Annotated in this window: 209 protein-coding genes, 8 tRNA genes, 1 other RNA gene, 1 pseudogene and 1 riboswitch (2 of these 220 running past the window's edge); of the genes and pseudogenes, 175 read left to right on the forward strand and 44 right to left on the reverse strand. The window is 39.8% G+C overall.

Annotated features, from left to right (window positions below; all coding sequences use genetic code 11):
* From ACWTVK_RS05195 to ACWTVK_RS05305, 23 genes are all read left to right on the forward strand, one after another.
* Positions 1 to 60, forward strand: the final stretch of a protein-coding gene (locus tag ACWTVK_RS05195; protein ID WP_456046167.1) for a hypothetical protein. 363 nt of this gene lie to the left of the window's left edge; 60 of the gene's 423 nt are visible here — the last part of the coding sequence; the start codon falls outside the window, past its left edge; it ends in the stop codon at positions 58 to 60.
* Between the two features lie 637 nt (positions 61 to 697).
* Positions 698 to 862 carry a hypothetical protein gene (locus tag ACWTVK_RS05200; protein WP_456046168.1) on the forward strand — a complete coding sequence of 55 codons (165 nt, stop codon included), beginning with the start codon at positions 698 to 700 and terminating at the stop codon, positions 860 to 862.
* 9 nt (positions 863 to 871) lie between these two features.
* On the forward strand, positions 872 to 1,519 hold the full coding sequence (locus ACWTVK_RS05205; RefSeq protein ID WP_456046169.1) for an Imm43 family immunity protein: 648 nt from the start codon (positions 872 to 874) through the stop codon (positions 1,517 to 1,519).
* A gap of 16 nt (positions 1,520 to 1,535) precedes the next feature.
* Positions 1,536 to 2,219 (forward strand): hypothetical protein, encoded by a 684-nt coding sequence (locus ACWTVK_RS05210; protein ID WP_456046170.1) that lies wholly within the window; start codon positions 1,536 to 1,538, stop codon positions 2,217 to 2,219.
* 225 nt (positions 2,220 to 2,444) lie between these two features.
* A complete protein-coding gene (locus ACWTVK_RS05215; RefSeq protein ID WP_456046298.1) occupies positions 2,445 to 2,798 on the forward strand; it encodes an RHS repeat-associated core domain-containing protein in 354 nt (117 codons plus the stop codon).
* An 867-nt stretch (positions 2,799 to 3,665) separates the two neighbouring features.
* The gene (locus tag ACWTVK_RS05220; protein ID WP_456046171.1) at positions 3,666 to 4,097 is read left to right on the forward strand and encodes an RHS domain-containing protein; all 432 of its coding nucleotides are present in this window, start codon (positions 3,666 to 3,668) and stop codon (positions 4,095 to 4,097) included.
* Positions 4,098 to 4,249: 152 nt separating this feature from the next.
* Positions 4,250 to 4,534: a hypothetical protein gene (locus ACWTVK_RS05225; RefSeq protein WP_456046172.1), complete on the forward strand. Its 285-nt coding sequence runs from the start codon at positions 4,250 to 4,252 to the stop codon at positions 4,532 to 4,534.
* A 19-nt stretch (positions 4,535 to 4,553) separates the two neighbouring features.
* Entirely contained in the window at positions 4,554 to 5,036 is a 483-nt protein-coding gene (locus ACWTVK_RS05230; RefSeq protein ID WP_456046173.1) for an SMI1/KNR4 family protein, read from the forward strand.
* Between the two features lie 91 nt (positions 5,037 to 5,127).
* Positions 5,128 to 5,346 carry a hypothetical protein gene (locus ACWTVK_RS05235; RefSeq protein ID WP_288187641.1) on the forward strand — a complete coding sequence of 73 codons (219 nt, stop codon included), beginning with the start codon at positions 5,128 to 5,130 and terminating at the stop codon, positions 5,344 to 5,346.
* A 126-nt stretch (positions 5,347 to 5,472) separates the two neighbouring features.
* Positions 5,473 to 6,057, forward strand: a complete 585-nt coding sequence (locus ACWTVK_RS05240) for an SMI1/KNR4 family protein (protein ID WP_456046174.1) — start codon at positions 5,473 to 5,475, stop codon at positions 6,055 to 6,057.
* Between the two features lie 60 nt (positions 6,058 to 6,117).
* The gene (locus ACWTVK_RS05245; RefSeq protein ID WP_456046175.1) at positions 6,118 to 6,447 is read left to right on the forward strand and encodes a hypothetical protein; all 330 of its coding nucleotides are present in this window, start codon (positions 6,118 to 6,120) and stop codon (positions 6,445 to 6,447) included.
* 13 nt (positions 6,448 to 6,460) lie between these two features.
* On the forward strand, positions 6,461 to 6,667 hold the full coding sequence (locus ACWTVK_RS05250; RefSeq protein ID WP_456046176.1) for a hypothetical protein: 207 nt from the start codon (positions 6,461 to 6,463) through the stop codon (positions 6,665 to 6,667).
* 8 nt (positions 6,668 to 6,675) lie between these two features.
* Positions 6,676 to 7,098, forward strand: a complete 423-nt coding sequence (locus ACWTVK_RS05255) for a hypothetical protein (protein WP_049514526.1) — start codon at positions 6,676 to 6,678, stop codon at positions 7,096 to 7,098.
* 239 nt (positions 7,099 to 7,337) lie between these two features.
* Positions 7,338 to 7,514, forward strand: a complete 177-nt coding sequence (locus ACWTVK_RS05260; protein ID WP_456046299.1) for a DUF7660 family protein — start codon at positions 7,338 to 7,340, stop codon at positions 7,512 to 7,514.
* A 122-nt stretch (positions 7,515 to 7,636) separates the two neighbouring features.
* Positions 7,637 to 8,023 carry a hypothetical protein gene (locus tag ACWTVK_RS05265; RefSeq protein WP_456046177.1) on the forward strand — a complete coding sequence of 129 codons (387 nt, stop codon included), beginning with the start codon at positions 7,637 to 7,639 and terminating at the stop codon, positions 8,021 to 8,023.
* A 50-nt stretch (positions 8,024 to 8,073) separates the two neighbouring features.
* Positions 8,074 to 8,364, forward strand: a complete 291-nt coding sequence (locus ACWTVK_RS05270; protein WP_456046178.1) for a hypothetical protein — start codon at positions 8,074 to 8,076, stop codon at positions 8,362 to 8,364.
* Between the two features lie 27 nt (positions 8,365 to 8,391).
* Positions 8,392 to 8,844: a tetratricopeptide repeat protein gene (locus ACWTVK_RS05275; RefSeq protein WP_456046179.1), complete on the forward strand. Its 453-nt coding sequence runs from the start codon at positions 8,392 to 8,394 to the stop codon at positions 8,842 to 8,844.
* 150 nt (positions 8,845 to 8,994) lie between these two features.
* Positions 8,995 to 9,306, forward strand: coding sequence for a hypothetical protein (locus ACWTVK_RS05280; RefSeq protein WP_456046181.1), 312 nt, complete (start codon positions 8,995 to 8,997; stop codon positions 9,304 to 9,306).
* Positions 9,303 to 9,974 carry a growth inhibitor PemK gene (locus ACWTVK_RS05285; protein WP_070625031.1) on the forward strand — a complete coding sequence of 224 codons (672 nt, stop codon included), beginning with the start codon at positions 9,303 to 9,305 and terminating at the stop codon, positions 9,972 to 9,974. The genes ACWTVK_RS05280 and ACWTVK_RS05285 overlap by 4 nt, the downstream gene beginning before the upstream one ends.
* Positions 9,975 to 10,033: 59 nt before the next feature.
* The gene (locus ACWTVK_RS05290) at positions 10,034 to 10,210 is read left to right on the forward strand and encodes an RHS repeat-associated core domain-containing protein (protein ID WP_456046182.1); all 177 of its coding nucleotides are present in this window, start codon (positions 10,034 to 10,036) and stop codon (positions 10,208 to 10,210) included.
* A 336-nt stretch (positions 10,211 to 10,546) separates the two neighbouring features.
* A complete protein-coding gene (locus ACWTVK_RS05295) occupies positions 10,547 to 11,137 on the forward strand; it encodes an SMI1/KNR4 family protein (RefSeq protein WP_456046183.1) in 591 nt (196 codons plus the stop codon).
* A 252-nt stretch (positions 11,138 to 11,389) separates the two neighbouring features.
* On the forward strand, positions 11,390 to 11,842 hold the full coding sequence (locus tag ACWTVK_RS05300; protein WP_456046185.1) for a hypothetical protein: 453 nt from the start codon (positions 11,390 to 11,392) through the stop codon (positions 11,840 to 11,842).
* Between the two features lie 389 nt (positions 11,843 to 12,231).
* A complete protein-coding gene (locus ACWTVK_RS05305) occupies positions 12,232 to 13,458 on the forward strand; it encodes an MFS transporter (RefSeq protein WP_456046186.1) in 1,227 nt (408 codons plus the stop codon).
* Positions 13,459 to 13,653: 195 nt separating this feature from the next.
* Here the strand turns inward: ACWTVK_RS05305 and ACWTVK_RS05310 are convergent, their stop codons facing one another.
* Positions 13,654 to 14,451, reverse strand: a complete 798-nt coding sequence (locus tag ACWTVK_RS05310; RefSeq protein ID WP_456046187.1) for a hypothetical protein — start codon at positions 14,449 to 14,451, stop codon at positions 13,654 to 13,656.
* A gap of 144 nt (positions 14,452 to 14,595) precedes the next feature.
* Here ACWTVK_RS05310 and ACWTVK_RS05315 point away from each other — a divergent pair, with 144 nt between their 5' ends.
* Positions 14,596 to 15,147 (forward strand): SGNH/GDSL hydrolase family protein, encoded by a 552-nt coding sequence (locus tag ACWTVK_RS05315; RefSeq protein WP_456046188.1) that lies wholly within the window; start codon positions 14,596 to 14,598, stop codon positions 15,145 to 15,147.
* Positions 15,148 to 15,323: 176 nt separating this feature from the next.
* Here ACWTVK_RS05315 and ACWTVK_RS05320 read toward each other — a convergent pair whose 3' ends face one another.
* Positions 15,324 to 16,301: a hypothetical protein gene (locus ACWTVK_RS05320; RefSeq protein WP_105085077.1), complete on the reverse strand. Its 978-nt coding sequence runs from the start codon at positions 16,299 to 16,301 to the stop codon at positions 15,324 to 15,326.
* A 334-nt stretch (positions 16,302 to 16,635) separates the two neighbouring features.
* On the opposite strand from ACWTVK_RS05320, the gene ACWTVK_RS05325 reads away from it, so the two are divergent.
* Positions 16,636 to 20,202 carry a PD-(D/E)XK nuclease family protein gene (locus tag ACWTVK_RS05325; protein WP_456046189.1) on the forward strand — a complete coding sequence of 1,189 codons (3,567 nt, stop codon included), beginning with the start codon at positions 16,636 to 16,638 and terminating at the stop codon, positions 20,200 to 20,202.
* Positions 20,192 to 24,058 carry a helicase-exonuclease AddAB subunit AddA gene (gene addA / locus ACWTVK_RS05330; RefSeq protein WP_456046190.1) on the forward strand — a complete coding sequence of 1,289 codons (3,867 nt, stop codon included), beginning with the start codon at positions 20,192 to 20,194 and terminating at the stop codon, positions 24,056 to 24,058. Before ACWTVK_RS05325 ends, addA begins: the two co-directional genes overlap by 11 nt.
* 170 nt (positions 24,059 to 24,228) lie before the next feature.
* On the opposite strand, the gene ACWTVK_RS05335 is transcribed toward addA, so the two are convergent.
* Positions 24,229 to 25,170 carry a diacylglycerol/lipid kinase family protein gene (locus ACWTVK_RS05335; RefSeq protein ID WP_456046191.1) on the reverse strand — a complete coding sequence of 314 codons (942 nt, stop codon included), beginning with the start codon at positions 25,168 to 25,170 and terminating at the stop codon, positions 24,229 to 24,231.
* Positions 25,171 to 25,386: 216 nt separating this feature from the next.
* On the opposite strand from ACWTVK_RS05335, the gene ACWTVK_RS05340 reads away from it, so the two are divergent.
* Positions 25,387 to 26,094, forward strand: coding sequence for a GntR family transcriptional regulator (locus ACWTVK_RS05340; RefSeq protein WP_119209183.1), 708 nt, complete (start codon positions 25,387 to 25,389; stop codon positions 26,092 to 26,094).
* A gap of 84 nt (positions 26,095 to 26,178) precedes the next feature.
* Here ACWTVK_RS05340 and ACWTVK_RS05345 read toward each other — a convergent pair whose 3' ends face one another.
* Positions 26,179 to 26,568 carry a helix-turn-helix domain-containing protein gene (locus ACWTVK_RS05345; protein ID WP_257846885.1) on the reverse strand — a complete coding sequence of 130 codons (390 nt, stop codon included), beginning with the start codon at positions 26,566 to 26,568 and terminating at the stop codon, positions 26,179 to 26,181.
* Between the two features lie 152 nt (positions 26,569 to 26,720).
* Here ACWTVK_RS05345 and crcB point away from each other — a divergent pair, with 152 nt between their 5' ends.
* Together crcB and ACWTVK_RS05355 are read left to right on the forward strand one after the other, a co-directional pair.
* A complete protein-coding gene (gene crcB / locus ACWTVK_RS05350) occupies positions 26,721 to 27,101 on the forward strand; it encodes a fluoride efflux transporter CrcB (RefSeq protein ID WP_308522228.1) in 381 nt (126 codons plus the stop codon).
* Between the two features lie 177 nt (positions 27,102 to 27,278).
* The gene (locus tag ACWTVK_RS05355) at positions 27,279 to 28,259 is read left to right on the forward strand and encodes a molybdopterin-binding protein (protein WP_456046192.1); all 981 of its coding nucleotides are present in this window, start codon (positions 27,279 to 27,281) and stop codon (positions 28,257 to 28,259) included.
* 106 nt (positions 28,260 to 28,365) lie between these two features.
* On the opposite strand, the gene ACWTVK_RS05360 is transcribed toward ACWTVK_RS05355, so the two are convergent.
* From ACWTVK_RS05360 to ACWTVK_RS05370, 3 genes are read right to left on the reverse strand one after another with little or no spacing between them, the layout of a single operon-like run.
* On the reverse strand, positions 28,366 to 28,596 hold the full coding sequence (locus ACWTVK_RS05360; RefSeq protein WP_005385164.1) for a hypothetical protein: 231 nt from the start codon (positions 28,594 to 28,596) through the stop codon (positions 28,366 to 28,368).
* A gap of 9 nt (positions 28,597 to 28,605) precedes the next feature.
* The gene (locus tag ACWTVK_RS05365; protein ID WP_456046193.1) at positions 28,606 to 29,418 is read right to left on the reverse strand and encodes a metallophosphoesterase; all 813 of its coding nucleotides are present in this window, start codon (positions 29,416 to 29,418) and stop codon (positions 28,606 to 28,608) included.
* A 56-nt stretch (positions 29,419 to 29,474) separates the two neighbouring features.
* Entirely contained in the window at positions 29,475 to 30,248 is a 774-nt protein-coding gene (locus tag ACWTVK_RS05370; protein WP_456046194.1) for a DUF4931 domain-containing protein, read from the reverse strand.
* 117 nt (positions 30,249 to 30,365) lie between these two features.
* Between ACWTVK_RS05370 and ACWTVK_RS05375 the strand changes: the two genes are divergently transcribed.
* From ACWTVK_RS05375 to ACWTVK_RS05390, 4 genes are all read left to right on the forward strand, one after another.
* Positions 30,366 to 30,887, forward strand: coding sequence for an 8-oxo-dGTP diphosphatase (locus ACWTVK_RS05375; RefSeq protein ID WP_456046195.1), 522 nt, complete (start codon positions 30,366 to 30,368; stop codon positions 30,885 to 30,887).
* A 117-nt stretch (positions 30,888 to 31,004) separates the two neighbouring features.
* Entirely contained in the window at positions 31,005 to 32,102 is a 1,098-nt protein-coding gene (gene mutY / locus ACWTVK_RS05380; RefSeq protein ID WP_456046196.1) for an A/G-specific adenine glycosylase, read from the forward strand.
* A 16-nt stretch (positions 32,103 to 32,118) separates the two neighbouring features.
* Positions 32,119 to 33,300: a metallophosphoesterase gene (locus ACWTVK_RS05385; RefSeq protein ID WP_456046197.1), complete on the forward strand. Its 1,182-nt coding sequence runs from the start codon at positions 32,119 to 32,121 to the stop codon at positions 33,298 to 33,300.
* Positions 33,301 to 34,466: 1,166 nt separating this feature from the next.
* Positions 34,467 to 34,868, forward strand: coding sequence for a hypothetical protein (locus tag ACWTVK_RS05390; protein WP_456046198.1), 402 nt, complete (start codon positions 34,467 to 34,469; stop codon positions 34,866 to 34,868).
* A 101-nt stretch (positions 34,869 to 34,969) separates the two neighbouring features.
* Here ACWTVK_RS05390 and ACWTVK_RS05395 read toward each other — a convergent pair whose 3' ends face one another.
* Positions 34,970 to 36,325, reverse strand: a complete 1,356-nt coding sequence (locus ACWTVK_RS05395) for a class II fumarate hydratase (protein WP_456046199.1) — start codon at positions 36,323 to 36,325, stop codon at positions 34,970 to 34,972.
* Positions 36,326 to 36,774: 449 nt separating this feature from the next.
* On the opposite strand from ACWTVK_RS05395, the gene ACWTVK_RS05400 reads away from it, so the two are divergent.
* Together ACWTVK_RS05400 and ACWTVK_RS05405 are read left to right on the forward strand one after the other, a co-directional pair.
* On the forward strand, positions 36,775 to 38,856 hold the full coding sequence (locus ACWTVK_RS05400; RefSeq protein WP_456046200.1) for an OPT family oligopeptide transporter: 2,082 nt from the start codon (positions 36,775 to 36,777) through the stop codon (positions 38,854 to 38,856).
* Positions 38,857 to 38,867: 11 nt separating this feature from the next.
* Positions 38,868 to 39,710, forward strand: coding sequence for a hypothetical protein (locus tag ACWTVK_RS05405; protein ID WP_456046201.1), 843 nt, complete (start codon positions 38,868 to 38,870; stop codon positions 39,708 to 39,710).
* A gap of 182 nt (positions 39,711 to 39,892) precedes the next feature.
* On the opposite strand, the gene ACWTVK_RS05410 is transcribed toward ACWTVK_RS05405, so the two are convergent.
* Both ACWTVK_RS05410 and ACWTVK_RS05415 read right to left on the reverse strand, forming a co-directional pair.
* Positions 39,893 to 41,269: an S-layer homology domain-containing protein gene (locus ACWTVK_RS05410; protein ID WP_456046202.1), complete on the reverse strand. Its 1,377-nt coding sequence runs from the start codon at positions 41,267 to 41,269 to the stop codon at positions 39,893 to 39,895.
* 178 nt (positions 41,270 to 41,447) lie between these two features.
* Positions 41,448 to 43,232 (reverse strand): S-layer homology domain-containing protein, encoded by a 1,785-nt coding sequence (locus ACWTVK_RS05415; protein WP_456046203.1) that lies wholly within the window; start codon positions 43,230 to 43,232, stop codon positions 41,448 to 41,450.
* A 525-nt stretch (positions 43,233 to 43,757) separates the two neighbouring features.
* On the opposite strand from ACWTVK_RS05415, the gene ACWTVK_RS05420 reads away from it, so the two are divergent.
* From ACWTVK_RS05420 to ACWTVK_RS05445, 6 genes are all read left to right on the forward strand, one after another.
* Complete coding sequence (locus ACWTVK_RS05420; RefSeq protein WP_303938851.1) at positions 43,758 to 44,495, forward strand: (Fe-S)-binding protein; 738 nt, start codon at positions 43,758 to 43,760, stop codon at positions 44,493 to 44,495.
* A gap of 12 nt (positions 44,496 to 44,507) precedes the next feature.
* Positions 44,508 to 45,953, forward strand: a complete 1,446-nt coding sequence (locus ACWTVK_RS05425) for a LutB/LldF family L-lactate oxidation iron-sulfur protein (protein ID WP_213467303.1) — start codon at positions 44,508 to 44,510, stop codon at positions 45,951 to 45,953.
* Positions 45,953 to 46,675 (forward strand): LutC/YkgG family protein, encoded by a 723-nt coding sequence (locus ACWTVK_RS05430; protein ID WP_303938850.1) that lies wholly within the window; start codon positions 45,953 to 45,955, stop codon positions 46,673 to 46,675. Before ACWTVK_RS05425 ends, ACWTVK_RS05430 begins: the two co-directional genes overlap by 1 nt.
* 278 nt (positions 46,676 to 46,953) lie before the next feature.
* The gene (locus ACWTVK_RS05435) at positions 46,954 to 48,345 is read left to right on the forward strand and encodes a cation:dicarboxylate symporter family transporter (protein ID WP_456046204.1); all 1,392 of its coding nucleotides are present in this window, start codon (positions 46,954 to 46,956) and stop codon (positions 48,343 to 48,345) included.
* Between the two features lie 262 nt (positions 48,346 to 48,607).
* Positions 48,608 to 50,161, forward strand: coding sequence for a nitrite/sulfite reductase (locus ACWTVK_RS05440; protein WP_456046205.1), 1,554 nt, complete (start codon positions 48,608 to 48,610; stop codon positions 50,159 to 50,161).
* An 882-nt stretch (positions 50,162 to 51,043) separates the two neighbouring features.
* Positions 51,044 to 51,859: a nitroreductase family protein gene (locus tag ACWTVK_RS05445; RefSeq protein ID WP_105085051.1), complete on the forward strand. Its 816-nt coding sequence runs from the start codon at positions 51,044 to 51,046 to the stop codon at positions 51,857 to 51,859.
* Positions 51,860 to 51,978: 119 nt separating this feature from the next.
* Here ACWTVK_RS05445 and ACWTVK_RS05450 read toward each other — a convergent pair whose 3' ends face one another.
* Positions 51,979 to 52,797 (reverse strand): MetQ/NlpA family ABC transporter substrate-binding protein, encoded by an 819-nt coding sequence (locus ACWTVK_RS05450; protein WP_105093653.1) that lies wholly within the window; start codon positions 52,795 to 52,797, stop codon positions 51,979 to 51,981.
* Positions 52,798 to 53,050: 253 nt separating this feature from the next.
* Between ACWTVK_RS05450 and ACWTVK_RS05455 the strand changes: the two genes are divergently transcribed.
* The 3 genes from ACWTVK_RS05455 (at position 53,051) to ACWTVK_RS05465 (ending at position 55,503) form a co-directional block, all read left to right on the forward strand.
* Complete coding sequence (locus tag ACWTVK_RS05455; protein ID WP_456046207.1) at positions 53,051 to 54,217, forward strand: iron-containing alcohol dehydrogenase; 1,167 nt, start codon at positions 53,051 to 53,053, stop codon at positions 54,215 to 54,217.
* A 289-nt stretch (positions 54,218 to 54,506) separates the two neighbouring features.
* On the forward strand, positions 54,507 to 55,172 hold the full coding sequence (locus ACWTVK_RS05460; RefSeq protein WP_456046300.1) for an AzlC family ABC transporter permease: 666 nt from the start codon (positions 54,507 to 54,509) through the stop codon (positions 55,170 to 55,172).
* Positions 55,165 to 55,503: a branched-chain amino acid transporter permease gene (locus tag ACWTVK_RS05465; RefSeq protein WP_288187936.1), complete on the forward strand. Its 339-nt coding sequence runs from the start codon at positions 55,165 to 55,167 to the stop codon at positions 55,501 to 55,503. The genes ACWTVK_RS05460 and ACWTVK_RS05465 overlap by 8 nt, the downstream gene beginning before the upstream one ends.
* Positions 55,504 to 55,573: 70 nt before the next feature.
* On the opposite strand, the gene ACWTVK_RS05470 is transcribed toward ACWTVK_RS05465, so the two are convergent.
* Positions 55,574 to 56,425: an aldo/keto reductase gene (locus tag ACWTVK_RS05470; RefSeq protein WP_456046208.1), complete on the reverse strand. Its 852-nt coding sequence runs from the start codon at positions 56,423 to 56,425 to the stop codon at positions 55,574 to 55,576.
* 93 nt (positions 56,426 to 56,518) lie between these two features.
* Between ACWTVK_RS05470 and ACWTVK_RS05475 the strand changes: the two genes are divergently transcribed.
* The 14 genes from ACWTVK_RS05475 (at position 56,519) to ACWTVK_RS05540 (ending at position 76,051) form a co-directional block, all read left to right on the forward strand.
* Complete coding sequence (locus ACWTVK_RS05475) at positions 56,519 to 57,655, forward strand: efflux RND transporter periplasmic adaptor subunit (protein WP_369819970.1); 1,137 nt, start codon at positions 56,519 to 56,521, stop codon at positions 57,653 to 57,655.
* Positions 57,656 to 57,755: 100 nt separating this feature from the next.
* Complete coding sequence (locus ACWTVK_RS05480) at positions 57,756 to 58,691, forward strand: DUF2156 domain-containing protein (protein ID WP_456046301.1); 936 nt, start codon at positions 57,756 to 57,758, stop codon at positions 58,689 to 58,691.
* Positions 58,692 to 58,876: 185 nt separating this feature from the next.
* A complete protein-coding gene (locus ACWTVK_RS05485) occupies positions 58,877 to 60,070 on the forward strand; it encodes a GNAT family N-acetyltransferase (RefSeq protein ID WP_456046209.1) in 1,194 nt (397 codons plus the stop codon).
* Position 60,071: 1 nt separating this feature from the next.
* Positions 60,072 to 60,941 (forward strand): RluA family pseudouridine synthase, encoded by an 870-nt coding sequence (locus ACWTVK_RS05490; protein ID WP_456046210.1) that lies wholly within the window; start codon positions 60,072 to 60,074, stop codon positions 60,939 to 60,941.
* A 297-nt stretch (positions 60,942 to 61,238) separates the two neighbouring features.
* Positions 61,239 to 65,822 (forward strand): glutamate synthase large subunit, encoded by a 4,584-nt coding sequence (gltB, locus tag ACWTVK_RS05495; RefSeq protein ID WP_456046211.1) that lies wholly within the window; start codon positions 61,239 to 61,241, stop codon positions 65,820 to 65,822.
* Between the two features lie 113 nt (positions 65,823 to 65,935).
* Positions 65,936 to 66,035: signal recognition particle sRNA small type (gene ffs, locus ACWTVK_RS05500), an RNA gene on the forward strand.
* Positions 66,036 to 66,290: 255 nt separating this feature from the next.
* A complete protein-coding gene (gene dnaX / locus ACWTVK_RS05505) occupies positions 66,291 to 69,059 on the forward strand; it encodes a DNA polymerase III subunit gamma/tau (protein WP_456046212.1) in 2,769 nt (922 codons plus the stop codon).
* 50 nt (positions 69,060 to 69,109) lie between these two features.
* Positions 69,110 to 69,439 carry a YbaB/EbfC family nucleoid-associated protein gene (locus ACWTVK_RS05510; RefSeq protein ID WP_008602262.1) on the forward strand — a complete coding sequence of 110 codons (330 nt, stop codon included), beginning with the start codon at positions 69,110 to 69,112 and terminating at the stop codon, positions 69,437 to 69,439.
* Positions 69,440 to 70,036: a recombination mediator RecR gene (gene recR / locus ACWTVK_RS05515; protein ID WP_288187926.1), complete on the forward strand. Its 597-nt coding sequence runs from the start codon at positions 69,440 to 69,442 to the stop codon at positions 70,034 to 70,036.
* A 1-nt stretch (position 70,037) separates the two neighbouring features.
* Positions 70,038 to 70,292, forward strand: coding sequence for a hypothetical protein (locus tag ACWTVK_RS05520; RefSeq protein WP_456046213.1), 255 nt, complete (start codon positions 70,038 to 70,040; stop codon positions 70,290 to 70,292).
* 9 nt (positions 70,293 to 70,301) lie between these two features.
* On the forward strand, positions 70,302 to 72,890 hold the full coding sequence (locus tag ACWTVK_RS05525; protein WP_456046214.1) for a 3'-5' exonuclease: 2,589 nt from the start codon (positions 70,302 to 70,304) through the stop codon (positions 72,888 to 72,890).
* A complete protein-coding gene (locus tag ACWTVK_RS05530) occupies positions 72,890 to 73,894 on the forward strand; it encodes an RluA family pseudouridine synthase (protein ID WP_456046215.1) in 1,005 nt (334 codons plus the stop codon). Before ACWTVK_RS05525 ends, ACWTVK_RS05530 begins: the two co-directional genes overlap by 1 nt.
* A gap of 200 nt (positions 73,895 to 74,094) precedes the next feature.
* Positions 74,095 to 75,219: a cation diffusion facilitator family transporter gene (locus ACWTVK_RS05535; protein ID WP_456046216.1), complete on the forward strand. Its 1,125-nt coding sequence runs from the start codon at positions 74,095 to 74,097 to the stop codon at positions 75,217 to 75,219.
* Positions 75,220 to 75,478: 259 nt separating this feature from the next.
* Positions 75,479 to 76,051, forward strand: coding sequence for an immunity protein YezG family protein (locus tag ACWTVK_RS05540; protein ID WP_456046218.1), 573 nt, complete (start codon positions 75,479 to 75,481; stop codon positions 76,049 to 76,051).
* A 34-nt stretch (positions 76,052 to 76,085) separates the two neighbouring features.
* On the opposite strand, the gene ACWTVK_RS05545 is transcribed toward ACWTVK_RS05540, so the two are convergent.
* Entirely contained in the window at positions 76,086 to 77,528 is a 1,443-nt protein-coding gene (locus tag ACWTVK_RS05545) for an amino acid permease (RefSeq protein WP_456046219.1), read from the reverse strand.
* A 289-nt stretch (positions 77,529 to 77,817) separates the two neighbouring features.
* On the opposite strand from ACWTVK_RS05545, the gene ACWTVK_RS05550 reads away from it, so the two are divergent.
* From ACWTVK_RS05550 to ACWTVK_RS05565, 4 genes are all read left to right on the forward strand, one after another.
* Entirely contained in the window at positions 77,818 to 78,330 is a 513-nt protein-coding gene (locus ACWTVK_RS05550; protein ID WP_456046220.1) for a pyridoxamine 5'-phosphate oxidase family protein, read from the forward strand.
* A gap of 234 nt (positions 78,331 to 78,564) precedes the next feature.
* The gene (locus ACWTVK_RS05555) at positions 78,565 to 79,326 is read left to right on the forward strand and encodes a hypothetical protein (RefSeq protein WP_456046221.1); all 762 of its coding nucleotides are present in this window, start codon (positions 78,565 to 78,567) and stop codon (positions 79,324 to 79,326) included.
* A gap of 89 nt (positions 79,327 to 79,415) precedes the next feature.
* Complete coding sequence (locus ACWTVK_RS05560) at positions 79,416 to 80,081, forward strand: hypothetical protein (RefSeq protein WP_456046222.1); 666 nt, start codon at positions 79,416 to 79,418, stop codon at positions 80,079 to 80,081.
* Between the two features lie 67 nt (positions 80,082 to 80,148).
* The gene (locus ACWTVK_RS05565; protein ID WP_456046223.1) at positions 80,149 to 81,486 is read left to right on the forward strand and encodes a hypothetical protein; all 1,338 of its coding nucleotides are present in this window, start codon (positions 80,149 to 80,151) and stop codon (positions 81,484 to 81,486) included.
* A 257-nt stretch (positions 81,487 to 81,743) separates the two neighbouring features.
* Here the strand turns inward: ACWTVK_RS05565 and ACWTVK_RS05570 are convergent, their stop codons facing one another.
* The gene (locus ACWTVK_RS05570) at positions 81,744 to 83,111 is read right to left on the reverse strand and encodes an NCS2 family permease (protein ID WP_227721275.1); all 1,368 of its coding nucleotides are present in this window, start codon (positions 83,109 to 83,111) and stop codon (positions 81,744 to 81,746) included.
* A 144-nt stretch (positions 83,112 to 83,255) separates the two neighbouring features.
* Between ACWTVK_RS05570 and ACWTVK_RS05575 the strand changes: the two genes are divergently transcribed.
* The 3 genes from ACWTVK_RS05575 to aroD all read left to right on the forward strand — a co-directional run bounded on the left by ACWTVK_RS05575 (position 83,256) and on the right by aroD (position 86,097).
* Positions 83,256 to 83,675: an RrF2 family transcriptional regulator gene (locus ACWTVK_RS05575; RefSeq protein ID WP_005385239.1), complete on the forward strand. Its 420-nt coding sequence runs from the start codon at positions 83,256 to 83,258 to the stop codon at positions 83,673 to 83,675.
* A gap of 93 nt (positions 83,676 to 83,768) precedes the next feature.
* A complete protein-coding gene (locus tag ACWTVK_RS05580; RefSeq protein WP_456046224.1) occupies positions 83,769 to 85,001 on the forward strand; it encodes an MFS transporter in 1,233 nt (410 codons plus the stop codon).
* Positions 85,002 to 85,302: 301 nt separating this feature from the next.
* Positions 85,303 to 86,097, forward strand: coding sequence for a type I 3-dehydroquinate dehydratase (gene aroD / locus ACWTVK_RS05585; RefSeq protein ID WP_456046225.1), 795 nt, complete (start codon positions 85,303 to 85,305; stop codon positions 86,095 to 86,097).
* A gap of 59 nt (positions 86,098 to 86,156) precedes the next feature.
* Here the strand turns inward: aroD and ACWTVK_RS05590 are convergent, their stop codons facing one another.
* From ACWTVK_RS05590 to aroF, 7 genes are all read right to left on the reverse strand, one after another.
* Positions 86,157 to 86,765: a type II toxin-antitoxin system RelB/DinJ family antitoxin gene (locus tag ACWTVK_RS05590; RefSeq protein ID WP_456046226.1), complete on the reverse strand. Its 609-nt coding sequence runs from the start codon at positions 86,763 to 86,765 to the stop codon at positions 86,157 to 86,159.
* A gap of 286 nt (positions 86,766 to 87,051) precedes the next feature.
* A complete protein-coding gene (locus ACWTVK_RS05595) occupies positions 87,052 to 88,287 on the reverse strand; it encodes a shikimate kinase (RefSeq protein WP_456046227.1) in 1,236 nt (411 codons plus the stop codon).
* 122 nt (positions 88,288 to 88,409) lie between these two features.
* Positions 88,410 to 89,549, reverse strand: a complete 1,140-nt coding sequence (locus tag ACWTVK_RS05600) for a bifunctional chorismate mutase/prephenate dehydratase (protein WP_456046228.1) — start codon at positions 89,547 to 89,549, stop codon at positions 88,410 to 88,412.
* Positions 89,536 to 90,630: a chorismate synthase gene (aroC, locus tag ACWTVK_RS05605; protein ID WP_456046229.1), complete on the reverse strand. Its 1,095-nt coding sequence runs from the start codon at positions 90,628 to 90,630 to the stop codon at positions 89,536 to 89,538. Before aroC ends, ACWTVK_RS05600 begins: the two co-directional genes overlap by 14 nt.
* 72 nt (positions 90,631 to 90,702) lie before the next feature.
* Complete coding sequence (gene aroA / locus ACWTVK_RS05610) at positions 90,703 to 91,971, reverse strand: 3-phosphoshikimate 1-carboxyvinyltransferase (RefSeq protein WP_456046230.1); 1,269 nt, start codon at positions 91,969 to 91,971, stop codon at positions 90,703 to 90,705.
* 106 nt (positions 91,972 to 92,077) lie between these two features.
* Entirely contained in the window at positions 92,078 to 93,130 is a 1,053-nt protein-coding gene (aroB, locus tag ACWTVK_RS05615; RefSeq protein WP_456046231.1) for a 3-dehydroquinate synthase, read from the reverse strand.
* A 74-nt stretch (positions 93,131 to 93,204) separates the two neighbouring features.
* Positions 93,205 to 94,218 carry a 3-deoxy-7-phosphoheptulonate synthase gene (aroF, locus tag ACWTVK_RS05620; protein WP_119209223.1) on the reverse strand — a complete coding sequence of 338 codons (1,014 nt, stop codon included), beginning with the start codon at positions 94,216 to 94,218 and terminating at the stop codon, positions 93,205 to 93,207.
* Positions 94,219 to 94,747: 529 nt separating this feature from the next.
* Here aroF and ACWTVK_RS05625 point away from each other — a divergent pair.
* The 3 genes from ACWTVK_RS05625 (at position 94,748) to ACWTVK_RS05635 (ending at position 96,787) form a co-directional block, all read left to right on the forward strand.
* Positions 94,748 to 95,164 carry a GNAT family N-acetyltransferase gene (locus ACWTVK_RS05625; protein WP_295793940.1) on the forward strand — a complete coding sequence of 139 codons (417 nt, stop codon included), beginning with the start codon at positions 94,748 to 94,750 and terminating at the stop codon, positions 95,162 to 95,164.
* 81 nt (positions 95,165 to 95,245) lie between these two features.
* Entirely contained in the window at positions 95,246 to 95,704 is a 459-nt protein-coding gene (locus ACWTVK_RS05630) for a DIP1984 family protein (protein WP_456046232.1), read from the forward strand.
* 444 nt (positions 95,705 to 96,148) lie between these two features.
* Positions 96,149 to 96,787, forward strand: coding sequence for a hypothetical protein (locus ACWTVK_RS05635; RefSeq protein WP_456046233.1), 639 nt, complete (start codon positions 96,149 to 96,151; stop codon positions 96,785 to 96,787).
* A gap of 82 nt (positions 96,788 to 96,869) precedes the next feature.
* On the opposite strand, the gene ACWTVK_RS05640 is transcribed toward ACWTVK_RS05635, so the two are convergent.
* Both ACWTVK_RS05640 and ACWTVK_RS05645 read right to left on the reverse strand, forming a co-directional pair.
* Positions 96,870 to 97,898 (reverse strand): ribonucleotide-diphosphate reductase subunit beta, encoded by a 1,029-nt coding sequence (locus ACWTVK_RS05640; protein WP_005375612.1) that lies wholly within the window; start codon positions 97,896 to 97,898, stop codon positions 96,870 to 96,872.
* 74 nt (positions 97,899 to 97,972) lie between these two features.
* Complete coding sequence (locus ACWTVK_RS05645; protein WP_456046234.1) at positions 97,973 to 100,255, reverse strand: ribonucleoside-diphosphate reductase subunit alpha; 2,283 nt, start codon at positions 100,253 to 100,255, stop codon at positions 97,973 to 97,975.
* A 445-nt stretch (positions 100,256 to 100,700) separates the two neighbouring features.
* Between ACWTVK_RS05645 and ACWTVK_RS05650 the strand changes: the two genes are divergently transcribed.
* Positions 100,701 to 101,216, forward strand: coding sequence for a flavodoxin family protein (locus tag ACWTVK_RS05650; RefSeq protein ID WP_456046235.1), 516 nt, complete (start codon positions 100,701 to 100,703; stop codon positions 101,214 to 101,216).
* 114 nt (positions 101,217 to 101,330) lie between these two features.
* On the opposite strand, the gene ACWTVK_RS05655 is transcribed toward ACWTVK_RS05650, so the two are convergent.
* Complete coding sequence (locus tag ACWTVK_RS05655) at positions 101,331 to 102,890, reverse strand: hypothetical protein (protein ID WP_456046236.1); 1,560 nt, start codon at positions 102,888 to 102,890, stop codon at positions 101,331 to 101,333.
* 147 nt (positions 102,891 to 103,037) lie between these two features.
* Here ACWTVK_RS05655 and ACWTVK_RS05660 point away from each other — a divergent pair, with 147 nt between their 5' ends.
* The 7 genes from ACWTVK_RS05660 to ACWTVK_RS05690 all read left to right on the forward strand — a co-directional run bounded on the left by ACWTVK_RS05660 (position 103,038) and on the right by ACWTVK_RS05690 (position 111,173).
* Positions 103,038 to 104,210, forward strand: coding sequence for an iron-containing alcohol dehydrogenase (locus tag ACWTVK_RS05660; protein ID WP_456046237.1), 1,173 nt, complete (start codon positions 103,038 to 103,040; stop codon positions 104,208 to 104,210).
* Positions 104,211 to 104,234: 24 nt separating this feature from the next.
* Positions 104,235 to 105,065, forward strand: coding sequence for a hypothetical protein (locus ACWTVK_RS05665; protein ID WP_456046238.1), 831 nt, complete (start codon positions 104,235 to 104,237; stop codon positions 105,063 to 105,065).
* 7 nt (positions 105,066 to 105,072) lie between these two features.
* Complete coding sequence (locus tag ACWTVK_RS05670) at positions 105,073 to 105,912, forward strand: hypothetical protein (protein WP_456046239.1); 840 nt, start codon at positions 105,073 to 105,075, stop codon at positions 105,910 to 105,912.
* 166 nt (positions 105,913 to 106,078) lie between these two features.
* The gene (locus ACWTVK_RS05675; RefSeq protein WP_456046240.1) at positions 106,079 to 107,398 is read left to right on the forward strand and encodes a dicarboxylate/amino acid:cation symporter; all 1,320 of its coding nucleotides are present in this window, start codon (positions 106,079 to 106,081) and stop codon (positions 107,396 to 107,398) included.
* A gap of 223 nt (positions 107,399 to 107,621) precedes the next feature.
* Complete coding sequence (locus ACWTVK_RS05680; RefSeq protein ID WP_456046241.1) at positions 107,622 to 108,659, forward strand: nicotinate-nucleotide--dimethylbenzimidazole phosphoribosyltransferase; 1,038 nt, start codon at positions 107,622 to 107,624, stop codon at positions 108,657 to 108,659.
* Between the two features lie 9 nt (positions 108,660 to 108,668).
* Entirely contained in the window at positions 108,669 to 109,982 is a 1,314-nt protein-coding gene (locus tag ACWTVK_RS05685) for a DUF389 domain-containing protein (protein ID WP_456046242.1), read from the forward strand.
* A 369-nt stretch (positions 109,983 to 110,351) separates the two neighbouring features.
* Complete coding sequence (locus tag ACWTVK_RS05690) at positions 110,352 to 111,173, forward strand: MetQ/NlpA family ABC transporter substrate-binding protein (RefSeq protein WP_060924427.1); 822 nt, start codon at positions 110,352 to 110,354, stop codon at positions 111,171 to 111,173.
* Positions 111,174 to 111,277: 104 nt separating this feature from the next.
* On the opposite strand, the gene ACWTVK_RS05695 is transcribed toward ACWTVK_RS05690, so the two are convergent.
* Positions 111,278 to 112,168 (reverse strand): PocR ligand-binding domain-containing protein, encoded by an 891-nt coding sequence (locus ACWTVK_RS05695; RefSeq protein WP_105085008.1) that lies wholly within the window; start codon positions 112,166 to 112,168, stop codon positions 111,278 to 111,280.
* 481 nt (positions 112,169 to 112,649) lie between these two features.
* On the opposite strand from ACWTVK_RS05695, the gene pduB (ACWTVK_RS05700) reads away from it, so the two are divergent.
* The 22 genes from pduB (ACWTVK_RS05700) (at position 112,650) to ACWTVK_RS05805 (ending at position 133,950) form a co-directional block, all read left to right on the forward strand.
* Entirely contained in the window at positions 112,650 to 113,351 is a 702-nt protein-coding gene (gene pduB, locus ACWTVK_RS05700) for a propanediol utilization microcompartment protein PduB (RefSeq protein ID WP_456046243.1), read from the forward strand.
* 21 nt (positions 113,352 to 113,372) lie between these two features.
* A complete protein-coding gene (locus ACWTVK_RS05705; protein ID WP_456046244.1) occupies positions 113,373 to 115,034 on the forward strand; it encodes a propanediol/glycerol family dehydratase large subunit in 1,662 nt (553 codons plus the stop codon).
* Between the two features lie 9 nt (positions 115,035 to 115,043).
* Entirely contained in the window at positions 115,044 to 115,742 is a 699-nt protein-coding gene (locus ACWTVK_RS05710) for a propanediol/glycerol family dehydratase medium subunit (protein WP_456046245.1), read from the forward strand.
* 11 nt (positions 115,743 to 115,753) lie between these two features.
* On the forward strand, positions 115,754 to 116,290 hold the full coding sequence (locus ACWTVK_RS05715; protein ID WP_303939096.1) for a diol dehydratase small subunit: 537 nt from the start codon (positions 115,754 to 115,756) through the stop codon (positions 116,288 to 116,290).
* 18 nt (positions 116,291 to 116,308) lie between these two features.
* Positions 116,309 to 118,135: a diol dehydratase reactivase subunit alpha gene (locus ACWTVK_RS05720; protein ID WP_456046246.1), complete on the forward strand. Its 1,827-nt coding sequence runs from the start codon at positions 116,309 to 116,311 to the stop codon at positions 118,133 to 118,135.
* Complete coding sequence (locus tag ACWTVK_RS05725; protein WP_298633177.1) at positions 118,132 to 118,506, forward strand: glycerol dehydratase reactivase beta/small subunit family protein; 375 nt, start codon at positions 118,132 to 118,134, stop codon at positions 118,504 to 118,506. Before ACWTVK_RS05720 ends, ACWTVK_RS05725 begins: the two co-directional genes overlap by 4 nt.
* Before the next feature lie 27 nt (positions 118,507 to 118,533).
* A complete protein-coding gene (locus tag ACWTVK_RS05730; protein ID WP_456046247.1) occupies positions 118,534 to 119,589 on the forward strand; it encodes a cob(I)yrinic acid a,c-diamide adenosyltransferase in 1,056 nt (351 codons plus the stop codon).
* 10 nt (positions 119,590 to 119,599) lie between these two features.
* Entirely contained in the window at positions 119,600 to 120,322 is a 723-nt protein-coding gene (locus tag ACWTVK_RS05735) for an MIP/aquaporin family protein (RefSeq protein WP_303939105.1), read from the forward strand.
* Positions 120,323 to 120,523: 201 nt separating this feature from the next.
* Positions 120,524 to 120,769 (forward strand): BMC domain-containing protein, encoded by a 246-nt coding sequence (locus ACWTVK_RS05740; RefSeq protein WP_456046248.1) that lies wholly within the window; start codon positions 120,524 to 120,526, stop codon positions 120,767 to 120,769.
* A gap of 13 nt (positions 120,770 to 120,782) precedes the next feature.
* Complete coding sequence (locus ACWTVK_RS05745; RefSeq protein ID WP_308518523.1) at positions 120,783 to 121,223, forward strand: EutP/PduV family microcompartment system protein; 441 nt, start codon at positions 120,783 to 120,785, stop codon at positions 121,221 to 121,223.
* 18 nt (positions 121,224 to 121,241) lie between these two features.
* Positions 121,242 to 122,249, forward strand: coding sequence for a nicotinate-nucleotide--dimethylbenzimidazole phosphoribosyltransferase (locus ACWTVK_RS05750; RefSeq protein WP_105084998.1), 1,008 nt, complete (start codon positions 121,242 to 121,244; stop codon positions 122,247 to 122,249).
* Between the two features lie 44 nt (positions 122,250 to 122,293).
* Positions 122,294 to 122,575 (forward strand): propanediol utilization microcompartment protein PduA, encoded by a 282-nt coding sequence (pduA, locus tag ACWTVK_RS05755; RefSeq protein ID WP_005385289.1) that lies wholly within the window; start codon positions 122,294 to 122,296, stop codon positions 122,573 to 122,575.
* A gap of 2 nt (positions 122,576 to 122,577) precedes the next feature.
* Positions 122,578 to 123,420, forward strand: coding sequence for a propanediol utilization microcompartment protein PduB (pduB, locus tag ACWTVK_RS05760; protein ID WP_456046249.1), 843 nt, complete (start codon positions 122,578 to 122,580; stop codon positions 123,418 to 123,420).
* Positions 123,421 to 123,559: 139 nt separating this feature from the next.
* Positions 123,560 to 124,003 carry a BMC domain-containing protein gene (locus ACWTVK_RS05765; protein ID WP_456046250.1) on the forward strand — a complete coding sequence of 148 codons (444 nt, stop codon included), beginning with the start codon at positions 123,560 to 123,562 and terminating at the stop codon, positions 124,001 to 124,003.
* Between the two features lie 26 nt (positions 124,004 to 124,029).
* Positions 124,030 to 124,305: a propanediol utilization microcompartment protein PduA gene (gene pduA, locus ACWTVK_RS05770; protein WP_005385294.1), complete on the forward strand. Its 276-nt coding sequence runs from the start codon at positions 124,030 to 124,032 to the stop codon at positions 124,303 to 124,305.
* Between the two features lie 6 nt (positions 124,306 to 124,311).
* Positions 124,312 to 124,932, forward strand: a complete 621-nt coding sequence (gene pduL / locus ACWTVK_RS05775; protein WP_105093598.1) for a phosphate propanoyltransferase — start codon at positions 124,312 to 124,314, stop codon at positions 124,930 to 124,932.
* 10 nt (positions 124,933 to 124,942) lie between these two features.
* Positions 124,943 to 125,782: an ethanolamine utilization protein EutJ gene (gene eutJ / locus ACWTVK_RS05780; protein WP_298633164.1), complete on the forward strand. Its 840-nt coding sequence runs from the start codon at positions 124,943 to 124,945 to the stop codon at positions 125,780 to 125,782.
* 1 nt (position 125,783) lies between these two features.
* A complete protein-coding gene (gene pduM, locus ACWTVK_RS05785; RefSeq protein WP_298633162.1) occupies positions 125,784 to 126,275 on the forward strand; it encodes a PduM family microcompartment protein in 492 nt (163 codons plus the stop codon).
* Positions 126,262 to 126,528, forward strand: coding sequence for a EutN/CcmL family microcompartment protein (locus ACWTVK_RS05790; RefSeq protein WP_024066335.1), 267 nt, complete (start codon positions 126,262 to 126,264; stop codon positions 126,526 to 126,528). Before pduM ends, ACWTVK_RS05790 begins: the two co-directional genes overlap by 14 nt.
* A 128-nt stretch (positions 126,529 to 126,656) precedes the next feature.
* Positions 126,657 to 128,090 carry an aldehyde dehydrogenase family protein gene (locus ACWTVK_RS05795; RefSeq protein ID WP_456046251.1) on the forward strand — a complete coding sequence of 478 codons (1,434 nt, stop codon included), beginning with the start codon at positions 126,657 to 126,659 and terminating at the stop codon, positions 128,088 to 128,090.
* A gap of 11 nt (positions 128,091 to 128,101) precedes the next feature.
* Positions 128,102 to 129,220 (forward strand): 1-propanol dehydrogenase PduQ, encoded by a 1,119-nt coding sequence (locus ACWTVK_RS05800; RefSeq protein ID WP_456046252.1) that lies wholly within the window; start codon positions 128,102 to 128,104, stop codon positions 129,218 to 129,220.
* A 476-nt stretch (positions 129,221 to 129,696) separates the two neighbouring features.
* Complete coding sequence (locus ACWTVK_RS05805; RefSeq protein WP_303940851.1) at positions 129,697 to 133,950, forward strand: 2-hydroxyacyl-CoA dehydratase; 4,254 nt, start codon at positions 129,697 to 129,699, stop codon at positions 133,948 to 133,950.
* A 624-nt stretch (positions 133,951 to 134,574) separates the two neighbouring features.
* Here the strand turns inward: ACWTVK_RS05805 and ACWTVK_RS05810 are convergent.
* On the reverse strand, positions 134,575 to 135,762 hold the full coding sequence (locus ACWTVK_RS05810) for a multidrug effflux MFS transporter (protein ID WP_456046253.1): 1,188 nt from the start codon (positions 135,760 to 135,762) through the stop codon (positions 134,575 to 134,577).
* A 233-nt stretch (positions 135,763 to 135,995) separates the two neighbouring features.
* Between ACWTVK_RS05810 and ACWTVK_RS05815 the strand changes: the two genes are divergently transcribed.
* Positions 135,996 to 136,280, forward strand: a complete 285-nt coding sequence (locus ACWTVK_RS05815) for a PepSY domain-containing protein (RefSeq protein WP_456046254.1) — start codon at positions 135,996 to 135,998, stop codon at positions 136,278 to 136,280.
* 157 nt (positions 136,281 to 136,437) lie between these two features.
* Here ACWTVK_RS05815 and ACWTVK_RS05820 read toward each other — a convergent pair whose 3' ends face one another.
* Both ACWTVK_RS05820 and ACWTVK_RS05825 read right to left on the reverse strand, forming a co-directional pair.
* Positions 136,438 to 138,075, reverse strand: a complete 1,638-nt coding sequence (locus ACWTVK_RS05820) for an L-lactate permease (protein ID WP_456046255.1) — start codon at positions 138,073 to 138,075, stop codon at positions 136,438 to 136,440.
* 296 nt (positions 138,076 to 138,371) lie between these two features.
* Complete coding sequence (locus tag ACWTVK_RS05825) at positions 138,372 to 139,511, reverse strand: Ldh family oxidoreductase (protein ID WP_005379755.1); 1,140 nt, start codon at positions 139,509 to 139,511, stop codon at positions 138,372 to 138,374.
* A 580-nt stretch (positions 139,512 to 140,091) separates the two neighbouring features.
* Here ACWTVK_RS05825 and ACWTVK_RS05830 point away from each other — a divergent pair.
* From ACWTVK_RS05830 to cysK, 15 genes are all read left to right on the forward strand, one after another.
* On the forward strand, positions 140,092 to 142,098 hold the full coding sequence (locus tag ACWTVK_RS05830; protein ID WP_456046256.1) for a molybdopterin-containing oxidoreductase family protein: 2,007 nt from the start codon (positions 140,092 to 140,094) through the stop codon (positions 142,096 to 142,098).
* A gap of 129 nt (positions 142,099 to 142,227) precedes the next feature.
* On the forward strand, positions 142,228 to 143,559 hold the full coding sequence (gene brnQ, locus ACWTVK_RS05835) for a branched-chain amino acid transport system II carrier protein (RefSeq protein ID WP_456046257.1): 1,332 nt from the start codon (positions 142,228 to 142,230) through the stop codon (positions 143,557 to 143,559).
* A 146-nt stretch (positions 143,560 to 143,705) separates the two neighbouring features.
* A complete protein-coding gene (locus ACWTVK_RS05840; protein WP_303940866.1) occupies positions 143,706 to 144,779 on the forward strand; it encodes an iron-containing alcohol dehydrogenase family protein in 1,074 nt (357 codons plus the stop codon).
* A 44-nt stretch (positions 144,780 to 144,823) separates the two neighbouring features.
* Positions 144,824 to 145,060, forward strand: a complete 237-nt coding sequence (locus ACWTVK_RS05845) for a DUF1653 domain-containing protein (RefSeq protein WP_303940869.1) — start codon at positions 144,824 to 144,826, stop codon at positions 145,058 to 145,060.
* 8 nt (positions 145,061 to 145,068) lie between these two features.
* Positions 145,069 to 145,845: an HAD family hydrolase gene (locus ACWTVK_RS05850; protein WP_060924407.1), complete on the forward strand. Its 777-nt coding sequence runs from the start codon at positions 145,069 to 145,071 to the stop codon at positions 145,843 to 145,845.
* A gap of 126 nt (positions 145,846 to 145,971) precedes the next feature.
* Positions 145,972 to 146,877: a DUF3829 domain-containing protein gene (locus ACWTVK_RS05855; RefSeq protein ID WP_456046258.1), complete on the forward strand. Its 906-nt coding sequence runs from the start codon at positions 145,972 to 145,974 to the stop codon at positions 146,875 to 146,877.
* A 176-nt stretch (positions 146,878 to 147,053) separates the two neighbouring features.
* Positions 147,054 to 147,695 carry a peptidylprolyl isomerase gene (locus tag ACWTVK_RS05860; protein WP_105089769.1) on the forward strand — a complete coding sequence of 214 codons (642 nt, stop codon included), beginning with the start codon at positions 147,054 to 147,056 and terminating at the stop codon, positions 147,693 to 147,695.
* Positions 147,685 to 147,966 (forward strand): GIY-YIG nuclease family protein, encoded by a 282-nt coding sequence (locus ACWTVK_RS05865; RefSeq protein ID WP_456046259.1) that lies wholly within the window; start codon positions 147,685 to 147,687, stop codon positions 147,964 to 147,966. Before ACWTVK_RS05860 ends, ACWTVK_RS05865 begins: the two co-directional genes overlap by 11 nt.
* 52 nt (positions 147,967 to 148,018) lie before the next feature.
* On the forward strand, positions 148,019 to 148,477 hold the full coding sequence (locus ACWTVK_RS05870) for a DUF1934 domain-containing protein (protein ID WP_060924404.1): 459 nt from the start codon (positions 148,019 to 148,021) through the stop codon (positions 148,475 to 148,477).
* Positions 148,443 to 150,176, forward strand: coding sequence for an arginine--tRNA ligase (gene argS / locus ACWTVK_RS05875; RefSeq protein ID WP_119207061.1), 1,734 nt, complete (start codon positions 148,443 to 148,445; stop codon positions 150,174 to 150,176). Before ACWTVK_RS05870 ends, argS begins: the two co-directional genes overlap by 35 nt.
* Positions 150,177 to 150,191: 15 nt before the next feature.
* Positions 150,192 to 151,802: a CTP synthase gene (locus ACWTVK_RS05880; RefSeq protein ID WP_156719232.1), complete on the forward strand. Its 1,611-nt coding sequence runs from the start codon at positions 150,192 to 150,194 to the stop codon at positions 151,800 to 151,802.
* Positions 151,803 to 151,811: 9 nt separating this feature from the next.
* A complete protein-coding gene (locus ACWTVK_RS05885) occupies positions 151,812 to 152,027 on the forward strand; it encodes a hypothetical protein (protein WP_119208927.1) in 216 nt (71 codons plus the stop codon).
* Between the two features lie 186 nt (positions 152,028 to 152,213).
* Complete coding sequence (gene ahpC / locus ACWTVK_RS05890) at positions 152,214 to 152,777, forward strand: alkyl hydroperoxide reductase subunit C (RefSeq protein WP_298707996.1); 564 nt, start codon at positions 152,214 to 152,216, stop codon at positions 152,775 to 152,777.
* A gap of 460 nt (positions 152,778 to 153,237) precedes the next feature.
* Positions 153,238 to 153,687 carry an RrF2 family transcriptional regulator gene (locus ACWTVK_RS05895; RefSeq protein ID WP_004698292.1) on the forward strand — a complete coding sequence of 150 codons (450 nt, stop codon included), beginning with the start codon at positions 153,238 to 153,240 and terminating at the stop codon, positions 153,685 to 153,687.
* Positions 153,688 to 153,702: 15 nt separating this feature from the next.
* Complete coding sequence (gene cysK, locus ACWTVK_RS05900) at positions 153,703 to 154,638, forward strand: cysteine synthase A (RefSeq protein WP_024065734.1); 936 nt, start codon at positions 153,703 to 153,705, stop codon at positions 154,636 to 154,638.
* 149 nt (positions 154,639 to 154,787) lie between these two features.
* Here cysK and ACWTVK_RS05905 read toward each other — a convergent pair whose 3' ends face one another.
* Positions 154,788 to 158,210 carry a subtype B tannase gene (locus ACWTVK_RS05905; RefSeq protein WP_456046260.1) on the reverse strand — a complete coding sequence of 1,141 codons (3,423 nt, stop codon included), beginning with the start codon at positions 158,208 to 158,210 and terminating at the stop codon, positions 154,788 to 154,790.
* Between the two features lie 303 nt (positions 158,211 to 158,513).
* Between ACWTVK_RS05905 and ACWTVK_RS05910 the strand changes: the two genes are divergently transcribed.
* Positions 158,514 to 159,098, forward strand: coding sequence for a hypothetical protein (locus tag ACWTVK_RS05910; RefSeq protein ID WP_303940685.1), 585 nt, complete (start codon positions 158,514 to 158,516; stop codon positions 159,096 to 159,098).
* Between the two features lie 8 nt (positions 159,099 to 159,106).
* Entirely contained in the window at positions 159,107 to 159,685 is a 579-nt protein-coding gene (locus ACWTVK_RS05915; RefSeq protein ID WP_298708010.1) for a hypothetical protein, read from the forward strand.
* A 111-nt stretch (positions 159,686 to 159,796) separates the two neighbouring features.
* Here the strand turns inward: ACWTVK_RS05915 and ACWTVK_RS05920 are convergent, their stop codons facing one another.
* The 4 genes from ACWTVK_RS05920 to dapF form a co-directional block, all read right to left on the reverse strand.
* Positions 159,797 to 161,782 carry a PTS fructose transporter subunit IIABC gene (locus tag ACWTVK_RS05920; protein ID WP_456046261.1) on the reverse strand — a complete coding sequence of 662 codons (1,986 nt, stop codon included), beginning with the start codon at positions 161,780 to 161,782 and terminating at the stop codon, positions 159,797 to 159,799.
* Between the two features lie 33 nt (positions 161,783 to 161,815).
* Positions 161,816 to 162,730 (reverse strand): 1-phosphofructokinase, encoded by a 915-nt coding sequence (pfkB, locus tag ACWTVK_RS05925; protein ID WP_456046262.1) that lies wholly within the window; start codon positions 162,728 to 162,730, stop codon positions 161,816 to 161,818.
* Positions 162,731 to 162,839: 109 nt separating this feature from the next.
* A complete protein-coding gene (locus ACWTVK_RS05930) occupies positions 162,840 to 164,177 on the reverse strand; it encodes a Na+/H+ antiporter NhaC family protein (RefSeq protein WP_456046263.1) in 1,338 nt (445 codons plus the stop codon).
* Positions 164,178 to 164,238: 61 nt separating this feature from the next.
* Positions 164,239 to 165,072, reverse strand: a complete 834-nt coding sequence (dapF, locus tag ACWTVK_RS05935) for a diaminopimelate epimerase (protein WP_119207029.1) — start codon at positions 165,070 to 165,072, stop codon at positions 164,239 to 164,241.
* Between the two features lie 309 nt (positions 165,073 to 165,381).
* Here dapF and ptsP point away from each other — a divergent pair, with 309 nt between their 5' ends.
* Both ptsP and ACWTVK_RS05945 read left to right on the forward strand, forming a co-directional pair.
* Positions 165,382 to 167,109: a phosphoenolpyruvate--protein phosphotransferase gene (gene ptsP, locus ACWTVK_RS05940; RefSeq protein ID WP_456046264.1), complete on the forward strand. Its 1,728-nt coding sequence runs from the start codon at positions 165,382 to 165,384 to the stop codon at positions 167,107 to 167,109.
* Between the two features lie 149 nt (positions 167,110 to 167,258).
* Entirely contained in the window at positions 167,259 to 167,519 is a 261-nt protein-coding gene (locus ACWTVK_RS05945; protein ID WP_009352491.1) for an HPr family phosphocarrier protein, read from the forward strand.
* A 170-nt stretch (positions 167,520 to 167,689) separates the two neighbouring features.
* Here ACWTVK_RS05945 and ACWTVK_RS05950 read toward each other — a convergent pair whose 3' ends face one another.
* Positions 167,690 to 167,968, reverse strand: coding sequence for a metal-sensing transcriptional repressor (locus ACWTVK_RS05950; RefSeq protein ID WP_004695033.1), 279 nt, complete (start codon positions 167,966 to 167,968; stop codon positions 167,690 to 167,692).
* A gap of 329 nt (positions 167,969 to 168,297) precedes the next feature.
* On the opposite strand from ACWTVK_RS05950, the gene ACWTVK_RS05955 reads away from it, so the two are divergent.
* From ACWTVK_RS05955 to ACWTVK_RS06005, 11 genes are all read left to right on the forward strand, one after another.
* A complete protein-coding gene (locus tag ACWTVK_RS05955; protein ID WP_456046265.1) occupies positions 168,298 to 169,104 on the forward strand; it encodes a transglycosylase domain-containing protein in 807 nt (268 codons plus the stop codon).
* Between the two features lie 127 nt (positions 169,105 to 169,231).
* Complete coding sequence (locus ACWTVK_RS05960) at positions 169,232 to 169,933, forward strand: hypothetical protein (RefSeq protein ID WP_456046266.1); 702 nt, start codon at positions 169,232 to 169,234, stop codon at positions 169,931 to 169,933.
* Between the two features lie 268 nt (positions 169,934 to 170,201).
* Positions 170,202 to 171,413, forward strand: a complete 1,212-nt coding sequence (locus tag ACWTVK_RS05965; RefSeq protein ID WP_005381291.1) for an argininosuccinate synthase — start codon at positions 170,202 to 170,204, stop codon at positions 171,411 to 171,413.
* The gene (gene argH / locus ACWTVK_RS05970; RefSeq protein WP_456046267.1) at positions 171,413 to 172,840 is read left to right on the forward strand and encodes an argininosuccinate lyase; all 1,428 of its coding nucleotides are present in this window, start codon (positions 171,413 to 171,415) and stop codon (positions 172,838 to 172,840) included. The genes ACWTVK_RS05965 and argH overlap by 1 nt, the downstream gene beginning before the upstream one ends.
* A 616-nt stretch (positions 172,841 to 173,456) precedes the next feature.
* The gene (gene potE / locus ACWTVK_RS05975; protein WP_456046268.1) at positions 173,457 to 174,788 is read left to right on the forward strand and encodes a putrescine-ornithine antiporter; all 1,332 of its coding nucleotides are present in this window, start codon (positions 173,457 to 173,459) and stop codon (positions 174,786 to 174,788) included.
* Positions 174,789 to 175,179: 391 nt separating this feature from the next.
* Positions 175,180 to 175,366: riboswitch (cobalamin riboswitch) on the forward strand.
* Positions 175,367 to 175,530: 164 nt separating this feature from the next.
* Entirely contained in the window at positions 175,531 to 176,469 is a 939-nt protein-coding gene (nikB, locus tag ACWTVK_RS05980; protein WP_456046269.1) for a nickel ABC transporter permease, read from the forward strand.
* Entirely contained in the window at positions 176,469 to 177,290 is an 822-nt protein-coding gene (nikC, locus tag ACWTVK_RS05985; protein WP_105084965.1) for a nickel transporter permease, read from the forward strand. Before nikB ends, nikC begins: the two co-directional genes overlap by 1 nt.
* Before the next feature lie 149 nt (positions 177,291 to 177,439).
* Positions 177,440 to 179,008, forward strand: a complete 1,569-nt coding sequence (locus ACWTVK_RS05990; RefSeq protein ID WP_456046270.1) for an ABC transporter substrate-binding protein — start codon at positions 177,440 to 177,442, stop codon at positions 179,006 to 179,008.
* 12 nt (positions 179,009 to 179,020) lie between these two features.
* On the forward strand, positions 179,021 to 179,818 hold the full coding sequence (locus ACWTVK_RS05995; RefSeq protein WP_303939370.1) for an ABC transporter ATP-binding protein: 798 nt from the start codon (positions 179,021 to 179,023) through the stop codon (positions 179,816 to 179,818).
* The gene (locus ACWTVK_RS06000; RefSeq protein WP_456046271.1) at positions 179,811 to 180,626 is read left to right on the forward strand and encodes an ABC transporter ATP-binding protein; all 816 of its coding nucleotides are present in this window, start codon (positions 179,811 to 179,813) and stop codon (positions 180,624 to 180,626) included. The genes ACWTVK_RS05995 and ACWTVK_RS06000 overlap by 8 nt, the downstream gene beginning before the upstream one ends.
* A gap of 318 nt (positions 180,627 to 180,944) precedes the next feature.
* Entirely contained in the window at positions 180,945 to 182,498 is a 1,554-nt protein-coding gene (locus tag ACWTVK_RS06005; RefSeq protein ID WP_456046272.1) for an ABC transporter substrate-binding protein, read from the forward strand.
* 109 nt (positions 182,499 to 182,607) lie between these two features.
* Here the strand turns inward: ACWTVK_RS06005 and ACWTVK_RS06010 are convergent, their stop codons facing one another.
* A complete protein-coding gene (locus ACWTVK_RS06010; protein ID WP_105084960.1) occupies positions 182,608 to 183,543 on the reverse strand; it encodes a DUF3829 domain-containing protein in 936 nt (311 codons plus the stop codon).
* Positions 183,544 to 183,858: 315 nt separating this feature from the next.
* On the opposite strand from ACWTVK_RS06010, the gene ACWTVK_RS06015 reads away from it, so the two are divergent.
* From ACWTVK_RS06015 to ACWTVK_RS06050, 8 genes are all read left to right on the forward strand, one after another.
* The gene (locus tag ACWTVK_RS06015; RefSeq protein ID WP_456046273.1) at positions 183,859 to 186,762 is read left to right on the forward strand and encodes a DUF3427 domain-containing protein; all 2,904 of its coding nucleotides are present in this window, start codon (positions 183,859 to 183,861) and stop codon (positions 186,760 to 186,762) included.
* Between the two features lie 6 nt (positions 186,763 to 186,768).
* Positions 186,769 to 187,173, forward strand: a complete 405-nt coding sequence (locus tag ACWTVK_RS06020; RefSeq protein WP_105084958.1) for a (deoxy)nucleoside triphosphate pyrophosphohydrolase — start codon at positions 186,769 to 186,771, stop codon at positions 187,171 to 187,173.
* A 120-nt stretch (positions 187,174 to 187,293) separates the two neighbouring features.
* Complete coding sequence (locus ACWTVK_RS06025; protein WP_456046274.1) at positions 187,294 to 187,839, forward strand: hypothetical protein; 546 nt, start codon at positions 187,294 to 187,296, stop codon at positions 187,837 to 187,839.
* Between the two features lie 252 nt (positions 187,840 to 188,091).
* Entirely contained in the window at positions 188,092 to 188,910 is an 819-nt protein-coding gene (locus tag ACWTVK_RS06030) for a sulfurtransferase (protein WP_456046275.1), read from the forward strand.
* Between the two features lie 13 nt (positions 188,911 to 188,923).
* A complete protein-coding gene (locus ACWTVK_RS06035; protein WP_456046276.1) occupies positions 188,924 to 189,148 on the forward strand; it encodes a hypothetical protein in 225 nt (74 codons plus the stop codon).
* Positions 189,149 to 189,297: 149 nt separating this feature from the next.
* Complete coding sequence (locus ACWTVK_RS06040) at positions 189,298 to 190,053, forward strand: exodeoxyribonuclease III (protein ID WP_054748264.1); 756 nt, start codon at positions 189,298 to 189,300, stop codon at positions 190,051 to 190,053.
* A 68-nt stretch (positions 190,054 to 190,121) separates the two neighbouring features.
* Entirely contained in the window at positions 190,122 to 190,811 is a 690-nt protein-coding gene (queC, locus tag ACWTVK_RS06045) for a 7-cyano-7-deazaguanine synthase QueC (RefSeq protein WP_456046277.1), read from the forward strand.
* Between the two features lie 470 nt (positions 190,812 to 191,281).
* A complete protein-coding gene (locus tag ACWTVK_RS06050; protein ID WP_024065885.1) occupies positions 191,282 to 191,773 on the forward strand; it encodes a QueT transporter family protein in 492 nt (163 codons plus the stop codon).
* An 84-nt stretch (positions 191,774 to 191,857) separates the two neighbouring features.
* On the opposite strand, the gene ACWTVK_RS06055 is transcribed toward ACWTVK_RS06050, so the two are convergent.
* The 4 genes from ACWTVK_RS06055 to ispE all read right to left on the reverse strand — a co-directional run bounded on the left by ACWTVK_RS06055 (position 191,858) and on the right by ispE (position 196,583).
* Positions 191,858 to 193,114, reverse strand: coding sequence for a Glu/Leu/Phe/Val family dehydrogenase (locus ACWTVK_RS06055; RefSeq protein WP_308519027.1), 1,257 nt, complete (start codon positions 193,112 to 193,114; stop codon positions 191,858 to 191,860).
* 277 nt (positions 193,115 to 193,391) lie between these two features.
* The gene (locus ACWTVK_RS06060) at positions 193,392 to 194,852 is read right to left on the reverse strand and encodes an alanine/glycine:cation symporter family protein (RefSeq protein ID WP_456046278.1); all 1,461 of its coding nucleotides are present in this window, start codon (positions 194,850 to 194,852) and stop codon (positions 193,392 to 193,394) included.
* A 145-nt stretch (positions 194,853 to 194,997) separates the two neighbouring features.
* Entirely contained in the window at positions 194,998 to 195,690 is a 693-nt protein-coding gene (locus ACWTVK_RS06065; RefSeq protein ID WP_105094212.1) for a GntR family transcriptional regulator, read from the reverse strand.
* Positions 195,687 to 196,583, reverse strand: a complete 897-nt coding sequence (ispE, locus tag ACWTVK_RS06070) for a 4-(cytidine 5'-diphospho)-2-C-methyl-D-erythritol kinase (RefSeq protein WP_456046279.1) — start codon at positions 196,581 to 196,583, stop codon at positions 195,687 to 195,689. The genes ACWTVK_RS06065 and ispE overlap by 4 nt, the downstream gene beginning before the upstream one ends.
* Before the next feature lie 205 nt (positions 196,584 to 196,788).
* Here ispE and ACWTVK_RS06075 point away from each other — a divergent pair, with 205 nt between their 5' ends.
* From ACWTVK_RS06075 to ACWTVK_RS06155, 17 genes are all read left to right on the forward strand, one after another.
* Entirely contained in the window at positions 196,789 to 197,718 is a 930-nt protein-coding gene (locus tag ACWTVK_RS06075) for a YitT family protein (RefSeq protein WP_456046280.1), read from the forward strand.
* Between the two features lie 83 nt (positions 197,719 to 197,801).
* Positions 197,802 to 199,439 (forward strand): alpha-D-glucose phosphate-specific phosphoglucomutase, encoded by a 1,638-nt coding sequence (locus ACWTVK_RS06080; RefSeq protein ID WP_456046281.1) that lies wholly within the window; start codon positions 197,802 to 197,804, stop codon positions 199,437 to 199,439.
* A 134-nt stretch (positions 199,440 to 199,573) separates the two neighbouring features.
* Positions 199,574 to 199,849 (forward strand): ACT domain-containing protein, encoded by a 276-nt coding sequence (locus ACWTVK_RS06085; protein WP_024065891.1) that lies wholly within the window; start codon positions 199,574 to 199,576, stop codon positions 199,847 to 199,849.
* An 8-nt stretch (positions 199,850 to 199,857) separates the two neighbouring features.
* A complete protein-coding gene (locus ACWTVK_RS06090) occupies positions 199,858 to 201,216 on the forward strand; it encodes a PFL family protein (protein WP_024065892.1) in 1,359 nt (452 codons plus the stop codon).
* Positions 201,217 to 201,249: 33 nt separating this feature from the next.
* Complete coding sequence (locus ACWTVK_RS06095) at positions 201,250 to 202,401, forward strand: glycosyltransferase family 4 protein (protein WP_024065893.1); 1,152 nt, start codon at positions 201,250 to 201,252, stop codon at positions 202,399 to 202,401.
* A gap of 57 nt (positions 202,402 to 202,458) precedes the next feature.
* Positions 202,459 to 203,601 (forward strand): non-hydrolyzing UDP-N-acetylglucosamine 2-epimerase, encoded by a 1,143-nt coding sequence (gene wecB, locus ACWTVK_RS06100; RefSeq protein WP_456046282.1) that lies wholly within the window; start codon positions 202,459 to 202,461, stop codon positions 203,599 to 203,601.
* A 1-nt stretch (position 203,602) separates the two neighbouring features.
* The gene (locus ACWTVK_RS06105; protein ID WP_009352385.1) at positions 203,603 to 203,797 is read left to right on the forward strand and encodes an AtpZ/AtpI family protein; all 195 of its coding nucleotides are present in this window, start codon (positions 203,603 to 203,605) and stop codon (positions 203,795 to 203,797) included.
* A 10-nt stretch (positions 203,798 to 203,807) separates the two neighbouring features.
* Positions 203,808 to 204,176, forward strand: a complete 369-nt coding sequence (locus ACWTVK_RS06110; protein WP_024065896.1) for an ATP synthase I superfamily — start codon at positions 203,808 to 203,810, stop codon at positions 204,174 to 204,176.
* A gap of 170 nt (positions 204,177 to 204,346) precedes the next feature.
* A complete protein-coding gene (gene atpB, locus ACWTVK_RS06115; protein WP_105084946.1) occupies positions 204,347 to 205,045 on the forward strand; it encodes a F0F1 ATP synthase subunit A in 699 nt (232 codons plus the stop codon).
* 20 nt (positions 205,046 to 205,065) lie between these two features.
* Complete coding sequence (gene atpE / locus ACWTVK_RS06120) at positions 205,066 to 205,293, forward strand: F0F1 ATP synthase subunit C (RefSeq protein WP_004695064.1); 228 nt, start codon at positions 205,066 to 205,068, stop codon at positions 205,291 to 205,293.
* Between the two features lie 18 nt (positions 205,294 to 205,311).
* The gene (atpF, locus tag ACWTVK_RS06125; RefSeq protein ID WP_060924369.1) at positions 205,312 to 205,809 is read left to right on the forward strand and encodes a F0F1 ATP synthase subunit B; all 498 of its coding nucleotides are present in this window, start codon (positions 205,312 to 205,314) and stop codon (positions 205,807 to 205,809) included.
* 4 nt (positions 205,810 to 205,813) lie between these two features.
* Positions 205,814 to 206,365: an ATP synthase F1 subunit delta gene (atpH, locus tag ACWTVK_RS06130; protein WP_105094204.1), complete on the forward strand. Its 552-nt coding sequence runs from the start codon at positions 205,814 to 205,816 to the stop codon at positions 206,363 to 206,365.
* A 16-nt stretch (positions 206,366 to 206,381) separates the two neighbouring features.
* The gene (gene atpA, locus ACWTVK_RS06135) at positions 206,382 to 207,920 is read left to right on the forward strand and encodes a F0F1 ATP synthase subunit alpha (protein ID WP_105094203.1); all 1,539 of its coding nucleotides are present in this window, start codon (positions 206,382 to 206,384) and stop codon (positions 207,918 to 207,920) included.
* 3 nt (positions 207,921 to 207,923) lie between these two features.
* Positions 207,924 to 208,778 (forward strand): ATP synthase F1 subunit gamma, encoded by an 855-nt coding sequence (gene atpG, locus ACWTVK_RS06140; RefSeq protein WP_105094202.1) that lies wholly within the window; start codon positions 207,924 to 207,926, stop codon positions 208,776 to 208,778.
* A gap of 18 nt (positions 208,779 to 208,796) precedes the next feature.
* The gene (gene atpD / locus ACWTVK_RS06145) at positions 208,797 to 210,221 is read left to right on the forward strand and encodes a F0F1 ATP synthase subunit beta (RefSeq protein ID WP_105084942.1); all 1,425 of its coding nucleotides are present in this window, start codon (positions 208,797 to 208,799) and stop codon (positions 210,219 to 210,221) included.
* Positions 210,222 to 210,224: 3 nt separating this feature from the next.
* Positions 210,225 to 210,632 carry an ATP synthase F1 subunit epsilon gene (gene atpC, locus ACWTVK_RS06150; RefSeq protein WP_287533466.1) on the forward strand — a complete coding sequence of 136 codons (408 nt, stop codon included), beginning with the start codon at positions 210,225 to 210,227 and terminating at the stop codon, positions 210,630 to 210,632.
* 148 nt (positions 210,633 to 210,780) lie between these two features.
* Positions 210,781 to 211,137 (forward strand): hypothetical protein, encoded by a 357-nt coding sequence (locus tag ACWTVK_RS06155; protein WP_105084941.1) that lies wholly within the window; start codon positions 210,781 to 210,783, stop codon positions 211,135 to 211,137.
* 70 nt (positions 211,138 to 211,207) lie between these two features.
* On the opposite strand, the gene ACWTVK_RS06160 is transcribed toward ACWTVK_RS06155, so the two are convergent.
* The 4 genes from ACWTVK_RS06160 to ACWTVK_RS06175 form a co-directional block, all read right to left on the reverse strand.
* Entirely contained in the window at positions 211,208 to 212,116 is a 909-nt protein-coding gene (locus ACWTVK_RS06160) for a hypothetical protein (RefSeq protein ID WP_456046283.1), read from the reverse strand.
* Positions 212,117 to 212,223: 107 nt separating this feature from the next.
* Positions 212,224 to 212,299, reverse strand: a tRNA-Val gene (locus ACWTVK_RS06165).
* A 3-nt stretch (positions 212,300 to 212,302) separates the two neighbouring features.
* Positions 212,303 to 212,377: transfer RNA gene (locus ACWTVK_RS06170), tRNA-Glu, on the reverse strand.
* 4 nt (positions 212,378 to 212,381) lie between these two features.
* A tRNA-Asn gene (locus ACWTVK_RS06175) sits at positions 212,382 to 212,457 on the reverse strand.
* Positions 212,458 to 213,199: 742 nt separating this feature from the next.
* On the opposite strand from ACWTVK_RS06175, the gene ACWTVK_RS06180 reads away from it, so the two are divergent.
* The 4 genes from ACWTVK_RS06180 (at position 213,200) to ACWTVK_RS06195 (ending at position 217,306) form a co-directional block, all read left to right on the forward strand.
* Complete coding sequence (locus ACWTVK_RS06180; RefSeq protein WP_009660830.1) at positions 213,200 to 214,042, forward strand: fumarate hydratase; 843 nt, start codon at positions 213,200 to 213,202, stop codon at positions 214,040 to 214,042.
* Positions 214,043 to 214,061: 19 nt separating this feature from the next.
* Positions 214,062 to 214,622, forward strand: a complete 561-nt coding sequence (locus ACWTVK_RS06185; RefSeq protein WP_005385442.1) for a Fe-S-containing hydro-lyase — start codon at positions 214,062 to 214,064, stop codon at positions 214,620 to 214,622.
* 266 nt (positions 214,623 to 214,888) lie between these two features.
* Positions 214,889 to 215,440, forward strand: coding sequence for a TIGR01440 family protein (locus ACWTVK_RS06190; protein WP_105094198.1), 552 nt, complete (start codon positions 214,889 to 214,891; stop codon positions 215,438 to 215,440).
* Between the two features lie 9 nt (positions 215,441 to 215,449).
* Positions 215,450 to 217,306 carry an LPO_1073/Vpar_1526 family protein gene (locus tag ACWTVK_RS06195; protein ID WP_456046284.1) on the forward strand — a complete coding sequence of 619 codons (1,857 nt, stop codon included), beginning with the start codon at positions 215,450 to 215,452 and terminating at the stop codon, positions 217,304 to 217,306.
* A 190-nt stretch (positions 217,307 to 217,496) separates the two neighbouring features.
* Here ACWTVK_RS06195 and ACWTVK_RS06200 read toward each other — a convergent pair whose 3' ends face one another.
* Positions 217,497 to 218,222, reverse strand: coding sequence for a Crp/Fnr family transcriptional regulator (locus ACWTVK_RS06200; RefSeq protein WP_105094196.1), 726 nt, complete (start codon positions 218,220 to 218,222; stop codon positions 217,497 to 217,499).
* Between the two features lie 273 nt (positions 218,223 to 218,495).
* Here ACWTVK_RS06200 and hcp point away from each other — a divergent pair, with 273 nt between their 5' ends.
* The 17 genes and pseudogenes from hcp to ACWTVK_RS06285 form a co-directional block, all read left to right on the forward strand.
* A complete protein-coding gene (hcp, locus tag ACWTVK_RS06205; RefSeq protein WP_303938575.1) occupies positions 218,496 to 220,061 on the forward strand; it encodes a hydroxylamine reductase in 1,566 nt (521 codons plus the stop codon).
* 450 nt (positions 220,062 to 220,511) lie between these two features.
* On the forward strand, positions 220,512 to 221,174 hold the full coding sequence (gene sdaAB / locus ACWTVK_RS06210) for an L-serine ammonia-lyase, iron-sulfur-dependent subunit beta (RefSeq protein ID WP_005385446.1): 663 nt from the start codon (positions 220,512 to 220,514) through the stop codon (positions 221,172 to 221,174).
* Between the two features lie 11 nt (positions 221,175 to 221,185).
* Positions 221,186 to 222,058, forward strand: a complete 873-nt coding sequence (sdaAA, locus tag ACWTVK_RS06215; RefSeq protein WP_456046302.1) for an L-serine ammonia-lyase, iron-sulfur-dependent, subunit alpha — start codon at positions 221,186 to 221,188, stop codon at positions 222,056 to 222,058.
* Positions 222,059 to 222,126: 68 nt separating this feature from the next.
* Positions 222,127 to 223,545, forward strand: a complete 1,419-nt coding sequence (locus ACWTVK_RS06220; protein ID WP_456046285.1) for a CCA tRNA nucleotidyltransferase — start codon at positions 222,127 to 222,129, stop codon at positions 223,543 to 223,545.
* A complete protein-coding gene (locus ACWTVK_RS06225; RefSeq protein WP_456046286.1) occupies positions 223,545 to 225,512 on the forward strand; it encodes a penicillin-binding transpeptidase domain-containing protein in 1,968 nt (655 codons plus the stop codon). The genes ACWTVK_RS06220 and ACWTVK_RS06225 overlap by 1 nt, the downstream gene beginning before the upstream one ends.
* A gap of 118 nt (positions 225,513 to 225,630) precedes the next feature.
* The gene (locus ACWTVK_RS06230; RefSeq protein WP_456046287.1) at positions 225,631 to 226,458 is read left to right on the forward strand and encodes a bifunctional 5,10-methylenetetrahydrofolate dehydrogenase/5,10-methenyltetrahydrofolate cyclohydrolase; all 828 of its coding nucleotides are present in this window, start codon (positions 225,631 to 225,633) and stop codon (positions 226,456 to 226,458) included.
* Positions 226,451 to 226,792, forward strand: coding sequence for a hydrogenase maturation nickel metallochaperone HypA (hypA, locus tag ACWTVK_RS06235; RefSeq protein ID WP_005385455.1), 342 nt, complete (start codon positions 226,451 to 226,453; stop codon positions 226,790 to 226,792). Before ACWTVK_RS06230 ends, hypA begins: the two co-directional genes overlap by 8 nt.
* A 15-nt stretch (positions 226,793 to 226,807) precedes the next feature.
* Complete coding sequence (hypB, locus tag ACWTVK_RS06240; RefSeq protein ID WP_456046288.1) at positions 226,808 to 227,461, forward strand: hydrogenase nickel incorporation protein HypB; 654 nt, start codon at positions 226,808 to 226,810, stop codon at positions 227,459 to 227,461.
* Positions 227,458 to 228,873 carry a hypothetical protein gene (locus tag ACWTVK_RS06245; protein WP_456046289.1) on the forward strand — a complete coding sequence of 472 codons (1,416 nt, stop codon included), beginning with the start codon at positions 227,458 to 227,460 and terminating at the stop codon, positions 228,871 to 228,873. The genes hypB and ACWTVK_RS06245 overlap by 4 nt, the downstream gene beginning before the upstream one ends.
* Before the next feature lie 28 nt (positions 228,874 to 228,901).
* Positions 228,902 to 229,366 carry a BREX-3 system P-loop-containing protein BrxF gene (brxF, locus tag ACWTVK_RS06250; RefSeq protein ID WP_005379848.1) on the forward strand — a complete coding sequence of 155 codons (465 nt, stop codon included), beginning with the start codon at positions 228,902 to 228,904 and terminating at the stop codon, positions 229,364 to 229,366.
* Positions 229,367 to 229,440: 74 nt separating this feature from the next.
* Positions 229,441 to 229,587 (forward strand): annotated as a pseudogene (locus tag ACWTVK_RS06255) (undecaprenyl-diphosphate phosphatase); the annotation flags it as partial.
* A 244-nt stretch (positions 229,588 to 229,831) separates the two neighbouring features.
* Positions 229,832 to 229,907, forward strand: a tRNA-Thr gene (locus ACWTVK_RS06260).
* A 10-nt stretch (positions 229,908 to 229,917) separates the two neighbouring features.
* Positions 229,918 to 230,002, forward strand: a tRNA-Tyr gene (locus ACWTVK_RS06265).
* Positions 230,003 to 230,007: 5 nt separating this feature from the next.
* A tRNA-Met gene (locus ACWTVK_RS06270) sits at positions 230,008 to 230,083 on the forward strand.
* Positions 230,084 to 230,115: 32 nt separating this feature from the next.
* Positions 230,116 to 230,191 (forward strand) — tRNA-Thr (locus ACWTVK_RS06275).
* A 5-nt stretch (positions 230,192 to 230,196) separates the two neighbouring features.
* Positions 230,197 to 230,273 (forward strand) — tRNA-Met (locus ACWTVK_RS06280).
* 242 nt (positions 230,274 to 230,515) lie between these two features.
* Positions 230,516 to 230,686, forward strand: part of the annotated coding region (locus ACWTVK_RS06285; RefSeq protein ID WP_456046290.1) for a GTP-binding protein (this coding region is incomplete at its 3' end). The annotated region continues 506 nt past the right edge of the window; 171 of its 677 annotated nt are in view.

Raw genomic sequence — 230,686 nt, forward strand, 5'->3', positions numbered from 1 at the left:
TCCCTTTTGGTCATCTATGACTCCAAACAGGCGTCAATAAGGCTGAATATTTCATTCTAAAATACTACAGTAAAATAATAAGAAGTATTTATGAAAAAACCATACGAAATACACTCAGATTTTTTTTAGAAAATGATTGCTTCAGACTGGTATGAGAATAGAGAAATTATTTTAGATTCTCTACCCCACCATTTAGAGGAGTTACCTGATAATGTAAAAAAATTTCTAAGAGAAATATGGTATTTAACAATTAGTTATGACGCTTATTATCGTAGTAATGGACGCATCTTTCTATCTACGGTACTGCATAACTTTGGGGAAACCACATCATGGTCGAACACAGCCAGCCCGACGGACTGGTGTCTTGCTACGAATAAGACCGTTACGATCCCGACGGCAAAGTGCTCAAAAGCAGCAACTACCTAGGTGAAGAATGGACGTTCGACTACCGCAAAGACCATACCGTCGTTACCGACACTTATAATACTCAGGGAATATTCCGTCCAGCTTCTTCTTGGCAGACACACCATTTAATTCCACAGGCAGTTTGGAAAGAAAACAAAATATTTTTTAATAGTTTCGGCATGAAAGGCAAAGGATTAGGTAGAGATAGTTGGACTAACGGTTGAGCAAGTTCATATCTGTTGGAGGATGTTCATCTACCAACTCACCCAAACGATTACCTTAGGAGGGGATTATGAAAAAGTTATTAGTATGGGGCTATGCTCTGCAAAGTATGGATAAAGTAGAAAAAATGGGATTACCACGAGTAAGTTTACAAGAAAGTTTGAAAAAACGGTTGAGTAAGTCCATATCTGTTGGAGGATGTTCATCTACCAACTCACCCAAACGATTAGATTAGGAGGAAATTATGAAGAAATTAATGGTGTGGGGATATAGCGCACAAAGTTTAGATGAGTTAGCGAAAAGAAAAGTGCCTAAGGTTTCCTTAGGGGAAGTAGGGATATCAGAGGAATTCAACCCTAAAAAAACGCATCCTGATTTTGACTTTCCATGGAGTTGGTTCGTAAAGGGGCAAGAAATTCCTCCAATGCCTGAAAAGGTTTATGTCTGCTTAAAGAAAGCAAGGAGTGTTACTTTTGATTTTCTACCTTATGGCTACAACTTCTTTATCATGTCAGCGCGTTTTTTGGAATTTATAAAAAAATATGGGTTTGATCATGATTTTGGTATGAGTAAGGTTATTATTGTCAATACAAAAGGTGAGCTATTGACAAATGAAGTCTATTATTTGGTAAGAATAGTTAGCTGGGAAATTGAGGATGAAATTGTTTACCCGGATTTAGGAAGAGATGAAAAAGGTTTTTCGCTGGAGGCATATACTAATTCGGATAAGGATATTTTGCTGTCTTCCAAATATAAGTATATGGAAGCATTTATGGTGTCAGAAAATTTAAAAGAAAAAATATTAGAAATGTTCTCCTTGCCTTTTCTTTATACTTTGAAGGAATGGAAGGAGCAAAATGATTATGAAATTATTGGATTTGATAAATTATAATAAAAAGGAAACTTAAATGTCAAAATTACTTTTTACTTCTTCTAAAACGCCACATAGTATTGGTTATATTGGAGGAGGAGCTGAACATATTCCGTTAGAATTATGGCCTAAAGTTCCAAATTCTGATACCTATCAAACGCATCTATTTACTCTTTATTCTGACTTTTTACCTGAAAATGTATTCCCTCGCAGAAATTATTATATCTCTGTTTTTATTTCCATAGAGGAGCATGCACTGGGAGGAGTAAAAGACTCTATTTCATCCAAATATACTGTTAATTGTCAGGATGATTTAATTTTACTAAATGATGGTTTTAGTTGCGCTGTCCTTTATGAAAGGGAACAAGCTATCAACAAGCAAGATTTAGGAAATATTTCTTTAGAAAGAAAATTTTTTGAAAGACTTGATGAAGTTGATAAAGAAGCAGATGAGAAATACAATGAAGACGAACATTTATTCTTTGAAGATAATGGAATGGGTTTGGATGTATCCAAAATTTTTGGCAATCCTTATTTTGAACAAGATATAATATATCCTTCTCCTAAGTTTAATTTTTGCTTGCAATTATTAGAAGAAGATATAGATAAAAAGTTACATATTTTTCAGAATGGTATTGGTTATTTTTATTATGACCAAAATGTTAAGAAAAAACTTCTATCTGGAAGTCAAGCAGGTATTTTCTTTATTCAAAATACTTAAGAATTATCATAAAACCTTCGTCTTGATGTAGTGTATGTGCGGTATGCACGCAAGCGGTTTTTGCTTTTTAGACGACCTTTGTTGTATTGCGTTCAACCGCAGCTATACCTACGACGCACTGGGCAACCTAATCTACCGCCAGTTGCCCAATGGTGAAAACTAGTATTACAAATACGACCTAGAAAACCAACTCATCCACGCCGAAATCAAAAAAGCCGCCAACAAATCCACTACTTTCACTGCGACCAAATCGGCATCCCGAGAGAGATGACCGATGATGAAGGTAATCTGGTTTGGTTCGGCAACTACACTGGCTGGGGTCGTCTAAAAGAGGCAAGCAAAGTAACGGATAGCGCATACCAGCCATTCCGCCTGCAAAACCAGTACGCTGACCGTGAGACAGGGCTGCACTATAACCTGATGCGTTATTACGAGCCTGAGGTGGGGCGGTTTGTGAATCAAGATCCGATTGGATTGTGGGGTGGGACAAACTTCTATCAGTTTTCGATGAATGCGCTGGGAGGGGTTTATCCATTAGGGTTAGCTAGAAAACCAATTAGCAGAAGGCTAAGAAGGTAGTAGAACTGGGCAATTGGGGCAAAAAAATGGAAAATTAACAAAATTAGATCCCAAAACAGGTAAACCTATACAAATTAGAAGCTATGATGTAAAAGGAAACCCCGTAAAAGACATCGACTTTGATCATAACCATGGTTTTGGAGACCTTCATGCACGTGACAGGAAATATCCATCAGATAAAGCACCAAATAAAGTCCGAGGAGAAGGATGAGTATTAACAAAAATGGAAAAACTTAACTTAAAATTTGGCAAATGTGCACAAGTATTCCCTGGATTAAGTAGCTTAACAACCAGATTTATAAGTGGAGTAAGTCTTTTGTTATTGCCTAATTCAATTAGCCAATGTCAAGATTTAGATTTTCCATGAAAAATCCAGATAAATGTGGGGCAAAAAAGAAATGAATATACATGACAAGGAAATTGTTGGTTTTTTATATAAGAAAAATAATCAATTACTCGTATTACTTTCATCTGATGAAAATAATATCTTTTTTAATTCCGTAATTTTTTTTTCATTTTAACAATGTTTCGGACCAAAATATTATTTTTGATATATATGAATGGGGAAAAGAAGATATTCCAAATGAAATTATTAAACTTTTTCCTTGTATAAATCCCTTTATAGAAGATAAAGAAATATATAATTTTCATTATATAAATTCATCTGTTGGACTAGAGGGTATTGTTATCACTAAAAAATAACATTTCTGCGCAAAATATCGTTATGCTGAGATACTACTGACGTTAAAGAGACCTTGACCTACGATAACCGGCTATCAGAAAAACGACTTAGAAGCTTCCAATGACAGCAGCTATTACTACGGCTACTTCGATGACCTGGCCCACTGGGAACTAGCCAACGGAAAAGTGCAGAACTACTTCTACGACCTGCATGACCAACTGGTTAAAGCGGAATTCTTTAAAAAAGATGGTACGAAAGAAACTTGGGTGTACAGCTACAATGCCTTGGGCAGAAGGATAGGCAAAGGCCATCTGAGAAACGAAGACGTTTCAGACGGCCTTGAAGAAGAAACCGGATTTGTTTGGGACGGAAGGTATACCTATTTTTACACCGATTCCGACAGTTACGAACCTTTGGCGCAGGTATGCAACTGGATAACCGAAGAAGGTGAAAGCCGCCAACAAAACCACTACTTCCACTGCGACCAAATTGGCATACCTAAAGAGATGACCGACATCTACGGCAATCTCTTATGGTACGGCGAATATACCGCTTGGAGTCGTATGAAAAAAGATGAGCGGGTTTATAAGAAAGCACATTCCAAGAGAGCTTTATAAAAAATTAGGTTTAAAATTGGAGAAAGTAAGATGAAAAAGTTACTGATTGGAATGATTGAAACTATTTTGCTTTCGACAGGAGCTTTAAAAATGTCACAACCACTAAAAAAAATACTCAATATAATGATTTGACTGTTAGATACTATTTAGGAATGACTTTTCCTAAATATAACCACCCTGCAAAATTGTATGATGAAATCGATTTAGATAAGGTAGACAATATACGAAAAAGCAAAGAGACTATATCTTATTATATTGGGTTTTATAAAGATGGAAAATTAGTTAAATTTGAGAAATATATTAATGATAATAAAGTAATGGATTTTGTTTATGAATATGATGAGAGGGGAAATCTAATCAAAATTTATAAAAATAACATTGAGGTAAGAAAACTACTCCAAAAGAGAAGGGAGCAGAGAAAAACTGGTGCTTGTTAAATTGTTAAAGGAGATTGTTATGCTTAGTTTTTATGATTGCGAGAAAAATTTATCTGAATATGATTTCAATGAGGTTGAAAAAAATTTAGAAGTATCTTTTCCAGCTTCATTCAAGTCACATTACTTCAAATGGAATGGTGGTACTCCCAATCTTTCTTGTTTTGTCAATGATAATATTGATTATGACTATATTGAAATTCGCGACTTCATTCCAATGAAATATTTTAAGCAGTTTGAGGATGATCCAGATTTTACATTAGAAGGAAGAGCAATAAATGAATGGAAACTTAATGAGTTACCTAAAAAACTGATTCCTTTTGCTTTTGATTGGGGAGGAAATTACCTCTGTTTAGAAAAAAATAGTTGGCAAATTATTTATTATGTAAGGGACGTATGGAGTGAAAATATATCAAGAGAAGCTAATTTTGAAAAAAATTCAATCATTATTGCGAAATCATTTGAGGAGTTTTTAAATTGTTTAGAAGAAAATCCTGATGATTGATAAACTGGCGTAGCGTCGTGTATATATAGTAAGCGTAGCTTTCATAAAGAGATACTAGACCCGAAATACCATTTTGGAAGAGGAGAGCATTATGTTGGATAGATTATATTTAATCAAACTGATTGATCAGTTAAGAAATTTTGAAGGTTCAGAAGAGGATGAAGCTGTATTTTTTGAAAAATTAGAAAATTTGGTCACAGATCCAAATATATCAGATTATATATATTGGACAAACATGAGCTCCGAGGAAATAGCTGATAAAGTACTTAGTTACAAACCTATTATCCTCCCTGATTTAAGCAATTCTTAGTCTACATGAAATTTTCACTTTTAATGTAACGTATATGTGGAATACATACATGTACTATGCGTAACAAACAACTTAAGAAGAAATGTTGATTATTTGAAAAAATTATAACTGAAAGAAGTAATGAAAATGAAAATTAAGAGTTTAGTTGAGAAAATGGGTGGAGTTCAAAGGTTTACATTTGAACCACTGATTCCTACATCTAGAAAATCAATGTCTAAATTTTTAGATATTACTAAAGAAGAATTTTCAGATTATTTGGATTATCTTGAATTATTTGGTGGAGAGACAGGATTTATAAAAGAATTTAAGTTAACCCCATATAGTGATTTGCCTGAATATTGTTATCCTGATGACGATATTCCTATAGGTGGTAATATCGAATGGAGTGGTGGTGATTTAGGTTTTTTTTATGGTGAAAATATAAACTACCAAAAAAACTCCCAAATTAGTGAAAGACTTGAAAAATATAAAAATAGAATACCAGATAATTTTCTACCAATATCAAGTAATGAATTTGGTGATTTGATTTGTCTATGTACTCAAGGAGAAAGAATTGGGCAAATTTTCTATTGGGATCATGAAAATGAATGGGATGAAGAAGATTATTTTGATGAATTTGGTGTAGAAATGCCTGAAGAAGTAAAATTCCAAAATATCTATTTAATTGGTAAAAATCTATATGATTGCTTTAGCAGAATGATTCCAGTTTAATAATTAAAACAAGCCGTACCCCACACAAAACCTTCAGTCCTGACGTAGGGTGTGCACGGGATGCACGCGCGCGGTTTCCATTTTTCAGACGGCCTCGAAGAGGAAACCGGATTTGTTTGGGATGGCAGCCACCTCTTACAGGAAATCCAACCGGACGGTAGATATACCTATCTCTACACCAATCCCAACAGCTACGAACCTTTGGCACAGGTACGCAATTGGACAACCGAAGATGGCGAAAGCCGCCAACAAACCCATTACTTCCACTGCGACCAAATCGGCATCCCGCGTGAGATGACCGATAAAGACAGCAACCTCTTCTGCCCCAGGGAATTATTTTGTTCGAGGATACGTTGTACGTTCTGCAAGAGGAAATGCCAGAGCATTTAACGATTCTGTACAGGTGAGACATAGTGGAAATGCTACTGCCGCACGTGACATGAGAAAACAATTACATATATTTGTAGTAGAAGAAGATATTTGCGTAGGAAAATCAAAAGCAAAAGCAAATAAAAAATATGGCGATGGGGGAGCAACCCAATATTATATTCGAGATATGGATAAACCGAAATTAACAAGTACTGGCAACCTTCGATCTTTCAGGAGGTAAAATTACATATGAATCAAATTAAATTATTTATACAACAAAAAAACATTGTCATCAATAATCTCTCCTTAAACTTTAATGATATTAAAGACATTAAAGAAAAAACTAAATTAATAAATTTTAAAAATATACAAGAAGGTATTTATTTATTTCAAGAAAATATTTATTACCTTGGAGAAGAAGGAAAAATATTTATCGACATATACAAAAAGGAAATTGATATCTTATTTAATGACTATTTTTATTTAACTAAAAACATCTTAGAATCAAAAATTATTCAAAATTTTCTTAATTTATATCCTCCTTTAAAATCATATTGTGTACTAAAAAGTGCTCCAGTACTCGAATTTAAAGGCCCTGAATTGGCATGGAATTCCCTTTTGTTCATCTATGACTCCAAACAGGCGTCAATAAGGCTGAATATTTCATTCTAAAATACTACAGTAAAATAATAAGAAGTATTTATGAAAAAACCATACGAAATACACTCAGATTTTTTAAGAAAATGATTGCTTCAGGCTGATATGAGAATAGAGAAATTATTTTATATTTTCAGACGGCCTAAATATCTCTTTTGAGACCGTCTGAAAGACAGTGTTCGAGGAGGACTATATTATGGAAATTAAAAATAGAGATGACTTTCTAGTTTTTTTAAAAAGAATTCATTACTGAAATTCATACAGAAGATTTTGAAAATAATACACTAGATAGCTTTTTAGAAGCCATGAAAAATTGGATTGAAGATATGGATGGATACTATAAAAATATAGGTATGAGAGAATATAACGACAAAACTTTAAATTGGAGTATGTTAGCAGATATTTTGAATGCCTCACGAATATATGAATAGCGAGTTCAGTCTACTATAGTTTGGACTGAATTCCAATAAAGAGGACCATTAATCCAAACATCTCAAGTACAAGCCAAATTCAATAAAGTTAGTCAATTAGTTTCAATTTTGGGAAAATTAAAATGAATAAAAAGTATAAAGTCAGTCCTGAATATATCAGACTTTTTCTTAGTCTATTACACGAAGATATAGATAGCAAACTTGAAGACTTATCAGGTCTGAATTTGGTTAATCGAGATAGTGTAAAGAGATTAGTCAAAGAATATCTGTACCCCGAGTATCAAAATTTTACAATATCAACCCAATTCAGAATTAAAGAAAGTTTGAGATTTGGATTAAATTTCTGGACAGAAGAACGACTACATGATCAATTTCCTAGTACCGACACAGCCTTTGAAATACCTCAACAAATGACCGCAAAAGAACTTTATAAGCAAATTTGGGATGATATGTTTAATAATGAAGATATCACTATTTCTGATATAACAAAATATCAGGAATCGAACTAAAATTAGCAAGCCGTAGCCCGCATGAAACTTCCAATCCTGACGTAGGGCATGTGAGGTACACACAAACCATTGGCATAGGTACACAACCGGACCAATATGGTAATAAATACTCTTTAAAGAATGCATATATGGGACATAATCCTGAAGATGCTGTTTCCTATTGGAATCGTTGCGGTTGTTATTATGGAGCTAAATCTTATACAGTACGGAAATGGATGCTTGATTCTAATAATTATCGATTGGAATATGGGCTAGGCAACTATTCCCGTGGGGCAAAGAGCAAAGAACGTTATAAGAAATCCCGTAAGCCTAAAAATGGAAAGTTACTCAAAAGTTGTTAATGAAGAATTATGAATGAGAGGAAAACCATGTATTTATCTGATATTAATCCTGAGTTAAATAGTGAAATTAATAATATTATATGTGAGTCGAGACAAGCTAAAACTCTTCAGGAAAGGATTGATAAGTTAATGAGGGCTTGGGAATTAATTCCAAAACCGGCTACTCAATTCGTAACCCCAACCAGTGGGCTATGTTCTGAAATTTCTGGCAGATTTAAAGAGCTAAAGGATTATTCTAAGGCACTTGAATGGATAAATATTGCATTAGAGGCACGAAAAACAGTTCCTGATGGCAGTATATTTCTATGGGCAGGTATTATCCATTACGAACTAGGTGATATGGAAAATGCCTATAAATATTTTGACCTAACTTATAATGAGCTACGTTACACACCTTTCTCTATGGAAGACAAAAAATATTGGCAATTTTATAAGCAACGTAAAGAAGAATTAAATCCTAAGAAAAAAAACAAAAAGTAAGATTCGATATTTTCAGACGAGCGCAAAGCCTTCTTTGGGATAGTCTGAAAGAGGGAACTAAGGTAACTGATAGCTCATACCACTCCTTCCGCCTGCAAAACCAATACTTCGATGAAGCGATGGGGTTGCACTATAATTTGATGCACTATTATGAGCCTGAGGTGGGCGTTTTGTGAATCAGAATCCGATTGGGTTGTGGGGTGGGAGATTCTTTATTCGTTTGCGCCTAATGCAAATGTCTGGGTTGATCCATTAGGATTATCCGTACAATCAGAGAGTGCTCAACGTGGAATTGCTAAAGCAACTGAGTATTTAAAAAGTAAAGGTTTTAAAATTTTATCAGATGAAGTAACAATTAAAGTTCTCGATAGAATAGGGAAAAAATTGAAGAAGGTTCGAATTCGTCCTGATATAGTCGCAATGAAAGATGGGAAAATCTATTTTATTGAGGTGAAATTATGAAAAGTAAAGAATTTATTCAAGGCCTTATTGAATATTTGAAAAATAATTTAAATATTCCTGATGCTAATTTTCTAAAAGATAGGATTAAATTTAAAAAAGGAAAATATGTTTATGGTGAAATATCCTTTAGCAATTCTCGTACTTTCGAGGGGGTCATACTTCATCTATATGCATACAATTCTGAAATGGGAAATTTTTTCTCCCAAAATGTTCCTCCTTATGATAAATCGTCAAATCCATATGATTTAGTATTTGTACAACCATCTATCTCGCAGGCGCATTTTTTTAAAGCTCCCCCTATTACCTCATTTCCTTATGGAGATACCATCAAATTACCTGAATCTGAGAATGATGCAAAAAACATCTATCCAGATGTATTAAAGCATTTGCAGCAAAATCATATTCCAATCATTATGGCCTTCCATTCCGGTAGCAAAGAAGTTTTAAAATATTTAGCTCTTTATCCAGAGGCTTTTCGTTTTAAAGCATTAACCGCTATTTTTATTATAAATAAGAATGAATTACCACTAAATGATCCTTTAATACAGAATATTTTATTGTTTGATAAAAAAGTATTAGAAAATGATAATGGCTTGTTTAGCAAGCATGATTTGATCTTCCTGGAAAATTCTTTTGACCAAAAATTAAAACAACAAATTATGCAATAATTAGTCCTTGTAACAAGCTGTAGCTCGCACAAAGCCTTCAGTCCTGATGTAGAGTGTATGTGGTTCGCACACAGTTTCTGTTTTTCAGACGGCAAAACCAATACTTCGATGAAGAGACGGAGCTGCATTACAACCTGATGCGCTATTACGAGCCTGAGAACGGTCGGTTTGTGAATCAGGATCCGATTGGGGTAGCAGGAGGAGAAAATTTCTATCAATTTTTTCCCAATACATAAAGTTGGATAGATCCATTAGGATAGATTTATTGGAAGAAAAGTACTCCTAAACCTCCTGGCTGGCGTTAGCCAAAAGATGGAACATGGGCAGGAATTCCAGGACATTCTCCTTTTACCCCAAATAATCCTTCCAAATTACGGTACAAGATACTAAAGCCTATTTACGACAAAATAATCTGATTTTGCATCATTCTAGTAGGAATACGGCTCAATTGATCTCTGAGTCTTTATATGATGGTATTCGACATACAGGTCTTGCCAGTGTGATGCGTAATAAACAACCTAAGAAGAAATGTTGATTATTTGACAAAATTATAACTGAAAGGAGTAATAAGAATGAGAATTAAGAGTTTAGTTGAGAAAATGGGTGGAGTTGTAAGGGTCGGAGCAAAGCCTTTCGATCCTTTATCACGAAAAATAATGTCAAAATTTCTAGATGTTGATAGAAAAGAATTTTCTGATTATTTAGATTATTTGACGTGTTTTGGAGGAGAGACATATCTAAATGAAGTATTTTATAAATTAACCATGTATAACAATGGACTACCAAGCTATTGTTATCCCTCTGATTCACCAATAGAAAATGTTGTAATAAAGAAAGGGGAATTTGGTTGTTTCTACGGGGAAGGGGAATCGTATCAAACTGGCTATTCATTGAGCAATGCTATAAAAAAAATGGAAAATAGGATTCCTACTAATTTTTTACCTATTGCTGAGAATAACTGCGGAGATAGGATATGTCTTTGTATAAAAGGAGAAAAAATAGGACAAATTTTTTATTGGTACCATGAAAACGAATGGGATGAAGACGATTATTTTGATGATTTTGGAAAAACTATGCCTGAAGAAGTAAAGATGCAAAATATGTATTTAGTCGGAGAAGATTTGTATGACTGTTTTAATCGTATGGTCTTAGAAGAAGAATAATTTTCTGAAATATTGGTTCTTTAATAATCCGATTATTAATCAGCATCAAGGCCGTCTGAAACACAATTTTCAAACAGCCTTTGTTGTACTGTGTTCAACCTCCGCTACATCTACGACGCACTGGGCAACCTGATCTACTGCCAGCTGCCTAATGGCGAGAACCAATATTACCAAAAGGAATTTACCTGTAGGTACCCCTATAAAAATCCGTATTCTGTAGGCTATTAATCACGTTTAGAAATGGAGATTGTTATGAATTTATCTCAAATAATTAAATATTATAGAAATTGTTTGTCTGACTTGCCTGATGCTCCTTTATACGGAAATATTCCTCAAGGTGCGGATAGGATAAGTGAACAACTAGAACAATTTTTGGCACCTGAACATAAACAATTTTTATTATTATGTAATGGGGGTTCTTTTGGAGATATAGAATTATGGAGTACAGAAGAGATATTGGATAGACAATATAGAGTACCAAAAAATTTACAAGACTATACTTATGAAATAGGACAAGTTTTATATGAACCAATTTTTTTAAATAGGCTCAATGATCAAGTAACATTTAATGTTGATAGTAGAAAAAGTATTCCTTTCTCTTCATTTATTGAGGAATATATATTTGGAAGTAGATATAAATATATATTTGATGGTGCTGATATAGATGATATGTGGTACACCTTTCTACAAGATAACCCTATCTAGAATCTAAATTGTGTAAGGACGACCTCACTATCTTCTTTGAGGTCGTTTGGGACTGTAGATATAACTATATTTACACTCATGTTACTAAATCAATGCACGATGATGTAATTAATAAGCTAAACCAAAGGCAAGCATAGAGTGCGAATATATATTTATATGTATTGTGCTTATTGATGCGGTATAGGATATTTGACGGACATTTCAATTTTAGATATTAATATACTTGGTAAGGTAATTGGAGCCCGTTCCTTGAATAGTAATATATAGAACCCTTTATCAAATTGATAGAGGGTTCTTTTGTGTTACCCGTCATGCTTTGTATTTGAAAAATTCTTTCTATTTATAGTATGATTACTTTATATGTTTTTATTCTGTAGAAAGGAGCTCGTATGAATCGACTTAGTTTCTCACGAACTCAGATTTTAATTCTCCTTAGCGTATGGCTCACGTTCTTGTTGAGTTTCGTAATGCGCTTATCTTGGTCTTCTGTTATGCCTATCCTCAACGAGGCTTTGCACTTTACTGCAAAGATGGGATCACAGCATATTTCCGCCTTTTACTTTGGTTATGCCTTAACCGTATTGCCAGGTGGTATCTTAGCCGACAAAATTGGTTATAGACGAACTATCTTGTTTAGCTTAATTGGTATGGCTGCTGTAACGGCTCTTATGAGTACTATTACAGACTACAACATGGCTTGGGGCTTGCGCTTCTTGTTAGGCGTTATGTCTGGTCCTGTACAAGCTTCTTGCTTGAGTGCTATCGGGGATCACTTTGGTCCTAACCAACGTGGTGCGGCTGTAGGCATCTTCATGAGCTGTACTTCCTTTGGTATTACTACGGTAAACCTTTATGCACCTTATGTAGCCACACATTACGGTTGGCAAACAGCGTTCCTTGCTACAGCTATCTTGCCGTTGGCAGTACTGGTATTATGTTACTTCACGGTACGCAAGCCAAGTGCAGAAATCCTGGCACAACGAGAAGCAGAGGCTTCCGAAGCGGCAGCTAAGCTCGGCGTAGGTCAAACGTCCTTGAAAGAGAATTTAAAGCACATCCTTTCAAACCGCAATATTCGTTGTTTAGCTATTGCTGGTTTCTTTGCAACAGGTACAACTTGGGGTGTAACGCAATGGGCAAATTTGTACATGGTTAAACAATTAGGTGTAACTGCTATTTATGCAGGTCAAGTTATGAGTGTGTTCGGTACGGCCGCACTTATTGCAAAACCAACTATCGGTATCTTATCTGATATTTTACCAATCAAGAAAAACCATTTAGCAGCGCTTGTTATGTTCTTATTCGGTCCGGCCTTGATTTTATTCGCGAGCACATCTAATCCGAATATGCTCTTCATTACAGGTCCAATTCTTGGTATTGGTGCTTTCATGCACAGTGCCTTGACTAATGCTCTCGTAGTTCAATCCGCAGCACCTCATTTGCGCGGTACCACAGCGGGCTTTGTAAACTTGTTCAACCAAATCGGTGCCCTCTTGGCGCCACTTCTCTTGGGCAATGTCCTCGTTATGACGGGCAGCTACCAAATGTCCTTGATGTCCATCGCTATTGCGCCTGTAATCGGTGCATGTGCATTGTTCTTCATTCGTCTTAAATAATGTGAAAGTATCTAATTAGGATGGATATAGGTACATAAAAATATAAATACTATCACAAAAAAAGGACCCGTATGGGTCCTTTTTTGTGTAGTCCGATATTGTATTGAGCAAGCTTCCCGTTAATGGAAGCCTAGCTGATGTAATCGTAGTATAAACTCATATCCTAGTGGATATAGTTGGAGTAGGGCTACGTCCCTATGGTTTAGGTGGTGCATGATAATCAGGTTGCGGTCTCCAATCACTCATAGGTGTATTTGGATCGGGCATGTCCTGATTTTGAATGTCGAGAATCCAATCACTAGGTCGAGGCCCTTGTGGAGGAGGTGCTGGAACGGGTCCATACATACCTAATTTAGAAGGAGATAACCGTGGTTGATTAGATGTATAAGGAGATTCTAATTGGTTTAGCGGTTTATAGATACCTTCTGGTGGCTGAACTCCAAATAATGGCCTACCTTCTGTTGGAGCCGGTGTACTTAATGGTTTATATGGACGAGGTGGTACGTATGGGTTCTTAGATGTATAGGTAATACGCTCTAATTCCAATGCATTATGTAAAATAAATTGACCTATTTCAGCTACAGGAGAACCCTTTGTAGCGACGTGAGCACCTGTAGATAGAACAGAACGCTGATTATTAGCAGTTCCTATAGGTGCGCCATTTACTTGGTAGAATTTCGCCGGTGCTACATGCCAATCCATAAGATAAATATCTTTAGATGTGTTACCACGATGGTATGTATAATTAGTTGAATAATCAGCAATAATATTCTGCTTTTTATAGAGACTAATTGTACGAGCGTGAAGCGTACTATATGTAGGACCTGACTGTGCTAGGCTAAGTGTACTTAAGTCGATATACACAGTCTCCGAAGGGCTATTATAAGCAACTTGGTATTGAGTAGGCTTGTTCTCTAATTCATATTGTGAAATCGCACTAGCTGATTGTAATGTTGCTAATGCTAGTATTAAAAAGGGATATAGTTTTCTCATCTTTGACCTCTCTTATGTGGAATTAGTATACCATAGTCAAACATGTAATTCTATAAAAAATGCATATAAAAATCCATAGTATGTATATTGTATATAATTGTCATTTTGTTATATGATTAATGCATAGTTACAGGAGGGATACATATGGAAATTATCTGTTTTGGCGATAGCATTACCCGCGGTTATGATGTGCCTTATGGCCAAGGTTGGGTTGAAATTTGTGATGCATCTATAGAGGGTGTACATTTTACAAATTATGGTGAAGACGGATGCTCCGTTCAGGGCATGATTTATAACATTGAAAAATGGCTACCTACAGCTGTAGCTGATTCCACGCGTCATATCTTCTTAATGTGTGGTACTAATGATATCTTACAAGGTCGAGATAGTGCATATGTGTTCAAGACCTTGGTGAAAGCTATTGAACTAGCGAGCACAAAGGGGAAGGTTATTATTGGCTTAGAAACACAAATCGATAGTGATATGGATGGACTCGACATTATGGTGAGAGAGGTCAATGAACAACTGAAATCCTATGCTGCAGAGCATGATTTGAAGGTTATAGATTTTTATACTACCTTATATGAAGCGGATCAAATCGGCCAAATTGTCTTTGCCGGTGAAGTACATCCTAATGCAAGAGGCTATCGTTTGATGGCGTATAAAGCGTTAGAAGTATTTACAAGATTATCGTAAAAAATAAATCTAAGAATTCAATTGGTAAGATGCATAAAAAGAATTCAATTGATAAGATGCATAAAAAGCCCCGAATGAGATACCTCATTCGGGGCTTTGGTGATTTATATAGTCTTCATGTGTGAAGGTTTATAGCCTTCACGTTATAGTTAATTCGTAACGAATTATAGTTAGAATTAGCGAGTACGTGCGTTAGATACGCGAGCAGATTGTGCAATTGCGTATGCAGTACCTTTTACTAAATCATAAGCATCAGCAGTGTTGCCAGATACTGTTACAGCCGCTACAGTGTCGTCAGTTACTGCGAACAATGCAGTTGCGTAAGGGTGTTGTGCACCGTTTGGAACTGTTACTGCACCGGATTTTACAACGATGTAACGATTGCCGTTGTTGAATACGTCATATTGAGCAGCTTGTTTTACACCATCATAGCTTTCATTGTAAGCGAATAATGCAGCAACTTCACCACCTGCTACTTGACCAGTTTGTTGCATGGAACGCAATTTAGCAGCTGCTACAGCTGTTGGTTGCGTCATGTTAACAGTGATACGCAAGGAGTTGTTGTTTACAACTGCTTCAGTGATTACATTTGTAGAGAATACATTTGCAACGCCGTCGCCAGCACGGTTGTAGGAGCTAGCAGTTTTCACTTGATAGCCGTTAGTGTATGCAGGCAAGTCGTAAGTGTAGGATTTGCCGTTCAACAACAAGTCGAATGCGTTTAATTGGTTAGTTTTATAACGGGAAACGTATGCACTACCGTTGCCATTAGCTGTTACAGAAGTTACAGTTTCTTGGTATACAGGTTGGTAGCTAGGTGCGATAGGGTCCATGATTTGAAGACCTACTGCAGTTGTTTGAGGTGCTACGAAGATTGGATCACCCAATTCTTTAGATACAGGCATTTGTTGAGCCATGTCACCTGCTGTGTAAGGTACCGCTGGTAATGGTTTGTAACCAGGGCGTGGTGCGCTTGTTACATAACCAGATTGGTACGCTGGTGTAGCTGCTTGAGGTGCAGCGTAAGTATATTGCTCAGCTGCAGCGCGTTCGTAAGCACGTGCATTAGCATCAACAGATGCTGCAAAAGCAGAGAAAGACATAGTTGTAGCTGCAAATACTGCGAAAGCAGCTGCTAAATGTTTTTTGTTCATAATAGTTCACTCCTAAATACATGATTTTACAAATAACACAAATACTAATCTGTATTATATATGAAATTCTGTTAATTGTAAATAAAATATAAAATATTTTCTTAATTATAAACAAATATAATCAGATGAGTCAAATTTTGTACAATTAGCTTAAATTAACCCCAGAATTAAGCACAGAATGTCATATTACTATATAATAATATTTATGTATAATGATATTATTATATCGAAAAAAATAGTTTTAGGCTATACCTAAGGACAAGAAATATATAAATAAGATGAAATTTGTGGATTTTATAAACTGAGATGGTGAAAGTTTCACTAGGGAGGTCTCATGAATATTAGCGTCTATTATGGACGAGCAGGATCAGGCAAGACGCGTGCCGTATATGAACGGATACGTCAAGTGATGACCGATTGTCCAGGGGAACCCATAATCTTACTCGTTCCTGAACCGGCTACCTATCGGGTGGAGAGGGAACTTGCTGAATTTATGCCTGAAAAAGGCTTTACTACGGTTCGTGTCGTAGGCTTTGGTCGTTTGGGGTACCAAGTATATCAATCCATAGGCTCCAAAGGGGCTGGTCAATCAAGCTTATCTAGCTTTGGCCGGTCTATGTTGTTGCGCCTTGTAATGAAGCGAAAACAAAAGGAGCTAGGTTTATTAGAACAGGCTACAAAGCGTCCTGAGTTTTCTTCTGTATTGCAACAGCTCTTTTCTGAGTTTCGCGCATTCCGCGTCGGTCCTGATGACCTTGAACGTGGGGCGGAGTCCGTTAAAAATAAAGTGTTACAAAAAAAATTGCGCGAACTTGCTATTTGTATGGCTGCCTACGAAGAGGAAATCAGTCGTCATGGGGAGCGCGACATCGATCCTATCATGGAAATCGTTGAGGCGCTGCCTCAATCTCCACTGATGGAAAATAGCCACGTCTTTATCGATGGCTTTCATTGGTTTACACCGACTCACTACGAGTTGATCTATACCTTGTTTGATTTGGCTAAGGAAGCCGTTATTACCATCGACTTGCCAACGGCTCCGAAGAGCTTACATATGGCTCGTCGAGGGGAACATCTTTTCAGCCGTCCTTTAGAGATTTATGACACCTTAGTGGCTCGTTATGGTTCTAGTATTAAGTGGGTTGGTTTTGACGGGAAACGGGGCCCTAAAATCGTACAAGAATTAGAAGCCAATTACTTTACTAGTCCTAGTAAGCAAAATTCTACAGATGCTACTGTTCCGCTCATTCGTGGGTACAACCGAGAACGGGAAGCTGATGCGGTGGCTCGCCGTATTTTAGCCTACGTAGAATCCTCTCCAGACGCACGTTACCGCGATGTATGTATCATGCTTCGCGAGTCGGAAACATACGGTGACACCTTAGAAAAGGTCTTCGGTCGGTATGGTATTCCCCATTTTATGGACCGCCAGCGTCCTATGAAAAATCATCCATTAGGGGAATTGTTGACGGCTCTCTTTGATATCGTGCGTCATAGTTACAGCCGAGATAGTATGTTCCTCTTGCTTAAAACAGATTTGATGCCACTCAGTCGTGAGGCCGTAGATGAATTGGAGAACTATGTGCTCGAGTTTGGTATTGACCATTATAAATGGGAACGTGAAAGCTGGCCCTATTTACGAGGCTTTCATGAAGGGCAAGATGAAGCAGGTCACGCTGATGTACCTCGTAGAGCGCGTGTTAATAAAGCTCGACAAACTATTATGGAGATTTTATCCCCGTGGTTTGACTTTGCCGCTCATAGCGAAGGACATAGGGGGGCAGAATGGGGAGAACAGCTTTATGGTCTCTTAGAAATCTTGCAAGTGCCACAGCGCCTTTATGAATGGGCAAAGGACGCAGAAGCGGTGGGCGATCAAGAGTCTAAAGCTAGCCATGAACAGATGTACAATGCTGTTATTTCCTTCATAGACGAAATCTCTATGGTCATGAAGGACGAAGTGTTGACACTGGATGAGATGATGTTGCTCCTAGCAGAAGGCTTGAGCGATGTAAATTATTCCATGATTCCACCGTCCTTGGATCATGTGGTAATTACTACCATTGAACGTGGTTATAGCCAATGGTGGCCTAAGGTATTCGTCATGGGCCTCAACCAAGGCGTATTCCCACAAAGCATGGGCGATGAAGGGCTTATTAAGGATAAGGAACGTCAAGAATTGGCGGAGGCCGGTATCACGTTGGCTGAAGGGGCTTTGCCGAAGGCTTTCAACGAGAATTTCCTATTATACCTAGCTATGACGCGAGCATCTGATTCCTTGACGCTGTCCTATGCAAGCTCTGGTGAAGATGGAACCGGCCTTGAGCCATCTCTCGTGGTGAAACGACTAGAATCTCTTGGTTATGTAGATAAGGCGGTAGATATTCCACTCTCTATTGCACCTGATACTGAGGCGGATTATGTATGGAGACCGTTACAGAGTTTGTCCCTATTGTCTGAGCGCTGGGGTGCCCTCTTTAGTGGGCATGAGGTCAATCCATTGTGGTGGGGTCTCTATAACTGGGCTCGTGAAAGCGACACCTACCGTTCTCGTTTAGGTGAGGTGTCTCGTGGTATTCGAGATAATAATGATGTACCTGTCATTACAAAGGATTTAGTGAATGGATTGTTCCTATCTAAAGGCTATATGTCTGGTTCTGTGACGCGCCTAGAGAGATATCAGCAATGTCCGTTCAAGTTCTATGCTCAATATGGTTTGAAACTAGAACCGCGTCGTGTACGCTCCTTTGGGGCGCCTGAAATTGGTACATTCCTCCATGCAAACTTGGAGCGTTTAGGTAATTATCTATTAGATAACGATAAACAATGGCGTGACCTTAACGAAGAGGACCAACATAACTTGTGCCGTACGGTGGCGGAAGAGATTTTACAAGAAAATCAAGGTGGCGAGGAAACGAGCGATGCCTACCAAAAGGCAATCGAGCAGCGTGTACAAAGAACATTACATGTAACGGTAGACCGCCTCGTAGAGTGGTCGAAGCGCAGTGATTTTGATACGAAATACTTAGAGCAAGATTTTGGCCGTCAAGGAGGCTGGGATCCGATTCGCGTGCCTCTTGGAGAAGATCGTTATTTACGCCTTATTGGTCAAATTGACCGCATCGATGAATATACCCGAGATGGGCAAACTTATGGTATGGTTATTGACTACAAGTCGGGCGGCGCACACGTAACGGCGCAAGATGTATACTATGGCCTTAAATTGCAGCTTATGACCTATCTGTTGGCCTTAGAATCTGCTTATGGTAAAGCTCGAGGCGAATCGATAGCTCCTGCAGCTGTGGTGTATTCCTATGTGAAGAACCCTAAAATTCCTGCCGATGCACCTATATCCTATGAAGATGCCATATCACTTGCGAAAGAAAGCAATGCATGGCAAAACAGTGGATACTTCTCTGATGATATCGAGTTATTGACCCATATCGATAATAAATTTTTGTCCTATGGCTCTAAACGAGGTCCTTATGTACCAATCGCTACGAAAAAGGATCAAACTATTTCTAGTAGAGATTTGCGCAAGGTTAAGAATCCTGGCGAATTTGACGTAATGTGCCGTTATACAAACCACGTAATGGCTGAAACGGGCCGTAATATTGGGGAAGGTCAGTTCCCTATTAAGCCATATCAATTGAATGGCTTTAGACCATGTACATATTGTGACTATCGTACTGTATGCCGTTTTGACTCTACCCGTAATAAGTATAATTATCTGACTGGCTTATCTGAAGATGATGCATTAGAACGGATGAAAGAGGCTCTAAACGACGGAAACAACAGTAACGACAGCAATAATAGCAATGACGGAAATAATAGTATCGACAGAAATAAAAGTAATGTAGCAAATAGAAATAATAAAGGAGGTGAAAACCATGGGTGTTAAGTGGACGCCAGAGCAAGAGTCTGCCATCATAGCTCCTAAGGACTCGTCCTTAGATAATCAAACCTTGCTTGTAGCGGCAGCGGCCGGTTCAGGTAAAACGGCAGTTCTCGTAGAGCGTATTATTACCCGTCTTAAAGATATGGATAATCCTTTATCCGTGCAAGAGCTCGTGGTTGTAACCTTTACAAAGGCGGCAGCTCAAGAGATGAGTGCCCGCATCGGTTTAGCCTTGGCAAAAGCCATGGAGTCTACTGATGACGCGGCTATGCAAGAGCGTCTTGAACGACAGCTCAATCTCTTGCCATCTGCTCATATTTCTACATTGCATTCCTTCTGCCAATGGGTAATTCGTTCCTATTTCTACAAGCTAGATATTAATCCAACGGCTCGTATCGGCAACGAAGCAGAAATGGCGCTCTTACAACAAGAGGTATTAGCCGATTTATTAACTAAATCCTATGAAGAAGGCCTTTATAATATCTATGAATTAGCGGACTTCTTCAGTGATGATAAATCTGATGCAGGCTTAACGGCAAAGATTATGTCTTTATATAACTATGCCATGTCCCTTGCCAATCCTGATGGATGGTTGCGAAAAGCCTTAGAGCCTTATAAAGAGGCTATGACTATAAGCCCAAGCGATACGCTGTGGGGCCAATATATGTGGGATAAACATGTAGCTGTAATCGACCACATTCGTGAGCGCTTAGAGCGGATGGAACAAATCTTATTGGATCCAGTGGGGCCTCACAAATGGCAAAACATATATGACAATCAACTAGCTGCACTAGGCATACTTTCATCAGCTCAAACTTGGGATGATATGGGTGAAGCTTGTAAGCATATGGATACCTTTATTAAGGACCAGTTCCGCATGGGCTCAAAAGAGGCACAAGCCTTTGATCCTATATTGGTAGCAGAGTTTAAATCTTTAGGTTCCCAAAATAAAGACGACCTTAAAGCGATGCAAGCTGCTGTATTCACAGTGCTTGAAGCTACCTTGCAAGAGCAGTTCAAGGCACAATATCCAATCATCGAAGGGCTTGTAGAGCTAACCATTGCGTTCCATCAAGCGTATCGGGATATGAAACAAGAGCAAGGCATCATGGACTTTAGTGACCTCGAGCATCTATGCTTGGCCCTTCTCGTGGAGCCTGGTACAGAGGATGATCCTCGGCCGTCCGATGTAGCGAAGGAACTGCAAGATACTTTCAAAGAAATCATGGTCGACGAATACCAAGATACGAACGGTGTGCAAGAGACGATTATCAACTTGATTTCTCGCGTCGATAACCGGTTCTACGTAGGGGACGTGAAGCAGGCTATTTATAGTTTCCGTATGGCCGATAGTTCTTTATTTATGGAGAAATATAATACCTACGGCGATACTGATGCGGTAGAACGCCGTATCGACCTAGCAAAGAACTTCCGTTCTCATGAAAATATTTTAGCCGCTACGAACTTTTTGTTCTATCAAATCATGACGGAAGAGGCGGCGGAGCTCAATTATACGGAGGCAGAATCCCTTATTCCTGGCCGTATCGTTGAGGATGCACCAGAGGATTGGGTTGGAGGCGACGTGGAATTGCAGCTCTTAGATGTGAGTAAGGATACACTCAGCGCCAGTGAAAGCGACGAAGATGAAGGTGATGACCCTGAAAATAACGAGCGGGAGCTCGATTTCATTATCCAAAAAATCAAGGAAATTCATGCTGCTAAGAAGAAGGTGCAAAATCCAGATGGTACGTTCCGTCAAATCGAGTGGCGTGACTTTGCTATTTTGCGCAGATCCTTGGCTGGTTGGGGCACTCGTGCCGTAGAGGCCATGCGCCAAGCGGGTATCCCTGCGGTGGTAAACGAACGAGATGGCTACTTTGAAGCACAGGAAATTCAACTTTTATTAGCGTTGCTATCTATCATAGACAATCCCGAACAAGACTTGCCAATGGCAGCTGTATTACACTCTGGCCTTGTGGGGCTTGATGCAAACGAACTAGGTGCACTGCGCCTATCTGGAGAGGGCTCTTTGTGGTCTCTCATACCCGCCTATGCTGAAGAGGCCCAAGATGAGCGCTTATTAGCATTTATTGGCCATATGGAGCGGTGGCGCACCTTGTCGCGCCGTCACGGTGTGACCGATTTGCTATGGGATATTTACGAATCCCAAGACTATGTAAACTATGTAGGTGCCATGCCAAATGGTCTTGTGCGCCGCGCGAACGTGCTCGCCTTATACGACCGAGCTAAGGGCTATGAGGCCTCTGGCTTCCGTGGACTCTTTAGATTCTTGCGCTTTGTGGAAAGCTTGCGCGATAGCAATCAAGATATGCCTCTTGCCAATGTGGTAAGTGAAGCGGACAATGTAGTGCGCCTCATGACCATCCATAAGAGTAAGGGCCTTGAGTTTCCTGTAGTATTCTTATCCGGGGTGCAAAAGGGATTCAACATGATGGACCTTCGTTCAGAGCTACTCATCGATAAGAATGCAGGACTTGGTCTTAAGGGATATTTCCCAGATATTCGGGTTTCCTTCCCAACTATGCCGTGGTTCTATGTAAAAGATGTAAAGGAAGCAGCCCTCAAAGCAGAGGAAGAACGGATTCTATACGTAGCCTTAACACGGGCGAGAGATAAGCTGATTATGACAGGTCATTTTAAAGGCTTTAAAAACGCTAAAGGTAAGTTGAGTACCTTAGGTGAACTCATTAAAAATGCAGCATCAGTAGAAGGTCAACAATTGCCGACGGATATTATCACCCAAGCCAATACGTACTTAGATTGGCTCATTATGGGCTTTACCCGTCATTTGGACGGCGGTAACCCATTGCGCGTAGCCATTGAGTACGAAGGACCGACCTATTTTGACTTACCAGATAAAAAATGTCGCATCAAAGTCGAAGTCCACGATGGCTCTCTCTACGGTGATCTCGATTACAAGGCAGATATTGATGAAACTACCATCAATAAGGTGCGTGAATTACAAGCTGTTAACTCTGTGGAATTACCGCAAGAAATAATAGATCGCTTTAACTATACCTATCCGTACAGCGATGCTACGCGGCGCACGGCTAAGATTTCCGTCAGTGAATTGAAACGACGATTCCAAGAACGGGAACTTGAAGCAGGCACTATTGATACCCTAAACGAACCGATTATAACAGTAGATACAGAGGCTAAACGAGCCGTTTCAGATGCAATCTTAGGTCAAGCTATTAAGCTAGATGTTCGTAATGCTGATAGCGACGATACAAGTAATGAATCTATACCAACTATTACAGTTCCTGCTGATGATTTAGCGAATTCTGTATTCGGCCGTAAGCCGCAAGCACTACAGTCTGAAGAGGATGTGTTGACAGGGGCTCAATGGGGTACCTTGATGCATGAGGCCATGCAATGGCTTCCTCTTGCACAGTATACTCAAGCTTCTTTAACAAAAGAGCTTGATGCACTTGTAACGAAAGGGACTTTCACAGAGGAAGAACGAAATCTATTGAGCGATACAAGTTTATATAAATTCTTTAGTTCTGACCTTGGGAAGCGTCTTATCAACGCAAAGCGCATCGAACGTGAATTGCCGTTCAGTATGCTTTTTGAAGGAAAACGTGTATACGACACCTTAGAGGATGGGGAGAATCTATTCCTCCAAGGTATTATCGATACGGCCTTTGAAGAGGACGGTGAATGGGTTCTAGTAGATTACAAGACAGATCGTGTTAAATCTGGAGAAGACCTCATCAAGCGCTATAAAATACAAATGGATCTCTATAAAGAGGCATTACAGCGATTGACAGGGATGCCTGTGAAAGCTTGTTATATCTATAGCTTCCGCTTGCACGATGCTATCATCATAGACTAGCCTTTGATAAGCCTATGATTAACTTAGTGCTATGCATGAGAAATATGCAGGGACTAGGTAGGTATTTCTTATAAGGTAATGAACATAAAAAAGCTCTCTATCCTTGGATAGAGAGCTTTTGTGTTATGGATTGTTATATAGTTTTGTCTTGTAGATTTCTCTACAATTTATTAAATATGTGGTAGTTTAGGCAAATTCAAAGCCTTTTTCTTTTTGTGTTTTGCTGGGGCAAATACTTTTAGGACCCGTGGCAATACTTCGATATCTACCGGCATGGATGGACCTTGGTCGCCGTCCATATTAGTAGGTAGATCACCTATATTAGATAATAACTCAATATGAGCCTTTTTCACGGTTAGTGTTGTTGTATAACGGGAGTTGTAGATGGCACCACTAATGATAAGTGGCAATACGCTTAGGATATCGAGGATGAAGTATTCCTTGAATATTATGATGCGCATATAACCATCATCTACAGATGCTTCCGGCATGAAGCGTTCAAAGCTAGATACTACATTGGTGAGCAATGCAAGAACGAGTGGGGATTTACAGATAAAATCGTCATTCTCTGTTTTGATGCGGTATGTGTAGTCCTTTGTTGTAAATAAGGCTTGCCCTGCGCGTAAGAAGTAGGCTAGAGGGCCCAAAATGCTTTTTTCCTTTGGAGTAACCTCTTCGATTACCTTTGGAATAACACCGGCTGCGATATTATTGCAGAAATATTTGTTGTTACAACGACCGATATCAATGGTACGTGTTTGATTGATATCAATACGTTTGATCGCCTGTGTTGGATTCTGATGAATACCAAGGGCACGAGACATATCGTTTACAGTACCAACAGGAATGAAACCAAAGGTAGATTTAAAGCCACCTTGGGCAATACCGTTAACGGTTTCATTTACGGTGCCGTCACCGCCCATGCAGAACACAGCATCGAATCCGCGTTCACAAGCATCCTTTGCGAAACGTGTAGCATCGCCTTCACCAGTAGTGAATTTGACCTCAATCGTTTCAAACAAGGTGCTCAATTTCCATTGTAAATCGAGGGCATAGCGACGTGCCGCACCGCCACCTGATACAGGATTTATGATAACTAAACAACGGCTCATGGTACAACTTCCTTACTTTCAAAAATGAGATATAGCTATTATCTATCGTTAAATTGACAGTCTTAGATGTGAGCTCTATAATTATACTATATGCATTAAATCATATATAACATATTTATTCAAAATACAAAATATATCGTACAATATATTATACTCATTTTAGCCGTTCTTTGAAAGTACGAATGAGTTGAGGGGATATAAGGTTAGGGGATATTAATGGGACGACAAGATTCTAAAGATAAATACAAATTGTCCGCTGTGGACTCCATTGAAAGATTACCACTTAGTGAACAAGTTTATTTAACATTAAAAACAGCTATCTTAACAGGCGAATTGATGCCACAAGAAAAGCTTAACGAAGTAAAAATTGCAGAACAATTGCAAGTGAGTGCTACACCTGTTCGCGAAGCATTCCGTAAATTGGCTAAAGATAATCTCGTAGTTATTGTTCCTTGGAAGGGTGTTACTGTAAAGGCGGATACTCCTGAAGAGATTATTGCATTGTATCAAGTGCGTGAAGTAATGGAAGGCCTTGGGGCGCGACTTTGTGCCCGTCATGCCACTGATGAACAAATTAAAGAGTTGCGTGAAATTTGTAAAGAAATGCATCAAATCGAAGAAGCTACAGAACGCGTTGAAGTAAACAGTCGTTTCCATACTATGATTGCTCATTATTCTGGTAATGAACGGGTTGTAGAATACTTAGCGAGCTTCCGTGAACGCGTTAACCGCGACATGTACATTAGCTCTTTTAATGCAGTGAGGACCCATGATTGCGATGATGAACATGATCATATCGTAGATGCTATTGAGCGTCATGATGAAGTGGCAGCAGAAACGGCTATGCGTCAGCATATTAATAATGCATTTATCTTCAAAAAAGCAAATGCTGAAGTGCAACACAAAAAACTTAATGAAGTATAATGCCTATTGTTAGCATGCTTTATGAAAGGCTCCGCCGTTGGCGGGGCTTTTTCTGTACGAGCGTTAATACTGTATTTGATTGGCTTAACTTAGCTTTGGCTTAACTTTAGTTAGCGCGCTGTTCCTCGTATGACTTAGAAATTCTAATCGTTTATAGTGTGACGTAAGATGAGCATTGCAACTTTTATAATCTATGATACGCAACCTTACAAGCTGAGCTACATCAATTTGGAATGCTTCAGCGATTTTAAATAAAATTTCTAAAGACATGCCGGATATGCCTGTGCCACACTCTAGCTTGCTCAAATAACTGCGGCTAATCCCAACGTGGCGTGCTAGCTCGTGTTGGGACATATTTAGAGATATGCGAATGTTGGCAATTTTATGACCTAAACATACATATTGATGTTGTAAAAATGGGTCTTCGTAGGTATTTATTCGTAGCTCAGTTAACGGTGTTGTTGCAGGTTTCATAGGGATTCCTTTCTTTTCCCTGCTCTCTAAATATAGTATACTGAGACTGTTGGTCGTTGACTAATATAGAAAACTAGATATTTATCGGTTATTTCAGATAATTACACGGATTGTGAAAATCGTAGGATACTACTGTAAGTATAGGAGGCAATATGGAAAAATACATTGCAGTTGCCATTGGTGGCGCAGTTGGTGCTTTGTGTCGCATGGCTCTTGGCGAATGGGTTATGACAAAGGTGAGTTCCTTTCCATATGGAACGATTGTAGTCAACCTCATTGGTTGCCTTATTATTGGCCTTGTACTAGGTCTATATATGCAAAAGCCAGATTTATCACAGTTGGCTAGGTTCTTCCTCGTTGTTGGTGGACTCGGTGCATTTACAACATTTTCAACCTTTGCCTTTGAAATGTTACAACTTATGATGACAGAGTCTTATGTACAGGCTTTTTTCTATGGCTTTGTACAAGTTGTAGGGGGCTTAATCCTTTGCTGGATTGGTGTACTACTTGCGCGTATACTCGGTGCAATCTGATCTTACCGAATAAGGTGACTTGAGTTACAGCATAAATACATCTATTTTTATATGATTATTTGGTAAGATACATAGAATTGTTAGAATTTACATTGTATAGAGTTCAGAATTTAAAGTTTGAAGAAAATTTTGAGTATAATACATTACATAGACTTCTAGATTATAAAGGGAGATATTATGAAATCCATTAGAACACAAGATGCCGTAGGGCATGCATTAATACATGATTTGGTACGTATTGTCATCGGAGAGGTGAAAGATACGCCATTCCGTCGTGGCCATGTTATTACGGAAGAGGATATTCCGAAATTACTAGACCTTGGTAAAGAGCATATTTTTGTGATGGAACCTGAGGATGAAGGATTCTTGCACGAAGAGGACGTGGCACGTGCTTTGTACAATATGGCAGGTGGCGAAAATATGCACGATGGACCTATGGCGCAAGGTAAAATCGAAGCTATTGCGGACGTAGATGGTCTCTTTAAAGTTGATGTAGATCGCTTACATGCTATTAATAGCATTGGCGAGCTTACTATCGTAACGAGATTTAATAATACACCGGTGAAAGTAGGCGATAAATTAGCGGGCATGCGTTGTATTCCATTATTATTAGAGGAACAACAAGTGGAGGATGCGAAGAAAATTGCTAATGGCAAGCCTTTACTTAATGTAAAACCATTCGTACGCAAAACAATGGGCATTGTTACTACGGGGTCCGAAGTATTTGAAGGCCGTATTAAAGATGCTTTCACCCCAATCATTGAGGAACGTTGTGCAGAGTTTGGTGTAAATAAAGTAGCCCATGAAATCGTAACGGATAATACAGACGATATTGTGGCGGCTATCGACAAGGTAAAAGCAGCTGGTGCTGATATTATTTTTTGTACCGGCGGCATGAGCGTTGACCCTGACGATTTAACACCAGGGGCCATTAAACGTTATGCAGATCATGTAGTGACATACGGATTACCTGTATTGCCAGGTTCTATGGTTTGTATTGCTTACTGTGCTGATGGTACACCGATTCTTGGCGTTCCAGGTGGCGTATTGTTCAGCAAACCAACGGCATTTGATGAAATCTTGCCACGCCTCGTAGCAAATGATGAAATTACTAAAGAAGACTGCATTCGTATGGGGCATGGTGGTTTTTTAGGATAATCCTCTTATAGAAGATCGAAAAACTATATAAGTCTATACAAAAAGCGGATAGATTTCATATCTATCCGCTTTTTGTTATTAATGTGCTTTTATAATCTATTTGTTATTAAAATGATTTTTTTCCTAGTGTAGGGTGACTACAACGTTTTAGTGTTAATGTATCAATCATGTGGACTGCCTCATCCAATGTGATATCCTCACGCTTTGTCGGTGTTTCGAGGACCGCCAAAGGATGGTCTGTGCCTACCTCACCAGAGGGCAAGTAAATATATTCTTGGTTGATAGTATCACCAAAGATATATCCTGCTTGTAAATGTTCTTTATGAATGCGACTCATGGGCTCTCCTTACATAATTTCTTTCAGTCTAAAGTCTAGGTAATCTGCAGACACTAGCTCTAATTTAGTAGAACCAAATTCCTTTGGAATGCGCTTAAAGGATATTTGATCGTGCAAATGTCCAAAGATACAAGAATCTACATTGTATGTCTCCATGAGTGCTGTAAAGCCTGAAGGAGCGTTGGACTCATTGAACGGAGGGTAGTGTAACAATAACAGTTTTGTTACTGGTGTATTGTGTATGTCGATTGTTAATGGATCGGTCGTTTCAGAACCTGTTGTATCCGCTTTAGTTTCAGCTGTGATTTCTTCTATTAGTGTTTTCACAGCTGCATCCATTTCTTGCAGTGCTGATTCGGTACGCATCAGTTCTCTATCGTAAATGGATTGGTCTGTTTCTGGTGTGAAATGGGAGTCGCCAGGGCAGAGGTAGGCCCGTGTTCCACCAAAGGCAATAATGTGAGGACCTTCTTCTGTTTGAATGAGTTCTGCTGTACCATGGCCTTGTAAAAAGGTGATAGCATCACCCATGAGGTTTCTCATCTTGTTGGCGGAGGCCCACCAGTAGTCGTGGTTACCGCGAATCATATACTTTTTGCCGGGCATAGATGCAATTTCTTGTAAATCGCAAGCTGCTTCATCCAGGCGAAGGGCCCAACTCATGTCACCTACGAGAAAGACGATGTCATCATCTGTCACACGGGCCATCCAATCTTCTTTGATGCGGTTCCAGTGATTATCCCAGTGAGGACCAAAAATATCCATCGGCTTTGTAGGAGGATTGCCAGATAGATGGAGGTCGCCGATGGCAAATACTTTCATAAACATCCTTTCAAATATATCATCAAAATTATTTAGATACAATTTGTATAATTAAACTATTTAGAGGCGTGGAAGTACGGTGCAATGTCTTGAATGATTTTTGCAGCTCGTTCCTCGTCGCAAGTTTGAGGAATTTTGTAACCTACGTAAAGTGGTGTTGTGACATAACGGGCTACTACCTTGATATAGTCGTAGCCGTCTTCAAGATTATATACAAAATAGTTATAAGACTGGCTGTAATTGGCGATGCTGCGCAATACATACCGCAATACCTGTTGTAAACGCAATGCAACGGAGCGAACCGGTGCATCTGGCTTGAAGCGAATATTGTATTCAAAGAATCCAATTATAGGCTGTGTAGACAAGGTGATGCGCACATCTTGATCTTCGTACAAGAGCCAGCCTTCCATATTTTGGGCCGTAATATCTTCGTGGTAATCGTAATCCTCAAGGCCTATAATTTGGCTGTGAGGGTGACGGATGGAACCGCCAGACATGTATCCGTGATTTTTGAAGAAGAGTACCGATTTAAACTCTTTCCGTTCCCGTGTTTCACGCCATTTATCTAGACCAAATTGGAGAATACGAGCCGCTTCATCGGCAGACAATGTAGAAAATTCGCCTTCGTCCGTTTCTGTTTCGATGATAACCGTTGGCCATGTTTTATCTAATACAGGATATTTATTCATGAGCCATATGATATGACCTGATGTATCTAGAATATCCGTTAATTTTGAACGATCACAGAAGGGGCAGCGCACTTCTTCGTTCCGAATATTAACAGGCTTTGTGCGCCCTAGTGCGATGTTAAATCGTAGTGGTTTATTCATCATGTGCCTCCTTCCGTATAAGAAAATCTATACTCTTAATCATACCATAATTAGCCCATTCGTACATGAAATAATGGTATAATAATAGGGTATTATTTTAACGATTAAGGAGGCCTTATGAAACCGACGACGCTCGTATTTCCCATTGATGAACAAAATCGCATATTGCTAGGTCGTAAGAAACGTGGTTTCGGGGCTGATAAATATAATGGATTTGGCGGTAAACTCGAGGCTGGTGAAAGCTTCCGAGACTGTGCTATTCGCGAATTATTTGAGGAATCTGGACTTCATGGTCGCCCTGAAGATTTAGAATGTGTGGCTGCCTTTGATTTTCAATTTCCTTTTGATGAAAGCTTAACACATGTAGGTTATGTGTACTTTTTGCGTGCTTTCACAGGCAATGTAGAGGAAACAGATGAGATGGAACCTCATTGGCTAACAGTAGACGAAATTCCTTACGAGCACATGTGGGATGGTGACCGACAATGGTTGCCAATGCTGCTAGAAGGCAAGAAGTTAAAAGGGCCTATCGTATTTGGCCGAGACAACAGTACGGTAGATAAGATGGATTTGACCCCTGTGGATACCGTTCTTGAAAGCGAACATTTAGCGCGCATTGATCTGTATATTAACGGATAGGTTGGACCTTATTAGCTTACATCAAGATAAGGCTAGTGGATATTAAAGTACAAAAAAGGAGCTATGTAGTTACGAAAGTGGTACTATAGTCCTAAATTTATAATATATTGAGGTAATATGACTGATAAAAAGAACCCTAAGTGGGTGCCACAGCTATTGGCGTGGTATGATGTGCATAAACGGGAGTTGCCGTGGCGCGATTGTGGAGACCCATATAAGATTTGGGTGTCTGAGGTGATGAGCCAGCAGACGCGCATTGAGGCGATGAAGCCCTATTATGACAACTGGATGCGTTTATTCCCAACTTTAGAGGATTTGGCAAAGGCGTCTGAGGATGAAGTTGTTCACGCTTGGCAGGGGCTTGGTTACTATAGCCGTGCTCGCAACTTGCGCCTTGGCGTGAAGGACGTAGTTGAAAATTACGGCGGTATTGTGCCCCGTGACCGCAAGACTATGGAGTCCTTGAAGGGTGTAGGCTCTTATACAGCTGGGGCTGTGCTATCTATGGCGTACAACAAACCAGAGGTAGCTGTAGACGGCAATGTGCTGCGCATTTATGCTCGTTTATATCGCATCTTTGATGATATTTTGAGCACTAAAGGTAAGAAGGCCATAACTGCCATCGTAGAGGAAACATTGCCTCACGATCGACCTGGTGATTTTAACCAAGCCTTGATGGACTTTGGATCTGCCGTATGTATTCCAAAGACGCCGCGCTGTGGAGACTGTCCTATTGTAAACATGTGCGAAGCATATCAACATAAGGATACGGACAAATTACCTGTGCGAATCAAGAAAACAAAGGTTGTAGAGGTTCCAGTATTTGTAGGTATCTTACAATACAAAGATTACTATCTATTGCATAAACGACCTAATCGTGGGTTGTTACGGTCCATGTGGGAATTCCCATCGGTGGAAATGGTATCCACCTTTGACGAAGGGGAACGAGGTCTTGAAGCATTAGTTAAAGACCTAGGTTTTGAACTATCTTTACAACCTGTATTGGTAAAAGAAATAACACATATTTTCTCTCATCGGAAATGGTTTATGAAAGCATTCCGCGGCGATTTGACGTATGCCGGAGATGCTAAAAATATAACGATTGGAGATATCCAGAAGCAATTGCCAAAGGATTGGATGCTCATCAAGCGCGACGAGTTCGCCGACTATGCTTGGGCAGGACCTCATGGCAAACTGACAGAAATGGCAAAATAATTTGTAGGAGCAATGAATGAGAATTCTATTTAATATCATTTTTTCTGCTATCCTCGTAATAGGATTGGTAGGATTTTGGGCTCTATTCCTCAACCTGTGGAAGCCTAAAAAGAAATGGCCTGCTTGGGTAGGTTATATAATTATTATCGGTGCGTGGTTTGCTGCCATCCGATACTATATACTCAATCAAATAGATCTATACGGAACGATGTATTATCCGTTGATGAATCTATTCCGTACTGAAAGTTACGGTTTCCTCTTTGGCTTATTCTTGGCTATTCCTGTATTCATCGTCCTAGGTTTACTATACTGGGCGGTTAATAAGATTTGGAGCAAAACGCCAGAGGAAAATAGAACGGGCCGTCGCGCATTCTTTAGAACGGCAGCCACAGTGGTGCCGTTAGCCACAATCGGTGGTTCTAGTTATGCTGCCTATGTAGGTCAACATGAGATTGAGGTCACTCATGAAAGCTTTGGGTATACGAATTTACCGCCTGGGTTAAAGGACTATAAAATCGTTCAACTCAGCGATATTCATGTAGGGCCAAGCATCGACTTAGACGATCTTGATGAAATTTTAAAGCTCGCCCTTGTAGAAAAGCCTAATCGCGTTGTTATCACTGGTGATTTGATCGATAAATTAGCTTGGTTGCCACAGGTTTGTGAAAGATTAACAACCTTTGCAAAACAAATCCCTGATGGCGTTGATTTCATCTTAGGCAATCACGAATACCATCACGATGTGAATAAGGTGTTAGAGGAATTGAAGCACAATACACCGATGAATATTCTTGTGAATAGCAATATTCAAATTATGGGCGGTAAACAACCTGTATATATTGCAGGTGTTGCGTACGACAATGATCGAGAAAAAGAAAAACGTGAAGCTATGATTGATAAGGCTTTATCTGGTATTCCAGACTATGCCTTTGTTATTCTATTGGCTCATCACCCTGAATTCTTTGAAGAAGCCATTGAACGTAAAATTCCATTGACCCTTTCCGGTCATACCCATGGCGGTCAAATCGTATTTATGGGTGTTCCTGTAGTGCCAACAGGCACTCCATATACAAAAGGACGCTACGTTGAAGAACAAAGCGTGTGCTACGTCAATAATGGTACAGGCCACTGGTTCCCAATCCGTATCAACTGCCCACGAGAAATTACAGTCATTACATTTTTTGACGGAGTAGCTTAGAAGTAAAGATGAGCTCCTTAGAACAAAAGGTGAGCTCATTATAGGGATACAATTATGTATAGTAAATCCTTTATCCATAAATTCCTTATATGTACCATTCTACTTGTGCTATTTGATATCTCTCTACTCTACGATATGACAACGAATATATATAAAGGATATCTCAAAATAGCAATACTAGTGGCAGTTGGATGCCATTTAGATCTATACCTGGAACTCAGTAAACAAGAAGAACTGATAATACAGGCATTTAAGCATGATACATTTGACGAGACCTATGAACTGTTAACTACGAAAGATATGATTTTCATCCTATCTTTGATCCTGTTAATGACTATAAACCTTATAAAATATTAGAAAACCATAGGGTACAAATAAAAAGAGGTATTGTATATGAAAATACAATACCTCTTTTTATTATATGAACTTATATAAAAAATGTGATATATTAGAGTTAAAATTTTAATTGTGTTGATTAAAGAAGAGAGTGTATTATTTATATTTCATGACAGCTATATTATTGTGGATGATATTTAATTGAATGATTGACTAGATCGAAGCATTTGCTATTGTAGATCTATTTTATAGGTGCAGATTAATGTATAGTAAATTTTTTATCTACAGAGTTATTATATGTACCATTCCAATTATTCTTATGGATATAGCTCTTATTAGTGCAATGATAACTGGTGGATACGAAGGAAATCTAAAAGCAGCAATACTAGCGGGGATAGCATTGCACTTAGTTTTATATATATTAAGTCGTAAACAAGTAAAGTTATTAATGCAAGCATTTAAGCAAAATGGATTTAAAGAGATTAATAATCTATTCAATATGAAATATGTTTTTCTAATCGTATTTCTTATGATATTAATAGCTATAAAACTTATGAGATATTAGAGCTAAAGCTTTTAATTATGTTGTGAAAATATAGTTTTTATGGTGGGAGTAAATATATGTTTTTAAAACTTTATAATTATTTTGTGCGAGGCTTGGTACTTTTTTTACTTATATGTATTCCCTATAGTCTTGTCACAAACCCAGAGTTGATTGAAGATGAAGTAGATTTTTATTTCTTTGTTATCGCATATGTATTAATACTTTTGTTTTACGTGGCCTGGAATTATATTTATAACTATTTAAGACGTAAAAGAGGTTAGCATTTGTGCATATTCATTTACCATTAGTTTTAGAGGCCATCCTTTTTTCGTGGATTGCTTTATATTGGCTTATTTATAAAATCTTATTAAGGAAAAAGCTTTCACCCTTATTAGTATCTTTAATTGCTAATTCTGATTATGGTTTTATGAAAGTTCTTTCCTGGGCGGCAATTATTACATACCCGGTTATGCTGTTTAGCATGTTTTATTTCTTAGATTACATCGCTGTGCCAATTGTATTGGTGTGGTTCTTGCAGCCTGTTTTTGTGTTAGCTGTATTATTAAAACAGCCACCTCATAGTCGTTATTATGAATGGGCTAGAAAAAAACAGATGTATGTAGTTCTTTTTATGTTTGCTTACATAATGTCTGCGCTAATTTTGTTAAAAGTTAATAAGCTAATATAAGATTAAAGATAGAAAGCCCCAATACGAAAACGTATCGGGGCTTTTTCCGTTCATTTGAGGTATGAGAGGATGTTACAGATATGTCATAGAGATGAGAGATTTTATTTCATGCGAACTGCTTCAGCGAATTCGTCTTCGGTCATGAGTTTTTCTTCCAAGATGATTTCTTTAATAGAGCAACCGCGTTTGTACGCTTCTTTTACCACCTTAGCACTCTTATCGTAGCCGATGTATGGTGTTAAGGATGTGGCAATCATGAGGGATTGTTCTACGAAGAAGTTGAGTTTTTCTGGTACAAATTCTACACCGTCGATACAGTGTGTTGTGAAAGAATTCATCGCATCTGCGAGGAGGCGACAGCTTTCAACAAAGTCATAGATCATGATAGGCATGTACACGTTCAATTGGAACGCACCGCTACCTGCACAGATGGTCATAGTCGTATTGTGACCGAATACTTGGGCGCATACCATGGTCAAGGCTTCGCATTGTGTAGGATTTACCTTGCCTGGCATGATGGAGGAGCCCGGTTCGTTTTCAGGTAGATGCCATTCGCCGTAACCACAGCGAGGACCAGAGCCTAGGAAGCGCACGTCGTTAGCGATTTTGAATAAGGTAGTAGCCAACGTATTTAGTGCACCATGAGCCATCATGAACGCATCTTTGAGGGCCAGCCCTTGGAATTTGTTGTTCTTCACGCGGAATGGAGCACCTGTTACCTCTGGCAATACAGTTTCCATTACGTCGAGATAGCCTTTAGGTGTATTTACACCGGTGCCGACTGCAGTGCCCCCAAGGGCTACGTCGAGTAGGTAGTCAGCGTTTTGAAGGAGCATAGTTTTCGCTGTTTTTAGACCATCCACAAAGGCACTAATTTCTTGGTCTACCATGATGAAAGTCGCATCTTGTAGGTGAGTACGACCAACTTTTTGCAAGCCTTTCCCTTTTTCTTGCAATTTTTCGAAAGATTTAATAAGGCCGTCCAATGCAGGGATTACCCGTTTTGTAATTTCAAAGTATCCGCAGATATGCATTGCCGTAGGGAATGTATCGTTTGTACTTTGACCGCGGTTTACATCGTCGTTAGGATGGAGTGGGTTGCTTTCATCTAACTGTTTAGCCCGGTGAGCGATTACCTCGTTCACATTCATATTAGTCTGTGTGCCAGAACCTGTTTGGAATACGGTTAACGGGAACTCATCATCCCATTTGCCGTCTACGATCTCATCGACTACTTGAGCGATGAGTTTCGCTTTTTCCTCTGTTACTGCGCCACACTTTGCATTGGTTAAAGCACATGCTTTTTTTACAAGCGCAAGAGCTTTAATTTGTTCAATAGGGATACGGTGGTCACCAATCTTAAAGTTATTGAACGAGCGTTGCGTTTGAGGTCCGTAAATTCGTCTAGTGTCGACTTCGACTGGTCCCATTGAATCGTATTCAATTCTTGTTTCCATAATGTTTACAACCTCCTTAAAAGACATGCCGACCTTATCGTCGGTAATTTAATTATATAAAATCCTATATATTTGTACAGGATAAAAGATAATGATTTCTATTTTCACATAGAAGAGAGTTGTATATGCGATTTATGCATATACATCTTTTCCCTTCTCCCAATATATATGGGATGATTTATATTTAATTTGTATACATGTTTCATATAAGGTCGATTTGAGAGGGGAAAGGCGATAGTCAAAAAACGACTTAGCGGCCCCGCGTAGCGGGGTGGGTGGCTTTGGAGGCTTTTGGACTATTGCCTTTTCCTACATAGTTGAGGGGCTAATGAAACATGTATACATTATAAATATCGCATATATATTGAAATCATCGCTTTAACACGTTAAAATGGAAGTAGCTTATTATATTGTTTTAAGCTCTAGTTTCACAGAGGAGGTAAGTACTTATGAAACATGACTTTATGAGCCATGACCTTCATCTGCCGGAACTGACACTACGTGGGATGCTACTTGGTGCATTGATTACTGTAATTTTTACAGCATCTAACGTATACCTCGGTTTGAAGGTTGGTTTGACATTCTCGTCATCCATTCCGGCAGCCATTATTTCAATGGCAATTTTACGTTTCTTCAAGGATTCTAACGTTCTTGAAAACAACATGGTACAAACTCAGGCTTCTGCAGCCGGTACTTTGTCCGCAATTATCTTTATCTTGCCAGGTCTACTCATGCTTGGGTATTGGAACGGCTTCCCATTCTGGCAAACATTCTTGCTCTGCGCATGCGGTGGTTCCCTTGGTGTGTTATTCACCATTCCATTGCGTCGTGCCATGGTAGTAAATAGTGATTTGCCATATCCAGAAGGCCGTGCAGCAGCAGAAATTTTGAAAGTTGGATCTCACAATGCTGGCCAAGGTCCACAATCTAGCTCCGGTATGGGTGATATTGTATCCGGTGGTTTTGTAGCTGGTATTATCAGTCTTTGTGCAAATGGTTTCAAAGTGCTCGGAGACAGCATGAGTTTCTGGCTTCCTGTAGGTAGCAAGGGGATTACTCAAATTCCGTTAGGCTTCTCTACAGCATTGTTAGGCGCTGGTTACCTTATCGGTATTGCTTCTGGTATCGCTATCCTAGTTGGTGTACTCATCGCTTGGGCTGGCTTCGTACCTTATTTAACTAATATGTTTGCTCCAGACGGCGGTGCTACAGCTAAATTTGCAATGGCTGTTTGGAAATCTAAAGTTCGTTTCATCGGTGCTGGTGCTATTGGTATCGCAGCGATTTGGACTTTGATTACATTGATTAAACCAATCATCGAAGGTATGAAAATTTCTGTTAAATCCATGAATAGCAGTTCCACTGAACGTGCATTGCATCGTATGGATACAGATATGAGCACAAAATCTGTTATCATCGTGTTCGGTATCATCCTTTTAGGTTTAGTTCTTACATTCTGGGATTTCGTATCTGCAGTACCTATTAGTGCAGGCTTAATGTGGACACTTGTTGTTGTAGGTGTTGTAGTAGCTTTGCTAATCGGCTTCTTCGTAGCTGCTGCATGTGGTTACATGGCAGGTCTTATCGGTACATCTGCATCTCCAATCTCCGGTATTGGTATCTTGGCGACTATTATTTCTTCCTTAGTGGTGTACTTCATCGCTTCTGAAAATAACTTGTTCGCTACAGAAGCAGGCGTACAATTCGCTACAGCTATGGCTATCTTTATGACATCCGTAGTTATCGCCATTGCATCTATTTCTAACGATAACTTGCAAGACTTGAAAACAGGCCAACTCGTTGGTGCTACACCTTGGCGTCAACAAATTGCGTTGTTACTTGGCTCTGTAGCTGGTGCAGTTGCAATTGCTCCTGTTCTTAACTTGCTTTACCAAGCATATGGCTTCACAGGTGCGTTACCACGTCCTGAAATGGACCCTAATGCTGCATTATCCGCTCCACAAGCAACTTTGATGACTACAATTGCTCAAGGTATCTTCAGTTCTAGTATGGATTGGGATTACATCTTGATTGGCGTTGGTGTTGGCGTAGTAGCAATCATCGTTAACTTAATTCTTAAGAGCACAACAGCTTCTTTAACATTGCCTCCATTGGCAGTTGGTATGGGTATTTACTTACCTCCAACATTGGAAGTACCTCTTATCTTAGGTTCTTTCATTAGCTATTTCGTAGGCCGTTACTTAGTAGCTCGTGCTAAAATGCGTGCTGGCGAACTCGCTGAGTACGATGTTGAACAATCTAACCGCCGTGGCGTTCTCTTCGCTTCTGGTTTGATTGTTGGTGAAAGCTTGATTGGTGTAATCATAGCTGTTATTATTGTATTGTCTGTTACAACTGGTGGCGGTGAATCTCCACTTGAATTAGTAGGTCCTCAATTTGAAAGCACAGCACAATGGTTAGGATTACTTGCATTCATCTTCTCTGGTCTCTACCTTGTTCGTCGTGTTGTAACACACAAATTCAATAAAGAAGAAGCTTTAGCTATGAAAGCTGAGCAAGAACAACAATAAGAGGTTAAACAATGAAATTAAAACAGTCTGTACTCATCATGATGGCTGCTGCATTGCCAGTAGTATCTTTCGCAGCAAGCGAAATTCCTGTAACTAAAGACACTGCAACAGTGCAAAAAGTTCAAGCTGATACGAATAAAGTAAATCGCAACGATTTAACATACCGTATCTCTAGTACTGCTACACCGGAGCAAAACCGTGCGTTACGCTCTGTAGCATCTAAGGTTGATCGCGATGCAGTTGAAGTAGTAGCACCTAATGCAGACCGCTATATGGACCGCAAAGAGGTGGCTGTATCTCCAGTGGAATCCACTACAGATCATCTTGATCTAGTGTTCCCAACAGTTAAATCTGTTAGTCCAGTTGTAGAAAAAGCAATCAATAATACTATCAAAAAATACGTTGCTAAAGTACAAAACGACGTAGAAAAATTGAATGCCAAAGACGCTGATAAAACAAATGTAGTTATGTACTACGATGTTAAAACAGACAAAAATGGTATTTTCAGTGTATTGATTCATACGTACACAATGCGTGATCGTGATGCTAATGGCGTCAACTATGTAAAAGGCTTCACATTCAACACTACAACAGGTCGTCAATTATCCTTGTATGACCTTGGTGGCCTTAACAAAAAAGAATTAGTGAATGCTATCGAGAATAATCAAGATGTGAAGAATCAATTGGGCGGCGAAGTAAACATCGACAAAATGCCTACTGAATTCTACACAACTGATGACTATTCTGTTGTAATGGTATTGCAACAAGACGTGGATGCAATCCACAGTGCAGGTACCGTATATGTACCAGTTGGTAACTTACGTGACCGCCAAAATGATGTAACAAAAAAATAATCGAACTGTGTGAATTCGATTATGTGTGTATAGTAACAGCTGTTTAATTGTGAAAGAACCGCTCCTTCGGGGGCGGTTCTTTTTTGCATTATAGATTTAATAATAGTCTTATAATACATTTTGGTGGGGATACAACAAAAAGCCGTGTAAGAACACGGCTTTTTATTATTGAGTTTATTCAATTATTTATTTGTTGTATCGTAGTAGTTTACGCGTGGAGGCAATGGGAATTGGATTGCTGCATCCGCTTTTACTGTCTCTGATTCTGGTAATTGTACTACTACATTGTTTTTGAATTTCTTTTTGAAAGCTTTCACAGTGTCCTTTTGAAGGGAGTCTGCTGTGATGATAAGAGCGCTTGTATCGTCATTAGGACGGATGGAAATAATATTACCTTTTGGCTCTTTAGCTTTGTATAAATCAAGAGCATCGGATTGATAATCTTCAAGTTGCGCTTGATTTAATTTACCTTGAGATACTACAAGAGCACTTTCAAGTTGTGGATCTTGAGTTTCAGAAATTGCATGCGCCACAGCATCAGCTTTTTTCTTATCTGTTAAAGAAGCATGTAATTTTCCACCATCCCAGAAGAGGGCACCGTCTTGACGGAATTTAGTGAAGTCATTGCCATAGCCTAATGTTTTGTCGATAATAGTAGCTGTTTTGCTTTCTACTTGTTGTTTGAACAATGTATTGTGGAAGGCAAGTGCTTGCTCTGTTTGTGTCATGCGGTATGCAATCTCAGCTGCTTCAGCACGAGTTACATATTTTTCAGGGTTGAATAATGTGCCAGGAGCGTAGTTTGTGAAGCCAAGGTATGCAAGTTCACGAACTGCGTCTTGAGCCCAAGGAGCTACGAATTTTTGGTCTCCATAAGCAATACTATCAAGTGCTGTTGGATCCTCTGTTGTGTATCCTAAGTAGTGAATGTAATTGTCTGCTACTACAGCAAATTCTTGGCGAGACATATATTTTTCAGGTTTATATGTGTTATCGCCATAACCGCTGATAATATTTTTGCGCGCTACAGATTCGATGGCAAGAGCGGACCAACGATCAGATGTAATATCTTTAAATTTGCTAGATAAGAAGGCTGCTGTACCATCATCTGTGATGTTGTTGAAGAGAGCAGCTACTTCTTCACGAGTCATAGGTTGGTTAGGTCGGAATGTACCGTCAGAATAACCTTTCATAAGATTTGCTTTTGTTACAGTACTGATAGAGTTGGCAGCCCAGAAATCGCTAGGTACATCAGAGAAGATGTGGGCACGGATTTTTTGAATATCTTGAGGCGTACCAATAGATGTATTTACAACTATTGGTGTGGCAGCTTTAGTAGCATCAAATTTAGGAGACTCTACTTTAGTTGCTTCTACGTTAGTAACATCTGTTTTTGGTGTAACTGCTTTTGTATTGTCTACGGTAGACGCTTCAGCTTTAGTGGAGGCTACTGCAGGAGCATGAGTTGTAGTATTAGCAGAAACAAAACTAAGGCCTGTTGTAGCTAATAGTGTGCCTAAAACAAGGGCACGTAATACATAAGGGGTATTCTTGTACATAAAAATCCTTCCTAATTATGGTAAATGGCTAACGTTTTATAGCCGAAGAATATAAACTTTTACCAACAATAAAATCTATATCCATTATATAGCGAATAATAAGGCATGCATAGAGATATAAACAAAGCAGCGTAATACTAAACGTATACGCTGCCTTGGCTAGTTGAGTGAACGCCGATTAGCGTTTTACTGTCATTTTTACTTTGGAACCGAATAATTTAGACATTCCTTGTTGAGTTTCTTTAGATGCAGTTGTTACAACAGCATAAAGTTGGTTGTTTTCTACATCAGGGAATGTAGCTAGGATTGTACCAGCTTTTTCATTTTTGTTGTAGTAGTTGCGGAAGTTCGCATCGATTGCATCGTATTCAGTTTGGCTGTATTGGGATGGCTCAACTACAACATAGTTGTTTACAGTGGAATCACCACGTGCAGCAAGGTTAGCTTTTACTGTGGAGATATCGCTATCTGTTTTCAATGCTACGTGCAATTGATTATCGCGCCAGTACATTACACCGTAATCTTGGAACGCTTCTTCTGTTTTATATGTTTTATTCAATTCATTGAATACTTTATCTTCTAAAGCAGCTTGTTGTTTTTGATCAAGTGCTTTTAAAGTGCTACGACGAACAGGGCGAACTGTGCGAGTAGGTTCAGTTCTTTGAGCTACTGCAGCATTTTTGTTGCCTTTTACATCTTTTTCAGCTTTTTTTGCATCAGCTTTTACTGTTTTGTCAGCTTTAGCTACATCTTTTTTAGCATCTTTGTTTACTTTAGATGCATCTTTTTCTGTTGTATCAGCTTTTTTTACATCTTCTTTTACAGCTGGCTCAGTTTTTGTTTCAGTTGCAGTTGCAGTATGTTTTGGTGTTGCAAGGCCAGCACCGTTAAGCATGCGGTTCAAAATTGTAGCTGCTTGTGCTCTTGTTACAGGTTGTTTAGGGTTAAAGTTTTCTGTTGCCCCAGATGCTACAATGCCACGTTGTGCCATGTATTGAATATCTGCCAAGTAAGCAGAGGAAATGCTAGCTTCGTCTTTGAAAGTAACCTTTTCTGTTTTTACAGGTGTAGAAAGGTTTAACTTCTTAGCCAAGCTTGCTGCGGATGCTACGAATTGTTCGCGGTCCATAGTTTTGCTAGGTGTGAAAGCTGTTTTAGATGTGCCTTCCATTACGCCTGCAGCACTTACTAATTTGATAGCGGAGCTGGACCAGCGATCTGCTTCTACGTCAGAGTAGGATGTAGAAGATTCTTTTGTTACGATATCAGCTAATTCTTGTTCATTTAAGTTATGTTGTAATACTTTGCCGTAAATAGCAGCTGCTTGTTCACGAGTGATTTGAGCACCAGGTTTGAATGTGTTATCTGCGTAACCAGAAAGGTAACCAGCTTGTGTCATTGCTTGGATAGCATCGCGAGCCCAGTTATCTTTAGTGTCAGGATATACACCAGCAGGTAAGTTTTCTTTAGCTTTTACAGCTTTTTTACCTTCTACTTTAGCAGCATCTTCTTTAACATCATTTTTTACAGATGTATCAACGCGTTTAGCGTCGTTTTTTACGGAAGTATCTACACGTTTAGCGTCGTTTTTTACGGAAGTATCTAAGCGTTTAGCATCATTTTTTGCAGATGTATCAACATGTTTTGCATCGCTTTTAACAGATGCATCAGCATGCTTAGTATGGTGTTTTACAACTGTATTTGCATGTTTAGCATCATTTTTAGCAGATGTATCAACACGTTTAGCATCGTTTTTTACGGAAGTATTAACGCGTTTAGCGTCATTTTTTACAGATGTATCTACACGTTTAACATCAGTTTTAGCTGCAGTATCAGTTTTTGTAGCAACATTAGATACTTCGGCTTTTGCGTGCGCCGCAGTTGTTTCGGCGTGAGCCATGCCGAATGTGGAACCGAGGGCTAATGTAATTGCCAAGGATAAAGATAATTTATTTAGTTTCATTGAAAAGGCTCCTTTCAAACTATACTTATATAAAATAAATTATAACACTTTTTAAATTTATACACTACTATAAGAAAATGTAATATATAAGGATAAAAATTACATGAATTTGAAATTTAAAGCCTATTTATATAAATATTCAATGAATTATAGGTAAATAACGATGTGAGAACCATTGAAAATTGCAAAATGATAAACGTTCCCAAAATCTAGAGTTTAAGGGACTTTCACAAGAATAATTTATAAATAAGGAGGTATATGTGATAAAATGCAATGTTTATTATTACAAAAAGTCATAACGATATGAGAAATAAAAGGGTACATACTAATATAGCAATCCTTTGGACATTTTCTATATGATTAATTTATAATTATATCGATAAAGCTTTTGAATATTTATTTGAAAGCATAAGTAATGTTTCGGGCAGAAAATTATTGAAAAACTTTCACTAGAATTCTTGCCATAACGCATACATATCAAAATTTTTTATTAGGTTAAGTACTAGAAAAGACGAGGACGATAATATGAAAATTCATCTTTTCCAACAGTGTTTGATTGACATGTTCTACCCACATGTAGGCATGGCTGGTGTAGAAGTACTTGAAAGATTAGGCTGCGAGCTCGTAGTGCCTAAGAAACAAGTATGTTGTGGCCAAATGTTCACTAACTCTGGTTACAACGAAGCAGCTATGGATGCAATTAAGAATACAATCGAATGCTTCGAAAACGCTGAATATGTAGTCAGCATGTCCGGCTCTTGCGCATTTGCAATCCGTGATGAATATCAACATTTCTTGAAAGATCAACCTGAGTGGTTGGCACGTGCAGAACGATTGAGCGGCAAAATTTACGAATTCACTCAATTCATTACTGACGTATTAGGTGTTGAAGATGTAGGCGCTCGTTTTAACGAGTCCGTTACATACCACACATCTTGCCACGTAACTCGTTTGATGGGCATTAAAGAGCCTCCTTTCAAACTCCTTAAAAACGTTAAAGATATCAACTTGATCGAATTGCCACGTGCAGACCGTTGCTGTGGTTTTGGCGGTACTTTCTCCGTTAAAAACCCTGAGATTAGTGAAGTTATGACACGTGAAAAAGCATTGGAAATCGCTAGCACAGGTGCTAATGTAATTTCCGGTTCTGACCAAGCGTGCTTGATGAACATCGCTGGTATGCTAGACCGTCTTCATAAAGAAGGCGAAATTGATCGCCGTATCAAAGTAATGCATATTGCTGAAATCTTAAACTGCCGTTAAGGAGGAGACGACATGGCACTTATATATGACAATCGCCCCTATAAAACACGTATAAAAGAATGTTTGGCTGACGATTTCAAAGTTGCAGCTATCAAAAAAGCACAAGACGTGTTTTATGATAAACGTAATACAGTAGTTGCGGATGTTCCTGAATGGTTAGATTTCCGCGCTGAAGCAGCTGAAATTCGCGATCATGTGCTTAAGCACTTAGATTACTATGTAAATCAATTTGCTGAAAACGCTGAAAAAGCTGGTTCTAAAGTTCACTTTGCATTCGACGATAAAGAAGCGACTCAAATCGCTTTAGATATTCTTCGTCAACGCGAAGCAAAAATGATCGTAAAATCCAAAACTATCTTAACTGAAGAAATTGGTTTGAACGAAGTATTAGAAGAAGCTGGTATCGAAGTAAACGAAACTGACTTGGCTGAATTTATTTTGCAAACTGCAGTAAGCCCACCATCTCACATCGTAGTACCTGGTCTTCACTTTGAACGTAACAAAATTCGCGAAATATTCGCTGAAAAATTAGGTTACACAGGTACTGAAAATCCTACAGAAATGACTCACTTCGTACGTGGCTATGTACGTGAGCGCTTCTTGAAAGCTGACGTAGGCGTTAATGGTTGTAACTTTGCGGTAGCTGAGTCCGGTACTTGTACTATCGTTTCCAACGAAGGTAACGGTCGTATGGCTAGCTCCATTCCTAAGACTCAATTGATCTTCTTGGGTACTGAGCGTATCGTTCCTGACTTCAAAGCTCTTGACGTTATGATGGAAATGTTGAACCGCTCTGCAGTAGGTGCCAAAATTTCCAACTACTTCTCCATGATGACTGGTCCTGCTCGTGCTGGTGAAGCTGATGGTCCTGAAGAAACTCATATCATCATCATCGACAATGGTCGTTCCGGTATCTTGGGTGGTACATTCCAAGAAATGCTTCGTTGTATCCGTTGTGGTGCATGTATGAATATCTGCCCTGTATACCGTCACGTTTCTGGTCACGGTTATGGCTCTGTATATCCAGGTCCAATGGGTGCTGTATTGACTCCATTGTTCAAAGGTTACGAAGTAGCAGGCGACCTTCCATACGCTTCCACATTGTGTGGCGCATGTACAGAAAACTGTCCAGTAGCTATTCCATTGCATGAGTTGTTGATGGAACACCGTCACATTATGGCTGACATTGAAAAAACTCGTCCAAAAGCTGAAGAAGCGATCTTCACAGCAGCTGCTAAGATGTTCGGCAACTCCACATTGTTCGATCTTGGTACAAAAGCTGGCGCTATCGGTATGAACTTAATTAGTAACAAAGAAGGCAATATGCCTGAATGGACTCAAGCTATTCCAGTAATGAATGGCTGGACTAAATCCAAAGAAATGGGTACATTGAAGTTCAAGAAATTCCGTGATTTGTATGCTGAACATGAAAAGAACAAGAAAAAGGAGAAAAAATAATGGATGAAGTTAAACGTAATCAATTTGTTGCACGTTTATCTCGTGCATTAGGCCGTGATCAAGTGCCTACATCTGTACCGGCTTTTGATTATAGCCATGGTCCTCAAGAAAATATGTTCAAAGAATTATCTCGTGAACAAATTGTCACTATGTTCAAAGAGCAATGTGAACGAGTAGGTACAAAATTCGTAGATACTACACCTGATAAATTGGGTGAAACTATTATGGCTGTTATCGAAGAACGTGGTAATGGTAAGGTAATCTTCCCAAGCACTTCTGAGGTTGAAGAATATAAATTAAAAGAATTATTCGAAAAAGACGCAGCTTCTAATGGTGGTGTTCGTACGTACTTCCAATGGGATCCAGCTAAAGGTCGTGAAGAAAATATTTCTAACACAGCCAATGCTGATATCGGTATTACATTCCCATTCTGCGGTATTGCTGAAACAGCTACTGTAGTACAAGCATCTTTTGAAGAATCTGGTCGTGCAATCAGCTTGTTGCCAGAAACTCATGTTGCTGTATTATATACTGATACAATCAACCCACGTATGACACAAACTATGGAACATTTGGCTGAACGTTATCATAACGATCCATCCAAATTCCCTACAAATGTTTGCTTGATTTCCGGTCCGTCCCGTACGGCTGACATCGAGTTGGTAACTGTAGATGGTGCTCATGGCCCTATTCGCGTTACATATATCTTAGTTAACAGATAGTCCTAATACTAGAGGCTTAATATAACTAAAGGCTGTATAAGGCGATCTTCCGATGGAAGGTCGCCTTTTTTATATGTGTTAATTTCTATTGTGATGTAGAGCTCTCTTGGAACTGTATAGGCACCTGTAGAGCTATGGAGATTAACGTGTTTATGGAACTTGCAGATTCTGCATAGATAAACTTATAAAATTTGAATTGTTTTACTTGCAAAATTTTCGATACATGCTATACTTAGTTCATAACCTATTGTTATGATATGAATTAAAAGAGGTGTATTATGAATATTCCATTCTTTACAGATTACCTCATGTTAAGCAATCCACTAAGTATTGGTATTATCGCGGTGTTTGTACTTGCGTTAATTGGTATTTATGTGTTGCAACGCAAGGGCACATCCTTCGGTAATCTCGTTATTATTGGTACCATTGTCGGTGCCGTACTCGGTATTGCAGTTCAAATCATTGCGGGCTTCCCAGATGATCCATCTAAAGTGGTTTACATCAAAGAAAGTACCAAGTGGTTCTCTCTAGTAGGGGGCGGCTTCATCGATTTGATCCGTATGCTTGTTATTCCCATTGTATTTATTTCTATCGTCCATGTTATCTTGCACATGGAGGCGGGTGCTAACCTTAAAAAGTTAGTAGTTGCTATGGTATCTACAAACCTTGGCATGGTAGCTGTTGCTGCTATCGTTGGTCTTATCCTGGGTAATGCCTTTGGTTTAGGTCAAGGTTTTGATGTAGTTGAATCTGGTAAAAAGATTCGCGAAATCAAACCAATGGTTGATACATTCCGTGCTTTGATTCCAAGCAATCCAATTCAAGCAGCTGCTGAAACTAATGTTATTGGCATCGTAGTATTTGCTATTATCTTGGGTAGTGTTGCTCGTTTGTTGAAGAGAACAGGCACAAATAGCATGGAAATCTTCACTAAGTTATTTGATGAACTTCATCAATTGATTTCTTGGGTAGCAGACTTCATTATTGGTCTTATGCCATACGGCGTAGTTGCATTGTTGGCATCTACATTGGCAACACGTGGCTTGCAAGCTATCTTAGACATGGGTCTATTCGTAGTATTGCTTTACGTTGGTCTTTTGATTATGTTCGTTGTTCAAGCTATCTTGATTGCTAGCTTTGGTTACAACCCAATTACATACTTCAAAAAAGCAAAAGCTCCACTCTTGTTAGCTTTCACATCCCGTTCCTCTATGGGCGTATTGCCATTGACTGTTGAAACGTTGACAAAACGTCTTGGTGTAAATGCTACAACAGCTAATACAGTAGCATCCTTCGGTACTACTGCGGGCATGCAAGGTTGTGCCGGCGTATTCCCAGCACTCGTAGTTGTATATATCTCTAATGTAGCAAATATTCCATTCGATTTGACTATGTACATCATGAGTGTTATTGTTATCGCTATCGGTTCTGTTGGTATCGCTGGTGTTCCTGGTACAGCTACAATGGCTGCATCCGTATCCCTTAGTGGTACAGGTCTTGGTGCTTACTTCACATCCATCAGCCCAATCCTTGCTATCGATCCATTGATCGACATGGGCCGTACATGCTTGAACGTATCTGGTTCCTTAACAAATGCGCTTGTAGTAGATAAAATCATGGGCACTATCGATAAAGATGCCTATAACAATCCTAATGAAGGTCGAGTTTAATAGGTAGACTTAGAATTATCTCTACACAGTAGAATTTAATAATAATGAAAGAACAGCCTTTGGGCTGTTCTTTTTTTGTACGATTAGGATTTTCCACAGCTCTAATTAAAAGTGATTATTATTACAGATTGTAAAGTATGTTATTTGTAATTGATATTAAAATTGTGAGCTTGGCTACTAACATACGTATGCATATATGGTATACTAACCAATACAAAGTTTTGTATTATGCTTAATAGATATAAGCCAAGAGGGTAATAGTATGATTACACAAGAATTGAAAGATCGACTAATTGCAGACTATCCAAAGTTTGAAGATATGACGCACAAATTCTATAAGAAAGAAATGTCTATTGCGGACTATAAAGGCCAATCTGGTGCTTATGGTAGTTACGCCGAACGCGGTGCTAACTCCGGTATGAGCCGTTGGCGCTTTAATGGGGGCCGTATGACGCGCGAGCACATGCAGTTCTTAGCAGATGCTATTCGTAAATATAACTTACAACACGTACATTTCACTACCGGCCAATGCTTACAAATGCATGGCCTCGATGGCGATACAATTTTAAACCTCTATAAAGAATGCTATGACCATGGTATCTATAATCGCGGTGCTGGTGGAGACAATCCGAATGTAGTGGCTAGTATTTTGCGCGGTATTGATCCTCGTGAAACCCTCGACATAACGCCGTATGCAACGGCTATTAGCGAGTTCCTTTTAGAGCAAATGTTCTACATCAAAATCCCTCGCAAGTTTAAAATGGGCATCGACAATGGCTTTGATAGTACGCCTCATGCTACATTCAAGGACCTTGGTTTCAATTTAACGAAACATAATACTTTTGATGTATACGCTTGTGGTGGTATTGGCCCAAATCCTCGCATTGGTATTCCTGTGGCACATGATGTGCAACCTGAAGATGTGTTGTACCATGTGAAAGCTATGCTTATGGTTTTTGCTAACCATGGCAATTTCAAAAACCGTGGTAAGGCTCGTACCCGTTACATGCCTGCTGAAATGGGCGGGGCTGAAGCTTTCATCAAGACTTATGAAGAAACATTGGCAATGGTGAAAGAAGTTGAGCAATTAACCATTAATCCAGCTGACTATGCGTATGAAATTACGAAAACAGGTAAGCGTGATAATTCTGTAGAAAATGATCATATTCACCGTCAAAAACAAGAAGGTTTATACTATGTAGAATACCATCCAGCAGGTGGCGATGCTAATGTAGAACATCTATTGGCTGCTCTCGACTATGCAGTAACACTAGATCAAGTGGAGGCTCGTATTGCGCCAGACCAAGCATTGTTCTTCATCAACCTTACTGCTGATGAGGCTCGTAAAATTGCAGAATTAACAGATGACAGTGCAGAAAATGACTTCCGCCGTTCCGTATCCTGTGTAGGCTCTACAGTATGTCAAATCGGTATGCAAGACTCCAATGGTCTTTTAAAAGATATCTTCAGACACCTTGAAGAAAAAGGTGTAGACACAAGTAAACTACCTCGTTTACATATCTCTGGCTGTCCACACTCCTGTGGTACACACCAAATCGGTGAAATTGGCTTTCATGGTGCTGTAAAACTAGTAGACAAGAAACCTACAGTAGCCTTCATCCTCGTAGACGGTGGCTCCGAACACATGGGCTTTGAAAATTTTGGTAAAATGGCAGGCAATATTGTAGCCACAAAAATTCCAGAATTCTTAGAAGCCTTGGCTAACATTCTTAACCAATCTCCAGAACCAGACTTTGGTACCTGGAGAATGACACACAAAGCGGAATACATGGAATTAATAAAAGCATTTGAGTAAACTCATCTTTCCGCTTGTGATGGGGCCCACCATATAAGCTGTAGTTAAGTCACTTGCTATGGGGCCCCGTTTCATTACGACAACTCAATTAAAAATAAAACTAGGTATTCCTTTGCTCCGTCCTTCGTAAAGTCGCTGCAGAAATACCTAGTTTTATTTTTATAACACCTGCTGTGAAACAGTCCCATAGCAAGCGACTAATCTCCTTCTATATATTGATAATCCCCATCACAAGCTGCATCTGACATTTACTCAATATGCTTTTGTGTGATGGGGGAAAGTGTTTAGAAACGTAGGTATCTCCTTGCTCCGTCCTTCGTAAAGTCGCTGCAGAAATACCTAGTTTTATTTTTATAACACCTAATATGAATTAGTCCCATAGCAAGCGACTAATCTCTTTCTATATATTGATGCTCCCATCACAAGCTACATCTGACATTTACTCAATCTGCTTTTTGTGGGGGATGGAGGGAAAGACTAGCCGCAGGCTAGTCCTTCCCACACGGTGGGTATGGCGCCACTACTATAAAGACTAGCCGCAGGCTAGTTTCTCCCAGACGGAGGGCGTGGCACCACTACTATAAAGCTTTTTTATAGGAATTAATCAGGTTATCTAGGGTTACGTATTTAATGGTCAATATACCTATTTTGATGGGACGTCTTTATAAATATAGTAATAAAAAAGTACCAATATACTTGTGCAGCGACTTTGCGAAGGACGGAGCAAGCAAGTATATTGGTACTTTTTTTACTAGGTTGTCGAAATGTAACGGGGCCCCATCAAAATAGGTTGGCTGATTTTCAAAAGAGTACATCGCCTAGATAACCCTCGATTAATTGTGTTATAATAAATTTTATAGTAGTTTTTGGAGGATTTATCAGATGTTATTTACCGTCAATACAGAAGTCTGTACACGATGCGGCCTTTGCGTAGCTGACTGTCCGACAGGCTTGCTAGTGATGTCCGAAAATGGGCCTGTAACTGGCAAAGGAGGTTGTATCTCCTGTGGGCATTGTATTTCTGTATGCCCTACACTTGCTCTTGATAGTGATATGACACCACGTAAAGAGCAAATTGATATCACAAAAGAACAAAAATTAACACCAGAGCAAGCTGAGTTATTCTTACGCAGCCGTCGCTCTATTCGTAATTATCAAAATAAACCAGTTCCTGCTGAGCTTATTCGTAAGGTATTAAACGTTGCGAGAATGGCTCCAACAGCGACAAATACACAAGGTATTTCCTATATTGTTATTCGGGATAAACAAAAGTTGCGCCGCATTGCAGATCTCGTTCTTGAGTGGATGCATTTAGCTGCAAAAACTGTACCCATTATGCGTCTTTATGCTCGTGCAGCACAAGCTGAAGTTGATAAAGGTAAGGAATACATCTTGCGCGATGCGCCTGCGTTAGTAGTGGCTATTGGTTCTAAAAAGGATATTCATCGTACTCACGATAGTGGTCATTCTTGCTTGTCTTATGCAGAGTTGTATGCACCAACATTAGGTTTAGGCACTTGTTGGGCAGGCTTCTTTGAACATGCTGGAGAAGCAGAATATAAACCATTATTGGACCTATTAGGTGTACCTGAGGATAAAATCATTGCTGGTGGTATCTTGATGGGCTATCCAAAGGTTCGTTACCGCAATATTGTGGAACGCCAACCATTGGACGTTACATTCGACACTGAAGAATAAACGTGATTGATATTAAAGAATAAAATAAAAGCGATACTCTAAAAAGTTAGGGTATCGCTTTTTGGCATTATAAATAAAAGAACCGGCCTCTAATTTGATAGAGGTTGGTTCTTGTTTATTTAGTTTGCAGAGGTAATGCTACCTTTGAAAGTATCGTTGATGAATTGTTTAATTGCATCAGATTTGTAAATGTCTGCAATTTTTTTGTAAGTTTCATTGTCTTTGTCTTCACTACGTACCGCAAGTACGATGACTGTTAGTGGTTCATCTTTGGATTCGAAGAAGAAACCTTGTTTTTCTACACTAAGGCCAGCACTTTGTACATAATTCATTGGAATAACTGCAATTGTTACATCATCTAGACTACGAGGTAATTGAGCTGCTTCTAATTCTTGAATCTTTATATTTTTCGGGTTAGATGTGATATCTGCAACAGTTGCTTTGAAGCCGACACCATCTTTTAACGTAATTAATCCAGCTTTAGCTAATAATACTAATGCACGACCACCATTAGTAGGGTCATTTGGAATAGAAACCGTAGCGCCTTCAGGTACATCTTGTACGCTATGTACACTATTACTATATAATCCCATACGCACTAAAAGGGTTTTACCGATTGCTACTAAGTTGGAACCATTTTGTTTGTTAAAGTTTTCCATAAATGGTACGTGTTGGTACGCATTTAGTTGAATGTCACCATCAGCGAGGGCTTTATCTGGTGTTACATAATCGGAGAACTCTACAACTTTAAGGTCGATACCTTGTTTTTTAGCCTCTTTTGCAACTGCTTCAGCTACTTGAGCGTGAGGACCAGCAGTAGCACCGATTTTAATTTCCTTTGGTGCCTGACTAGATTGATTTGTATTTGTGCCACAGCCTGCGATGGCGAATGCTAAAACGCCAACGAGAAGAGGGGCAATAAATTTTTTTAATTTCATGTGAACATCCCTTTCTATATACATATAATGGATATATCCTATCATGTAAATGGGGCTTTGTATATAGATAAAATTATAGAGGTTGGCTATAGATTAAAACTATGGCTTTTACGATGATTGTAAAGTAGAGTTATTAAGTAATCGAAAGTAGCGTTATCTAGATATATCTAAAAAAATCGAAATATGATATAATAAAGATAAGTTTTATACAATTAAAATGGTGGAATATAAACATAATACTTAGGAGGTCCCCATGTTTAACTTTGATTTTTATAACCCTACACATATCGTATTTGGTAAAGATCGATTAGGTGAATTAGATACATTGGTTCCAAAGGATGCAAAGGTGCTCATTACTTACGGCGGTGGATCTGCTGTGCGCAGTGGTCTTATTGATCGTATTGTGAAAGCCCTTGGTAACCGTAAGGTAGAGCAATTCGGCGGTATTGAGCCAAACCCATCTCTTGAAACATGTGAACGTGCGGTAGCTTTCATTAAAGAACATGGAGTAGATTTCGTTCTCGCTGTAGGGGGCGGTTCTGTAGTAGACGCCACAAAACTTATCGTTATGGGCGCTACCTATGATGGTCCTGTTATTGAGGTTATGAAAGCTGGTGTGCCAGAGGTTCCGGTAGAGATGGTACCAAATCCATTACCATTTGGTACAGTTATGACACTTCCTGCCACAGGTTCTGAAATGAATAATGGTGCGGTTATTACTTATGGTGATGGTAAATACCCTGTATTCAGTAGCTTAGTATTCCCTAAGTTCTCCATGCTTGATCCAACATTGACTTTCACATTGCCTGAAAAACAAGTTAAGAATGGCGTTATTGATACCTTTGTGCATACCACAGAGCAATATTTAACATACCCTGTAGAAGGCCGTATTCAAGATCGTTTCAGCGAAGGTATTTTGAAAACTATGATTGAAATCGGCAAAGAAACGGTAGAAAATCCAGAAAACTACGACATTCGTGCTAACCACGTGTGGGCCTCTACGTTGGCATTAAATGGCTTGATCGGTGCTGGCGTACCACAAGATTGGGCAACACATCTTATCGGTCATGAGTTAACTGCGGCGTATCATCTTGACCATGGGATTACATTAGCTATCGTATTGCCTGCATTGTTAGAAGTGAAAAAAGCAGATAAGCTTGAAAAATTGGCACAATATGCTACACGTGTATGGCATATTACAGAAGGTACAAAAGAAGAAAAAGCAGACAAAGCGATTGCTAAAACTCGTGAATTCTTCGAGTCCCTTGGCGTATCTACGCATTTGAAAGACTATGGTCTAGGCGAAGAAGCGGTTGATAAAATTGTGAAACAATTGGAAGACCATGGTATGACACAACTTGGCGAAAAAGGTGATGTCACACCAGAAGTAGCTCGTGAAATTTTAACGCGCGCTTTATAATCGGATTGATTGATTGATTGATTGATTGATTGATTGATTGATTGATTGATTGATTGAGCAAATAATTTAGCTTTTGACAGTCAATCTTTACCATGTATAATATAATAAATTAATAAAAGACACCTCAGGGTGTCTTTTATTATTAGTGTGATGCTAGGGTTAGGTGCGAATTATTGCGTAATAGATGGTAATGCCATCTCATAATGTACTGATTAACCTATTAAAGAAAGGAGGTAAGCCCTTGAGTGAAATAAAGCATCGAAGTGCCTTTTCTTTTGCGCTTCCTATTATGATTCCTATGGGGCTCAGCTTCTTTTTCCTTGGATTAGGTTTTGGCTTGTATGCTACCAGTCAGGGATTACCTTGGTGGACTGCCCCTGTTTTGGCTAGTACAATTTTTGCAGGCTCTATGGAGTTCGTAACTATTGGGCTGCTCATGGCAGGCTTTGATCCTGTAAATGCTTTTATGCTGACCTTGTTTGTTAATGGGCGCCATTTTTTCTATGGTTTATCTGCATTACAGAGATATGTGAATATGGGGTGGAAATGGTTTCCTACCGTTGCCTGGATGTGTGATGAAAGCTTTGCAATTAATGTATCTACGAAGTTGCCCGATGATGTGGATGAAAAATGGTTCTACTTCCATGTATCGTGGCTTAATTATACCTTTTGGGTGGTGAGTACCTTTGTAGGGGGATTGTTTGGTGATTTATTAGCATCTATAGATTTGCGTGGTATTGGTTTTGTATTACCTGGCTTATTTATTGTTATATTCCTTGAAATGTTATTTAATGCTAAAAGTAATAATATTCGAGGCTTTGGTGCTGTTGGAGCCGTTGTAGCAGTAGCAATGCTTTTGTTGACGGGAAAATCCTTATTTATGCTTGCTTCTATGGGGTGTATGCTCGTAGTATGTTATATAGCGTATAAATGGGGAGGTGTACATCTTGACTAGTTTTGAAATGGTTATGACCGTTGCTATTGTCGTAGCAGCTACATTACTTACACGTTTCTCCGCTTTTCTTATTTTTCCACCTGGTAAAAAGGCACCAGATTTTGTACAGTATTTAGGTAAAGCATTGCCTGCAGCTGTTATGGGGATGCTTGTTGTATATACCTTTAAAGATACAATTGTGCTTTCCTATCCTTATGGCATTCCAGAACTTATTGCTTTATTAGTAACCGTTGGCATGCACCTATGGAAGCGAAATATGTTCATGTCTATTGGGGCAGGTACTGTAGTGTATATGATACTTATACAAGCCGTCTTTAATGTGCCTAAATAAATTACAATAAAATAAACCACTTATATCTAACCTTTTGGGGCAGAAGTATAAGTGGTTTTCTTTTTATATTCTATTTTAGTTGTAATAATCTTTCTAGACCTGGTGCCGTGTGGTGATCTTCCAAGAAGTCTTGTTGATCTAATAACTCCATAACGTCCATGTCGATGTTAGTAAGCTTGAAGTCGAACACATCAAAGTTAGCTTCCATATGGCTTACGTTATTTGCCTTTGGCAATGGAATGATGCCTCGTTGGATGTGCCAACGTAAGATGATTTGGTGTTTACTAACGCCGTACTTTTCAGCCAAGCTCTTGATGATAGGGTGGTCAAATACAGGTTGGCGATCACGAGTAAATGGAGACCATGCCATGCCTACTACTTGATGTTTACGCATTAATTGTAACAAGGATTGACGTTGGTTAAACGGGTGACACTCAATTTGGTTCACCACAGGTTTTACATTACAGTGATACAACAAGTCTATAAGGCGATCTTCGTAGAAGTTAGAGAGACCTAGACCACGCAATACGTTTTGGTCGTATAACTCCTCCATAGCGCGCCAAGAGCCGTAGTAATCGCCTAAAGGTTGGTGAACGAGCATGATGTCGATATAATTAGTGTCTAATTTCTTTAGAGAGCTTTCAACAGCGCGCATCGTATTATCATAGCCTGCATCGATGTGCCAAATTTTTGTAGTAATAATGATATCTGTACGATTAACGCCAGATGCTTTGATACCTCTGCCAACGGCCTCTTCGTTGCCGTAGTACGCGGCTGTATCGAGCAATCGGTAACCTACACTAAGTGCATTAGCAACGGCTTGCTCTGTTTCTCCTTCGGTGCCTGTTTTATAAGTGCCATAACCGATAGAGGGAATGAAGCTGCCGTTATTTAATATTCTAAAGTCCATCCGTTCTTCCATAAGAACCTCCGTTATATCCATAAATTAAAGGAATTAGCTTTCATACAATTCTAATTGATTTTATGATATACTAAGGTATTGATAAAAATCAATATGACAGGAAGTGACAGAATGAAATTAAAACGAATTTATTCTGTAGTTGCTATGCTTGGTGTTGTGATGATGGCCTTAGCCATTGCTGGTTGCGGTACAAAGACGGTATCCGTTGCTGATGTAACATACAAGGATATGCCGCTACAGATCCATAATGATGCCAATGTAACCGCTCTTAATAAGGCGACGGTAACGCCGACGTTAACAGGGCAGGTTGCATATGCTGTGAAAGTAGGCGACCAAGTACAACAAGGTCAAACCTTGGCCACTGTAGATACATCGGCTTTACAGCAACAGCTAGCATCCTTACAAGGTCAATTAGCGCAAGCGCAAGCTCAATCCTATGCGACATCCGTTACAACTACGACGGCAGCCTCTGTAGATAGTGGTCAATTAGCACAGGCTCAGAAGATGCGCGAAGCAGGTATGATTACTCAAAAAGAATATGATCGCATTGTAGAGCGGTCTCAGCCACAAACTACGACAGTAACAACTGGTGGTGGCGGTGGTGGTGCCAATACGGCAGCCATCCAAGCTCAAATTGCCCAAGTATCGGCACAAATGGCAGCGTCTACAATCGTAGCGCCTATAGCTGGTACAGTGACTGCTATTTATAATGAAGACCGTCAAATGGCCATTGCAGACCGTCCGTTCATGATGATTCAACAATCTACACCAATGGTAGCATCTCTTAGCATCCCTCGTGATGCGGCGATGAAACTGGGTACACCAGATGCCAAAAAGGGTATTAAGGTACTCCTCAAGGTAGGTGACCAAGAGTTACCAGGTGAATTGACCTATGTAGATGTGACTCAGCCAGAAAATGTGCCAAGTGTTCTTGTGAAAGCTACTTTTAACAATGACAAAGGCCTTATCAAGGCTGGCGAGTTCTATACGCTCATCATCGAGTCAGATATAAAAGCGAAGATGCTCACTGTACCAAGCAAAGCGGTTCGCGAAAACCAAGACGGCAAATACGTATATGTATTAACTGAAAATAATACCGTCGATGTACGTGTTGTTGAAGTGGGCACTACAGTAGATGATGATGTAGCAATCATTTCTGGGCTGAACGAAGGTGATAAGGTCATCACTACAGATGGTACCTTTGAATTAGGAGAATCTGTAAAATTGTAATTACGAACCATAAGGTTTTATACTAGAGTTTTTATTTATGTTGACTGCATGATTACAAGAAAACTTTCACAGACTGTGAAAGCAACCTCGACCGAGGAATCTGATAGGAGGGATTATTATTTTAGAATTTAAACGTTTTGAACTAAGAGACAAACCATTAATCGATAAATATTTTGAACAACATCATTACGAAGCATCCGATAATTGCTTTACTACATTATTTATGTGGCAAGAGGCGTATGGTATTCGTTGGGCTGAAGAAAACGGCGTATTGTACATCCAAGGTGGCGGTAAACGTGAACCATTCCTATTGCCTCCGTTTGCCGGTAAAGATGCAAAGTTCCTTGATGGTTTGTTACGCGCTAAAGAATGGTTCGTAGAAAATAAATTGCCGTTCCGTTTCAAAGGTGTTAGCAAAGTTGTAAAAGAGCGTATGGAAGAGTTATGTCCTGGTCGTTATGAATTTACACCTGACCGCGACAACTACGAATACATTTACAAATCTGAAGATCTTATCAACTTATCTGGTAAGAAGTTCCGTCAAAAGAAAAACCATTTGAACCAATTCCGTATGCAATATTCTAACTATGAATATATGCCAATTACAGAAGATATCATTCCATTGTGCCGCGAAACAGCAGCATCTTGGGTAGAAACTCATCATGAAGAAGGTATCGAAGATGAATTGGTTGCTATTAACTTATTATTCGATAATTGGGAAACACTAGGCCTTAAAGGTGGCGCCATCAAATTGTTTGGCCGCGTTGAAGCTTTCAGTATCGGTGAATTATTGAATGATAAAATGGCGTTGATTCACATTGAAAAAGCAAATCCAGATATCCGTGGTTTGTATCAAGCAATCAATAATGAATTCATTCGTCATGAATTTAGCGAAGTAGAATTCATCAACCGTGAAGAAGACATGGGCTTACCTGGTCTTCGCCAAGCAAAAGAATCTTACAATCCAGATCACTTTGCTGAAAAATATGACGCAGTATATGCTAATGAAGCAGATAATGCGACAGGCGGTAAATAAAAATCTGAGCTATGAAGCCGATGTGCTTCATAGCTCATTTTTGTTATAATAGAAGTGTTAGCCTATCTATTTGACTGTACATTATATATCATCATGGCGATGCGATGCGATGCGATGCGATGCGATGCGATGCGATGCGATGTAAGCGATAGAGAGCGTTTTTTATACTAAACGAGGATATACTTATGGAATATAGAATTGCAACAGTCCAAGACACGCCACATGTGGAAAATCTATGGGCATACTGCTTTGAACCAAAGGAAGACCCATTCTTCCAATATTACTTTACAAATTGCTATGAACCAGAAAATACAATGGTTGGTCTTGAACAAAATCAATTATTGAGTACCGTTCATTTGCGTCAATATAATATCAATGTTCGTGGTGCTGTATTGCCTACAAGCTATATGGTTGGCGTAGCCACACATCCAGCGGCTCGTCGTGGTGGCGTAGGTGGTGCGTTGTTAAAGGCTTCGCTTGAAGAACTTCGCAACCGAGGTCAAGCATTGACGATTTTGATGCCTTCCAAGGCTGCATTCTACCAACAATATGGGTGGGAACTCTATGCACATCAATGGGTGAACACTATGTCTCTTGAAGACTTGCGCCCTATGACTGATAAATCCTTGAGCTTTGGTTTACTTAATAGCGTTGACCAATGGACATTGCTTGATCCTGTATATAAAACATATACAGCCCGTCTTTCTGGTTATGCAGAGCGGGGTGAAAAGGAATGGAAACGCTTGCTCGGCAGCTTCTTTGCAGAAGGCGTGAATATCGCTGTAGTGCGCAATGATGAAGGAAGTATTGAAGGCTATGCAGTGTATCGCTTAGGTCAACCAGAAATTCCTGTATCCGAATTAGTTTATACTACACGTCGTGCACAACGAGCATTGTTGAACTACTTCTATAATCACCGCTCTCAAGGCACTACTATTCGTTGGAATGAGGGCCTTCACGATACATACTATCGCTTCTATCCAGATGGTAAAAGCGGACATTCCACAATGCCGTACATGATGAGCCGTATTGTGGATGTGAAAGCTGCCTTCGAATCCATTCCTGTAAACCCAGAGGCTTTGATGATGCCTATTACAATGACCTTTGGTGTGAAAGATAGCCTTTGTGAGTGGAATGAAGGTCGCTATGAAGTCCAATATGGCGGCGCATTGACACCAACTGTTAAAAAGGTGTCTGACACATTAGATGGGGACGTAGATATTACTGTTGAAGTCGGTGCTTTGAGCCAACTCTTAATGGGCACATTAACCGCTCGTGATCTTGCTTTTGAAGGTAAACTTTCAGCTAATGAGGAATGGCTAGAATTCTTCGATATTCTCTATCCTGAACAAAAAACATATATTAACGAATGGTGGTAATATGAGTTGGAAGACGTATACAGTGAAAGAGCCGACAGAGTTGACGGTCTCTAAATATGTAAAGGAACGCTTTTCATTATCCTCTCGAGATATTCAAATGATGTTCCGCAAGAAACGGGTGAAAGTAAATAGCCGTGTAGCCCATTCCCAGCGTTCCCTTAAAAAGGGTGATGTATTAACTTTGGAATTACCACAGGATAAGGACTATGGCGTCGATGTAGAAAAAGGGCCTATTGCAGTTCTCTACGAAGATGCTCATACCTTGGTGGTTGATAAAGCTCCATTCATGCTTGTTCATCCAGCGGGACAAACTAAATCTGGTACATTGAGTAACTATGTGGCTGGGTATTATGCGAAAAAAGGTGTAGTTCACAAGGTGCGCCCTGTACATCGTCTTGATCGAGACACATCTGGTTGTATTCTCTTTGGTAAAACAAAGGAAGCTCAGCAATATTACACTGATGAGTTGCAAGCTGGTCGTATCGACCGTATCTACACAGGCTTAGTAGAAGGCTGTATTAACGAAGATGGCGTAGTTGATGAACCTATTGGTGTTGATCCAGTATTTGATAATCGCCGTGTCATCGATGAGTTTGGTCAACCGGCTCAAACGGAATATACCGTTCTTGGTCATGACGGCGAACATACGCTATTGAAGTTCAAATTATTAACCGGCAGAACACATCAAATCCGCGTGCACATGGAACACATTGGTCATCCTATTGTGGGAGATGCCATGTATGGGACACGCAATAAACCCTATACACGTCAATGCTTACATGCGTCAGAAATCACCTTTGTACCCTATGGTAAGGACGAGCCTATCACAGTGACCTGTGAAGTAGGGGACAACTTTGGTCGTGAGAAGTAGTGATTGTGTATTTGTGTATACAAAAAACAATAGTGATAAAAATGCATAGTCTATGACTTAAAGTCATAGACTATGTTTTTTTTGTATTTTCAATTCACAGTGGACAGGAGTATACTATGTATAGACAAAAATTCTATAGAATTTAAAACTTAGATGAGGTTATGGACGGTCACAGCCGATAATATCACTACAGAATGGATTCTTTAGAGGTAGTTTATAGTTTATACTTTCACCAAGCCCGAACGGAACGATGCCGCTGCGCTTGGGATGATCAAGTGATATGAAGGAGTGCACGTTATGGATATGAATCAGAGCACAATTGAGCAACAACGTCTAGATCAAGCTAGACTAGAAGCCAATGGTATGTACAGCAGCCAATTTGAAAAGGATGCGTGCGGCATGGGCTTTGTTGTTAATATTAAAGGTAAAAAATCCCATGATATTATCGATGATGGTTTGCGTATTTTAGAGCGTCTTGAGCACCGCGGTGGTGCAGGTGCCGATAAGGACACAGGGGATGGTGCCGGTATTTTGGTACAAATTCCTCATGAGTTCTTCAAACGCGAATGCGAAGTGCTTGGTATCAATCTACCTGCAGCTGGAGAGTACGGCGTAGGTATGGTATTCGCTCACAAATATGAAAGCCTCCGTAACGAGCAAAAACGCATTTTCGAAGAGGTTGTTCGCGAAGAAGGCCAAGTTGTTCTTGGTTGGCGCGAAGTGCCAGTTGATGGTACAAAGGTTGGTCAAGAAGCAGCTGCCATTCGTCCATGGATGATTCAAATCCTCATCGGTAAAGGCCCAGATGTAACGAATAATAAAGAATTTGAACGTAAATTATATATTATTCGTAAATTAGCAGAAAAACGCATTGTTCCATTGAGCAAGGAATTATCTAGTGATTTCTATATTGCATCCTTGTCCTCTAAAACAATCGTATATAAAGGTATGTTAACACCTGGTCAATTGCGTGACTTCTACCTTGATTTGAGTGACCTTGACTTTACATCTGCATTGGCTATGGTTCACTCCCGTTTCAGTACGAATACATTCCCAAGCTGGGCTCGGGCGCATCCTAACCGTTTCTTAGTGCATAATGGTGAAATCAATACAATCCGTGGTAACGTAAACTGGATCAATGCTCGTGAAGGTAAGGCAGAATCTCCATTATTCCCAGATATTAAAAAAGTATTCCCTGTAGTAGATGACAGCGGTTCTGACTCCGCTATGTTCGACAATACTTTAGAATTCTTGCACATGACAGGTCGTTCCTTGCCTCATGCGATTATGATGATGATTCCTGAACCTTGGGAACGCAATAATCTCATGAGCCAAGAAAAACATGACTTCTATGAGTTCAATAGCTTCATGATGGAACCATGGGATGGTCCTGCTGCTATGGGCTTCACTGATGGTACTGTTATCGGTGGCGTACTTGACCGTAATGGTTTGCGTCCTGCTCGTTACTATGTAACAACTGATGATCGCGTTATCATGGCATCCGAAGTGGGTGTAGTAAACGAGAATGCTGAAAATATTCGCGCTAAAGGTCGTTTGGAACCAGGAAAAATGCTTCTCATCGATACAGAGGAACAACGCATTATTTCCGACGAAGAAATCAAACAACGGGTTGCTACTGAATTGCCATATGATGAATGGGTAAAAGAACATGTTATCCACTTGTCTGAAATTACTCAAGCTGATGAAAGTGATATTCCAAAAGTAGAAGATTTGTTCAAAAAGCAACAAGCCTTTGGTTATACTCAAGAAGACCTTGTACGTATGATCGTACCTATGGCAAAAGATGGTAAAGACCCTGTAGGTGCAATGGGTGCCGATGCTCCACTTGCTATCTTGTCCGATAAACCACAATTGTTATACAGCTACTTCAAGCAAATGTTCGCGCAAGTAACAAATCCTCCAATCGACTCCATTCGTGAGGAAATGGTTACATCTACACGCGTTATGCTTGGTAACTCTGGTAACTTAACAGACCCTAACAAAGCTGGTACCTATGCGTTGTCTATGCGTACACCAATCCTTACTAACCAAGAGTTGGCGTCCATTAAGGCTCTTGATTGCCGTCGTATGAAGTCTGTTACATTGCCAATCCTCTTCGACCCAACTAAGGGTGCGGATGGCTTGCGTGATGCATTGAATGAATTGTGCGAAAAAGCGGAAGAAGCAGCACGTACAGAGCAAAATGTATTGATTTTATCTGACCGTGGAGTCGATGAAAATCATGCACCAATTCCAGCGTTGCTAGCTGTAGCAGCTGTTCATAATCACTTAATTAGAAAAGTATTGCGCACAGAAATTGGTCTTATCCTCGAATCTGGTGAGCCTCGCGAAGTACATCATTTCTGTACATTGATCGGTTATGGTGTAACAGCTATCAATCCTTACTTGGCTCTTGAAACTGTACGCGATTTACAAGCTCGTAAACGCCTTGGTGATATTACACCTGAACAAGCAGAAAAGAATTACATTAAAGCAGCTGTAGGCGGTATTATGAAGGTTATGTCCAAAATGGGTATTTCCACAGTTCGTTCCTACCATGGTGCCCAAATCTTCGAAGCTTTGGGCTTGAACACCAATTTTATTAGTAAGTTCTTTGTAAATACACCAACTCGTATTGGCGGTATTGGTCTTGTAGGCGTTGCCAATGAAGCGTTGGCTCGTTATGACCGTGCTTTCAAATCCGACGAATCTGTGCTTGAACCAGGTGGTTGGTATGGTCCTGTAAAAGATGGGGAAGAGCATTTGTTCAACCCTAAAACAATTGATCTTTTACAAGAATCCCTTATCAACGGTGATTACGCAAAATATAAAGAATACTCTAAAGCGATTCGCAACGATTATCATGTAACATTGCGTTCCTTAATGGAATTAAACTACCCAGTAGGCGGCGGTATTCCTATCGAAGAGGTTGAACCTGAAGAATCCATCGTAAAACGCTTTAAAGCGGGTGCTATGAGTTATGGTGCCATCAGTAAAGAGGCTCATGAAACGATTGCTATCGCTATGAACCGTCTTGGTTCCACATCTAACTCTGGTGAAGGTGGCGAAGATGTAGCTCGCTTCAAACCATTACCAAATGGCGACAGCATGAACTCCGAAGTAAAACAGATCGCCTCTGGTCGTTTCGGTGTAACTGCGAACTACCTCATCCACGCAAAAGAATTGCAAATTAAATGCGCACAAGGTGCTAAACCAGGCGAAGGTGGTCAATTACCAGGTAAAAAAGTATACCCTGAAATCGGGAAAGCTCGTCACTCCACTCCAGGGGTTGAACTCGTATCTCCACCACCACATCATGATATTTACTCCATCGAAGACTTGGCTGAGTTGATTTATGATTTGAAATGCGTTAACAAAGATGCTCGCATTTCCGTTAAATTAACATCTGAAGCTGGCGTTGGTACTATCGCTGCTGGTGTGGCGAAAGCAAAAGCAGACAATATCTTAATCTCTGGTTACGATGGTGGTACAGGTGCGGCAGGCCGTACATCTGTAAAACACGCTGGTGTGCCTTGGGAATTAGGCTTGTCCGAAACACATCAAACATTGATGCTCAACAGATTGCGTGATCGCGTTAAATTGGAAGTAGACTCCAAGTTAATGACTGGTTTTGACGTAGCTGTTGCGGCTATGCTTGGCGCTGAGTTATTCGGTTTTGGCACATTACCACTCGTTGCTGTAGGCTGTAAAATGGCTCGTGTATGTAACCTCAACACATGTCCTTATGGCGTAGCGACACAAGATGAAAAATTGCGTGCTCGTTTCACAGGTAAACCTGAGTATGTAGAAAACTTAATGATCTTCATTGCTCGTGAATTACGTGAAATTATGGCTCGCTTAGGCATTCGCTCCGTAGCTGAACTCGTTGGTCGTATCGATCTAGTTCGTCAAAAATCTCAAGACGATAACTTCAAATTGTCTCGCGTTGACCTTAAACGCGTATTATTCCACCCATACATCGATGCATCTGTAGGTCATATGCACATGATTGACCAAGATCATGAATTGGAACGCACATTGGATATGTCCAAGCTCTTGCGTATGTGCCGTCCTGCTATTGAGGACCAAAAACCTATTCGCGCTAAATTGGCTATCAACAACATTAACCGTGTAGTAGGTACTTTGGTTGGCTCTGAGGTGACACGTCGTTATGGTGAAAGCGGCTTGCCAGATAACACAATCAAGTTGAACTTTGAAGGTTCTGCTGGCCAATCCTTTGGTGCTTTCATTCCTAAAGGCATGACATTAGAACTTGAAGGGGATGCAAACGATTACCTCGGTAAAGGTTTGTCTGGTGGTACAATCACTGTATATCCACCTAAGAAATCTATTTTTGAAGCGGATGAAAACATCCTTATCGGTAACGTTGCATTCTACGGTGCTACATCTGGTACAGCCTACATTAATGGTGTTGCTGGTGAACGTTTCGCTGTTCGTAACAGTGGTATCACTGCTGTTGTTGAAGGCTTAGGCGACCATGGTTGTGAATACATGACTGGTGGCGAAGTTCTTGTACTCGGTAAAATCGGCCGTAACTTTGCAGCAGGCATGTCCGGTGGCTATGCATATATCCTCGATTGTGATGAACGCTATGTAAATACAGGCCTTGTAGAATTACGTCCTGCTAATAATGATGACCTTAAACGGATTAAAGAATTAGTAGAACAACATGTATTGCACACTAATTCCGCTAAAGGCCGTCACATCCTTGAAAACTGGAATAACTTTGTAAACAGATTTACAAAAGCTGTACCTGTAGCATACGAAGAAATGCACGCTGCTATTGAACGCTATAAAGAACAAGGTTTATCCTTGGAAGAAGCACAATTAGCTGCATTTAAAGAAAAATATGCAAAATAATTTCTAATCTAACTGAATATCCTTTAGATAAGACATATGAAATGCCTCTATAGCTTTGACTATAGAGGCATTTTCATGTATAATATTTGTATTGCAATATTGGATCATGGCAGTTCTCGGGCCTGTGCAATGGGGGCCTGTGAATCGTGTCAGGACTGAGAGGTAGCAGCACTAAGCGGTAACCTTCATGTGCCACGGGGAACCCGGGGGCTGTCGTGATCGAATATTGCAAGGCGGCCTGAGGGGCCGCTTTTTTTATGCCTAATATAGAATGCATGATATTCGATTCTGGACTATACGATGTTTTATTGTGAATCATATGATGAAATTTTGACTAGGCAATATCAGTATTATTTATAAGTAAATATATTACTTTCGCATTGGGGAAAGAACTTTATTAAGGAAGTCAGAATTTCATGAATATGGTATAATAAAGTATTGTAATTTTCGGAAAAAGGGGGTGTTCCAATGGCATATATTGCGTTATATCGTAAGTACCGTCCGCAGACGTTTACCGATGTGGTCGGTCAGCATCAGGTATCGGATACATTGATGCGCGCTATTCGTGAGGATAAGGTAGCTCATGCGTATTTGTTCGCTGGTCCGCGAGGGACTGGTAAGACGAGTATGGCCAAGATTTTCGCACGCGCTATCAACTGCGAGCATGGGCCAACGGATCATCCTTGTAATGAGTGTAGTGCTTGTAAATCGATTTTGAGCGGCCAGTCCATGGATGTTCTTGAAATCGACGCCGCATCCAATCGTGGTATCGATGAGGTGCGTGCCCTTCGTGAAAGCGTCAAATTCATGCCTGTTGAGGGGCGTAAAAAGGTGTTCATCATCGACGAAGCCCACATGCTCACAACTGAGGCGTGGAACGCGCTTTTAAAAACTATCGAAGAGCCACCGGCTCACGTTATGTTTATCTTTGCTACTACAGAAATTGAAAAATTGCCTGTTACTATCGTGTCTCGTTGTCAGCGCTATACCTTCAGACGAATTACGTCAGACGATATCGCACAGCGTTTATCCTATGTAGCGGAAAAGGAAGGATTTGGCTTAGATCCTGCAGCAGCACAGCTCATCGCTGTTCATGCAGACGGCGGTTTGCGCGATGCGTTGAGTATCTTAGACCAATGTGCCGGTATGGCAACAGGTACTATTACGCCGCAAGTAGTAGAAGAACTGATCGGTCTTGTTAGTAAGGAATGGATTATTCATTTCCTTGATGCGTTACGTAATGGTGATGGACCTAAGTTGTTGTCCTATATTCACGATGCCTTAGCAGAAGGTCGTGATGCAACGCAGATTATGGAAGCCCTCATCCAGCACGTGCGGGCCTTGCTTGTAGGTAAGGTAGCACCTGATGCAGATGAGCTCAAGGTATATGATGCTTTTAAGGATGAGTTTTTAGCTCAAGCTGAAAGCATCGATTTTAATGAGCTTAATCAATATGTGCGCAGTGCTCAATCCATCATGAATGATGCAAAACAGGTGGATAATCCACGAACTATTATCGAAATGGGCTTACTCGTTTTATGTGCTAAATTAGGTTCTGTTGATGAAAGCTTAGAAGACCGTGTGTATGCATTAGAGTCTTCAGAACGATCTGAACGAAACGATTTATTGAACCGCATGGCTCAATTAGAACAACGAGGCCCAGCTGTGGCAACTACACCTGCTTATGGTGCTAATTCCTTTGGACCACCAAGTGGTTATGTCAATAGCTTTGTTCCTGTAGATAATGCTGCTGTACAGCATGCTTCCATGAGTGGTACCCAAAATAGTCCTGTTGGTACTGTGCCGCCTCCAAGTGGAGTGGGGATGACACCACCGCCTGCGAGTGTAGGCATGACACCTCCACCTATGGGTACACCAGGTAGTACACCGCCTCCTATGACTGGAGTAGGTATGGCTCCGCCTCCAATGGGCGGCGTTGGTATGGCACCACCACCAATTACAAGTAGTGCACCTGAACGACCTGCTAGAAATCAAGCCAAAGGTCGTGGTAAAAAAGGTATTAGTACACAAGCTATTATTAGTGATCAAATCTTGTCTGCTCAAGAGTATCGTAATGTACAGTCTAATGTCATTAAATACTTGAAGGACAGCAATCGCAATATGACCTCTACCGTAATTGGCCAAGGTCAACTTGTATACGTTGACCAAAGTAAGGCTGTTATGGCCTTTAAAAATACATTGCACCTCAATGTAATGACCAACGAAGTAAACTTGGCAGAAGCGGCAGATGCTTTCACCTATACGCTAGGCTATCCAGTACATGTAGAAATCGTTGATGCCCTTACACAAGTTTACAAAGACTATAAAAAAGCCTCTGGCAGTACGACGCAGCACCAAGTAAAAGCGCCGCAACGTCCACCAGAACCAATGGTTGATGTGCAGAAGACCTCTGGAGGTCAACCAACGCAAATGGATTTAACAAATCCATCAGCACCACAAGGCACTAATAATGCTTCAGTGGGAAATAGCTCAGCAGGAGCTAATAGAGCTCAAGCTAGTAGCGCGTCACAAGCTCAACAACCTATCGCACAGGTTGGAGGTCCTACACCTGAAGAGCCGGCTAGTAAGCCTGATTCCGGAGCGGTAGATGCGGCAAAGGCTGCAGCGTTAGCCTTCTTGGCGAAGAAGACGGGCGGTGCTGCTGTAAGTGCTACAACTGGTGCTGATACGAGTGAGGTCGGAGCAGAAACATCACCATCTAATGGAGATGTACCGATTACATCTTTTGTTGGCAGTCCATCTACTCAGGTGCCTGATGGGGAGATTCCTATCGAGTCACTAGCAGGTTCCGTTGAAGGCGATGATATTCCAGTTCATTCCTTTGATGATGTGCCGGTAGATGATATGGAGGAATCCTACGTATCATCTTTAGATGATATGCCACCACATCCATTAGATAGTGTTACTGTTATTAGCGATGATGGGGAAGTCTTAGAACGCCCTATGGATAGCGGTGCACATATTGAGGTAGAAGCTGTCCCAAAGTCTAATGGGGGCGAACAGCAACAGGGAACCCCTTATCAAAGTGATGGACATGCAATGCTTTCACAAGCACCTATTGAAGTTGCGCCTATCGATAGCGTGACGGTAGCTCGTGAATATGCATGGGATCCAGAGCATATGACAGAAGAGGAACGAAACAATCCTCTTTTGGCAGAAACATTAGAGAAACTATCTGAAGATCACGACATCATCGTCGAGGTCATCGAAGAATAAATCAATTAGAATATGAGTATAGGACGTAGATCCTAAAAGGAGGAATTACAATGTTTGGTAAAGGTATGGGCAATATGGCTGGCATGATGAAAAAAGTTCAAAAAATGCAAGCAGATATGAAGAAAATGCAAGAAGAATTAAAAACTCGTACAGTAGAGGCTTCCGTTGGTGGCGGTGCTGTAACAGTTGTGATGAACGGTGAAAAAATCATCGAATCTTTGAAATTGAACCCCACTGCAGTTGATCCTGAAGACGTAGAAATGTTAGAAGATTTAGTGATGGCTGCGGTAAACGAAGCTAGCAAAAAAGTAGACGACCTCTTGGCTCAAGAAATGGGTAAAGTAACTGGTGGTCTTAACTTGCCAACAGGTTTATTCTAAATGACAAACGCTTTAGAACGGCTCGTAGAGCAGTTGCGCCGCTTGCCAGGTATTGGCTCCAAGTCGGCTAGACGCTTGGCCTATCATTTGGTAGAAATGCCGAAGGAAGAGGTAGACCGTCTCGTGGAAACCATCGTAGAAGCGAAGGGAGCTACACGTCACTGTTCTATTTGCTTTAACTTATCAGCTCAAGACCCTTGCGAATTTTGTAGCAATCCGAATCGCGATCAAACGACGATTATGGTCGTTGAAACATCTCGCGATGTCATTGCTATCGAGCGCAGTGGTGACTATAAGGGCTTATATCACGTATTGGAAGGTGCCTTGTCCCCTATGGAGGGCATCGGTGCTGACGATATTCGCGTAAAAGAATTGATTACCCGCCTTCGGGATGGTGTGGTACAAGAGGTTATTCTCGCTACTGACCCAGACGTAGAAGGGGAGGCGACAGCTCTCTATTTGGCGCGTTTATTAAGCCCAAGCGGCATTAAGGTAACGCGTATTGCCCGCGGTGTTCCTGTAGGTGGCGATATCGAATATGCCGATGAATTAACGTTAGGCGGTGCTGTAGTAAACCGCCAAGAAATGAAAGGATAATATGGGAGCTTTATTAGCATCACCGATTATTTCGGCGGTTATATCCGTTGCTGTAGCCTACATTGCTTTCAAAGTAGCATTTTTCACCATTAAACGGGTGGCTATGAATGCAGTAACTGGTATTTTGACGTATTTAGTATGCGTTCATATCCTCAATATTCCTATGGATATTGGTTTGGGCGTATGGGCTTTAACAGCAATTCTAGGCCCTATTCCAATGCTCATTGCAGCCGGATGGTACGGCTTTTTAAAATAGGAGGACCTCATGCTTATCAATCGTGAACAACAACGCGTTATTGATGAAGTTGAACAGAATATCCTCTTGTTAGCGTCCGCTGGGACGGGAAAAACGAATACACTTGCTTATCGAGTGGCTCACCTCATCGAGGGCGGCTATGCGAAGGCGGAGAATATCTTGTGCATGACCTTTACGAACAAGGCGGCAAATGAGATGAAAGACCGCATTCAATCGCTCGTAGGCAGTCCTGCAAAGGCTGTGGAGGTTAGTACATTCCACAGCTTTTGCTTTTTCGTGCTCCAACAAGAGGGCAAGCGCAATGAAACCTTGTATACGGATGTAACCATCTTTGATGAAGAGGATTGTAAGGAATTGTCTGAACCGTATCGTCCGGGTAAATTGCGAGAAATGTCCTTTGCCAACATCATCGGCATGGTAAAAGAATATCGCTCCTTATATGGGTTCTATTCTGATGATCTCGTAGGCGACTATAAACGAACTATTGAGCGTTTGCAAAAGGAACAGCGTCCTGCAATTGAGCAACAGTTCTCTAGTTTTGGCAATGTTTTATATAGTGAACTCCATGACTTTTTGAACCATGGTCACGAATGGATTGCCGCTTATGATGAAAGCTTAGCCTCCGTACATGGTCTAGATTTTACGGACCTTATCTGTGGTGTTCATCGTCTATTCCAAGACCCTGTAGTTCGGGAGCGTTGGCGTAGTCGTTATAACTATATTTCTGTAGATGAAATGCAAGATACAGGTGTACTAGAGTACAAGGTATTAGAAATGCTTTGGGAAGGTAATCACGTCCTATTATGTGGGGACTATTTCCAAACCATATACGAATGGCGCGGGTCTGATCCATTCCGCTTGCTCAAGCAGTTTGATGCGGACTTTAAGCCTTTAAAAATTATTTTCTACGAAAACTACCGCTCTAACTGGACGCTCTTTACGATGGCTTTCAAAACATTGCAGAATATGTTCCCTGATCTCGTAGGCTCTATCTATACTGAATTGCCTCGTGCCAATAGTGAAAGAAAGGGCAAGCCTGTTCTCATTAAAGGTTGTAAAAATAGCTATCTTGAGGGCCGTTATATTTATGAATCTATCTGCGCCTTGCCAAAGGATGCCAATATTGGCGTTCTAGTACGAGATAATAAAAAGGCGCAACGGCTGAGCGACTCCTTTGAACGCCTTAATAATGAAAAGCCTGAAGATGAACGTCGCCACTTTATGATTATTGACGAGTTTAAATTCTTTAGACGTCAAGAAATCAAAGACGTTATGGCTTACTTTAAACTGCTCATGAACCCGAATGACTCTGTCAGCGCTAAGCGCATTATAAAACGCTATGTTGCGGGCATCGGTGATGCGCGTATCGCCGCTATTGAAAACCCTGAGACGCGTCAAGTAGGCCTAAAGTTGACGGACTTTATGGATATGCCTATCTTTGAAGCAGAGCCGTATGCCAAGCTCGTCAGTGGCTTAGAAAATCATGAGGTCGTAGTGTACGACGTAGAAAGTACGGGCACCGATACGTCCCAGGATCGTATCATTCAAATTGCAGCTATTCGTATCGATGAAAATGGGCAGGTCTTAGAGACCTTTGAACGCTTTATCAATCCAGGCGTACCTGTAGGACAATCTGAAGAGGTACACGGCTTCTCTGATGGGTATTTACAAGAACACGGTGAAGAGCCAGCTATAGTGTTGCAAGCCTTTAAGGAATTCTCCAAGAATGCTATTATTGTAGGCCATAATGTAAATTATGATGTCACCATCTTTACTAATGAATTGGCACGCCATAATTTAGGTAATCCAGAGTTCAAGGCTATTTATGATACACTCGACATCTATCGTAGATTCTATCCTAATTTACCAAATCATAAATTGGGCTTCCTTGCTTCAGAGTTTCCTATCAATCATGAGCCTACACACAATGCGATGGACGATATCTTGGCCACTGCACAGCTTTTAATCTATGCAGTAAAAGAAAATATTGTGCCTACAACGACTGGTCGTATGGTGGCAATCAATAAGTATAAAGCAGCTTTCACCAATATTGCGTCTCAAATGGCGACGTTACGTAGAAAGGCCTATACGGAGCTGCCAACGAAGTTATTGGCGTACATTATGAACCAAATGGGGGTTCTAGAATATTATAAATCCCATGGAGAAGCGGCAAAGGTAGAGCATATACGCGATTTGTATCGCATTATGGAAAAACTAGATGCTGCCTATGAGGGCCCGGCTGGGTTAGCTCGATTAAATCAAATCTTGCAGATGGCGGCCCTTACCGCAGGTGAGCCAGCTCAACAGGTACGAAACGAAGATCGCATTCCTATCATTACCATCCACCAAGCAAAGGGGAGTGAGTTTGACCATGTATTCCTAGCAGGCCTCAACGAAGGTACCTTCCCAAGCCCATTTGCCATTGCAGAAGGGCGTGAAGATGAAGAAAAACGCTTGTTCTATGTGGCCATTACACGCCCTAAACAAGAACTGACCATTACCTTTGAACAAACCAATATACGTGGCCGAGCAGTTCAACCAAGCTCGCTACTGAACTATATGCCACGAGACAATGAACTCGTAGAAAGGAGATACTAATGGCGAGAAAAACACATCGTCCCGACGATATTTTGTGGACCGTAACCGCCGCAGATATAGACGCTGCACGTAGTGAAAAACAGGATGTTACATTAGGTGAAGTATTAGATACAAAATATCCTCGTAAGTCTTTAGTAAAGTTATTTGAGGAAAAACTAATCCACATCAGCGGTCATAAAGCAACGCCAAAGGATGTTATCTCCGAAGGTGACGAGATTTGGATCGCCATGGCTAAGGAAAAAATAGATTACGAACCCATAGAAATGGAACTACATATCTTATATGAAGATGATGATCTCCTCATTGTGGATAAACCAGCAGGTGTGACGGTAAACTCTAAAGACCAAGTATCCCTTGCCAATGGTGTGGCCTATTACTTTAAAGAACATGGTATTAAGCGGAAGGTACGTTTCTTGAATCGCTTAGATAGAGATACGACGGGCTGTATTGTGATTGCTAAAAGTGGCTTAGCCCAAAGTCTTTATCAACAGCAAATGGATGATAATACCTTTGAAAAGTGGTATATGGCTACTGTGGAAGGCATCGTAGAAGCTGATGAAGATTCCTTGGTATTATCTATGGATCGCAGTGTTGATGGGATTCATTACGAAGTCAATCCTAAGGGAAAAGAGACTCGTACAGATTATTCCGTCCTACGTAGACATCAATCACAGCCTGTGGATAACTCTGTGAATAAGTCCCCGAATTCTGTGGATAGAGTATCAAAAAATGTGGATATAGAATTACCAAATGTGGATAAAAGTGGTCGAAATGTGGACAAATCTGTGCATAACTACCAAGAATGTGGATATACAGAGGTTTTAGTCCGTTTGTACACAGGAAAAACACATCAAATTCGTGTAGCTTTTAGTCATATAGGTCACCCTCTCGTAGGGGATACATTATATGGCGCACAACCAACGGGGCAGCCGTTCCAATTGCGTGCCCAAAAGGTTGTATTTACACACATGCGCACAGGCGAGCGTATTACGGTTACTGCATAAGATTGTGAAGTCACAATACATCAAACATTCTAATTGAGAATTGAGAATTATTGATAACTTAGTAAAATCAATGATTTTATAAAAATTTTTCGAAAAATATAATGACAAATGATAATCGATAAGCTATAATAGAAATGTAAATAAATCGATAGGCTTCGATTTATAGCTTAGTGAATTGAATGTAAGAGGTGTAGTTTAATATGATTTTGCAAGAAAATGGTGCAGCACGTAATCGGGGGATTACGCTTGCTAGTATAAAAGGTATTATAGGTAACGTCGTTCTCGTTATTTTTAAAATGATTGTAGGCCTTGCGTCTAACTCTATCGCCATCATCCTTGATGCGGTAAACAACTTAACAGACGTTTTGTCCTCTGTATTGACAATTGTTGGTACAAAATTAGCAGCTAAGGGTGCCGATAAGGAGCATCCATTTGGTCATGGTCGTATCGAATATATGACTACCATGGCCATTGCTTTCATCATCCTTGGTGCAGGCATTGGATCCCTCAAGGAATCTATTGAAAAAATTCTTCACCCTGAGGTATCTACCTTTGATGTTCCAAGCTTGGCCATTATCGCTGTTGCTATTGTGGTGAAAGTTGTAATGGGCCGTTATATTAAGGCGCAAGGTGAGAAATATAAATCCGATGCCCTTGTAGCATCTGGTATCGATGCCCTTTTTGATGCGGTAATTACCTTTGCTACCTTGGTATCTGCAGCTTTAGTATTCTTCTTTAACTTTGATATTCAAGGTTATGTAGGGGCCGCTATCTCCGTATTGATTTTGAAAGCTGCTTATGACATTTTAAAAGAAATGTATAATCACTTGCTTGGCGTTCGTGCAGATGATAACTTAGTTCGTGAAATTAAAGAAACTATCGCTCAACATCCAAATGTGGGCGGTGTATATGATTTAGTATTAAATAGCTACGGTCCTGGTGAAACAATTGGCTCCGTTCATATTACAGTGCCAGATACGATGACCATGGCAGATATTCATCCCCTAACAAAAGGTATCGCCGTTCATCTCTATAAAAAATTTGGTATTGCTATGACCGTTGGCGTATATGCTGAAAACCAACCTAGTGTAGAAGTGCTTGAAATAAGACAAGCTCTCGACCAAGTTGTGAGTCTATATACCCATGTAGTACAAGTACATGCGTTCTACGTACAAGAAGAAAAGAAAGTTATCTACTACGATATTATCTTTGACTTTGACGAAGAAGATCCGCATGGTACATTAGAAAAAATTAAAGCAGAAATGCAAAAACGCTGCCCTGAATATACACAATTTGCTATCGTAGACACTGACTTCAGTAACTAATAGTATAAAAAATAAAGGCTTCAATCAATCATCGACAGAATACGTTTTGTCGAGCATTGGTTGAAGCCTTTTCTTTTATAAGTTGAGAGAGCTAGTTATACTATAAGTAAGAGAGCGGAGATTCTGTGTTACTATGAAACCAGGTAATTAAGGCTACATGTATAGAAAATAGACTAACTTGAAATTTATGCCCTAAGTGAATATAATATATTGTGTAAAATATAATTTGTTTAGGGAATTCTATCTGAGGAGAGATATAATGAAGAAATTTGCTCTTACAACGTTAGCTGTAATGGCGGCCGTTGGTGTGTTGGCAGTTCAGCCTGCAGATGCGAAAAAGGTACAACAAGATCTTGCGGTGTCACCTATTGAAATGCCCATGAATGATGAAATTCAACAGGTAAATGGTGTCTCCAAAGAGACTAATAAAGAAACACAACGTTTGTCTAATAAGTTAGCAGATGCTACAAGAGTGATGGTTAAGAAAAATTGGAAAACCATCTATATTAAAGCTGTACCTACAGGAGATAAATCAGCTGTACGTTTCTATTACACAGATAAAAATGGTCAAGTATATAATGGCCAAGTCATTAGAAATACTGGTTTATCTAAAGGTAAATATATGACTGGTTCATTGCGACAAGTTGAAGCGCTACAAGAATTAGTAAAGCATTTACAACAAAATGGTCAAGAGGTACCATCCTCCATTGATCTTATTATTACCCAAGGCGGATATCGTACCAAGACGATCTTTAATTATGGCGAAGATACAAGTAATCTACCTGCTTATCAACAACAATATGAACAACAAAACTTCCCTACTATGAAGTAAAAGAAAGGCCCGTGCATAGCACGGGCTTTTTGTGTTAGATTACGTAATCGTCAGAATCTTCTTTTTTAGGTTTTTTGTAAATTTCTTTTACACCAGCCATCTCGATAAGTTCCTCACTGAGTGCATCTTCATCATCTGTGTTAAGCATGGAGTAGAAGGCCCAAAGGATAACGAACCAAATTGGTGTGAACAAGAGGGCAATTCGAGTGTCTTCGTTTAGGGCGAGAATACCTAGAATGAAAACAAAGAACGCAAGGATGATGTAATTCATCACTGGGAATAGAGGCATCTTGAATTTAGATTGTGCCGCTAATTCAGGGTTTTTCTTGCGATATTTAAGGTGACAAATAACCATCATTGCCCAAATAAAGATGAAGCAGAATGTAGAGATAGATGTAATCATAACGAATACTGCTTCTGGCATTACATAGTTGAGTACAACTGTAATCAATAGTACTGCAGCAGAGAAAATGGTTGCTTGGTATGGTACACTGCTGTGGGTTAAGCGGCGCATAGAGCTTGGCGCATGACCGCGTTTAGCAAGGGCGTAAATCATACGGCCTGTACTAAAGATACCAGAGTTTGTTGCAGATGCAGCAGATGTAAGAACTACAAAGTTTACGATGCCTGCAGCGGCTGCAATACCAACAGCGGTAAATACAGCTACAAATGGGCTAGCAGATGGGTTGACGGCTGTCCAAGGATAAATGCTCATGATGATAGCCAAAGCGCCCACATAGAACAAAATAATGCGTAAAGGGATGTTGTTAATCGCCATAGGAATAACCTTTTCAGGATCTTCTGTTTCACCAGCTGTTAAACCTACAAGCTCGATACCTGTGAAAGCGAAAACAACCATTTGGAATGATAAGATAAAGCCCATTGTTCCGTTCGGGAACCAGCCCCCATAATTCCACATATTACTAAAGGCGGCAACGCCTGCATCTGTAGTAAAACCGGTGACAATCATGATGATGCCGATGATAATGAGGGAGATGATGGCGATTACCTTAATCAAGGCAAACCAGAACTCCATTTCACCGAAGTACTTTACGGCTGTTAAGTTCATTAATAGCAATGCCACTAAGACGACAAGGGCAGGTATCCATTGAGGCAGCCACGGTATCCAGAACTGCATATAGAGGCCTACGGCTGTTAAATCGGCCATGGCTAGTGAAAGCCAACAGAACCAGTATGTCCATCCTGTGATAAAGGCAGCTCGATCACCTAAATAATCTTCCACGAAGTCGATAAAAGAGTGATGGTCCAAGTTAGATAATAATAATTCACCTAAAGCTCTCATGATGAAGAAGCAGATAATACCTGTAATAAGGTAGGCGAAAATAATGGATGGACCGGCCAAGTGAATGGCACGACCGGAGCCTAAGAATAAGCCTGTACCGATGGCCCCGCCAATGGCGAGCAACTGTACGTGCCGGTTCTTAAGTCCCCGTTTTAACTGATGCGTATCAGACATAGTAAAGACCTCTTTTCTACAAACTATCTACAAATATAAAAAGCCATGGATACCCATAGCCTTTATAATCTATAGAATATATAAAACTATTTTCTTATAATACAGTATCTATTACAAAAAGTCAAATGTATTTATACAGTAGACATATAGAAAGAAAAGTATTATTAATATACGAATAAAAGAGAAATTATTCATAATTTTTAAAAGGATACTATGCCTTAAAAGGTTTAAAAAATTTGCTATAATAATACATAGATTATCTTTTACTAAAATCGTGGAGGCTATTATTATGAGACGACAAGATCGCATAGTTACAGATATAGATGAAATTAAGGGCATTTTAAATAGTACTCGTATTATTCACCTAGGCATGATGGATGGTGACTATCCTTACGTGGTGCCCTTACATTTTGGATATGAATTTATAGATGAGGTACTTTATATCTATGTACATGGCCATTATGAGGGGAAAAAGTTTAGTTTGATTCAAGCGAATCCCCATGTATTTATTGAAATTGATGGTAGCGATGAAGCCCTCGTTTCAGGTGGAGATATACCATGTAAATATAGCTCGGTATACTCTAGTGTGATGGGTCGTGGAGAGGCTACCTATTTAGAGTCTATTGATGAAAAGGCCCATGGTTTACAAGTGTTAATGAAACATCAGACAAGTCGTGAGTTCACTTTTACGGAAGCCATGGTAAACTCTGTGGGCGTAGTTCAAATTAAAATTGTCGACTATACGGCCAAAAGGCGAAGACAACTTGAACAAGATACTATTATGCCGCCATTAACTAAATAATGACACAACAATCCTATTGAACTCTATGATCATATAGTGTTCAGTAGGATTTTTTATATCGAACCTAAGCATTAGATACATTATTTGGTTGTGACCATGCTTTCACAAAAGGAAAGATAAAAGTTTTATGAAGTAGCTAGAGCTACAGAAACGGTAGCTTGATTTTGATATAAATAAGAAAATATATCATTATATGTGTGGAGCATATTATAAATTGTTATAAGTGGAGAGAATATGAGAAAAATAATGCGTAAGACGATATTAGCAGCTATAGCTGTTGGTTTACTATCTGCAAGCTATGTATTTGCAGATACTGTTGATCAGTCTGTATCTAATAATAATTCTGAGGCCGTATCTAAGTCTAAAAATATTACGCCAAACATGAATAATGCTTCTCCGATTATACAAATACCAAGAATGCAATTAGTAGGCTGGCCTATGATGACTCAAGACGGTGCTCGTAACTTTAAGGGGGTAGCAGAGGCTATTCAGAAATTGCATTATGAGGCTGAAGTACCTAGTTATATACCTTTTGGATATCAGCTTTATACAGCGCGTCACGATCAAAATGATGTCTTAGAGGTTGTATATTACAAAAGAGGCGGGCCTATCTACCAGGATGGGAATAAATTTATTACTAATGTTATGGCTTATCGAATGGGATATTCCTTGGATACCGTAAGAGATACAGCGTATATTCCTGCAGAGTACAAGGACTATGAATGGTCTGAACAAGGTGAATCTGGCAAGGTGTATTATACAGGTAAGCCAGGCGTACAACTAATCCGTAGCATTACGTGGACGGAAGGCGGCATGGCGTACTCCTTATTCTTCTTAGAACCTGTGAAAGCAGTTGATGCTGAATTCTATAAGGAACATGTGGTGCCTGTAAAAAATATAGATAGCTCACGTTATGAATTGTTAGGAAACTATCCGGTTACGAAGATTTCAAACAAAACAAGAGATGAATACGATAAAGAACGAATGATTCCTTAGCAGATACACTGATGTTATACAAACTGTATCTAAAATAATATATTGTGTATAGCGGCGAAATTAGTAGTCGCTTATAAAGAGGAAAAAATATGAGAAAAACAATGTACAAGTCCGTTTTAGCTGTTATCACTACTGGGCTACTATCTGTAGGAATGGCAACAGCAGAAACTGTGTATACCTCTAATACTACAGATCAGTCTGTATCTACTCAAACACATAAGCTAGGACATAATTTTAGAAATGTAGAGCCTAGAACTGACCATTTACAGTGGCACTTTCATGATTGGCCTATAGAGAATATACAAAAGGCGCATACTTTTAAGGGCAATCTAATAGAGGCAGCACAGAAGCTTCCTTATGAGGTTAAGGCACCTAGCTATATCCCTTATGGCTATGAGGTCTATACAGTGCGTCAAGATAAAAATGATGTATTAGAGGTTGTATACTTTATAAAAAATGCTCAAACATATAGAGATGGTAAGAAAAATCTCGGTAGCATTTTTGTTTATAGAATGGGCTATTCCGTGAACGATGTAAAAGATGTACCGTATGTTCCTGCAGAGTATAAGGACTTTGAATGGTCTGAACAGGGTGAATCTGGCGAAGTCTTTTACACCGGGGATCCAGCAGCACAACTGATCCGCAGCATTACGTGGACAAAAGACGGTATGGCATACTCCTTATTGTTCTTAGAACCAGTGAAAGCAGTTGATGCTGAATTCTATAAGGAACATGTGGAGCCTATAAAAATATAGATAGATCATGTAGTGATTTACTTGGAATAAAGCGGAAACGTGTATAACCGCTCAAAGAGGAGAGAATATGAAGAAAATAATAAGAGCTGCCATTTTATGTGCCACGATGGCTACAGCAGTAAGCACCTTTGGGGTACAGCCAGTTAGTGCTACATACCCGTTAATAGATAAAAATGGTAATACCGTTCCTGTTGAACGAGATGTAGATAATCAGAAAATTATCGATGATAATCAAAAACTTATGGATCGTTATCGCTGGTATGATCAAGTTGATGATTATGATTTAGTTGAAACTAATATTGAAAGTGCTGTGCAGGAATTTGGCTATCCTATACAAGTTCCGTCTTATATGCCTAAAGACTATGCAGTACGTGATGTAAAGGCCAAGGACCATGACGTATTAGAAATTGTATATACGGAAACGGGCCGTGATGGAGAATATGGTCCGAAGTTAACCTTCTCTAATACAGATATTGTATATCGTATGGGGTGGGCTATCGATACAGTAGTAAATCCTATATTGGAAAAGACAAAGTACAACGCTAAGGATGCAGTTAGCTTTACTACCCCTAATGGAATTTCTGTACATACGTTAGGTTATAGTAAAGATGCTATTCAAATCGCTTATTGGGAAAAAGATAATAAAGTTCATATGCTTTACTTTGCTTCTTTAAGAAACCAAAACTTTGTAAGCAAAATTGTAGACTCTGTAGGTCCTTTGAGTAACGTAGCCGCTGATGATACTCGACTACGTGGTGACCGCAATGATAAGCAACATATTGAAGAACCTATTAAACAAAATGTTGAAGAACAGGGTAAACAAAATGTTAAAATAGATTGGCCTCCTTATGAAACGATTCCTTTACCAGTGCGTACACATACGAATTCTGTATGGCCTATACTCACTAGCAAATCCAAGGGCTTACCTAGCGGTGTAATTAATGCATCTCATAAGGTGTCCTATGACGTATCTGTACCAAGTTATTTACCGTTTGGCTATACATACTATGCTACACATTTTTATGACAATGATGTATTAGAAACTGTATATTGGAAGCAAGGTGAAGAGTATCAAGAGCGCAGCGGTCGTTGGGTAACTCATACTATGGTCTTCCGCATGAGCTACTCTATGGATACGGTTTGGCCTGAAGAATATATCCCAATGGAGTATCATGATGTACAGTGGAGTGACTCTACTCCAATAGGAGAGGTTCAATATACAGGTGATGTAGATAAGGGCTTAGTGCGCAGTGTTACGTGGTACAAGGATAATATGGCGTATTTCTTGTTCTTCCAAGTGCCTGTGAAAGCATCTGAAGCAGACTTTTATAGAGATCATGTAGTGCCGTTAAAAGATATCGATCCAAGTCGTACAGATTTAATTGGTGTAAAAACGATTCGTTAATATTAAACAGTAATAAGACTGTTTAGTACAATTTTTGCTATCATAGAGCTTTAGCATTTACCGAAAACAGTACATAATAAAAAGAACCTATCTCCCAGATACTTTATTAATATCTTTGGAGATAGGTTCTTTTAGAATATGTAATTTACATATATTATGCTTTTGGCATTTTACATATATTTTGTTCTTAGCCTATTAGTGATTATAGCAACCAAATGTTAGCTTTCACTAATAGCTTAATTATGAGCATACGTTAATTAGAAGAATACATAGCGGATGATAACGAGTACCGCCAATACGTACATAATCCAGTTAACCTCTTTTGCACGACCAGAAATGATCTTGAGTAGAGGGTATGCAACGAGACCTGCAGAGATACCGTTAGCAATGCTATATGTGAAAGGCATCAAAACGATAACTAGGAATGCTGGGAAGCCTTCTGTCCAATCATCGAAGTCGATGTTTCTGATAGCACCTAACATGAGGGCGCCAACGATGATAAGAACAGGAGAGGTTGCTGCATTTGGCACCAAGGATACGATTGGAGCTAAGAACAAGCAGATCAAGAATAATACGCCTGTTGTGACAGCCGTTAAGCCTGTACGGCCACCAGCACCTACACCGGCTGCACTTTCAACAAAGGCAGTAATAGTAGAAGTACCGAGCAATGCACCGGCACTAACGCCGATTGCATCGACAGTCATGGCTTTACCAAGGCCTGGGAATTTACCAGATTTAGGATCTGCAATTTTCGCCTCTGTTGCAGTACCAATCAAGGTACCCATGGAGTCGAACAATTCTACGAAGGTGAAGGAGAAGATAATCGTGATTAAGCCCATGTGGAGCGCACCAGGAATATCTAATTGAAGGAATGCTGCTTTAGAGAAATCAGGCACTGCCAATACAGTGAAGTTCTCAGGCATTGTAGAAAGGCCAGTAGCGTAGGAAAGAATTGTTGTTGCTGCCACACCAATCAAGAGAGAACCTTGAATTTTACGAGCCATCAATAGAGCTGTAAAGATGAGGGAGAATAGAGCCAACAATGTTTCGCCACTGTGCAAATTACCGAGCGTTAAGAGTGCTTCGGACGCAGGAGGTACTAAGTTACCATGTGTTTGCACAACTTGACCTAAGGAGTTGGGAGACAAACTAATGGAGATAGCCATCAAGCCGGATAATTTCAAGCCGATGATAGCGATGAAGAGACCGATACCAACAGTAATGGCAACCTTCATAGAGGCCGGGATGCCTTCAACGATCATTTGGCGTATTGACGTAAGTGTTAATACGAGGAATACGAGACCGGAAATGAACACCGCACCTAATGCTGTTTGCCAGGATACGCCCATACCGAGAACTACGGTAAAGGAGTAAAAGGCTAAGAGGCCAACCCCTGGAGCGAGGGCAATCGGATAGTTTACGAATAAACCCATAGCAATCGTTACAAGGCCACCACCTAAGGCAGTAGCGATGAGAACTGCATCTTTATCCATCCCTCCGAGACTAAGAATGTTAGGCGCCAAGAATAGGATGTACGCCATCGTGATAAACGTAGTAATACCAGCTAAAATTTCGGTTTTAACAGTTGTACCGCGTTCACTGAGTTGAAATAGTTTATCTAACATTAGATAACATCCTCCCATATGAAATTAAAAAATACCCAAATAAAATATTTTGATATATGTATAGTGTATCATATTTCCCACCATTTTTTGTATGAATTTGTGATATACTATAAATATATTATGAAATGACTTAGAGGTTAACTTATGAAAATATCTACAAAAGGGCGCTATGCCTTACGGATATTGGCGGATATTGCAGAGCACGGGGTAGAAAAAAATGTACCAATTCGTGAGATTGCAGAACGCCAAGGATTTTCCGATAAATACTTAGAGGGGATTGTATCTCGCTTATCCTCCGCTGGCCTCGTTAAAAGTGGACGTGGTAAATACGGTGGATATCGCTTGGTAAAATCGCCGGCTGAATACAATGTATATGAAATTTTATATGCTGCAGAGGACTCCATTGCTCTCGTATCTTGTTTAGAAGACGATGTAGAGCCATGTCCGATGTTTAACGATTGCTTGACTGCTCCATTGTGGCAGTACTTGCAAGATGAATTCCGTCATGTTATGGAACGCGTATCCTTACAGGATGTAATGGATCACAAGTTTCCAACGGAATAAATGAGAGAGTCGCGTATCATATGCGGCTCTTATTTATATAGAATGTAAAAGTATCTTGCTATATATACTTTTATATATGAAAGGAGGGACCGAATGAGTACCACTACATATGACGCTCGCGGTGGCATGCGCAATGTATGGATTATTACGGCGGCCATGACAGTGCTAGCCATATGTTACACTATGATCATTCCGTTTTTGCCTATCTATCTTTTAGAATTAGGCGTTCCAAAGGCTGACGTAGCTCTTTGGTCGGGTCTCGTTTTCGGTATTACCTTTCTCATTGCAGGTATTATGGCTCCTATATGGGGCAAGATTGCCGATAATAAAGGTAAAAAACGGATGGCCTTGCGTGCTGGCTTTGCCATCGCTATCTGTTATGTATTAATTGGCTTAGTTACAGACCAATATCAATTACTCATGGGGCGTGCGCTCGTTGGTTTTGCTAATGGATTCTATCCAGCAGCAATGACTATGGTGTCCCTTAGTGTTGATGAAAAACAGGTTGGTAGAGCATTAGGTATATTTCAAACCGGTCTTATCTTAGGCAATGTCATCGGTCCATTTTTAGGTGGTGCCGTTGAAAGTGTTGTAGGGATGCGGCCTGTATTTTATGTATCTGGTATTGCTGTATTTATTGCGACTTTGGCCGTATTATTTTTTGTAAAAGAACCCAAATTACATACTGTAGGCACTGATGGAGCAGCGCAACCTACTCAACCTACTAAATCTACATCCTTACGTGAAGACTTTAAAGCGGTTCAACAACAGCCTGTATTAGTACGATTACTTTGGATATTCTTCTTCATGCAATGCGCTATTATGATGTTGCAACCTATTTTGGCCCTCTATGTAGGCGATATGCAAGGCACTATGGAAGGGGCGGCTATGATCTCTGGCACCATCCTTAGTATCGGCGGCTTAGCAGGATCCTTAACGACGAACCTATGGGTTCGCCTTGGTGAACGCCGTGGTTATTTTAAGACTATTTCCTACTGTATGATGGGGAGTGGTATCGTCCTTTTACTTCAAAGCTTGCCAGTAGGTATCTGGTGGTTTGGTGTATTACAAGTACTCATTGGGTCTTGTATAGTAGGTATTAACCCATCCTTAAGTGCAGCGGTAACCCTCAATACAGACCCAAGTTTTAGAGGCCGCATGTTTGGTATGACTACGACTGCTCAACAATTTGGGTCTATGGTTGGTCCTGTATTTGCAAGTATTGTATCTACTTATGTTGGCATATCCTATGTATTTAGTATTACAGGCTTGTTATTGTTATATATGGCTTTCCAATCTAGAAAACTATCTGCTAAGCACGAATAATACCATAAATGATTACTCCACACGATTATGTGTGGAGTTTTTATTTTGAGAGATTAGATATACTCATGGGGATTGGATAATCTGACCAATTTTAATAAGATTGAGAAGATGGGATATAACAAAAAATGATGTTAATCGTTCATCTAAAAATACTATTTTAGTGCATAATGACAGGCTTTCATACATTTTTTGTGAATAGCAATCCAATATAGCCGGATTGATTGCTTTTACCAAAATATTGGTATATAGTTAGTTTAAGGTAAGTCATTTGTCTCACCCTGTGGGACGGAAAGGAGTTATTATGGTCCGTATCGGTCATGCTGTACTCGGTGAAAAGGGTACAAAAATATGTGTTCCTATTGTGGGCACAACAATGAAAGAAATTTTAGATGCCACTGCGGTTGCATGTAATACACCGTGTCATGTAGTGGAGCTACGCATTGACTATTACGAGCGGGCCCACTCCATTGACGCTATTATTGAATTGTTAATGCTCATCAAACCTCAGTTAAAAGGGCGTGCTTTGTTATTTACTTGGCGCACAAAAGGTGAAGGTGGTGAGAAATCCATTTCTACACATGATTACTTTACAATGCTAGAGCGCCTTATTCCGACTGGATTAGTGGATGCTATTGATATCGAACTATTCTTTGATCAAGATAGAATGCTTAAAACGATAGAATTCGCCAAGGTGCATGGTGTAACCATAGTTATGAGTAATCATGATTTTAATGGTACACCAAGCCATGAGGTTATTGTAAATCGTCTCATTCAAATGAAAGACTTCTTGGCTGATGTGCCAAAGATGGCTGTTATGCCTCATACAACAGGGGACGTATTAACCCTCCTTGAAGCAACAGCTGAAGTTAAAGCCTTGTATCCATCTGACCCAATCATTACGATGGCCATGGGGCCATTGGGGGCTGTTACACGCACAGCAGGCGCATTGTTTGGTAATGCTATGACCTTTGCCTCTGCTGGTAAAGCATCGGCACCAGGTCAAATCGATGTACATGAACTAAAACGCATCCTCGATACCATCGACGTAGATGGCGTCTTCGATAAACAACAACATAAACGCGTAAAAGTGCATTAAAAAAGTCGGCGAGAGCCGACTTTTTATATGGTTAGTATTTCCTGCAATGTATTCATTACTTATAAATCTTTAAGAAGCTCATTAAAGACTTTTTCTGCAGGTTCACCAATCCCATTTTCAGCTTGATTAAGGCCAGTTTGGACTCTAGCGTTTAAAGCTTCTTCAGTCCATAAGTTATTATTTATGGCATCAACCCATTTGGGACGATGTATAGTCGTAGGAATATTTTTAGCGAATTGTATTTGTTTAGACACAAGTGTTATAGTTTGAGATATAGTTAATCCCATTTCTTTTAGGATTGCCGTAGTTAGTGTTTTAACTTTAGGATTTATACGGATATTGAGTATTCCTGTTTTATCAATTTTATCAAAGGATATTTCAACCTCATTTGTGGTTGATGTTCCGTACAATCTAGTAGTATCTGATGCCTTTAATGTGGTTCGGGGTTGTTTGTAGGTGCCGTCATTGTTGAGTGTATTTGGCGTTGGTGTTTCATCTGTAGATGTTGTTGGTAAAGCAATGGCAAACGGAATGCGACGTTCTTTAATGATTTGACGGAATAGTGCGTCAAGCATGGAGGTATAGGATAGGCCTTGGGCTTTCAATATGCTAGATACCTCTTGTTTTAGATCTTCGTTGATGCGGACTTGTAGGTTTACGGTTTTCATAGTATCTCTCCCAGTATTCTTTTGGCTTGTGATTGTAATTCGTTGGTTATATTATTGAGTTTATATTAAAAGTTTGTTAAGTTAATTAATTCTATTTGTAATTACATTGTAATTGCAAATGGTAGCTTTTTCAAATATATATAATACATAGGACACATAAAAAAGCAGTAGTTATCTTTCGGATAGCTACTGCTTTTAGTATTATATCTATGAAGGTAAGATATGAGTTTTAGTTTTATCTAGAAAGACAGATGTATAGTATTCTACAAATGCGATATACAAGCTCTTACAATAAGTTTGCCTCAAAGTCTTCTAGGATTGCCGCCACTGTTTCTGGTGCATTACGCTTATGTTCTACGATGCATTGGGCGAAGCTTTCATACATTGGTGTACGCGTTGCTTCCAGTTCGCGTAGGCGTTCGATGCCACCACTAGAAAGGACACGACCAGAGGTAGATAGGTTTTCTACAGGTTGTGTTAATTGGTAAATGCGACCATTTTGGCGTAGGTGCGCGTAGTTTTTAGGTACTGTTACACAGCCGCCGCCAGTGGAGATAACGAGGCCTGTTTCTGTACCGAGTTTTGCAATCATTTCCGCTTCTTTTTCACGGAAGGCTGGTTCCCCTTGTTCTGTAATATAGGTAGAGATATCACCAATTTCTTTCTCTAACTCATGATCTACATCAACGCAGGTACGGCCCATTTCTTCACCGAGTGCTTTGCCGACTGTAGTTTTTCCTACGCCAGGCATGCCGATGAGGATAATGTTTTCCTTTTCACGACGCATATCTCGTAAGATTTGCTCGATTTCCTTTGTACCAAAGCTTTCACCTTGGAAATGATTAGCCGCCTCAACGCCTTGAGCCACGAGGAATGGCAAGCCATCACAATGCGGAATTTCCATCATTTCAGCTTGTAACAGCAAAATTGTACGGCGTGGATTGTAGATGAGATCTACAACGCCTTCTAGCTTGGAAAATTGCGTAATATCGATGAGATTAGCTGGATTATGAGGATACATACCGATAGGTGTGCAGTTAATAATAATCTGTGCTGTTTCGTAGTAATTAGGCGCATCACCATAGAATGGTGCCGTCTTACGAGAGAGGTGAACTATGTTCTTAGCTCCTAAGTCTTCAAGAGCTACGTGAACGGTAGCGGAGGAAGCGCCATCGCCAAGGATAATACATTCTTTGCCAGATACATCAATGCCAGCATGTTGTAGAGTAAATACAAAACCATCGTAGTCTGTATTATAGCCGTGCCATTTACCATCTTTGCGAACCATCGTATTCACACAACCGATGCGTTCAGCACGAGGGTCAACTACATCACACGCCTCAAGGGCATTTACCTTGTATGGGATAGTGATATTGATACCTTGTAGTTCTGGATCAGCGAAGAACTCTTGCAATTGGCTCGGTTCGCGTTCAAATAATTCATAATTTGTATTCCCTAATGCACTGTGAATGCGAGGGGAGAAGCTATGGCCCAACGTACGGCCAAGTAAACCAAATTTCATAGGACCTCCTAGGTCAATATACATAGAATGGCTAATAGGCTGGTACCTATTAGCCATTGACGTTTTATAACTATATTCATTGTACTATATATGCCCTGATAGGGACTAGTACGGAGAATATATTAGTTTTCCGGGTAATTACCGAGTAAGCGGAACTTATCTTGTGATGTATGAAGCTCTGCTAGTACAGACAATACCTTTGGATCTGCTAAGGAGGCTTCTAAGTCGAGGTAGAATAAGAACTCAAAGTTATGCCCTACAATCGGGCGAGACTCGAGTTTGGTAAGATTTACGCCGATATTTGCAAACTTCGTAAGTAATGTGCCAAGGCCACCTGGAGCGTGGCTTGCTGTAGTTACCACGGAGATTTTATTAGCCCCTGGGTATACATGGAAGTCCTTGCTGATACAGATAAAGCGCGTATAGTTGTTATCGCTATTTTGGATATTGCGCATTAATGGAGATAAATTATACAAGTCTGCACATTGAGGAGCTGCAATAGCTGCTACGCCAGGATTGTTACTAGCTGCTACGAGCTGTGCTGCACGAGCCGTGTTATCGAAGGAGCGCAATTCTACGCCTTCTAATTTCTCTAGGAAGTGGCTGCACTGGCCCAATGCTTGAGGATGGGAGATGATAGTGTGAATATCTTCTAGTTTTGTGCCTTTTTTCACGAGTAAATCGTGAGAAATCCATAGGCGAGTACCGCGTACGATATAGCATTTACGATCTTCTAGAAGGTCATACACTTCTTTTACAGAACCATTGGAGCTGTTTTCGATAGGTAATACGCCGAATTGACATTCTCCAGACTCAACAGCGTCGAATACGGCACGGAAGCCTGTTACATAGTGAATTTGGCTGAGTGGTAATAATTTATCACACGCCACTTGTGCATTGCTACCGAAGATGCCAGCACAAGCTACGCTGCCCCGTTGTGGAGGTAAGGTAGGGGACTGCTCAATAGCCTTTTTCATTTTAACAGTGAACTCATTATCTTGGAATAATTGTTCAGACTGATACGTACGGCTCAAGCTGAATAATGCTTCGAAGAAACGGCGTGCGTAGAGGTCGAGGTCTGGGCCTGCATCTCGAGTTACTTTGTCGAGGATATCTCGTTCCCGTTTGGCATCGTAAATAGCCTTGTTCATTTCTTTTTTTGCCGCCGCAACGTCCTTGGAGAGTTCCATGCGCTCTTTGAAGAGGGCGAGCATTTGGTCGTTTATATCGTTAATTTTAACGCGTACTTCATCTAAGTTCATGGTCAATATCTCCTAAGAAATCAAGAATAACAAGGGCCGTAACAGCTTCGATTACAGGTACTGCACGAAGCGCTACACATGGGTCGTGACGACCTTGGATTGTGAGTAATGTGTCCTCTTTTTGTGAAAGGGACACAGAATGTTGTTCTTTATAAATGGATGGTGTTGGCTTGATGCCCACTTGCATAACGAGTGGTAAACCATTGGTAATACCACCTTGGATACCACCGCTATTATTCGTTGTGGTTGTAATCTTGTCGCCGTCCATGGTGAAAGCGTCATTCACTTCGGAACCAAGTTGTGCACACATATCAAAGCCACCGCCGAAGGATACGCCTTTAATGGCGGGTACCCCAAAGATTACGCGAGCTAAGCGGTTCTCGATGCCATCAAAGTTTGGGTTGCCAAGGCCAATTGGTAGACCTGTAGCAACGACTTCAACTATACCACCTGTAGAGTCCCCATCTTTTTTGAGGTTCATAACAAGGGTTTCTACTTCGTTACGTTTTTGTGAATCAACCATAGCAATTGGCTCTGTAGCGATGCTAGCTAATGCTTTCATATCTGGATGAACCATATCGATAGAAGCATCTTGGATGGTTCCCACTTGTTTTAAATGGCCGTGGATTTCAATGCCTTTTTCGCGTAATAGTTGTAGAGCGATGCCACCAGCTACGCAAAGCGGAGCTGTAAGGCGTGCTGAGAAGTGACCGCCACCACGCATATCTACCTTGTCGCCGTAGCGCATACGGGCTGTAAAATCCGCATGAGAGGGGCGAGGGATATCGCGTAAGTTATTATAATCGCTAGAGTGCTGCGATGTATTGCGGATCATAAATGCCAATGGGGAACCACTGAGCATGCCGTCCACCAAACCTGCTAAAAATTCAGGTGTATCGGCTTCCTTACGTTGTGTTGTTAATTGATTTTGCCCTGGCGCACGGCGCTTTAAAAAGGCTTTTAACTCATCGATATCGATGGTATGTCCACAAGGTAGACCTTCAACAATACCGCCGATAGCGTATCCATGAGAGGCGCCAAAGGTAGATACCTGTATGGTTTTACCGAAATTAGATGCCATTATATTAACTCCTACTATATAGTACGTACTATTTCTATTATCTATTAGATTAAACCAGATACGATTAGAAATCTAAACTGGTTGTGCATTCCCGCCAAGTAAGTTCCAGTCCTCAAAGAAGTCTGGATAGGATTTTGTGATAGCCTCGCTATCTTGTAATGTAACAGGATTTTCACTGATGAGAGCCATCAGTGTACCGGCCATAACGAGGCGATGGTCATTTACACAATCACCTTGTCCACCTTTAAGTATACCACTACCGATGATATATAGGTCATCGCCGTCTTCACGCACTGTACCGCCTAAGTCTCTTACGAGATTAGCAACAGCTATGAGACGATCGGATTCTTTTAAGCGTAGGCGGGCACCCTTAATAAAGGAGCTTTCACCATAAATAGAGCAAGCAAGAGCAGCCATAACAGGCAACATATCCGGCATTTGCTCTAGATCTGCATGAATCGGCTTGGAAGCACGACCTTTGACCGTTATATTCATACCATCCCATACAACATCACAACCAGCATCAATCATAACTTGCATGATGCGGCGATCAGCTTGTACAGAGTTTTTGTTCATGCCTGTAATCGTAATTGGTTTGCCCGTCATACCAGCTGCTACCATCCAGATTGCTGCATTAGACCAGTCGCCTTCGATTTGGTAATTATCACGACCTATGAAGGACGCACCAAATGGTACTGTGAAAGCCTCATTGATGTTTGTGTCTGGTAAAGTGTGTTCTACTTCGACACCAAAATCTCGCATTGTTTCAGTAGTTAGTGTTACATAATCGCTAGATTGTAGTGGCGTAGTAGAGGTAATAGTAGATAAGCCGATTTGAGGGGCTGCCAACAATAAACCAGAGAAGAATTGACTACTTACATCGCCTACCATGGAGAAATTGCCCCCTTGAAGACGACCTGTCATAGTAAATGGTGGTTTATCTTGGGAGAATGTTACGCCATGCGCTTTCATTTCGCCTAGCATAGGTTCGAGAGGGCGATCTGGTAAACGACCTTTGGCATCTACATCTACATCGTTACAGATGGATGCAGCTACAGGTAATAAAAGGCGTAATGTAGTGCCTGATTCGTGAGGTACTACATTGCCCTTTGTAGGAGCGGGGCCAGGAGTAACGGTAACAATTTTATTTTCATATACTACGTGAGCACCTAAGCCTCGCAAGGAGTCCATAGTAGCATCGATGTCTTTAGAGGTACGGCTTAGTAGTATAGTAGATGGAGAGTTAGCAAGGGCTGCACAAATTAATGCGCGGTGTGCATGTGCCTTTGCTGGGATGGACGCAATCGTTCCTGTAGGAATGGCGTTCGTTACGGAATGCATATAAATCTCCTTTAAATATTAGGTAAACCTTATATTACAAATAACAATTATGCAGGTTATAGGTGCTAGAAACCTTAGATAACTTAATCGTAATAGATAAGTTAGCTTAATCAAGATAGGTTGCTAACTCTTCGTGGGTGACAACCTTGAGTTCGCTATGGCCATAACTAGTAGGGATAACGATTTTTATAGTAGCCCCTTCGCTTTTTTTATCATGTTTAGCAGCTGCTAGGATTTCTTCTTTTGGTATGGTCGTAGTGGTTGGCAAATCGTGTGCTTCGATGAGGACCTTTAATTTGTCTAACGCCTCTGCATCTAATTCTCCATGTTTGACAGCACCTTGCGCCATAAGGACCATGCCAATAGCAACGGCGTAGCCATGGTGGACTTCAAAGTGGCTCGCTTTTTCAATACCATGACCAAAGGTATGACCGAGGTTTAAGAGAGTACGAACACCAGATTCACGTTCGTCTTGCTCTACGATATCCGCCTTTGCTTGAACGCAGCGAGCGATAACTGCGCTAACGCTATCACGATGCTTTATTAATGGCTTATGCTCGAGTTGGGTTAATAACCCTGGTACATCGAGGAAACCATATTTAATAATTTCTCCGCATCCATTTTTCCACTCCATGTCTGGCAAGGTGTTAAGTGTTGTAGGATCACAGAGGACAAGGATAGGTTGTTTGAAAGCGCCCCACAAGTTTTTGCCTGCCTCGAGATTAACTGCTGTTTTACCGCCTACAGAGGAATCTACAGCGGCTAAAAGTGAGGTAGGCACCTGTACATAGTCGATACCACGTAAGTAGGTAGCTGCGGCAAAGCCCGCCATATCACCTACTACACCGCCTCCAAGGGCGATGAGCAGGTCTTTACGTGTTAATGATTGGGTCGCCATGTATTCCACTAAATCGATGAGCTGATGAGCGCTTTTGGAGCTTTCACCAGCAGGGAATACATAATCACAAACAGTATAACCCGCATGTTCCATATTAGCTTTCACAGAATCCAAATAATGCGGTGCCACATTGCTGTCGCTGACGATGATAACACGGCAATTTGGTTTTAATGGTTTAATATAATCGGTGATGCGTTGTAAAGCGCCTTCCTCAATGACAACGTCATAAGGTGTGGACGCGTTAATATGAATGCGAGTCATAACAGTTCCTTTCTTAAAAGAATAAGCTAGTACCTATTATAACGGATACTAGCTCATTTGTGTGCTATTTAAGATTATTTAGTGCATTCCACCAATGCTTGACGCAATGCGATAATTTCTTTCATAAGGCTAGTGAATTGGTCTGGACGTAATGCTTGAGGGCCGTCGCATAATGCTTTGGATGGATCATTGTGAACTTCGATCATAAGGCCATCTGCACCGCCGCCTACGGATGCAAGGGAAAGTGGGCGAACCATACGACTCATACCAGCAGCGTGGCTAGGGTCCATGATGATTGGCAAGTGGGATAATTCATGCATCATAGGGATTGCTGTTACGTCTAATGTATTACGAGTTTTAGTTTCGAATGTGCGGATACCACGTTCGCATAATACAACTTGTTCATTGCCTTCAGACATGATGTATTCAGCAGCCATCAACCATTCTTCGTATGTAGCAGATAAACCACGTTTTAAAAGAACTGGTTTGTTTAATTTACCTACTTCTTTTAAAAGTGTGAAGTTTTGCATGTTACGAGCACCGATTTGAAGCATATCTACGTTATCGAAGTATTGTAATTGGGAGATATCCATAACTTCGGAAACGATAGGTAGACCTGTTTCTTTTTTTGCGAGCTCTAACAATTCTAAGCCTTCTGGACCCATGCCTTGGAAGGAGTATGGAGAAGTACGAGGTTTGAAAGCACCACCACGAAGAATTGTAGCGCCTGCTGCTTTACAAGCTTTTGCTGTTTCTAATACTTGTTCAGGTGTTTCTACGGAGCAAGGACCTGCCATTACTGCGAAGTGACCGCCACCGATCAATGCACCACCTACGTTGATTACAGAATCATCTGGATGGAATTTACGGTTTGCTTTTTTGTATGGTTCTTGGATGCGAGTTACTTTATCTACGAAATCAAGGGATTCGATTTGACGCGCATCGAGGGATGCTGTATCTCCGATAAGACCTAAAATATTATAGCGTGCACCTTCTACAGGATGGATAATGAAGCCTTTTTCCTCTAATTCACTGCGTAAACGAGATACTTCTGTTTCTGCTGCGTTTTGTTTCAATGTAATAATCATGATAATTCCTCCTTATAACTACAGTGAATAGTAGGGCTTACCATACGGGATAGCAAACAAAAAAGGGCTACCCGTAGTTTAATACGGGCAGCCCTTTTACTATTCTAAGCAACTAATAATGATTAAATCTTAATTAGCGTACCACAAATAGTTCCTTACCCGTACGTTGGATAAAGAACCAATAAAAGTATTGTTTTGTAGCGAGGCTAATTTGGTTAGTCATCTTTGGTTGCTCCTTTCTAAAATGTTGGGTATAGTATAAACCCAAATGATAAGATTATGCAATACTTAAAATTAAATTTCATAGAAGTTTTAAAAATAATGTGCTTCATAAATTGTTTGGAATGCAGATATAATGAGGTCTTTTGTATAAAAATGATTTTTGCTATTCCTGACTAAATTGTAGTATAGTCATAGTATAACCACCTTTCGGTGATGAACCTAACTCACGTCAATTGACGCTCTTAGGTAGAGTATGACAAAAATAATTTTACATAAATAGCGATATATGAGTCGCTTTGGAGACGATATGGTTATTCAAATCTTAGATCATATAACAGAGGAAATAAAACAAATACGTATTGATGTGTTTATGAAAGAACAGGGTTTTGAAGACGAGTTCGATGAAATAGATGATATAGCAAAATTTGTTCTCTTATCTATCGATGGCAAGGCAGCAGGTACTTGTCGGTACTTTCCAAGTTCTGATGAAGGCGACGCCCACATTGGACGCATGGCGGTACGTAAGTTGTATCGTGGGCAACATTTAGGGACTAAGATTATGATGGCTGCAGAAAACGGTATTCGTCGCGATGGATTTAAGACTTGCTCTTTATCCGCGCAAGTACAGGCAAAACCATTCTATGAATCCCTCGGATATAAAGCAGAAGGGGAAGAATACCTTGATGAAGGTTGCCCACATATCTTGATGCGAAAGGTTTTATAAGTCGTTATATAATAAGAATAAGTAGATGGGTAGCATTAAATAAATTGATGCGCATATTATTTTGTTACGAGGTGAGAGAATATGAAACTAGCTGAGGCATTACAAGAACGAGCTGACTTAAATAAAAAAATTAGTGATTTGCAAGGTCGTTTAAATCAAAATAGTTTAGTACAGGAAGGGGAAAAACCTAATGAAAACCCTACAGTGTTGATGCAAGAACTAGAAGCAGCAATTGCTAGACTTCAACAACTCATTAAAGATATTAATCTTACTAACTGTGCAACTATTGTTGAAGGGCGTTCTTTAACACAAATTATAGCGGAAAAAGAAGGTGCAATTATGCGCCTATCTGCATATCGTGCTTTAGCAGATAGTGCAAGTGCTATCAACTACCGTGCTCGTGGTTCGGAAATTAAAATGATAGCAACTGTGAATGTAAGTGAATTACAAAAAACAGCAGATGTAATATCCAGGGAGATTCGTATCTTAGATAATTTATTACAGTCAACCAATTGGACGGTTGATTTAATAGAGTATTAATCATAAGTTGGTAATCAAGATAGGGTGGATACAAAGCCACGATTGCTTAATTCGTAAAAAGATGTTATTCCATTACATGTATGGGGCATTGAAGGTATGTATTGTGTAGGCCCTTATGGCGTATAAATGTATGGTTATTTTTTATAATGTATTACCATGTGTCAACTATTTTGATGAGGGTGGCGTTGGGGGACTATTTCTAAATATAAACGATAAAAAGATACCCAATTCAAAGATCTGAATTGGGTATCTTTTTCTTATTATTCTAATTTATCGAAATCAAATACCGCTATTTTTGATTATAGGTATGTTAGTACTATGGAATATTTAATTTTTTGATAAACATATAAATTTTACTTTTTACTTAGCGAATTATGTTATAATATAATTAAATAATAATCATTATTTTATTATATAGAATTTCTTAAGTAAGGAGATTTCATTATGACAGCAGAACAAAAAGCAGCTACGGCAGCAACAAGTTCTACCGCAGCTAAATCAACACCTGAACAAGGTACGGAATGGATAATTTGCCGTGTATGCGGATATATTGAGGATGCTAAGTACAGGGATCAACCTTGTCCAACATGTGGTTTTCCTCCAACAGTTTGGATGGATTACAAGCCACGTCGCATTAATACAAAACGTGAAAAATTGCTAGATCTTCATTTACATCCAATTGCGGTACATTTCCCAATCGCAGCAACAGCAGCTTCTTTCTTAGTACCTGTTATTGCATTATTGATTCCATCTATTGAAAATGTATTATTCCCTGCCATTACATTAGTAGCAATGATTTTACCACTTCTCGTTATTATTGGTGGTATTTCTGGTTATATTGGTAGTAAATTACGTTACAAAACAGGAACATCTAAAATTCCTAAAGCAAAGATTTACTTAACAGTTATCTACTTTATTCTTTCCTGTGCACAAGCCTACATCGCTATTGCTAACGGTGTAAATGCTGATAACGCATGGATTATGATTATTTTAGGTATCGTAGCTTCTATCTTTGCTGCCAAACTTGGTAAAATGGGTTCCTATCTATTTGCAGGTCGATTCGGCCCATATACAGCTGGCTAACCGTTATTAACTGAATAACCTTTATAATGAAAAAAGTGATTCTCCCATCGTGAGAATCACTTTTTCTTTTATCATTTTTTTATTATTCTAAATCATCGAAATCAAATGCCGCTGCTTTTGTATAGTTTGTAACTTTTGCTTCGAAGAAGTCAGTTTTTGTGCTATTCAAGTTGGAGAAGCTTTCAATCCATTCCATTGGATTGTCCTTGATTTCAGGGTATAGATGAGGCAAGCCGATTGCTTCTAAGCGGATATTGGCAAGGTATTTGATGTAGCGTTCAATAAGAACATTGTTAAGACCGAGGATTTTATCATCAGTGATGTATTGGCCCCAAGCAATTTCGTTTTCTGCACCTTGGCGAATCATGTCAGTGATTTTCGCTTCCAGTTCAGGCGTGAACAAGTCAGGGCGTTCACGACGTAACTCGCGGATGATGTTTTGGAACAATACAAGATGCGTTACTTCGTCGCGGTTGATGTATTTGAAAATAGTGGATGTAGCTGTCATTTTACCTTGGCGTGCCAATGTGTAGAAGAAGCTAAAGCCAGAGTAGAAGTAAATACCTTCTAAGATATAGTTGGCGATGATTGTGTGGATAAGGTTTGCTTCGCTAGGATCATCACTGAAACGTTGGTATGCATCGGCGATGAAGCGATTACGTTCAAGTAATGTTTTATCTGTACGCCATTCGTCATAAATTTTGTCACGTGTAATAGGATTTGTTACAGTGTCCAAAATGTAGGAATAACTTTGAGCGTGAATTTCTTCTTGGAATGCTTGGATATTCAATAAAGATGCCACTTCAGATGCTGTAATATAACGGCTCAAGTTAGGCAAGTTTTCAGATTGAATAGAATCAAGGAAGTTTAAGAATGCAATAATTTTGTCGAATGCACGGCGTTCGTAATCTGTTAAGTATGGAAATTGCTTAACGTCTTCGTTCAAGGAAATTTCTTCAGGAATCCAGAAGTTGTTGAGCATTGTACGGTACATTTGGTTCGCCCAGTCGTACTTGATACGGTTCCATTCGCGAAGGTTTGTGGTGTTGCCGCCAATCATAGATTGCGTGCCACGTTCACCATGTTCGTTGAAAATCAGTTTTTTATCCATAGTAGGACTCCTTTATACAACGATGCGACCTATACTGCTATAGGTCGTCATCAGATTTATAAACACATCTCGTATTAGGAGGAGCAGCTAGTGCACTCATCCATTTCAAGGGATTGGTTACGGATGTAGTAGATTGTTTTGATACCTTGTTTGTAGGCCTCAACATAAAGATCTAGGATTTCTTTCGCTTTCATTTGAGGTGTGATATACAAGTTGAAAGATTGTGCTTGGTCAATATGACGTTGACGCACACCACAAGCTTTGATGGACCATTGTTGGTCGATTGTATGCGCTTCTTTGTAGAGCCAGAATGTTTTGTTGTTCAAATCTGGTGCAGTTTTTGGTGTGAAAGAACCTTTTTTCTCTTCGATGAAGAATTTTTTGAAGATAGGGTCGATACCAGCCGTTGTGTTCGCAATGTTGGAAGTAGAACCTGTAGGAGCTACGGCCATCAAATAACCATTGCGGATGCCGTATTTTGCAACGTCTGCAGCCAATTGTTTCCAACGATCGGATGTGTAGCCACGACGTGTGAAGTATTCACCAGTTTCCCATTCGGAACCTTTGAATGCAGGGTATGCACCTTTTTCTTTCGCCAATTCCATGGAAGCTTTGATAGCATAGTACGCGATGTTTTCGAACAATTTGTCAGCTACTTCAATGTGCTCATCGGACTCCCATTGGATATCGTGGTTTACAAGGTAGTGGTGGTAACCAGAAGTACCAAGACCAATAGCACGGTATTTATCAGACGTCATGCGAGATTCTGGTACTGGTGCTTGGTTGATGGAAATAACGTTGTCTAACATGCGGATTTGAAGAGCGATATTTTCTTCTAATTCTTCGTCAGAAATGCGACCAAGGCTGATGGAGTTCAAGTTACATGTAACCATGTCGCCTGTATTTGTTTTAGTAGTGATAGTGCCGTCTTCGTTGATGATTTCTTCAGCAAGATTAGTGAAGCCAACGTTTTGTGCGATTTCGTGGCACAAGTTAGACGCGTAAATCATACCTGCATGCTTGTTAGGGTTTGCAGCGTTTACAGTATCGCGGAAGAAGATGAATGGTGTACCAGTTTCAACAGCAGAGCGCATGATTTTTTTCATCATGTCTAGTGCTGGCACTTCGATGCCGTGTAAGTTCGGATCTTGTTCACATTCAAGGTAACGTTTTGTGAACTCTTTGTTATCGTCTGTGTCGTAGAAGTCCTCTAGAGCATAGCCTTTTACAGCCAAGATTTCATGAGGGTCGAAGAGGGTGAAGTTTTCACGGCTGATCATGCGTTCCATGAAGATGTTTGGAACAGAGATAGCAGGGAAGATATCGTGTGCTTTACGACGGTCGTCACCATTGTTTGTACGAAGCTCTACGAATTCGTAGAAGTCTTTGTGCCAAATATCAAGTGTTACTGTAGCGCCGCCTTTACGTTTACCCAATTGGTCTACTGCAACAGCTGTATCGTTGTATAAACGGATCCAAGGAATAACGCCACCAGAGGAGTTCTTGAAACCGCGGATGTCAGAGTTCAATGCGCGAACTTTACCAAGGTAGATACCAAGGGCGCCACCGTGTTTAGATACGCGGGAGAACTTGCTGTTTACGTCGTAAATGGACCATAAGTTGTCATCTACACCAGAGATAAAGCAAGAGGACAACTGATGGAATGGTGTGCCCGCATTTGCCAATGTAGGTGTAGCTGTTGTCATTTTTAATTGGCTCATCAAGTCATAGAATTTTTTAGCGTACTCTACCTTGTTTTTGCCTTCTACTAATGCCAAGTGCATAGCGATAGCCATGAAACGTTCTTGTGGTAATTCGAAGATTTCTTTGTTGAAGCCTTTTACCAAGTAACGGTCAGCTAATAATTTAAGACCTTCGTAGTTGAAGAGATAGTCTCGTTTAGGTTTGATGTAATCGCCTAACTCTTGCAATTCATCAGGTGTATATTCTGTAACGAAGAAGTCAGCGTATTTTTTCTCTTCTACAAGCATATGTACAAGATTTGGGAAGTTACCATAACCGAATGCTTTATAGCGACGAGTGATAGCCGCTTCTTTATAGAGATCGAACAAGAATAGACGAGCCGCTACGAATTGCCAATCTTGATTCATTTTATTTACTTGGTTGCCGAAGCCATCGTCTTTTTTAGAGATAACCTTTTCGATAGCTGTTTGTACTAAAGTTTTTTGAATTTCTTTAGTTGTCATGCCATCAACGAATTGTAACTTCGCATCCATTTCCAATTCTAGTGGATCACAAGAATCTAACCCCAAACATGCGAAGGCAATCATACGTTTCGTTTTTTCAACGGATAAAGGCTCGAAATGGCCATCCCGTTTCTTGATCATAATCTCCATTACTGTTCCCCTTGAGTCTTAAAAGTAATAAAACTGTTAATCTAAACATATATAAGATTAGACTGAAAAGTATAAAATATTTTTAAGTTAAGTCTAATCAGAAAAATAAGAAAACTACTATATGTTGTAGTTTTCCTATTAAGCTTATACATTATGTTACGATTATAGCGAAAAAATCCTATACATTCAATATTGACATTTAGAAAATTATAAATATAGTATGGTTAAATTTATCGATATAGTTATAAATACTAGAAAATACTATATAGGATGCATATATGATGATTTTGAATGCTATATCTCTTTTGAGAATAGTAAATAAAATAAGTACGTGGAAATATATAAAATTCCGTTCTATATCGTTCTATATACTATTGTGATTTATTTTATTAAAAGCATGTCATACATGTCCTATAATAGATATATAGTAAATAGGAGGTAAGACATGAAGTCTATTGTTATATACTCATCCCTTACGGGAAATACTAAACAAGTGGCAGAGGCTATTACTAGTGTATTGCCAGCAGGTACACCATGTGTATCAATGAAAGAATTGCCACCCGATGTATCATCTTACGATCTTGTGTTTGCAGGATTCTGGGTGGATAAAGGAACGGCCAACAAAGAAGCTCGTGATGTACTTGGTACATTACATAATCCACATGTTGCCTTGTTTGCAACGGCAGGCGTACCACCGCAAATGGCACATGCAAAGGAAAGTTTAATCAATGCAGCAAACTGTTTACCTGATAGCGTAGAGCCGGTTGGGACATTTATCTGTCAAGGTAAGGTAGACCCTAAGGTCATCGAAATGATGTATAAAATGTTCCCGAAAGGTCATAGCCACGGTCAATCTGCCGACCGCGATGCACGGCACAAACAAGCTGCAGTACACCCAAATGAAGACGATTTTAAAGAGGCCCAAGACTTTGCTAAAGATATCCTTACAAAGCTTGGATAATGAATAAAAGCAGTACCCTTTTTGGGGTACTGCTTTTGTACTATTACAATATTATATTGTGCCTACTATTATAATAAGATATTGTTTCTTTATTATATTTATGATTATGAGATCTTAGTTATAAAGTACATTAAATTTAAGTTTACGTGTATCGAATTGGTTTATGAAGTACGACGTAATCAATAGCTTATATCCATTGCCTTCTATAATGACAGGATCGATAGCTGTTTTATCAACTGTAAGGAACTTATCATAAATATGATGGACCTCTGTCACTCCATTTGGTAGGGATACCTCTAAATCAAGGCCTTTGTTGAGGAATTTAAAGGAGATGGAGTCGAAGTTGGCGGATTCTACTTCGTATTCCTTAAGGTCTTTTTCATAGACTATTAATTCGATGTTTTCAATGTATTTATCGTAGCCTGCAATAGAAATAACCTTTGGTACAGACATAGCATCAAAATTAATATATTCAACTCGTCTGCCGTTTGTTGGGTTGGTATCTGGCAGTTTTAAATCATCTACAGGGACATATGGTGTGCCATAGTCCGTGAAGTTAGGGTCAAAGGTAGCAGCTATTGGTAGGCTTGCATGCCATTCGCCATCGACTTTAGTATAGGTCACAAATTCACGATATGTTGTATAGCCTATGAATGGCGTCAAGAGAACAGTACCTAAGGCAAGAGCCATAACTGTTGTGTGTACAGAAGGTTTTAAACCCTTCACAAGAGAGTATACATTGTGTACTAAGAAGATTAAATTGAATGCACTTACGTAAATCGTATTGAGCCAGAGAACAGGTTCATTGATCACACGTTTACCGATAAGAGCTAAGCACAGTGTAGTTAGCGTAATGAACAAGAAGCATAGGATTTGCTGTGTTCTGCTACTTTCACTAGATCTAAAGCTAGCTAAGTAGAATAGGTAGAAAATGGCTACATACGGATAATAGGTGTAGAAGAAACGCGTATCCTCTCGAAGCCCTAACAGAATCAAGACTAAATAAATGTTAGCTAGAATGCCTGTAATAATGGACGCCTTAGGCAAGATGATGCCGAATACAACAGTAAAAAATGAGTTTGGTGCTGGAGGACCTGCGGGATCCTCTTTGTAAGAACATACCATAGATAGACAAATGAACATATTAATGGATGCGAGCACCTTAAAAATGGTTTCTTCAAAGTTGAATGGTTGGTCCACGATGATGAAGAAGAACCATAAACTCATGATGATAACAATGTTATATAGCGTAGACGTAACAAGGGTGATGCCAATCCGTTTGATGCGGTTAATGATTTCCCCGATGTAGTGTTCACCAGGCGATGTGAAATACAAGGCAATCATGGAGTATAGCCATAGGTACGATATATTTTCTGTAGCCAGTTCAATACCTCGCACATAGCCGTAGCTTTCGTGAATCATATAAAGGCCAACGCTGATTCCGATACTTACTAAGGTAAATAAAATGGAAAACTTTCGAGTTCTTGTTATATAGCTTTGTAATATAACGATAAAGAAATACAGTGAGTATAGTTTAATGTCGATTTCGGCAAACCAATCTTGTTCATTATACAACGGTGTACATGAAAATATGGCAATTAATGCCAGCAATATAGGTGACTGCGTTGCAAGGTCCCGCAGCGAAGACCATAAATGTTTAATGGCAAATTTCATAGATGTTCTCTCCCTCTATAAATATAAATTCCCCTCTTATTATTAGTATACCTGTTCTCTGGTGAAAGCCCTATGAGGTTTTACATGCTTTTAAATATCCTTTACAATAACACTAAGAACTAGTTTTCAAAGAAAAGAGGTTATCACATGGAATTCTCTTATTTTTTACCTGTAAATATCCAATTCGGTTGGAATAAAGTAGATAGTGTTGCTGAGTTTGCTGCACCGTACGGCAAGAAGGCACTTATTGTAACTGGTCGTACTAGTGCTAAAAAATCTGGTTTATATGACCGGGTGGTAGCAAAGCTTGATGCAGCTCATATCGGTCATATATTGTTTGATCAAGTAGATGCCAATCCATTGACTACAACTGCCTTAGACGGCGCTGCGTTAGCTAAATCTGAAAACTGTGATATGGTTATTGCTATCGGTGGTGGTTCCATCATGGACTGTGCCAAAGGGATTGCCTTTATGGCGGTGAATGAAGGCGATATTAACGACTATATTTTCAACCGTAAAACAAGTGATAATGCGCTGCCTCTTATTGTTATTCCAACGACTTGTGGTACCGGCTCTGAAGGTAACGGTTTTGGTGTTCTTACTAATCCTGAAACAGGTGATAAGAAATCCTTACGCTGCAATGCTATTGTGCCAAAGGTTTCTATTGTAGATCCTGCTGTAATGGGTACAATGCCACCTCATGTATTGGCATCTGTAGGATTTGATGCACTATGCCACAACATCGAGGCGTACACATCTAAAACGGCGCAACCTTTCACCGATGCATTAGCTCATTATGCAGTGACATTATTAGCACAATACCTTGTACCACTATATAAACATGTGAAAGCAACGGCGGAAGCCAAACCAGCTGTTCTCAACGAAACTCAACTCACAAAAGCTTGGGAGTCTGTTACATTAGCTAGCACAATTGGGGGCATGGTTATTAACACAGCAGGTGTAACATTAGCACATGGTATGGAACATCCAGCCAGTGGCCTTAAAGATATTACCCATGGTGTAGGTCTTGCTATTATTGAACCTGTTGCGGTGGAATATACATGGAGTGCAAATCCTGATAAATTTAGTGCCTTAGCTCGGATATTTAACCACGGAGATGGTTCTGAACTAGGCAAAGCATTACGCCTAATCGTACATGACCTAGACCTTACTACAAACCTTACAGAATTAGGTTTTACGAAAAAAGACATTCCATGGCTCGTAGATAATGTATACGTTGTAGCTACAGGCAATATAGCTAATACAGTAGCTGAAATAAGCCGTGAAGATATTGAAGCGTTGTACAAGAAAATGTTTTAAGTGTTGTCATAATAGGAGAGAGTTTTGTTCCAAGGATTTTATGGCCTATTAACGGTTATGCTATGCGTGTTGTTTGCAATTGTGGTAGTGCTATTTAATATAGCGCCTATTACATATATTGTTTTTAGTATAGCCATAGCGACAAGTGTATTTTTACAATATAGGCGCTTTAAGAAACAGTCCATATCTGAAAAAACACATAGCCGATTATCTTGTGGTTTATTTATTGTTATAACCCTTAGCATATCTTGGCTTATGGCTGATTGGGTTATGTACGATGTTAATACAAGCCTTGATCAATTTGATTCTTTCGAGTATAGCACAAAGGATTGGAATCAAGGATGGCCCAATAGTGAAGAATTGCCGGAGGGGTTAAAACGGCCAGAAAAACTTCCAGAAGGTATTTATAATGCGTCTGCTTTTCGTAGTAGTTTAGCTTGGGCTAATGCATATCCAGAGAGATATACGGTATTGGAGGGGGACCCAAAAGTAATTGCACAATATGAAGCGATAGCTAAGCAAAATGCAGCTTATACAGCGCAAATTGATGCGGATGGTGTATTGCGTGATTTAGACACTGGGGAGAAAAAGCGCTTTATATCTCACCCAAATAGCTATAACATTATAGAGAGCATCGAGGAAGAACCTTTAAACTTACCACAATGGAACTTTATGGAGTGGTTACGCTTTGCACCTCGAAAAGAAACAAAAACAGTGGTAAAGGACACATATAATTCTACTCGAAATCATAGACTATATGTGTTTGTAGATGATGGGAATACAAAAAGACCTCATTTTGTAGAATTGCTAATTAGTAATGATGGGACACGGGCTGTGTTTTATCAATCTAAGTAAGGGTTATATGGTGAATCGATTTATTAAACTTATACGAATGGTAACAGGACAACCTTGTGGTAAACATATCATTTTATCCCTCTTATTCCTTACCTTTTTACTTTGGGGGGATTCGTATATTTCATTGCCAGGTTTATGGTTTGTAATAGTAGTTGTAATTTTAGCCTTATCAATAAGAATACAGTTTTATTACTATTTTTATCATTTAACATTACCGAAGAAACACATTTTATATACTTGGTGTACATTAGTTGTAGCAGTACCTTTATTACTAATATCTATGTTTATATATGAAAGCCTTTTTGGAAGTGAAGTTAATGATGTATCACGATGGAAACAAAGATGGCCAGTAAATGCAACGGTATTACCAGAACACTTTAGGGACCCTGATATAGTGCCCAAAGGATTACATCCTATATCTTCAAGGGGAACAATAGAAAGTTTTTATGATTTCACAACCACTATTGTTTTTGAAGGTAACCCAGAAGTTGTAAAGGAATTTGAGAAAACTGTTGCCGAATCCTCAGCACCTGGTGTAGTTATTACACCAGAGTTATTTAAGGAGGGCGTATATAAGTCTGTGGCAGACTCTATTTTTTCAAAAGGGGATATACAAAGCACTTATGACCTTTTAATTGAGGATTATACAAAGTGGGATTTCTTTGTTTGGCTTCTATATGGTCGTCAATTAGTAGGTGGATATTATCAACTTGAACAAGTTCCCACCTATGGCTATACGGTTTATGTTATGCACCGAGAGAGTGGAATTGATCCGTATGTGATTTATTTTTTGTTTAGCCCTGATCGTACTCGTGTTGTCTTTTATGATTTTATAGTGACGCATTAAGTGAATTTATTAATCTGTATATCAAAATATTTAGGTTTGACACTGATAAAACATATCTTTATAATATTGCTTTATTGAGAGACTAGGATATATCAACAATCCCAGCCCTAGGGTTGGGATTTCTTTTTTTTGTCTCAAGTAGTTTAATTTTTAGAGAGGTGTTTTTATGGCAGATCAAAATAACAAAAACGTAGATACCTTAGCTCAAGAGATTACCTTAAAAAGTCGTGGGCAAGGTAAATTGCGTCAGTTTATTTTATGGATGGGCGCTCTTATCATCGGTGCTATCTTGGGATGGCAACATATTCCAGCGTTAAATGAATTATTTAATTTTATTGCAGCTGTGTTTACACGTTTATTCCAATTCATTGCAATTCCAACGGTATCATTAGCAGTAATTACTACATTATCTATGCTAGGTGCTAAAAAAGATACAGGACGTATCTTTGGTCATGCTGTCACCTATACATTGTTAACAACAATTTGTGCAGCCGCTGTTGGTCTTGGTTTATTCCTTTGGATTGCGCCAGGTAACTTACCACTTGATGTAATTGGTGCCGGTACAGCGCAAGTACCTGAAAAATTAGGTCACGTAACATATTATGATCATTTCTTATCCGTTATTCCTAACAATATCTTGAAACCATATTTGGAAGGTAACGTATTATCTGTTATGTTTATCTCCGCTTCTGTTGGTTTAGCTTTTGCGTTTATGCCTCGTACAGAAGGTCGCGAAGCAGTATTGAAAGTACTATTCGGCTTACAAGAATTGCTTTTCACATTAATTAAAGCATTACTTTATGTATTGCCAATCGGGATCCTTGCTTTTGCAGGTCAATTATCTGCTCAAATCGAAGCGGGCGTAATCGTTGGTGCTTTAGGTAAATACACTGCTGTTGTTATCGGTGGTAACTTGATCCAATTCTTTATCGTAATTCCATTGTTCTTGTTGTTCCGTGGCTTGAACCCTGTGGACGTATTCCGTAAAATGTCCCCAGCTGTAGCTGTTGCGTTGTTCACTAAATCCTCTGCTGCAACATTGCCCGTAACATTGGCGTCTGCTGAGGATAATTTGAAAGCTCACCCTGCAGTAGCTCGTTTCGTATTGCCAATTTGTACAACAATTAATATGAATGGTTGTGCAGCTTTCATCCTTGTAACATCCTTATTCGTAATGCAAAACGCAGGTATTGAATTGACTATGGGCACAATGATTGCTTGGTTATTCATTGCTGTGCTTGCTGCCATTGGTAATGCTGGCGTTCCAATGGGTTGTTACTTCTTAACATTGTCCTTGATGAGCTCCATCGGTGCACCAATCGGCTTGCTCGGTATCATCTTACCAATCTATACGATTATCGACATGATTGAAACTGCTGAAAACGTATGGTCTGACGCGTCTGTATGTGCTATGGTTGACCATGATCTTCAAGGCAAATTGGACGACTCCAGTGGGGACGATATGCCACAATTCCAAGGTGCTTAATTTTAGTGGTTAGTTAAACTTAAGAAAAATACTTAACTATATAGCTCAAATAAAAGGTTATCCTGTAATGGATAACCTTTTTGTTTGCAATAAATTTATTTCTACAGTGAAAGCTAACAAACATCATATTACTAGATATGAGTTTTGTGTTATACTTCTATATAGAATAATATCGAATTAATAGAAGGCTAGTTGGCATATTCTGTGCAGACTAGAGATTAGAATGAAAGATAAGTCAGTATTACCAATTGAGGAACAATTAAATAGATTTCTTCAACCAAAATGCCTTATCCCTGGTGGCCTAGGCTTGTGGGAGGATTATTTCCGCAAGATTTGTACGGCGTGGGATGAGATTGATGGTGAAATTCGACCTCAGCATATCATATTTTCTGCCGATAATGGTTGTAATATGGAAGGTTATGTAGGTTATAACTACGAGGTGACACAAAAGCAGTCGCGTAATATGCTCTTGGGTCGCTCGTCGGCGACGCAATTTTGTAATTTTAACAACATTCCTTATGAGGTCGTCGATGTAGGCATTGCTTCGGATGATGGTATTGGTGTTGATCGTAAAGTCGCGAAGGGGACAAAGAATATACTAAATCATCCTGCTATGACTGAGGATGAATTTAATAGTGCCTTTCAAGCGGGCTATGAACGGGTGCAACATTATGTAGAGCAAGGGATAAATCTTTTTTCTTTTGGCGAAATGGGGCTGGGGAACACGACGACCTCTGCCTGTGTGTTGTCTGCTTTAACTGGAGCTGATCCCACTGAAACAGTGGGACCCGGTTCTTGGCCGAATAAACCAGATTTGATGAAACGAAAAATTGATTTTGTGCACGCTGTATTAGATAAGCATAAGACTAGTATCGTTTCTGTCAGTGAAGTTGAAAGAGTTCGTAAAATCGTAGCCCATGTAGGGGGCTTTGATATTGCAGCTATTCTTGGGGCTATGCTCGCTTGTGTTGAGTTTAAACAGCCCTTCGTCATTGATGGTTTTATTACATCTGTAGCGGCAGCTTGTGCGGTACATATGAATGATCGTGTTAAGGATTATGCATTGCCATCTCATAACTCTCGAGAAATAGGCACAGAGCTAGCTTTAGCAGAGGTAGATATTACACAAGACATGGTTCCTATTCAAGCTCAAATGTCGATGGGGGAAGGAACAGGAGCTATCTTGATGGTGCAAATGCTCAAAACTACACAGCATATGTTTGTAAACGTAGGGACCTTTGCAGATTTGATGAAATTATAAGGAGAAAGAATGAAAATAAATAGATACTTTGATATACATTTTGAGCGCGCCGATGATGCAACTATCGCTAAAAGACTGATAGGTGGTGCTAAAATTAAGGGACCTGCTTTGGTTATCTTGATCCTCTCCATGTTTATTGCCTCTATTGGGTTGAATATGAATAGTACGGCAGTTGTTATTGGTGCTATGCTTATATCGCCGTTGATGGGACCTATTTTAGCAATTGGTTTTGGCTTCGCTACGCTTAATTTTACAGTTGTGAAGAGTGGTATTTTAAGATTGTCCTTACAGATTACGATTGCTGTTTTGGCATCTGCTTTATATTTTTATATTTCTCCCGTTCAGGCGGCTACATCTGAACTATTAGCGCGTACAGAACCGAATATTTTTGATGTATTCATTGCTATATTTGGTGGGTTAGCCGGGATTATTGGGCAAACGCGTAAGACCTTAGATAATGTTATACCAGGTGTTGCGATTGCGACTGCACTTATGCCACCACTATGTACGGCAGGATATGGACTGGCTAATGGAAATTGGCACTATTTCTTTGGGGCTAGCTATTTATTCTTTATAAATGCATTCTTCATCTTCTTTGCATCTTTTATTGTTTTAAAGGGTGTATATAGTTTGTCATACCATAAACAAGCAGAAGAGGTTAATCGTCGTAACCAGCTAATATTTCTTGTGATTGGTCTTATTATGGCTATACCAAGTATTTATGCAGGCTATGATATGACCATCAAGTATTCTGAGTCAAATCATATGGAGCAGTTTATTAAGAATGATATTAATCAAGAGGGACGTCGACAAGTGATTGATTATTCATTGGATCAAACGAATAAGCTAGTAAACATAGTAGTTATAGGAGCTCCTGTGACTTCAGAGGAGCAAGCCCAGTTGGATGACAAGTTACAGAAAGATGAGTACTTGCAACCTTATACATTACGATTTGTTAATAGCGTAGATGAGCAAAAATCTAATATGGATAAGACGAACTTGAATAAATCTTCAGAGAATCTTGGAACATATAAAAACTTGAGTAATCTATACCAGCCGACTTATCAATTAGTAAGTGAAACGATAAATACTATGAAAACGACAGAGGCTGAAGCAAAGGCGTTATTCCCGTTTGTAAGCAAAGTGGAAGGTATGCCTTTGATAGATAATCTTGAACAGCCTAAAGCGAGTCGCTATATGGTAATCATCCATACCACATCTGCTATATCTGATGCAGATTTGAAACGAATAAAAGCTTGGTTAGAGGCTAAATTATCAGCACCTGTAACTATTTCTGTGGAGCAAACAACGTCAACTCTATAAGTTGATTTTTTGATTTTGATTAGATTGTTTATTATATAGAGCGATATGTATAACGGTACTAAGTTTGATTGAATCTATTAGGTATATTACCTAGTAGTACGGGGAATCAGCTTAGTACCGTTTTTATGTACTTGGTATAGCTAAATGTAATTACTCTTATCTTGCTATAGATTAAAGTTATATTAATGCATATATAAAATCTATTATACGAGTAGGAATTAAATTGATATACTTACTACATCGAAATTATTAAATAATCAAATGTAGATATAAGATAAGAAAAATAAATTTATTATAATATCTACAAATGTTATATACGTATGAGTCCTCGTCCGAGATGTAGGTTTTCATCGTAGATAGGAGGATTACATGAAAAAATGGTTAGCATTAGCAGCGACGGCCGTACTGGGTGCGTCCTTATTGATTAGTGGTTGTGGCTCTTCCACAAATAACGCGAGCTCTAGTGGCTCTAAAGAGGTATTAAAGGTAGCAGCAAATCCTGTACCTCATGCTGAAATTTTAGAACAAGTTAAACCTATTTTGGCTAAGGAAGGTGTAGACTTACAAATCGTTGAATTTACAGACTACATCCAACCAAATATGGCTCTATCTAGCCATGAAGTAGATGCAAACTTCTTTGCAAACGTACCTTACCAAAATAACTACAATAAAGATCATGGTACAAACTTCGTAAGCTTTGCACCAGTTCACATCGAGCCATTGGCTATCTACTCTCAAAAAATTAAAGACTTGAAAGACTTGCCAAATGGCGCAAAAGTAGCAATTCCATCTGATCCAACAAACAGTGCTCGTGCACTTCTCTTATTGCAAAGTGCAGGTCTAGTAACATTGAAAGATCCAACTGGTTTGACTAACACACCATTTGATATAACTAGCAATCCTAAAAATATTCAAATTACTGAGTTAGAAGCAGCTCAAATTCCTCGTTCCATCCAAGATTTAGATGCAGCAGTAATCAATGCTAACTATGCGTTGCCAGCTGGTCTTAATCCTACAAAAGATGGCTTATTCGTAGAAAAAGCTGACTCTCCATATGCAAATCTTCTTTCCGTTAACCCTGGCGATGAAAACAAACCAGCTATCCAAAAATTAGCTAAAGCATTACAATCTCCAGAAGTTAAGAAGTTCATCGAAGAACACTACAAGGGAGCTATCATCCCAGCGTTCTAATTGATCGTTAATAATATATGTATCTGATACAATACCTTCTCATGACAAACTCTATAGATACGAAAAAGGCGTAACACCATTGGTGTTACGCCTTTTTTATTATATTATGCATCAATTGGTTTTGCATATTTTTTCCGATATGAATGTGGTGTTTCAGTGGTAGCCATTTTGAAAATTTTACAGAAATAACTAGTTCTGTTATAGCCCAATGTTTTACTGATCTGATTAACTGTTAGTTGGGAATATACTAATAGTTTTTTTGCTTCTTGTATGCGCAATAGTGTTATATATTGCACTACTGAAAGTCCCGTATCATCTTTAAAAATCTTAGAGAAGTAGGACTCACTTAAATGAATATGTTCCGAAATCCTTCTGAGCGACACTCGTTTGCTCAGATTTTTTTCTATATATAACATAGCCTTTCGAATTTCTGGACGATTAATAGGTCGTTCAGACTCCACAAAGTCTGGCAATTGTTCATAAGGCATCTCTTCTGCTATGGCATCGTTAAATGGGAAGTAGTGTTCAACCAAAATCCGTAAAACCTTTGTAGCACTGTAAATTTGTTCGGCTGTCAAAACTGGTAAGGTCCGATATAAGGCACGAAGTTTGGTGTCATCATGCCAATCGGTTTGGGTAGGAAGAATAGGTTTGATCGTCGTATCTTCTGTTTTTGTTTGACCTGCCATAATAAATCCTAAAATGGCTCCATCTTTCATAACCGGAACAGAGAAATCGATGAGGCCCATGTGACAGCGATACGGGCAGGATGATAGTTCTTTTGTAGCATCTAGGCCACCATATAAGTCGCATTGATTGCAGCGCTTGGCATAGATTGGATTGCGCCTTACAACCTTGCAAAAAGGGGAAAAGTTATATTCTTGAGATAACACTTTTCCACGATTATTAACAAAAATAGCCGCAATCTTTGTTATGTTTGTGAAATCGCGCATGATTTCATTAATAAGCTTAGTATCTTCATTCGTACAAATCATGGTAAAACCTCCAATCACAAATGTGTTAAGAGGGCTAGTAAGCACACCGCTAAAATAGCTCTACTTGCTCTCTATCTAAAGGGTAGGCTCTAAACCTGAGAAAAGAGAAAAGTGACATACCACCTAAAATTCATATACCTATAAAATTACGTTATTTCTTGCTTTTATATGTATAAGTATAACAGGATTGTCGTATTTTTGTAATAGAAAAATCGCATTTTACGAATATACATAAAAAAGTTGCATTTAATAATTTTTATAATAAAGGTAGATAAAAGCCTTATAGTACATGTGTTTAGAAAGGATTGAGTCCGATGGGTTGTGACTGAATAGCAAGGTATGCTCTATAGTAATATATGGTGTACAGAATTTAAGGTTGCATACATATGAATGATTAAAGAAATGATAAAAAATATAAAATGGTATACCGCAACATAGTTTTCTGTACATAGATACTTTCATTATACGTATGGAGGGTATTATGGCGACAACATGTGGATTAACTGAATTTGTAGGGACTAGTAAAACTGGTGATACTATTGGTCTCGTAATTGCTAACGTAGATCAACAAGTATTAGATGCGATGAAACTAAAGAAAAAATATCGTTCCATCGGTATTTTAGGTGCTCGTACTGGTGCAGGCCCACACATTATGGCTGCTGATGAAGCAGTAAAAGCGACAAATACTGAGATTGTTAGCATTGAATTACCTCGTGATACTAAAGGTGGCGCAGGCCATGGTTCATTAATTATCTTTGGTGGTGATGATGTATCCGATGTGAAACGTGCTATTGAAGTGGCATTGGCTGAAGTGGAACGCACCTTTGGCGATGTATACGCAAACGATGCTGGTCATCTTGAATTGCAATATACAGCACGCGCTAGTCATGCAGTAAATACAGCATTTGGCGCTCCTGAAGGTAAAGCTTTTGGCCTTATCGTAGGTGCTCCAGCAGCTATTGGTGTAGTTATGGCCGATGTAGCTGTCAAATCTGCAAACGTTGATGTAATCGGTTATGCATCTCCTTCTGCAGGTACAAGTAATTCTAACGAAGTAATTTTACAGATTTCTGGCGATTCTGGGGCTGTACGACAAGCGGTTATTTCTGCTCGTGAAGTAGGTAAACAATTGCTCGGTACGATGGGTGACGAACCAGTGAACGGAGCCCCTTCCTATATCTAATCTGAAAGGATGGTATGCCCTATGAAATCAAAACGTTTCGAAGTCTTAAGTCAACGTCCTGTCAATCAGGATGGTTATGTAAAGGAATGGGTAGAGGAAGGTTTTATAGCCATGGAATCTCCTCAAGATCCAAAGCCTAGCCTCAAAATCGAAGGTGGTCGCATCGTTGAACTCGATGGTAAACGCCGCGAAGATTTTGATCTTATCGATACATTTATTGCAAATTACGGTATCGTTCTCGATGGTGCTCAAGAAGCAATGGCAAAGGATTCAAAAGAGATTGCTAATATGATGCTTACACCATCAGTACCTCGTGAAGAAATCGTTAAGATTTGTAAATCTATTACTCCAGCGAAAATGTTGGAAGTTGTTTCTTCTATGAACGTTGTTGAAATGATGCAATGTATGCAAAAAATGCGTGCTCGTCGTACAATGGCTAACCAAGCCCATGTAACGAACGTAAACGACAATCCAGTGCAAATCGCAGCGGATGCTGCGGAAGGTGCACTTCGTGGGTTTGCAGAAGAAGAAACAACAGTAGCCGTTGCTCGTTACGCACCACTTAATGCGATTAGCTTACTCGTAGGCTCTCAATGTGGTCGACCAGGCGTATTGACCCAATGCTCCTTGGAAGAAGCAACAGAATTGGAACTTGGCATGCGTGGCTTCACAGCATATGCAGAAACAATTTCCGTATATGGTACAGAAGACGTATTTACCGATGGTGATGATACACCTTGGTCTAAAGGATTTCTCGCATCTGCTTATGCATCTCGTGGTCTTAAAATGCGCTTTACTTCTGGTACAGGCTCTGAAGTACAAATGGGCCAAGCAGAAGGTAAGTCTATGTTATACCTTGAAATCCGTTGCCTATACATCACAAAAGGCGCTGGCGTACAAGGTATCCAAAATGGTTCTGTAAGCTGTATCGGTATTCCAGCAGCTGTACCTTCTGGTATCCGCGCTGTATTAGCAGAAAACCTTGTAGCAGCAATGCTCGACCTAGAATGTGCATCTAGTAATGACCAAACATTCAGTCATTCTGATTTGCGTAGAACAGCTCGTACATTGATGCAATTTGCACCAGGTACTGACTTTATCTGTTCTGGTTATAGCTCTACACCAAACTATGACAACATGTTTGCTGGGTCCAACTGGGATGCAGAGGACTATGATGACTGGACAGTTATCCAACGTGACCTTAAGGTAAATGGCGGTCTTATCCCTGCTCGCGAAGAAGAAGTAGTAGCAGTTCGTAATAAAGCGGCTCGTGCACTACAAGCTTTGTTCAAAGCATTAGGTTTGCCTCCGATTACAGATCAAGAGGTAAAGGCTGCTACATATGCAAATGGCTCTAAAGACATGCCTCCTCGCGACAAGGTTGCAGATATTAAAGCGGCTCAAGACTTGTTGAACCGCGGTGTTACAGGCGTTGACTTTGTAAAAGGCTTAGCTAAAGAAGGTCATCAAGATGTAGCACAAAGTATTTTGAACCTATTAAAACAAAAAATCTCCGGCGATTACTTACAAACATCGGCCATCTTTGACCGTGATTTCAACGTTATCTCCGCGATTAACAATAGAAATGACTATCAAGGTGTTGGCACAGGTTATCGTGTGGAAGGTGAAGATTGGGAACGCATTAAAGATATTCCAAACGCCATTGATCCACGGGATATATAAGGAGGTGTCATGATGGCTGAAATTAACAGAGATGTATTACGTTCTATTATCCTAGACGTTTTACAAGAAATGGGTGGTGTTCATGAAGCACCACAATTCAAGGTTAGTGCTGGTGAAAGCACAACACCAAGTGCGACTCCTCGACATGAAGATCCAACTGGTGACGATAGCTGGCTCCAAACTGGTGGCCCTGCACAACCTGGTACAAGCGCAGATGAAGTAGTTATTGCTGTTGGCCCTGCCTTTGGCCGTAGTCAACGACAAACTATCGTTGGTGTACCGCATCAAGAGGTAATTCGCCAATTAGTAGCTGGTATCGAAGAAGAAGGGCTAAAAGCTCGTGTAATTCGCGTATACCGTTCCTCTGACGTAGCGGCCGTAGCCGTTGAAGGCGATTCTATTTCTGGATCTGGTGTATGCATCGGTATTCAATCTAAAGGTACAACCTTGATTCACCAACGCGATTTACAACCACTTTCAAATTTGGAATTATTCCCTCAAGCACCTCTATTAACAGCTGAAACATACCGTGCTATCGGTAAAAATGCTGCTAAATATGCTAAGGGCGAATCCCCAACACCAGTACCAACATTGAACGATCAAATGGCTCGTCCAAAATACCAAGCATTATCTGCATTGCTTCATATCAAGGAAACTAAGCATGTAGTAAAAGGTAAGCCAGCTGATGAAGTTCGTGTCACTGTATAAGGAGGTTTACTATGGCTAACGAATTAGAAGCCTTAATTCGGCAGATCGTATCTGAAATAGAAGGGGCAAAGGGAAATACCACACAATACTCTGCGCCTCATACATCATCTACACCTAATACAACCGTTGTAGATAGGGTGGCTACCATCGAGGATTATCCGATTGCTAAAAAACATCCAGAATGGATTGATCTTGGTCAAGGTCGAGACTTAAGCCATATTACGATGGATAACGTAATGGCTGGACATATCACAATGGACGATTTAAAAATTTCTCCATCTATTTTAAAAGCTCAAGGTCAAATTGCTAAGGCTGGGGGCCGAGATCAAATTGAACTCAACTTCTCGCGCGCTGCAGAAATGACGAAGGTAAGTGATAAACGTTTACTTGAAATGTATAATGCACTTCGCCCATATCGTTCTTCCAAACAAGAACTGTTAGATATTGCTAGCGAACTTGATGGTTTAGGGGCTCCAATTTGTGCAAACTTTGTACGAGAAGCTGCAGAAAATTACGAACGTCGTAAAAAACTAAAAGGTGATAATTAACCTATAGGAGATGTCATTATGAAACGAATTGTTGGCATCGATATCGGAAACTCTACAACAGAAGCGGCCTTGGCCGAAATTCATAGCAATGGAGAGGTAAAGTTCTTATCTTCTGCCATAGCTAGTACCACAGGTATTAAAGGAACACGCGAAAATATCGTAGGTCTTATGGATGCCCTCAAGTCGCTAATCAGGTCTGCTAATCTTACACTACGAGACGTTGACTTAGTTCGCATTAATGAGGCTACACCAGTTATCGGTGATGTGGCCATGGAAACGATTACAGAAACCATAATTACAGAATCTACCATGATTGGTCACAATCCTAAAACTCCTGGTGGGTTAGGCCTTGGCGTAGGCTATACGGTTCCCATTGAGCAACTGATTGATAAGCCACAAGGTCAGCCATACATCGTGGTAGCTCCAAAGATTATCGATTTTGAATTGGTAGCACAGCTAATTAATGCGTACTGTAAACGAGGTTATGATATTCGAGCTGCTATTCTTCAAGCCGATGACGGCGTACTCGTTAACAATCGATTGGATCATAAAATTCCTATCGTAGACGAGGTTGCGTATATCGATAAAATCCCAATGGGCATGCTTTCTGCTGTAGAGGTTGTAGAACCGGGGCAAGTAGTATCACAATTATCGAATCCTTATGGAATTGCCACTGTATTTGAGCTTTCACCAGAGGAAACAAAGAATATTGTACCTATCGCTAGAGCTCTTATCGGAAATCGCTCAGCTGTAGTCATCAAAACACCGGCAGGGGACGTTAAGGAGCGGGTAATACCGGCAGGATCCATCATTGTTATGGGGAATGACCGAACTGTATCCGTTGATGTATCTGCTGGGGCAGAGAGGATTATGGAAACTCTCGAATCTGTTCATCCTATCGATGATATTAGTGGTGAAGCCGGTACGAACGTAGGTGGCATGCTTGAAAAGGTTCGCCTTACAATGGCTCAATTGACGAATAAATCCCCTCAAGATGTATTTATCCAAGATTTGCTAGCCGTAGATGTAGCTGTTCCTATCAATGTAAAGGGCGGCCTTGCAGGTGAGTTCTCTATGGAACAAGCCGTAGGCATTGCCTCCATGGTTAAGTCAGATCATCTACAAATGGAAATCATTGCAAAGCAGGTAGAAAAAGAGTTAGGCGTACCAGTTGAAATCGGTGGTGAAGAGGCTGAATCAGCTATCTTAGGCGCTTTGACTACACCGGGGACAGCAAAACCAATGGCCATACTCGATCTAGGGGCGGGCTCAACTGATGCATCCATCATTAACCAAGAAGGAAAAATTAAAGCCATTCATCTTGCAGGGGCAGGAAATATGGTAACTATGCTCATCAATTCTGAACTTGGTTTAGAGGATATGCATATTGCAGAAGCCATCAAACGAGACCCATTGGCTCAAGTACTCAGTGTATATCACATTCGTCACGAAGATGGAACGGTGCAGTTCTTTAATGAACCGCTGTCGGCAGCATTGTTTGGTCGCGTTGTTATCGTCACTCCTGATGGGCTTATTCCAGTAGAACGAGATATTCCTTTAGAAACGATTAAGCGTGTGCGCCAAACTGCAAAGAGACGAGTATTTGTAACAAATTCGCTCCGCGCCTTGGCATCTGTTAGTCCTACTCATAATGTGCGAGATATACCATTCGTAGTTATCGTAGGTGGTTCTGCATTAGACTTTGAAATTCCTCAACTCGTAACCGATGCACTTTCACAATATGCATTAGTAGCGGGGCGAGGCAACATTCGAGGCGTTGAAGGGGCACGAAATGCGGTAGCAACAGGATTGGTATTATCCTATGCACAGAAGGGAGGCCTATGATGGATCAAAGTATCGTCAGTAAGCCAACCATATTGCTGTATACTACAGAGCATATCAGTGAGGATATACTAAAACCCGTACTATATGGAATTGAAGAGGAAGGTCTTCCTGTTGTCATTGAGTCCCATAGTGGTACGCATATGACATTGGCCGACCTAGCATCTCGTAATTCGGCTTTATCTGTTGGGATAGGCGTTGATGATGAGGCGATTGTGTTGACCTATAAAAACATACCAATGCATCAATTTATTTATCGACTTACGAGCTATGCTCAATATCCAGATAGCTTACGCACCTTGGGTGTCAATGCAGCCCGCCTTGTAAAAGGTAATCCTTTCGTTTCTGATGAACGATTGGAAGTAGCTTTTTAAATCTAACTAACTTTAGAGGTGGTGCATATGGCTATTTATACGAAAACCGGTGATGCAGGTACAACGGCCTTATTTGATGGCACTAGAGTACCTAAAAATTCACTTCGTGTGGACACATATGGAACCTTTGATGAATTAAATGCACAGGTTAGTGTATGTGAGAAATTAGTCGTCTCACCAGACAATAAACATGTGCTTCACACATTACAACATCAGCTATTCCGCTTATGTGCGGAGATAGCTACGCCTCATGTGGAAAATTTAAGTGAAAGTAGCAATCTAATTTCACAACAAGATATAAGCGAATTGGAATACATGATCGATGACTATACTAAGCGATTGCCACAGCAACATAGCTTTATATTAAGCGGAAATTATCTATCTGCTGCAGAGCTACACGTGGCGCGTACCATTTGTCGTCGTGGTGAACGATTGCTTATAAGCTTAGGTTCTGTAGAGCCTATTCGCGATGAGGTTCGTAAATTTATTAATCGACTATCTGATGCTCTATATATCATGGCTCGCATGGAAGACTATATACAATTTGTAGAAACAATTGTAGAACGCGTTTCAGAACGTGTAGCAACTAGTCGTGAGGAAATACTGACAGAAAGCACTCAATGCGTAAGTAATATAGAGCATACTGCTGAAAGTGGAGTTATTTATATGTCAACTGGGACAGAGTTAGAGCGTATTATGACGAAGCTTTCACAAGCGGCATTGGACTACGCTCAGTCCATAGGCGTACCTATCGTTGTATCTATAGTAGATGCAAACGGTGTATTAATGTATTTCCAACGTATGTCAGATGCATTGCTCATCAGTAACGACATCGCACAGGCAAAGGCGTACACCGCAGTGGCGCTTAAATCAGCAACTCATGAAATACATCCAAGCGCGCAGCCTGATGGCGATCTATTCAACATAGAATCCATGGTAAACCGTAAAATTTGCACCTTTGGTGGCGGATATCCAATCATCATGAATGGAAAGATGATTGGTGGACTCGGCATTAGCGGTGGTACCGTGGCACAGGATATGGACATTGCATCTCATGCATTACAATCTCTGTTAACTCAATGAGGTGAAAACAATGGACGTAACGCAAATGTATATTAGTGAGTTTGTTGGTACTGCCGTTTTAATTGCATTTGGTAATACTACCAATGCATCTATCTTGTTAAAGAAAACCATTGTTAGTATTTTTGGTACTAACTGGCTACACATTATCTTCGGATGGGCATTTGCCGTATCCTTTGGTGTATATGTAGGGATTACACTTGGTGGCCCGGGGCATTTGAACCCTGCCGTTACCTTTGCTCTTGCTGTAGCAGGTATATTCCCTTGGGATCAAGTCATTCCCATGTCCATAGCTCAAATTGCAGGTGGTTTTACAGGTGCTGCCATTGCTGCATTGTTCTATTATCCACACTTTAAAGTAACCGGTCCTGACGAAGGAAACTGTGTAGGGATTTTTGCAACAGGTCCAGCAATCGATAATAAACCTTTCAATTTGATATCTGAAATCATAGCAACATTTATGTTTATGCTAGCGATTCTCTGCTTAGGAAAAATGGCCGATGGTTTAGCACCTATGGTCATCGGTATTTTGGTAGCATCCATTGGTATGTCCTTTGGTGCAACTACTGGATATGCATTAAATCCAGCCCGTGACTTTGGTCCGCGGTTAGCATATTTCTTATTACCGATTCCTAATAAAGGAACTGCGAACTGGCAATATGCATGGGTACCATTTATTGGCCCATTGATTGGGGCAAGCTTAGCCGTGTTGTTCTTCCAATTAGTGGCACCTTAACTATAGCTAGAGTATATAAAACAACGACAAACTATAACATGTCAGTATAGTTTAAAGAATACATATTACATTAGGAGGAGATTATATGGCCTTTCAAGAGGTAATTGATGCAAAACAGCGCATCATACAAGAATTTGTACTGGAAAGCAGGTTACGATAGCCCATGTTATTGCCAATCCTAAGCCAGATCTATTTAGAAAAATGGGACTTGAGGAAAAAGGGCGCAATGCCATTGGAATTCTTACCATAACACCTGGCGAAGGGACCATTATTGCAGCCGATATTGCAAGTAAATCTGGTGATATCGAAATCGGTTTCATCGATAGATTTTCGGGTGCACTTCTCATAACTGGTGATGTATCTGCTGTTGAATCTGCTTTGCGCAGCGTAATTGAAGGTCTGCAACGCATATTAGGATTCTTCCCAACGGATTTAACAAGATCCTAATGAAAGGGTAATTATGAGCACCGAAAAGAAAGAAAAACGCATCCTTCTAGTAGGTCGTAGCGGTTGTGGTAAGACTACATTAGCAGATACGATTACTCATGGCTCGGCTACGTATCATAAGACACAAGCCATAACGAGAGTGGGAAACTTCATCGATACCCCTGGAGAATATATGGAGAATCCTAATTACTATCGAGGCATCATCTTGCACGCCTATGATGCGGACATAGTGATTTTCATGATTCCTGCAGGTGATGAAACAACCATATTTCCACCAAACTTTGGAAACTCCTTAAATCGTGAGGTTATAGGGGTTGTATCAAAGGTGGATACGGGTAAAGATGTTGAGGCGCCTCGGCGCAATCTTAAACTAGCGGGAGCTACTAATATTTTTGAAATATCAGTTCACGACGAAGAGTCGTTAAAACAATTATGTAACTACATATACGGTTAGTTGAAAGAAGGTTTTTCCATGGACAAAGTGTTTGAAGAACAACTTAATCAATTTATTTTAAATAAGGCGATCATTCCAAAAAGCTTGGGTCTATGGGAACGATATTTCAAAAAGATGTGTCTCGCTTGGCAAGATATGAAACCTGAGATTCAGGCTCAGCATATTATCTTTTCTGCAGATAATGGTATTTCCGTAGATGGTCTAATCGGTTATAACTATGAGATTACTCGTAAACAGTCTCAGAATATGATTGATGGTAAAAGTGCAGTTGCTAATTACTGTATCTTTAACCATATTCCTTATGAAGTGGTAGATGTAGGCATTGCGTGCCCACAAGGTATTGGGATAAATCGAAAGGTAGCTCAAGGCACAAAGAATATATTAGATGGTGCCGCTATGAGTGCTGAAGAGTTTGACCTAGCATACCAAGCTGGATATAACCGAGTTGTTTACTATGCAGAATCGGGTATCAATCTATTTTCCTTTGGCGAAATGGGTGTTGGTAATACGACTACTTCAGCAGCTGTCCTAAGTGGTCTCACAAAACTAGACCCACGGATAACTGTAGGTCCTGGATCTGGCCCTGATGAAGAGGCGTACATGAATCAAAAACGGGAGTTTGTACGTACTGCATTATCTCATCATAAGGGACACTTAAATAGTCCTAAAGAGGTAATTAGTCGCGTAGGTGGCTTTGATATAGCCGCTATTACAGGTGCTATGGTAGCTTGTACAGACTTACATATCCCATTTGTAATCGATGGATATATTACAGCCGTTGCCATGGCTTGTGCTACTCAAATGAATGGAGACGCTCCATTATACGGTATTCCATCTCATTATTCTCGCGAGGTAGGGATGGCCGCAGCATTGGCTTATGCAAATATTCGTCTTGATGAAGTTCCAATCCATGGACAAATGGCGTTAGGTGAAGGTACTGGTGCTGTACTCATGGTACAACTACTTAAAACAGCGCACTTTGCCTTTATGAATATAGGTACCATGGTGGAACTATTAGAAAAATAAATTTGTAATCTTTATTCTATGTTTTGTAAAAGGAGAGAAAACAGATGACACAAGAAGCATTAGGTATGGTGGAAACTAAGGGCCTAGTAGGCGCTATTGAAGCAGCTGATGCAATGCTTAAAGCAGCTAATGTGGAACTCGTAGGCAATGAAAAAATTGGCTCTGGTCTCGTTACTGTTATGGTTCGTGGTGATGTAGGTGCTGTAAAAGCTGCTGTAGACGCAGGTGCAGCTGCTGCAGAACGGGTAGGCATTGTTATCTCTACTCATGTAATTCCAAGACCACATAAAGATGTAGAAGGTATTTTACCAACAAAGGGTGAATAATTATGGCCGATACTAAAAGTCTGGTAGACGAGATTTTAAAGCGCGTATTGATGCGTATCGATAGTGCTGATTTAAGCAAAACTTCAGGCGCGACTAGTAATGCATCATGTGCTTCGGCACCTGTAAGTTCACCTGCTGTAAGTCAACTACAAACTTCTATGATTACTGAACACGTAGGTAGCACTACAACAGGCGATACAATTGGTCTCGTAATTGCCAATGTTGATAGTCAAGTATTGGAAGCTATGAAGCTCACTAAGTCATATCGATCCATCGGTATCTTAGGTTCACGTACAGGTGCAGGGCCGCAAATTATGGCCGCTGATGAAGCTGTAAAAGCAACGAATACAGAGATTGTTAGCATTGAGCTTGCCCGTGATATGAAGGGCGGCGCTGGTTCTGGTTCCCTTATCATATTTGGTGGCGATGACGTATCCGATGTAAGACGTTCTGTGGAAGTAGCTTTACGTGAATTAGAACGCACCTTTGGCGAAGTATATATGAATGACGCAGGCCATGTGGAGGTCCAATATACAGCGCGTGCAGGAGAAGCCTTAGTCACTGCTTTTGGGACACCAGAAGGTAAAGCCTTTGGGTTATTAGTAGGTGCCCCAGCAGCAATAGGTGTAGTTATGGCAGATACAGCAGTTAAATCAGCTAATGTAGATGTGGTAGATTATCAGTCTCCATCGAGCTCAGATATGTCAAATGAAGTTGTTTTACTAATTTCTGGTGACTCTGGCGCTGTTAAACAAGCTGTAAAAGCAGCACGTGATGTGGGGTTAGCGTTACTAGAAACTATGGGAGAAAGACCTAAAAACAAAGGTAATGCTTACATCATCTAATGAATGATATTTTGACTCAAGAACCAGAGTTAAAAGATTTGATTCGTCAAATGTTAGTAGATATGCAATGTAGCTAACATTATAGGAATGCATGAATCCTAGGTGCGAATCAGCAAAGGAATAAATGTCGGGAGGTGGCATGGTGAAAGATTCACTAGGGTTACTAGAAGTAGCTGGTTTGCTGGGGGCTATCACCGCATCAGATGCAATGGTTAAAGCTGCAAATGTACGGCTCATAGGAATAGAAAAGGCGAGAGGACTTGGCTGGATGACCGTAAAGGTAACTGGTGATGTGGCAGCTGTTGAAGCAGCTGTTCAAACAGGTGTGGCGATTACAAAAGGGATGAAATTGTATGTAGCTCACAAAGTAATTCCTCGACCTGCAGAAGGCTTAGTAGAATCCTTTAATGATGATTTTACAGATAAGCCGGCTAAGGTAGCTGATGAAACAGAGAAACCCCAATTAGATGAGAAGGTTATTGAGGTGTTAGATGAGATAGTATCTACGATCATAGAACCGAAAAGTTCTAAATCAACAGGTACAAAGAAAACAACACCAAAGAACAACCCTAAAAAGAAATAAAGTAGTAAGAAATAAAGGAGATTATCATGAATAACGCATTAGGCATGGTAGAAACAAAAGGTTTAGTAGGCGCAATTGAAGCGGCTGACGCAATGGTAAAAGCAGCTAACGTTACATTAGAAGGTACTGAAAAAATCGGTTCCGGTCTTGTAACAGTAATGGTTCGAGGTGATGTAGGCGCTGTAAAAGCCGCTGTTGATGCGGGCTGTGCAGCAGCACAAAAAGTAGGTGAAGTAGTATCTACTCATGTCATTCCACGCCCTCATAGCGATGTAGAATTGATCTTACCTAAGAAAGGATAATAGCTTATGGATCGGGAACAGATTCGTGCTATCGTACGAGAAGTGATCGAAGCCATGTTCGAATCGTCCATTCCCGTAGGTGTGAGCAATAGACATGTCCATCTATGTCAGGAGGACTGGGATATATTATTCCCTAACCAGGCTATTACTAAAAAAAGTGACTTAAAACAAACTGGAGAGTTTGCTTCAGAACAAACAGTTACTTTAGTGGGGCCTAAAGGGGTCATTCAAAATGTCCGCGTATTAGGTCCTCTTAGAAAACAGTCACAAGTAGAGGTGTCTTTGACCGATGCTCGTGCATTGGGTATAAAACCTCCTATTGTGCTATCTGGTCATTTAGAATCAGCCGTAGAGATTACTCTATGTACTGAAAATGGAGAAATTACAAAACCTATTTGCATCGTTGCAAAACGACATATTCATATGTCTCCTGATGATGCAAAACGGCTTTCTGTAAACGATGGCGACAGCGTAAATGTTGAAATTCAAACATCAGAGCGCACCACTGTATTTGGTGATGTCATCGTTCGGGCCGTACCCGGATTTGTTCTAGAACTCCATATTGATACAGATGAGGCAAATGCTGCCAATGTACAAGGTACAGTGATGGCGAGAATTGTACAGTAAAGTAGGTGATATGATGAAAGGTTTGAAAAAGGCAAATAATACCTTGCAAGAGTTCTCTGATCTTGTAGAGTCCAAACAAGTGAGCTCGCATAATCAAAAGAATTTACGCGTAGGCATTGACCTTGGTACATCATCTATTGTCCTATCCGTAGTAAACGATAAAGGTAAACCTATATATGGTGCCTTTGAATACAACGAATCTATTCGAGATGGCCTTGTAGTTGACTATGTGGGCGCTGTTACGATTACGCGAGAGCTAAAGGCTAAGGCGGAAGCAGCCTTAGGTACAGAACTTGTATATGCCGCAGCAGCTGTTCCACCTGGAACGATAGGCAAAAATAAAGATGTAGTAGGTCATGTTCTTGAAAGTGCCGGTTTTGAAGTAACCTGCATTCTAGACGAACCTACCGCTGCTGCTAATGTGCTAGGTATCACCGATGGCGCTGTTATCGACGTCGGTGGTGGTACTACGGGCATAAGCATTTTAAAAGATGGCCGAGTTGTATATACCGTAGATGAGCCTACAGGAGGCACCCATATGAACCTTGTTATTAGCGGGGCCTATGGCATCTCTATTCCTGAAGCAGAGGCTTATAAGCGCAATGAAGCGAATAAACGCGATGTATATGCAACCATACGGCCGGTTGTAGAGAAAATGGCAGCTATTTCTAAGCGTGCGTTACAAGAGGGTGGCTATGAAAAGGGGACTCCCATTATTGTTGTAGGTGGTGCTTCTAATTTTGAGGAGTTTACAAAAACTTTCAGTCAATATATAGGATTACCCGTAGATAAGCCATTATATCCAGAGTTTGTAACGCCCTTAGGGATTGCCATGGGAAGTGAGCATTAATATGGATGTATTAGTTAAACTGGTGCTAGAACGCCTAGAAAAGCGCATGACATCCACTGCTACTTTTATGGTCACAGAGTGCAATAGCTATGATGAGCATATATTGTTGCAGAATCAACTCATTTCTTTCAGTGGTATAGATTATGGTCATATACGAGAGTTAATGTGCGATACATTGGTGCCTTGGGTTGCCTATTTGCATCGTGCATTAGCGTATGACTGTGAGGTGACGATACACCTAGCAGTTCCTGTAACCTCGTTGATGAATCCATCAGTTATTCTAGATTGGCCTATCAAATTTCTAGATAAATTTGGTCGTCCTATATATGCCAGTCATCAAGCGTGGATAACGGCCTCTTTTGTTAGATCTTGTGAAAGTCAGTCTATTATCGTCATATATAGGGGACAACGGTTCACCATGGCTGCTCGAGATGAAATTGAGCGCTTAGGTATCACAATAATTGAAGGGAACGAGAAGTATGCAAGTCGGTAAAGTTGTGGGTAGTATTGTATCTACTCAAAAGCATGAATCTCTAAAGGGAATGAAACTGATGATGGTAGATATTCTCGATGGAGAACAAGAGTTGACGGGGCGCATAGAAATCGCCGTCGATACAGTATGTGCTGGTGAAGGTGAATATGTGCTTCTAACTCGAGGCTCATCGGCACGGCATATTTTCGAAGATGATAAAGGCACCGCAGTAGATTGTGCTATTGTGGGTATTATTGATAGTTTTGAAAAATAGTTGTATAGGAAATAGCTGGTGCCAGAGTTAAACCTAGTTATTGTGTCACATCATGAATGTATCCTTGATTGTGTACACCGTTAGTTGACATGGTCATTGCATCAGCAATGCAACCTATATGGAGGTTCATGATGGAAAACAATACACAGTTGAAAGAAATGATCCGCTCCATGGTTATAGATGTATTACAGGGGCAAAAGCAAGAAATGGCCTCATCACAACCTATTAAACAAGCGCCTAGAGGTCAAGTTGAGCCAGGCGTATTTGATACAGTTGATGAAGCAATTCAAGCTGCAAAAGCAGCACAAGCGCGCTTTGAAGATTGCACCTTAGCAACCCGTGAAAAGGTAATAGCAGACATCCGTGCTGCCATGCGTCCACGAGTACAAGACTTGGCTCAGAAAACCGTTGAAGAAACGGGGATGGGTCGCGTTGCGGATAAAGTACTAAAATTAAATCTAACACTCGATAAAACACCGGGCGTAGAAGATCTCGTTACAGAGTGTGAAACAGGCGATAATGGTATGACATTATACGAATTGTCTGCTTATGGTGTTATTGGTGCTGTTACGCCAAGTACGAATCCAGCGGAAACATTAATATGTAATACAATAGGTATGCTAGCCGCAGGGAATGCTGTATTCTTTAGTGTTCATCCTGGTGCTAAGCATCTTAGTCGATTGCTAGTTAGTGAACTTAATCAAATCATCGCCAAATCGATTGGCATTGAAAACCTTATTGTTACACTTCGAGAGCCATCTATTGAGTCTGCTCAAGAGATGATGCTACATCCAGATGTGAGCCTATTAGTTGTTACTGGAGGTCCTGGTGTAGTAAAACAAGCGCTTCAAAGTGGTAAAAAGGTTATCGGTGCTGGTGCAGGCAATCCACCGGCCTTTGTAGATGAAACGGCAGATATTAAAAAGGCCGCTCAAGATATTGTTCTCGGCGCTAGTCTAGATAATAATATTCTATGTATCGCTGAAAAGAGCGTTGTAGCCATGCGCCAAATCGAGCCACAGCTAGTTCAAGAAATGGTAAAAGCAGGTTGTGTTCTCCTTGAAAATCAACAAGATATTCAACGCCTAGTCGATTTAACCGTGTTACCGAATGGGACACCAAATAAAAAATTTGTCGGTAAAAATGCAAGCGTTATTCTTGATGCTGCACATATTCCGTACAATGGTGATCCACGGTTAATTATCATGCGGGCTCCAAAAAATCATCCCTTTGCAGTAATTGAGATGTTAATGCCTATTTTACCTGTTGTTACAGTAGATAGCTTTGACGAAGGTCTTGATGTATGCTTGATGTTAGAAGCAGGCTTACATCATACAGCCACAATGCATTCCTTGAATATGGAACGCCTCAACCGGATGGCTCGTAAAATGAAAACTTCCATTTTTGTTAAGAATGGTCCGTCCTATGCAGGGCTTGGATTTAGCGGTGAGGGTACGACAACCTTTACAATCGCTACACCTACTGGGGAATCTACTACATCGGCTCGTTGCTTTGCGCGACGTCGTAGATGTTGCTTAACAACAGGATTTAATATTCGATAGGTGGTGAGCATATGAATCAATGGACTTTTCCAACCCAGATTTATGCAGGGCCAGATTCGTTGAATCGTCTTACGGAGTTTTCTAATGAATCTATATTTATCATATGCGATCCATTTTTAAAAGATTCTCCAAGCCTTACATATGTGATGGGGTTAATGGACAGTAAAAATAAGGTAACCATCTATACTGATGTAGTACCTGATCCACCCATAACGCATGTAGTAAAGGGTATTGAGTTTATGGAAGGCATTAAACCAACTGTAATCATTGCCATAGGTGGGGGCTCCTGTATCGATATGAGTAAGGGCATGGCTTACTTTGGTCGTAAGTTAAAGCATATGGATATCAAATCCTTTATTGCTGTTCCTACTACTAGTGGAACTGGATCAGAAGTGACCTCTTTTGCTGTTCTTACAGATAGCGAAACACAAATTAAATATCCTCTTGTGGATGATGCGGTATTACCAGATGAAGCATTATTAACGCCATTATTTGTAAAAACATCTCCACCAAGTGTTACTGCATTCAGTGGTATGGATGTGCTAGTTCACGCATTGGAAGCCTATGTAGCAACGGCTGCAAATAATTTTACTGATGCGTTGGCACAACAGGCGATTGAGCTAGTCTTTACTTACTTACCAAGATGTCATAAGCCAACAGCAACAGAGCAAGATAGAATGTCTATGCATGAGGCTTCATGTTTAGCAGGTCTATCCTTTAACAAGGCCGGATTAGGTATAGTTCATGCCATGGCTCATCAGTTGGGAGGACAATTTCATGTGCCTCATGGTCTAGCTAACAGTATGCTTTTGCTTTATGTAATTGGATTTAATTGCTCTCGTAACCAAGAGGTGGCCAAGAAATATGCCCATCTATCTGCTAAGTTGGGCTTTGCATCGCATAAAGCATCCGATGGAGATAAAATAGGTGCATTACTAGAGGCGATTATAAAACTACAACGAACTTTAGAATGTCCAATGACACTGACTGAATTTGGTGTAGATAAGGCTACATCTGAACCAAAACTTAACCTCATGGCAGATAGAGCACTAGAGGATATGTGTTATAGATTTAATCCATACCCAGCTAACCATGATGATCTTATCGGATTATATAAAAAGGTTTTGTAACCTATATAGAGTGAATAATAAAACTCAAAAGTATATAATGAACAATACAAATACAAGAGGCTTCAATGATTTCATGGAAGCCTCTTTTTGTATTCCCTTATTCTTGTTAATTGAAATAGAAATAGAAATAATATTTACCTATTTGTTGCTTAAGTTATGTGCTGTTAGGTACACTTTTTTTCATCTTAGAATGATATAATAAATTTTACATCCTATCTCGATGTAGAGGTGTTATTCAAATTTAGTCATATTCCGTATAACTCATTGGAATATAGAAAAACATAGATTTTATCTACATTTGTTGTATAATATGTATAGGATATTTAAAAAATTAGATGTTTTTGTGAAAGCCTATCCTTATCTAAGTTTAATTAGATGTTTGGTGCATTTTATTTTAGATTCATGCTCAATGTACTACTTTCACAATATGAGTATGATCTTGTGTGGTCATACGTTTTTTGAAAAGAGAGGTATTTATGCAACACATGCTACGCATGGGTATTGACGTGGGCTCTACAACTGTTAAAGTTGTACTATTAGACGAACACGATAATTATTTGTATAAAAAGTACATACGCCATTATGCAAACATTTTGGACACCGTATATACCTTGCTCCAAGAGGCTCAAGTGGGCCATGAAAATGATCAAGTTCATGTATGTATTACAGGTTCTGGTGGTATGGCGATGGCTGAAAAGGTACGCATTCCATTCGTGCAAGAGGTTATTGCTGAAACACGTGCCGTAAAAGCGTTGTATCCAGAAACTGATGTTATCATCGAACTTGGTGGTGAAGATGCGAAGGTAACCTATTTAGGTCAAACGGCAGAACACCGTATGAATGGTTCTTGTGCAGGTGGTACAGGTGCTTTCATCGACCAAATGGCGACTTTATTGCAAACTGATGCATCTGGTCTTAACCAATTGGCCATGAATGCTGATACGATTTATCCAATTGCAGCACGCTGTGGCGTATTTGCTAAAACAGACGTACAAGCTTTGTTAAACCAAGGCGCATCTCATGAAAATATTGCAAAATCCGTATTCCAAGCTATTGTAAACCAAACAATTGCGGGCCTTGCATGCGGTCATAAAATCGAAGGTAATGTAGCATTCCTTGGGGGGCCGTTAACATTCTTGTCCGAACTTCGTCAATGTTTCTGCGATACCTTAGAACTAGATGAAGCGCATCGCATTATCCCTGAAAATGGTGAATTATTCATCGCCTTAGGGGCGGCTTTAATGAAAGAAGACTGTCGTGAGATTACGGTTGGTCAATTAACAAAGGAAATTGGTGCCCTTATCGGTATTCCTATGGAGGCTACAGATCGTGTAGAACCTCTATTTAAAAATGAACAAGAATTAGAAGAATTCCGCGCTCGTCACGCTAAGGCGGTAACGCCAAAAGCGAATATTGAAGATGCGCAAGGTCCATGTTACCTTGGTATTGATGCGGGTTCTACCACACTTAAGGTAGTTCTCATCAACAGTAATAAGGAAATCATATTCTCTCACTATGGTCCTAACCATGGTAAACCATTAGAAAAATCTCGTGAAATGATCGAGAAGATTTATGAACTGTTACCAAAAGGCGCGTATATTGCGCATTCTGGTGTAACTGGTTACGGCGAAGCGTTCCTTAAACGCGCCCTTGGCATCGATATTGGTGAAGTAGAAACAATGGCTCACTATCGTGCAGCACGTTTCTTCTGTCCAGATGTATCCTTTATCTTGGATATCGGCGGTCAAGATATGAAATGCTGTAAGGTTCGCGATGGTTACATCGAAGATATCGTATTGAACGAAGCGTGCTCCTCTGGTTGTGGCTCCTTCATCGATACATTCGCATCCGGTCTACGCATTCCAATCGATCAATTCGCGAAGGAAGGTTTATTGGCATCCTTGCCAATCGACTTGGGTTCTCGTTGTACTGTATTTATGAACTCTAAGGTTAAGCAGGCTCAAAAAGAAGGTGCTACGGTACAAGATATCGCAGCAGGCCTTGCTTATTCTGTTATTAAAAATGCCCTTTATAAGGTTCTTAAGGTAAAAGACCCTAAAGAATTGGGTGATCATATCGTTGTACAAGGCGGTACATTCTACAACGAATCTGTTTTGCGTGCCTTCGAAAAATTGATGGGCGTAGAAGTAATTCGTCCTGACGTATCTGGCTTGATGGGTGCATATGGTATGGCTCTTCTTGCTGCTGAAACGGCAGAAGAGTTACAAAAGGAAAAAAGCACTTTGCTCGATAGTGATGGTCTTAACTCCTTACAAGTATCTACGACAATGCGTAATTGTGGACTTTGCTCCAATAACTGTATGCTTACTATCAATGCTTTCTCTGATGGTCGTACTTACGTAACGGGTAACCGTTGCGACCGCGGTGCGGGGGGTATGATTCAAGAGGAACGCAAAGCAGTTCCTAACTTAGTAGACGTTAAATTGCGTCGTTACTTCGACTATTATTTGAAGAAAAATATTCCAGAGTTCGAAGGTAAAATGCGCGTAGGTATTCCTCGTGTCCTCAACATGTATGAGGATTTCCCATTCTGGTTTACATTCTTTAATACACTTGGCTATGAAGTAATTCTTTCCGATTACACTACAAAGGAACAATATAACAAGGCTATTGATACGATTCCATCCGATACAGCTTGCTACCCAGCAAAAGCGGTACATGGTCATATTCGTGACCTTGCAAATGCACAAGTAGACTTTGTTTGGTACCCTTGTATTCAACATGGCCCTAAGGAATTTAGCCGCGACAATAATTACCATTGTCCAATGGTTATTTCCTATCCAGAACTTATCAAAAACAACATGCAGGAGGTTCTGGGGGATACTCCATTCCACGCACCATTCTTGCCATTGGCTGATAAGAAATCTCTTGTTCCTGCTCTTGTGAAAGCATTGGACTTCTTGAATCTCAAGAAGAAAGATATTGCTAACGCTGTTGAAAAAGCGTGGGAAGAACAAGAAAATTGTAAGGCTTCTTACCGTGAAACGACAAAGAAAACAGTATCTCGCCTCGTAGCAGAACAAATTCCTACTATCGTATTGGCTGGCCGTCCATACCATTTGGACTCTGGTATTAATCACGGTATCCCAGAGCTTATTACATCCCTTGGCATGGCTGTTCTTACGGAAGATGGCGTTGCACCACTTGGTAATGAAATTAAGCATCTACGTGTTGTAGACCAATGGTCTTACCATAGCCGTCTATACCGCGCTGCTGAATTCGTAAGTAGAACAGAAGGCTTCCAAATTGTTGAGCTTAACTCCTTTGGTTGCGGTCTCGATTCTATTGTAGCGGATCAAGTAAAAGATATACTTTCAGCAAACCATAAGATTCATACCTTACTCAAAATTGACGAAGGTACAAACCTTGGGGCTGTAACGATTCGTTTGCGTTCCTTGCAATCTGTAATGGAACGTAGCTTGCGTCGTCATCACAACCCAGAGGCACCAGAAGTGGTGGAAGAACAATTACCAACCTACGATTATAATCGCGTGGTGTTCACAGAGGAAATGCGTAAGACTTATAAAATCTTGGTGCCACAAATGTCACCATTGCATTTTAGCCTCTTGGATCCAGTCCTCAAAAATGAAGGCTATAACTTTGAAATGTTGCCAGCTCCAACGCGTGACGATATTGAAGTGGGCTTGAAATATATCAATAATGATGCATGTTACCCAGCGATTATCGTTGTAGGGCAGCTCATGTCTGCACTATTATCTGGTAAATACGATATCGATAAAACAGCTGTTATCATCTCTCAAACAGGTGGTGGGTGCCGTGCTACAAACTATATTGGTTATTTGCGTAAAGCGTTGATTGACGCTGGTATGAAACAAGTGCCAATCCTATCCCTTAATGCAAGCGATATGGAACGTCAACCAGGCTTCAAATTGACAAAAGGTTTCTTGCATCGCATGATTCAAGCTGTTGTTTACGGTGATGCCCTCATGCAATGCGTATTGGCTACACGTCCTTACGAAACTAACCCGGGCTCTACAGATGCATTATGTGATTACTGGATTAAAAAATTACGTGAAAACATTACATCTGCCAGTCTTCGTCAGTATAATAAGTACATCAAAGAAATCATTCATGACTTTGATAACTTGCCGGTCAATAAAGATGTACAAAAACCTCGCGTTGGCGTCGTAGGGGAAATTTACGTTAAATTCCACCCAAGTGCTAACAACCATATCAATGAACTCATTGAAAAAGAAGGTGGCGAAGTCGTTACATCTGGTTTATTAGACTTCTTCTTGTACTGCGCAATGGACAGCACATACCGTGCTAAACACCTTGATGGCACATGGCTATCTGGCTTCTTCGGTACATTGGCTCGTGAAGCCCTTGAACTTTACCGCTTGCCATACGCTAAAGCAGTAGCAGCGTCTAAAAACTTTGACCCTCTACAACGTATGACAGAAGTAGCAAAAGAAGCGGCTCACTACATTGGTCTTGGTAACCAATGTGGTGAAGGTTGGTTCCTCACAGGTGATATGATTGACCTCATTGAAAAAGGGGCTAAACAAATCGTATGCTTGCAACCATTCGGCTGCTTACCAAACCACGTTACAGGTAAAGGTATGGTTAAAACACTATCTGCGGCCTACCCAGACGTGCGCATTGCTGCCATCGACTACGATCCAGGCTCCAGTGCAGTAAACCAAGCAAACCGGTTGAAACTACTACTATCGACAATGTTTGAATAAGTAGTTAGTGTATTGCGAATTTTTGCTGAACTAATAGTTGTGTAACTCGATGGAGCTATTGTAAATAAGCTATAAGGTGCTTTCATTTTATAATGGGGCCCGAATACAACTGCATACTACTAGTATAGAAAAAATACAGCCCTCTCTTGGCTCAGTACGTCACTACGTTCCGTAAAATCGCTGCAGAGAGGGCTGTATTCTTTTCTATATACGCTAATTACGAAGATGTCCCATTATAAAATGTAAGTAATCAAATCTACTATATACCTAATAGCTCCATCGAGTTATTTATCTCATTATTTACAAAAAATTCGTAATACATCTAACGGAGAGGGTGGGAAAGGGCTGTGTTCTCCTATACAATCAGTTGAGCGGGCGCTTTCCTTTATTGCGCTTAGGTGGTTATAGGAAAATGAGTTAATCTATTTTAATATGTAGTTTTATAGCCTCATAATGGGACGCCTCTACAGATAGTGTTAATATAAAAACGATACCCCTTTCTGAAGCGATTTTACGGAACGTAGTGACGTACTGAGCAAGGAAAGGGGTATCGTTTTTATATACTAATATTATTTAGTTGTAGTTGGGCCCCATTATGGGGCTCAAGTAAATGTATAAAAGAGATTATTCTTTTCCTACCAAACCATACAAGCACAATAAGGAAAGCGCTGCACATACTAGCATTGTAATCCCCATTGGTATACCCGTATGTTCTCCAGCAAGCCCAACGATTGGAGATACAATACCTGCTGCAAACATGCTTGCAAAGCCTAGTATGGCAGAGGCGCTGCCTGCCATTTTTCCATAGTTAGTCATCGCCATAGAGAAAGAGGCGGAACCGAATAGGGATACTGTACACACAGTAAAGAATAGAATTGTTGTTACAGGAATGAGAGACCATTCAAAAATCATGGCTACTAAGAATAGAAACGAGCCAATTGTAAGTTCCCATAGACTGAATGTGAGTAGTTGACGAGATGTTACGACATTACTTACACGGCCACTAATGGCACTAGCTAAAATAATGCCGCAGCTATTAATTCCGAATAAATAGCTAAACTCTTGAGCAGATAGTTGAAAGATATTTTGGTATACAAAGGATGAACCAGAGATATAGGCAAAGAAAGCGCCAAAAGCAAAGAATTGAATTAAAGATTGTCCTAGGAAGGGTTTATCTTTAATAAGTGTAAGATAGTTCTTTGCCGCCGAAGTAAGGCCGCCAGTAACGCGTTTTTCCTTTGGTAAGCTTTCACGGAAAAGAAGTGAACCTACCAATAAAATGGCAGAGAATAGTGCTAGGATTACAAAGATTACACGCCATGTAGTAAATAAGAGCAGTTGACCACCTACTAACGGCGCAAGGACTGGTGCGAGGCCGTTAACCATCATGAGTAAGGCAAAAAGTTTTGTTAATTCTTGACCGGATGCAAAGTCTCGAGCGATGGCTTTGGCAATTACAACGCCTACAGATCCGGTTAAACCTTGTAGAAATCTTCCTAGTAAAAGTATTTCGATACTTGGTGCATAGGCACAAATAATACTAGAAATAACGCATAGTAAGTTACCTAGAACAAGTGGCATTTTACGGCCCATTGTGTCACTTATAGGGCCACCAAATAATTGACCTAAGGCAACGCCAAAGGTCATAACACCTATGGTCATTTGAATATTTGATGCTGTTGTATTTAATTCTCCAGGCATAATCGGTAATGCAGGTAAATACAGATCTGTTGCGAGCGGTGTAATAGCTGTTAACATGCCAAGGAATACTACCAAGATAAAGGAAACCTTAGCAGAATTTTCTTGAGTCATAAAATCCTCCTATCTTAAAATGGGAAAAATAAAAGCCTGCGAATCGCACTTCGCAGACTGCATTTAATTTTTTCTATTTGATACGATGTATTGTAACATGATTGGTAGATAATTTCTATAGATTTTTCTTGTTAATAATTATGATTTGCTATCTTTTTTCTTATCAATTACAATAATTGATATTATTTATATTTAGAATATTAATTCAATTTATGTGTGTAGGAGAGAATTATATGAAAAAAATGACAAAATTTTTGATTTTGGCTGTAGTGGCTGTACTAGGGACTACTGTAGTTTCTTCTGTAGAAGCTATTAGTTCTGATGAGGCTGTTCAAAGCGCCTTAGTACGTGTGCCGGGTGCAACAGTTGCAAATGTAACTGAATTCAATCGTGATTATGAAAATGGTCGTTTAGAGTATGAAGGTGAAATACATTATAACGGTTATGAATATGATTTTGAAATTGATGCAGATACTGGGACCGTTACTAAATGGGAAGTAGAGCAAGAGGTTTATTAATAGATTGGTACAAGAACATGTAGTAATATTATGTAGCAATAACAGTGTACTCTAAACTGTATTATCATTAAGCCATGTTATATGTAGTATTTTCATATGTGGCAACAAAAAAGAACAGCTCGTGAAGAGCTGTTCTTTTTTGTATTGTTACCAGTTCTTAGAAGAAGAAGTGGTGAATTTCATGGATGAAATGTTGACCGAAGAAGGAGATACAACCATGCATAACGATGAAGATCAAGAAGTATTTGAATGCGCTGTTCATGATAACGCTTGCTTCGATTTCATGTTCTAAGTTGTGAGCTTCTTCCGCGTTAATTTCTTTGTGGTTTTCTAGGTATGCTTTCAAAGCAGGACCTACGGCACCAATAGAAATCGCGATGGATTGTGGGGACAACATTTTGCCGATACCAGCTGCACCGGAGTTAACTGCTGCTAACCAGAAGCCAAGGTCTTCGAAGTTTGTAGGATCTAAACCTTGAGCTGCAGCGATTTGAAGTGGGCCAAACAATACGTTGGAGTTTGTACCGGAACCTGTCAAGAAGGCACCCAACGCACCTACGATAGGAGCGAATAGAGGGTATAAGGAGCCTGTACCAGCAACCATTGCTTTCGCAATATCTGCAGTCATACCAGAGTATGTCATCAATTTAGCTGTCATAACAACTGTGATGATTGTAAGATATGTGAATTTCAAGTTTTTAACTGTGCTACCCAATGTACCGAAGATTTCGCCAGCTTTTGCTTTTTGGATGAAACCACCAACAATACCAGCGATGAAAATCATGATACCAGGAGTTGCAATCCATACGAATGTGTAAGGTTTTGCACCAGGACCTTGATAAATAGGTACAGATGTTTTAATGGACGCAAGAGGACCATTAATTGCAGGGAACAATTTGGAAGTTAATAACAATAATACGAAGATTAAGATGAATGGCATTGCAGCTACAAGGCCTTCACCACCAGAAACTTTTGGAACTTCGCCAGTTTGTTTAACTGCGTATGCAGGATCATTAGGAGGCATAATTTTTGCACAAATAATGATAACTGCCATGATTACGATGGATGCAGAGATTACGGATAATTCTGGACCCATTACTGCGTTGATTATAGTTTCAGGAATAGCTAATGCTAAACCGGAAAGTAATGTTACAAGGAATACGCCTTTTAACGCTTTAATACCGCCACCAATGATCATAACAACGAAGAATGGTGCGATAAGGTTAAGTAAGAATAATTGTACAGAAATGAATGTACCTAAATGACTTGGGTCAAGGCTTGTTAAGGATGCCAATGTAGTTGTTGGAATACCAATAGAGCCGAATGTTGTTGGTACGGAGTTCGCAACGAGACATGCGATGATAGATTTTAGTGGATCGAAACCTACGGCAACCATCATAGCAGCTGGAATTGCAACGGCAGTACCAAAGCCAGCCATACCTTCCATGAAGGCACCAAAGCCCCATGCAAGTAACAATGCAAGTACACGAGTATCAGATGTTACAGAAGAAAGCATTGTTTTAATAGTTTCCATTGCTTTCGTATGTACTACCAAGTTATAAACGAAGATAGCAGCTGTAATAACTAATAGGATTGGCCAGATTGCCAAAGCGGCACCTTCAAGGGCACCAGTGACCATAATAAATGGGTCAGATTGGAATGCTGTAATAGCGATGATGAAAGAACCGATTGCAGCAACACTTGTTGCTTGCCATGCTGGTAATTTCAAGATGGATAACGCTACGATCAACCAAATGATTGGAGATAGCGCTAATAGAACGGTGATAGCACTCATTTCTAAAATCATCCTTTCAAGAAAAATAAAAATATATGCTTAACAGGACGATGTAGCTTAATCAATTTAATTGATGAGTAAATCGCTATTGTATTAAGTTGTAAAAGTTCAGTTAAAATAAAGAATTACAATAAAATAACAGATATACTTATCATAAAAAGTGATATACCTCTTAAAAATTTTTAACCTCATTACACATGAGGTTAAAAATATAAGAGAGGGGACATAAACAGTGTTTATGTCCCCTTCTTTACTGACTACATGTCCGTGTTAGGGCCTTTGTAAGGTCTTAGGTATTAGTAGTTACCTTTGAACATTGTAGCAGGAGCTTCTGGTACATAATCGCCGAAGTAGGATTTGAAGTCTAAACCTAATTCATTGCAAAGGTCTTGAACTTCAAGCATTGTACCGTTAAGTACAGGGATGCCTTCAGCTTTAACTTTAGCAACAGATTCATGTTCTTTTTCGCCATGAGTGTAGATACGGTCTTGACCTTGTGCTTTAGGAGCTTCACGTAATTCTTGTAAGAATTGGGAGAAGTGTTTTTTGATTTCAGCTGGGTCACCGAAGAATTCAGGGTTGATAGCCATGAAGCCGTGGCAGATATTGGATTTACCGCCAACCATACATTTGTTGGAAGTACCGCCTTGAGACAAGATGGAGGAGAATAATTCAGCAATCATACCGTTACCATAACCTTTGTGGCCGCCAAGAACTTCTGTAGCACCACCTAAAGGAAGGATACCGCCGCCTTCATGACGGGAGATGTTGCCCAATACTTCAGCTGCATCAGTGGAAGGAACGCCATCTTTATTAACAGCCCAACCATCTGGAGTAGCTTTGCCCATTTTGTTGTACATTTCAAGTTTACCACGAGTTACTACTGTAGTGGAGCAATCGAAGAAGAAGTCAACAGGATCAGCTGGTACAGTCCAAGCGATAGGGTTGGAACCAAGCATAGCTTTACGAGCATATACAGGAACCATGATTGCTTCGGAGTTTGTACAAGAGAAACCGATTAAGCCTTGGTCGGATGCCATTTTAGCATAGTAACCAGCGATACCATAGTGGTTGGAGTTACGTACGGATACGATACCAACACCGGATTTTTTAGCTTTTTCGATAGCCATTTCCATAGCTTTGTGACCCAACAATTGGCCCATGCCATCATGACCGTCGATAACTGCGGAGATTGGAGTTTCTTTTACGATTTCAGGTTTTGCGTCGATTTTGATCAAGCCATTAGTGATACCTTTGTGGTAACGAACCATACGTTGCATACCATGGCTTTGAATACCGAACAAGTCGGAAGTCAAAAGTACGTCTTGGATGATGTCAGCTTCTTTTTCGGAGAAACCGAATTTTTGGAAAGCGTCCATGCTTAATTTTTTCAATGTTTCATAAGGGAATAACACAGTGTTTTTTGCGTCTGCCATCGTTAAAACCTCTTTTCAGAAAATATGTACCTGATATAGTAACGTCACTCTAAAATATCATGAAGTTTAAATGATATCTGGTGAGCTCTATATCCTCTCAAATGACAATGTCAGTATAGCACAGAAAGAAGTGAGATTGAATAGTCTTACAGTCTGAAACACATTACTAAATACGCATACGTACCGGTGATGTTTGTCACATATTCCGAGGTCGATTACTGAAACGTCCGATTATACCTAAAACTATATGGTTATGACTTTTAGTTATGATTGCATGATTTTTTTATAGATTTTCAGTATTTTTATAGAGCTTATTAGTATATCTGTTTAGGCTTTGAGCAAGAATGAGAACAGATAAACATCGATAAAACTTGAAATGTTCAATAACATATATAAAAATTTTTGATATGTATAGCAACGTATTGTGATAACTGAATGTATTGATATGCATGATATGCAATGATTTTAATCTTTGTGAAGATAGAAAATGTGTTAAAGGTTACACTTATACAGATGATGCTGTAATATAATATAAATATACATCCTATAGTTTATATAATTTATAAGCGAGGTGCTTATTTTGAAAGAATACAAATCAGTATGTCCTTATGATTGCCCAGATGCATGTGGTCTAATCGTATCGGTAGAGAACAATAGAGTAGTATCTGTTCGTGGTAATAGAGATCATGCTTTTACAAGAGGTACATTATGCCCTAAAATGGCGCATTACGAACAAGTGGTTCATTCTCCATTGCGTTTACAGTACCCAATGAAACGGATTGGTAAAAAAGGAATCGGTGAAGACCAATATATACGTATCAGTTGGGATGAGGCATTAGATACCATTGTTAATAATTTTAAAGAAACTATTAGTACTCATGGCAGTGAAAGTATTTTGCGCTACTCCTATGCAGGTACGATGGGTGTGATTCAAAGCCCAGCAGCAGATTACTTTTTCCGCCGTATTGGTGCTACGGACCAGGACCGTGGTATTTGCTCTCCTGCTAAGAAAGCAGGTTTTTGCTCAGTTTACGGTGATACCTTAGCTATTAAGCCACAAGAGGCACAACATAGTGATTTAATTATTTTATGGGGCATTAATGCCACTGCTACCGATGTTCATATCTTACATGATGTAAACATAGCAAAAAAGAATGGCGCTCGAGTTTGGATTATTGATACTCATAAAACCTATACTTTTAATCAAGCTCATGAACATATTTACGTAAAACCTGGTAGTGATGGCGCCTTAGCGCTAGGTATGCTTCATATTATTCATCGAGACGGTTTAGCAGATATAGATTTTATTAAGAAACATGTACAAGGTTATGATGAACTCGTAAACGATGTGTTGCTTGATTTTACACCGGAAAAAGCAGCTGAACTTTGTGGCGTTTCCGTAGAGCGTATGATTGAGTTTGCCCATGCATATGCTAAAGCTAAGGCTCCATTTATACGTCTTGGCAGTGGGTTATCACGCTATGGGAATGGTGCTATGAACTGTCGTGCTATTAATGCATTACCTGCTGTAGTTGGAGCTTGGCAACATTTAGGCGGTGGCTTATTATCGAGTGCTAGTGGTAGTAAGTTTGTTGGTAAAGATGTAATGCAACAAGCTCATGTTCATGCTCCGGCAAAGCGATTAATGCCCATGATAAAGTTAGGTGAAATGCTTACAAGTCCATCAGGTACAGCTGTGCATAGTCTCTATGTATTCTCTAGTAATCCGGCTATAACTGCACCTAATCAAAATGTGGTGCGACAAGGCTTGATGAGAGATGATTTATTTACGGTTGTTCACGAACGCTTCTTTACCGACACATGTAAATATGCCGATATTGTGTTGCCTGCCACAACATCAGTAGAACATGATGATATATATAACTCCTATGGGCACTATACAATTGGAACGGGTTATAAATTAATCGATCCTATTGGCGAATCACGCTCTAACTGGCAAGTGATTTCTGAATTAGCTAAACGTATGGGACTTACAGATGAATTCTTTAAGCATAGTGAACGAGAGTTAATAGACCAAATTGTAAGTGCATCGCACCGTATTTCTAAGGATGATCAAAATTTAATTCTCCAAGGTGAACCTGTAGAGATGACGTTGCCTGAAAATTATAAATTAGATTTTAAAACGCCATCTGGAAAGATTGAATTATATAACCCTCATGATGTAGAACCGTTGATTCGCTATTTACCGCCATATGGAGATGGGGCACCATTCTGGCTTATTATCGGCAATGATATTCGCATTTTAGATTCTAGCTTCTGTGAGTTAGAGTTTGATGATCCTGAATTGATGAAACTACGCATCAATCCTAAAGATGCAAAAGTATATAACATTAATGATGGCGATGAAGTGGAAATCTATAATCAACGTGGTAGTGTAAGAATTAAAGGTTACTACGATGAAGATGTACAACGAGGTACATTGGTAACCCTTGGTGTATGGTGGCAATCACAATCTAGTGATCCTAATGTAGGTATTAATGTACTTACAGCAGACAGACCTACTGATCAAGGTTGGGGTAGTACATTCTATGATGTGCAAGTTCACATCAAAAAGGCGGATGTTTAATTTCCTTTACTTATAGGAATAATGTTATGCTGATATATCATAATAAGGATATTTTTATTGCATACATATCCTCATTGGGATTATAATAGTAATATTATTTCTATATATAACCTAAAGGGGGTTACATTTATGAATGGTAATGATAAATTATCTGCTCGTGCCTATTGGGCTATAGGCATGATGTTATTCGCCCTATTCTTTGGGGCAGGGAACTTGATCTTCCCAGCGGCCTTAGGTCAACATTCTGGTGATAACGTGGGTTGGGCTTTGTTCGGCTTTGTATTAACCGGTGTAGGCCTTCCACTATTAGGTGTTGTAGCTATGGGCTACTCGTCTTGTAAAGATGTTGAAGAGTTAGCGAGTCGTGTTCATCCAATTTATGGCTTAATATACACTATCGCACTTTACTTGAGTATTGGGCCTATGTTTGCCACACCGCGTACTGGTACAGTAGCTTATGAAATTGCGATTAAGCCATTTGCTGAAGGCTTGCATATGAATATGGAACCCATATTCCTCGCCATATTCTTTGGTGTATCTTTATGGTTATCCATTAGCCCTCACAAGCTTGTAAATCGCATTGGTAACATTTTAACTCCAGCTTTATTATTAGTTATCTTGTTACTTATTGTTAAATCCTTTATTACGCCAATTGGTGGTTATGCATTGCCACAACCAGCGTATGGAGATGCACCTACTGCTGTGTTACAAGGATTCTTAGATGGCTATAATACAATGGATGCGTTAGCTTCTGTAGTATTTGCTATTCTTGTTATCGACTTTGTTCGACTTAGTGGCGCTACAAATCATGAAGTAATTACTAAAACCGTGATGGAAGTTGGTGCTATTGCCGTAGGTCTTCTCGGTATTGTGTATGTGTTTATCGCTAACATTGGTGCTACTAGTGTTGAACGTTTTGGTCTGTTCGATACAGGGGCGCCTGTCCTTTCTACAAGTGCTAGTTATTTATTTGGTGATTTTGGACAAATAATTCTGGCTATTATCGTTCTCTTGGCTTGTTTGTCTACAAGTATTGGTTTAATTACTTCTTGTGGTACATACTTCCATAAGTTGACACCAAAGATTAGCTACAAGTTATATGTAGTTATTTTCTCTGTTGCAGCTTTTGGTCTTAGTATGTTTGGCCTAAAGACAATCATCAGTGCTGCTATTCCTGTGTTAATGTTGTTGTATCCGTTGACAATTGTAATTATTTTACTCGCATTAATTAACGATGTATTTGGCGGTCGTCGTTGTATATATGCATGGACAATTGGTCTTACAATGATCTCTGCACTTATGACTGGCTTAGAAACCGCTGGTATTGCACCAGATGCTTTAGAGGGGTTATTTACTCAATATATTCCATTCCAAGCGGCAGGTATGGGCTGGGTGAGCTTTGCAATACTCGGTTTTATTGTAGGTCTTATCCATAAAGGGCTCGTGTCCGAAAATAAATAATAGTATTAATGGTTCTATACTTTCGTTTTTGGTGAAAGTATAGAACCTTTTTGTGTCTTAAGGCTTGTCATATAAAATTGATTTTGTGAGTAGAAGTTTCTATAATAAGAATATAGATGATGAAGGAAGGAAGGAAGGAAGATTTTATGCGTAATACTCATTGTTTACCTAGTTATAGTTTTGGCGGTCATGAGGTGTTCGACGCTATTCCCAAATTTACAAAATTATATGGTAAGTCTGTAGCTATCATCGGTGGTGAGACAGCTCTTTCTAAAGCTTTGCCACACATTCGTCCAGTGCTTGATAAAGCAGGGATTAAAGTGCTAGATATTATTCACTTTGGTGGAGAGTGTACTTTCGCTCGAGGTAAGGAAATTGCACAAATGGCTTCTGTAAAAGATGCGGACTTTATGTTTGCTGTTGGTGGCGGTAAGGCCATGGATACGGTAAAAGTAGTAGCTCTAGAGTTAGATGATAAACCATTCTTTACAATTCCGACCATTGCCTCTACTTGTGCTGCAACGTCAGAAGTAGCAGCTGTATACACTGCAGAGCATACTTTTGATGACGTAGCCTTTGTAAATCATCCTCCTGTGCACTGCTTTATTGATGCTGATATTCTCGTAGAAGCACCAAGCCGTTACTTGTGGGCGGGAATGGGAGATACTATTGCAAAACACTATGAAACTCATCTTTCTGCTCGCAATCGTGAGCAAGACTATAATACTCAGTTAGGCCTTACTCTAGCTTCTATGTGTAGTGAACCAATTCTAGCACATGGTATACAAGCCTATAAAGACAGTCAAGCTAATAAACGTAGTGATGCATTTGATACCATTGCCATGACTGTTATCTTTACTACCGGTATTGTATCAGGTTGTGTACCTATGGCATATAATAGTAACATGGCTCATGCTGTATGTTATGGCTGTGTTACAAATAAAGAAACAGAAGAAAACCATTTGCATGGTGAAATGGTAGCATATGGCTTACTTATTTTGTTAACCGTTGACCAACAAATGGATGAATTACAACGGTGGTTGCCAGTATATCGAGAATTAGGTTGGCCTACTAAACTTTCACAATTAGATCTTACTGCATCACATATTCCTCAAATTGTTGAAAAGGCTACATCTGTTCATGATATTGATGTATCTCCGTACAAAATTACAGCAGATATGTTGACTAAGGCTATTCAATACATGGAATCTCTTGATTAATATAATTTGTAACTGTTTGTGTATGTTATGTAATGAGGTTATAAATGCGAAAAATTGTAAAGGGTGGCTTATATCGTCATTTTAAAGGTATGTACTATTATGTGTTAGATGTTGCAACTCATTCGGAAACAAATGAACAGTTCGTGGTATATCAAAAATTATATGACCAACGTGACTTATATGTACGACCACTAGATATGTTTTTGAGTGATGTGGATCAAGAAAAATATCCTGATGTAGAGCAGAAAGAGCGATTTAAGTTAATGAGCGGACGTGATTAGGAGGGCCTGTGGAACAGAAATTTTTCTTTTTCGATATAGACAATACCTTAGCTGTGTGGCCGGAAGGTAAAATTCCTGACAGTGCACAATATAGTTTGGATGAACTGAAGCGCCGTGGCCATCGGGTAGCGCTTGCTACAGGTCGTATCCAAGTAGATGCTAAGCGTTTTGCTGAGCAAGCAGGTCTTACAGATTTTGTGGCAGACGGAGGCCATAGTGTTACTGTTAATAATGAACTAGTGTCCATGATTGGCATGGATCGTGATGCATGCATTAACTATTTGGAATATTTAGAGTCCCATAATATTCCTTGGGCTGTAACAGATCGGAATAAATTAGGCCGAATTACGCCGTATAAGGAAATATTAGATTGGCATCCGAATTGGGATGTTTTTAAAACGACAGTAGATCCTAATTTTGACTTTCATAATGTAGAAGAGTTTTATAAGATTTATGTGTTCTTTAAAGAAGGGGAAGAAGAGGAAAAAGAAATTGAGCATATGACGCATAAGCTCATTCGTTATGGCGATGGCTGTGTTTTATATGAACCAATGGAAAAAGCTTTGGGTATTCGCAATATGCTTGATTATTTTGGTATGAAACCTAATCAAGCCGTAGTATTTGGTGATGGATATAATGATTTGTCTATGTTTAGACCAGAATGGCTTAATATTGCCATGGGGAATGCACGTGCTGAATTGAAAGAAAAAGCCGATTATATCACTACCGACTGTGATAAGGATGGCATTTATAATGCGTGTAAGCATTTCAAGTGGATTGATTAGTTTGAGTTAATTCCTGTAAGTTATGTGAATTATAATGTTTGGTAACCGTAGCTACAGATTTGTAGTAGATTAATTAGTATAATGCGTTTAAATTCATACTTGTGTATTTATAGGAGAAGAGAAGTTATGAACAACAAACGCAAATTTTTTACCACTTTACTTTGTGTAGCAACCCTGACGACAGGTCTATTGATTTCTGGTTGTAGTGTTAATAAGGTAAGTAATCTTGGCTCTGCTGTATCCTCTGTAGTCGGTGATAATGATGAGAAGGCGGCTGCAAAGCTTAATACTCTCATCGATGCAACTAACCAGTTCAATAGCAATAATGCGGCATTTGCTCAATTCCAAGCAGACGGTTTGGCTCAATTAAAAGGTGGCTTCCAAGAAGGTGCTATTACTAACCAACCTCACTATGACAGATTACAAGACGCTTTGGAAAAATCTAAAAAAGAAGGTTCTACATTCAAAGAACTTGATGCAGAACGGGACAATCTATTGAATGTTCTTAATGAATTAGTGCCAGTGTATAAAGAGTTGACTTCTTATAATGACTCTAAAGCCTATATGAACGATGGCGGTGCTAAAGGTAAAGAGTTAGCTGCTAAATATGTAGCTTCTGTAGAAAAATTTGATGCAGCGTATGCTAAATTTAGCGATGTTCTTACAAAAACTAACAACGAACAAACTCAAAAACAAGTTGAAAAGTTGAAAAAAGAAGGTAAGAAAGGTTATGCGGCAGCAATGGAATCTACGCTTCGCTTAACTAACCTTGTAGAAAACCTTGAAAAAGCTCCTCAAAAAGCTGATAAAGCAGCTGTAGAAAAAGAGCTTTCTGAAATCGATGCATTGCTCAAGAGTGTGAATAGCGATCGTGGACAAGTTCTGGCTGATCGTTACAATTCCGTAGTCGGTTCCGTCCGTCAAGTACTTGCAGATTCAAACGAAAACAATCTTGACGAAATGATTCAATCCTTCAATGCTTATATTGATACTTATAACAGTACAAACCCAGAACAATTTGATGGTAAATAATAGATAATATATAACTGAAAGTATAAGGTTATATAAATTGGTAAATTTAATAATTATTTAAACCAAATTTTCTCTAAAACATGATATACTAAAAAAGAGCCGCTCACGGGTTGAGCGGCTTTTCTATGTGAATTTTACATACATGTTAGTATATACGATATATTTTTGGGGGAACTATGAACTGGAAACGCTTGGCTTTATGCGCAATGTTGGGGATTACAATGCTTGGGACAGCGGCATGTGGTACAAAAAGTGGGGAACAACCACAAGGTAACACTGTAAAGGCAGAATCTGTAACTATGCCTAACTTCTCAAATGCGCCAATTGCAGATGAGTATGCTATTTTTGATACAAATTATGGTCAATTCAAAGTTCGATTGTTAGGCTCTAAAGCACCTATTACAGTAAAAAACTTTGATTACCTAGTGAAGAAAGGTTTCTATAATGGTGTTACCTTCCACCGCGTTATCGAAGGCTTTATGATTCAAGGCGGGGATCCAGATGGTACAGGTGCTGGCGGTCCAGGCTATACAATTCCTGATGAGTTCTCCAATGATTTACACTTCAATAAAATGGGCGTTCTTGCCATGGCAAACCGAGGCCCTAATACAGGGGGCTCCCAATTCTTCATTACCTTAGGTCCTACAGATTGGTTAGATAACAAACACACTATCTTTGGCACTGTAGTACAAGGCATGGATGTAGTTGAAAAAATTGGCAAAGTAAAAACAGGCCGTAATGATAAACCAGTAGAGCCAGTAATCATCAATACTATTACGTTGGAACCGATTACTGATGATGCAAAAAATGGTAAATAAGAAGGTTAAGTCTGAAGAGCGGCACTATGTGTACTTGGTGCGTTGCGCAGATGATTCCTTGTATTGTGGGTGGACCACTGATATTGAACGCCGTATAGAGGCTCATAATGGGCTTATTCCAGGCGGTGCTAAGTATACGAGAGGGCGACGTCCTGTTGAATTGGTGTATTCTGAAAGCTTTCACAATAAACAAGATGCACAACGTAGAGAATATGCCATAAAACAGATGACAAAGACTAAGAAATTGCGACTCATTGAGGGTGCAAAATAGTCTTTGATTATGGTATAATATGATGATTAATTACTGCCATGGAGGTTGAAAAATGAAGCGGGTTCTAGTGTCCGTAAAAAGTGTACAACGAGATATGGACGGCAAGGATACCGTAGTGGAACTGATTTCCCCAGGTACATCACATGAAAAGGGTAATGCCCAGTATGTGCGTTATGAAGAATCTAGTGTGACTGGCTTAGATGGGGTAAAGACGACCATTAAAATCCATGATGACTCTATTGTATTGCTTCGAACAGGGGCTGTGAATATGCGTCATCAATATGTCCGTGGTGAAGAGCGCGAATCCGTGTATGAAACACCGTATGGTGATTTGCACATGGCCGTGAATACTCATGAATTAACAGTAGACTTTCACGAAGGCGTAGGTCATGTTCATTTAGGATATGACATTTCCGTAGAAGGTGAATGGCAATTTTATAATCAGTTAGATATAGACGTGCGGGAGGATACAGAGCATGGACATGAAGGAAATCCTGAAATCGGGGATTGAACAGGCATTACAAGATACGATTAACAGCGGTGGCTTACCAGCTGGGGAATATCCAGAAATCGTTCTCGAAGTGCCACCTCAAAAAGAATTCGGTGATTTTTCTACAAACATTGCAATGCAATCCGCTCGCGTAGCTCGTCAAAACCCGCGTGCTATTGCAGAGGCTTTGATTAGCCATATGAATTTTGATTGGCTCGAACGCGCTGAGGTTGCTGGTGCAGGTTTCATCAATTTCTTCTTGAAATCTGATATGGTGTACGATACGTTGAAAGCTATTTTAAATGCTGGCGATCAGTATGGTGTTCAACCATTGCGTGCACGCGATACGATTCAAGTAGAGTACGTAAGTGCGAACCCAACAGGTCCGTTACATGTCGGCCATGGTCGTGGTGCTGCGTATGGTAGTGCTCTTGTAAACTTGTTGCGTGCAGCAGGTTACAATGTACAATCTGAGTACTACATCAATGATGCAGGTAACCAAATCGATAATATGGCTATCTCCATTGAGTACCGTTTCCAAGAGTTGCAAGGTGCTACATTAGTGTTCCCACCTAAGCGCAACGAAGACGGTTCCATGCCTGAATTCGATATTCCAGAAGGGGCTCTCGTATTCCCTGAAAATGGCTACCGTGGTCCTGATATTATCGAGACTGCAAAAGCTATTGCAGAACGAGAAGGCTTCGATAAATTAAATGCTATGAACGAAGCTGATCGTGTAGCATTGTTTAAAGAAGAGGGCTTAAAAGAAAAATTAGCTCGCTTAGAGGAAACATTAAGCAATTTCCGTGTTACTTTCGATAATTGGTTCTCTGAACGTACTGTTCATGAAGCTGATGAAATTCATCACTCCGTAGAGGCGTTAAAGGCTCTTGGCAAAGTGTATGAAAAAGACGGTGCATTGTGGTTGAAATCTACTGACTATGGCGATGATAAAGACCGCGTAGTTATTCGTGATAATGGCGTTCCTACATATTTAGCGGCAGATATTGCATACCACCGCAATAAATATGATCGTGGCTTCAAAGAAATGATTGATATTTGGGGCGCTGACCATCATGGTTATGTATGCCGTGTAAAAGCTGCTATGGCTGCTTTTGGTTATGACCCAGATAAACTAACAGTACTGTTGTTACAAATGGTAGCATTGTTCCGCGATGGACAACTCGTTAAATTATCTAAACGTAGCGGCGATAGCGTTACATTAGATGAATTGATTGAAGAGGTTGGTGTAGATGCATCTCGTTACTTCTTCTTGATGCGTTCTCTAGATAGCCAACTTGATTTCGATATTAACTTGGCTAAATCTCGTAGCAATGATAACCCAGTATATTATATCCAATATGCTCATGCTCGTATTCACAGCATTTACAACCAAGTGCGTGAAGCCGGCATTGCATTTGGTGATTATAGTGAAACTGATTTCACAACGCTTACAAGCGAAATGGAATTAGAATTGATTAAAAAATTAGCTGAATATCCAGAAGAGGTCGTTCAATCTGCTGAACATCGTGCACCACATCGTATTGCTCGTTACTTATTCGATTTGGCAAGCATGTTCCATTCCTTCTATCGTCAAGGTCGTATCATTGGCGTAGATCCAGCGTTGCAACAAGCTCGTCTAGGATTAATCACAGCGATTGCCCTCGTACTTCGTCAAGGCTTGGGTATTTTAGGTATTTCTGCTCCGGAAAAAATGTAATAGGTGGGAGGCATCATGGCAACTAAGTATATTTTCGTAACTGGCGGCGTTGTTTCTTCTCTTGGTAAAGGGATTACAGCAGCATCCTTGGGTCGTTTGCTTAAAAACCGCGGTTTCAATGTAACGATTCAAAAATTTGACCCATACATTAATATCGACCCTGGTACGATGAGCCCTTACCAACATGGTGAAGTATTCGTAACAGATGACGGTGCTGAAACTGACCTTGATTTGGGTCACTATGAACGCTTTATCGATATTAACCTTAGTAAACGTTCCAACATTACAGCAGGTAAAGTGTACTGGTCTGTAATCAATAAAGAACGTAAAGGTGATTACTTGGGCAGCACTGTACAAGTTATTCCACACATTACAAATGAAATCAAACAAAACGTATACCGCGTAGGTAAAGAGGATAACGCTGATGTAGTTATCACTGAAATCGGTGGTACTGTAGGTGATATTGAAAGCTTGCCATTCATGGAAGCTATCCGCCAAGTGAAAAAAGACGTAGGTCGTAATGATGTACTTTACATTCACGTAACATTGGTGCCTTATATCAATGCAGCAGGCGAGTTGAAAACTAAACCTACACAACACAGCGTAAAAGAATTGCGCAGCATTGGTATTCAGCCAGATATCTTGGTATGCCGCAGCGAAAAACACATTTCTGATGAAATGAAAGAAAAACTTGCTTTATTCTGTGACGTAGAACCAGAAGCAGTTATTGAAAACCAAACTTGCAGCTCCATCTATGAAGTACCATTGATGATGCAAGATCAAGGTCTTGATGATATTGTTATCAAAAAATTAGGCCTTGAAGAACGCCCTTGCGATATGACTGAATGGAAAGAAATGGTTCATAAAATCTTGAACCCTAGTAAAGACATTACAGTTGCTATCGTTGGTAAATATGTAGCATTACATGATGCGTATTTATCCGTAGTTGAAGCATTAGATCATGCTGGTATTGCTACAGGTACTAAAGTAAATATTCGTTGGATTGACTCCGAAGAACTTGATGATACATCTGTAAATCCTAAAGAGGTATTTGATGGCGTTGAAGGTATCATCGTACCTGGTGGATTTGGGTCCCGTGGTGTAGAAGGTAAAATTCGTACAATTCAATATGCTCGTGAAAATAATATTCCATATCTCGGTCTATGCCTTGGCATGCAATCTGCAGTAATGGAATTTGCTCGCAACGTATGCGGTATGGAAGGTGCTACATCTAGCGAATTCGACGAAAATGCTAAATACAAAGTAATTGACTTGATGAGTGATCAAGTTGATGTAGATAAAAAAGGCGGTACAATGCGCCTAGGTATTTATCCTTGCAAAGTAGAAGCAGGTACAAAAACTCATGAAGCCTATGGTGAAGATTTGATTTATGAACGTCATCGTCACCGTTATGAGTTCAACAATGAATACCGTCAACAATTGACTGATGCTGGCCTTGTTATCTCTGGTACATCTCCAGATGGTCGCCTTGTGGAAAGTATTGAAGTGAAAAACCACCCATTCTTCATTGGTACACAAGCGCATCCAGAGCTTAAATCCCGTCCGAATAATGCACATCCATTATTCCGCGGCTTCGTAGATGCGATTTTAGAACTTAAAAAATAGAGTAGAGCCATGGGATCTCTTTTATCTATTATAGGTATATTTATATTAGCTGCACTCAAACTAGAGCAGTTTGTATATGGTAAATCGGGAAAAGAACAATCTACAACTGGTCATATAGCACGGAGAGGGCTTGCTAATATAGCGGGTTTAATCGCATTTGATCATTCTACTGTGAGTAGTAAATCTGTTGTAGTACGTAAAAAGAAGAAAGATGCTCAGAAATGAGCATCTTTCTTTTTTTTATCGTATCGAAATAAATTGGAAAAATATATCGATAAATTTAAAAATAACACTTGCAATCTTGAATGATATTTGTTATTATATAGACAAAGATAGATATAGATGCGGTGTTAAGTGCACCAATACAAATATAATCATTACAACTTGAAACTCAAACAAGGAGGACATGACATGTCTATTATTGGTAAACAACTTCCTGAATTTACTCTAGATGCTTTCAAAAAACCTGAATTGGTAAAAGTAAGCACTGCAGACGTGTTGGGTAAATGGTCTGTATTCGTATTCTATCCAGCAGATTTCACATTCGTATGCCCTACTGAATTGGAAGACGTACAAAACTCCTATGCAGAGTTGAAAGAATTGGGTTGCGAAGTTTACTCCGTATCTGTTGACTCCGAATTCGTTCACAAAGCATGGTCTGATGCTTCTCCAACTATCAACAAAATTGAGTACTACATGTTAGCAGATAAAAAACATGAATTAGCTGACTTCTTCGACGTATTCCAAGAAGAATCCGCTATGGCTTACCGTGGTACTTTCGTAGTAGACCCAGAAGGCTTCGTACGTACAGCTGAAATCCATGACATGGGTATCGGCCGTTCTGCTGAAGAATTGGTTCGTAAAGTACAAGCGGCTCAATTCGTAGCAAAACATGGTGATCAAGTGTGTCCTGCACGTTGGAAACCAGGTAAAGACACATTGAAACCAGGTCTTGATCTAGTAGGTAAAATCTAATTTAGAAATAACCTGAACACTAGAATAATCTAGACAACTCCTCAAATGACAAAACGGGCGCGCATCGTTTTCCTGACGATACGGTAAGTCCCAATACCAGATGAACCCTCTCCAATTCATCATGGTAAACCTCATATAACAAACTACAAACTATACGCAAAAGGACTGGCCTTCGGGCTGGTCCTTTTGTGTTATGTAAAATAGTTAATGTATCAATAGGTGTGATTGCAAGTCTAATAATAGAATAAAATAAATCAATAATATAGGCTTAGGCCAATAAATATAAGGGCTTTAAATACCCCCTTGTAAAAGTAGGAAATAAGTTCTTGCATTTTTAGATTTAGTGGTCTATAATGAAATTAATTCCTAGTGATACACAAGGTTTTATAAATGAAGTAGGATAAGTGCTTTATAACATGGGGTGTGTTAGCACTAACTTTTACAAAGAGAGGCAAGATATATGAGGATTTCCACAAAAGGTCGCTATGCATTGATGGTTCTCATCGATTTAGCAGAGCAAGGTCAGGATAAACCGGTTTCCTTGCGATCCGTTGCAGAACGACAAGGTATATCTGAGAAATACCTTGAGGGTATTGTGGCTCGTTTGGGTGCTGCTAACCTAGTGGATAGTATTCGTGGTAAATACGGAGGCTATCGCTTATCTAAAAGCCCTAAAGAGTACACTATTATTGAAATTTTGCTTGCCACGGAAGAATCCATGGCTATCATCTCCACTCTTGATGAAGGGGTGAGTACTGATACAGTAATCAATGAAAGAACTGTTGGTTTCTGGGCAGGATTACAAAACTATATTCATGATTATCTAGAAAACGTAACTCTTCAAGATGTAATTGATGGAACTTACGCTAAACTTGATACAAAATATGACAATTGGGATGGTTCTATTTAATAAGGAGTGACTATTATGTCTAATATTGCAAAATCTTTCGTTGAATTAATTGGTAAAACACCTTTGTTGGCAGCTACACGTTTTGGTAAAAAATATGGCGCAGATGCAAATATTTTTGCTAAATTGGAATACTTTAATCCAGGTGGCTCTGTTAAAGATCGTATTGCTGCAGCAATTATCCAAGCAGCTGTTGAATCTGGTGAATTACAACCAGGTGGTACAATCGTAGAAGCTACATCTGGTAACACTGGTATCGGTTTATCCGCTGTTGGTGCTGCTCTTGGCTATAAAGTTGTAATCGTAATGCCAGAAACAATGTCCATCGAACGCCGTAAATTGATGCTTGGCTATGGTGCTCAACTCGTGTTGACTGATGGCTCTCTTGGCATGAAAGGTGCTATTGCAAAAGCTAAAGAAATCGTAACAGCTACAGCTGGTGCCATCGAGGCGGGTCAATTCGTAAATCAAGCAAACCCAGCAATTCACTATAAAACAACTGGTCCTGAAATCTGGCAAGATACAGATGGTACAGTAGATATCTACGTAGCTGGTGTTGGTACAGGCGGTACTTTGACTGGTGCAGGTCGTTATTTAAAAGAACAAAACCCTGACGTAAAAATTGTGGCTGTGGAACCAACTGATTCCCCAGTATTGTCCAATGGCAAACCTGGTCCTCACAAAATCCAAGGCTTAGGCGCTGGCTTCATTCCGGATACTTTGGATACTAATATTTACGATGAAGTAATCCAAGTAACTAATGATGATGCATTCGCTACATCTCAAGCATTTGGACATACAGAAGGTATCTTAGTTGGTATTTCCTCTGGTGCTGCTCTTTGGGCTGCTCAAGAATTGGCTAAACGTCCTGAAAATAAAGGCAAAAATATTGTAGTAATTCTTCCTGATACAGGTGAACGCTACTTGTCTACAGCATTATTCCCAGAAGTGTAATAGAATATGATTGGTGAAAGCAGTGAATATGTTTTCCTAATATAGTAAGGCCCCTCGGTAGAGGGGCTTTTTCTAATGTTACAATTTTATATAAGAAAAAGGAGCTACTAGATAGCTCCTTTTTTGTTATGGTATGTATTTAGTTGTTATTATCTACCGTTTTTAACGATATTGTCCATCCAGTTGAATAATTCGTCTAAATCGTAGTCGCCAGAATGGTCTACATCAAATGGTGTTGCCATATCTACGTTGTACCCAAGGTTTTGAGCACGTGTACCTACGATCAATGGGATGGCTACGGATGTATTGCTATCGGCTGTACCATAGCGGATACGATAGTAGCGTGCATTTGTCGCTGCTGGAGAACCGAGATAGTTCATTGGATTCATCATAGTAACGATTTTAGCATTTTCTACGTATACATCTTGGTTAGGTGTTGTATCGTGTAATGCAGCAGTAATTGTAAAGTGATTATTATCTGTAGCACTTGTACCGAATAGGTTATTCTCGCCAGAGTCATTAGAACGGGAGTCGAATGCACCTGGTGCTTTAGAACGACTTACAAATTGATTATAAGCCTCCCAGTTAATATCTTTAATAGCGCCTGTTTTATTATCTCGTACAAGGTATGTATGTTTAGATAAATCAGTACCTTTAGCTTGTGCTTTATTTGCTGCATCGATGATGAATGCTTTTACATAATTTTTGAAAGTACCATTGCCATTCTTATCTAGTTTCAATACACGTCCCATAGAGTCATGCAATTGTAAATTGTTTACGTATTCAGGGAAGTGTTCACTTAGTAAGTTGGAGTATGCTACATCATCAGCATTCAAGTTTACACGTTGTATTGTACGTTGCGGTGGAGCAGCGTTACCACCTACATTAGCTTGTGGCAATTCGCCTTGGCCCATCGTTACTTTGTTGAAGGAGGTAATACCTTTATAGCTCCATTCATAAGCCATATCAGCCGCATCAAGGTTAGTGATAGGGCAGTATGCAGAAACTGCGTATACATTAGTTGCCGCTGTAGCTGCGCCTAATGCTTGTAAATATGGTTGGAAGTCAGAGCTGTTACCTGTAGCTCCTTGTAATAAGGATACAGCACCACCAGCACTTGTACCATTAGTGATGATACGGTTTGCATTACCTGGCATTGTGGAATCGTTAGCATGTAAGTATGCTGTGGCAGCTTGTAAGTCAACAATAACTGCAGGAGCTTTGCCGATAAAGTTGCCATCGGATGCTTTATTTGTACGACCACGTGTAGCTGGGGAAGCTACTACATAGCCACGGGATAATGCGTAAAGAACACTATTAGGTTTGCCATTTTCCACTTTCGGAGTCATAGCTTGGCTTGGCATATAACCACCTACCGCATTTGGCATAAAGATAGGGGCTGTTTGCGTATTGTAACCATTTACAGTGCCATTGTTGAAGTATTCTTCTGGTACATAAATGTTCATGTACTGTTGATCGATATCGATCGGATTAGCCACGTAAGGGATATATTCGAAGGCGCGATATTTGATTTCCTTATTATCTACTGTAGTAGACATGGATTCGTAATTTTTCACGTCGAAAGCAAGGCTAATCTTCGCAGATGTATCGGCTTGCAATGGTGGTTCTATTGGTTGAGAAAGAATGTTTTTCTCTTCCGTTACACCAGCACCTTTTGTAGAAGCTTCATTACGAGCATCTACATAAGATTGAGGCAATTTATTTTCTTGAGCTTTAGCTTGTGCCTCAGCTTCGGCTTTAGCTTTTGCTTCAGCTTGTGCTTTAGCTTCTGCTTCAGCTTGGGCTTTAGCTTCAGCTTCAGCTTTAGCTTTTGCTTCTGCCTCAGCCTGAGCTTTAGCGGCAGCTTCGGCTTTAGCTTTTGCTTCTGCCTCAGCTTGAGCTTTAGCAGCAGATTCAGCTTCTTCTTTTGCTAATTGCTCAGCAGCTAAACGTTCCTGCTCTTCTTTGATTGCAGCTTGTCTAGCCATTTCTGCTTGTTGTGCTGCAATGCGATCTTGTTCAGCTTTTATAGCCGCTTGACGTTCTGCCTCAGCTTTAGCAGCAGCTTCTGCACGTTGGCGAGCAGCTTGTTCAGCAGCGATACGTTGTTGTTCAGCTTTTAAGGCCGCTTGGCGTTGAGCTTCAGCTTGCTCTGCTGCAATACGCTCTTGTTCAGCTTTAATAGCCGCTTGACGTTCTGCCTCAGCTTTAGTAGCAGCTTCTGCACGTTGGCGAGCAGCTTGTTCAGCAGCGATACGTTGTTGTTCAGCTTTTAAGGCAGCTTGGCGTTGTGCTTCAGCTTGCTCGGCAGCGATACGTTGTTGTTCGGCTTGCAAAGCCGCTTGACGTTGAGCTTCAGCTTGCTCTGCAGCGATACGCTCTTGTTCAGCTTTTAAGGCAGCTTGGCGTTGAGCTTCAGCTTGCTCTGCAGCAATACGTTGTTGTTCAGCTTTTAAGGCCGCTTGACGTTGAGCTTCAGCTTGCTCGGCAGCGATACGTTGTTGTTCAGCTTTTAAAGCAGCTTGACGTTGAGCTTCAGCTTGCTCTGTAGCAATACGTTGTTGTTCCGCTTGTATAGCTGCTTGGCGTTGAGCTTCGGCCTGTTGTTGTGCAATGCGGCGTTGTTCTTCTTGGATACGAAGACGTTCTTGCTCTGCCGCTTGACGTTGAGCTTCAGCGATACGAGCTTGTTCAGCTTGCTGTGCAGCGATACGCTCTTGCTCGGCTCTTAGAGCCGCTTGACGTTGAGCTTCAGCTTGCTCGGTAGCTAAACGTTGTTGTTCTGCTTGCATAGCAGCTTGACGTTGAGCCTCAGCTTGTTGCTGGGCAACCCGTTGCTGTTCCGCTTGCATAGCTATTTGACGTTGTTGTTCCGCTAGAATTGCTGCTTGACGCTGAGCTTCAGCTTGTTTTTGGGCAACCATTTGCTGATCAACTTGGTTTGTACCTGCTTGTTGTGCGGCTTCTTCTGCTGCTAATTGAGCTAATCTTTCACGTTCTGCACGTTGAATATCTCGAATAGTTAATTTTTGTTTTGCTACAACGGCTTTAGTTTGAGTTGTATTAGCAATAACTAAAGGTGTTGTAGATTCTTGTTGAACCATTACAGGAGTACGTTGTACCTGTGTCGTTTGTACTTGCTGTTTGCCATCAACTTGTTTTTGTACTGTAACAGGTTCAGTTTTACGTTGTACGTTCATCAAGCTATGCATGGCCAATGTTGGTTCCAAGACAGCATTAGTTTGTTTGTTAACAACATATTGTGGTTGTGAAACGGTCCGTTGTTGATCTGATAAAGCTTTTGCAATATCGTTTACAGGTACTGGACGTACACGCGGTATTAATGGTGTTACCTTTGGAACTGATTGTGTAGTTACAGGGGTAGGCTGAGTTGCCATAGGTCGTACGACTGGAGTAGCAATATTATTATTGCCTTGAGCCGTTGATTCAGTGGTAGTGTTCGAACCTACCAAATCATTCATGTTGAGGGTAGGGGCTGCGTGGGCAACACCACCCAACGCTGCAGCTGCAAAAAATGCAGCGGTAACCTTACGTTTCCTAGATGATTTCATGAATTACTCTCCGAACTAGATTTGAAAAAACAATTTATAATTTTAAAATTTATTTATATTTATATAGTTTAACATAAATCGATATATTTGTACAATTTATAGAAGTATAGATAAATACTGGATGAGTGCGAAGAAGATAAACTTAGAAAAATATAAATAAATTTAAAGTACTTAGAATAGCGATCATTACTTTTATATTATCTATAATGATTTAAAATGGCCTTTTTCGTATGTATACATCTTTCCATAAAATATGATATGCTTTTGGTAATTTAGCTGAGTTTTGATGATAAAGGAGAGAATATGTTTAGAAAATTCTTATTAGCCTGTATGGTGCTGGGTGCTTTTACCATACAGATACAAGCTATATCGATTAATGAGTTAAATAGTTCACCACAGTTTAAAAATGTATATCAAAAAACCGATCCCTATCAAGGTACTTATCCAAAGGATAGGCTAATAAACTATTTAAACACTTACTCTGTTGAAGCACTAGAATACGCAGCGCCACATTATAAATTAAAAGGTACTTTTTATACCGTTTATACATATACTCGTAGTACGTTTATTACTGAATATGAAGTAACGGCCACATATAATACTAATTATTCACTAGGTTCTTTAATTCACGCCAGTCAAATAGTACAGCCATCCCCATCTATGTATGCGGTTATAAAGGCAGCACAAGATGATTCTGGCATACAAATTGACTTACGAGAGGTGAAGCGATTTAATGGGGATGGTATTGAGGTTAGTAGTACAGTTCCTTTAGTGCACCAATTACGACCTTTAGATCGTAGTCGTTCCGATCAAGGTCTCTTTGCTATAGCAGATGCCATGTTTGTCGTTGCATATCAGCAGCATTTTGATGATATTGTGGTGAAATGAGGTGTCTTATGAAACGTATCTTAATTTTAATGGCTATTTTATGCGTATGCTATGTTTCCGTTAATTCTGTGAAAGCAGTTTCTAATGCTGAATTACAAGATACTAGCCGTTTCGAACACATTATATCTAAAGGTGATACTGGTGGTGGAGATGGTAAATATATTGAGTTGAGCACACTTCGAGATATATCTACCGATGCACGTACAAAAAGTATAGAGACTAAGATATACGTTGTATTACCGTCTTCAGATTTGATTCGGGAATACACAATTCGGTATGACTATAACCTAAATTATTCTTTTGCCAATTTAGTAGCAAAAATGCCAGAGTTTAAACAACGATTTCCTGATTTTAGTTTAAATGATATATGGAATCTTAAAATGGATGAATCTGGTATTGTAGGTACTGTTAAGGCTCAACAGGATTATACTCTTAATGGTGAAAGTAAACCTACACAACCAGGTTATAAAGGGTATGAGCATGTTACATTTTTAACGCCTACAGACTTTGATTTTGAAAGCTATCACGTTGCAAACCGAGTTTTTAAGAAAGTATTTGGCATATTTTATGATGATGTAAGTCGATAGTTTACATAAGAAAAGGACTAGAACATTTTGTTCTAGTCCTTTTGCTATATGTACTTATTTAGCCTATGTACGTTTTTACTATATGTGCTAGTATAATACTAGCTTTCACAATTATTTTTTAAGGCTTGGTTTTAATAGTGCCAAGATGATACAAGCCACAACGGAACCGATTGCGATGGATGCAAGGTAAAGAAGTGGGTTGCCGATTGTAGGTACTACGAAGATACCGCCGTGTGGAGCGCGTAGTGTACATTCGAAGAACATGGACAACGCACCAGCTGTACCAGCACCGATAATGCAAGCTGGCAATACGCGAACTGGATCAGCCGCTGCAAATGGGATAGCACCTTCTGTGATGAAGGAAAGACCCATGATGTAGTTAGTGATACCAGATTTACGTTCTGCTTCTGTGAAGCGGCTAGGGAAGAATGTAGTACAAAGCGCAATTGCCAATGGAGGAACCATACCACCTGCCATGACAGCAGCCATAATACCATATTCACCAGTAGCAAGTGCACCAGTACCAATAACGTAAGCTGCTTTGTTTACAGGACCGCCCATATCAACGGACATCATAGCACCAAAGATGAGACCTAACAATAAGCGGCTAGTAGTGCCCATGGATTGTAAGGAGTCCATTAACCAGTGGTTAAGCGCGGATACAGGAGGATTGATTACGAAGGTTATAGCTAAACCTATGAACAATACGCCCAGTACAGGGTAGAAGAGGACTGGTTTTGTACCTTCTAAGGCTTGAGGCAAACCAGATACTAATTTCTTAACTAATAATACTAAATAACCTGCTGCAAAGCCGGCAATCAATGCGCCAAGGAAGCCAGAGCCGCCTTGGTTGGCCAATAAGCCACCAACGAAACCAGCTACAAGACCTGGGCGGTCCGCAATACTCATAGCGATGTAACCAGCCAATACTGGTAACATGAAGCCAAAGGAAGCACCACCAATTTGCATTAAGAATGCAGAAAGAGGATTGCCGGAACCGAAGTTCTTAGGATTCGCAGGATCTAATGTGTCGAACAAGAAGGCGAGAGCAATCAAGATACCGCCACCAATAACGAATGGCAACATGTGGGATACGCCGTTCATCAAGTGTTTGTAGATTTGACGACCTACGCTGTCAGAGGCACTCGCAGCAGTTTCAGCAGCTTCACGGTCTGCTGCGGATGCTTGGTATACAGCTGCTGTGCCAGCCATTGCTTCTGTTAAAAGTTCTTCGGCTTTATTGATACCGTTCGCAACTTTAGTTTGAATCATAGGTTTGCCGTTGAAACGAGCCATTTCTACTTGGCGGTCAGAAGCGACGATAATGCATTTAGCATGAGCGATTTCTTCAGCTGTAAGAGCATCTTTAACGCCAGAAGCACCATTTTTCTCAACTTTTAAGGAAATGCCCATTTCTTTGGCTTTGCGTTCTAAAGATTCTGCAGCCATGTAGGTATGAGCAATACCAGTAGGGCAACCAGTTACCGCCAATACATCGTAATGTGGGTTGTCTATAGTGACTTTTTCAACTGCTGCAGCCGTTCCAGCCGCTACAGCTGCTGTGCTAGCGTCACCTACTTCAGCTTTCTCTGCTTGTGGTTCTGCCGTTTTGATGAAACCTTCCACAGATGGATCAAAGTTACCTTGCTCTTTAGCTGTTACGAGTTCCAAGAAGCGTTCTACCGTTGGAGCAGCGATGAGGGCTTCTTTGAAGTCAGGGTCGATAACCATCATAGCTAATTGGCTCAATACCTCTACATGAGTATCTGCAGCGCCTTCAGGGGCAGCGATCATGAAGAATAAACGAGATGGTTGGCCGTCGAGTGCTTCGAAGTCTACGCCGTGAGGCACAACCATAGCTGCTAGGCCTGCTTCTTTTACGCCTGCGGATTTAGCATGCGGTGTAGCGATGCCGTCGCCAAGGCCGGTAGAGCCAGATTCTTCACGAGCGAACACGGCTGCTAAGTACTCACCTTTGTCGATGAGGTTGCCGCCTTTTTCCATTAACTCCCCTAAGGTATAAATAGCGTCAGCCTTTGTAACAGGGTCTGCATTTAGTAGGACGGATTGAGGTTTTAATAAATCAGTGATTTGCATATATGTACTCCTTGATGCAAATAAAATGTAAAACTAGTTAACTCGTACTTGTGAAAGTAATGCTTCTACTTCTGCCAGTGTAGCAAGGTTTTCAGAGTAAGCGGAGGCAGAGCCACTGGAGATACCCCAGTACAGTGCCTCTTGTAAATCGCCTGTCTTTTCAAAGCCTGTAATAAAGCCTGCTACCATGGAGTCGCCAGCGCCTACAGAATTTACGAGCGTTCCCTTAGGGGCAGGACTCGTATATACCGTGCCATCAGCTGCGACCAAGATAGCTCCATCACCAGCCATAGAGATAAGCACATGCTGTGCGCCTTTCTCTTGCAATGCTTTCGCCGCTTCTACGAGGTCCTCCTTTGTAGAAAGGGGGCGACCAAAAATTTCGCTAAGTTCATGATTGTTAGGTTTAATTAAGAATGGCTTATATGGCAATACGCGTGTAAGTAAATCCTTTGTAGCATCTACAACGATGCGAATGTTTTTATGTTGCAAGCGCTCCATAATGAACTCGTACATATCGCTAGGTAAGCTAGAAGGAATACTGCCTGCAAGGATTAGTGTATCTTGTTCAGTCAATGCGTCGAGCTGTTTGTAAAGTGCTTCTAATTCGTCGGACCCAATGATTGGGCCACGACCGTTGATCTCTGTTTCTTCATCAGAGGCTTTCACCTTAACATTGATACGGGTTAATCCTTCGCGGAGGCGAATGAAATCTTCTTTTACGCCGAAGCTATTGAGCTGCGTAACGATTTCTTCACCAGTAAAGCCGGCGATGAAACCGAGTGCCGTTGTATCCATGCCTAAGTTGTTAAGAACGATAGATACGTTGATACCCTTGCCGCCACCAAGAACGTATTCTTGAGTTGTACGATTAATGGTACCAGTCTTAAGTTGCTCAAGGCGTACGATATAATCGAGGGCTGGGTTAAAGGTAATGGTGTAAATCATACAAATTCCCCTTGATAAGATAAATTAATTAGCCTGCGATTGGCAAATTTTGTAATTAGCCTCTGATTGGCTAATCCTGTAATTAGCGTATGATTGGCTAATCTTGTAATTAGCGTATGATTGGTTGATCTTGATTCCGTAGTCGTAACCAGTAAAGGAGTGGTACGAGGTATAGGAAGAAGGCGAATGGCACATAGCCTGCTATACTAGTACCCATCATAACAATAGGTACGTAAGCAGCGATGTTCCATGGTAATAGTGGAGCAATGACGATGCCACTGTTTTCAAAGTCGAGCATCACATCTTCATCTTGAATACCCCGTTGAGCGTAGGTAATACGCATAATAGAATGTGTCATTACAACCGCAATAGCTTGGCTACAGCCAACAGCGCCGGTTAAGAGTGCGAGACCTACATTGGTAGCAAATACATCGCTCCGCGTTTTAGCTCGCTCTAATAGTTGTCTAACATCATTCCAGAAGCCAACCCCTTCGAGCATGCCTGAAATGGCAGTGGCCATAAAGATAGATAGGGTGGGGATGAACATTGTTTGCAATCCACCGCCATGAATGATGTCTGCTAGTGGATTATAATGTGGTAGTTCAAATCCTGTTAAGGTATACCAGCCTAAATCGGAAAGAGTAGCTCCTTGATTTGTATAAGCCAGAATGGCTGCGGCTAATGCGCTGAGGCCGATAGGCCAACGGATAGATACTTTCAAAGGCAATAAAGCGATGACGATAATCACTGGAATCCACAATGTCCAATCAATATTGAAGATAAAGTGGATTGTATCGGATAACAAACTATTTTCATAGTTTAGAGGAAACCACTGGGACAGTATTAGGTAGAGCACTGTAGAAATAACAAGTGCAGGTAGTCCCGCTTTAAACATAATTGGTATATTACTAGAAATCTTAGTATGTGTTAAGGCTGCTACCAGTGATGCGCTAGATGACAATGGGCCGTTGCGATCACCAAAGTATGCACCGGCTATAATGGCACCAGCTACGATATTCTCTGGAATATTACCGGCTCTTGCCATCGTGATGAGTACAATGCCTATGGTGCCTACAGTACCGTAAGCTGTACCTAATATCATGCTAACAATCGCTGTTAATAAGAAGGCACAAGCAATAAAGAGGGACGGATCAATCAAGTCGATGCCGGTGGCGATAATCATAGGGATAATACCTGCTGCTTGCCACATAGCAATGAGCCAACCGATAAGCAAGAATATTTGTATTACTACAATCGAGCTTTTAGCACCTGTCCATGATAGGTTTAGCAGTTCTTTTCGTTGGTATCCTTTGCGATAGAATACATAGGCCATGATGCACCATACCACTATCAAGGCGTAACCAATAGCAATACCGTTAGCTACGGTGATGATAATGACGAGGATAGATATGAGTAAACCTATGAGCGACTCCGTATTTTTCGGCATTAGAGAACGGCCTTGTTGATACTTTAGAAACGCATTTAATATGAGTTGTAACCACTTCATTTTAATCGATAGGAAGTTCTGTTTCGAAGACTTCCTCAGCCGGGCCAGTCATGAGCACCGTGCCATCCTCCAAGTATGAAATATGTAATGTTCCTAAATAAAGCTCTACATCGACTTCGCGACCGGTTAAGCCTTTTTCAAAGGACATAACAGCAGAAGCACAAGAGCCTGTACCGCATGCTAGTGTAGCGCCAGCACCGCGTTCCCATGTGCGAACCTTGATGTGCTTGTTGTTCACTACCTCAATGTAGTTAACATTTGTATTGGATGGGAATGCATCGTGTTTTTCAATGATAGGACCTTGTGTCGTTACAGGCGCCTTTGTAATGTCATTGATATACACCTCTGTATGAGGCACGCCGAGTAATACGGAGCTTACCGTTACTGTTTCGCCGTTTACATCGAGGTCTACGTCGATAACCTTATCCATATCCACGTTGATAGGTACATCTTTGCTGTTAAAGAATGGTTTGCCCATATCTACTGTAACTAGTATTACGATGCCATTTTCAATGGTTAAGGTAGGTTTCATTACACCGGCCAAGGTTTCGATGGTGAAAGTTTCTTTAGTAATTTCTCCGTGTTCATAGGCATATTTGGCAAAGCAACGGATTGCATTGCCGCACATTTCTGCTTCACTACCATCAGAGTTGATGATGCGCATGCGCACATCACAGGTTTTTGAAGGAACTAGAATGGCAAGACCATCAGCACCGATACCAGTACGACGATCGCAAAGGCGAATCGCCAAATCAGTATAGTCCTTGTTAGCACCTTGAGGGTCGGCAAAGAGGATAAAATCATTGCCGAGACCATGCATTTTAGTTAATTTCATAAAGTCTCCTATCAATAAGTAAGACTTTCACCATAAAGCCCGTGAAAGTCTCAGATGTATATAATTATATATTCTATATTATAACATAAATGGCACTTGGTTATGAGAAAAAATCTTATAAAATTATGGCGAAATAGAGGAAAACGTAACCTACTTTTAGTGCCTAGCTAAATTGATTGATGCGTCATAAATAACCCATATGGGATAGCGTTTAAGACAGATAGATATTGTCTAATTACTTTATTGTTTAACGGAGAAATGATAAAATAGAAAGTAATGTAGTTTATCGTAATAGAAAGAGGAACACATATGCGAATTCAAGGGATTTCTGGATCTCGTGGCGTTGCAGTAGGCAATGTATATAGATATATTCAAGAGGAAATTGTCATTCCTGATTACACTGTAGCAGAGGATAAGGTAGAAGAGGAGATTGGCAAGTTTGCAGCTGCTATGGCAGCTACCTTAAAGCAATTAGATACAATTCGTCAAAAGGCGTTGAAAGACATGGGCCCTGAAGAGGCGGCTATTTTCGAAGCGCATATGCAAATTGCTCAAGACCCATCCTTGTCTGATGGTATTAAATCCCTCGTTGAGTCTAGCCATACTAATGTGGTAGCGGCTACAGCTCAAACCATTGAAACCTTTGCTAATATCTTCCTCGGTATGGACGATCCATATATGCGTGAACGCGGTGCAGATATCAAAGATATTGGTGATCGTTTGATGCGCAATATGTTAGGTATGAACCCTCGTGGTTTATCCCATATTTCTGGGGAGGTTATCTTGGTGGCTCATGATTTGGCACCATCTGATACAGCTTCTCTTGATAAAAATGTAGTAAAAGGCATCGTGACAGCGGCTGGTGGTCCTACATCTCATGCAGCTATCATGGCGCGCACCTTGGAAATTCCTGCCGTTATGGGCGTTGGTGACATTGAAGGCTTCGTAGATGGCGAGAAAGCAGTTGTACTTGGTACAGATGGTATTGTGGAAACAAATCCATCTGATGCGGATTGGACTGAATATACCAATCAAGCGGCTGCATACCAAGAGGAATTGAAACGCTTGCGCGAATCTGCCAATCTTGAAGCTAAGACAACTGATGGTCATCATGTAGAACTATTTGGTAACATCGGTAAGTCGAAAGATGCTAAACACGCTCTTACAATGGGCGCACAAGGCATCGGCTTATATCGTACAGAATTCTTGTACATGGAAAACGATGAATTACCAACAGAAGATGTACAGTTTGAAGAATATAAAAAGGTTGCAGAAGATATGCAGGGCCAACCTGTTATTATTCGTACCATGGATATCGGTGGCGATAAAGAATTGAAATGCCTTGATTTGCCAAGCGAAATGAATCCATTCCTCGGCTATCGTGCAATTCGTATTTCCTTGAATCGCCCAGATATCTTCAAAGTACAATTACGTGCGTTATTGCGTGCTAGTTCCTTTGGCGATATTCACATCATGTACCCTATGATTGCTTCCGTAGAAGAAGTGAAACAAGCGAATGCTATGCTCGAAGAATGTAAGGCAGAACTTACAGCTGAAGGCAAAGAATTCAACAAGGATATCAAGGTTGGCATTATGATCGAAGTACCAGCGGCGGCTGTTATTTCTCCAATTTTGGCCAAATACGTAGACTTCTTCAGTATCGGTACAAATGATTTATGCCAATACACCTTGGCGGTAGACCGTATGAACGAGTCTATTGGTTCTCTATATCAACCATTGCATCCAGGTGTCTTACGTCTTATCAAGCATGTTATCGATGCGAGCCATGAACAAGGTAAAATTACAGGCATGTGCGGTGAACTAGCTGGTGACCCTGTAGCCACAATGATTCTATTAGGCCTTGGCCTTGACGAATTCTCTATGACAGCGTCATCTATACCTCTTATTAAGAAAATCTTGCGTTCCGTTTCTAAAGCAGAATGTGAAGAGGTGGCTAATAAAGCGCTTTCCATGGATACAGCAGAAGAAATTACAGACTATGCTAAATCTGTGCTAGCCGAAAAAGACTTACTATAATTCTGTATAACTCTAAGAAAAGTGTTAAGCTCATCAGTATATAGCAAAGAACTTTCAATATACTTGAATTAAAATGCTTGAAATTGATACAATATATCTATTAGAACGTATGGGATAGGTACTACCTATCGAGATAGAAAGAGGTTATCATGAAAGAATTAACAGTAGAAATTACTAACGAATCTGGTTTACATGCTCGTCCTGCTACAGCTTTCACACAATTGGCTGCTAAATACGCTTCCAAAGTGACAATCGCTGCTAACGGTAAAACAGCTGATGCTAAATCCATCTTAACTGTATTGACTTTGGGCGCTACAAAAGGCACATCTGTTACATTGACAGCTGACGGTGCTGACGAAGATGATGCACTCGCTGCATTGAGCGAATTCTTAACAACTAACCACGACTAATACTTTGTGGTAATATAAAGGACTCTACGAATGTAGAGTCCTTTTTTCTTGAGCCATATATGATGGATGTTTTAATCAGATTTGATTTTTATTTGCTTTTTCGGGGGAGCTTCGAGATTTAGTAGAGCCTTGTTTTTGGTAAAAAAAGAAGAGGCCTCTTAGCCTCTTCTTTATTTTCCCATGTTTGCAAAACGCTCTACAGCTTTTGTAAAGTCGCTAATGGTTTTCTCTACGTCACCGTGTTCGATACCATCTCGCACGCAGTGGTTGATATGTCCTTCAAGAACTACTTGACCTACTTTATGTAGTGCAGATTTAGCTGCATTAATTTGGCTCAATACATCTTCGCATGGAATGTCTTCTTCAATCATTCGATCAATAGCTTGCACTTGACCAAGGATTTTACGCAATCGACGATGTAGATTTTCTGAATCCATACATTGTTTCATAATACTCCTCCAATGGGCATGTTTTTATCATCTTTACTATTATACTCCATGTAAAGTTTATAATACAACTTAATAAGTATACCTAATATGAATAAAATCTGTATATGTAGATATACGCTTGGTTATAAATAGTAAGATTCTCTCTTTTATATTGTTAGAATTCTTTTCCTAACAGCTATATAGCAAGGTCTATACATATCTTCTTCTTGATTGATGTGATACAATACATTTAATACACATTATAGTAGTATATGTATATAAGGCGTTGTATATACTGTTAGTTAATAACTGTATGTATACTATGGTCCTTTATGAAATAGGTGAAAGCAATGAAAGTGTTTCGCTACCTTCGAAATCTAGTGGTGTTCGTGGTGGTCATCATATTGGCCATGTTTATATATGACGGATACCATAGCTTTCAAGGTGCAGCTCGTGAAAGTAAGGCTCACACAACTGTTGAAAAACGCATAGAACAAAGTGAAGATACCCTCAGCCGTACGGATCGTATCATACGAATATTTACATTTAAAGAAAAGGTAGAGGTGGCCCTTAATCAACGTGTTTCTAAAGAACACTGGGTGAAGGGTGATGTCATTCCAGAATATACAAAGAATGCACTTATCGCCATTGAGGATAAGCGGTACTATAAACATGGAGCTATTGATGTGCTCGGTATTATTCGCGCCTTTTATACCAATACTATAGCAGGTGAAACTGTAGAGGGTGGGAGTACTATTACACAACAAGTAGTAAAAAATCTCTTCCTTTCATCAAAACGCATCATGAGTCGTAAGGTAGAGGAAGCAATCCTTGCTAGTGAAATGGAACATTACTACTCGAAAGAAGAAATCCTCACCATGTATTTAAATACTGTATATTATGGTCATAATTACTACGGCATTTACGAAGCTGCTCATGGCTACTTTGGAACAAGTCCAAGCCGATTGACATTAGGGCAAAGTGCACTCCTTGCAGCACTACCTAATGCACCATCCTATTTAGATCCATATACAAACTATAAAGGGGCTAAGGCTAGACAAAAACTGGTGCTCGAACAAATGGTAGACCAAGGCATGATTACACAAGCGGAAGCGGACTATGCATATCAACAAGAGTTGGGGCTGGTAGATGAATAATTGAATATATTTTTATAATCTCTGTTTGCTAATGAATAATTAATTGGCGAACAGAGATTTTTTTGCTACATTAGTAATAATAGATACATACATTTAGAGAGAGTTTTGAGTATTAGGAGCATAATTATTGGATAATATTGAATTAAAGCAGTATGAGGAAGGCAATTTTTTATCTATTTATATTGGAGCAAAACCTATTATTAAGTTTGCTATGCTTCGATTGGAGAATTTTATATCCTATTATTTAAGAGGTCCTGGAGGATTAGATTATAAGTCTGAAGCACTTGATATTGATTCCTATGCCCGTGAAATCTTTTATGTTGAACAAACAGATGCTAATAAAATTGAAAACTGGATAGTTTACTACGATGATGAACATGATTGTATGACTGTAAGGCATTGTTTTTGGGATAAAGCGTTAGATAGAGATATTCTAATGGCAGATGAATCTTTAAGGGGGCAAGTAAGAGAAAAATATATCGTTGATAAAATTCCACATATTAGTAATCAAACTATTATTGGTGTAGATGAAACGGTAAAACATAATATTTTAAATAGTATAAATGATTTTGACGTAGCGATATCTGAAATAAGTGTATTGGAATTATTTAAAACTGTAGATTACTCTAGAGGTGATTATAAAATTACAAGGTCTTATGATTTAGATGTTCGTCTTGAAGCTATTATTCGTGAAGAGCAAAGCGGATTCTGTACAATTATAGAGAAAATTAAGTCTTTGATATTAGAAGTCTTAAAAGTGCAAATTGCTACAACTAATGATTATAAGATAGTATTAGATTACCAATTTTCACCTATTGATATTAAGTAAGAATAGAAAGTCCATCGTAAGAAATGAAGCTATGTCTAGTGTTAAATCACTGGATATAGCTTTTGTATTATATTAGTTCGGAATTGAAGTATATTACTAAATTGAATAAAAATAATGCTTGCATTTATAATTATGCAGGTGTATACTATTTTTTGTCAGAAAGAGGGAATGACCGGTGCGCTAGATGCCACGGTGCTTTCACAATTATCTGATATAATATTGATTATATGAGTTTAAATACATAGTAAGTTTTTTATGAGGTGTTATCATGGGTAAAGCAAATAAAGTAGTACTCGCATATTCTGGTGGTTTGGACACATCTGTTATCATTCCTTGGTTAAAAGAAAATTATGGGGCTGAAGTTATCGCAGTGTGCGTAGACTTGGGTCAACCTGAGGATTATGATGCAGTTGAGAAAAAAGCAATCAAATCTGGTGCTTCTAAAGCGTACATCGTTGATGCTAAAGAAGAGTTCGTAAAAGATTATGTATGGCCAACAGTAAAAGCTGGTGCAGTTTATGAAGGTAAATATTTATTAGGCACATCCTTCGCTAGACCTTTAATTGGTAAAATCCTTGTAGATATTGCAAAAAAAGAAGGCGCTGATGCTATCGCTCACGGTGCGACTGGTAAAGGTAATGACCAAGTTCGTTTCGAACTTGCTATCAAAGCATTGGCTCCTAATATGAAAATCATCGCTCCTTGGAGAGAATGGGATTTGAAATCCAGAACAGACTGCATGGAATATGCAGCTAAACATGATATTCCAGTTGTAGCTACGAAATCCCATCCATATTCCATGGACCAAAACGTATGGCATTTATCCCATGAAGGCGGCGATCTTGAAAATCCAGCAAATGCTCCTAAAGATGATGTGTACTTGGTAACACATACTCCTGAACAAGCTCCAGATGAAGCTGGTTATGTAACTGTATCCTTCAAAGATGGCGTACCTGTAGCAGTAGATGGTCAAGAAGGTACTCCATTACAATTGTTAGAAAAACTCAACGAAATCGGTGCACACTATGGCGTAGGCGTTGTAGATATCGTTGAAAATAGATTGGTAGGCATGAAATCCCGTGGCGTTTATGAAAACCCAGGTGGATCCATCATCATGTATGCTCACAGAGAACTTGAATACCTTTGCCTCGACAGAGCTACATACCACTACAAAGAACTTATTGCTAACAAATACGCTGAACTTGTATACGATGGCATGTGGTTCGCACCGTTGATGAACGCTTTGCAAGCATTCGTTGATGAAACTCAAAAAACTGTAACTGGTGAAGTAAAACTTAAATTGTACAAAGGCAACATCATTTCTGCTGGTGCAACTTCTCCATACTCCTTGTACAGCGAAGATTTCGTAACATTCGAAGAAGATGATGTATACAACCAAGCTGATGCGGCTGGTTTCATCAACTTGTTCGGTTTACCTCTTAAAATTAATGCATTAATGAAAGAAAAGGCAGGTAAATAATGGCTAAATTGTGGGGCGGGCGTTTCACAAAAGGCACTGATAAAGCGGTAGAGGATTTTACATCCTCTATCGCTTTTGATGCGCGGATGTACGCCGAAGATATTGCAGGTAGTAAAGCACATGCTACAATGCTGGCAAAACAAAATATTATCTCCAACGCAGATCGAGATGCTATTGTTGAGGGCTTAACAAAGATTAAAGGCCAAATCGATAAAGGTGAGTTCCCATTCTCCGTGGCTCTTGAAGATATTCATATGAATATTGAAAAGCGCTTAACAGATGATATTGGTGAAGCAGGTGGCCGTTTACATACAGGCCGTAGCCGTAATGACCAATGTGCAGTAGATTTGCACATGTACGTGCGTAAAGCCGTAGTAGAAATGGGCGAGCTTATCGTAGATATGCAAAAAGCCCTCATCGAAACAGCTGAAAAATACAGCGATGTTATCATGCCTGGCTATACGCATTTACAACGGGCACAGCCTGTATTATTTGGTCATCATATGATGGCGTACTTCTCTATGCTAGAACGCGACTTTGACCGTTTGTTGATGGTCTTCAAACATGCAGATATCATGCCACTTGGTGCAGGGGCCTTAGCTGGTTCTACATACGGCATTGATCAAACCTATACGCAAAAGCTACTCGGCTTCTCCCGTATTTACGAAAATAGTATGGATGCTGTATCTGACCGTGACTATGTAGTTGAATTCTTGTCCTTTGCATCTCTTGTGATGATGCACTTGAGCCGTCTTAGCGAAGAATTGATTTTGTGGTCTACCAATGAGTTTAACTTCATTGAACTTGATGATGCTCATTGCACAGGCTCTAGCATTATGCCACAAAAGAAAAATCCTGACGTATGTGAACTTGTTCGTGGTAAAACAGGTCGCACCTATGGCCACTTGTTAGGTTTATTAACTACATTAAAAGGCTTGCCACTTACCTATAATAAAGATATGCAAGAGGATAAAGAGGGCATTTTTGATGCTATCGATACAGTGCACTTTGCATTGTCCATTAATGCGGCTATGATTCGCGGCATGAAGGTTAATGGGGCACATATGAAAGCTGTCCTCGATGATGATTTCTCTAATGCTACAGATATGGCCGATTACCTTGCGAAAAAAGGAGTTCCATTCCGTGAAGCTCATGAAATCGTAGGTAATGCTGTACATCATTGCATTGAAAAAGGTTGCGTATTGCTTGATTTATCCGTTGAGGATTTCAAAGCTATATCCGACCATTTTGATGCAGATATCCTTGATGCTATTTCCATCGAAGCTTGCATAGCTGGCCGTAATAACTATTCTGGTACTGCTCCAGAATGTGTGGAAAGACAACGGAACAATGGTAAAGCTGTTATCGCCGGAGAAGAAAAACAAATTGCTCAGTGGAAAGCAATTGTTGAATCTGTGCAAGCATAACTGATTTAGTAAGCCTAATGTTTTGATTTAGGGCCACATCCTGTACAAGAGTAACATTCAGAGTAACAGTTACTTGTGATATTAAAATTTTAAGATCGATATACATATAAGTCTTATATTAAAGCGCTTTATATTAACCTTTAAGCTTATGTGTATATCGATTTTTTATTTATATGATAGATAACACCTAAAAAGAGCGCTATTCTAATTGATAAATTACTATTAAAATGGTGTAAATTTATGTGCGCATACAGTGGACTGCGCGAAAACAATAGTCTTGTACTACGACACTATAACCATGATAGATAGTAAAAATCACATATATACACAGAATAAAATGGGGTAAAAATATACTCTGTCATTGTCAAAATGAGTTCTGTTCGTTTTAGATGATAAATTAACTATAATTTATTCAATTCGTGTAATAATGCTTGTCCGCCAATAAAGTACTTTCATTTTGGGTTCATAGGTGTTATTATTTAATTCGTAATAAGAATAACAACGGTAAATTCACATTCAAGCCCATCACAGCACGAACTGAATTTACTTAGCGGTATATTATATTTAAGTGAATTATGGACGAGAAAAAATTCACCTTTTGAAAGGGGATTGATACATGAAAACCACCGCTAAAAAAATGTCTGTATTCCAGCTAACCACAATGGTAGCAGCCAATATGCTAGGAGCTGGGATCATTATGTTACCAACTAATTTGGCTCAAGTTGGTACTATTTCAGTTTTATCTTGGCTCGTAACAGCTGTGGGTGCGCTTCTGTTAGCGTATATTTTTGCTCAAGCGGGTATGTTCTCCCAGATTAAGGGGGGCATGGGCGGTTATGCAGAACACCGCTTCGGTAAAACTGGACATTTTATGGCGAGCTATGCTTACAGCATATCTCTCATCATTGCTAATATCGCCATCGCGGTATCTGCCGTAGGTTATGGCGCAGCTTTCTTTGGTGTTGACCTCAATGCAACACAAACAAGCCAAGTAACAATTGTGCTTTTGTGGTTTGCAGCGATTTTGAACTTCCGTGGTAATCGCTTCACAGGTCGACTCAGCAACATGACTATTTGGGGCTCTATTGTGCCGGTTTTATTAATTGGTACAATCGGCTGGTATTGGTTTGACCCGTCTATCTATTGGGCGGCATGGAACCCAAATGATCTTCCGTTTTACGATGCTGTAAAACAATCCATTTCTCTCACTTTGTGGGGCTTCCTAGGATTTGAGTCCGCAGCGGCTAATGCTGATGCTGTTGAGAATCCAAAGAAAAACGTACCTATCGCAACTGTGGCGGGTACATTAGCAGTGGCAGTGGTTTACATCTTGTCCACAAATGTTATGGCCGGTATCGTGCCTAACATCGACTTGTTAAATTCTAATGCACCATTTGGTTTGACATTCGTATACATGTTCAATGATACAATTGCAAACATCGTGATGGCTGCAATGGTTATTTCTTGCTTTGGCGCTTTACTTTGCTGGCAATTCACATTGTCTCGCGTATTTAAAAGCGCAGCGGAACATGGTTACTTCCCTAAAGTGTTCGCTCGTGTAAATAGTAAGGATGCTCCTGTTCGTGGCGTATTCATTCTACTTGCTGTTGAAACATTACTTACATTGTTCACTGCAAGTGATTCCTTGCGTGAGCAATTTGAAGTATTGGTAAATTTGGCAGTTGTAACTAACGTAGTACCATATGTATTGTGCATCTTAGCAGTACCTACAATGATGCGTATGGCTGGCGTAGCTGAAAGCCGCATTAAACGCTCTAACTACGTATTTGGTGTTGGCGTTATCTACTGCTTGTATGCTATTTACGCATGTGGTGTTGATGCTATGCTCGGTAGTGCAGTGGCAGTAAGCATTGGTCTTGTGATCTATGTTTTGCGTAAAGCGTGGGCTACACGCAAAGCGCACCGCTTACAACAAAGTATCGATTAATTAAATAACTCTCGTCTTATAAGAGGCTGTTACTAAGTAACAGCCTCTTTTTTGTATATTAATCAGACTTATTAATTATGGTTTTATTAATTATAAATAATTGATAGTTGCTAAAGTGATTAAAAGTTTTTTCGGTATGTATAAAAAAAATTCATGAGAAAATTACCATTATAATAATAATTAATATATATACAGTTGTATACAGTTAATATAGTAAAAAATCATATATATAAAATAATTCGTATAAGTTTATACATGAATGTGACCTTAATTACTAATTAATAATTTTTATTAGTATAAAAATTATATTGAGAATTCACGATATACACATACCCCTAAGGGGTATGTGTATTGTAAACAGAATATTAATATAGTATATTAATAATCGATAAAAGTGAATGAACTAGTGAGTGTCGGTGTTCACCGAGCGTAAAAGAGGAAAATGGGTGTAAATCCCATACTATGCAAATAGCTGTAATGAGGAGCAAGGTTTCATTATAGGGTCACTGGGAAACTGGGAAGGCCGAAATATTGCGATGAGTCTGAGTCAGAAAGCCTGCTCTAAATGTATGGTATGCATATACTGTGCTTAATTTAGGTTAGTCAGGCGACTAGCTTTTTTTTGTTCCTCAGGGAGCTATATTTTTTCTTATTTTTGCGTATTACTGCTACGTTGAGTGGGAGGTACCCTTAGTTTTTCATTTGATTTGTTGTTAGTGTTTAGAGAGTTTAGGAGGCGCCTATGGGTAAACGATTTGCTAAACATTTGGGACAATTTATTGTAACCTTGTTTGGCATCACATTTTTGACATTTTGTCTCACTTATTTAGCACCAGGCGATCCAGTAACGATGTTACTAGAAACAGCAGATACTATCGTGTCTCAGGAGCTTATCGATGAAACTCGAGCTCAGCTTGGGTTAGATAAACCGTTCTTAGTGCAATATGCAAACTGGGTTGTGAATGCTGCACAAGGTGACTTAGGGATGAGTTACTCTGCTAAAAAGCCTGTTGTAGATCGTATGTTAGAGGCTTTGCCAGGAACAGTTATGTTAGCGGGTACAGCATTAGTATTTACATTGCTTTATGCATTGCCGGCAGGGATTATAAGCGCCTTAAATCGAAACAAATGGATCGACTATCTGTTGCGCGTTGCTTCCTTTGTAGGCGTGTCTATGCCATCATTCTGGTTAGGCCTTGTATTGATTTATATCTTTGGTCTTAAATTAGGGCTCGTTCCTATTGCGTCCTCTCGTGTAACTCCAATCGGTGTAATTCTACCAGCCGTTACATTAGCTGTTGTAGTTGGGTCCAAGTACATGCGTCAAGTTCGTCTTGTTATTCTTGAAGAAATGCAAAAGGATTATGTCATCGGCGCACGTGCTCGTGGTGTGAGTGAGATGAAAATTTTATTCGGTCATATTTTGCCTAATGCAGTATTACCACTCATCACTATATTAGGCGTTCTCATCGGTTGGCTATTAGGCGGTGTTGCAGTTGTTGAAATGGTATTCTCCTGGCCTGGCCTTGGGAATATGGCGGTATATGCCATTACCATGCGCGACTATCCATTGATCGAAGGTTTTGTGTTATGGGTTGCCTTAGCATATATGTGTGTCAATGCTCTAGTTGATGCATCCTATGTTCTGTTGGACCCTAGATTGAAAAGGGAGAGAGCATAATGAAAGAATTTATTCAGAAACATAAATTGTTCTCTTTCTACACTGCATTGATGCTTGTCATCGTATTCATTGCTATCTTTGCACCATGGCTTGCGCCGGGAGATGCTTTCACATCGGATATGTCTAAAGCATTACAAGCCCCTAGTGCTCAGCATTGGTTTGGCACCGACAAACTGGGTCGTGACGTATTGTCTCGTATCATTTATGGTACTCAATTATCCTTGTTCATGGGTGTATCCATCGTAGTGATTATGGTAAGCATTGGTACTATTATCGGTGCCATAGCCGGTTATTTCGGCGGGAAAATCGAAATGGTCCTCATGCGTTTTGCGGACATTATGCTATCCTTCCCGGGTGTAGTATTAGCCATTGCCATTGCAGGTATTTTGGGTGGTAGTATTATGAATACGATTTTGGCATTATCTGTAGTAGGTTGGGCAAAATATGCTCGTTTGGTACGATCTATGACATTGAAAGTTCGTGGCGAAGAGTATGTAACGGCTGCCGTCATGATGGGGGCATCTACATCAACTATTATTAGACGTCATATCATTCCTAATATTATGCCTCTTGTTGTTACAACAGGTGCACTAGATATTGGGGCTATTATGATTGAGGTTGCTGGTCTTTCCTTCCTTGGATTTGGTGCTCAACCACCAACACCAGAATGGGGCCTTATGCTTAACGAAGGTCGTCAATATTTACAAACCAGTCCATGGCTGATGGCCTTCCCTGGTATGTCCATCCTTATCGTAGTTGCTATCTTTAACCTTTGGTCTGATTCCTTGCGCGATGTAGTGGATCCTAAAAATCAAGGTTAGTTACGTGTGATGCTTATTTATAGGTTATGTTGTGAAAGTTGTTATATAAATAGGCGGTAATAAGGTTTTTCCATTATGACTATTGTAGATTGTAGTGGTCATGATGTGTATGTTTTATGTTTATATGTAATGGTACAAGGAGATTTTACATGAAAAAATCTTGGAAAAAGGCCCTCTTAGCAGGTCTTAGCATTGTAATGATGGGTTCCTTCATCGCTGGTTGCGGCTCTGATAATAATGGTGCTGCTAATAAGGATGTTTTAAAAGTTGGTGTAACTAACTTCGCATCCACATTAGAACCTACAGAAAACTTCTTCGCATGGGTTGTCATGCGCTATGGTGTAGGCGAAACATTGGCGAAGTTTGATGAACACATGAAACCTCAACCATGGATTGCATCTAAATGGGAAGTATCCCCAGACCATAAAACGTGGACTTTCACAATCAATGACAAAGTGAAATTCTCCAATGGTAAAAAAGTTGATGCTGCAGCTGTTAAAGCATCTATCGAACGGGCTTTTGAAAAATCCAATCGTGCGAAAACATTCTTCGAATATGACTCTATGGAAGCTAATGGTCAACAATTAGTTATTCATACAACAAAAGAATATCCTAATATGCCTGGTCTTTTGGCTGACCCATTATTCTTAATTGTTGATGTCCAAGCTGAAAAAGATGGCCGTAACTTTGCTAAAGAAGGTCCTATCGGTACAGGTCCATATGTAGTTAAATCTTTCACAAAAGAACGTGCTGAAATGGCGGCCAACGAAAATTACTGGGATGGTACAGTACCTTTCAAAACTGTAGAAATTCCTTCTATCGACGATCCTAATACGCGTGCTATGAGCTTGCAATCTGGCGATGTTGATATGGCGGTTAACATCGGTGCTGGTGAAATCGGCTTATTCCAAAATAACGATAAGTTTAAGGTGGATGAAATTGCATCCCTTCGCGTAGTATTGGCTCGTATTAACGAAAAAGGGATTCTTGGTGATGACAAAGTTCGTGCTGCTGTTATCTCTGCCACAGATCGTAAGAACTATGCTGATGTATTGTTAAAAGGTACATTCATTCCTGGTTCTGCTCCAATTCCACCATCCATGGACTATGGATTCAATGAATTGAAAGATCCTAATGCATATAATCCTGAACGCTCTAAACAATTGTTAGCGGAAGACGGTTGGAAAGATACTGATGGCGACGGCATCCTTGATAAAGATGGTAAACCATTAACATTTGACTTCGTAGTATATAATTCTCGTGCTGAATTGCCACTTTATGCAGAAGCTGTTCAAGCTGACCTCAAAAAAGTTGGTATTGACATGAAAATTAAAACAGTTGACTATAACTTGATCGATAAAATGGGTCAAGATGGCGACTATGATATGCTTATTTCCAATATCGTAACGGCTAATACAGGCGATCCAATCTGGTTCTTGGCTAACTACTGGCATACAAATGACAATGGTTCCAACCCTCAAAACGGTTCTGGTTATTCCAATCCACAAGTTGACCAATTGTTAGATGCTGCTGAAACTGAATTCGATCCTGCAAAACGTCGTGACTATGCAATTCAAATTCAACAATTATTGATGAATGATGGTGCTGCATTGTTCTTAGGTTACCCTAAAACTAATATCGTTACTGGTTCTTACTTGAAAGGTGCTGTCATGTACCCAAGTGACTACTACTGGATTACTAATAAAATTACAAAATAATAAGGAGCTATAATGGCAGAAAACATACTAACTGTAGAGAACCTTAACATCGCGTACCAAGGTGTGCCTGCTGTTATGGATGTAAACTTTACCTTGGAACGCGGTAAGGTATTGACCATTGTAGGGGAATCTGGATCCGGTAAAACTACCGTGATCCGTGCCCTCATGGGTTTGTTGCCTATAGGTGGTGAGGTCACAGATGGTACCATGATCTTTAATGGTCAAGATCTTCGCACCCTATCTAAGTCAGAATGGAGAGCCATACGTGGTAAAGATATGGCCATGATTTTCCAAGATAGTGGTAGTGCACTCGATCCGATTGTGCGCATTGGTAAACAATTTAGAGAACTATTTAAAGCTCATATTGAAATCACTAATGATGAATGTGATCGTCGTGCAATTGCTTTGTTAGAGTCTGTGGCATTACCTAATTGTGCAGATATATTGTGTCGCTATCCTCACGAATTATCTGGTGGTCAACGCCAACGTGTGGGCATTGCTATGGCATTAGCGATGGATCCTGCGTTATTAATTGGTGATGAACCTACATCTGCTTTAGATGTAACAACACAATCACAAGTTGTTATGCAAATGCTAGAACTTGCTAAAGAGCATAATTCTGCTATCGTAATGGTTACGCATAACCTTGGTGTAGCGGCCTATATGTCCGACTATATCATTGTTATGAAAAAGGGTCGTGTTGTTGATGCTGGCACACCTCAAGATATTTTAGAAAATCCATCTAATGAATATACGAAACAATTAAAAGATGCGGTACCAACATTGGGAGGAGGTCGTTACATTGACTAACTACGCTGTAGAATTAAAAAATGTATATAAACGATTCCCACTTCCTACTGGTGGTGAGCTCGAAGCATGTAAGGATATCAATATTACCTTAGAAAAAGGCGAGTCCCTTGGGGTTGTAGGTGAATCTGGCTCTGGTAAAACGACTTTGGTTCGTATGATCATGAAGATGCTGCCTATTACAGAAGGCGAGATTTATGTAGACGGTGTAGAGATTCAACATATGAACTCTGAGCAAACAAAAGAATACCGCAAGAAAATTCAAATGGTATTCCAAGATCCATCTGCAGCCTTCAATCCGCGTATGAAGGTAAAGGATATTATCCTTGAACCGTTATACAATTTTGGGCTTCTTGAAAAAGGAAAAGAAGAACAAATCGCAGGTGACTATCTTGAAATGGTAGACCTACCTCGCGAATTTATGCATCGTTATCCTCATGAAATGTCTGGTGGTCAACGTCAACGTGTTGCCATTGCTCGTGCTATCGTACTTGAACCAGAAATTCTCGTATTAGACGAGGCTACTAGTGCTCTAGATGTGTCTGTACAAGACTCCATTGCCTATTTATTGGCGCGTTTACAAAAGAAGAAAAATTTAACATACCTATTTATCGCTCATGATATTGCGTTCATTCGTACTATGTGCCACAAGGTGGTCGTAATGCACAAAGGCGCTATTGTTGAAGAGCTAGATGCATTTCACTTAGCTGATGCGAAGCATCCTTATACAAAAGTTCTATTGAGCTCCATCTTTGAAATTGGCCAAGATCATAAGCCACTTACTTTAGAAGAAGCGGCTGTAGAAGCATAGGACTTTGGCACAACGTATCCGACTTCTCATTGTAGCGATCGCCTAGTGTATTCGACTAGAGGATTCGCCTACTAATATGGGTAAAATACAATAGGTACATATATAATAGCAGTTAGCTTTAGAGCTAACTGCTATTTTTGTATGTTACGAATCTATACAGATTTTCTCATATATATAATTATATCGAAAATTTTCTTAGAAATGATTGTGTTAACACTAAATATATAGTATAGTTGACTAAGCAACATACCCCCATGGGTATAATTGGAATATGCTCATATGAAGTGATATACATATAGAGAAAGGTTAGGTGTGTGAATGAAAGGATTACGTAAGGCGTTACTGATTAGCATGATGCTTGGTGTTACGATCCTTGGTACTGTAGGCTGCATAAATCAATCATCCGATTCATCTAATGATGTATTAAAGGTAGGGGCAATTAGCTTTGCGGGTACCTTGGAACCAACAGAAAACTATTTTAGCTGGGCTGTTGTACGGTACGGTGTTGGCGAAACACTCACCAAGTTTGATGATCATATGAATGCCAAACCATGGTTGGCATCCTCTTGGAAACAAAGTGATGACAAGCTGACCTGGACTTTTACCATCAACGATAAGGTTAAGTTCTCTAATGGTAATGCCCTTACTGCTGAGGCCGTAAAGGCGTCTTTGGAACGAACCTTTGCGAAGAGTAAACGGGCAAAAACATTCTTTAATTACACTGAAATGACGGCTAATGGTCAAGAGCTTACAATTAAGACTGATAAGCCTTATTATAATTTGCCAAATTTGTTGGGAGATCCATTGTTCCTTGTTATGGATGTAACTGCTGAGGCAAGTGGTCGTGATATTGCGAAGGAAGGTCCTATTGGGACTGGGCCTTATGTAGTGACATCATTTACAAAAGAGCGTGCTGAGCTAGCACGGAATGATAACTACTGGGATGGCAAGCCAGGCTTCGGTAAGGTTGAAATTCCATCTATTAACGATGCCAATACACGAGCTATGGCATTGCAAGCGGGTGATGTAGATATGGCTGTTAGCATTGGACCTGGCGAATATGGTATCTTCCAAAACGATAAGAAATTTACTATTTATGAAGAATCATCCTTACGTGATGTGTTCGTTCGGATGAGCCAAAAAGGCAAGCTTAAGAATGCTAATCTTCGAGCGGCTCTCATTGCCGGAGCAGACCGTGAGTCTTATGCAAAGAACCTTATGAAGGATACCTTTGTTGCCGGTAAGGCTCCATTGCCACCGTCCATTGATTATGGATTCAATCAATTGCGGGACCCTAATAAATATAATATTGAACGTGCTAAAGAATTACTTAAACGTGAAGGTTATATTGATACAAATGGTGATGGTATTGTAGATAAAGATGGTGAAAACCTAGTACTTGATTTCTATGCCTATACATCTCGACCTGAATTGCCATTATATGCAGAGGCATTACAAGCGGACTATAAGAAAATCGGTGTAGATTTACAAATTAAAATCGTAGACTATGCTGTGATCGATACATTGGCGCAATCTGGAGATTACGATATGCTCATCTCTAGTGTAGTTACTGCTAATACTGGCCAACCTGTATGGTTCTTGAAACAATACTGGGGGACAGGTAGTGATACAAACGGCTCTGGATTCTCTAATCCACGTTTCGATGAATTATTAGCTCTTGGTGAAAGTGCCAACGATCCGGTGGTACGCCGTAATGCAGTTATTAATGCACAACAATTGATGCTAGATGATTCGATAGCACTCTTCCTTGGATATCCTAAGATTAATATTGTAGGAAATAACCATATTGATGGTATTAAAATAACTCCATCTGAATATTACATCATTACGAAAGATTTAAAACGGAAATAGTTTTATTATATAAACCTATAGTAATGAAACTTGTTAATATAATTTAAAGTAGTTGTAGACATATCAAAAGAGAACTAGCCATGTGAACTAGTCCTCTTTGTGTAGTTAGTTATTTTTTCTTTTGCTCTGTTGCATCAAGTTCTGCCATATTTACGACATTTGCTTTACCAACCATTTTGTTATATTTTATAAAAAGTTGTGTATATGCTTCGCCGTAGGAAGAATTGATGATGATATAGTTACGAGCCTCTGCGACAAATTCTTTTACAGAATCTTGATACTCGCGAACCGCATTTTGTGTTTCTGATGTTGTACCAGGTTGTAATTTGTTAATGCGTTGCGTGATTTGTTGCAAGTTTGCTTCAACCTTTTGGGTATCCGTATTTCCATCTGGATCGATAAGGTCGATTGTTTGGGCAGTCATGAGATTTAACTCGATGAAGTTAACTGCATTTTCACGTTTTTCACCTTGATATTCAGTCATGCGTTCTGTATAGAGCTCATTATTACGATTATCTAAGGCTAAATCTAAAGCGTTGTATGTAGCGTAGAATTGTTCAGCTAGAGGTACATACTGTGCCGCTAACTCATCGCTACCTTTGAAATTATCTTTTTCAAAACGACGTTCTACATAGTAGGCTTGCAATTGATCCGCAACAGGAATCAATTGATCTAGCACTGCTAATACATCATTAGTTGATTGATTTACATCTTCGTATGGAGTAGGGCTATCTTGCTTTGCAGCCTCTAATGCTGTTTTAAGATCTTTGTATTTAGGTAATGTAATCGTCGTGTTATGGGACCCATTACGTAACTCTTCGAGCGTTGGTTGTAATTGATTTGCATAGGCTACACTGTACGCGTTATATGAGTCTAATGCGACGATATAAGGTCGGATAGCGTTGATCTTGTCGTCAACGGTTGATCGATATAAAATTGTCGTTGTATTGGATGACAAGAGTGTATACACCCCGTAGATCCCACCACCGATAATAGCGATGCCAAGTATAACGGCTGCTATTAACTTGATGTACCCCTTTTTCAACTGCGCACGCTCCTTGAAAACACACTAACTCTTTTTGGATCCGTTTGGGCGGACTACGCCCCTAAGAGTCATTAGTTATATTATATCATAAACTTAGGTCCCAAAAAAGACGTATAGAGCGGAGAATCATAAGGAATAGATGAAATTATGTTATGTGAACATGTATTAATATTTGTAATTAGTGATTTGTAGAGGGATAGCCTTAAAAGGCTTTCACATAAATAAGCTATTCTGCATAAAAATATATTTCTCTAGACGCTGCAGCTGCGGCTGGTATAATAGCAAGTATAGTATTCATTATATGGGGAGTTTTTTATGTCAGAATCGAATCGTTTGCTCAACTTTGCTACATCTTCAGAACTCATAGCAAATGGGGAAGGGCGCAATGTGCTATCTGCTATAGAAGATGGCTTGCGTAATTGTGATGAGTTTTTAATATCTGTAGCATTTATAACACCAGAAGGATTACTAACATTAAAGCCAATACTTAAAGAGTTAGAAAATCGAGGCGTACATGGTCGCATATTAACAACAGATTATCTTGGTTTTAATAGTCCACAAGTTCTAGAAGATTTAGGTAATCTAAAGAATATTGATTTGAAGGTATATTGTACTACTCAAGGTAGTGGACATGGTTTTCACACAAAGGGATATATTTTTAGGAAAGATGAATCCTATCAAATTATAATAGGTAGTTCTAATTTAACTATTAATGCGCTAAAGAGCAATAGAGAGTGGAATACCCGTTCTGAAGTACATGGTAGCGATACTTATGCTCGAGAGATTAATGAGGAATTTGAACTGTATTGGAATTCAAAATTTGCCATTCCTTATGAAGAGTTTATACCTTGGTATAAGCCTAGATGGGTTCGTCCAGAGCGTTTTTCACAAAGGTCTGTAGCGGAACAATTTAAGAAGGTAGATTTACCGGCCTTAGAACCTAATATGATGCAACAGCAGTTTATTGCCAACTTTAATGAATTAAGAGCGAATCATGCTAAACGAGGACTTCTAATTTCTGCTACGGGGACGGGGAAAACCTATGCAGCGGCTTTTGCGATGCGCGAAATGAATCCGAAAAGAATATTATTTATAGTGCATCGAGAACAAATAGCAAAACAAGCAATGGCAAGTTTTTCACGGGTTTATAATGATCCATCTATAACGTTTGGGTTAGTATCTGGTAATGTTAAAAAATATGATGCTACCCATGTATTTTCTACAATGCAAATGATGGGGCGTTATGATGTAATGAAACAATACGATCCAAAAACTTTTGATTGTATTATTATTGACGAAGTACATCGTGCAGGCTCTGAAAGTTATCAACGTATTATCGACTATTTTAAACCACAGTTTCTATTAGGTATGACTGCAAGTCCGGAGCGGACTGATGGTTATGATTTATATGAGCTCTTTGATCATAATATTATTTATGAAATTCGATTACAACAGGCTCTAGAGGAAGATTTATTGTGTCCATTCCACTATTTTGGTATTAGTGACTTATGGGTTGATACAGACGAACCGATTGGTGATATGGAGGTTACTTTTTCTAATTTATCAACAAAGGAGCGTGTAGATAAAATTATTGAAAAGATTCGCTACTTTGGACATAGTGGTAGTCGAGTAAAAGGCCTGGTATTCTGCAGTAATCGCGTTGAAGCAAAGGCTTTATCTGACGCTTTTAATGAGCGGGGGATTTATCGCACGGTAAGCTTGACGGGTGAGGATAGCCAAGAAATTAGAGAGAAAACGATCGCTCGATTAACAGGAACTGGGGAGTATCAAGGTAGACTTGGTGAGCAGTTAGATTATATCTTTACTGTAGATATATTTAATGAAGGCGTTGATATACCTGAAATCAATCAAGTTATTATGTTACGTCAAACTGAAAGCCCAATAATTTTTATTCAACAGTTAGGGCGTGGACTTCGTAAGTTTGAAGATAAGGAATATGTAGTTATCCTTGATTTTATTGGAAACTATACAAATAACTTTATGATTCCCTTGGCACTATCTGGTGATAGAAGTTATAACAAAGATACATTGCGTCGATATGTACAAGCAGGTAATCGTATTATCCCTGGTAGCTCAACAGTACATTTTGATCAAATTGCGAAACAACGTATTTACGAATCTATTGATACAGCAAAGTTTTCTGATATGAAATTAATAAAAGAAGCCTATTTTAATTTGCGCTTTAAATTAGGCCGTATTCCTAGAATTTCTGATTTTGCAGAGCATGGATCTATTGATATTAGTCGGATTTTCAATAAATTTAAGTCTTATCATAATTTCTTGATAAAAATTAAAGATAAAGACTATGATGTATCATTTACACCTATTCAGGAACGGATGTTACATTTTATATCTCAAAAACTAACAACAGGAATACGTGTACGAGAGCTATTAGTATTACAAGCATTATTAGAAGAAAAGCAGGATGTTATTACATATGTATCTAATGAGCTTTTAAATACATATAATGTAGAATTATCTGAGCATGGGCGAATTAATCTCATTAATGTTATGATAAATCAATTCGGTGTGAAAGCGGCACAAAAAACATTTGAAGATAGTGTATTTATTGAATTATCTAATGGTCGTTATGGAATATCTCAAGCATTTAAAGATGCATTAGAAAATAGTAATTTTAAAGAACAAGTGCAAGAACTTGTCGCCTATGGTTTGAAACAGTTTGATGATAAATATAAAGGTAAGATTTATCCGAATACTCCTTTTGCTTTATATGAAAAGTATACCTATGAACAAGTGTGCCAATTATTAGAATGGCCTCAAAATGAAGTGCCATTGAATATTGGGGGATATAAATTCCATAAGGAAACAAAGACATATCCTGTATTCATCAATTATCATAAAGCAGATGATATTCAAGATACTATTAAGTATGAAGATAGATTTGAAAATCCAGGATTATTAAAAGCTATTTCTAAAAATAAACGATCATTTTCTTCTGATGATGTGCAGACTGCATTTAATGCTGATGCCTTAGGTGTTTCTATGCACTTATTTATGAGAAAGAATAAGGATGATGAAGAGTCTAAAGAGTTTTACTATTTGGGTCCTATTCATTCTACAGGACGAGAACGAGCTAAAGAAATCTTTATGGCAAATGGTACTATGGCAGTAGAGCTAGAGTATCAACTTGAAGTGCCTGTACGGGATGATATTTATGATTATATTATTAATGGGTAAGGATATATGAGTGAAGAACGAAAACATATTGAAGTTGTAGCAGCAATTATCAAAAAAGATAATACTATATTAGCTACTCAACGTGGTTATGGTGATCTAAAAGATGGTTGGGAGTTTCCAGGTGGTAAGGTTGAGCCTGGCGAAGCTCACGAGGTAGCACTCAAAAGAGAAATACATGAAGAACTAGAAGCCGAGATTACCGTTCTGGAACATATTATTACTATTGAATATACAGGATATGAGAAGTTTGATTTAACAATGCATTGTTATTTATGTTCTTTAGTAAATGACTCTGATATTACTCTATTAGAACATGAAGCGGCAAAATGGCTTTCAAAAGAGAATTTATACTCAGTAGATTGGTTACCTGCTGATATTGATGCAGTAGATGCGATCTCTAAACGTTTATAATTATTAGTGTTAGTATAAACTCTAGTTTTATTATGTGATGAGCTTCAGAAAATTGATGCTATCTAATAAAGGAGCTCTAGATTAGAGCTCCTTTTCTTTAGTGTTGAGAGAGGATAATTTATGTTGTTACGTCTTATTAGACTATTTACTTTAATTGTTACTTTTGTTTGTATTTCCAGTGCAACATTTGCCATTTCTTTAGGTGAGTTACAAAATTCACCACAGTTTTGGCGTGAGCGGCATAGCAGTAGTGTTGATGTGTATCTCGATTTAAACTCTATACAAAGTACACTTTATAACCCTCCAAAATATACTTTAAAATTTAAGGTATATACAGTTGATAAGAAAGATAAGTATATTGGTGAAGGCAATGTTATAGCCGACTATGATTATAATAAGTCCATAGAAGGCATAATAAAAAGGAATAACTTAGCAAAAATGCCGTATAATTCAGAAAAGGTTAAGTCTACCGTAAAAAAAGCAAAGTTAAAAGATTCGGGAATTGTAAATAGCCTTAAAGTTAGTGCTATTTATGACTTTAATGGGAAGGAGATATACTCTGGAAATCCAATTAAGACAGCTGAAAATATCAAAGTTGATGCAACTTCAAGTGGATATATTATCTCAGTAAAGGCATTTAAACAATATTATAAAGTTACCTTTTAATTACACTGTGGGAATTCTTTTCTTTTATAATTGAAATACATTAGCATACAATATAAAGGTACGCCTATAATACTATATAGGTGTACCTTTTATTTGTATGGATAGGATATTTGTGATGTGAAAGAGCTATTAGAACATATTAGCGTATTGTTTAAATTATATTTTGATACTCATTGTCCATACTTTCATATCGTTATATAATAATATTATCAGATTTGTATTTTTCGATATAATTAATGAAAGGAGTACAACATGTCAAATTTTATCACTCCTAAAGAATTATTAGCTTGTCTCGATGAGGTTATCATCTTAGATGCTCGAGGTTATCAAGATTATAAAAAAGGTCATATTAAAGGCTCTTATGCGGTGGATTTGGATAAGGATTTAACAGGTCCTTTGGGCGAGCATGGTGGCCGTCATCCGTTGCCAGATATGGAGCAGTTGGCTCATACCTTTGAGTCTTATGGTATTACTCGTGAATCTAAGGTTGTCGTATACGACTCTTGGCTTTTCTTGGCAGGACGCCTTTGGTGGACGTTGCGCTACATGGGCTTAACTGATGTACGCGTATTGTCCGGTGGCATTGAACGTTGGGTCAAGGAAGGTCATCTTTTAACTAAAGAGCCGACTCCATTACCTACAGAACCTTCCGTTTTTAACTATGAATTGCAAACGCATATGGTTATGAGTCGAGATGAGGTTCTCAAGGCTAGTGAAAGCGGCGATCATGTTATCATCGATGCTCGTGCACCGTTCCGCTACGATGGGTCTCAAGTAGATACGATGGATGGCATGACTGGTCACATTCCTGGTGCTGTTAATCATTTTTATGAAAGTGGTTATACCGTAGATGGTCCTAAGTCTGTAAAAGATTTAGAAGCCGAGTACTATAATGAAATCTACCAAAATAGGCCTGTTGTGACTTACTGTGGCTCAGGGGTAACCGCTTGTAATGCTCTGTTAACTATGAGCGAAGTAGGGCTTGAATCGGCTTTATATGTTGGTAGCTCTAGTGATTGGGTAACCTATGACGGTTTCCCACTTAAGACTGGTGTAGAAACATTACGATAATACAGGAGGGCAAATGAAAATATTAAAACATCTACTAACTCTTGTTGCGTTTGGTTATTTGTGTTATCACATCTATACCTTCGGGCCCGGCATGTTTAATGTTACGGTGTTGGTAATTCTTGTTTTATCTTCCATAGCTAATTATTTCCGTGAAAAACGTGAAAGTGATCTTAAAGCAAACGAAAACGCTCGAAAGGCTCGTGCGGAAGCAAGACATGCAAAGAAACACAAACTATAGTAATGTACAACTTTCTGGCTGAACTGTATAACATACTATAATTGCTAGTATAAATAAGAATATTTTTGAAATATAAGGAAAATGTTGAAATAGAGGCTTTCACAAACTATATTAGTATGTAAAAGCACTATTAGAATAAGGAGTAAGCATTGAAATTAATTTCTTGGAATGTAAACGGCCTTCGTGCCGCTGTAACAAAAGGATTTATGGAATCCTTTAACGAACTAGATGCGGATATTTTCTGTTTACAAGAAACAAAATTGCAACCTGATCAAATTTCTTTGGAATTGCCAGGCTATGAGCAATACTGGAATAGCGCTGTGAAAAAAGGCTATAGTGGTACGGCTGTATTCACGCGTATTAAACCGTTGTCCGTAACTAACGGTATTGGCATTGAAGAACACGATCAAGAGGGTCGAGTTATTACTGCTGAATATGACAATTTCTATTTAGTATGCTGCTATACGCCAAATAGCCAACGTGAATTGGCTCGTCTTGAGTACCGCATGACTTGGGAAGATGCATTCCGTAACTATTTGCTTGAATTAGATAAGAAAAAACCAGTTATTCTCTGTGGTGACCTTAACGTAGCCCATCAAGAAATAGACCTTAAAAATCCTAAGACAAACCGTAAAAATGCAGGCTTCTCCGACGAAGAACGTGCAAAAATGACAGAGCTCTTAGGTGCTGGTTTCACAGATACATTCCGTCATCTTTATCCAGATGCTATTGAAGAATACAGCTGGTGGTCTTATATGGGTAAGGCTCGTGAACGAAATACGGGATGGAGAATTGACTATTTCATCACCTCTAAACGTCTTGACGACAAAATTCAAGAAGCTAAAATTCACCAACAAATCTTTGGCTCTGATCACTGTCCAGTAGAATTAGATATCGATTTATAATATATTGAAAGTATAATCTACAGCCTCATCTTAGGATGGGGCTGTTATAATAGGTGAAAGGAGATAATATGGCTCAAAAACAAAAGGCTGTTGTCTTATTCAGCGGTGGGGTAGATAGTACTACATGTTTAGCGCTAGCTATTGAAAGATTTGGCAAAGACAATGTAGTGCCGTTATCCATTCAATATGGTCAAAAACATAGTAAAGAACTAGAGGCTGCTGCATCTATTCTCGCTTATTATGGAATTGAAGGTAAAACGATGGATGTCACTAAATTGTTTGCCTTCAGCAATTGCTCTTTATTGACCCAATCCACAGAGGCAATACCTCAAGGTTCATATAAGGAACAACAAGAGGCAGAAGGAGAAGGTACGGTTAGCACCTATGTGCCATTTAGAAATGGTCTATTCCTATCTGCGGCGGCTTCCTTAGCCTTATCTCTAGACTGCGGCTATATCTACTATGGTGCCCATAGCGATGATGCGGCTGGCAACGCATACCCAGACTGTACAGAACACTTCTATAAATCCATGGGTGATGCTATCTTCGAAGGATCCGGCAAAGAATGCTCCTTAGAAGCACCATTCATCAACCATAACAAAGCAGACGTCGTAAAAGAAGGCCTACGACTCGGCGTACCATACCACCTAACATGGTCCTGCTACGAAGGCGGCGACAAACCATGCGGACACTGCGGTACCTGCATCGACAGAGCCGAAGCATTCCGCGCCAACGGCGTTGAAGACCCAGCCCTATAATACCCGTAAACTGGCTTACATTAGTAGCCGCCATTTAGGCGGCTACTTTGCATATAAATTAATAGGTAAGATACTATGTTTGATTTTAGGCGGACAGCTACGTCACTAATATTAGACTATTTGTTGATTCGCTAAATTCGCAGTGGCAGGAGATACCTTTTCAAAGAGCGACTTTGGCAGGTCGAGGCCCTTGGCCGATGACCGTATAGCCAGTGGAGCGATGAGGAAAGGTATCTCCTACCACCCCGTCCTTTCAAACTTAACACTAATAGTAGATTTACATACAAGTCCGCCTACATCTAAAGTAATTGCGAAAATATTAGATATATGGTAATATTAGTATTGCCTAAAGGCGACAACTAAATAAGACAGTTTGAAACCATCCTGTCTCTAAACAAAACTACGGAAATTCATAAGCATTTATAGCATGGTAGTTTTGCCATGCTTTTTTATTTGAGGAGGTGAGTGTTATGATTACTACACGTAAATTGACTATTTCTGCCATGGTTGTGGCATTGTACATCGTTGTACTATATTTAACGCAAAGCGTTTCTTTCGGAGCGTATCAAATTCGTATAGCAACATCATTATATGCACTTGCTTATGCCTTTCCGTTTTTGGTAATTCCAATGGGGATTGGTAACCTCATTTCTAACTTCCTATTCGGTGGTCTTGGTATCCTCGATATGATGGGAGGTTTTGGCGTTGGTATCTTAACAACAGGTATAATCGTAGGTATGCGTAAGCTTGGCCTTAGCGCTTGGTGGGCGATTCTACCAATTATCTTTGTTCCAGCATTATGTGTACCGTTATGGCTCAGCCCATTACTTGGCCTTCCATACTGGCCATTGGTATTGAACCTCATCGTAGGTCAAACAATTCCAGCAGTGCTTGGCTCTGTTTTGGTGAAAGCATTGATCAGCCGTCCTAGCATGGCTGCTTTATTAGGTGCTTTCAAATAAAAAGTACATAGACAAATAAAAAGGCGTAAGCTCGATGTGAGCTTACGCCTTTTTTATGGCTAAATGTTATGGAGGTTGAAAGTATTAGCAGTTGTAGCCGCGCCATTTAGTTTCTACTACGAGGCGCTCAAGGGCAACCATGTACGCTGCTTGACGAGGCGGTACATTGTATTTATGTTGCATTTCCCAAACTGCTTCAAAGCTATTTTGCATATTTTTAGTTAACCGTTCATTAACTTCTTCTTCAGTCCAGTAGAAGCTAGCTTTGTTTTGGACCCATTCATAGTAGGATACAACTACGCCGCCGCCGTTTGCAAGAACGTCAGGAATGATGTCGATACCTTTTTCATAGAAGTATTTGTCTGCATCATTAGTAGTAGGGCCATTAGCACCTTCCAAGATGATTTTAGCTTGGATGTTTTCCATGTTGTCTTTGTTCAATTGGTTTTCAAGAGCTGCCATGTACAATACATCAACTGGTTGAGCCAATAATTCTTGAGCGCCAATTGTAGTCATACCTGGCTCGCTGTAACCTTCAAGGGAACGACCATGGGAGTTAGCATATTCGTATGCTTTTTCCACATCAATACCGTTAGGGTTGTAGATGTTAACGCTTACGTCGCCGATAGCAACAACTTTAGCACCTTCTTGCGCGATGAGACGAGCACCTACGGAACCTACGTTACCGAAGCCTTGAACTGCTACAGTAAGATTTTTGATGTCTAAGTTTTTCTTAGCTAAGTAACTTTGTAATGCGATGAGACAGCCGCGACCAGTCGCTTCATTACGACCTAAGGAACCGCCTACTTCAATAGGTTTACCAGTAACGATACCAGGGCTCCATTCGCCTTTTAATGTGCTGTATTCATCAGCAATCCAGCTCATGATTTGGGCGTTTGTATTTACGTCTGGTGCAGGCACGTCAGTATTTACGCCAATGATAGGAGCAATACGACGTACAAAGTTACGAGTCAAGCGTTCTAATTCGCGAGGGTTTAAAGTTTTAGGATCAACTTTGATACCGCCTTTACCACCGCCATAAGGGATGTTAGCAATCGCGTTTTTAATAGTCATCCAAGCTGCTAATGCACGAACTTCATTTTCATCGGAATCTGGATGGAAGCGAAGACCACCTTTAGCACTGCCGCGTAATGTGGAGTGTTGGCAACGGTAACCTTCGTATACGCGAACTTCACCATTATCTAGTTGAAGTGGTACAGCTACTTTAAGTTCTCGTTCAGGATGACGCAATACTTCGTACTCACTACGAGAATAACCGAGTTTTTCTGCTGCTACATCTAACGTATTTAACATGTTTTCATAAGGATTATAACCACTCATAATAACCTCCTGTATATAAGGGTAAATTAAGTTTTGCTAATTTTAGACATACTGTAGTATTCGACGTTGTATACATAATACCCTTTATAATTTTATAACTATATTCTATAGTTTTTAATGCTTGAAAAGTGTATAGAATATAGATGTTTACTGTGATTATAGTCACTTCTGGAGTTAGAGGTAAATCGTAGTTTTTACAGTATAAATGGATACTTTTACAAAAAATAAAAAGAGACCGATGAAAGATACTTTCACCGGTCTCATAAGAGAATATATTTTATTTTTCCATTGTATCTTCCACTGGCGTAGGAGGTACAGAAGAGTCTGTAGTTTGACCGTCACCCCACCATACGATACCGTATGTATGATTAAGAACAGAACGGTTAAATACAGGTGTTTCGATGCCTGCCTTGCGCTGTTTGATATAGTCATCAAGAGCAAGACCTGCAGTACGTCCCATACGTACGATGGAACTAATATTAGTTAATACTAAGAAGGCCATGAATAAATCGGCTAAATTCCATACTAGATCAAGAGAGGCGATGGAGCCTACAAATGTCATGATGATTACACCGATACGGAATAAATGAAGATAGAATCTCTTTTCTGTTAAGTGGCTAATATTAATTTCACCATAGTAATAGTTACCAATTAAGGAACTGAAGGAGAACATTACGATAAAGATTGCTACCGCTGTTGGAGCCCAAGAACCAAGTTGTTGTTCGAGGTTATGTTGTACTAGCGCAACACCAGTTAAACCTGTTGTGCTATAGTCGCCAACCATGAGTACAATGAATGCTGAAGCTGTACAAATGATAAATGTATCAAGGAATACACCAAATGCTTGTACAAGACCTTGTTCAACAGGATGGCTAACAGCCGCAGTAGCCGCTGCATTAGGCACAGAACCTTCACCGGCTTCGTTGGAGAATAGACCACGTTTAATACCATTCATTACAGTGGCACCTAATAAGCCACCACCTGCTGCTACTGGTTCAAAGGCTGAGCTAATAATAGTATAAATAACATGTGGGAATTGGGTGATGTTCATAATGACTACGAATAATGCAGTAGCAATATATAGTACAGCCATGATAGGAACGATGATTTCAGATGCTTTTGCAACGCGATGAATACCACCAAAAATAATGAGGCCAAGAAGTATTGCTACAACGGCACCGGTGTAGGATACATCAAAGTTGAATACTTGAAGAGAGGCAGCTAATGTGTTCGCTTGTACTGAGTTGTAAATCCAACCGTATGTAATACTGATCAAAATTGCAAATAAAATAGATAATGCTTTGTTGTTTAAACCATAGCGAATGTAGTATGCTGGGCCGCCGTAAAAGCCGCCTTTAGCAACAGGTTCTTTGTAGATTTGTGCCAATGTAGATTCGATGAAACCTGTAGCAGCACCAATAAGAGCGATAACCCACATCCAGAAAATAGCACCAGGACCACCGAGTACAACAGCAATCGCAATACCTGCGATGTTACCAACACCTACACGAGATGCGGTACTAACACAGAACGCTTGGAATGAGGATACATGATTTTTTTCTGTAGAACTACCTGCACCATTGATTACGAGGCGAATCATTTCTTTGATCATACGAATTTGTACAAAATTCGTTGTCATTGTAAAGAAGAGACCTGCGCCGATGAGGATAAAGATGATGAAATAACTCCATAAATAGCCATTTATGGTGGATATAGCATCATTGAGCATTGTTTCCATAAAAACGCTCCTTTCTCATAAAAAGAATTCTTATAATTATTAATGATATTGTATCAATTTCTATAGACTATGTAAAACAAAATCCCTCACAAGAGTGAAGGATTTTATTAATAGTTTATTATTGTATAGCAACTAAGATGTTTCTTTAAGCTTTAGTAAATTCCGGTGATTCCTCCATGCCTTGTAATAAGGTTTGTTCGGAATGTTCCATGTGAATTCTTGCCAACTTACGAGCTTGAGTAGCATTATGTGAAGCAATGGCCTCTACCAATTGACGGTGTTCTTCCCATGTCTTTCTTAGCCGGCCCGGTTGATTCATGGAGAAGCTACGGAATCGATAGGTTTGCTCCCGCAAGTTGTGAACGATGTCCGCTAGTCGTTCATTGCGAGAGGCTCGGTATAGAACTTCGTGAAATTCCACGTCTGCTGTTACGACGGATTCCATATCTTTGTTTTCCATATGGTCGCCGATCTCTACGAGCATTCGTTCTAGTGTTTCGATTTCCTCTTCGGTTATGCGTTCAGCAGCAAGGCCTGCTGCGAGTTCTTCTAGAGCAGATCGAATTTCAAATACTTGAGTAATATCCTTTAAAGATATATTGGCCACGTATGTGCCACGGCGAGGAACCATGACAACAAAACCTTCGAGCTCAAGCTTACGAATGGCTTCGCGGATTGGTGTACGGCTCACACCGAGTTCTTCAGCTAGAGGAATTTCCATAAGGCGTTCGCCCGGTTTTAACACGCCGTCTTGAATGGCTTGACGTAATGTTTCACTTACGACTTCGCGTAGAGGTTTATACGCATCTAAGCGTATTGGTTGTAACCGTTTTGTCATGGTAAGTCCTCCTGTGTACATGTTTTTGTAATGAGCGATAGCCAATCATGGCCGGCTGCTTTGATTTCTTCTTGCAGTTGTAATGCTTCCATTGGTTTATCCAGCAATACCACCATTGTAGGGCCACTACCGGTCATGATGGTTGGATAGCCGCGGCTGGTAAAGAACTCTTTACAAATGACAAGTTCTTCGTGGTCAGGGAATAGTAGTTCTTCAAATGTATTAGCACTAGCAAGGAAAGCAGATTTTAAGTCATTGTTTTCTAAGTGATTGTGGACGGCATCTATGGTTTGCTTTGTTGCCACTGATTTACCATTGAATCGTCCATAAGCAGCCCCTGTAGATACAGAAACCTTTGGCTTTACTAGCAATAACCAATGTGGATCTGGAGATTTTCCGTATGTTAATATTTCACCACGCCCCGTGCCGCGTGCTGTACCACCTTGCAATAGGAATGGCACATCGGATCCAAGAGTAGCACCGATTTGTAAAAGTTCCTCTTGGGTGAGTCGTAAGTCCCAGAATCGATTGAGACCTACTAACATAGCTGCCGCATCAGCACTACCACCGCCAAGACCTGCTTGAATAGGTACCCGTTTTAATAGATGGATGGCTGCGCCTGCCTTGCAGCCCGTATATTCTTGGACTGCTCGTAATGCTTTGAGGGCAAGATTTTCTTCACCGTAAGTAACTAATTTTTGCATATACTCAGGCAATTCTGGAGCGCCACCGGAGAAAACTACGGAATGATGCTTCGCAAAATAAATGGAGTCGCTAAGGCGAATGGATTGGAAGATAGAGTCGATATCGTGATATCCGTCTTCACGCTTGCCCGTAATAGCAAGTCCAATATTGATTTTACTGCAACCGAGTTGCTCAAAACTTTTACTCATGATAGCCTCGTTTGTAACATATAGAATATATGCAATTTATATGTTTATTTTATACTCTTATAAAGTGATTGAAAATAACCATTAAGTGGTTTATGATGAATTTGTATACGCATATTGTTTTATTACTAAATGTATTGTAAATAGCGTATGTTTTAGTTAGTTCATTATAGAATATTTATAGTGAAATGGCAATTTGGAGGGAGCTATGTTCGCTAAGTATAAAAGTGTTATCTATGAAAGCCTTATGGTCATCCTTGGATGTGCCATATTTGGTGCCGGCCTTGATGCCTTTGTATTGCCACACAAATTGGTGAGTACTGGTATTAGTGGGGTAGGCTTGATTTTGTATTATTTAACGGGCTTATCCGTTGGTTCTTGGAATATGATTTTAAATATTCCTATATTCTGGGCTGCTTGGAAATGGCTAGGCACCCGTGTTGTTATCAAAACCTTGTATGGCACATTGATGCTGTCTTGGATGGTTGATTTATTTAACTTCTTGCAATATGACATGATTATTAAGGATCCTTTGTTGAGTTCCATGATGGCTGGTATTACTACTGGTGTAGGCCTTGGCATTGTGTACCGCGTAGGTGGTAACACAGGTGGGCTTGATCCTATTGCACTCATTGTACGCAAATATTATGGACTTCAAATGGGGTCCATTAATAGTGCCATAAACTGTGCTATCCTTGTTGCCGCAATTGGTGTTGTTGGCCTTGAAGCCGTAGCGGTCACACTTATTAGTGTCTATGTGTATACCATCATTACGAATAAGGTGGTTATCGGGTTTAATCAACGAAAGGTAGCTTTCATCATTACCTATCGTACCGATGATATCTGCGAATGCATCATCAAAAAGGTTGGCCGTGGAGCCACTATTATTAATGGTGTGGGTGCCTATACACGGACGCCGAAGCAAATCGTTATGGTAGCCGTTAATCTCTTGCAAGTAAATAAATTAAAAGAGGTTATTCAAGAGGCCGATCCAAATGTATTTATTTTGATAACCGATGCACAAGAGGTTATTGGTCAAGGCTTTACGCAGCCTATTATACCGACTGAAGTATGTGAACAGTTGAAAGATAAGAGTACTACACAAGAGGACAATACAGAGACTGTACACAATCAATAAGTGCGTATTTGTCATCTCATCTTAATTATGTGTAAATATAATGTTTTATGAATGATATATACAGTTGAGATTAGGAGGTTCCTATGGCTCATAAATTAGCAGGTATGCCTGTACAAGAACAAGATATTATTGATGTGCAAACATTGGTGGATGCATATTTTGATAATGCACCGGATGTAACGGATCCGACACAACTCGTATCCTTTGGTACATCTGGTCATCGTGGTACCTCTTTGAATGGTACCTTTACAGATTTACATGTAGCAGCTATTACGCAGGCTATCTGTGATGGTCGTGGACAATTTGGTGCGACAGGTCCCATTTTTGTGGGCCAAGATACACATGCTTTATCTCAGCCTGCATTAGTAACAGTGCTTGAGGTCCTTGCCGGTAATGGCGTGGTTGCAATGGTTGATGCGGATATGGACTTTGTGCCTACACCGTCAGTGTCTCGTGCTATCATTCGGTATAATGAAAGTCATTTTGATAAGGCGGATGGTATTGTTATTACACCATCTCATAACCCGCCAGATAATGGGGGTATTAAGTATAATGCTACCAATGGTGGCCCTGCGGATACGTTGATAACGAAATGGATTGAAACTCGCGCCAATGAGTACGTTCGTGCTTATTGTGAATTAGAAGGGTTCAAACGTATTAGTGTTGATAATATTGAACCAGATCAACAAGTTCCGTATGACTACAAGGGTTTATATGTTGAAGAGTTATCTTCTATCATCAATATGGAGGCTCTTCAAAGTGCTAAGCCTAAGGTTCTTGTCAATGCATTAGGTGGTAGTGGCCTCGGTTATTGGCGGGCTATTAAAGAACGATATAATCTCAATATGGATATCATCAATGATGAGTACGATCCAACCTTTAGCTTTATGACTTATGACCATGATGGTAAGGTGCGTATGGATTGTTCCTCTGAATATGCGATGGCGGATGTAATTAAACAAATTGGCAATTATGATCTCGCTGTTGGCAATGATCCTGATTATGATCGCTATGGTATTGTTACTACAGAGGGTCTTGCTTCTCCAAATGCGTTCCTTACGGTTGCTGCAGATTATTTGTTTACGACCCGTGGTTGGACTGATAAAGGGGTAGGGAAAACAGTAGTTTGTACTACGATGATTGATAAATGGGCAGCCCTTAAAGAGGTACCTGTTTATGAGGTTCCAGTAGGTTTTAAATATTTTAGCTCTTTATTATTTGATGGTGAGATTGGTATCGGTGGGGAAGAATCTGCTGGTGCATCGTTCCTCAAAAAGGACGGCACCGTATGGACTACCGATAAAGATGGCATGGTAATGGCTTTATTGGCGATGGAAATATATGCCGTAATGGGAGCCACTGTTGATAGGCTGTATAATAACATTGTTGAAGGTTGTGGAGATCCTCGCTTTGGTCGTATTGATGCGGCGTGCACAAAGGCGGCAAAGGCTAAGTTGAAGCAGTTGAATGCAAGCTCCATTACCGCTACTGAGGTAGACGGAGATCCTATTACTAATATACGTACTACTTCCTTGTATAAGGATATGCCAATCGATGGTGTTCGTGTAGAAACTGAAACAGGCTGGTTTGTAGCACGTCCGTCTGGCACGGAAGATTTGTATAAAATCTATGGTGAAAGCTATAAAGGGGATAAAGGTTTAGTGGCGTTATTGACAGCAGGAGAGGCTATTGTAACGGCTGCATTATCCGACGAAGTATAAAATACTGTTTTCGGGTGAAAACTCATGAAGATTTCACCGTAGAAAAGTAATAAATATGATATAATATATTAATATAGTTTATTGAATACCCTATAGGGGCTAAATAGTTTGTAGTGCTCAGAAAAGGTGATGTTATGAAATTAGTTGTTACCGTTGTCGGCGTTGACCGCGTTGGTATCATTGCTGGGGTTAGTACAGTACTTGCTAATCACGGTGTAAATATTATGTCTATTAATCAAACCATTCTTGACGGCGTTTTCAATATGATTATGATGTGTGAAACAAAGTCTGAAGATATAAAAGATTTGACCTCCATTCAAGAGGCTTTAACTACACTCGGTAAAGAACTTGGTGTTGAAATCCGTGCACAACATGCTGATATTTTCTTAAGCATGCACCGTGTAGGATAGGAGGCACTATGTTATCTATCGACAATATTTTAGAAACGAATCAGATGATTCATGACAACAAGCTTGATGTTCGTACTATTACGATGGGCATTAGCTTGCTAGAATGCGCATCTAGTTCTGGTAAAGAACTATGTGATCGCATTTATGATCGCATTACAAAAGAAGCTGAGCATCTTGTGTCTACTGGTGAGGATATTGAGCGTGAGTTTGGTATTCCTATCATTAATAAACGCATTTCTGTAACTCCTATCTCTCTTGTTGCAGGTGGTAGTGATTTAACATCCTATGTACCAATTGCAGAAGCGATGGACCGTGCTGCTAAAACAGTAGGTGTTAACTTTATCGGTGGTTACTCCGCTCTTGTAACAAAAGGTGCTACACGAGCTGATCGCATCTTGATTGATTCTATCCCAGAAGCATTAGCAACTACAGATATCGTATGTAGCTCTGTAGGTGTTGGTTCTACTAAAACTGGTATCAACATGGACGCAGTTCGCGACATGGGGATTATCGTTAAGAAAACGGCAGAACTTACAAAGGATAATGATGCTCTTGGCTGTGCTAAGCTCGTTATTTTCTGTAATCCTGTAGAGGATAATCCATTCATGGCAGGCGCATTCTTTGGCGTCACTGAAGGTGATAGTGCTATTTCTGTAGGCGTATCTGGCCCAGGCGTTGTAAAACACGCACTTGAGTCTGTGCGTGGTCAGTCCTTTGACGTTGTAGCAGAAACGATTAAACGTACTGCTTTTAAAATTACTCGTGTAGGCCAATTAGTAGCACAAGAGGCATCTCGTCGTCTTGGTAAACCATTCGGCATTATCGATTTGTCCTTGGCGCCAACACCAGCGGTAGGCGATTCTGTTGCTCACGTTCTCGAAGAAATGGGCTTATCATCTTGTGGTTGTCATGGTACGACTGCGGCACTTGCATTACTTAATGATGCGGTGAAAAAAGGTGGTCTTATGGCATCCTCTCACGTAGGCGGCCTCAGTGGTGCATTTATTCCAGTATCTGAAGATGCTGGTATGATTGATGCCGTATCTTGTGGCAGTTTATCCCTCGATAAATTAGAGGCTATGACATGCGTATGTTCTGTTGGCCTTGACATGATTGCTATTCCTGGAGACACAACAGCGGATACAATTTCTGCAATTATTGCTGATGAATCTGCTATTGGTATGATTAATAATAAGACAACTGCGGTTCGTGTAATTCCTGTACCTGGCAAAACCGTAGGTGAGGTTGTTGAATTTGGTGGCCTTTTAGGTTACGCTCCAATTATTGAAGTGAGTCCATATAGTGCAGCTGAGTTCATCGCCCGTGGTGGTCGTATTCCAGCACCTATTCGTAGCTTAACTAATTAATTGTGTTTATAACCCAGTTGCTGGAGGTGTCTTATGAGTGATTATGTGCTCGATTATGTGTGGGCCTTTGCTCTGGCGCTCATCATAACCTTTGCACTAACCCCTTTGGTAAAACGCTTTGCCGTTGCTGTAGGGGCAATAGATAAACCTGATGCCCGAAAGGTGCATCATGGTGCTATTCCACGACTTGGTGGGTTAGCAATCTTTCTCGGTTATGTAGGATCGGTCCTCTTTAATGGCTCTATCCCACATGACCATAAACTATTTGGCTTTGTACTTGGTACAGTTATTCTTGTGCTCGTTGGCATTTGGGATGATATTAAACAGATTGAGCCAAAGACTAAGTTAATGGGCCAAATCATAGCAGCTGCAATTTTGGTAGCTTATGATATTCGGGTGGACTTTATCAACCTTCCTTGGGGTGGTGTAGTGTACCTTAAATATTGGGCTGCTCCATTGACTATTTTCTGGATCGTAGGATTTACGAATATCGTAAATCTTATCGATGGCCTTGATGGCTTGGCAGCAGGGATTTCCTTCATTGCTTGTATTGCTGTTTGCGCTATGACATTACAACTTGGCCAAACTGACTTAGCATGTATATCTCTTGCACTGGCAGGTGCAACAGTAGGGTTCTTGCGGTATAACTTTAACCCAGCGAAAATTTTCATGGGTGATACGGGTTCTATGCTCCTCGGTTATACTTTAGCAGCTATTTCTGTAATGGGCGCTGTTAAAACGGCAGCTACTATTGCATTAGTAGTTCCTGCAATCGTACTTGGCTTACCAATTCTGGATACATTATTTGCTATCGTACGCCGTAAAATTAGCGGTCGTCCCATTTTTAAGCCTGATAAAGGCCATGTGCATCATCGTTTGTTAGCTCAAGGTTTATCTCAAAAACAAGCGGTGCTAATGATGTATGCCGTAACAGCTCTGTTTGGTGGCGTGTCTGTCATCGTAGCAGAGGTCAATGCTTGGATTGGTATTGCATTGGTACTCGTTATCTTCTTAGGCAGTATTTTTGTGGCTCGTCGCCTTGGTGTTATTACCCATAGTGATGCGGCGGGACATCCATTACCACGTCCTACAATTGAACGCAGCGATTCAGATGAAACTATTTCCTTTGATCGTGAAGAATTGGCAAAAGCTTTAGAGGAATCTGACGATTCCCATAAGAAATAACCATATGTGGGGCGCATGGCGCCCCATTTTTTCTATCCTACTATGTTGGAGGCAACTATGTTAAAAGTTATGACAATCTTTGGTACAAGACCTGAAGCTATCAAGATGGCTCCTCTTGTAAAAGCACTAGAAGCAGTACCAGATATGGAGCCGATTGTAACCGTTACGGCACAACATCGCGATATGCTCGATCAAGTACTAAACTTGTTCAATATTACCCCTGATTACGACTTAAATATTATGAGCCAAGGTCAAACATTGTACGATGTAACGAACCGTGCATTGATGGGCCTTAAAGATGTATTAGAAGAAGCTAAACCTGATGTAGTTCTTGTACATGGTGATACAACAACAACCTTTGCAGGTGCTTTGGCGTCCTTCTATCAAGAAATTCCTGTAGGTCACGTAGAGGCGGGTCTTCGTACTGGAGATATTTATTCTCCATTCCCAGAGGAAATGAATCGTAAATTGACTGGCTCTATTGCAACCTATCATTTTGCACCAACAGCTAGTTCTGAAAGCAATCTTAAGAAAGAAAATATCAATACAGATCATCTATATGTAACAGGCAATACTGTTATCGATGCCCTTGATACAACAGTGCAAGATAATTATATTTTTGATGATGCTGCGATCAATGCATTAGATCCTGAAAAACGTACAGTTCTTGTTACTACACATCGTCGTGAAAACTTGGGTGAGCCTATGCGCCATGTGTACCAAGCTATTCGCGATTTAATTCATGAATTTGAAGATATTCAAGTGGTATTCCCTGTACATAAGAATCCTAAGGTTCGCCAAGTTGTACAAGAGGAACTTGGTTCTGTAGAACGGGTTACCTTAATCGATCCACTTGATTATGAACCATTTGCGAACTTAATGGCTAAATCTTATTTGATTCTTACTGATTCTGGTGGAATTCAAGAGGAAGCGCCAGCCCTTGGAAAACCAGTTCTCGTATTGCGTGATACCACAGAACGCCCTGAAGCTGTTGAAGCTGGTACGGTTCGCCTAGTAGGTACTGATAAAGATGCAGTACACGCAGCGGCTCATGAATTGTTGAGCAATGCAGCAGCTTATAAATTGATGTCTAACTCCGTTAACCCTTATGGTGATGGCAAAGCATCTGAACGCATTATTCAAGCGTTGCGCCATGAGTTCTTAGGCGATCCTAATCGTCCTGAACGGTTTGGTAAATAATATGGATAAGGACCTTGTGAAAGCCCTCGCCATGGCAACATCGGCGGGGCTCACACTCGTTTTCTGTATAGGTGGTTTCATTTGGATTGGATATACACTGGATGGTTGGTTTAGAACTGAACCGTTATGTATGATTATATTTGGTCTTATTGGAGCTATAACAGGTTTTTATATGTTATATAAACAAGTTAAGTAGTGAGGTATATATGAATCAATATATTAAATTCATAGTGCGTGTGCTACTAACTTGTTTTTTTATTGCCTTTTTAGGCGGTATAATACAAGTTTTATGTGGCCTAGAACAGTATCTATGGGGATGGTTTTGGGGTATTTTTATAATGGTACTCTACTTGCTAAGTTTAGCTTTGCATGGTCAATCCATTGTATCAGGGGATCCTTACAAAGCCGTTCGTAAAGCTCGTAGACAGATGATATGGCGTCTTATGTTAGTAGGCTCATTAGTAGTCTTAGGATTAAAGATTCCCGGCATAGAGGCTATTAGCATGTTTGTTGGTGTCGCACTTATTCAGCCCGCATTATATGTTGTTTACTGGTGGCTTAGTCGACATTTCTAATCTTATGATGTGTTAAATTATAGATGTATTCCAATAATGCATTATACACAATATATTCATGAGTAATTTGAATTGTTTACCTTTCAAGTGTTGATTATATATCTATAACGATGTATGATGATACATATATATTATATTTATATTTATTGTAAGTATATTAGTTTTTTATTATGTCTATGGAAGGGGTTGAGAACGTGGAATTACATGCGGGACACCATGAAGTCGTGCAGTGGTTAGGGTTGACATTTAATTTGGATACTCTAATTGCTACATGGGTTACTATGGCTATTGTAATACTGATAACAGTACTAGCCACCCGGGGACGAAAATTGGTGCCTGTAGGCTTGCAAAATATAGTTGAATCTATATTGGAAGGCTTAGAGGGGCAATTAGCTCCGAACTTAGGTCGTCATTGGCCAATGGTGAGTTCCTTGTTATTTACGTTTTTCTTATTTATTTTTGTAGGAAACGAATTAGGTTTAATGCCTACCTTTAAGGCTTTAACATCACCAACATCCGACATTAATACTACTGTTGCATTAGCTCTATGTAGCACATTAGTAGTATGGGTTATGGGGATTAAAGTTAAAGGCTTATCCTATTTCAAGCATTTCGTACGACCTTATAAGGCTTTGCTAATACTGAATATTTTTGAAGAGATTGCTAGACCTGTTACACTTGCCTTCCGTCTATTTGGTAATATCGTAGCTGGTGAAATTCTGTTAGAAGTATTGTACAATTTGCCTTGGTTTGTACCGGTACCATGGGTATGGATTGCTTTTAGTTTATTTATTGGTATTATTCAAGCCTTTATTTTTACCGTTCTTACTGCCTCCTACTTGGGGATGGCTCTTAGTGAGGAACATTAATTTTTTACGGAGGATATATTATGGAAGCTCAAGGTTTATTCGCATTAGCAGCAGCAATCGCAGTAGGTTGTGGTGCCATTGGTGCAGGTATCGGTGACGGTCTTGTATCTAGCAAAGTAATTGAAGGTATTACGCGTCAACCTGAATTGCGTGGTCAATTGATGTCTACTATGTTCGTAGCGATTGGCTTGATCGAAGCGATGCCTATCATCGGTGTAGTAGTAGCATTTATTTTGTTATTCAGATAATAACGAGGAGGAATAACCTTGGTTGACTTAAGCCTTGGAACGATTCTTGCTCAAATGTTGAACTTTTTTATATTAGTTTGGCTATTAGCTCGTTTTGCATATAAACCATTATTGGCTATGATGACAGAACGTAAAGAACGTATTGCTAAAGACTTAGAAGCTGCAGAAAAAGCTCGCGTAGAGGCAGAGGGCTTTAAAGCTGATTATGCTGCTCAAATTGCTAAAGCACGTCAAGAAGCACAACAAATTGTTGAAAAAGCAGTTCAAGAAGCAGAAAATACAACACGCGAACAATTAGCGACAGCACGCGAACAAATTGAACAAGAAAAAAATCGTGCTCGCCAAGATATTGCAATCGAACGTGATCGTGCTATGAACAGCTTGCGCAATGAAGTTGTTTCTTTATCTGTAGCTATGGCTGGTAAAGTTGTTGCTAAAGATATGAACAGCGAAACTAATACGAAATTGATCGAAGACGCTATTCGTCAACTTGATAGTAAAACGATAGGGTTGTGATACGATGAGCATAGAAATTGTAGCAGATAAATATAGTTCGGCTATGTTTGAATTAGCTCAAGAACAAAATAAGTTGGAACTCATGGAGGAGCAATTAGGTTATGTAGCATCCGTAATGGTTGATCAACCTGAGTTGCGTTCATTTCTAGAGAATCCAATCGTTACAGAAGATGCAAAGATTAAGCTTATTGGTAAAATTTTTGACTCTAGTATCGATAAAGTTGCTCTACACTTTATTTATGTGATGATTAAGCGCGGTCGTTATCGCTATATAGCATCGACTATCGAAGCGTTTATTAAGAAATCACGTGCAGCACGTGGTATTTTGGAAGCTACTGTAACAGTAGCTGAACCAATTACAGCTGATGTAGAAGCATCTGTACAAGCTAAACTAAGAGAAGTAACAGGAAAAGATGTCATCTTATCCGTGCGTCAAGATCCATCCATTATGGGTGGTATCGTTATCCAAGTAGGGGATAAACGCATCGATGGCTCTGTAGCTCGCCGTTTAGAGGAATTAGAAAAATCTTTATTAAGAACGAACTCTATTAGATAGGGGTGAATGGGTATATATGAAAATGAAGCCTGAAGAAATCACTGCTATAATTAAACAGCAGATTCAGGACTATGATGTTGACCTCAATGTCGATGACGTGGGTACTGTTCTTGACGTAGGGGATGGCATCGCCCATATTTATGGTCTTGAAAGAGCCATGGCTGGTGAGTTGTTAGAGTTACCACACGGCGTATATGGCTTGGTTTTGAACTTAGAATTAGATAATGTTGGTGCCGTACTATTAGGTGACGACTTCTTAATTAAAGAAGGCGATGAAGTACGCCGTACTGGCAAAATTATGGACGTACCAGTAGGGGATGCTCTTATTGGTCGTGTAGTAAATCCATTGGGGCAGCCTATCGATGGCAAGGGTGCTATTCAAGCGACTGAACGTCGTCCTGTAGAACATCCAGCACCTGGTATTGCGGATCGTCAATCTGTAAACGAACCATTGCAAACAGGTTTGAAAGCTATCGATGCGATGGTACCAATTGGCCGTGGCCAACGTGAGCTTATCATTGGTGACCGTGGTACAGGTAAAACTGCAATTGCTCTTGATACAATTATCAATCAAAAAGGTAAAGATGTAATTTGTATCTATGTAGCAATTGGTCAAAAAGAATCTACCGTAGCTCGTGTAGTACAAAAATTGGAAGAAACAGGTGCGTTGGAGTATACAATCGTCGTTTCTGCTAGTGCTTCTACAGGGGCTCCATTACAATACATCGCTCCGTACGCAGGTGTTGCTATGGGTGAATACTTCATGTACAAAGGCAAACATGTACTTTGTGTATATGATGATTTAACTAAGCAAGCAGCTGCTTACCGTGCTATGTCTTTATTATTACGTCGTCCACCAGGGCGTGAAGCGTATCCAGGCGACGTATTCTACTTACACAGCCGTCTATTAGAACGTGCTGCGAAACTTTCACCAGAACTTGGTGGTGGTTCCATTACTGCGTTGCCAATCATTGAAACACAAGCAGGTGACGTATCTGCATACATCCCAACAAACGTAATCTCCATTACTGATGGTCAAATTTTCTTGGGTACAGATATGTTCTACTCTGGCATCCGCCCAGCGGTTGATGTAGGTTTGTCCGTATCCCGTGTAGGTGGTAGTGCGCAAACTAAAGCGATGAAACAAGTAGCAGGCCAATTGCGTTTGGACCTTGCTCAATATCGTGAGTTAGCTGCGTTCGCTCAGTTCGGTTCCGATCTTGATGCGGCTACTAAAGCACAATTAGACCGTGGTGAACGTTTGACTGAAATGTTAAAACAAGGTCAATATGAACCTATGAGCGTAGCAGAAATGGTTATTAATCTTTACGCTGGTACAAAAGGGTATTTAGCAAGTATTCAAGTGGATGATATTTTAGCATTTGAAGCTGAACTTTTACGTTATATAAAAGCTAACTATCCTGAAATCATCACAAATATTGAAACGTCTAAGAAAATTGACGAAGATACTGAAAATCTATTGAAACAAGCAATCCCAGAATGTGTAGAAGCATTTGGTTCTACACATACATTAGTGTCTCATAAGGAGGCGTAATGTATGGCTAGTGCACAAGATTTGCGAAAACGCATAAAAAGTGTTACCAATACGCAACAAATTACAAAAGCGATGAAGATGGTAGCCTCTGCTCGTCTTCGTAAGGCGCAAACAAAAGCGGAAGGTACTCGTCCTTACGCAGAGAAGATTGGGCAAATCTTGCGTCATATGTCTAATAGTGATTTAGAAGGCTTTAGCAGTCCTTTGTTAGAGGTACGCCCTATAAAACGCACATGCTATATCGTAATAGGTGCCGATAAGGGCCTTGCAGGGGCATTCTCGTCTAATGTGTTGAAGTTTGCTATGGAACAATTGCATGGTAAATCTTCCGATACATACCGTGTTATCACGGCAGGTAAAAAGCCTAGAGACAGCATGAAATCTAGAGGAATTCATATCGATAAGTCCTATGCAGGCTTCTCTGATAAACCTTCTTATGAACATGCCCGTGCCATTATGCATGAAGCACTTTCACTATACGAACGTCATGAAGTTGACGAAGTCATCATGATCTATACACGTTTTGTAAATTCTATGACGCAAATTGCACAGGCTGAGCGCTTGTTACCGATAGAGCAACCACAAGATGAGGTAAAGGGCGAAGAGTATGATTTCATGCCATCTGCTGTATCTGTCTTGGAGGCGTTGTTACCAAAATATTTAGAGATTACTGTTTATAATGGATTGTTGCAATCTGCAGCAAGTGAATTGGGTGCTCGTATGACCGCTATGACATCTGCTACAGATAATGCAGGGGAACTCATTGATTCCTTAGGTCTTGAATATAACAAGTTACGTCAATCTAGCATTACAAACGAAATTTCTGAAATCGTTGGTGGCGCTAATGCCTTGCAATAAATAAGGAGACATTTGTCGATGAGTAATAATATTGGTAAAGTTGTGCAGGTCATTGGCCCAGTTGTAGACGTGCGCTTCGATGCTGGTCATTTGCCAAGCATCTACAACGCCATCAACATCTACCATGATCATAAGGCACATGATAGACAAAAAATTGTAGTAGAGGTTATGCAACACTTAGGCGACGATACTGTACGTTGTGTTGCGATGAGCTCTACTGACGGTATGACCCGTAATATGGATGCCGAAGATACTGGTGCTGCAATTGCGGTTCCTGTAGGCGAAGGCGTGTTGGGTCGTATCTTTAACGTATTGGGTGAAACTGTAGACCATGATCCAGCTCCAGTTGTAGCTGATGAAAAATGGCCTATTCACCGTCCAGCACCTAAATTTGATGACCTTTCTCCAGATACTAAAATTTTGGAAACAGGTATTAAGGTCGTTGACCTTATCGCTCCATATGTAAAAGGTGGTAAAATCGGCCTCTTCGGTGGTGCCGGTGTAGGTAAAACCGTATTAATTATGGAATTGATTCACAATGTTGCCACAGAGCACGGTGGTTACTCCGTATTCTCCGGCGTAGGCGAACGTACTCGTGAAGGTAACGACTTGTGGAACGAAATGAAAGAGTCCGGCGTTATCAACAAAACAGCTCTTGTATATGGCCAAATGAATGAGCCACCTGGGGCACGTATGCGCGTAGGTCTTACAGGCCTTACAATGGCTGAATACTTCCGTGATGTGAAGAAACAAGACGTGCTCTTGTTCATCGATAACATCTTCCGCTTTATTCAAGCGGGCTCTGAAGTATCTGCCCTCTTAGGTCGTATGCCATCTGCCGTAGGTTATCAACCTACATTGGCTAATGACGTAGGGGCATTACAAGAACGTATTACATCTACCAAAGAAGGTTCTATTACTTCTGTACAAGCTGTATACGTACCTGCCGATGACTTAACTGACCCTGCTCCAGCGGCGACATTCGCTCACTTGGATGCGACAACAGTATTGTCTCGTTCCATTGCGGAACTTGGTATCTATCCAGCGGTGGATCCGTTAGATTCTACAAGCCGTATTTTGGACCCACATGTACTTGGTGAAGAACACTATGAAGTAGCGCGTGGCGTGCAAGAAGTATTGCAAAAATATAAAGATCTTCAAGATATTATCGCAATCCTTGGTATGGAAGAATTGTCTGACGAAGATAAATTGACTGTATCTCGTGCGCGTAAGATTCAACGTTTCTTGAGTCAACCGTTCTTCGTAGCTGAAGTATTTACTGGTTCTCCTGGTAAATACGTACCATTGTCCGAAACATTGAGAGGCTTTAGAGAAATTCTTGATGGTAAACATGATGATTTACCTGAAGGTGCATTCTACATGGTTGGTACCATCGATGAAGCCGTTCAAAAAGCAAAGGAAATGCAAGAGAAGGGGGAATAATCCATGGCGGAACCTATGACCCTACAAATAATCACACCTGATGCAATTGTCTTTGAAGGCAAGTCTACATTCTTTGTAGGTAAAGCTATTGATGGTCAATTTGGTATTTTGCCAAATCATGCACCTATGATCATTGCATTAGATTTAGCACCGTTACGCATAGATCAACCAGATGGAACATCTCGTGAACTTGCAGTATTTGGTGGTTTCTGTGAAATCGAACATAATAAGGTGAGTATTGTAACTCCAGACTGCCAAGATCCATCATCCATTGATGTGGAGCGTGCTCGTCGAGCAAAAGAACGTGCAGAAGGCCGGTTATCTAATCCTACACCTGATATTGATGTAGAGCGAGCAGAAGCGGCATTGCAACGTGCATTATTGCGCTTGCATGTAACTAAACAACTATAAAATAAAAGGCTAGCCCTATGGCTAGCCTTTTTCTATAGAATTTCATTTTGTTTATAGGAAACACTCATCTAACATTAAGGTCATCTACTTATACTAAAATTTGTCATTTAAATTTAATGACTTATTGTGTTAATTTGGAGGTTTTCTAATGAACGTATCAAAAAAATCTTTCATTGCTTTTGCTGTATTAGCATGCTGTTTTGGTGCATCTACACTAGGAACACATGTAGACGCATCTTATGGTTATAAATATACTGACTCGGTTCGTCCACCAGTAGAAACTCCTACAAATGATGCTTTTAGAGCTAACATGGTTAAACAAAATGAAGCTGATAATGCTAAATATGCTGCGACTACTAATACAAGTACAGCAAGTGCAAAAGATGATGATTCAATTTATTACGTAAGCGATTTATCTGATTCCTTCCGTAGTTCATTTACTGCACTTTTAAGAAATGCTGGTTTTACAGAGCATCAACTTAGATTAATCGGCTTGATTCACTAAGTTATGTATCGTTAATAGGTGAATACAAAAAGACCGTTAAGCAATTGCTTAACGGTCTTTTTAGTGTCTCTTATAATACGCTAACACCTTTTAAGGAGTAAGCAGTATTTCTAGGTTGTTCTACTTGGAAGTCAAGTACAACTGGAGATTCAGAGTTGATGCCAGGCGCTTGATAGCGGTCACGGTCTGTTGGAATACGTTTATACGGTAATTTATCAAGTAATACAGTCATAACTTTGTTCCATACAGCCTTATGTGTTGGCATTGTTAAGGAATCATCAGTTTGATTGAATCCACTGCGTACAGTGTGAATTACTTGATCATTCACATCGTAATAATATAAAAGTGCATTTACCTTTGCGGCGATGTACATTTCACGATCATCATTATTATATGTATATGGGCTATTAACACCATTGATTTGTACATATACGTCTTGTAATGGTACAGGCATAATAACGATTTCAGAATTTTGTGCAGCTGCAATTTGTGCAAGGTCAACAGCTCTAATTTCAGCTGTTGGCGTATTAGTACTTACGATTGCTGTATCATAGTATGGATACTTAAGCGTATTAGATAGACGGTCTGTCATGTAACGACCTAATTGGGCTGTGTTTTCGTTGCGCAATTTTGCAGGTACAACAATTGTAACTTTGCGACTAGGGAAATTATCTAAGTGACCATCATAATTAGAATTAGAAGTATTGATAGTCGCTTTTTCAGGTGTTCCAACAACTGGAGTTGAAACAGGTGTATTTGCAACCTTCAAAATAGGTTGACCATTATTATCGGCTTGTAATGTAGGGGTAGTCGTATCTATATTGGATGGCATAGAGTTAATGACTACCGGTTGAGCGGTATTTGATGTTAACTGGCTCATATTAATAGTGGCAGCACTTGCTGTAGCGAGTGTAGATGCCAATAGTACACCTAGTACTGTAAGTAGCGAACGTTTATAGCGTCCGAATGTATGAAACATAGTTCCTCCTCTAAATAAGACTCTTTAAAATTCACAAACAAAACAACTGGTACTATTATATCACATATACAAAAAAAAGAAGCAAGCTTTATGCTTGCTTCTAGGTCTGGTGGACGATGACAGGATCGAACTGCCGACATCCTGCTTGTAAGGCAGGCGCTCTCCCAGCTGAGCTAATCGTCCATATGGTGACCCGTCCGGGAATCGAACCCGGGATACCGCCGTGAAAGGGCGGTGTCTTAACCGCTTGACCAACGGGCCAGAATGGCTCCTCGAGTAGGACTCGAACCTACGACCGATCGGTTAACAGCCGATTGCTCTACCAACTGAGCTATCGAGGAATGGTACGATTGTTATTATATGTTAGATTAATTATAAAAGCAAGCGTTTTTTTTAAAATTACTATAAATCAAAAGATGTTAACTATGACTAAAACACATAACGTTATACAAAAAATCAATTATTAAAAATTTTGATAAGTAAGTCATTAAAATTAATATAATCTATATAAATGAATAAACACAGATAAATACTGTGTTTATAGAGATATCTTGAGGGATATTTTACTAAGAGTTAGCAATATAAGTATATTGAATATAATCGGTATACATATGCATTACAAAAAAGTTTAAACCTTTTATTTGAAAAATAATATCAAGTAGTCTGAAAGTGTATTTATCATCTTAGATATACTCTGCATTTATACGGTGATTTCAACCTAATTTTGGCCTCTAAAAGTGGATTAAGATATAGGGTATAAAAATTCTTTCAACCTATGATTAACTATGACTTTTATCACATTGAAAATATAGTTTTTATAGTCAAAAATATGATGAAAAAGAACTATTGAAATACCGAAATATATACAGCGATATTCATGAAAATAATTCTCAAAACATGAAAAAGCATTGAGAAAACTGTATAGTTAAGCCGTTGAAAGCATGTATGTTGTGTGTTACGATTGATGCATAGAGTTAATCTCGATGTGTATGAGAAACATATGTCTTATACACTTGAGAGTTAAAAGTTATCTCACGGTAATTTAGAATTAATATTCAACTATGTTCCTGAGGAGGGATTATCTTGCGCGAGATTCAAGTATCTGAAATCACAAAAACAGTCCGTCAAATGTGTATGGACGCAGCTTACCACTTGCCAAAAGACATCTATGAAGGCTTGAAAAAAGGCCGTGAAACAGAAGAGTCTCCAGTTGGTTGCATCGTTCTCGATCAAATCATCAAAAATGCAGAAATTGCTGATGCTGAAGATCGTCCATACTGCCAAGATACTGGTATGACATTGGTATTCGTAGAAGTAGGTCAAGATGTTCATTTCGTTGGTGGCGATCTTAAAGAAGCTATCAATGAAGGTGTTGCTCAAGGTTATGTAGAAGGTTACCTTCGTAAATCCGTTGTAGCAGAACCATTGTTCAACCGTAAAAACACTCAAAACAACACACCTGCAATCATCTACATCGATATCGTTCCTGGCGATAAAGTAGAAATCAACGTAGAACTTAAAGGCTTCGGTTCTGAAAATAAATCTGACGTAGCTATGTTGGTACCTGCAGATGGCGTTGAAGGCGTTAAAAATGCAGTTCTTGAAATCGTAAAACATGCTGGCCCTAACCCATGCCCTCCAATCGTACTTGGCGTTGGTATTGGTGGTACTATGGACCAAGCAGCTGTTATGTCCAAAAAAGCTTTGCTTCGCGATATTAGCACTCCTCACAAAGATCCTGAGTATGCAAAATTGGAAGAAGAAATTTTGGAAATGGTTAACAAAACTGGTATCGGTCCACAATTGGGCGGCACAACAACTTGTATCGGTGTAAACATCGAATGGGGTGCAACTCATATCGCCGGCCTTCCTGTTGCTGTTACTATTATGTGTCATGCTGCTCGTCATAAACACGTAGTACTTTAATCGGTAGGAGGTAATTACAATGGCTGAAACAATTCGCATTAATACTGAAGAATATAATGAAGAGTTTTCCCGTAAATTAAAAGTTGGTGATAGCGTTCTTATCACTGGCAAAATTTACTCCGCTCGTGACGCTGCTCATAAAGTTATGACTGAAGCTTTAGCACGTGGCGAAAAATTACCAATCGATTGGACTAACAAATTCGTTTACTACCTTGGACCAACACCTGCAAAACCTGGTGACCCAATTGGTTCCGCTGGTCCTACAACTTCTGGTCGTATGGATGCTTACACACCAACAATGCTTGATCAAGGTATCAAAGGCATGATCGGTAAAGGTTCCCGTAAACCAGCAGTAGTTGAATCCATGAAGAAAAATGGTTGCACATACTTCGCAGCAGTTGGTGGCGCTGCAGCATTGATTGCAAAATCCATCAAAAAATACGAAGTACTTGCTTATGGTGAACTTGGTCCAGAAGCTTTGGCTGAATTGACAGTTGAAGATTTCCCTTGCATCGTAGTTGGCGATACTGAAGGTAACAACTTCTACGAACAAGGCCAAAAACCTTATAGAAAAATCTAATATCACCGCTGAGTGATTGAAAGAGGCTTGCTAATGCAAGCCTCTTTTTTATCTATAGAGATTCAATAATTATCACTGTACATGTATATATTTAATGATTATTACATTGTTTATTAGTATGATGGTAATATATGAAATTACTTTTATAGTTTATATATTATTATGTTAGATTCACTTTTGTTTAGTAGAGTAAAGTCTACCGATTCTGTCCATTTTGTGATAATATACATATAGATTTATACATTCAAAGTGAGTGAGGCGATATCATGACTTCTGTAGAAACTATTCGTCAGTCAGTGCGTACAGCGATGGCTGAATTGCTAGATTTGGCAAAGGTTCGAGAAGGTCAATTATTCGTGGTGGGTTGTTCCACTAGCGAAGTTATGGGTAAGAAAATTGGCACTGATTCCCACATTGATGTGGCTCAGATCCTATTTGATGAAATATATAAAGCTGTTAAAGCTAAAGGTCTTAATTTGGCCGTTCAATGCTGTGAGCATATTAATCGAGCTCTTGTTATGGAACGTAGTGCAGTAACTTGGGAGGAAGAGGTTAATGTAGTACCTCAACGTCATGCAGGTGGAGCCATGGCTGTTACTGCCTATGAACGTTTTGACGATCCAGTGATGGTTGAATTTATTAAAGCTGATGCAGGCATCGACATCGGGGACACTTTCATAGGTATGCATATGAAACATGTTACTGTACCAGTGCGCCTCAGTATTAAAGAAATTGGTGAGGCTCATGTAACTGCTTGTCGTGTTCGACCTAAGAGCATTGGTGGTGAACGTGCTGCATATAATGAAGCGTTGATGTAGGGGGATAGTATGTCAAACGTAATACCATATTTTGTATTAGCTGTTGTGGCGCTTGGATTTTTTGCCATTTGTTACGCCGTTTTTAATCGTAATGATAGTGAAAGCCAAGCTAAACATGAGCATCGTGATAATTCTGTTACTAAGTCTGATGGTGAACATCATAGAGAAAAGTCCGTTAATGAATCTAGGGTAGGCGATGTAACTGTTACACATGAAGGTGGAACCAATGTGTATACGGCCTCTGTGTTAGAGGATAATGAAGATTATAATGCTTCTGAATCTATGGTAACTGATGAAGATACATCTTATAACCGACGAGATGGTAATCAATTACATGTGGAAAACTCCGATACAGGATATTCCTTGGCCTTAGGTCATCATGCAGACGAGACTGAGACTAAATCAGGTCAAGCTGATTTAAAAGGACAAGAACCTATTCAAGATACATCTGTTCCTGCTGAATCTATCCTGCATGAAACTGTTCCAGAGAATTCTGGTTCTCTAGAGAATACAGAATATAATTCGACAGAACATGGTATGGATGAAACTATTGTAATGACTGCAGTTTCTGATGTGGGACTCTCCAATGGTGAGCATCATGCCACTCCATTGATGGATAAGACTATTGTTCTTGATGCTGTTACAGATGAACTACGCAATCGAGCTAATTCTGTAGAGGATACGATTGCTATGGGTGAATCTGTAGAGGCTCTTGAAGCTGATGAAGCAGAACACATTGAGGCTACACAAATGATTGGTGGTGTCGATGAGATTAAAACAGCAGAAGGCCCATCTGTATTGGATGAAACACGCTTGTTTGATGCTTCTGAAATAGAGGCTCAATTGGCAGCCGCTAGTATGGTTGAAGAAGAGGTACCAACAGGGCAATGGGCTAAAGCGGCACATGAAGATAAATGTATTGAATTGGCAATGGCGCCATTTGTTCATGCCTTCGGCGTGTTGCATGGAGATACACAACATTATGTGGAATCTATTACAAGAGATGCATTAGCCGCTCTTAATATTACAAAGTTAGCTGAAGTCAACGCACTTCTTGATAATATTGTTATTCAAGAAGCATTGATGAGTATGCAAAAGGCTTATGCTGCGACGAATACAGAGTGGATGAAATCCGCCGCCTTAGGTGCGTTCTTAGATGTAGTACAATCACCTAAGTCTAGTACTCCGTACCTTGTAGCCTTTGATGCGTTACGTGTATTGCCACACTTGACATTAGGTCATTTCCAAGTCATGGCATTGACACTATTGCTACAATATTCTAGAAACTCTAATAATTATGGATTAATTCATTTCCAACATTATGTAGAGAAATATATTGAGCCATTTATTTCTGATTTACCTCAAAATAATTCTTTCTACCGTCAATTAGATTACTTACGTTGTACACAAGAGGAACGTGAACCGATTACATTAGCCCAAGTATTATCCAATTCTTATCCATTCGTGTTCAATTATCGTGGTTTCTCCAAGGAGGAACTCTTCCGTGCTACCGACGGTCATGGTGTGGATCCGCGCTATGTAGTACGTAGCTTGAACTCCAATCTATATAAATTGGCATTGGTTGATGAGTCTTTAGCACCACGATTCTTTAGACAAACTCGCATTTCCGATTCTATGGTACAACGAGATCTCATTGCTCTTATGAAGAGTAAACCGACTGCTTTCAGAGGCCAAGAAGCACGTGATATTATGGATGATATTTCTCCAGTTCTCTTAGATTTAGCAGATGTATTTGATCATACGCCTATGTCTAAAATCAGTTTAACATTACTTGGCCTATATTTAGGTCGTGCTCATGTGAAAGCTACGATTGGTGAAGAATTCGATTTATCTCATTGGTTCTGATGTGTAAAATTAATTGTAAAGAACTAATACTAAAGAACTAATACTAAAGAACTAATACTAAAGAATTAATAGTAAAGAATTAATAGTAAAGAAATACTAATCGTATACAAAAATGTCTCCCTAGATTATCTAGGGAGACATTTTTACGTTTATTGTATATTTTTAGTTTTAGTATAGGTTAAAAGATATGCTAGAAGCTATTAAAACCGAATTCTTCGATTCCTTCCACGTCTTTTAGTGTTACTGTACGGCCTGTAATATCGATAATGCCTTCATCTCTTAGACGGCCGAGTTCGCGGCTAAGTGCTGTGCGAGATACATTGAGTACCTCTGCCATTTGCTCACGGTTATGTGGCAAATGGATTGTTGTAGACTGTTGACGTTTATAAATGTCTGTTAAGTATGCGAAAATCTTCTCGCGCATACCTTTCAAGGTAAGATAATGAACCTTTCTTGTGAGGAGAATTGCTTTTTCAGACAAGTCCTCCAATAGGTTGGACAAGATTTTGGTTTGGCATTGTTGGCAATCAGGCAATGTATCAATAAATGTTTCAAGAGGAATGAACATAATTTTACTAACCTTTGTGGCTTTAATCGTAGCAGGCCATAATGGTTGTTTACTAAATAGTAATGCTTCACCAAAAATATCAGACTGTTCAAGATTAGCCATAATAACGCGTTGGCCCATAACATTTTCACGTGTCAGTAACGCACTGCCTTCGAGAATAACCCCAATGCCTTCCATAGGATCCCCAGAGAGGGCAATAAAATCATTTTTCTTATAGCTATGCACAATAACCTTCGCATTATGTAAATAGCTGCGTAGTTCAGGTTCGCCCAGCTTATTAAATAAAGGACATTTAATTAGGGTAGGTAGATATTGGTTGATAATATCATTTGAAAGTATTTGCTTCATGAGCACCTCCGATGTGACGAAGTCTATAGTAAATTTAAATGATTATTGTATAATAATAGTATAAGGTCAAATGACCTACCTGTTCCACAAGGGGAGCTAGGTAAAAATTTTGAAAAAGTTTTTTATTTGTTGCTCAAGCTACAGAAATTGTATCACCTTTACGTTATACTTTCAAATGTAATCAATCAGACACCTGATAATTCATCAGTGTAATGTATAGGTTTTATATTATCTAGCTTGAATGCGAGGAAGTCTCGCAAAGGAGGATTTTAAATGAGCATGTTCTGTTATCAATGTGAACAATCTGCTGCACCAGGCGGCTGTACTGTACAAGGTGTATGTGGTAAAACTGCACCAGTTGCTAACTTACAAGACGAATTAACTGCTGCTTTAGTTGGCTTGGCTCGCGCTTTAGACGTAAAAGGCCACACTAAAGAAGGTATCGATTATTTAATGCGTGGTTTGTTCATGTGTGTAACAAACGTTAACTTCTCTGAAGATCGCGTTCAAGCGTTCATCGACGAAGTAAACGCTTACCATGCACAAGTGGACAGCACTCAACAAAACTTCGATTGGGAACAATTGTGGAAAGGTGAAGAAGATATCGTATCTCTTCGTTCCACATTGTTGTTAGGTATGCGTGGTATGGCTGCATACGCATGGCATGCTGCTCGCCTTGGTTTCCATGATGCTGACGTTGACGCTTGGTTCGTTAAAGGTTTAGTAGAAATGGCGAAAGATCACAGCGCTGAAGAATGGCTTGGTCTTTTGATGGAATTCGGCGAAATCAACTTGAAATGTATGGCTGTTCTTGATAAAGCTAATACAGAATCTTACGGTACACCAGTACCAACTACAGTACCTTTGACTGTAGAACCAGGTCCTTTCATCGTTGTAACTGGTCATGACCTTCACGACTTGAAACAATTGTTGGAACAAACTGATGGTAAAGGTGTAAACATCTATACTCATGGTGAAATGTTGCCTTGCCACGCTTACCCTGAATTGAAAAAACATCCTCAATTAAAAGGTAACTTCGGTACTGCATGGCAAAACCAACAAAAAGAATTCGTTGACGTTCCTGGCGCATTCTTGTTCACTACAAACTGCATTATGCCACCAAAAGAAAACTACAGAGAAAATATCTTCACTACAGATATGGTAGGTTTCGACGGCTGTGCACACATCGAAGAAAAAGAAGACGGTACTAAAGACTTCTCCGCAGTTATCAACCGTGCAATCGAATTGGGCGGCTACAAAGAAGCTCAAGAATTCACTGGTATCAACGGTGGTCACGAAGTAACTACTGGTTTTGGTCATGGTACAGTATTGAGCATTGCTGATAAAGTAATCGACGCTGTAAAAGCTGGCGCAATCAAACACTTCTTCTTAGTAGGTGGTTGTGACGGTGCTAAAGTAGGCCGTAACTACTACACAGAATTCGTAAAACAAACTCCAGATGATACAGTAGTATTGACATTGGCTTGTGGTAAATTCCGTTTCAACGACCTTAACATCGGCGAAATCGGTGGTATCCCTCGTATCCTTGATATGGGTCAATGTAACGATGCTTACTCCGCTATTCAAGTAGCAGTAGCTTTGGCTGGTGCATTTGAATGTGACGTAAACGACTTGCCATTAACATTGGTATTGTCTTGGTACGAACAAAAAGCAGTATGTATCTTGTTAACATTGTTGGCATTGGGTATCCGCAACATCTACATCGGACCTTCCTTGCCTAAATTCTTCTCCAGCAATGTATTGAACATTTTGGTAGAAAAATTCCAATTACATCCAATTACAACTCCAGAAGCTGACATGAAAGCTATCTTGGGCTAATAGGATCCATTAACTTATTAACTACAGTCCTACATCCCCTCTCTTTTATGATTTAGGACTGTTGTTATAAATAACGCACCTAGGGTTATCCTTAGGTGCGTTTTTTACTATTTTGTGAAAACTATCTGTTAGGGGCTGTATATTGATGGGGCCCAGTTTTGTATCTACAACCTAGTTAAAAAGGAAAGACTATACTTCTTTGCTCCTCGTGACCTGATGTCACTGCATAAGTATAGTCTTTCCTTTTTATAACTGTAGATAAGAAGGCGTCCCATCAATATACTATTCTTTTGATAGTTTTCACCTAAATAGTACTAGGGAAGGAGGTGGGAGTCCTCCTTATGCATACAAATATATCGCTAATGTGCATATAGACATCTATCAATATCGATTGTTATACTATAGGTAAAGTAAGATTTTCACATTGTTTATGTGTATATAGAGGCGTGTATGAATAGTATTTTTGATATTATAGGGCCTGTTATGATTGGCCCGTCTAGTTCGCATACAGCTGGTGCTGCGCGGCTAGGTAAGATGGCGCGGTGTATTTTCCGTTCCACACCTAAAAAGGTGGATTTAACCTTATATGGCTCTTTTGCTAAGACCTATAAAGGCCATGGTACAGACCGTGCCTTGATTGGGGGCTTATTAGGTTTTAAAGAGGATGATACGAATATTCGTGTTGCTCATAAATTAGCTGAAAAAGAGGGCATGGAGTATAACTTTATCGAGTCTCCTCTTGATGTAGGTCATCCTAATGTAGTTCGTTTTGATATGTACGATGAACATAATCGTCATATGACTGTGATTGGTCGATCTCTTGGTGGCGGTCAAATTATGATTACCGAAGTCGATGGCAATGATATGTCTATTACTGGCGATGAGTTTACTCTTGTTGTATTCCATGAAGATAGACCTGGCGCTATCTCTTTGGTGAGCCAAGCATTGAGTGAGTCCGATATTAATATCGCTACCATGCGCGTGTTTCGGAAGGGTAAGCACAAGGATGCAGTGATGGTCATTACTACAGATACAGTAGTAAATCCTATTACCGTTCAGTTTATGCGCGAGTGTCCAGGCATTCAAGATGTCATGACCTTTGAAGCGTTATAGGAGGGCGAATGATGAGTTATGCATATGATACAATTGCAGATATTATTCGCTTAGCTGAGGAGAATCATATTTCCTTCGGCGATGTAGTACTGCGTTATGAATTAGAGAATTATGACCGCAGTGAAGACGCGGTTATTCGTGAAATAGAGCATCGTTTAGACATCTTTGAAAGTTCTATTCAAGATGGTATAGACTATGCAGAAAAAACAGCGTCTGGTATGTCCGGCGGTCAGGCGGCACAGCTTAATGGACAAGCACCAAGATTTATGAGTGATATTGCGTACAAGGCTATGACCTATGCTATTGCTGTTAATGAAGCAAATGCAAAGATGTTCCGCATTGTTGCGTGCCCTACGGCTGGATCTTGTGGTGTTATGCCTGGTGCGATGAAAGCAGTAGCGGATCATTACAAGCTAGATAGAGCAACTATGGTAAAGGGCTTCTTGGCTGCCTCTGGCATTGGCAATGTCGTAGCGAATCGCGCTTGTGTGGCCGGTGCCGTTGGCGGATGCCAAGCAGAAATTGGTACGGCCGCTTGTATGGCTGCCGGTGCCATTGTAGAAATGATGGGTGGTACGCCTCGTCAAGTAGGACATGCTATCGCATTGTGTATGAAAAACTTATTGGGCCTTGCCTGTGATCCAGTAGCAGGGCTTGTAGAGGTACCGTGCGTCAAACGTAATGGTTTCTATGCAGTTCATGCCATTACTGCATCTGAATTGGCTTTGATGAATATTGAAAGTCAAATTCCACCAGATGAAGTTATTGAAGCAATGAATAATATCGGGCGCGCTATGCCAGCAGCATTGCGTGAAACAAGTGATGGCGGCCTTGCGGTAACACCGACGGGTACAGCTATTGCAGAACGAGTGCAATCCTTATAGGATTGCACTTTTTTCATGCTTTCATTTGTAGTAAAATAAAGATTAGACTAGTTCAGAAAGGAGTGTGTATGATGGAACAAGCCAATCGAATATTGACTGTATTAGAAGAAGCCGGTTATGAAGCCTATATCATTGGCGGAGCAGTGCGCGATATTTTGATGCATCAAAAGCCTCATGACTTTGATATTGTGACGTCTGCACGTCCTGATACGGTAATTGAAGTCCTACGAAGTCAAGATATTCAAACGACAGATTTAGTAGGAAAATCCTTTGGTGTAGTAGTGGCTACACTAGAAGGAAAGCAATATGAAATTGCAACGTATCGCACTGAACGATATGGAGCGGATAGTCATCGACCAGAAGAAATCGCTTATGCCGATACCTTGGAGGAAGACGTGTTGCGTCGTGACTTTACGGTCAATGGCATGGCTATGAATCGTTTTGGTGAGGTTATAGATCTAGTAGGGGGACGCCGAGATATCAAGCATAAGACATTGCGAACCATTGGCAATGCACAGCAACGCTTCGAAGAAGATGCATTGCGATTATTTAGAGCATGCCGCTTTGTGGCAAAGCTAGATTTCTTACCTAGCAAAGATTTATTAGAAGCTATGCCAAAGGCATTTCATCGAGTGCCTGGGTTATCTCTCGAGAGAGTTCGTAGTGAACTGGACCGACTCATGTTAGAGCCCGCTGTGGCTAAGGGCCTTGATGTATTAGTACAATCTCGCTTGGCCGAGTGCTCTTGTCGCATTGTAGAAAATGGCGTCGCTCGTGAAGTGCCTATTTTACCAGAGCTATACCATCTTGTGAATTTACCACAAGAAAAAGACTTTCACGAATTTGATGGTTGGTATCATACATTAGCCGTTGTATCTCATACAGAACCAGATTTAATATTACGTTGGGGTGCACTGTTACACGATGTAGCAAAGGGTATGCCGGCTGTACGAGCTGTTATTAACGGACGTTTGACAGATCGTGGCCATGATACATTAGGTGCTGAGATGACAGAATCCTTGCTTACTCGTTTAGGTTATCCTAAGGCTTTTGTGCGCCGAGTAGCTTGGATTGTAAAAAATCATATGCGCTTTCATTATTTTGTACAAAATGGGGAAGCTAATGAGAAAAAGTGGATCCGTAAAGAGGCTCGTAGCGGTGAGTTTCGAGATAGTCAAATTATGCGAACTGCATGGGAGCAATTATCTAAGGTTTGTGCTGCCGATGTGTTAGGCTGTGGGAAGCCTTATGCATCGACTGATGGTACCTTAGCCTTTGGTGAATGTATGGCAGATCTTAGCCTAGAGATGCCTATCCATACAAAGGATTTAAATTATGACGAACGAGTTATTAAGCTTGCAGGGAAAAAAGTGGGGGAAGGATTGCAGTATTTATTAGGTCAGGTACAAAATGGGGTGATTCCCAATGAACCAGATGCATTATATGATGCATTAGACCATAAGTTACGCCGTCCAGTGGAGAAATGATGAAGTTATTAAATAAAGCGTTATTACGCATGAGCGATTGGAGTCGCACTACGTGGTGCCTTGCCATACTCATGACCGTTGCCTTCGTCCTTATCGGGCGTTTAGCACAGTTACAGGTCTTTGATACCTTTGACCTAGAGAAGAAAAACTTATTACAAGTTCAAGTGGATAGAAAATTACAATCGCCGCGCGGTACAATCTATGACCGTAATGGCAAGCCTTTGGCGATGAGTGTAGTTACAAAATCTTTATATGCAGATCCGAAGATGATTAAACAGTCTCCTCAAGAGATTGCGGATCTCATATCGCCCTATGTAGCGATGTCAAAAGAGAATATTGTGAAAGCTTTGCAAGAGGATACTGCCTTTGTCTGGTTGAATCGTATGATGGATGCAGACAAATCAAAAGCGGTACAACAAGTTATTAAGGATAATAATATTGCAGGCCTTAATTTCGTTGAAGAATCTAAGCGCTATTATCCAAATGGTGTCTTAGCGGCTCAAGTATTAGGCTTTGTCGGCACTGATGATAAAGGTCTTGATGGCCTAGAAATGGTTCTTGATGACGAATTAAAGGGGGGCGTACAACAAGAAATTGTAGCTACTGATAATAAAGGGAATGCCATATTTGGTTCCGTACTATCTAAATTTTTACCAGATAAGGGTAAAAGCGTAACCTTAACCATCGATGCAACAATTCAATTTATTGCAGAACGCGCTCTTGATAAGGCGATGGTTGATACAGGAGCTAAGCATGCGAGCGTTATCGTTATGGATCCAAAGACCGGCGAAATATTAGCGATGGCCAATCGTCCAAGTTATGATCCTAATAACTACAACCAAAGTGGTGAAGAGGCTTTCAAAAATATTGCGGTTACCAATTTATATGAACCAGGTTCTACATTCAAACCTATCATTGCATCTGCAGCTCTTGCAGCAGGCAAGTGGAAGTTAGACACTGTGTATAACGATAAAGGGGCCTTCGCTGCCAATGGACATATCATTAGAAACTGGAATGGTGAGGGATATGGTCCTGTTCGTTTGCTAGATATTTTGAAGTACTCTATTAATACTGGTATGGCTGAAATTGGTACATTAACAGGTGCAGATATTCTCTCGAAATATATACGTGATTATGGCTTTGGCTCTGAAACAGGTATTGAATTGCCTGGTGAAGGAGCAGGTATTTTGTATAATCCAGAGGATATGAGTAAGCTAGACGTTGCGACTATGTCCATCGGTCAAGGTATTGCGGTTACACCATTACAAATGGTTCGCGCCTTTGGTGCACTTTCTAATGGTGGGGCTATGATGAAACCACATATCATCAAGTCTTATAGTAACTCTCAAGGCGATGTTACAAGTACGACTGAAACATCTGTTGTGGGACAACCAGTTCCGGCGGAAACCGCTAAAACCATTGTAGATATTCTAGAAAAAGAAGTATCCGAAGGTGGCGGTACAAAAGCGATGGTAGAAGGTTATCACTTCGGCGGTAAAACTGGTACGGCGCAAAAACTAGATACCAAACATGGCGGTTATCTCGACGGACAATACATTGCGTCCTTTATTGGCTTTGGCCCTGTAGAGGATCCAAAATTTGTAGTTCTTGTCGTTATTGATGACCCACAAAAGGGTTCTTATTATGGTAGTCAAATTGTAGCCCCTGTATTTAAGGACATCGTATCTCAACTTGTACGGTATTACCAAATGAGTCCGTATGTTAAAGAAAGTACACCAGTAGCTGTTAAAGCTGCTAATACATTACCTGAACCAAAACCGGGAAGTGATGGTTCTGTTACATTGCCTAACTTTACTGGTTTTACCTATGGTGAAGTGCGTGATTGGTTACATAAGGCGGGACTTGCCTTTAAACCGGATGGAACTGGTACGGCTACATCTCAAGATGAAAGTAGCGGTACAACTGTTCAGGCTGGTACAGCAATTACTGTTCATTTCCGTAGATAAAACGAATTCGGTCATAATTAGAAATTATAGACAGTTCGTTATATAATAGAATAAGAGACTTAGGTGCCTCTCCGGAGGCACCTTATTTTATAGATAGTTTGAATGAATGGAGATATACATGATTGAATTACGCGGTAAAGCAGTAGCAGATGCTCACAAGGCGATTTTACAAGAAAAAGTTGCAGCAGTAGGCGACTCTGTAATTACTATGGCAGTATTACTTGTTGGTGAAGACCACGGCGCTCATATGTATGCTACATTTATGGAAAAGACAGCAAAGAATTTTGGCTATGGTTTTGTATTAAAACAATTACCTGAAACGGCTACACAGGATGAAGTCGTTACAGCATTACAAGCTTTAAATAATGATGCAGCAGTCCATGGTATTCTGCCGTTAATGCCGATGCCTAAACATATTGATACTGAGGCGCTTATCGATATGCTAGATCCTAAAAAAGATATCGATGGTTTAACTACGTACAATATTGGTCTTGTAACTGCTGGCAAAGGTGGCTTTGCTCCTTGTACAGCAAAGGCGTGCATGGCAATTTTAAGTCACTATGATATTCCTGTGGAAGGCAAACATGTAGTTGTAGTTGGTCGTAGCCAAGTTATCGGTAAACCAGTAGCTCTTATGACTCTCGGTGCAAATGGTACGGTTACAATTTGTCATTCCAGAACTCCTGATTTAGGAGAGCAAGTAAAACGAGGCGATATCGTTATTGCTGCAGCGGGTCGTGCTCATATGATTACAGCAGATATGATTAAGCCAGGTGCTGTTGTTATCGATGTAGGCATTAATGAACTAGAAGGTAAGACGGTAGGCGATGTTGATTATGAAGCAGTAAAAGATATTGCGTCTGCAATTACTCCAGTGCCTGGTGGTGTAGGCTCTGTAACGACTACTATGATGCTTGAAGCTGTATATGAGGCATACTATGCATGAGATGTCTATAGCAGAAGGCATACTTGATGTAGCCCTCGATACGTTACGCCAACACGATGCATCTGTGATCCATTCCGTTCAACTCGATTTGGGCCTCATGAGTGGAGTAGAGCCAGATTCTCTCCTATTTTGCTGGGAAGCCGTTACAAAGGGGACTGCCGCAGAAGGTTCTCGTATAGAAATTAACACAATTCCTATTGAAGGAAAGTGCTTGGATTGTGATAAAACATTTCCTGTAGAAAATTATAAGTTTATCTGTCCCTATTGTGACAGTCATTTCGTACAAACCATTGGTGGCCGCGAACTACAAGTGACCTCCATGGATATCGATTGATAGAAAGGTTAGGACATGCAAGTTCAAGTTAAAACTAATGTATTGGCAAAAAATGATGCCATTGCAGAGTCCTTACAACAGTTGTTTAAGGAAAAAAATATTTTTGTATTTAATCTATTAGGTTCTCCAGGGGCTGGTAAAACATCTCTGTTAGAGGCAACTTTACATGATTTGAAAAAAGATTACCGCCTTGCTGTTATTGAAGGTGATTTGTTTACTGCTAAGGATGCGGAACGAATTCATGAATTAGGCGTTCCTGTTATTCAAATCAACACAGTGGGAGGTTGCCATCTTGATGCACAAATGATTCAAGATGCACTGGGTGATTTAAATCTTGATGAACTGGATATGATCATTATCGAGAATGTAGGCAACCTTGTATGCCCTGCAGAATTTGAGATTGGTGAAAGCCTGAAGGTAACTGTATTATCTGTTACTGAAGGTGAGGATAAGCCTCTTAAATACCCATTAATCTTTAAAGAGTCAAAGGCTATCCTCATTAATAAGATAGATTTATTGCCGTATGTACCTTTCAAAAAAGATAAGGCCATACAAGATATACGTAATTTGAATCCAACAGGAGAGATTTTTGAAGTAAGTTGCACGGCCCATAATGGACTAGAGCCATGGTTGACATGGTTGCGTGCGCAATTGGAGAGTAATCGATGAATCATTCTATTAAGAGCCGCATCGTAGCGGCACTTCTAGTAGGCTTATCTGCTACATCGGTAGGGTATGCAGCAGAGCCGGCTATTTCGACTGTGAAACAAACTGCGGTGGAATCTACAGAAAGTGCAAATGATGTTGCACATATGGATGAAAAGACAACTGTAGAAGCAGCGGGAACTGATGCGGCTGAGTCTGTTGCGTATATAGATAATGCACCGATTAAAGCTGTCAAAATCGATACAAAGATAAAAAAGGAAAGCACTAAAACAGGATGGCTAGCTGAACAAATGGCGGTTACCGAGTTTGGTGATTCCATACAGTTTTGGCAAGCGGCTAGCGAAAATGAAGGCCCGTTGCCTAGCGTAACGCAAAATAACTTGGCTGATATTGGTAAGTCTTATACGGCTAATAATTTGCCAGCGTTAGGGTCTGAAGATGATTATGCTATTGATGGGTATCGTTTAGGAGATCAGTTTGTAGCGCCTAAAGATGTTGAAAAAACAGTGGTTCGAGATAACTTTACGACGTACTATATGAAAGACTTGGAGGTAACCGTTTATACGGGACCTGCTCAAGAGCGTTTAGTAAATAATCAATTACGCGGTCAAGGGGCTACTTATTTCTTTGAACCGAATACTATTACTAATATTCATAGTACGAAAAAAGGCGTCCACACTGTACGCGATATTGGTGTTGGTAGTACACGCATGGAATTGGTATTTGCCTATGGTAGCCCTATTGCGATGTGGCGTGATTTGAAAAATGAAAGTTATATCTTCCTATATGAAGGTCATTCCGAAAATTCATGGTCTCGAAAAAAGGAATTTAATAGCTCGATAGAGAATACAAATAATAATAGCCAACAACAATCTATGCTAGGACAACAGAAAGAATATATTGCTTTCACCATCAAACAAAGCAATGTAGAGGCTGTTGATATGATTAGTGGGCAAGTATGGCCAAGATTTGGATTGCCTAAAGCTCCAGTATATGATTTTGAAGCAGGTAAATTGACTGCTGATGATTTTGTGTTGCGCGGCTATAAATTAAATGATTATTTTGTTAATGATCCCAATAATGATTGGAAACATCAAGGTATGTTGTTTGGGTCCACATTTATTGGGTATAACGAATATGGCGTGAGTGTTGATAAAAAAAATCTCATCAATCGTGTTCTATTAAATATTTACACACCTACTCGTCGCGGTATTGCGATGGGGGATACTAAATACTTATTGCTCTTTGTATATGGTATGCCTACTCGTATTGTTGAATCTACAACAAATGCGGGCACATCTACTGTATATGAATATAAAAATCCAGCGGCAAGCGACTCATATTTGCAGTTTGCCCTAGATGATAAAAACCAATATATCAAATCCGTTATGTTATCTGACCGTCCCGTTAAGTAGGAACGGTTACAGCGAGGAGGCAAGGGATATGGTTACAGTTCAAGATGTAAGAGAACGTTGGGAACAAATTCAAGGTGATGATGAACGCATATTGTTTATCGTTGGTGGTCCTGGTTCTGGTAAAAGTTTGTTAATTCGTGAATTATCTGAACAAAAAGGTTGGAAGTACTTAGAGGCAAAACAACTTATTGAAGAAGAGTTTTTATTAGTACCTCGTGATGAAAGGCCACAACTTGCAGAAGAAGTAATTCGTCGTGCATTAAGTCGCAGTGATACAGAAGTTGTTCTTATCGATGGTATTAATGTATTGTTTGCACCGATATTAAATTTAAATCCTCTTGAACTATTAAAGACTATTAGTAAAACATATCCGATTGTTGTAGGTTGGCGTGGTCATCTCGAAGGTGATCAATTGTACTTAGAACACAATAATGATCCAAAACATGCGGTAGTGACAATCACTAAACCTGATCGTGTTATGGTTATTGATTAATAGAGTTATATTGATTGCTGAGGGCATTATATATTGCCATGAGTTATGACTGCATATAAAAGGCAGGTGATATCATGGACCAATATGTAATTGCCCTCATTTTAGGTGTTATAGAAGGTATAACAGAATGTATTCCTGTATCTAGTACAGGGCATATGATTATTATTGGGCATATGCTTAATTTTGAAGGTGCCCATGCCGATGTGTTTGAAGTGTTCATTTAAATTGGTACTATTGGATAATAGTGGCTATATTAGCAATTATCTATCTTTATCTATGATTGCCGATGAGGAAAAAATGAAGTTTAAAAAGTTTAGAAAAAATACTTGCATAGGGTATCGTTTCATGTTATTATGATTAAGCACTAAGGGATACCGCAGTGAACGAAAAAACTTTAAAAAAAGTTTTTAAAAAGTTCTTGACACTTAGTGAGGCGGATGATAAAATACATCTTGTCGTAATGATGCTGGCGTAGCTCAATTGGTAGAGCAGCTGACTTGTAATCAGCAGGTTGTGGGTTCAATTCCTATCGCCAGCTCCATTTTATTTTTGGAGGGATTCCCGAGCGGCCAAAGGGAGCAGACTGTAAATCTGCCGTCTTCGACTTCGAAGGTTCGAATCCTTCTCCCTCCACCATTTATAGCGGGGTGGAGCAGTTGGTAGCTCGTCGGGCTCATAACCCGAAGGTCGCAGGTTCAAGTCCTGTCCCCGCAACCACAAAAATTCACAGTGAAATGATCGTTCATTGTGCTGGTGTAGCTCAGTCGGCAGAGCGTATCCTTGGTAAGGATAAGGTCACCGGTTCAATCCCGGTCACTAGCTCCATACATGGCGGCATAGCTCAGTTGGCTAGAGCAATCGGTTCATACCCGGTGTGTCCGCGGTTCAAATCCGTGTGCCGCCACCATTAAACCTCACATTGGTGAGGATTTTTTTATTTCTTTATAAAATACAAATTGAAGCTGATGAGTGTAAGGATTACATTTGTCAGTTTTTTTATTTTAGAAGAATATTTGTATTTTTAGAAGTTTTTCTATATATGGTATAATAATGTATAAGGGAATCTTATATTCCATTGATAAATTAGGGTTAATATATTATATTAATACTAGAATGTAATTTGTTTTTGTGAAGGAGGATACAATCCTAATGGCAAAAGAAAAATTTGAACGTACGAAACCGCATGTTAACATTGGTACAATCGGTCATGTTGACCATGGTAAAACTACTTTGACAGCTGCAATCACAAAAGTATTGGCTGAAAAAGGCCAAGCTGACTTCCAAGATTACAGCATGATCGATAAAGCTCCAGAAGAACGT

It is taken from the genome of Veillonella sp. Ser01 (assembly GCF_053850375.1).

Bases quoted from the DNA above. Each gene is read 5' to 3' on its own strand.
- ACWTVK_RS05540 (WP_456046218.1), top strand. From the start codon at position 75,479: ATGAAGAAATTTGCTCTTACAACGTTAGCTGTAATGGCGGCCGTTGGT.
- ACWTVK_RS06065 (WP_105094212.1), bottom strand. From the start codon at position 195,690: ATGACAAAACGGTTACAACCAATACGCTTAGATGCGTATAAACCTCTA.
- ACWTVK_RS06245 (WP_456046289.1), top strand. From the start codon at position 227,458: ATGAATCATTCTATTAAGAGCCGCATCGTAGCGGCACTTCTAGTAGGC.
- ACWTVK_RS05725 (WP_298633177.1), top strand. From the start codon at position 118,132: ATGATGGATCAAAGTATCGTCAGTAAGCCAACCATATTGCTGTATACT.
- ACWTVK_RS06225 (WP_456046286.1), top strand. From the start codon at position 223,545: ATGAAGTTATTAAATAAAGCGTTATTACGCATGAGCGATTGGAGTCGC.
- ACWTVK_RS05750 (WP_105084998.1), top strand. From the start codon at position 121,242: ATGGACAAAGTGTTTGAAGAACAACTTAATCAATTTATTTTAAATAAG.
- ACWTVK_RS05740 (WP_456046248.1), top strand. From the start codon at position 120,524: ATGGGACTTGAGGAAAAAGGGCGCAATGCCATTGGAATTCTTACCATA.
- mutY (WP_456046196.1), top strand. From the start codon at position 31,005: ATGACTGATAAAAAGAACCCTAAGTGGGTGCCACAGCTATTGGCGTGG.
- atpA (WP_105094203.1), top strand. From the start codon at position 206,382: ATGAAAATGAAGCCTGAAGAAATCACTGCTATAATTAAACAGCAGATT.
- ACWTVK_RS05475 (WP_369819970.1), top strand. From the start codon at position 56,519: ATGACAGGAAGTGACAGAATGAAATTAAAACGAATTTATTCTGTAGTT.
- ACWTVK_RS05240 (WP_456046174.1), top strand. From the start codon at position 5,473: ATGAAAATTAAGAGTTTAGTTGAGAAAATGGGTGGAGTTCAAAGGTTT.
- ACWTVK_RS05205 (WP_456046169.1), top strand. From the start codon at position 872: ATGAAGAAATTAATGGTGTGGGGATATAGCGCACAAAGTTTAGATGAG.
- ACWTVK_RS05490 (WP_456046210.1), top strand. From the start codon at position 60,072: ATGAGTTGGAAGACGTATACAGTGAAAGAGCCGACAGAGTTGACGGTC.
- pduA (WP_005385294.1), top strand. From the start codon at position 124,030: ATGAATAACGCATTAGGCATGGTAGAAACAAAAGGTTTAGTAGGCGCA.
- ACWTVK_RS05430 (WP_303938850.1), top strand. From the start codon at position 45,953: ATGGATGAAGTTAAACGTAATCAATTTGTTGCACGTTTATCTCGTGCA.
- ACWTVK_RS05235 (WP_288187641.1), top strand. From the start codon at position 5,128: ATGTTGGATAGATTATATTTAATCAAACTGATTGATCAGTTAAGAAAT.
- ACWTVK_RS06075 (WP_456046280.1), top strand. From the start codon at position 196,789: ATGTTCGCTAAGTATAAAAGTGTTATCTATGAAAGCCTTATGGTCATC.
- ACWTVK_RS06055 (WP_308519027.1), bottom strand. From the start codon at position 193,114: ATGAGTGGTTATAATCCTTATGAAAACATGTTAAATACGTTAGATGTA.
- ACWTVK_RS06110 (WP_024065896.1), top strand. From the start codon at position 203,808: ATGAATCAATATATTAAATTCATAGTGCGTGTGCTACTAACTTGTTTT.
- wecB (WP_456046282.1), top strand. From the start codon at position 202,459: ATGTTAAAAGTTATGACAATCTTTGGTACAAGACCTGAAGCTATCAAG.
- ACWTVK_RS06105 (WP_009352385.1), top strand. From the start codon at position 203,603: ATGGATAAGGACCTTGTGAAAGCCCTCGCCATGGCAACATCGGCGGGG.
- ACWTVK_RS05310 (WP_456046187.1), bottom strand. From the start codon at position 14,451: ATGAGAAAACTATATCCCTTTTTAATACTAGCATTAGCAACATTACAA.
- ACWTVK_RS05685 (WP_456046242.1), top strand. From the start codon at position 108,669: ATGAAAATAAATAGATACTTTGATATACATTTTGAGCGCGCCGATGAT.
- ACWTVK_RS05575 (WP_005385239.1), top strand. From the start codon at position 83,256: ATGAAAATATCTACAAAAGGGCGCTATGCCTTACGGATATTGGCGGAT.
- ACWTVK_RS05460 (WP_456046300.1), top strand. From the start codon at position 54,507: ATGATTCCTATGGGGCTCAGCTTCTTTTTCCTTGGATTAGGTTTTGGC.
- recR (WP_288187926.1), top strand. From the start codon at position 69,440: ATGACAAACGCTTTAGAACGGCTCGTAGAGCAGTTGCGCCGCTTGCCA.
- ACWTVK_RS05955 (WP_456046265.1), top strand. From the start codon at position 168,298: ATGAAAGTGTTTCGCTACCTTCGAAATCTAGTGGTGTTCGTGGTGGTC.
- ACWTVK_RS05370 (WP_456046194.1), bottom strand. From the start codon at position 30,248: ATGAATAAACCACTACGATTTAACATCGCACTAGGGCGCACAAAGCCT.
- ACWTVK_RS05210 (WP_456046170.1), top strand. From the start codon at position 1,536: ATGTCAAAATTACTTTTTACTTCTTCTAAAACGCCACATAGTATTGGT.
- ACWTVK_RS06200 (WP_105094196.1), bottom strand. From the start codon at position 218,222: ATGAAGCAAATACTTTCAAATGATATTATCAACCAATATCTACCTACC.
- ACWTVK_RS06090 (WP_024065892.1), top strand. From the start codon at position 199,858: ATGTTATCTATCGACAATATTTTAGAAACGAATCAGATGATTCATGAC.
- ACWTVK_RS05365 (WP_456046193.1), bottom strand. From the start codon at position 29,418: ATGAAAGTATTTGCCATCGGCGACCTCCATCTATCTGGCAATCCTCCT.
- ACWTVK_RS05550 (WP_456046220.1), top strand. From the start codon at position 77,818: ATGAGACGACAAGATCGCATAGTTACAGATATAGATGAAATTAAGGGC.
- ACWTVK_RS05765 (WP_456046250.1), top strand. From the start codon at position 123,560: ATGGTGAAAGATTCACTAGGGTTACTAGAAGTAGCTGGTTTGCTGGGG.
- pfkB (WP_456046262.1), bottom strand. From the start codon at position 162,730: ATGATTTACACCATTACCTTTAACCCAGCCCTCGATTATATCGTACGC.
- ACWTVK_RS05445 (WP_105085051.1), top strand. From the start codon at position 51,044: ATGTTATTTACCGTCAATACAGAAGTCTGTACACGATGCGGCCTTTGC.
- ACWTVK_RS05690 (WP_060924427.1), top strand. From the start codon at position 110,352: ATGAAAAAATGGTTAGCATTAGCAGCGACGGCCGTACTGGGTGCGTCC.
- ACWTVK_RS06095 (WP_024065893.1), top strand. From the start codon at position 201,250: ATGAGTGATTATGTGCTCGATTATGTGTGGGCCTTTGCTCTGGCGCTC.
- ACWTVK_RS05225 (WP_456046172.1), top strand. From the start codon at position 4,250: ATGACTTTTCCTAAATATAACCACCCTGCAAAATTGTATGATGAAATC.
- aroF (WP_119209223.1), bottom strand. From the start codon at position 94,218: ATGATTATTACATTGAAACAAAACGCAGCAGAAACAGAAGTATCTCGT.
- ACWTVK_RS05630 (WP_456046232.1), top strand. From the start codon at position 95,246: ATGAAACTAGCTGAGGCATTACAAGAACGAGCTGACTTAAATAAAAAA.
- ACWTVK_RS05335 (WP_456046191.1), bottom strand. From the start codon at position 25,170: ATGAGCCGTTGTTTAGTTATCATAAATCCTGTATCAGGTGGCGGTGCG.
- ACWTVK_RS05320 (WP_105085077.1), bottom strand. From the start codon at position 16,301: ATGAACAAAAAACATTTAGCAGCTGCTTTCGCAGTATTTGCAGCTACA.
- ACWTVK_RS06195 (WP_456046284.1), top strand. From the start codon at position 215,450: ATGTCAAACGTAATACCATATTTTGTATTAGCTGTTGTGGCGCTTGGA.
- ACWTVK_RS05950 (WP_004695033.1), bottom strand. From the start codon at position 167,968: ATGAAACAATGTATGGATTCAGAAAATCTACATCGTCGATTGCGTAAA.
- dnaX (WP_456046212.1), top strand. From the start codon at position 66,291: ATGGCATATATTGCGTTATATCGTAAGTACCGTCCGCAGACGTTTACC.
- ACWTVK_RS05415 (WP_456046203.1), bottom strand. From the start codon at position 43,232: ATGAAACTAAATAAATTATCTTTATCCTTGGCAATTACATTAGCCCTC.
- ACWTVK_RS05705 (WP_456046244.1), top strand. From the start codon at position 113,373: ATGAAATCAAAACGTTTCGAAGTCTTAAGTCAACGTCCTGTCAATCAG.
- ACWTVK_RS05455 (WP_456046207.1), top strand. From the start codon at position 53,051: ATGTTTAACTTTGATTTTTATAACCCTACACATATCGTATTTGGTAAA.
- ACWTVK_RS05635 (WP_456046233.1), top strand. From the start codon at position 96,149: ATGACAGCAGAACAAAAAGCAGCTACGGCAGCAACAAGTTCTACCGCA.
- ACWTVK_RS05995 (WP_303939370.1), top strand. From the start codon at position 179,021: ATGGCAGAAAACATACTAACTGTAGAGAACCTTAACATCGCGTACCAA.
- ACWTVK_RS06155 (WP_105084941.1), top strand. From the start codon at position 210,781: ATGAACGTATCAAAAAAATCTTTCATTGCTTTTGCTGTATTAGCATGC.
- atpB (WP_105084946.1), top strand. From the start codon at position 204,347: ATGTCTATGGAAGGGGTTGAGAACGTGGAATTACATGCGGGACACCAT.
- potE (WP_456046268.1), top strand. From the start codon at position 173,457: ATGAAAACCACCGCTAAAAAAATGTCTGTATTCCAGCTAACCACAATG.
- ACWTVK_RS05545 (WP_456046219.1), bottom strand. From the start codon at position 77,528: ATGTCTGATACGCATCAGTTAAAACGGGGACTTAAGAACCGGCACGTA.
- ACWTVK_RS05440 (WP_456046205.1), top strand. From the start codon at position 48,608: ATGATTACACAAGAATTGAAAGATCGACTAATTGCAGACTATCCAAAG.
- ACWTVK_RS05325 (WP_456046189.1), top strand. From the start codon at position 16,636: ATGAATATTAGCGTCTATTATGGACGAGCAGGATCAGGCAAGACGCGT.
- atpG (WP_105094202.1), top strand. From the start codon at position 207,924: ATGGCTAGTGCACAAGATTTGCGAAAACGCATAAAAAGTGTTACCAAT.
- ACWTVK_RS05530 (WP_456046215.1), top strand. From the start codon at position 72,890: ATGGCGAGAAAAACACATCGTCCCGACGATATTTTGTGGACCGTAACC.
- pduM (WP_298633162.1), top strand. From the start codon at position 125,784: ATGGATGTATTAGTTAAACTGGTGCTAGAACGCCTAGAAAAGCGCATG.
- ACWTVK_RS06015 (WP_456046273.1), top strand. From the start codon at position 183,859: ATGTCAGAATCGAATCGTTTGCTCAACTTTGCTACATCTTCAGAACTC.
- ACWTVK_RS05640 (WP_005375612.1), bottom strand. From the start codon at position 97,898: ATGGATAAAAAACTGATTTTCAACGAACATGGTGAACGTGGCACGCAA.
- atpH (WP_105094204.1), top strand. From the start codon at position 205,814: ATGAGCATAGAAATTGTAGCAGATAAATATAGTTCGGCTATGTTTGAA.
- ACWTVK_RS05340 (WP_119209183.1), top strand. From the start codon at position 25,387: ATGGGACGACAAGATTCTAAAGATAAATACAAATTGTCCGCTGTGGAC.
- eutJ (WP_298633164.1), top strand. From the start codon at position 124,943: ATGATGAAAGGTTTGAAAAAGGCAAATAATACCTTGCAAGAGTTCTCT.
- ACWTVK_RS05810 (WP_456046253.1), bottom strand. From the start codon at position 135,762: ATGACTCAAGAAAATTCTGCTAAGGTTTCCTTTATCTTGGTAGTATTC.
- ACWTVK_RS05535 (WP_456046216.1), top strand. From the start codon at position 74,095: ATGATTTTGCAAGAAAATGGTGCAGCACGTAATCGGGGGATTACGCTT.
- ACWTVK_RS06160 (WP_456046283.1), bottom strand. From the start codon at position 212,116: ATGTTTCATACATTCGGACGCTATAAACGTTCGCTACTTACAGTACTA.
- ACWTVK_RS05860 (WP_105089769.1), top strand. From the start codon at position 147,054: ATGAACTGGAAACGCTTGGCTTTATGCGCAATGTTGGGGATTACAATG.
- ACWTVK_RS05625 (WP_295793940.1), top strand. From the start codon at position 94,748: ATGGTTATTCAAATCTTAGATCATATAACAGAGGAAATAAAACAAATA.
- brnQ (WP_456046257.1), top strand. From the start codon at position 142,228: ATGAATGGTAATGATAAATTATCTGCTCGTGCCTATTGGGCTATAGGC.
- ACWTVK_RS05510 (WP_008602262.1), top strand. From the start codon at position 69,110: ATGTTTGGTAAAGGTATGGGCAATATGGCTGGCATGATGAAAAAAGTT.
- ACWTVK_RS05360 (WP_005385164.1), bottom strand. From the start codon at position 28,596: ATGAGTCGCATTCATAAAGAACATTTACAAGCAGGATATATCTTTGGT.
- ACWTVK_RS05730 (WP_456046247.1), top strand. From the start codon at position 118,534: ATGGCTATTTATACGAAAACCGGTGATGCAGGTACAACGGCCTTATTT.
- aroC (WP_456046229.1), bottom strand. From the start codon at position 90,630: ATGGCATCTAATTTCGGTAAAACCATACAGGTATCTACCTTTGGCGCC.
- sdaAB (WP_005385446.1), top strand. From the start codon at position 220,512: ATGAATAGTATTTTTGATATTATAGGGCCTGTTATGATTGGCCCGTCT.
- ACWTVK_RS05885 (WP_119208927.1), top strand. From the start codon at position 151,812: ATGGGATCTCTTTTATCTATTATAGGTATATTTATATTAGCTGCACTC.
- ACWTVK_RS05355 (WP_456046192.1), top strand. From the start codon at position 27,279: ATGAAATCCATTAGAACACAAGATGCCGTAGGGCATGCATTAATACAT.
- ACWTVK_RS05375 (WP_456046195.1), top strand. From the start codon at position 30,366: ATGAAACCGACGACGCTCGTATTTCCCATTGATGAACAAAATCGCATA.
- pduB (WP_456046249.1), top strand. From the start codon at position 122,578: ATGGCCGATACTAAAAGTCTGGTAGACGAGATTTTAAAGCGCGTATTG.
- ACWTVK_RS05245 (WP_456046175.1), top strand. From the start codon at position 6,118: ATGCACGCGCGCGGTTTCCATTTTTCAGACGGCCTCGAAGAGGAAACC.
- ACWTVK_RS06050 (WP_024065885.1), top strand. From the start codon at position 191,282: ATGATTACTACACGTAAATTGACTATTTCTGCCATGGTTGTGGCATTG.
- ACWTVK_RS05745 (WP_308518523.1), top strand. From the start codon at position 120,783: ATGAGCACCGAAAAGAAAGAAAAACGCATCCTTCTAGTAGGTCGTAGC.
- ACWTVK_RS05400 (WP_456046200.1), top strand. From the start codon at position 36,775: ATGAAACATGACTTTATGAGCCATGACCTTCATCTGCCGGAACTGACA.
- ACWTVK_RS06230 (WP_456046287.1), top strand. From the start codon at position 225,631: ATGATTGAATTACGCGGTAAAGCAGTAGCAGATGCTCACAAGGCGATT.
- cysK (WP_024065734.1), top strand. From the start codon at position 153,703: ATGTCTAATATTGCAAAATCTTTCGTTGAATTAATTGGTAAAACACCT.
- ACWTVK_RS06085 (WP_024065891.1), top strand. From the start codon at position 199,574: ATGAAATTAGTTGTTACCGTTGTCGGCGTTGACCGCGTTGGTATCATT.
- pduL (WP_105093598.1), top strand. From the start codon at position 124,312: ATGGATCGGGAACAGATTCGTGCTATCGTACGAGAAGTGATCGAAGCC.
- ACWTVK_RS05695 (WP_105085008.1), bottom strand. From the start codon at position 112,168: ATGATTTGTACGAATGAAGATACTAAGCTTATTAATGAAATCATGCGC.
- ACWTVK_RS06080 (WP_456046281.1), top strand. From the start codon at position 197,802: ATGGCTCATAAATTAGCAGGTATGCCTGTACAAGAACAAGATATTATT.
- nikC (WP_105084965.1), top strand. From the start codon at position 176,469: ATGAAAGAATTTATTCAGAAACATAAATTGTTCTCTTTCTACACTGCA.
- ACWTVK_RS05275 (WP_456046179.1), top strand. From the start codon at position 8,392: ATGTATTTATCTGATATTAATCCTGAGTTAAATAGTGAAATTAATAAT.
- ACWTVK_RS05255 (WP_049514526.1), top strand. From the start codon at position 6,676: ATGAATCAAATTAAATTATTTATACAACAAAAAAACATTGTCATCAAT.
- ACWTVK_RS05405 (WP_456046201.1), top strand. From the start codon at position 38,868: ATGAAATTAAAACAGTCTGTACTCATCATGATGGCTGCTGCATTGCCA.
- brxF (WP_005379848.1), top strand. From the start codon at position 228,902: ATGGTTACAGTTCAAGATGTAAGAGAACGTTGGGAACAAATTCAAGGT.
- ACWTVK_RS05590 (WP_456046226.1), bottom strand. From the start codon at position 86,765: ATGAAAACCGTAAACCTACAAGTCCGCATCAACGAAGATCTAAAACAA.
- ACWTVK_RS05675 (WP_456046240.1), top strand. From the start codon at position 106,079: ATGGCAGATCAAAATAACAAAAACGTAGATACCTTAGCTCAAGAGATT.
- ACWTVK_RS05305 (WP_456046186.1), top strand. From the start codon at position 12,232: ATGAATCGACTTAGTTTCTCACGAACTCAGATTTTAATTCTCCTTAGC.
- ACWTVK_RS06005 (WP_456046272.1), top strand. From the start codon at position 180,945: ATGAAAGGATTACGTAAGGCGTTACTGATTAGCATGATGCTTGGTGTT.
- ACWTVK_RS06185 (WP_005385442.1), top strand. From the start codon at position 214,062: ATGGCTGAAACAATTCGCATTAATACTGAAGAATATAATGAAGAGTTT.
- ACWTVK_RS05805 (WP_303940851.1), top strand. From the start codon at position 129,697: ATGCAACACATGCTACGCATGGGTATTGACGTGGGCTCTACAACTGTT.
- ACWTVK_RS05795 (WP_456046251.1), top strand. From the start codon at position 126,657: ATGATGGAAAACAATACACAGTTGAAAGAAATGATCCGCTCCATGGTT.
- ACWTVK_RS05670 (WP_456046239.1), top strand. From the start codon at position 105,073: ATGGTGAATCGATTTATTAAACTTATACGAATGGTAACAGGACAACCT.
- ACWTVK_RS05855 (WP_456046258.1), top strand. From the start codon at position 145,972: ATGAACAACAAACGCAAATTTTTTACCACTTTACTTTGTGTAGCAACC.
- ACWTVK_RS05710 (WP_456046245.1), top strand. From the start codon at position 115,044: ATGATGGCTGAAATTAACAGAGATGTATTACGTTCTATTATCCTAGAC.
- ACWTVK_RS05790 (WP_024066335.1), top strand. From the start codon at position 126,262: ATGCAAGTCGGTAAAGTTGTGGGTAGTATTGTATCTACTCAAAAGCAT.
- ACWTVK_RS06190 (WP_105094198.1), top strand. From the start codon at position 214,889: ATGACTTCTGTAGAAACTATTCGTCAGTCAGTGCGTACAGCGATGGCT.
- ACWTVK_RS05555 (WP_456046221.1), top strand. From the start codon at position 78,565: ATGAGAAAAATAATGCGTAAGACGATATTAGCAGCTATAGCTGTTGGT.
- ACWTVK_RS05570 (WP_227721275.1), bottom strand. From the start codon at position 83,111: ATGTTAGATAAACTATTTCAACTCAGTGAACGCGGTACAACTGTTAAA.
- ACWTVK_RS05295 (WP_456046183.1), top strand. From the start codon at position 10,547: ATGAGAATTAAGAGTTTAGTTGAGAAAATGGGTGGAGTTGTAAGGGTC.
- ACWTVK_RS06220 (WP_456046285.1), top strand. From the start codon at position 222,127: ATGATGGAACAAGCCAATCGAATATTGACTGTATTAGAAGAAGCCGGT.
- ACWTVK_RS05910 (WP_303940685.1), top strand. From the start codon at position 158,514: ATGTTTAGAAAATTCTTATTAGCCTGTATGGTGCTGGGTGCTTTTACC.
- ACWTVK_RS05845 (WP_303940869.1), top strand. From the start codon at position 144,824: ATGCGAAAAATTGTAAAGGGTGGCTTATATCGTCATTTTAAAGGTATG.
- nikB (WP_456046269.1), top strand. From the start codon at position 175,531: ATGGGTAAACGATTTGCTAAACATTTGGGACAATTTATTGTAACCTTG.
- hcp (WP_303938575.1), top strand. From the start codon at position 218,496: ATGAGCATGTTCTGTTATCAATGTGAACAATCTGCTGCACCAGGCGGC.
- ACWTVK_RS05265 (WP_456046177.1), top strand. From the start codon at position 7,637: ATGAATAAAAAGTATAAAGTCAGTCCTGAATATATCAGACTTTTTCTT.
- ACWTVK_RS05560 (WP_456046222.1), top strand. From the start codon at position 79,416: ATGAGAAAAACAATGTACAAGTCCGTTTTAGCTGTTATCACTACTGGG.
- ACWTVK_RS05230 (WP_456046173.1), top strand. From the start codon at position 4,554: ATGCTTAGTTTTTATGATTGCGAGAAAAATTTATCTGAATATGATTTC.
- ACWTVK_RS05825 (WP_005379755.1), bottom strand. From the start codon at position 139,511: ATGGCAGACGCAAAAAACACTGTGTTATTCCCTTATGAAACATTGAAA.
- ACWTVK_RS05410 (WP_456046202.1), bottom strand. From the start codon at position 41,269: ATGTACAAGAATACCCCTTATGTATTACGTGCCCTTGTTTTAGGCACA.
- ACWTVK_RS05870 (WP_060924404.1), top strand. From the start codon at position 148,019: ATGAAGCGGGTTCTAGTGTCCGTAAAAAGTGTACAACGAGATATGGAC.
- ACWTVK_RS05720 (WP_456046246.1), top strand. From the start codon at position 116,309: ATGAAACGAATTGTTGGCATCGATATCGGAAACTCTACAACAGAAGCG.
- dapF (WP_119207029.1), bottom strand. From the start codon at position 165,072: ATGAAATTAACTAAAATGCATGGTCTCGGCAATGATTTTATCCTCTTT.
- ACWTVK_RS05420 (WP_303938851.1), top strand. From the start codon at position 43,758: ATGAAAATTCATCTTTTCCAACAGTGTTTGATTGACATGTTCTACCCA.
- ACWTVK_RS05815 (WP_456046254.1), top strand. From the start codon at position 135,996: ATGAAAAAAATGACAAAATTTTTGATTTTGGCTGTAGTGGCTGTACTA.
- ACWTVK_RS05280 (WP_456046181.1), top strand. From the start codon at position 8,995: ATGAGCCTGAGGTGGGCGTTTTGTGAATCAGAATCCGATTGGGTTGTG.
- ACWTVK_RS05470 (WP_456046208.1), bottom strand. From the start codon at position 56,425: ATGGAAGAACGGATGGACTTTAGAATATTAAATAACGGCAGCTTCATT.
- atpE (WP_004695064.1), top strand. From the start codon at position 205,066: ATGGAAGCTCAAGGTTTATTCGCATTAGCAGCAGCAATCGCAGTAGGT.
- ispE (WP_456046279.1), bottom strand. From the start codon at position 196,583: ATGAGTAAAAGTTTTGAGCAACTCGGTTGCAGTAAAATCAATATTGGA.
- ACWTVK_RS05425 (WP_213467303.1), top strand. From the start codon at position 44,508: ATGGCACTTATATATGACAATCGCCCCTATAAAACACGTATAAAAGAA.
- crcB (WP_308522228.1), top strand. From the start codon at position 26,721: ATGGAAAAATACATTGCAGTTGCCATTGGTGGCGCAGTTGGTGCTTTG.
- pduB (WP_456046243.1), top strand. From the start codon at position 112,650: ATGGCGACAACATGTGGATTAACTGAATTTGTAGGGACTAGTAAAACT.
- ACWTVK_RS05450 (WP_105093653.1), bottom strand. From the start codon at position 52,797: ATGAAATTAAAAAAATTTATTGCCCCTCTTCTCGTTGGCGTTTTAGCA.
- ACWTVK_RS06060 (WP_456046278.1), bottom strand. From the start codon at position 194,852: ATGGAAACAATGCTCAATGATGCTATATCCACCATAAATGGCTATTTA.
- addA (WP_456046190.1), top strand. From the start codon at position 20,192: ATGGGTGTTAAGTGGACGCCAGAGCAAGAGTCTGCCATCATAGCTCCT.
- ACWTVK_RS06030 (WP_456046275.1), top strand. From the start codon at position 188,092: ATGTCAAATTTTATCACTCCTAAAGAATTATTAGCTTGTCTCGATGAG.
- ACWTVK_RS05645 (WP_456046234.1), bottom strand. From the start codon at position 100,255: ATGGAGATTATGATCAAGAAACGGGATGGCCATTTCGAGCCTTTATCC.
- argS (WP_119207061.1), top strand. From the start codon at position 148,443: ATGGACATGAAGGAAATCCTGAAATCGGGGATTGAACAGGCATTACAA.
- ACWTVK_RS06020 (WP_105084958.1), top strand. From the start codon at position 186,769: ATGAGTGAAGAACGAAAACATATTGAAGTTGTAGCAGCAATTATCAAA.
- aroD (WP_456046225.1), top strand. From the start codon at position 85,303: ATGGTCCGTATCGGTCATGCTGTACTCGGTGAAAAGGGTACAAAAATA.
- ACWTVK_RS05520 (WP_456046213.1), top strand. From the start codon at position 70,038: ATGGGAGCTTTATTAGCATCACCGATTATTTCGGCGGTTATATCCGTT.
- ACWTVK_RS05840 (WP_303940866.1), top strand. From the start codon at position 143,706: ATGCGTAATACTCATTGTTTACCTAGTTATAGTTTTGGCGGTCATGAG.
- sdaAA (WP_456046302.1), top strand. From the start codon at position 221,186: ATGAGTTATGCATATGATACAATTGCAGATATTATTCGCTTAGCTGAG.
- pduA (WP_005385289.1), top strand. From the start codon at position 122,294: ATGACACAAGAAGCATTAGGTATGGTGGAAACTAAGGGCCTAGTAGGC.
- ACWTVK_RS05965 (WP_005381291.1), top strand. From the start codon at position 170,202: ATGGGTAAAGCAAATAAAGTAGTACTCGCATATTCTGGTGGTTTGGAC.
- ACWTVK_RS05285 (WP_070625031.1), top strand. From the start codon at position 9,303: ATGAAAAGTAAAGAATTTATTCAAGGCCTTATTGAATATTTGAAAAAT.
- ACWTVK_RS05880 (WP_156719232.1), top strand. From the start codon at position 150,192: ATGGCAACTAAGTATATTTTCGTAACTGGCGGCGTTGTTTCTTCTCTT.
- ACWTVK_RS05735 (WP_303939105.1), top strand. From the start codon at position 119,600: ATGGACGTAACGCAAATGTATATTAGTGAGTTTGTTGGTACTGCCGTT.
- ACWTVK_RS06025 (WP_456046274.1), top strand. From the start codon at position 187,294: ATGTTGTTACGTCTTATTAGACTATTTACTTTAATTGTTACTTTTGTT.
- ACWTVK_RS05485 (WP_456046209.1), top strand. From the start codon at position 58,877: ATGGAATATAGAATTGCAACAGTCCAAGACACGCCACATGTGGAAAAT.
- ACWTVK_RS05525 (WP_456046214.1), top strand. From the start codon at position 70,302: ATGCTTATCAATCGTGAACAACAACGCGTTATTGATGAAGTTGAACAG.
- ACWTVK_RS05905 (WP_456046260.1), bottom strand. From the start codon at position 158,210: ATGAAATCATCTAGGAAACGTAAGGTTACCGCTGCATTTTTTGCAGCT.
- ACWTVK_RS05345 (WP_257846885.1), bottom strand. From the start codon at position 26,568: ATGAAACCTGCAACAACACCGTTAACTGAGCTACGAATAAATACCTAC.
- ACWTVK_RS05395 (WP_456046199.1), bottom strand. From the start codon at position 36,325: ATGGAAACAAGAATTGAATACGATTCAATGGGACCAGTCGAAGTCGAC.
- ACWTVK_RS05915 (WP_298708010.1), top strand. From the start codon at position 159,107: ATGAAACGTATCTTAATTTTAATGGCTATTTTATGCGTATGCTATGTT.
- ACWTVK_RS05385 (WP_456046197.1), top strand. From the start codon at position 32,119: ATGAGAATTCTATTTAATATCATTTTTTCTGCTATCCTCGTAATAGGA.
- ptsP (WP_456046264.1), top strand. From the start codon at position 165,382: ATGCGAATTCAAGGGATTTCTGGATCTCGTGGCGTTGCAGTAGGCAAT.
- argH (WP_456046267.1), top strand. From the start codon at position 171,413: ATGGCTAAATTGTGGGGCGGGCGTTTCACAAAAGGCACTGATAAAGCG.
- ACWTVK_RS05920 (WP_456046261.1), bottom strand. From the start codon at position 161,782: ATGCAAATCACTGATTTATTAAAACCTCAATCCGTCCTACTAAATGCA.
- ACWTVK_RS05660 (WP_456046237.1), top strand. From the start codon at position 103,038: ATGGAATTCTCTTATTTTTTACCTGTAAATATCCAATTCGGTTGGAAT.
- ACWTVK_RS05895 (WP_004698292.1), top strand. From the start codon at position 153,238: ATGAGGATTTCCACAAAAGGTCGCTATGCATTGATGGTTCTCATCGAT.
- gltB (WP_456046211.1), top strand. From the start codon at position 61,239: ATGGATATGAATCAGAGCACAATTGAGCAACAACGTCTAGATCAAGCT.
- atpC (WP_287533466.1), top strand. From the start codon at position 210,225: ATGGCGGAACCTATGACCCTACAAATAATCACACCTGATGCAATTGTC.
- ACWTVK_RS05315 (WP_456046188.1), top strand. From the start codon at position 14,596: ATGGAAATTATCTGTTTTGGCGATAGCATTACCCGCGGTTATGATGTG.
- ACWTVK_RS05595 (WP_456046227.1), bottom strand. From the start codon at position 88,287: ATGAAATTTGGTTTACTTGGCCGTACGTTGGGCCATAGCTTCTCCCCT.
- ACWTVK_RS05650 (WP_456046235.1), top strand. From the start codon at position 100,701: ATGAAGTCTATTGTTATATACTCATCCCTTACGGGAAATACTAAACAA.
- ACWTVK_RS05990 (WP_456046270.1), top strand. From the start codon at position 177,440: ATGAAAAAATCTTGGAAAAAGGCCCTCTTAGCAGGTCTTAGCATTGTA.
- ACWTVK_RS05945 (WP_009352491.1), top strand. From the start codon at position 167,259: ATGAAAGAATTAACAGTAGAAATTACTAACGAATCTGGTTTACATGCT.
- ahpC (WP_298707996.1), top strand. From the start codon at position 152,214: ATGTCTATTATTGGTAAACAACTTCCTGAATTTACTCTAGATGCTTTC.
- ACWTVK_RS05655 (WP_456046236.1), bottom strand. From the start codon at position 102,890: ATGAAATTTGCCATTAAACATTTATGGTCTTCGCTGCGGGACCTTGCA.
- hypA (WP_005385455.1), top strand. From the start codon at position 226,451: ATGCATGAGATGTCTATAGCAGAAGGCATACTTGATGTAGCCCTCGAT.
- ACWTVK_RS05680 (WP_456046241.1), top strand. From the start codon at position 107,622: ATGAAAGATAAGTCAGTATTACCAATTGAGGAACAATTAAATAGATTT.
- ACWTVK_RS05580 (WP_456046224.1), top strand. From the start codon at position 83,769: ATGAGTACCACTACATATGACGCTCGCGGTGGCATGCGCAATGTATGG.
- queC (WP_456046277.1), top strand. From the start codon at position 190,122: ATGGCTCAAAAACAAAAGGCTGTTGTCTTATTCAGCGGTGGGGTAGAT.
- ACWTVK_RS05715 (WP_303939096.1), top strand. From the start codon at position 115,754: ATGGCTAACGAATTAGAAGCCTTAATTCGGCAGATCGTATCTGAAATA.
- hypB (WP_456046288.1), top strand. From the start codon at position 226,808: ATGCAAGTTCAAGTTAAAACTAATGTATTGGCAAAAAATGATGCCATT.
- atpD (WP_105084942.1), top strand. From the start codon at position 208,797: ATGAGTAATAATATTGGTAAAGTTGTGCAGGTCATTGGCCCAGTTGTA.
- ACWTVK_RS05565 (WP_456046223.1), top strand. From the start codon at position 80,149: ATGAAGAAAATAATAAGAGCTGCCATTTTATGTGCCACGATGGCTACA.
- ACWTVK_RS05865 (WP_456046259.1), top strand. From the start codon at position 147,685: ATGGTAAATAAGAAGGTTAAGTCTGAAGAGCGGCACTATGTGTACTTG.
- ACWTVK_RS06035 (WP_456046276.1), top strand. From the start codon at position 188,924: ATGAAAATATTAAAACATCTACTAACTCTTGTTGCGTTTGGTTATTTG.
- ACWTVK_RS05820 (WP_456046255.1), bottom strand. From the start codon at position 138,075: ATGAGTGCTATCACCGTTCTATTAGCGCTATCTCCAATCATTTGGTTG.
- ACWTVK_RS05435 (WP_456046204.1), top strand. From the start codon at position 46,954: ATGAATATTCCATTCTTTACAGATTACCTCATGTTAAGCAATCCACTA.
- ACWTVK_RS05600 (WP_456046228.1), bottom strand. From the start codon at position 89,549: ATGAACTTAGATGAAGTACGCGTTAAAATTAACGATATAAACGACCAA.
- aroB (WP_456046231.1), bottom strand. From the start codon at position 93,130: ATGACTCGCATTCATATTAACGCGTCCACACCTTATGACGTTGTCATT.
- ACWTVK_RS05300 (WP_456046185.1), top strand. From the start codon at position 11,390: ATGAATTTATCTCAAATAATTAAATATTATAGAAATTGTTTGTCTGAC.
- aroA (WP_456046230.1), bottom strand. From the start codon at position 91,971: ATGCATTCCGTAACGAACGCCATTCCTACAGGAACGATTGCGTCCATC.
- ACWTVK_RS05800 (WP_456046252.1), top strand. From the start codon at position 128,102: ATGAATCAATGGACTTTTCCAACCCAGATTTATGCAGGGCCAGATTCG.
- ACWTVK_RS05200 (WP_456046168.1), top strand. From the start codon at position 698: ATGAAAAAGTTATTAGTATGGGGCTATGCTCTGCAAAGTATGGATAAA.
- ACWTVK_RS05930 (WP_456046263.1), bottom strand. From the start codon at position 164,177: ATGCCGAAAAATACGGAGTCGCTCATAGGTTTACTCATATCTATCCTC.